General features: G+C 65.1%; 217 protein-coding genes, 4 tRNA genes and 1 riboswitch (2 of these 222 running past the window's edge). Of the genes, 149 read left to right on the top strand and 72 right to left on the bottom strand.

The genetic code is table 11. The features are described from left to right. The 4 genes from AT699_RS30660 to AT699_RS30645 form a co-directional block, all read left to right on the top strand. A protein-coding gene (locus tag AT699_RS30660) for a sensor histidine kinase (RefSeq protein ID WP_047992496.1) crosses the window boundary here: on the top strand, positions 1-917 show its 3' portion. 460 nt of this gene lie to the left of the window's left edge; the window shows 917 of its 1,377 coding nt (coding positions 461-1,377); its start codon lies beyond the left edge, outside the window; it ends in the stop codon at positions 915-917. A 112-nt stretch (positions 918-1,029) separates the two neighbouring features. After that, positions 1,030-2,028 (top strand): Bug family tripartite tricarboxylate transporter substrate binding protein, encoded by a 999-nt coding sequence (locus AT699_RS30655; protein ID WP_006389556.1) that lies wholly within the window; start codon positions 1,030-1,032, stop codon positions 2,026-2,028. Positions 2,029-2,147: 119 nt separating this feature from the next. Continuing rightward, positions 2,148-2,585 (top strand): tripartite tricarboxylate transporter TctB family protein, encoded by a 438-nt coding sequence (locus AT699_RS30650; protein ID WP_006389557.1) that lies wholly within the window; start codon positions 2,148-2,150, stop codon positions 2,583-2,585. Continuing rightward, on the top strand, positions 2,582-4,108 hold the full coding sequence (locus tag AT699_RS30645) for a tripartite tricarboxylate transporter permease (protein WP_006389558.1): 1,527 nt from the start codon (positions 2,582-2,584) through the stop codon (positions 4,106-4,108). Before AT699_RS30650 ends, AT699_RS30645 begins: the two co-directional genes overlap by 4 nt. A 162-nt stretch (positions 4,109-4,270) precedes the next feature. Here the strand turns inward: AT699_RS30645 and AT699_RS30640 are convergent, their stop codons facing one another. Continuing rightward, entirely contained in the window at positions 4,271-5,437 is a 1,167-nt protein-coding gene (locus AT699_RS30640) for a pyridoxal phosphate-dependent aminotransferase (RefSeq protein ID WP_006389559.1), read from the bottom strand. 114 nt (positions 5,438-5,551) lie between these two features. Here AT699_RS30640 and AT699_RS30635 point away from each other — a divergent pair, with 114 nt between their 5' ends. The 8 genes from AT699_RS30635 (at position 5,552) to AT699_RS30600 (ending at position 15,715) form a co-directional block, all read left to right on the top strand. Next, positions 5,552-6,586 carry an AbrB family transcriptional regulator gene (locus AT699_RS30635; protein ID WP_035184325.1) on the top strand — a complete coding sequence of 345 codons (1,035 nt, stop codon included), beginning with the start codon at positions 5,552-5,554 and terminating at the stop codon, positions 6,584-6,586. Between the two features lie 231 nt (positions 6,587-6,817). Next, on the top strand, positions 6,818-7,024 hold the full coding sequence (locus AT699_RS30630) for a cold-shock protein (protein ID WP_006389561.1): 207 nt from the start codon (positions 6,818-6,820) through the stop codon (positions 7,022-7,024). Positions 7,025-9,535: 2,511 nt separating this feature from the next. Further along, positions 9,536-11,455 (top strand): tRNA uridine-5-carboxymethylaminomethyl(34) synthesis enzyme MnmG, encoded by a 1,920-nt coding sequence (gene mnmG / locus AT699_RS30625; RefSeq protein WP_006389562.1) that lies wholly within the window; start codon positions 9,536-9,538, stop codon positions 11,453-11,455. Continuing rightward, complete coding sequence (gene rsmG / locus AT699_RS30620) at positions 11,452-12,141, top strand: 16S rRNA (guanine(527)-N(7))-methyltransferase RsmG (protein ID WP_006389563.1); 690 nt, start codon at positions 11,452-11,454, stop codon at positions 12,139-12,141. The genes mnmG and rsmG overlap by 4 nt, the downstream gene beginning before the upstream one ends. Continuing rightward, positions 12,138-12,935, top strand: a complete 798-nt coding sequence (locus tag AT699_RS30615; protein WP_006389564.1) for a ParA family protein — start codon at positions 12,138-12,140, stop codon at positions 12,933-12,935. Before rsmG ends, AT699_RS30615 begins: the two co-directional genes overlap by 4 nt. Before the next feature lie 8 nt (positions 12,936-12,943). Continuing rightward, entirely contained in the window at positions 12,944-13,756 is an 813-nt protein-coding gene (locus AT699_RS30610) for a GNAT family N-acetyltransferase (protein ID WP_024070803.1), read from the top strand. A gap of 44 nt (positions 13,757-13,800) precedes the next feature. After that, entirely contained in the window at positions 13,801-14,718 is a 918-nt protein-coding gene (locus tag AT699_RS30605; RefSeq protein ID WP_006389566.1) for a ParB/RepB/Spo0J family partition protein, read from the top strand. Continuing rightward, positions 14,711-15,715, top strand: coding sequence for an asparaginase (locus AT699_RS30600; protein ID WP_024070802.1), 1,005 nt, complete (start codon positions 14,711-14,713; stop codon positions 15,713-15,715). The genes AT699_RS30605 and AT699_RS30600 overlap by 8 nt, the downstream gene beginning before the upstream one ends. 47 nt (positions 15,716-15,762) lie before the next feature. On the opposite strand, the gene AT699_RS30595 is transcribed toward AT699_RS30600, so the two are convergent. Further along, the gene (locus AT699_RS30595) at positions 15,763-16,644 is read right to left on the bottom strand and encodes a LysR substrate-binding domain-containing protein (protein WP_024070801.1); all 882 of its coding nucleotides are present in this window, start codon (positions 16,642-16,644) and stop codon (positions 15,763-15,765) included. Positions 16,645-16,766: 122 nt separating this feature from the next. On the opposite strand from AT699_RS30595, the gene AT699_RS30590 reads away from it, so the two are divergent. The 4 genes from AT699_RS30590 (at position 16,767) to AT699_RS30575 (ending at position 21,323) form a co-directional block, all read left to right on the top strand. Next, the gene (locus tag AT699_RS30590) at positions 16,767-17,354 is read left to right on the top strand and encodes a cysteine dioxygenase family protein (protein ID WP_024070800.1); all 588 of its coding nucleotides are present in this window, start codon (positions 16,767-16,769) and stop codon (positions 17,352-17,354) included. Positions 17,355-17,359: 5 nt separating this feature from the next. Further along, the gene (gene metC, locus AT699_RS30585; RefSeq protein WP_024070799.1) at positions 17,360-18,571 is read left to right on the top strand and encodes a cystathionine beta-lyase; all 1,212 of its coding nucleotides are present in this window, start codon (positions 17,360-17,362) and stop codon (positions 18,569-18,571) included. A 2-nt stretch (positions 18,572-18,573) separates the two neighbouring features. Continuing rightward, positions 18,574-20,169 (top strand): rhodanese-like domain-containing protein, encoded by a 1,596-nt coding sequence (locus AT699_RS30580; protein ID WP_024070798.1) that lies wholly within the window; start codon positions 18,574-18,576, stop codon positions 20,167-20,169. Between the two features lie 152 nt (positions 20,170-20,321). Continuing rightward, positions 20,322-21,323 (top strand): Bug family tripartite tricarboxylate transporter substrate binding protein, encoded by a 1,002-nt coding sequence (locus AT699_RS30575; protein WP_024070797.1) that lies wholly within the window; start codon positions 20,322-20,324, stop codon positions 21,321-21,323. An 8-nt stretch (positions 21,324-21,331) separates the two neighbouring features. On the opposite strand, the gene AT699_RS30570 is transcribed toward AT699_RS30575, so the two are convergent. The 4 genes from AT699_RS30570 to AT699_RS30555 are packed head-to-tail and all read right to left on the bottom strand — an operon-like array spanning position 21,332 to position 25,902. Then, entirely contained in the window at positions 21,332-22,093 is a 762-nt protein-coding gene (locus tag AT699_RS30570; protein ID WP_006389573.1) for a DeoR/GlpR family DNA-binding transcription regulator, read from the bottom strand. 19 nt (positions 22,094-22,112) lie between these two features. Next, positions 22,113-23,795, bottom strand: coding sequence for an ABC transporter permease subunit (locus tag AT699_RS30565; RefSeq protein WP_024070796.1), 1,683 nt, complete (start codon positions 23,793-23,795; stop codon positions 22,113-22,115). Positions 23,796-23,832: 37 nt separating this feature from the next. Beyond that, entirely contained in the window at positions 23,833-24,840 is a 1,008-nt protein-coding gene (locus AT699_RS30560; RefSeq protein WP_024070795.1) for an ABC transporter ATP-binding protein, read from the bottom strand. 51 nt (positions 24,841-24,891) lie between these two features. Continuing rightward, positions 24,892-25,902 carry an ABC transporter substrate-binding protein gene (locus AT699_RS30555; RefSeq protein ID WP_020925801.1) on the bottom strand — a complete coding sequence of 337 codons (1,011 nt, stop codon included), beginning with the start codon at positions 25,900-25,902 and terminating at the stop codon, positions 24,892-24,894. A gap of 214 nt (positions 25,903-26,116) precedes the next feature. On the opposite strand from AT699_RS30555, the gene hisN reads away from it, so the two are divergent. The 17 genes from hisN to rpoC all read left to right on the top strand — a co-directional run bounded on the left by hisN (position 26,117) and on the right by rpoC (position 44,930). Next, positions 26,117-26,923, top strand: a complete 807-nt coding sequence (hisN, locus tag AT699_RS30550; protein ID WP_024070794.1) for a histidinol-phosphatase — start codon at positions 26,117-26,119, stop codon at positions 26,921-26,923. Positions 26,924-26,987: 64 nt separating this feature from the next. After that, positions 26,988-28,373 carry a glutamine synthetase family protein gene (locus AT699_RS30545; RefSeq protein ID WP_058207546.1) on the top strand — a complete coding sequence of 462 codons (1,386 nt, stop codon included), beginning with the start codon at positions 26,988-26,990 and terminating at the stop codon, positions 28,371-28,373. 43 nt (positions 28,374-28,416) lie between these two features. Beyond that, the gene (locus AT699_RS30540) at positions 28,417-29,808 is read left to right on the top strand and encodes an aldehyde dehydrogenase family protein (RefSeq protein ID WP_024070792.1); all 1,392 of its coding nucleotides are present in this window, start codon (positions 28,417-28,419) and stop codon (positions 29,806-29,808) included. A gap of 20 nt (positions 29,809-29,828) precedes the next feature. Next, on the top strand, positions 29,829-30,992 hold the full coding sequence (locus tag AT699_RS30535) for an iron-containing alcohol dehydrogenase (RefSeq protein WP_024070791.1): 1,164 nt from the start codon (positions 29,829-29,831) through the stop codon (positions 30,990-30,992). Positions 30,993-31,105: 113 nt separating this feature from the next. Then, positions 31,106-31,192: transfer RNA gene (locus AT699_RS30530), tRNA-Tyr, on the top strand. 150 nt (positions 31,193-31,342) lie between these two features. Continuing rightward, positions 31,343-31,416 (top strand) — tRNA-Gly (locus AT699_RS30525). Between the two features lie 12 nt (positions 31,417-31,428). Beyond that, positions 31,429-31,503: transfer RNA gene (locus AT699_RS30520), tRNA-Thr, on the top strand. Between the two features lie 68 nt (positions 31,504-31,571). Next, entirely contained in the window at positions 31,572-32,762 is a 1,191-nt protein-coding gene (tuf, locus tag AT699_RS30515) for an elongation factor Tu (RefSeq protein ID WP_024070790.1), read from the top strand. 151 nt (positions 32,763-32,913) lie between these two features. After that, positions 32,914-32,989: transfer RNA gene (locus tag AT699_RS30510), tRNA-Trp, on the top strand. Between the two features lie 64 nt (positions 32,990-33,053). Continuing rightward, a complete protein-coding gene (gene secE / locus AT699_RS30505) occupies positions 33,054-33,434 on the top strand; it encodes a preprotein translocase subunit SecE (RefSeq protein ID WP_006389585.1) in 381 nt (126 codons plus the stop codon). A gap of 9 nt (positions 33,435-33,443) precedes the next feature. Beyond that, positions 33,444-33,977 (top strand): transcription termination/antitermination protein NusG, encoded by a 534-nt coding sequence (gene nusG / locus AT699_RS30500; RefSeq protein ID WP_006389586.1) that lies wholly within the window; start codon positions 33,444-33,446, stop codon positions 33,975-33,977. A gap of 61 nt (positions 33,978-34,038) precedes the next feature. Continuing rightward, on the top strand, positions 34,039-34,470 hold the full coding sequence (gene rplK / locus AT699_RS30495; RefSeq protein WP_006389587.1) for a 50S ribosomal protein L11: 432 nt from the start codon (positions 34,039-34,041) through the stop codon (positions 34,468-34,470). 2 nt (positions 34,471-34,472) lie between these two features. Next, on the top strand, positions 34,473-35,174 hold the full coding sequence (gene rplA, locus AT699_RS30490) for a 50S ribosomal protein L1 (RefSeq protein WP_024070788.1): 702 nt from the start codon (positions 34,473-34,475) through the stop codon (positions 35,172-35,174). Between the two features lie 249 nt (positions 35,175-35,423). Then, positions 35,424-35,948: a 50S ribosomal protein L10 gene (rplJ, locus tag AT699_RS30485; RefSeq protein ID WP_006389589.1), complete on the top strand. Its 525-nt coding sequence runs from the start codon at positions 35,424-35,426 to the stop codon at positions 35,946-35,948. 81 nt (positions 35,949-36,029) lie between these two features. Beyond that, the gene (gene rplL, locus AT699_RS30480) at positions 36,030-36,410 is read left to right on the top strand and encodes a 50S ribosomal protein L7/L12 (protein WP_006389590.1); all 381 of its coding nucleotides are present in this window, start codon (positions 36,030-36,032) and stop codon (positions 36,408-36,410) included. Between the two features lie 163 nt (positions 36,411-36,573). Continuing rightward, complete coding sequence (gene rpoB / locus AT699_RS30475; RefSeq protein ID WP_006389591.1) at positions 36,574-40,686, top strand: DNA-directed RNA polymerase subunit beta; 4,113 nt, start codon at positions 36,574-36,576, stop codon at positions 40,684-40,686. Further along, on the top strand, positions 40,686-44,930 hold the full coding sequence (gene rpoC, locus AT699_RS30470; protein ID WP_006389592.1) for a DNA-directed RNA polymerase subunit beta': 4,245 nt from the start codon (positions 40,686-40,688) through the stop codon (positions 44,928-44,930). The genes rpoB and rpoC overlap by 1 nt, the downstream gene beginning before the upstream one ends. 111 nt (positions 44,931-45,041) lie before the next feature. Here the strand turns inward: rpoC and AT699_RS30465 are convergent, their stop codons facing one another. Next, positions 45,042-45,437, bottom strand: a complete 396-nt coding sequence (locus AT699_RS30465) for a TssQ family T6SS-associated lipoprotein (RefSeq protein ID WP_006389593.1) — start codon at positions 45,435-45,437, stop codon at positions 45,042-45,044. 156 nt (positions 45,438-45,593) lie between these two features. Between AT699_RS30465 and AT699_RS30460 the strand changes: the two genes are divergently transcribed. Next, positions 45,594-46,922, top strand: coding sequence for a serine/threonine-protein kinase (locus tag AT699_RS30460; protein ID WP_024070787.1), 1,329 nt, complete (start codon positions 45,594-45,596; stop codon positions 46,920-46,922). Positions 46,923-46,947: 25 nt separating this feature from the next. Here AT699_RS30460 and AT699_RS30455 read toward each other — a convergent pair whose 3' ends face one another. The 3 genes from AT699_RS30455 to AT699_RS30445 are packed head-to-tail and all read right to left on the bottom strand — an operon-like array spanning position 46,948 to position 51,137. Then, the gene (locus AT699_RS30455) at positions 46,948-49,272 is read right to left on the bottom strand and encodes a CHASE2 domain-containing protein (protein ID WP_020925812.1); all 2,325 of its coding nucleotides are present in this window, start codon (positions 49,270-49,272) and stop codon (positions 46,948-46,950) included. Positions 49,273-49,277: 5 nt separating this feature from the next. After that, a complete protein-coding gene (locus AT699_RS30450) occupies positions 49,278-50,387 on the bottom strand; it encodes a FecR domain-containing protein (protein WP_024070786.1) in 1,110 nt (369 codons plus the stop codon). A 33-nt stretch (positions 50,388-50,420) separates the two neighbouring features. Further along, entirely contained in the window at positions 50,421-51,137 is a 717-nt protein-coding gene (locus tag AT699_RS30445; RefSeq protein ID WP_006389598.1) for a response regulator transcription factor, read from the bottom strand. Between the two features lie 259 nt (positions 51,138-51,396). Here AT699_RS30445 and AT699_RS30440 point away from each other — a divergent pair, with 259 nt between their 5' ends. From AT699_RS30440 to rpsQ, 16 genes are all read left to right on the top strand, one after another. Next, positions 51,397-52,098: a response regulator transcription factor gene (locus tag AT699_RS30440; protein WP_006389599.1), complete on the top strand. Its 702-nt coding sequence runs from the start codon at positions 51,397-51,399 to the stop codon at positions 52,096-52,098. A 645-nt stretch (positions 52,099-52,743) separates the two neighbouring features. Then, a complete protein-coding gene (rpsL, locus tag AT699_RS30435; RefSeq protein ID WP_005017264.1) occupies positions 52,744-53,121 on the top strand; it encodes a 30S ribosomal protein S12 in 378 nt (125 codons plus the stop codon). Positions 53,122-53,296: 175 nt separating this feature from the next. Next, positions 53,297-53,767, top strand: coding sequence for a 30S ribosomal protein S7 (rpsG, locus tag AT699_RS30430; protein WP_006389600.1), 471 nt, complete (start codon positions 53,297-53,299; stop codon positions 53,765-53,767). Positions 53,768-53,785: 18 nt separating this feature from the next. Next, entirely contained in the window at positions 53,786-55,888 is a 2,103-nt protein-coding gene (fusA, locus tag AT699_RS30425) for an elongation factor G (RefSeq protein WP_020925816.1), read from the top strand. Positions 55,889-55,964: 76 nt separating this feature from the next. Further along, on the top strand, positions 55,965-57,155 hold the full coding sequence (gene tuf, locus AT699_RS30420; RefSeq protein ID WP_020925806.1) for an elongation factor Tu: 1,191 nt from the start codon (positions 55,965-55,967) through the stop codon (positions 57,153-57,155). 74 nt (positions 57,156-57,229) lie between these two features. Beyond that, positions 57,230-57,541: a 30S ribosomal protein S10 gene (gene rpsJ / locus AT699_RS30415; protein ID WP_003806903.1), complete on the top strand. Its 312-nt coding sequence runs from the start codon at positions 57,230-57,232 to the stop codon at positions 57,539-57,541. A 331-nt stretch (positions 57,542-57,872) separates the two neighbouring features. Next, positions 57,873-58,562 carry a 50S ribosomal protein L3 gene (gene rplC / locus AT699_RS30410; RefSeq protein WP_006389604.1) on the top strand — a complete coding sequence of 230 codons (690 nt, stop codon included), beginning with the start codon at positions 57,873-57,875 and terminating at the stop codon, positions 58,560-58,562. 4 nt (positions 58,563-58,566) lie between these two features. Beyond that, entirely contained in the window at positions 58,567-59,184 is a 618-nt protein-coding gene (gene rplD / locus AT699_RS30405) for a 50S ribosomal protein L4 (protein ID WP_006389605.1), read from the top strand. Next, positions 59,181-59,477, top strand: a complete 297-nt coding sequence (gene rplW / locus AT699_RS30400) for a 50S ribosomal protein L23 (protein ID WP_006389606.1) — start codon at positions 59,181-59,183, stop codon at positions 59,475-59,477. The genes rplD and rplW overlap by 4 nt, the downstream gene beginning before the upstream one ends. Then, on the top strand, positions 59,478-60,305 hold the full coding sequence (gene rplB / locus AT699_RS30395; RefSeq protein WP_006389607.1) for a 50S ribosomal protein L2: 828 nt from the start codon (positions 59,478-59,480) through the stop codon (positions 60,303-60,305). 12 nt (positions 60,306-60,317) lie between these two features. Then, on the top strand, positions 60,318-60,593 hold the full coding sequence (rpsS, locus tag AT699_RS30390) for a 30S ribosomal protein S19 (RefSeq protein WP_006216555.1): 276 nt from the start codon (positions 60,318-60,320) through the stop codon (positions 60,591-60,593). 3 nt (positions 60,594-60,596) lie between these two features. Continuing rightward, positions 60,597-60,926 (top strand): 50S ribosomal protein L22, encoded by a 330-nt coding sequence (gene rplV / locus AT699_RS30385; protein WP_006389608.1) that lies wholly within the window; start codon positions 60,597-60,599, stop codon positions 60,924-60,926. Positions 60,927-60,935: 9 nt separating this feature from the next. After that, the gene (rpsC, locus tag AT699_RS30380) at positions 60,936-61,727 is read left to right on the top strand and encodes a 30S ribosomal protein S3 (protein ID WP_006389609.1); all 792 of its coding nucleotides are present in this window, start codon (positions 60,936-60,938) and stop codon (positions 61,725-61,727) included. A 2-nt stretch (positions 61,728-61,729) separates the two neighbouring features. Beyond that, positions 61,730-62,146 carry a 50S ribosomal protein L16 gene (gene rplP, locus AT699_RS30375; protein ID WP_006389610.1) on the top strand — a complete coding sequence of 139 codons (417 nt, stop codon included), beginning with the start codon at positions 61,730-61,732 and terminating at the stop codon, positions 62,144-62,146. A gap of 13 nt (positions 62,147-62,159) precedes the next feature. Next, on the top strand, positions 62,160-62,351 hold the full coding sequence (rpmC, locus tag AT699_RS30370; RefSeq protein ID WP_003806912.1) for a 50S ribosomal protein L29: 192 nt from the start codon (positions 62,160-62,162) through the stop codon (positions 62,349-62,351). A 2-nt stretch (positions 62,352-62,353) separates the two neighbouring features. Continuing rightward, the gene (gene rpsQ / locus AT699_RS30365) at positions 62,354-62,635 is read left to right on the top strand and encodes a 30S ribosomal protein S17 (protein WP_006216549.1); all 282 of its coding nucleotides are present in this window, start codon (positions 62,354-62,356) and stop codon (positions 62,633-62,635) included. Here the strand turns inward: rpsQ and AT699_RS31945 are convergent. After that, positions 62,632-62,919 (bottom strand): hypothetical protein, encoded by a 288-nt coding sequence (locus AT699_RS31945; RefSeq protein WP_162270076.1) that lies wholly within the window; start codon positions 62,917-62,919, stop codon positions 62,632-62,634. The genes rpsQ and AT699_RS31945 overlap by 4 nt on opposite strands. Here AT699_RS31945 and AT699_RS30360 point away from each other — a divergent pair. Beyond that, positions 62,909-63,313 (top strand): hypothetical protein, encoded by a 405-nt coding sequence (locus tag AT699_RS30360; protein WP_232254250.1) that lies wholly within the window; start codon positions 62,909-62,911, stop codon positions 63,311-63,313. The two genes, AT699_RS31945 and AT699_RS30360, sit on opposite strands and share 11 nt — an antisense overlap. Before the next feature lie 48 nt (positions 63,314-63,361). Here AT699_RS30360 and AT699_RS30355 read toward each other — a convergent pair whose 3' ends face one another. Genes AT699_RS30355 through AT699_RS30330 form a run of 6 tightly spaced genes read right to left on the bottom strand, consistent with a single transcriptional unit; the run spans position 63,362 to position 69,064 of the window. Then, the gene (locus AT699_RS30355; RefSeq protein WP_006389612.1) at positions 63,362-64,429 is read right to left on the bottom strand and encodes a branched-chain amino acid ABC transporter permease; all 1,068 of its coding nucleotides are present in this window, start codon (positions 64,427-64,429) and stop codon (positions 63,362-63,364) included. 10 nt (positions 64,430-64,439) lie between these two features. Then, positions 64,440-65,450, bottom strand: coding sequence for a branched-chain amino acid ABC transporter permease (locus tag AT699_RS30350; RefSeq protein WP_006389613.1), 1,011 nt, complete (start codon positions 65,448-65,450; stop codon positions 64,440-64,442). Next, entirely contained in the window at positions 65,447-66,199 is a 753-nt protein-coding gene (locus AT699_RS30345; RefSeq protein ID WP_024070783.1) for an ABC transporter ATP-binding protein, read from the bottom strand. Before AT699_RS30345 ends, AT699_RS30350 begins: the two co-directional genes overlap by 4 nt. Continuing rightward, complete coding sequence (locus tag AT699_RS30340; RefSeq protein WP_024070782.1) at positions 66,196-66,966, bottom strand: ABC transporter ATP-binding protein; 771 nt, start codon at positions 66,964-66,966, stop codon at positions 66,196-66,198. The genes AT699_RS30345 and AT699_RS30340 overlap by 4 nt, the downstream gene beginning before the upstream one ends. Positions 66,967-66,978: 12 nt before the next feature. Then, positions 66,979-68,151, bottom strand: a complete 1,173-nt coding sequence (locus tag AT699_RS30335; RefSeq protein ID WP_006389616.1) for a substrate-binding domain-containing protein — start codon at positions 68,149-68,151, stop codon at positions 66,979-66,981. 16 nt (positions 68,152-68,167) lie between these two features. Continuing rightward, complete coding sequence (locus AT699_RS30330; RefSeq protein WP_006389617.1) at positions 68,168-69,064, bottom strand: alpha/beta fold hydrolase; 897 nt, start codon at positions 69,062-69,064, stop codon at positions 68,168-68,170. Positions 69,065-69,227: 163 nt separating this feature from the next. Here AT699_RS30330 and AT699_RS30325 point away from each other — a divergent pair, with 163 nt between their 5' ends. Further along, positions 69,228-70,187, top strand: a complete 960-nt coding sequence (locus AT699_RS30325; protein ID WP_024070781.1) for an AraC-like ligand-binding domain-containing protein — start codon at positions 69,228-69,230, stop codon at positions 70,185-70,187. Between the two features lie 8 nt (positions 70,188-70,195). Here AT699_RS30325 and AT699_RS30320 read toward each other — a convergent pair whose 3' ends face one another. Beyond that, positions 70,196-71,377: a trans-sulfuration enzyme family protein gene (locus tag AT699_RS30320; RefSeq protein WP_081247870.1), complete on the bottom strand. Its 1,182-nt coding sequence runs from the start codon at positions 71,375-71,377 to the stop codon at positions 70,196-70,198. Between the two features lie 62 nt (positions 71,378-71,439). Here AT699_RS30320 and AT699_RS30315 point away from each other — a divergent pair, with 62 nt between their 5' ends. Further along, on the top strand, positions 71,440-72,300 hold the full coding sequence (locus AT699_RS30315) for an AraC family transcriptional regulator (protein ID WP_006389620.1): 861 nt from the start codon (positions 71,440-71,442) through the stop codon (positions 72,298-72,300). A gap of 63 nt (positions 72,301-72,363) precedes the next feature. Here the strand turns inward: AT699_RS30315 and AT699_RS30310 are convergent, their stop codons facing one another. Next, a complete protein-coding gene (locus AT699_RS30310) occupies positions 72,364-73,791 on the bottom strand; it encodes an NAD-dependent succinate-semialdehyde dehydrogenase (RefSeq protein ID WP_006389621.1) in 1,428 nt (475 codons plus the stop codon). A gap of 185 nt (positions 73,792-73,976) precedes the next feature. Between AT699_RS30310 and AT699_RS30305 the strand changes: the two genes are divergently transcribed. From AT699_RS30305 to rplQ, 19 genes are all read left to right on the top strand, one after another. After that, positions 73,977-74,741: an aspartyl/asparaginyl beta-hydroxylase domain-containing protein gene (locus AT699_RS30305; protein WP_006389622.1), complete on the top strand. Its 765-nt coding sequence runs from the start codon at positions 73,977-73,979 to the stop codon at positions 74,739-74,741. Positions 74,742-75,093: 352 nt separating this feature from the next. After that, the gene (gene rplN / locus AT699_RS30300; RefSeq protein ID WP_006216531.1) at positions 75,094-75,462 is read left to right on the top strand and encodes a 50S ribosomal protein L14; all 369 of its coding nucleotides are present in this window, start codon (positions 75,094-75,096) and stop codon (positions 75,460-75,462) included. A gap of 11 nt (positions 75,463-75,473) precedes the next feature. Beyond that, positions 75,474-75,794, top strand: coding sequence for a 50S ribosomal protein L24 (gene rplX, locus AT699_RS30295; RefSeq protein WP_006389623.1), 321 nt, complete (start codon positions 75,474-75,476; stop codon positions 75,792-75,794). 12 nt (positions 75,795-75,806) lie between these two features. Then, the gene (gene rplE / locus AT699_RS30290) at positions 75,807-76,346 is read left to right on the top strand and encodes a 50S ribosomal protein L5 (RefSeq protein WP_006389624.1); all 540 of its coding nucleotides are present in this window, start codon (positions 75,807-75,809) and stop codon (positions 76,344-76,346) included. A 12-nt stretch (positions 76,347-76,358) separates the two neighbouring features. Continuing rightward, complete coding sequence (gene rpsN, locus AT699_RS30285) at positions 76,359-76,664, top strand: 30S ribosomal protein S14 (protein WP_006227037.1); 306 nt, start codon at positions 76,359-76,361, stop codon at positions 76,662-76,664. Positions 76,665-76,674: 10 nt separating this feature from the next. Then, complete coding sequence (gene rpsH, locus AT699_RS30280; RefSeq protein WP_006216525.1) at positions 76,675-77,070, top strand: 30S ribosomal protein S8; 396 nt, start codon at positions 76,675-76,677, stop codon at positions 77,068-77,070. A 12-nt stretch (positions 77,071-77,082) separates the two neighbouring features. Next, complete coding sequence (gene rplF / locus AT699_RS30275; protein WP_006389626.1) at positions 77,083-77,616, top strand: 50S ribosomal protein L6; 534 nt, start codon at positions 77,083-77,085, stop codon at positions 77,614-77,616. A 21-nt stretch (positions 77,617-77,637) separates the two neighbouring features. Then, a complete protein-coding gene (gene rplR / locus AT699_RS30270; RefSeq protein ID WP_006389627.1) occupies positions 77,638-78,003 on the top strand; it encodes a 50S ribosomal protein L18 in 366 nt (121 codons plus the stop codon). Between the two features lie 15 nt (positions 78,004-78,018). Next, the gene (rpsE, locus tag AT699_RS30265) at positions 78,019-78,540 is read left to right on the top strand and encodes a 30S ribosomal protein S5 (RefSeq protein WP_006389628.1); all 522 of its coding nucleotides are present in this window, start codon (positions 78,019-78,021) and stop codon (positions 78,538-78,540) included. Positions 78,541-78,543: 3 nt separating this feature from the next. Beyond that, positions 78,544-78,729, top strand: coding sequence for a 50S ribosomal protein L30 (gene rpmD / locus AT699_RS30260; protein WP_006216520.1), 186 nt, complete (start codon positions 78,544-78,546; stop codon positions 78,727-78,729). A gap of 9 nt (positions 78,730-78,738) precedes the next feature. Continuing rightward, positions 78,739-79,179 (top strand): 50S ribosomal protein L15, encoded by a 441-nt coding sequence (gene rplO / locus AT699_RS30255; RefSeq protein ID WP_020925824.1) that lies wholly within the window; start codon positions 78,739-78,741, stop codon positions 79,177-79,179. A gap of 14 nt (positions 79,180-79,193) precedes the next feature. Further along, on the top strand, positions 79,194-80,519 hold the full coding sequence (secY, locus tag AT699_RS30250; RefSeq protein WP_006389630.1) for a preprotein translocase subunit SecY: 1,326 nt from the start codon (positions 79,194-79,196) through the stop codon (positions 80,517-80,519). A gap of 6 nt (positions 80,520-80,525) precedes the next feature. Next, entirely contained in the window at positions 80,526-80,744 is a 219-nt protein-coding gene (gene infA / locus AT699_RS30245; protein WP_006389631.1) for a translation initiation factor IF-1, read from the top strand. A 34-nt stretch (positions 80,745-80,778) separates the two neighbouring features. Further along, a complete protein-coding gene (rpmJ, locus tag AT699_RS31370; RefSeq protein ID WP_003806928.1) occupies positions 80,779-80,892 on the top strand; it encodes a 50S ribosomal protein L36 in 114 nt (37 codons plus the stop codon). A 43-nt stretch (positions 80,893-80,935) separates the two neighbouring features. Further along, entirely contained in the window at positions 80,936-81,301 is a 366-nt protein-coding gene (gene rpsM / locus AT699_RS30240; protein ID WP_006389632.1) for a 30S ribosomal protein S13, read from the top strand. Positions 81,302-81,316: 15 nt separating this feature from the next. After that, positions 81,317-81,718, top strand: coding sequence for a 30S ribosomal protein S11 (gene rpsK, locus AT699_RS30235; RefSeq protein WP_006216516.1), 402 nt, complete (start codon positions 81,317-81,319; stop codon positions 81,716-81,718). A gap of 11 nt (positions 81,719-81,729) precedes the next feature. Next, the gene (gene rpsD, locus AT699_RS30230; RefSeq protein WP_006389633.1) at positions 81,730-82,353 is read left to right on the top strand and encodes a 30S ribosomal protein S4; all 624 of its coding nucleotides are present in this window, start codon (positions 81,730-81,732) and stop codon (positions 82,351-82,353) included. 212 nt (positions 82,354-82,565) lie between these two features. After that, a complete protein-coding gene (locus AT699_RS30225) occupies positions 82,566-83,552 on the top strand; it encodes a DNA-directed RNA polymerase subunit alpha (RefSeq protein WP_006216514.1) in 987 nt (328 codons plus the stop codon). Between the two features lie 187 nt (positions 83,553-83,739). Next, entirely contained in the window at positions 83,740-84,132 is a 393-nt protein-coding gene (gene rplQ / locus AT699_RS30220; protein WP_024070778.1) for a 50S ribosomal protein L17, read from the top strand. A gap of 103 nt (positions 84,133-84,235) precedes the next feature. On the opposite strand, the gene AT699_RS30215 is transcribed toward rplQ, so the two are convergent. Beyond that, complete coding sequence (locus tag AT699_RS30215; RefSeq protein WP_006389638.1) at positions 84,236-84,673, bottom strand: HIT family protein; 438 nt, start codon at positions 84,671-84,673, stop codon at positions 84,236-84,238. A 118-nt stretch (positions 84,674-84,791) separates the two neighbouring features. Here AT699_RS30215 and cutA point away from each other — a divergent pair, with 118 nt between their 5' ends. The 3 genes from cutA to AT699_RS30200 all read left to right on the top strand — a co-directional run bounded on the left by cutA (position 84,792) and on the right by AT699_RS30200 (position 88,008). Then, on the top strand, positions 84,792-85,139 hold the full coding sequence (cutA, locus tag AT699_RS30210) for a divalent-cation tolerance protein CutA (RefSeq protein WP_020925825.1): 348 nt from the start codon (positions 84,792-84,794) through the stop codon (positions 85,137-85,139). A gap of 32 nt (positions 85,140-85,171) precedes the next feature. After that, positions 85,172-87,013: a protein-disulfide reductase DsbD gene (gene dsbD, locus AT699_RS30205; RefSeq protein WP_024070777.1), complete on the top strand. Its 1,842-nt coding sequence runs from the start codon at positions 85,172-85,174 to the stop codon at positions 87,011-87,013. A 131-nt stretch (positions 87,014-87,144) separates the two neighbouring features. Beyond that, positions 87,145-88,008: a DMT family transporter gene (locus AT699_RS30200; RefSeq protein WP_050807770.1), complete on the top strand. Its 864-nt coding sequence runs from the start codon at positions 87,145-87,147 to the stop codon at positions 88,006-88,008. 142 nt (positions 88,009-88,150) lie between these two features. On the opposite strand, the gene hemB is transcribed toward AT699_RS30200, so the two are convergent. Together hemB and yihA are read right to left on the bottom strand one after the other, a co-directional pair. Beyond that, complete coding sequence (gene hemB / locus AT699_RS30195; protein WP_024070776.1) at positions 88,151-89,167, bottom strand: porphobilinogen synthase; 1,017 nt, start codon at positions 89,165-89,167, stop codon at positions 88,151-88,153. Then, positions 89,164-89,787 carry a ribosome biogenesis GTP-binding protein YihA/YsxC gene (yihA, locus tag AT699_RS30190; RefSeq protein WP_006389648.1) on the bottom strand — a complete coding sequence of 208 codons (624 nt, stop codon included), beginning with the start codon at positions 89,785-89,787 and terminating at the stop codon, positions 89,164-89,166. Before yihA ends, hemB begins: the two co-directional genes overlap by 4 nt. A gap of 255 nt (positions 89,788-90,042) precedes the next feature. Between yihA and AT699_RS30185 the strand changes: the two genes are divergently transcribed. The 3 genes from AT699_RS30185 to ccsB all read left to right on the top strand — a co-directional run bounded on the left by AT699_RS30185 (position 90,043) and on the right by ccsB (position 94,298). Further along, a complete protein-coding gene (locus AT699_RS30185; protein ID WP_026382019.1) occupies positions 90,043-90,744 on the top strand; it encodes a c-type cytochrome in 702 nt (233 codons plus the stop codon). A 120-nt stretch (positions 90,745-90,864) separates the two neighbouring features. Then, positions 90,865-92,943 carry a cytochrome c biogenesis protein ResB gene (locus AT699_RS30180; protein WP_006389652.1) on the top strand — a complete coding sequence of 693 codons (2,079 nt, stop codon included), beginning with the start codon at positions 90,865-90,867 and terminating at the stop codon, positions 92,941-92,943. Between the two features lie 8 nt (positions 92,944-92,951). Beyond that, on the top strand, positions 92,952-94,298 hold the full coding sequence (gene ccsB / locus AT699_RS30175) for a c-type cytochrome biogenesis protein CcsB (protein ID WP_024070773.1): 1,347 nt from the start codon (positions 92,952-92,954) through the stop codon (positions 94,296-94,298). A 60-nt stretch (positions 94,299-94,358) separates the two neighbouring features. On the opposite strand, the gene lysA is transcribed toward ccsB, so the two are convergent. Together lysA and lptM are read right to left on the bottom strand one after the other, a co-directional pair. Continuing rightward, a complete protein-coding gene (lysA, locus tag AT699_RS30170; RefSeq protein WP_006389654.1) occupies positions 94,359-95,651 on the bottom strand; it encodes a diaminopimelate decarboxylase in 1,293 nt (430 codons plus the stop codon). Next, positions 95,648-95,776 carry an LPS translocon maturation chaperone LptM gene (gene lptM / locus AT699_RS31365; protein WP_230846584.1) on the bottom strand — a complete coding sequence of 43 codons (129 nt, stop codon included), beginning with the start codon at positions 95,774-95,776 and terminating at the stop codon, positions 95,648-95,650. The genes lysA and lptM overlap by 4 nt, the downstream gene beginning before the upstream one ends. Positions 95,777-95,870: 94 nt before the next feature. On the opposite strand from lptM, the gene cyaY reads away from it, so the two are divergent. After that, entirely contained in the window at positions 95,871-96,200 is a 330-nt protein-coding gene (gene cyaY, locus AT699_RS30165) for an iron donor protein CyaY (protein ID WP_006389656.1), read from the top strand. Between the two features lie 45 nt (positions 96,201-96,245). On the opposite strand, the gene AT699_RS30160 is transcribed toward cyaY, so the two are convergent. Beyond that, positions 96,246-98,693, bottom strand: a complete 2,448-nt coding sequence (locus AT699_RS30160; RefSeq protein WP_024070772.1) for a penicillin-binding protein 1A — start codon at positions 98,691-98,693, stop codon at positions 96,246-96,248. A gap of 115 nt (positions 98,694-98,808) precedes the next feature. Here AT699_RS30160 and AT699_RS30155 point away from each other — a divergent pair, with 115 nt between their 5' ends. Genes AT699_RS30155 through AT699_RS30145 form a run of 3 tightly spaced genes read left to right on the top strand, consistent with a single transcriptional unit; the run spans position 98,809 to position 101,677 of the window. Further along, entirely contained in the window at positions 98,809-99,450 is a 642-nt protein-coding gene (locus AT699_RS30155; RefSeq protein ID WP_058207545.1) for a shikimate kinase, read from the top strand. Further along, a complete protein-coding gene (aroB, locus tag AT699_RS30150; protein WP_024070770.1) occupies positions 99,447-100,523 on the top strand; it encodes a 3-dehydroquinate synthase in 1,077 nt (358 codons plus the stop codon). The genes AT699_RS30155 and aroB overlap by 4 nt, the downstream gene beginning before the upstream one ends. Positions 100,524-100,549: 26 nt before the next feature. Beyond that, positions 100,550-101,677 carry a deoxyguanosinetriphosphate triphosphohydrolase gene (locus AT699_RS30145; protein ID WP_006389660.1) on the top strand — a complete coding sequence of 376 codons (1,128 nt, stop codon included), beginning with the start codon at positions 100,550-100,552 and terminating at the stop codon, positions 101,675-101,677. An 86-nt stretch (positions 101,678-101,763) separates the two neighbouring features. On the opposite strand, the gene AT699_RS30140 is transcribed toward AT699_RS30145, so the two are convergent. Both AT699_RS30140 and uvrA read right to left on the bottom strand, forming a co-directional pair. Next, entirely contained in the window at positions 101,764-102,426 is a 663-nt protein-coding gene (locus AT699_RS30140) for a glutathione S-transferase family protein (RefSeq protein WP_006389661.1), read from the bottom strand. A gap of 29 nt (positions 102,427-102,455) precedes the next feature. Next, positions 102,456-105,311, bottom strand: a complete 2,856-nt coding sequence (uvrA, locus tag AT699_RS30135) for an excinuclease ABC subunit UvrA (RefSeq protein ID WP_020925836.1) — start codon at positions 105,309-105,311, stop codon at positions 102,456-102,458. Positions 105,312-105,445: 134 nt separating this feature from the next. On the opposite strand from uvrA, the gene AT699_RS30130 reads away from it, so the two are divergent. The 7 genes from AT699_RS30130 to AT699_RS30100 all read left to right on the top strand — a co-directional run bounded on the left by AT699_RS30130 (position 105,446) and on the right by AT699_RS30100 (position 113,408). Next, positions 105,446-106,630 (top strand): MFS transporter, encoded by a 1,185-nt coding sequence (locus AT699_RS30130; RefSeq protein WP_024070768.1) that lies wholly within the window; start codon positions 105,446-105,448, stop codon positions 106,628-106,630. A 282-nt stretch (positions 106,631-106,912) separates the two neighbouring features. Continuing rightward, positions 106,913-107,434 (top strand): single-stranded DNA-binding protein, encoded by a 522-nt coding sequence (gene ssb / locus AT699_RS30125; protein ID WP_026382027.1) that lies wholly within the window; start codon positions 106,913-106,915, stop codon positions 107,432-107,434. A 486-nt stretch (positions 107,435-107,920) separates the two neighbouring features. Then, positions 107,921-108,649, top strand: a complete 729-nt coding sequence (locus tag AT699_RS30120; protein ID WP_024070766.1) for a class I SAM-dependent methyltransferase — start codon at positions 107,921-107,923, stop codon at positions 108,647-108,649. Between the two features lie 264 nt (positions 108,650-108,913). After that, positions 108,914-109,219, top strand: a complete 306-nt coding sequence (locus AT699_RS30115) for a DUF4148 domain-containing protein (protein WP_024070765.1) — start codon at positions 108,914-108,916, stop codon at positions 109,217-109,219. Positions 109,220-109,299: 80 nt separating this feature from the next. Further along, positions 109,300-109,605 carry a DUF4148 domain-containing protein gene (locus tag AT699_RS30110; RefSeq protein ID WP_020925844.1) on the top strand — a complete coding sequence of 102 codons (306 nt, stop codon included), beginning with the start codon at positions 109,300-109,302 and terminating at the stop codon, positions 109,603-109,605. 131 nt (positions 109,606-109,736) lie between these two features. After that, entirely contained in the window at positions 109,737-110,327 is a 591-nt protein-coding gene (locus AT699_RS30105) for a TetR/AcrR family transcriptional regulator (RefSeq protein WP_006389668.1), read from the top strand. 1,206 nt (positions 110,328-111,533) lie between these two features. Beyond that, on the top strand, positions 111,534-113,408 hold the full coding sequence (locus AT699_RS30100) for an autotransporter family protein (protein WP_062794064.1): 1,875 nt from the start codon (positions 111,534-111,536) through the stop codon (positions 113,406-113,408). A gap of 68 nt (positions 113,409-113,476) precedes the next feature. Here the strand turns inward: AT699_RS30100 and AT699_RS30095 are convergent, their stop codons facing one another. The 3 genes from AT699_RS30095 to AT699_RS30085 form a co-directional block, all read right to left on the bottom strand. Next, the gene (locus tag AT699_RS30095; RefSeq protein WP_058207543.1) at positions 113,477-114,331 is read right to left on the bottom strand and encodes a cysteine hydrolase family protein; all 855 of its coding nucleotides are present in this window, start codon (positions 114,329-114,331) and stop codon (positions 113,477-113,479) included. A gap of 387 nt (positions 114,332-114,718) precedes the next feature. After that, positions 114,719-115,336: a TetR/AcrR family transcriptional regulator gene (locus AT699_RS30090; protein ID WP_024070761.1), complete on the bottom strand. Its 618-nt coding sequence runs from the start codon at positions 115,334-115,336 to the stop codon at positions 114,719-114,721. A 118-nt stretch (positions 115,337-115,454) separates the two neighbouring features. Next, positions 115,455-117,629: a malate synthase G gene (locus tag AT699_RS30085; RefSeq protein ID WP_024070760.1), complete on the bottom strand. Its 2,175-nt coding sequence runs from the start codon at positions 117,627-117,629 to the stop codon at positions 115,455-115,457. A gap of 236 nt (positions 117,630-117,865) precedes the next feature. Here AT699_RS30085 and glcC point away from each other — a divergent pair, with 236 nt between their 5' ends. Then, the gene (gene glcC / locus AT699_RS30080; protein WP_020925849.1) at positions 117,866-118,624 is read left to right on the top strand and encodes a transcriptional regulator GlcC; all 759 of its coding nucleotides are present in this window, start codon (positions 117,866-117,868) and stop codon (positions 118,622-118,624) included. 79 nt (positions 118,625-118,703) lie between these two features. On the opposite strand, the gene AT699_RS30075 is transcribed toward glcC, so the two are convergent. The 5 genes from AT699_RS30075 to AT699_RS30055 all read right to left on the bottom strand — a co-directional run bounded on the left by AT699_RS30075 (position 118,704) and on the right by AT699_RS30055 (position 123,511). After that, entirely contained in the window at positions 118,704-119,822 is a 1,119-nt protein-coding gene (locus tag AT699_RS30075; protein ID WP_006389674.1) for a saccharopine dehydrogenase family protein, read from the bottom strand. Between the two features lie 204 nt (positions 119,823-120,026). Beyond that, the gene (locus AT699_RS30070; protein ID WP_024070759.1) at positions 120,027-120,416 is read right to left on the bottom strand and encodes a DUF4148 domain-containing protein; all 390 of its coding nucleotides are present in this window, start codon (positions 120,414-120,416) and stop codon (positions 120,027-120,029) included. A gap of 384 nt (positions 120,417-120,800) precedes the next feature. After that, positions 120,801-121,211: a DUF1090 domain-containing protein gene (locus AT699_RS30065; protein ID WP_024070758.1), complete on the bottom strand. Its 411-nt coding sequence runs from the start codon at positions 121,209-121,211 to the stop codon at positions 120,801-120,803. 70 nt (positions 121,212-121,281) lie between these two features. Continuing rightward, entirely contained in the window at positions 121,282-122,208 is a 927-nt protein-coding gene (gene ubiA, locus AT699_RS30060; RefSeq protein ID WP_006389677.1) for a 4-hydroxybenzoate octaprenyltransferase, read from the bottom strand. Between the two features lie 100 nt (positions 122,209-122,308). After that, positions 122,309-123,511, bottom strand: a complete 1,203-nt coding sequence (locus AT699_RS30055; RefSeq protein ID WP_006389678.1) for an aminotransferase-like domain-containing protein — start codon at positions 123,509-123,511, stop codon at positions 122,309-122,311. Between the two features lie 168 nt (positions 123,512-123,679). On the opposite strand from AT699_RS30055, the gene AT699_RS30050 reads away from it, so the two are divergent. The 15 genes from AT699_RS30050 (at position 123,680) to rfbC (ending at position 139,495) form a co-directional block, all read left to right on the top strand. Then, positions 123,680-124,165 (top strand): GAF domain-containing protein, encoded by a 486-nt coding sequence (locus tag AT699_RS30050; RefSeq protein WP_024070757.1) that lies wholly within the window; start codon positions 123,680-123,682, stop codon positions 124,163-124,165. 307 nt (positions 124,166-124,472) lie between these two features. After that, complete coding sequence (dapA, locus tag AT699_RS30045; protein WP_024070756.1) at positions 124,473-125,366, top strand: 4-hydroxy-tetrahydrodipicolinate synthase; 894 nt, start codon at positions 124,473-124,475, stop codon at positions 125,364-125,366. 123 nt (positions 125,367-125,489) lie between these two features. Continuing rightward, positions 125,490-126,266 carry a sterol desaturase family protein gene (locus tag AT699_RS30040; RefSeq protein WP_024070755.1) on the top strand — a complete coding sequence of 259 codons (777 nt, stop codon included), beginning with the start codon at positions 125,490-125,492 and terminating at the stop codon, positions 126,264-126,266. After that, positions 126,250-127,158 (top strand): fatty acid desaturase, encoded by a 909-nt coding sequence (locus AT699_RS30035; RefSeq protein ID WP_024070754.1) that lies wholly within the window; start codon positions 126,250-126,252, stop codon positions 127,156-127,158. The genes AT699_RS30040 and AT699_RS30035 overlap by 17 nt, the downstream gene beginning before the upstream one ends. A gap of 35 nt (positions 127,159-127,193) precedes the next feature. Continuing rightward, on the top strand, positions 127,194-129,125 hold the full coding sequence (locus tag AT699_RS30030; protein ID WP_024070753.1) for a StlD/DarB family beta-ketosynthase: 1,932 nt from the start codon (positions 127,194-127,196) through the stop codon (positions 129,123-129,125). Beyond that, positions 129,122-130,018 (top strand): DUF6999 family protein, encoded by an 897-nt coding sequence (locus AT699_RS30025; protein ID WP_024070752.1) that lies wholly within the window; start codon positions 129,122-129,124, stop codon positions 130,016-130,018. The genes AT699_RS30030 and AT699_RS30025 overlap by 4 nt, the downstream gene beginning before the upstream one ends. Positions 130,019-130,145: 127 nt before the next feature. After that, the gene (locus tag AT699_RS30020) at positions 130,146-131,429 is read left to right on the top strand and encodes a putative Na+/H+ antiporter (RefSeq protein ID WP_006389685.1); all 1,284 of its coding nucleotides are present in this window, start codon (positions 130,146-130,148) and stop codon (positions 131,427-131,429) included. A 249-nt stretch (positions 131,430-131,678) separates the two neighbouring features. Then, complete coding sequence (locus AT699_RS30015; protein ID WP_020925857.1) at positions 131,679-131,993, top strand: FmdB family zinc ribbon protein; 315 nt, start codon at positions 131,679-131,681, stop codon at positions 131,991-131,993. A gap of 17 nt (positions 131,994-132,010) precedes the next feature. Continuing rightward, a complete protein-coding gene (locus AT699_RS30010; RefSeq protein WP_020925858.1) occupies positions 132,011-132,673 on the top strand; it encodes a DUF502 domain-containing protein in 663 nt (220 codons plus the stop codon). Between the two features lie 40 nt (positions 132,674-132,713). Further along, positions 132,714-134,501 (top strand): aspartate--tRNA ligase, encoded by a 1,788-nt coding sequence (gene aspS / locus AT699_RS30005; protein WP_006389687.1) that lies wholly within the window; start codon positions 132,714-132,716, stop codon positions 134,499-134,501. 358 nt (positions 134,502-134,859) lie between these two features. After that, a complete protein-coding gene (locus AT699_RS30000) occupies positions 134,860-135,726 on the top strand; it encodes an endonuclease/exonuclease/phosphatase family protein (protein ID WP_006389688.1) in 867 nt (288 codons plus the stop codon). Continuing rightward, positions 135,723-136,934 carry a cardiolipin synthase ClsB gene (gene clsB, locus AT699_RS29995; RefSeq protein WP_006389689.1) on the top strand — a complete coding sequence of 404 codons (1,212 nt, stop codon included), beginning with the start codon at positions 135,723-135,725 and terminating at the stop codon, positions 136,932-136,934. Before AT699_RS30000 ends, clsB begins: the two co-directional genes overlap by 4 nt. A 64-nt stretch (positions 136,935-136,998) precedes the next feature. Beyond that, positions 136,999-138,051, top strand: coding sequence for a dTDP-glucose 4,6-dehydratase (gene rfbB / locus AT699_RS29990; protein WP_006389690.1), 1,053 nt, complete (start codon positions 136,999-137,001; stop codon positions 138,049-138,051). Next, the gene (gene rfbA / locus AT699_RS29985; protein ID WP_006389691.1) at positions 138,048-138,941 is read left to right on the top strand and encodes a glucose-1-phosphate thymidylyltransferase RfbA; all 894 of its coding nucleotides are present in this window, start codon (positions 138,048-138,050) and stop codon (positions 138,939-138,941) included. The genes rfbB and rfbA overlap by 4 nt, the downstream gene beginning before the upstream one ends. Beyond that, complete coding sequence (gene rfbC / locus AT699_RS29980) at positions 138,941-139,495, top strand: dTDP-4-dehydrorhamnose 3,5-epimerase (protein WP_006389692.1); 555 nt, start codon at positions 138,941-138,943, stop codon at positions 139,493-139,495. Before rfbA ends, rfbC begins: the two co-directional genes overlap by 1 nt. Here the strand turns inward: rfbC and AT699_RS29975 are convergent. Genes AT699_RS29975 through AT699_RS29965 form a run of 3 tightly spaced genes read right to left on the bottom strand, consistent with a single transcriptional unit; the run spans position 139,492 to position 142,417 of the window. Next, on the bottom strand, positions 139,492-140,379 hold the full coding sequence (locus AT699_RS29975) for a DMT family transporter (RefSeq protein WP_006389693.1): 888 nt from the start codon (positions 140,377-140,379) through the stop codon (positions 139,492-139,494). The genes rfbC and AT699_RS29975 overlap by 4 nt on opposite strands. A 13-nt stretch (positions 140,380-140,392) precedes the next feature. Next, on the bottom strand, positions 140,393-141,814 hold the full coding sequence (locus tag AT699_RS29970; protein WP_006389694.1) for an MFS transporter: 1,422 nt from the start codon (positions 141,812-141,814) through the stop codon (positions 140,393-140,395). A gap of 33 nt (positions 141,815-141,847) precedes the next feature. Continuing rightward, positions 141,848-142,417, bottom strand: a complete 570-nt coding sequence (locus AT699_RS29965) for an SRPBCC family protein (protein WP_006389695.1) — start codon at positions 142,415-142,417, stop codon at positions 141,848-141,850. Positions 142,418-142,715: 298 nt separating this feature from the next. Here AT699_RS29965 and AT699_RS29960 point away from each other — a divergent pair, with 298 nt between their 5' ends. The 9 genes from AT699_RS29960 to AT699_RS29920 all read left to right on the top strand — a co-directional run bounded on the left by AT699_RS29960 (position 142,716) and on the right by AT699_RS29920 (position 153,823). Then, positions 142,716-143,693: an NAD-dependent epimerase/dehydratase family protein gene (locus AT699_RS29960; RefSeq protein ID WP_006389696.1), complete on the top strand. Its 978-nt coding sequence runs from the start codon at positions 142,716-142,718 to the stop codon at positions 143,691-143,693. A 2-nt stretch (positions 143,694-143,695) separates the two neighbouring features. After that, the gene (gene asnB, locus AT699_RS29955; RefSeq protein ID WP_006389697.1) at positions 143,696-145,573 is read left to right on the top strand and encodes an asparagine synthase (glutamine-hydrolyzing); all 1,878 of its coding nucleotides are present in this window, start codon (positions 143,696-143,698) and stop codon (positions 145,571-145,573) included. 2 nt (positions 145,574-145,575) lie between these two features. Next, positions 145,576-146,415: an ABC transporter permease gene (locus AT699_RS29950; RefSeq protein WP_006389698.1), complete on the top strand. Its 840-nt coding sequence runs from the start codon at positions 145,576-145,578 to the stop codon at positions 146,413-146,415. Continuing rightward, positions 146,412-147,746 (top strand): ABC transporter ATP-binding protein, encoded by a 1,335-nt coding sequence (locus tag AT699_RS29945; protein WP_006389699.1) that lies wholly within the window; start codon positions 146,412-146,414, stop codon positions 147,744-147,746. The genes AT699_RS29950 and AT699_RS29945 overlap by 4 nt, the downstream gene beginning before the upstream one ends. Then, complete coding sequence (locus tag AT699_RS29940; protein WP_058207541.1) at positions 147,743-148,603, top strand: class I SAM-dependent methyltransferase; 861 nt, start codon at positions 147,743-147,745, stop codon at positions 148,601-148,603. Before AT699_RS29945 ends, AT699_RS29940 begins: the two co-directional genes overlap by 4 nt. Further along, positions 148,600-149,835 carry a lipid II:glycine glycyltransferase FemX gene (locus tag AT699_RS29935; protein ID WP_054499598.1) on the top strand — a complete coding sequence of 412 codons (1,236 nt, stop codon included), beginning with the start codon at positions 148,600-148,602 and terminating at the stop codon, positions 149,833-149,835. The genes AT699_RS29940 and AT699_RS29935 overlap by 4 nt, the downstream gene beginning before the upstream one ends. Next, positions 149,832-151,235 (top strand): polysaccharide deacetylase family protein, encoded by a 1,404-nt coding sequence (locus AT699_RS29930; RefSeq protein ID WP_054443623.1) that lies wholly within the window; start codon positions 149,832-149,834, stop codon positions 151,233-151,235. Before AT699_RS29935 ends, AT699_RS29930 begins: the two co-directional genes overlap by 4 nt. Positions 151,236-151,371: 136 nt before the next feature. Then, on the top strand, positions 151,372-152,748 hold the full coding sequence (locus AT699_RS29925) for a glycosyltransferase (RefSeq protein WP_054499597.1): 1,377 nt from the start codon (positions 151,372-151,374) through the stop codon (positions 152,746-152,748). A 103-nt stretch (positions 152,749-152,851) separates the two neighbouring features. Next, on the top strand, positions 152,852-153,823 hold the full coding sequence (locus AT699_RS29920) for a class I SAM-dependent methyltransferase (RefSeq protein WP_050807772.1): 972 nt from the start codon (positions 152,852-152,854) through the stop codon (positions 153,821-153,823). A 46-nt stretch (positions 153,824-153,869) separates the two neighbouring features. On the opposite strand, the gene AT699_RS29915 is transcribed toward AT699_RS29920, so the two are convergent. Then, positions 153,870-155,471 carry an FAD/NAD(P)-binding protein gene (locus tag AT699_RS29915; protein WP_081247833.1) on the bottom strand — a complete coding sequence of 534 codons (1,602 nt, stop codon included), beginning with the start codon at positions 155,469-155,471 and terminating at the stop codon, positions 153,870-153,872. Positions 155,472-155,963: 492 nt separating this feature from the next. Here AT699_RS29915 and cysD point away from each other — a divergent pair, with 492 nt between their 5' ends. Both cysD and cysN read left to right on the top strand, forming a co-directional pair. Further along, the gene (cysD, locus tag AT699_RS32355; RefSeq protein WP_024070744.1) at positions 155,964-156,857 is read left to right on the top strand and encodes a sulfate adenylyltransferase subunit CysD; all 894 of its coding nucleotides are present in this window, start codon (positions 155,964-155,966) and stop codon (positions 156,855-156,857) included. Between the two features lie 50 nt (positions 156,858-156,907). Further along, positions 156,908-158,785, top strand: a complete 1,878-nt coding sequence (gene cysN / locus AT699_RS29905) for a sulfate adenylyltransferase subunit CysN (RefSeq protein ID WP_006389707.1) — start codon at positions 156,908-156,910, stop codon at positions 158,783-158,785. 4 nt (positions 158,786-158,789) lie between these two features. Here cysN and AT699_RS29900 read toward each other — a convergent pair whose 3' ends face one another. The 3 genes from AT699_RS29900 to AT699_RS29890 are packed head-to-tail and all read right to left on the bottom strand — an operon-like array spanning position 158,790 to position 161,929. Continuing rightward, positions 158,790-159,791: a sulfotransferase gene (locus AT699_RS29900; protein WP_006389708.1), complete on the bottom strand. Its 1,002-nt coding sequence runs from the start codon at positions 159,789-159,791 to the stop codon at positions 158,790-158,792. A 10-nt stretch (positions 159,792-159,801) separates the two neighbouring features. Continuing rightward, the gene (locus tag AT699_RS29895; RefSeq protein WP_058207539.1) at positions 159,802-160,830 is read right to left on the bottom strand and encodes a DegT/DnrJ/EryC1/StrS family aminotransferase; all 1,029 of its coding nucleotides are present in this window, start codon (positions 160,828-160,830) and stop codon (positions 159,802-159,804) included. Then, positions 160,817-161,929, bottom strand: coding sequence for a GNAT family N-acetyltransferase (locus tag AT699_RS29890; protein ID WP_081247831.1), 1,113 nt, complete (start codon positions 161,927-161,929; stop codon positions 160,817-160,819). Before AT699_RS29890 ends, AT699_RS29895 begins: the two co-directional genes overlap by 14 nt. 229 nt (positions 161,930-162,158) lie before the next feature. Here AT699_RS29890 and AT699_RS29885 point away from each other — a divergent pair, with 229 nt between their 5' ends. Genes AT699_RS29885 through AT699_RS29865 form a run of 5 tightly spaced genes read left to right on the top strand, consistent with a single transcriptional unit; the run spans position 162,159 to position 168,318 of the window. Beyond that, a complete protein-coding gene (locus AT699_RS29885) occupies positions 162,159-163,301 on the top strand; it encodes a DegT/DnrJ/EryC1/StrS family aminotransferase (RefSeq protein WP_006389711.1) in 1,143 nt (380 codons plus the stop codon). A 6-nt stretch (positions 163,302-163,307) separates the two neighbouring features. Continuing rightward, positions 163,308-164,945, top strand: coding sequence for a glycosyltransferase family protein (locus AT699_RS29880; protein ID WP_006389712.1), 1,638 nt, complete (start codon positions 163,308-163,310; stop codon positions 164,943-164,945). Further along, complete coding sequence (locus AT699_RS29875) at positions 164,945-165,865, top strand: NAD-dependent epimerase/dehydratase family protein (RefSeq protein WP_006389713.1); 921 nt, start codon at positions 164,945-164,947, stop codon at positions 165,863-165,865. Before AT699_RS29880 ends, AT699_RS29875 begins: the two co-directional genes overlap by 1 nt. A gap of 28 nt (positions 165,866-165,893) precedes the next feature. Continuing rightward, entirely contained in the window at positions 165,894-167,165 is a 1,272-nt protein-coding gene (locus tag AT699_RS29870) for a putative aminotransferase, class-II (RefSeq protein ID WP_024070739.1), read from the top strand. 1 nt (position 167,166) lies between these two features. Then, positions 167,167-168,318, top strand: a complete 1,152-nt coding sequence (locus AT699_RS29865) for a glycosyltransferase family protein (RefSeq protein WP_058207538.1) — start codon at positions 167,167-167,169, stop codon at positions 168,316-168,318. 80 nt (positions 168,319-168,398) lie between these two features. Here AT699_RS29865 and asnB (AT699_RS29860) read toward each other — a convergent pair whose 3' ends face one another. The 12 genes from asnB (AT699_RS29860) to AT699_RS29805 all read right to left on the bottom strand — a co-directional run bounded on the left by asnB (AT699_RS29860) (position 168,399) and on the right by AT699_RS29805 (position 182,725). Further along, entirely contained in the window at positions 168,399-170,294 is a 1,896-nt protein-coding gene (gene asnB / locus AT699_RS29860; RefSeq protein ID WP_006389716.1) for an asparagine synthase (glutamine-hydrolyzing), read from the bottom strand. A 23-nt stretch (positions 170,295-170,317) separates the two neighbouring features. After that, complete coding sequence (locus AT699_RS29855; RefSeq protein WP_006389717.1) at positions 170,318-171,445, bottom strand: glycosyltransferase; 1,128 nt, start codon at positions 171,443-171,445, stop codon at positions 170,318-170,320. Next, positions 171,442-173,346, bottom strand: coding sequence for a polysaccharide biosynthesis protein (locus AT699_RS29850; RefSeq protein ID WP_006389720.1), 1,905 nt, complete (start codon positions 173,344-173,346; stop codon positions 171,442-171,444). Before AT699_RS29850 ends, AT699_RS29855 begins: the two co-directional genes overlap by 4 nt. A 100-nt stretch (positions 173,347-173,446) precedes the next feature. Beyond that, on the bottom strand, positions 173,447-174,811 hold the full coding sequence (locus AT699_RS29845; RefSeq protein ID WP_024070736.1) for a hypothetical protein: 1,365 nt from the start codon (positions 174,809-174,811) through the stop codon (positions 173,447-173,449). A gap of 31 nt (positions 174,812-174,842) precedes the next feature. Then, positions 174,843-175,544 carry a lipid II flippase family protein gene (locus AT699_RS29840; protein WP_024070735.1) on the bottom strand — a complete coding sequence of 234 codons (702 nt, stop codon included), beginning with the start codon at positions 175,542-175,544 and terminating at the stop codon, positions 174,843-174,845. After that, positions 175,541-176,716 carry a glycosyltransferase family 4 protein gene (locus AT699_RS29835; RefSeq protein WP_006389724.1) on the bottom strand — a complete coding sequence of 392 codons (1,176 nt, stop codon included), beginning with the start codon at positions 176,714-176,716 and terminating at the stop codon, positions 175,541-175,543. The genes AT699_RS29840 and AT699_RS29835 overlap by 4 nt, the downstream gene beginning before the upstream one ends. A gap of 147 nt (positions 176,717-176,863) precedes the next feature. Continuing rightward, positions 176,864-177,457: a sugar transferase gene (locus tag AT699_RS29830; protein WP_006389725.1), complete on the bottom strand. Its 594-nt coding sequence runs from the start codon at positions 177,455-177,457 to the stop codon at positions 176,864-176,866. Next, positions 177,454-178,632: a DegT/DnrJ/EryC1/StrS family aminotransferase gene (locus tag AT699_RS29825; protein WP_006389726.1), complete on the bottom strand. Its 1,179-nt coding sequence runs from the start codon at positions 178,630-178,632 to the stop codon at positions 177,454-177,456. Before AT699_RS29825 ends, AT699_RS29830 begins: the two co-directional genes overlap by 4 nt. A gap of 16 nt (positions 178,633-178,648) precedes the next feature. Then, positions 178,649-179,908, bottom strand: a complete 1,260-nt coding sequence (locus tag AT699_RS29820) for a glycosyltransferase family 4 protein (protein ID WP_054499591.1) — start codon at positions 179,906-179,908, stop codon at positions 178,649-178,651. An 82-nt stretch (positions 179,909-179,990) separates the two neighbouring features. After that, entirely contained in the window at positions 179,991-181,091 is a 1,101-nt protein-coding gene (locus AT699_RS29815) for a DegT/DnrJ/EryC1/StrS family aminotransferase (protein WP_006389728.1), read from the bottom strand. 6 nt (positions 181,092-181,097) lie between these two features. Then, a complete protein-coding gene (locus tag AT699_RS29810; protein ID WP_006389729.1) occupies positions 181,098-181,667 on the bottom strand; it encodes an acyltransferase in 570 nt (189 codons plus the stop codon). A gap of 5 nt (positions 181,668-181,672) precedes the next feature. Continuing rightward, positions 181,673-182,725 carry a Gfo/Idh/MocA family protein gene (locus AT699_RS29805; protein ID WP_006389730.1) on the bottom strand — a complete coding sequence of 351 codons (1,053 nt, stop codon included), beginning with the start codon at positions 182,723-182,725 and terminating at the stop codon, positions 181,673-181,675. Positions 182,726-182,848: 123 nt separating this feature from the next. On the opposite strand from AT699_RS29805, the gene waaC reads away from it, so the two are divergent. Both waaC and AT699_RS29795 read left to right on the top strand, forming a co-directional pair. After that, a complete protein-coding gene (gene waaC / locus AT699_RS29800) occupies positions 182,849-183,895 on the top strand; it encodes a lipopolysaccharide heptosyltransferase I (RefSeq protein ID WP_035184361.1) in 1,047 nt (348 codons plus the stop codon). Further along, positions 183,895-185,163: a 3-deoxy-D-manno-octulosonic acid transferase gene (locus tag AT699_RS29795; RefSeq protein WP_006389732.1), complete on the top strand. Its 1,269-nt coding sequence runs from the start codon at positions 183,895-183,897 to the stop codon at positions 185,161-185,163. Before waaC ends, AT699_RS29795 begins: the two co-directional genes overlap by 1 nt. 11 nt (positions 185,164-185,174) lie before the next feature. Here AT699_RS29795 and AT699_RS32055 read toward each other — a convergent pair whose 3' ends face one another. The 3 genes from AT699_RS32055 to AT699_RS29785 are packed head-to-tail and all read right to left on the bottom strand — an operon-like array spanning position 185,175 to position 187,012. Further along, complete coding sequence (locus AT699_RS32055; RefSeq protein WP_006389733.1) at positions 185,175-185,339, bottom strand: hypothetical protein; 165 nt, start codon at positions 185,337-185,339, stop codon at positions 185,175-185,177. Between the two features lie 15 nt (positions 185,340-185,354). Next, positions 185,355-186,161, bottom strand: a complete 807-nt coding sequence (locus AT699_RS29790; protein WP_006389734.1) for a type III pantothenate kinase — start codon at positions 186,159-186,161, stop codon at positions 185,355-185,357. Beyond that, positions 186,158-187,012 carry a biotin--[acetyl-CoA-carboxylase] ligase gene (locus AT699_RS29785; RefSeq protein ID WP_054497989.1) on the bottom strand — a complete coding sequence of 285 codons (855 nt, stop codon included), beginning with the start codon at positions 187,010-187,012 and terminating at the stop codon, positions 186,158-186,160. Before AT699_RS29785 ends, AT699_RS29790 begins: the two co-directional genes overlap by 4 nt. Before the next feature lie 94 nt (positions 187,013-187,106). Between AT699_RS29785 and AT699_RS29780 the strand changes: the two genes are divergently transcribed. The 10 genes from AT699_RS29780 to AT699_RS29735 all read left to right on the top strand — a co-directional run bounded on the left by AT699_RS29780 (position 187,107) and on the right by AT699_RS29735 (position 195,495). Then, positions 187,107-188,240, top strand: coding sequence for an MlaE family ABC transporter permease (locus AT699_RS29780; protein WP_026382053.1), 1,134 nt, complete (start codon positions 187,107-187,109; stop codon positions 188,238-188,240). Continuing rightward, on the top strand, positions 188,240-189,079 hold the full coding sequence (locus AT699_RS29775; RefSeq protein WP_006389737.1) for an ABC transporter ATP-binding protein: 840 nt from the start codon (positions 188,240-188,242) through the stop codon (positions 189,077-189,079). Before AT699_RS29780 ends, AT699_RS29775 begins: the two co-directional genes overlap by 1 nt. Then, positions 189,066-190,022 carry an MlaD family protein gene (locus AT699_RS29770; RefSeq protein WP_026382054.1) on the top strand — a complete coding sequence of 319 codons (957 nt, stop codon included), beginning with the start codon at positions 189,066-189,068 and terminating at the stop codon, positions 190,020-190,022. The genes AT699_RS29775 and AT699_RS29770 overlap by 14 nt, the downstream gene beginning before the upstream one ends. Next, positions 190,019-190,630 carry an ABC-type transport auxiliary lipoprotein family protein gene (locus tag AT699_RS29765; protein ID WP_024070727.1) on the top strand — a complete coding sequence of 204 codons (612 nt, stop codon included), beginning with the start codon at positions 190,019-190,021 and terminating at the stop codon, positions 190,628-190,630. The genes AT699_RS29770 and AT699_RS29765 overlap by 4 nt, the downstream gene beginning before the upstream one ends. A gap of 32 nt (positions 190,631-190,662) precedes the next feature. Beyond that, the gene (locus AT699_RS29760) at positions 190,663-191,316 is read left to right on the top strand and encodes an alpha/beta hydrolase (RefSeq protein ID WP_006389740.1); all 654 of its coding nucleotides are present in this window, start codon (positions 190,663-190,665) and stop codon (positions 191,314-191,316) included. Between the two features lie 153 nt (positions 191,317-191,469). Further along, positions 191,470-192,732: a D-alanyl-D-alanine carboxypeptidase family protein gene (locus AT699_RS29755; protein ID WP_109421475.1), complete on the top strand. Its 1,263-nt coding sequence runs from the start codon at positions 191,470-191,472 to the stop codon at positions 192,730-192,732. A 132-nt stretch (positions 192,733-192,864) separates the two neighbouring features. After that, complete coding sequence (locus tag AT699_RS29750) at positions 192,865-193,731, top strand: D-amino acid aminotransferase (RefSeq protein WP_006389742.1); 867 nt, start codon at positions 192,865-192,867, stop codon at positions 193,729-193,731. A gap of 110 nt (positions 193,732-193,841) precedes the next feature. Next, positions 193,842-194,114: a DUF493 family protein gene (locus AT699_RS29745; protein ID WP_006389743.1), complete on the top strand. Its 273-nt coding sequence runs from the start codon at positions 193,842-193,844 to the stop codon at positions 194,112-194,114. Between the two features lie 11 nt (positions 194,115-194,125). Beyond that, positions 194,126-194,770, top strand: coding sequence for a lipoyl(octanoyl) transferase LipB (lipB, locus tag AT699_RS29740; protein ID WP_024070725.1), 645 nt, complete (start codon positions 194,126-194,128; stop codon positions 194,768-194,770). Next, on the top strand, positions 194,767-195,495 hold the full coding sequence (locus AT699_RS29735) for a tetratricopeptide repeat protein (RefSeq protein ID WP_006389745.1): 729 nt from the start codon (positions 194,767-194,769) through the stop codon (positions 195,493-195,495). The genes lipB and AT699_RS29735 overlap by 4 nt, the downstream gene beginning before the upstream one ends. A 64-nt stretch (positions 195,496-195,559) precedes the next feature. On the opposite strand, the gene AT699_RS29730 is transcribed toward AT699_RS29735, so the two are convergent. Further along, positions 195,560-196,372 carry a substrate-binding domain-containing protein gene (locus AT699_RS29730; RefSeq protein ID WP_054443615.1) on the bottom strand — a complete coding sequence of 271 codons (813 nt, stop codon included), beginning with the start codon at positions 196,370-196,372 and terminating at the stop codon, positions 195,560-195,562. A 149-nt stretch (positions 196,373-196,521) separates the two neighbouring features. Between AT699_RS29730 and lipA the strand changes: the two genes are divergently transcribed. Further along, positions 196,522-197,529, top strand: coding sequence for a lipoyl synthase (gene lipA, locus AT699_RS29725; RefSeq protein ID WP_047993157.1), 1,008 nt, complete (start codon positions 196,522-196,524; stop codon positions 197,527-197,529). Between the two features lie 52 nt (positions 197,530-197,581). Here the strand turns inward: lipA and AT699_RS29720 are convergent, their stop codons facing one another. Further along, a complete protein-coding gene (locus AT699_RS29720; protein ID WP_024070722.1) occupies positions 197,582-198,145 on the bottom strand; it encodes a cob(I)yrinic acid a,c-diamide adenosyltransferase in 564 nt (187 codons plus the stop codon). Between the two features lie 143 nt (positions 198,146-198,288). On the opposite strand from AT699_RS29720, the gene AT699_RS29715 reads away from it, so the two are divergent. Then, positions 198,289-198,594 (top strand): copper-binding protein, encoded by a 306-nt coding sequence (locus AT699_RS29715; RefSeq protein WP_006389749.1) that lies wholly within the window; start codon positions 198,289-198,291, stop codon positions 198,592-198,594. Between the two features lie 156 nt (positions 198,595-198,750). Here the strand turns inward: AT699_RS29715 and hslU are convergent, their stop codons facing one another. From hslU to AT699_RS29690, 5 genes are all read right to left on the bottom strand, one after another. Further along, positions 198,751-200,085, bottom strand: coding sequence for an ATP-dependent protease ATPase subunit HslU (gene hslU, locus AT699_RS29710; RefSeq protein ID WP_020925902.1), 1,335 nt, complete (start codon positions 200,083-200,085; stop codon positions 198,751-198,753). A 75-nt stretch (positions 200,086-200,160) separates the two neighbouring features. Next, positions 200,161-200,700, bottom strand: coding sequence for an ATP-dependent protease subunit HslV (hslV, locus tag AT699_RS29705; RefSeq protein WP_006389751.1), 540 nt, complete (start codon positions 200,698-200,700; stop codon positions 200,161-200,163). Positions 200,701-200,907: 207 nt separating this feature from the next. Continuing rightward, complete coding sequence (gene dksA / locus AT699_RS29700; RefSeq protein WP_006389752.1) at positions 200,908-201,372, bottom strand: RNA polymerase-binding protein DksA; 465 nt, start codon at positions 201,370-201,372, stop codon at positions 200,908-200,910. Positions 201,373-201,499: 127 nt separating this feature from the next. Further along, positions 201,500-202,630, bottom strand: coding sequence for a CobW family GTP-binding protein (locus tag AT699_RS29695; RefSeq protein ID WP_024070720.1), 1,131 nt, complete (start codon positions 202,628-202,630; stop codon positions 201,500-201,502). Between the two features lie 359 nt (positions 202,631-202,989). Beyond that, positions 202,990-203,493: a Fur family transcriptional regulator gene (locus tag AT699_RS29690; RefSeq protein ID WP_006389754.1), complete on the bottom strand. Its 504-nt coding sequence runs from the start codon at positions 203,491-203,493 to the stop codon at positions 202,990-202,992. A gap of 314 nt (positions 203,494-203,807) precedes the next feature. On the opposite strand from AT699_RS29690, the gene AT699_RS29685 reads away from it, so the two are divergent. Genes AT699_RS29685 through AT699_RS29665 form a run of 5 tightly spaced genes read left to right on the top strand, consistent with a single transcriptional unit; the run spans position 203,808 to position 208,155 of the window. Further along, the gene (locus tag AT699_RS29685; RefSeq protein WP_035184230.1) at positions 203,808-204,530 is read left to right on the top strand and encodes a metal ABC transporter ATP-binding protein; all 723 of its coding nucleotides are present in this window, start codon (positions 203,808-203,810) and stop codon (positions 204,528-204,530) included. Further along, on the top strand, positions 204,527-205,393 hold the full coding sequence (locus AT699_RS29680) for a metal ABC transporter permease (RefSeq protein WP_006389756.1): 867 nt from the start codon (positions 204,527-204,529) through the stop codon (positions 205,391-205,393). The genes AT699_RS29685 and AT699_RS29680 overlap by 4 nt, the downstream gene beginning before the upstream one ends. A 19-nt stretch (positions 205,394-205,412) precedes the next feature. After that, positions 205,413-206,408 (top strand): metal ABC transporter substrate-binding protein, encoded by a 996-nt coding sequence (locus tag AT699_RS29675; RefSeq protein WP_024070717.1) that lies wholly within the window; start codon positions 205,413-205,415, stop codon positions 206,406-206,408. A gap of 50 nt (positions 206,409-206,458) precedes the next feature. Further along, positions 206,459-207,052: a DUF1007 family protein gene (locus AT699_RS29670; RefSeq protein WP_232067017.1), complete on the top strand. Its 594-nt coding sequence runs from the start codon at positions 206,459-206,461 to the stop codon at positions 207,050-207,052. Continuing rightward, positions 207,043-208,155 (top strand): nickel/cobalt transporter, encoded by a 1,113-nt coding sequence (locus AT699_RS29665; protein ID WP_024070716.1) that lies wholly within the window; start codon positions 207,043-207,045, stop codon positions 208,153-208,155. The genes AT699_RS29670 and AT699_RS29665 overlap by 10 nt, the downstream gene beginning before the upstream one ends. A gap of 13 nt (positions 208,156-208,168) precedes the next feature. On the opposite strand, the gene xerC is transcribed toward AT699_RS29665, so the two are convergent. The 5 genes from xerC to AT699_RS29640 are packed head-to-tail and all read right to left on the bottom strand — an operon-like array spanning position 208,169 to position 212,626. Beyond that, positions 208,169-209,143, bottom strand: coding sequence for a tyrosine recombinase XerC (gene xerC / locus AT699_RS29660; protein ID WP_024070715.1), 975 nt, complete (start codon positions 209,141-209,143; stop codon positions 208,169-208,171). Positions 209,144-209,177: 34 nt separating this feature from the next. Next, positions 209,178-209,855 carry a DUF484 family protein gene (locus tag AT699_RS29655; RefSeq protein WP_024070714.1) on the bottom strand — a complete coding sequence of 226 codons (678 nt, stop codon included), beginning with the start codon at positions 209,853-209,855 and terminating at the stop codon, positions 209,178-209,180. A gap of 4 nt (positions 209,856-209,859) precedes the next feature. Further along, entirely contained in the window at positions 209,860-210,771 is a 912-nt protein-coding gene (gene dapF, locus AT699_RS29650) for a diaminopimelate epimerase (protein WP_054440734.1), read from the bottom strand. A 48-nt stretch (positions 210,772-210,819) separates the two neighbouring features. Continuing rightward, positions 210,820-211,710, bottom strand: coding sequence for a lysophospholipid acyltransferase family protein (locus AT699_RS29645; RefSeq protein WP_020925911.1), 891 nt, complete (start codon positions 211,708-211,710; stop codon positions 210,820-210,822). A gap of 49 nt (positions 211,711-211,759) precedes the next feature. Next, on the bottom strand, positions 211,760-212,626 hold the full coding sequence (locus AT699_RS29640) for a lysophospholipid acyltransferase family protein (RefSeq protein WP_006389764.1): 867 nt from the start codon (positions 212,624-212,626) through the stop codon (positions 211,760-211,762). 277 nt (positions 212,627-212,903) lie between these two features. On the opposite strand from AT699_RS29640, the gene metK reads away from it, so the two are divergent. After that, positions 212,904-214,067: a methionine adenosyltransferase gene (metK, locus tag AT699_RS29635; protein ID WP_006389765.1), complete on the top strand. Its 1,164-nt coding sequence runs from the start codon at positions 212,904-212,906 to the stop codon at positions 214,065-214,067. 64 nt (positions 214,068-214,131) lie between these two features. Here the strand turns inward: metK and AT699_RS29630 are convergent, their stop codons facing one another. Both AT699_RS29630 and AT699_RS29625 read right to left on the bottom strand, forming a co-directional pair. Beyond that, the gene (locus AT699_RS29630) at positions 214,132-215,559 is read right to left on the bottom strand and encodes an amidase (RefSeq protein ID WP_024070712.1); all 1,428 of its coding nucleotides are present in this window, start codon (positions 215,557-215,559) and stop codon (positions 214,132-214,134) included. Between the two features lie 93 nt (positions 215,560-215,652). After that, positions 215,653-216,957, bottom strand: coding sequence for an MFS transporter (locus AT699_RS29625; RefSeq protein ID WP_024070711.1), 1,305 nt, complete (start codon positions 216,955-216,957; stop codon positions 215,653-215,655). Between the two features lie 111 nt (positions 216,958-217,068). Between AT699_RS29625 and AT699_RS29620 the strand changes: the two genes are divergently transcribed. Further along, complete coding sequence (locus AT699_RS29620; RefSeq protein ID WP_006389769.1) at positions 217,069-218,043, top strand: Lrp/AsnC family transcriptional regulator; 975 nt, start codon at positions 217,069-217,071, stop codon at positions 218,041-218,043. A gap of 12 nt (positions 218,044-218,055) precedes the next feature. On the opposite strand, the gene AT699_RS29615 is transcribed toward AT699_RS29620, so the two are convergent. After that, on the bottom strand, positions 218,056-218,979 hold the full coding sequence (locus tag AT699_RS29615) for a LysR family transcriptional regulator (protein ID WP_024070710.1): 924 nt from the start codon (positions 218,977-218,979) through the stop codon (positions 218,056-218,058). 131 nt (positions 218,980-219,110) lie between these two features. Here AT699_RS29615 and AT699_RS29610 point away from each other — a divergent pair, with 131 nt between their 5' ends. The 7 genes from AT699_RS29610 to ahcY form a co-directional block, all read left to right on the top strand. Further along, positions 219,111-220,094: a Bug family tripartite tricarboxylate transporter substrate binding protein gene (locus AT699_RS29610; RefSeq protein WP_024070709.1), complete on the top strand. Its 984-nt coding sequence runs from the start codon at positions 219,111-219,113 to the stop codon at positions 220,092-220,094. Positions 220,095-220,154: 60 nt separating this feature from the next. Beyond that, a complete protein-coding gene (gene leuC, locus AT699_RS29605; protein ID WP_024070708.1) occupies positions 220,155-221,576 on the top strand; it encodes a 3-isopropylmalate dehydratase large subunit in 1,422 nt (473 codons plus the stop codon). Beyond that, positions 221,573-222,211, top strand: coding sequence for a 3-isopropylmalate dehydratase small subunit (gene leuD, locus AT699_RS29600; protein ID WP_006389779.1), 639 nt, complete (start codon positions 221,573-221,575; stop codon positions 222,209-222,211). The genes leuC and leuD overlap by 4 nt, the downstream gene beginning before the upstream one ends. Before the next feature lie 29 nt (positions 222,212-222,240). Continuing rightward, on the top strand, positions 222,241-223,134 hold the full coding sequence (locus AT699_RS29595; protein ID WP_024070707.1) for an alpha/beta fold hydrolase: 894 nt from the start codon (positions 222,241-222,243) through the stop codon (positions 223,132-223,134). A gap of 106 nt (positions 223,135-223,240) precedes the next feature. Next, a complete protein-coding gene (locus AT699_RS29590; RefSeq protein WP_006389781.1) occupies positions 223,241-223,477 on the top strand; it encodes a DUF1289 domain-containing protein in 237 nt (78 codons plus the stop codon). Between the two features lie 79 nt (positions 223,478-223,556). Beyond that, entirely contained in the window at positions 223,557-224,597 is a 1,041-nt protein-coding gene (locus AT699_RS29585) for a glycosyltransferase family 4 protein (protein WP_006389782.1), read from the top strand. Between the two features lie 67 nt (positions 224,598-224,664). Further along, positions 224,665-224,800: riboswitch (S-adenosyl-L-homocysteine riboswitch) on the top strand. Positions 224,801-224,900: 100 nt separating this feature from the next. Then, positions 224,901-224,984 carry the 5' portion of an adenosylhomocysteinase gene (gene ahcY, locus AT699_RS29580; protein WP_006389783.1) on the top strand. Its footprint extends 1,335 nt past the window's final position, so 84 of the gene's 1,419 nt are visible here — the first part of the coding sequence; the start codon lies at positions 224,901-224,903; its stop codon lies beyond the right edge, outside the window.

Genomic DNA, 224,984 nt, shown 5'->3' with positions numbered 1-224,984 from the left:
TGATCCTGATCAGCGTGCTGGTGATCGTCCTGGGGGTTTTCATGGCCCTGCGCCCCCTGGAGCGCCTGCGCCAGGAAGTGGAAAGGCGCTCCGCGGACGATTTAAGCCCCGTCAGCGCGTCCGAGATGCCAGGGGAGGTCCTACCCCTGGTCGCCGCCGTAAACCTCCACATGGCCCGCTACGCGGCCCAGGCGAGGGTCCAGAGCCAGTTCCTGGACGACGCCTCGCACCAATTGCGCACGCCGCTGTCGGTCCTACGGACCCAGACCGCCTACGCCCTGCGTGAAACATGCCCCCAGGAGGTCCGTACAGCCCTTCTGGCGATGCAGGAGGGGTTGGACAGGGCGGTACGCACCACCAACCAGATGCTGGCCCTGGCGCGCGCTAAAGACGCCTCGCTGGCCGAAGGCGGCCTGGCGGCCGAACCGGTGGATCTGGCCGCGCTGGCCCACGGGGTCATCCGGACCCTGTTGCCGACCGCCCGGGCCCGCCAGATCGACATCGGGCTCGATGCCGGCGACGACCCGCTGGTGGTGCAGGGCGTGGACTGGCTGCTGCGCGAGGCCGCCAGCAACCTGGTCGACAACGCCATCCGCTACACCGCCCCGGGTGGCGTGGTGACCGTGGTGGTGCGCCGCCAAGCCGGTCAGGCCAGCCTGGCGGTGGAGGACAGCGGCCCGGGCATGTCGGCCGAGGACATTGCCCGCGCCGGCATCCGGTTCCGCCGGGGCGCGGCCGGCAAGAACAAGCCCGGCGCGGGATTGGGGCTGGCCATCGTCGATACCATCGCCGGATTGCTGGGCGCCCGCCTGGTGCTGGAGAACCGGACGCCGTTGGCCGGCCTGCGCGCGGCGCTGGTGTTTTCCCTGGAAACGGCCCCGTATGTTGCGCCGCACCAGGAAAATGGCGATTTTTGAAAGGTTCTGGAAAGCTTCGATTTTGTACGGTTGCATCCGCTGGAGTCCGATCAGGCGACAGACCGCCTCGATCGCCAGCCCTGACTAGACCTATAAATTCGGAGACGCAAGAATGCAGACCAGCCTCAAGCTGCGCCTGGCCGCCGTCGCGGCGCTCGGCGCGATCACCCTGTCCCTGGGCACCGCCCACGCCGCCGACGAACCGCGCCGGCCGGAATGCATCGCGCCGGCCCAACCCGGCGGCGGCTTCGACCTGACCTGCCGCCTGGCCACCGAGGGCCTGAAGCAGAGCGGGGCGCTCAAGAGCGCCATGCGCATCGTCTACATGCCGGGCGGCATCGGCGCGGTGGCCTACAACAACATCGTCGCCCAACACCCCAACGAGCCCGGCACCATCGTGGCGTTCTCGGGCGGTTCGCTGCTGAACCTGGCGCAAGGCAAGTTCGGCAAGTACAACGTCGACGACGTGCGCTGGCTGGCGGCCATCGGCACCGACTACGGTGTGGCCGTGGTGCGCAACGATTCGCCGTACACCGACCTGAAGGGCCTGATGGAAGCCTTCAAGCAGGACCCGACCAAGATCGTGCTGGGCGCCGGCGGCACCGTCGGCAGCCAGGACTGGATGAAAGCCGCACTGACCGCCAAGGCGGCCGGCGTCGATTTCAAGAAGATGCGCTTCGTTGCCTTCGAAGGCGGCGGCGAGGCCGTGACCGCGCTGCGCGGCGGCCATATCCAGGCCTACATGGGTGATGCCGCCGAGGCCTTCACCATGCTCGAAGGCGGCGCTCCCATCCGCGTGCTGGCGGTCTTCAACGACCAGCGCCTGCCGGGCAAGCTGGGCACGGTGCCCACCGCGAAAGAGCAGGGCTACGACATCGTCTGGCCCATCATCCGCGGCTTCTACGTCGGTCCCAAGGTGTCCGATGCCGACTACCAGTTCTGGGTCAACGCCTTCAATCGCGTCGCCGCGGCGCCCGAGTTCGCCAAGCTGCGCGAACAGCAGGGACTGTTCCCCTTCAACAAGACCGGCGCCGACCTCGATGCCTACGTGAAGCAGCAGGTCAAGCAATACGCCGAACTGGCCGACTCTTTCGGCCTGGTCAAGAAATAAGCCGCAAGGCTTGCCTACCGACCGCGTGCGGGTTAACGCGCACCTTGCGCCGCCGGCTCCCAGCCGGAGGCCGGGGCGGGCTTGCGCCGCGCGGTCCTTCTACCAACGGAAAGCTGATCATGAACGATCGAATCCTGGGCATCGCGGCGCTTGCGCTGGCGGCCTTCATGACCTGGGCAGGGTGGGGCATCGAAGCGCCGTTCGCCTATGAACCGGTGGGCCCGCGCGCCTTCCCGTTGCTGCTGGCGCTGATCATCGGCCTGTGCGGTCTGCGCCTGGCCTACAAGGGCGGCAACGCGGTCGAGCCGAACCCCGCCGGCGCCAACGGCCGCATCGCGTTGATGGTGGTGTTCGCCGCCGCGTATGCGTTCCTGTTCCAGTGGCTGGGTTTCATCATCGCCACCGCGTTGATGACGGTCTTCGTCGGCCGCCTGTTCGGCGGCGGCTGGGTCAAGTGCGCGATTGGCGGCATCGTCATGAGCGCTTTCTTCTACGTGCTGTTCGACAAGGTGCTGGACGTGGTCCTGCCCGGCGGGCTGCTGGAGAACCTGATATGAGCGGAATCCTCGATCATCTATCGATCGGCTTTGGCGTGGCGTTCTCGTGGACCAACATTCTGGTGGCCGCGATCGGTTCGTTCTTCGGCACCATGGTGGGCGTGCTGCCGGGCCTGGGGCCGATCAACGGCGTGGCAATGCTGATCCCGATTGCCTTCGCCATGAACCTGCCGCCCGAGACCGCGCTGATCCTGCTGGCGGCGGTGTACGTGGGCGCGGAATACGGCGGCCGCATCACCTCGATCCTGCTCAACGTGCCGGGCGAGGCAAGCGCCATCATGACGACGCTGGACGGTTATCCATTGGCGCGCCAGGGCCTGGCCAACGTCGCGTTGTCGCTGTCGGCGTGGTCCGCCTTCTTCGGCGCGATCGTGTCGGTGGTGGGCATCATCCTGCTGGCGCCGCTGCTGGCCAAATGGGCATTGGCGTTCGGTCCGGCCGAGTATTTCGTGCTGATGATCTTCGCCTTCTGCTGCCTCACCAGCCTGCTCGGCAAGCAACCCATCAAGGGCGTGCTGGCGGCAATGATCGGCCTGTCGATCTCGGTCATCGGCGTGGATGCGAACTCGGGCGTATACCGCTATACCTTCGACTCCGTGCACCTGGCCGATGGCATCGATTTCGTGGTCGTGGTGATCGCCTTGTTCGCGGTCAGCGAGATGCTGGAAATGCTCGAGAAGGTGATGGCGGGCCACAGCGTCGAGGTCAAACCCAGCGGCCGCAAGCTGTTCAATTTGAAGGAGCTGGCGTTCACCTGGTGGAGCGTGGTGCGCAGCGCATTGGTGGGCTTCGGTGTCGGCGTGTTGCCGGGCGCCGGCGCCAGCGTGGCCGCGGCCGTGGCGTACTCGCAGGAAAAGCGCATCATCGAAGCCAAGGACCCGGATGCCAAGTTCGGCAAGGGCGACATGCGCGGCCTGGTGGCGCCCGAAGCCGCCGCCACCTCGTCGGCCATCGGTTCGTTCGTGCCCATGCTGACGCTGGGCGTGCCGGGCTCGGGCACCACCGCGGTGATGATGGGGGCGCTGACGCTCTACAACATCACGCCGGGTCCAGTGCTGTTCGACTCCAAGCCGGAGCTGGTGTGGGGCCTGATCGCTTCGCTGTTCGTGGCCAACGTGCTGCTGTTCGTGATGAACGTGCCGATGGTGCGCCTGTTCTCGAAAGTGCTGTCGGTACCGGGCTGGCTGATGGTGCCGGGCATCCTGTGCATCAGCTACATCGGCGTGTATGCGATCAACGCGGGCACCTTCGATCTGCTGCTGGTGGCAGGCATCGGCACGTTGGGCTATTTCCTGCGCAAGTTCGGTGTGCCGATGGCGCCGCTGGTGCTCGGCGTGGTGCTGGGCGACATGATGGAACAGAACCTGCGTCGCGCCTTGTCGATGACCGACGGCAATGTGTCGGTGCTGTTCGCCAGCCCGGTCGCGATCGCCTTGTGGACCGCGGCCATCGCCGTGGTGATTGTCCCGCAGCTCCTGCGCCGTATGCGCAAGGCCAGGAAGGCAGTCGCCGAACCGGTGTGATGGATCCGCGCGCCGGCCTGTCCGCGAAGGCCGGCCGGCTGCGACCGAGGCACCGGTCATTGCAAGGGAGCGCCGCGGCGCTCCTTTTTTTCATGGGCGACATGCGGATGAAAAGAAAAACGCCCCGGCGGGGCGTTTCCAGTCGGCGTGTGTCGCGTGGCGTCAGACTTGCGCCAAGCGCTCCAGCGCCGCGTCCAGCGTCGCGTCTTTCTTGGCGAAGCAGAAGCGCACGATACGGTGGTTGGAGTCGGCGGCGTCGGGCCGTTGATAGAAGGCGGAAACCGGGATCACCGTCACGCCATGCCGCACTGTCAGATCGCGCGCGAAGTCCGCTTCGTTCTGTTTGGATATCTCGCTGTAGTCCGCCAACAGGAAGAACGTGCCCGGGCTGGGCAGCGGCTTGAAGCGCGTCTTGGCCAGGCCTTGCGAGAGGCGATCGCGCTTGGCCTGGTAGAAGGCTGGCAAATCCAGGTAGGGCTTGGGATCGCGCATGAACTCGGCCAGCGCGAACTGCATCGGCGACGGCACGGTGAACACCATGAACTGGTGCACCTTGCGCAGCTCCGCGCTGAGCTGGCGCGGCGCGCAGCAATAGCCGATTTTCCAGCCGGTGGTGTGGTAGGTCTTGCCGAACGACGAGATCACGAAAGCGTGTTCAGCCAGCAGCGGACGGCGCGCAATGCTCGCATGCGGCTTGCCGTCGAACACGATGTGTTCGTAGACCTCGTCCGACACCAGCAGCACGCCGGTGTCGCGCACGATGGCTTCGAGCGCGTCCAGGTCGCTGTCGTCCAGCACCGCCCCGGTGGGGTTGTGCGGGAAGTTCAGCATCAGCAGGCGGGTCTTGGAAGTGATGGCGTCGCGCACGCGTTGCCAATCGATGCGGTAGTACGGATCGTCCGAGGTGGGCGCGCGCAGCGGCACCGGCACCGCGGTGCCGCCGGCAAGGCGGATGGCCGGCAGGTAGGAGTCGTAGCAGGGCTCGATGACGACCACTTCGTCGCCGCTGCCGACCGCGGCCAGCACGGTGGCCATCAGCGCTTCGGTGGCGCCGCTGGTGACGGTGATCTCGGTTTCGGGATCGTAGGCGCGGCCGTACAGCGACTGCGTCTTGGCGGCGATGGCCTCGCGCAGCGGCGCCACGCCGGGCATGTAAGGGTACTGGTTGTGGCCGTCGGCCATGGCCTTGCTGACCAGCGCGCAGAGCGCGGGATCGGGATCGAAGTCCGGAAAGCCCTGGCCCAGGTTGATGGCCTTGTGCTCGATGGCCAGGCGGCTCATGACGGTGAAGATGGTGGTGCCGACGTCGGGAAGTTTGGATCGGATCATGGTGGACGCGAAAAGGAACGCTGGGTGTGCGCAAGAGTTTTCGTAAGTATCCCACTAACTCATAATTCGGGATTCTCATGAGCTTATGGCGTGGGCGGTATCGTGTTTCGGAACATGTTGTGGAGGGTGGCGGGCGGTTTGGCGATTGCACTGGCCGGCGCGTTGCTGGCGGTGTGGGCGCATCTGCCGCTGCCGTGGATGCTGGGCGCGTTGCTGCTTACCGCGGCGGTGCGGATCGCGGGCGGGGCAACGGTGTGCCCGCGGCCGGCGCGCAATGCCGGCCAATGGGTGATCGGCACTTCGCTGGGCCTGTATTTCACGCCGCAGGTGATCGGCCATATCGGCGCCAATGCCGGTCCCATCGTCGTGGGCATGCTGTTCGCATTGGGGCTGGCATTCATCGGCACCGCGCTGTTGCGGCGCTATACCGACGTCGATTTCAAGACCGCGTGGTTTGCTTCGGCTATTGGCGGTGCCAGCGAAATGGCCAGCCTGGCCGAACGCCACGGTGCCCGTATCGACCGCGTGGCGACCGCGCACAGTGTGCGCGTGCTGCTGGTGGTGGTGACCGTGCCGTTCATCTTCCAGTGGTGGGGCGTGGCGGGCCTGGATCCGACGGTGCCGGGTCCGCGTACGGTGCACGCTGGCGGGCTGGCAGCGCTGGTTGCGCTGACCTGCGTGGGGGGGCTGTGCTTCATGAAACTGCGCTGGCCCAATCCCTGGGTATTGGGACCGATGCTGGCGGCGATGACTCTGACTGCATGCGGCATCGAGCTTTCCGCCTTGCCCGATTACGTGCCGAAGGTCGGCCAGTTGCTTATCGGTTGGTCGCTGGGTGATCGTTATCGGCCGGACTTCTTTCGTGCCGCGCCGCGCTTCATCGCGGTGGTGGCGGCTTTCACCGTGGTGGCGCTGGCCTTGGCGTTCGGCCTGGGCGCCTTGTTGTCGCTATGGTCGGCGGCGCCGATACCGACGCTCATCCTGGGCACCACGCCGGGGGGAATCGCCGAGATGGCCATCACTGCCAAGGTGCTGCAGCTGGGCGTGCCCGTGGTGACTGCGTTCCATGTGACCCGCATGGTGTTCGTCGTGCTGGTCACCGGCCCGATGTACGCGTTCCTGGCGCGTCGCAACGCAAATTCCGCGTAGCGGTATTGGGTTCCAGTCAGAAAAATACGACATTGGGGAAAACAACTATATGAGTCTGTAATGCTGGATGAGTATGCTGGTTTCCGCAGTTGATTCAAGCAGCGCGCGGACTTGTCTGCCGCTTTTGCGGCAAGCGAGAACGCAGCAGCAACGCAGGTATCCCTACCGGTCGTTCAGTTCTCACGGCGTCCTTGATTCATTGCATCTCGTTAATTACAGGACGCTAGGAAAATGGCTCAGAAGGGCAAAGTTAAGTGGTTCAACGCTGACAAGGGTTACGGTTTCATTACGCCGGACGCCGGCGGTACCGATGTTTTCGCACACTTTTCCGCCATCCAGGGCCGCGGCTATCGCAGCCTGAACGAAGGCCAGGAAGTCGAATTCGAAGTCAAGGATGGTCCGAAAGGACCTCAAGCGGCCGAAATTCGCCCGCTCTAAATCGGGAAATCCCAATTTCCCGTGTGCCAGGCCAGGCCTGGCTACAACGCCCCAGAACCTCGCGGTCTGGGGCGTTGTTTCTTTGGGGCCGCGGCGCATTCTCACGCACTGCATAGAGACAGTTAGTAATCACTAACATATTCTCGGCCTTTGGATAAGTTTGTGGATAATTATTTTCGGGCATGAGCAATTCGTTGCGCAGTAATGAAGCAACGGCGCGTTCGGAATAATGGTTTTGCACATTTTTGGGTTGAATCCATGGTGTTGTCCTACCGCCATCGGCCGCGGGCTGGCAGCACTCTTTCCCCAAGGGCATGCAGGGGGAAATAACGCATTTCCCCAGGAAAACCAGGCATTTACGCCTTTTTTTCAATGCCGCCGCCGGCCATTCTCCCGCAGCCGGACGAGACGGCTTTTCACCAGGAACGGCATTTTTGCCGTTTCCAGGCACGGTTGTTCACAAAGATATCCCCATCCCGGTTATGCACAGAATGATGCCTGGATTAGCCAAAAGGCGAGCGTTCAACCTGTGGATAGAAATGGGGATAGCGGCTCTTTGCCGAAGGGGGAAGGCGCCCGCCGCGCGACGTCTGATGTCATGGACACTGGATTGCCGCGCGTCTTGAAGGACCGCGGCGGACTTCATGTGAAGGAATTTCACGGCGCGAATCGGCAAGCGACTTTTCCACAACCTGCGGTCCACATTGCCGGCGGGCGTCCGTGCCTCGGCCGAAAGGATGATGGCGCAAAGGACCGGCGAGGAGCAAGATGATTGTCCGCCCATCCATTGGCTTTGGGAGTTATGCACAAAGGGTGGTGGCCGACCGACACATAAGAGTCTGTGGACAAGGTGATGGTCAGGCGCGGCGGTTGGACTGGCGAAGAGAATCGAAGTTCCCGCGCTTGCGGTCGAGAGGTGGGCAGGTCTGACTACCTGGGCCGGCCGATCTGGAATGTCGTGACCTGGCTGCGAGGCTTGCTTATCGGATCGATAGTCGAAGCTTATCCACATTTTTGTCCACCGGAATGCGCATGTCGCACAAGGTTAGGGCCCGGTGGGCGAAGTCAGTTCTTATGGGAATGGAAGGGCGTTACCTGAAGCGCGGATTTCCTCGCTTTCATTGCGGATTTGTGCGTTTTCCCGATTCTGGGTATTTGTTCTCCAACGCAAGAGTGCGCAGTCGCATGGCACCCCTCCCGCATCTTTCCGCCGACTTTGCAGGCGACTTATCCCCAGAGTTGTTCCACGTGAAACCGCCGCGCTGATGTGGATGGCTTGGTGGATAAGTCGCCGTATGAGAGCCTGGGACTCCGCCGGCATCGCTTTTTCTGCATTGAGTTCGCGACGATCTACCCGATATGGATTTCGGCGACGCAAACACGCATTGATCGCGGCGACAGAATCTCTTCGCCTCGAGTGTTTGTTTCTGATGCCGCTGCGAAGCGTGCCATACACTTTGTCGCTGCCCGGTGCCCCGTAAGTATTATCGAGCCGGTGTGACAAGTTGGTCCTAGGACTTCTATGTTTCAGCTGAATGACGGGTGACATTCATTTGATAGTCGACGGGGCAGGTTTGGGAAGGCATGGCTTGATGCTCCTACACTTGCCGCCGGGAAAGAACTTCACGTGAAACGGAAAAATTCTGTTTTCGCGGGGTAGGGGTAGGGTAAGGGCTAGTAAATCACTTTTTTTGCTGATTTGGTTTCACGTGAAACCGAAGTCAGGCTGTCATCCGTGGATATCGACGCATCCATCTGCAGGCGTCGGAAGTCGCCGGTCGACCGGGTGGGCAGGCGATGCCGTTGTTCGAGGGCGCACTAGGCAAGTGGCTTTGATGTTTCACGTGGAACACCTGCAGACGGAAAGCATAATTTGGCTTTCTATAGATGCGACGCACAGTAGAAAAGATGGCGGTTTGCCCATGCTCTCCGCATGTTGTGCGGCGCGTAGATGCAAAGAACGGGCGTCAATGACTTCAGGAAAGGGACGACAGCCCGCCTCATATTAGCGTTCCAGCTGTGGAGCTCGATGTTCCACGTGAAACAGTAAGGGCGAAGGCATGGCAGGGGTCGATACGACGTGCCGATGGAAGGGCCGCGGTGAAGGGGCGTTCGCACGCGTGATTGCAGATGTGGGGCATGCAATGTTCCACGTGAAACGTCACCACGGCATAGAGACGACTGGTGAGTTCGACCGTAGACGGACCTCAGAGTGAGTTCCTAGAGGTATGACCGGAAAGGTGAACTGTATTGGACACTGCACGCCAATCTTCTATTCACCCTTTATGCGAGGCATAGCCTGCTCCGTCAGGAGTGGTGTTTCACGTGAAACATCGAACCGAAACACCGGCAAATGCCGACATATTCAAACGCCGTCAGCCTTAGGCGCGTTGCCAATTTGCAAAACCCAGTCCCTTCGAGGTTGGCTTTGCCCAGTCCAACCATGTTTCACGTGAAACATGCCCACCCTGCCTCTATAATGAGCACCGAACGCTCTCTTATCTCCCCATCATGGATTATCCCCGCGAATTCGATGTCATCGTCGTCGGTGGCGGTCACGCCGGTACCGAAGCGGCGCTGGCTGCGGCGCGTACTGGTGCCCAGACGCTGCTGCTGACCCACAACATCGAGACCCTAGGCCAAATGTCCTGCAATCCCTCCATCGGTGGGATCGGCAAGGGCCATCTCGTCAAAGAAGTCGATGCCCTAGGCGGTGCCATGGCGCTGGCGACGGACGAGGCGGGGATTCAATTCCGTATCTTGAACGGCTCGAAGGGGCCGGCTGTGCGCGCTACCCGCGCCCAGGCCGACCGGGTGCTGTACCGCAAGGCCATCCGTGGCCGCCTGGAAAACCAGCCGAACCTCTGGTTGTTCCAGCAAGCGGTGGAAGACCTGATGGTGGAGGGCGATCGCGTGGTTGGCGCCGTGACCCAGGTCGGATTGAAGTTCCGGGCAAAGACGGTGGTGCTGACAGCCGGTACGTTCCTGAATGGCTTGATCCATGTGGGCCTGCAGAACTATTCGGGCGGCCGAGCCGGTGATCCGCCCGCGATTTCCCTGGGCCAGCGCTTGAAGGAATTGCAGTTGCCGCAAGGTCGCTTGAAGACCGGCACGCCGCCGCGCATCGACGGTCGCAGCATCAACTACGGCATTCTGGAAGAACAGCCCGGTGACCTGGATCCGATTCCGGTGTTTTCGTACATGGGTAGTGTGGCCATGCATCCCCGGCAACTGCCGTGCTGGATCACGCATACCAATGCCCGGACCCATGACATCATCCGCGGCGGCCTGGATCGTTCCCCGATGTACAGCGGCGTGATCGAAGGCGTCGGCCCGCGCTACTGCCCGTCGATCGAAGACAAGATCCATCGCTTTGCGGACAAGGAATCGCACCAGGTCTTCCTGGAACCGGAAGGCCTGGACACGCACGAGGTCTATCCCAACGGCGTCTCCACCAGCCTGCCATTCGACGTGCAGCTCGCGCTGATCCATTCCTTGCCCGGCCTGGAGAACGCGCACATCCTGCGTCCCGGCTACGCCATCGAGTACGACTACTTCGATCCACGTGGATTGAAGAGCACCCTGGAAACCAAGGCGATTGCCGGCCTGTATTTCGCCGGCCAGATCAACGGCACGACCGGCTACGAAGAAGCCGCCGCCCAAGGCTTGCTCGCCGGAGTCAACGCCGCCTTGTCGGCACTGGACCGCGAGCAGTGGACGCCGCGTCGCGACGAAGCCTACCTGGGCGTGCTGGTGGACGACCTGGTCACGCGTGGCGTGACCGAACCGTACCGCATGTTCACCTCGCGCGCCGAATATCGCCTGAGCCTGCGCGAAGACAATGCCGATCTGCGCCTGACCGAAATCGGCCGCCAGCTCGGCATCGTCGACGATGCCCGCTGGGATGCTTTCAACCGCAAGCGCGACGCCGTCGCGGCCGAAGTCGAACGCTTGAAATCGTCGTGGGTCAATCCCCGCGTGTTGCCGCAGGAAGTGGCCGAGCCGCTGCTGGGCAAGGCAATTGAACGTGAGTACTCACTAGCGGACCTGCTGAAACGGCCCAATGTTTCCTATGAAGCCTTGATGGCCGCCCGCAATACCGACGGTACGCTACTGGCGGGCCCGGGTGTGGCCGCCGATGAGGTGCTGGCCGAACAGGTCGAGATCCAGGTGAAATACGCCGGCTACATCGCCCGCCAGCAGGACGAAGTCCAAAAGCAGATTGCCCACGAGCAACAGCCGATTCCGGCGGACGTCGATTACGACGCCGTCACCAGCCTGTCATTCGAGGTGCGCCAGAAGCTCAAAACGCACCGTCCCGAGACCATCGGCCAGGCCGGCCGCATCTCGGGCGTGACACCGGCGGCGATCTCGCTGCTGCTCATCCACCTGAAGCGCCTGCACTACGGCTCGCGCAAGCAAGCCGCATGAGCGCCCACGCCAACCCGGCCGGCGCGGACATGGCCGGCCGCCTGTCCCATGCCTTCGGGCAGCTCGGGCTGCAGGCCGACGCCGCCGCGGCCGCCAAACTGCTGGACTACCTGGCGCAAATGCAGCGCTGGAACCGCACCTATAACCTGACCGCCATCCGCGATCCGCAACAGATGCTGGTGCAGCACCTGTTCGACAGCCTGGCCGCCGTGGGGCCGTTCAGCGAAGCGCTGGGCGCGCCCGGCACGCCGGCAAAGATCTACGACGTCGGGTCGGGCGGCGGCCTGCCCGGCGTGGTCCTGGCCGTCATGCGGCCCGAATGGTCGGTGACCTGCATCGACGCCGTTGAAAAGAAAACCGCATTCGTCCGACAGATGAGCGGCGCCCTGGCGCTGCCCAATCTGCAGGCGCGTCATGCGCGCATCGAGACGCTGGAACCCGCCGGTTGCAACATTGTGACGTCGCGGGCATTCGCATCCTTGGAGGATTTTGCGATGCTCGCAGGCAGACATGTGGACAACGATGGTACCCTCGTCGCCATGAAGGGCAAGGTCCCGGATGATGAAATCCAGGCGCTGCACGCGCGTGGGGAATGGCAAGTCGACCACATACAGCCGCTCCAGGTGCCGGAGCTGCAAGCGGAACGCTGCCTGATCTGGATGCGCCGCAGTCAAGGAACCCTATGAAGAACCTACCCCCCAGCTCGACCGCCCGCGTTTTCTGCATCGCCAACCAGAAGGGTGGTGTCGGCAAGACGACGACCGCCATCAACCTGGCGGCCGGGCTGGCCACGCACAAGCAACGCGTGCTGCTGGTGGACCTGGATCCCCAAGGCAACGCCACCATGGGCAGCGGCATCGACAAGAATTCGCTCGAGTCCAACCTGTACCAGGTGCTGATCGGCGAAGCCACCATCGAACAGGCCCGCGTGCGTTCGGAGTCGGGCGGCTACGACGTGTTGCCCGCCAACCGCGAACTGTCCGGCGCCGAGATCGACCTGGTGCAGATGGACGAGCGCGAGCGCCAGCTCAAGACCGCCATCGACACCGTGTCCGGCCAGTACGACTTCGTGCTGATCGATTGCCCGCCCACGTTGTCGCTGCTGACGCTGAACGGTCTGGCCGCGGCCCACGGCGTCATCATTCCGATGCAGTGCGAGTACTTCGCGCTCGAAGGCCTGTCCGACCTGGTCAACACCATCAAGCGCGTGCACCGCAATATCAACGACGACCTGCGTGTCATCGGCCTGCTGCGCGTGATGTTCGACCCCCGCATGACGCTGCAGCAGCAGGTGTCGGCGCAACTCGAATCGCACTTCGGCGACAAGGTCTTCAAGACCGTCGTGCCGCGCAACGTGCGCCTGGCCGAAGCGCCCAGCTACGGCATGCCCGGCGTGGTCTACGACCGCGCTTCGCGGGGCGCGCAGGCCTACATCTCGTTCGGCGCCGAAATGATCGAGCGCGTGCGCGAGCTGAGCTGAAGCGCTGTATGTCCGCCGTCATGCACCTGTCCCCAGACGCCCGCACGCCGCCCGCCGATGCGCGCGACGCGCTGCGCGTGCGGCTGGAAGAGGCCGCGCTCAACGCCACGGCGGTGCGCGCGCAGGTGCTGTACGACGGCTGGCTGGTGCGCTATGCGCCATCGTCGGCCAAACGGGTACGCAGCATCAACGTGCTGGGGTTATCCACACGTCCGCTGGATGAGCGGCTGGCGTATTGTTCAACGTTGTACGCGCGCCATGGCCTGCCCATGGTGTTGCGCCTGACCTCCATCGGTCCGGATTTCACCCTGGATGCCGAACTGGCGTCGCGGGGTTACCTCCTTGGCGAAGAGACCCGAGTCATGAGCATGCCGCTCGCTCCCAGGCTGGCCGCCCGGGGCGATCTGGTTTTCAGGACAGTGGACGCCGCGCGCTTTGCGGCGGCGGTCGGTCGCATGCGCGAGTCCCGCCCCGAGCACATCGCCGAGCACCAGGCGCGCCTGGAGGGCCTGGCTGTGGATATCCTGCCGGTGCTGGCATTCGATACCGCTGGCGCGTGCGTGGCCGGCGGCATGGCCGTGCGCGACGGCGAACTGGCCGGCCTGTTCGACGTGGTGACGGATCCCGGCCAGCGGCGCAAGGGACATGCCGCGACGCTGGTGGACCATCTGCTGGCGTTGTGCGTCGAAGACGGCGCCACCACGGCCTACCTGCAGGTGGAACCGCAAAACACCGCCGCGCGCGCTTTGTATGGCCGCTACGGTTTCAAAGACTGTTACGCGTATTGGTACCGCCTGCCCGCCGAGCAGGCGGCCGCCTGAGCCCGGCTCGGGATACCAAAAACAGAAGGAAAGAGGATTTAACTATGGCCACCAAGAAACCCAAGGGATTGGGTCGCGGACTCGACGCCTTGCTGGGCGCCGACGCGCCTGCCATCGACAATATCGGCAAGGCTCCGGCCAAGCCCGAGGGTCTGCCGTCCACCTTGCCTGTTTCGAAGATGCGAGCCGGCAAGTACCAGCCGCGCACTCGCATGGACGAGGGCGCGTTGGGCGAGCTGGCCGAGTCGATCCGCACGCAAGGCATCATGCAGCCCATTCTGGTGCGCGCGCTCGGCGACGCGCCCGGCCATTACGAAATCATCGCGGGCGAACGCCGTTTCCGCGCCGCCCAGCTGGCCGGCCTGAAGGAAGTGCCGGTGCTGGTGCGCGAGGTCGCCGACGAAAACGCGGCGGTCATGGCGCTGATCGAAAACATCCAGCGCGAAGACCTGAATCCGCTCGAAGAGGCGCATGGCGTGCGCCGCCTGCTGGACGAATTCGGCCTGACCCACGAGCAGGCCGCCCAGGCCATCGGTCGTTCGCGTTCTGCCACCAGCAATCTGTTGCGCCTGTTGAACCTGGCGTCGGCGGTGCAGACCATGCTGCTGGCCGGCGACGTCGACATGGGCCATGCGCGCGCGCTGCTGGCGGTGGATGCCGCCACCCAGATCCAGCTGGCCAACCAGATCATCGCGCGCCGCCTGTCGGTGCGCGAAGCCGAAAAACTGGTCGCCAAGACCGCCAAGGAAGCCGAGAGCGCGGCGTCGCCCAAGAAAAAGGCCAACGGCGTATCGCGCGACCTGACGCGCCTGGAAGAAGCCCTGTCCGATCACCTGGGCACGCGCGTGGCGCTGAAGGTCGGAGCCAAGGAAAAGGGCCAGATCGTCATCGACTTCCACGGTTGGGAACACCTGAATTCGCTGCTCGAGCGCCAAGGCCTGTCCGGAGTGGTCGATGCCTGAGCAGGCGCTCCCCGTCATCGCGGTGCTGGCTACCGGCGGCACCATCGCCGGCGCCCAGGCCGATGCCACGTCCGCCGGCTACAAGGCGGGTTCGTTCTCGGTGGGCGACCTGTTGGCCGCGGTGCCGCAATTGGCGGGCCTGGCCGAGATCCGCGCCGAGCAGGTTGCCAACGTCGGCAGCCAGAACATGACGCACGACGTGTGGCGCGCGCTGGCGCAGCGTGTCGAAGCCTTGTGCGCGGATCCTTCCGTTGCCGGCATCGTCATCACGCACGGCACCGACACGCTTGAGGAAACCGCGTACTTCCTCAGCCTGGTGATCCGCCACGACAAGCCCGTGGTGCTGGTGGGCGCGATGCGGCCGGCCACCGCGCTGGGCGCCGAAGGCCCGGCGAACCTGTACAACGCGGTGGCGCTGGCGCGCCATCCCGACGCGCGCGGCCGCGGGCCGCTGGTCGTCATGAACGAAGATGTGCACTACGCTCGCGAGATCCAGAAGATCGCCAGCGCAGGCATCAACGCCTTTGCCTCGCCCAACCGCGGCCGCGCCGGCGTGATGCATGGCGGCACGCCGTGCTTCTATTCGCGCAACACCACCACGCACGGCATGCAAAGCGAGTTTTCACTCGCATTGCTGGAGAAGGCCGGTTGGCCGCGCGTGGACATCGTCTATGCGCATGCCGACCTGCAAGGCGACGTCATCGATTTCATCGCGCGCCAGGCCGATGGCATCGTGCTGGCGGGCGTGGGCGACGGCAACGCCACGGACCTGGCCATCGACGCCCTGGCCCGCGCCGCCGCCGATGGCGTCGCGGTGCTGCGCTCCAGCCGCACCGGCAGCGGTTTCGTCGCGCGCGACGTCGAACTGGATGACGCGGTGCTGGGTTTCATCGCCGCCGGCGACCTGAATCCGCAGAAGGCCCGCATCCTGCTGATGCTGGCGCTGTGCGTCACGCGTGAACCCGCGGCGCTGCAGCGCTGCTTCGACCGCTATTGAGTGATGCGCACGGCGGCCTGTCTCGGGCCGCCGCGCTGCCTGCCGCCTCATGGATTGGGTGGCGCATCCGCGCCGCGCGCCAATCCCAGGTTGCTGCGCAGCATGTCGTAGACCTGCCGTGTCAGCGGATTGATCAGGTCTCGCCTTATCCACAGGAAGTACGTCACGTCCGGTAGCGGTGGCAGGCCTTCCTTTTCCCCGAGCACCCGCATTTCCGGGGCCAGCAGTTCGACGCTGCGCGCGGTCACGCCCAGGCCTGCGCGCAAGGCGGCCTTGATGCTCACCAGGTTGGGCGCCACGTAGTTGGTGTGCCAGCGCACCTGCGCCTGTTCCAGCGCGGTCAGCGCCAGGCGGCGGAAGATGCTGGGTTCGTCGGCCAGCACCAGCGGCACCGGCGCGTTGAGGTCATGCACGTAGTCGGCCGAGGCCAGCCACACCGTGGGCGAGGTGCGCAGCGCCACGCCCTCGAACTCCTGGTCGAAGCGGGTCGAGATGGTCAGGTCCAGTTCTCCGGCGCGCAATGCGTCCATCAGGAATGGGCTGCGATCGGTGCGGATCTCCAGTTTCACGCGCGGTGCCGAGCGCGCGATATGGGTCAGCAGGGTCGGCAGGATGGTGTCGGCCACGTCCAGTGGCGCGCCCAGCCGCAGGTCGCCTTCCAGCGGGGCATCCTGCAGCGCGCGCAGCGCTTCATCGTTGATGGCCAGCATGTGGCGCGCGTATTCGACCAGGCGCCGTCCATGCATGGATAAGGCTTTGTTGCGCCCCTGTTTCTCGAACAGCGGCAAACCGATGGCCGCTTCCAGCCGCTGCATCTGCTGCGTCACCGCCGATTGCGTCTTGTGCAACCGGTTGGCCGCTTCGGAAAACGTTTCGTAGCGCGCGATCGCGGTCAGCGTGCGCAGCAGGTCCAGGTCGAGATTGCGCATGGGAGCAGCGAGTCGAAAGTATTAGAGATGCTTATGGAATATTAAGGCAATTTAAATTGTTGGCGCTCGCGCGCGGCGATACAGTGACTGCAATAACTCATGAAACAAGAGGAAAAGTCATTGTGAGCACCACGCATCCCCAGCAACAAGGCATCGACAGCGCCATCGGAAATATTAAAACTACTTTAGGAAATAAGGGCCTGAACCGCGACAGCCTGAAGGTCGTGCTGGACGAGTTGATCGGCCTGGCCAGTCATACCGACTGGTGGGCCCAGGATCGCTACCCGGCGCCGGAAGAGGGCGAACGCCAGGCGCGCTACCTGATCGGCGAGGACGCCGACAAGAGCTACGCGCTCTACCTGAACGTGATGCGTCCCGGCAAGCAGATCGTGCCGCACAACCACACCACCTGGGCCTGTATCGCCGCCGTGGAAGGCGTGGAATACAACTACGTCTACGACCGCACCGACGATGGCTCCGTGCCCGGCGTGGGCCGCCTGGAAAAGACCGGGACCGTGGTGGTGGGGCCGGGCACCGGCATCGCGCTGATGCCGGACGATATCCATGCCGTCGAGATCCAGGGCGATAGCGTCATCCGCCACCTGCACATGTACGGCCGCGCCCTCGAAACGCTGACCGAGCGGCTGGCCTTCGACCTGGCCGCCGGCACCTGCAAGGTCATGCCGATCGGCGTGCAGACCCGCCGCTGACCATCATGAACAAGCCCCTGCGGTCCGCGACGCGCCTGCTGCGCGCCGGGCGTCCCCATGCCGGCTGGGTCAACACCCCGGTCACGCGTGCCAGCACCTATGTGTTCGACAGCGTCGCGGCCTGGCGCGACACCCGCGCCCGCCGCGAACAGGAACGCCTGCCGTCGTACGGCGCGCGCGGCACCGACAGCACGCACGCGCTGGAAGACGCGCTGGTCGAGCTGGAGCAGGGGCATCGCGCCCAGCTGTACCCCACCGGGCAGGCCGCCATCGCCATCGTGTTGCTGGCCTATCTGCGCGCCGGCGACCACGTGCTGGTGACCGATGCGGTCTACGAACCGGTGCGCCGCTTCTGCGCCGAGCACCTGTCGCGGCTGGGCATCGAATTCACTTTCTATCCGCCGGATGGCGCCGGCCTGGCGCAGCTGCTGCGTCCCAACACGCGCATGATCTATGCCGAGTCGCCGGGTTCGCTCACCTACGAAATGCCGGACCTGCGGCAGCTGGCTGAGTTGGCGCAACGCCATGATTGCTGGCTGGCTGTGGACAACACCTGGGCGTCCGGCTTGCTGTGCCAGCCATTGGCGCTGGGCGCGGACATCTCGATTCTCGCCGCCACCAAGTACCTGGGCGGCCACGCCGACGTGATGATGGGCGCGGTCGTGACCAATGCCCGCGCCTGGCGCGCGCTGGAACGCGCCAGCATCGATTTCGGCCAGACCGTCGGCGCCGACGATGCCTATCTGGTGCTACGCGGCATGCGTTCGCTGCCGCTGCGCCTGGCGCAACATGCCCACAGCGCATTGCGCGTAGCGCAGTGGTTGCAGGGCAGGGCGGAAGTGGCGCGCGTGCTGTGCCCGGCCCTGCCTGACGACCCCGCGCACGCGGTCTGGCGTCGCGAGTGCACCGGCACCAACGGCCTGCTGACGCTGGAGTTCGCCGCCGGCATCGCCGATGCCGACATGGAACGCGTCATCGACGCGCTGCGCCTGTTCGGCATCGGCGCATCCTGGGGCGGATTCGAGAGCCTGGTGATACCCGTCAATCTGGCCAAGGCGCGATCCCTGCCCGTGGCCCCGCATGGCGCCATGCTGCGCCTGCATATCGGGCTGGAGGATCCGGACGACCTGATCGCCGATCTCGAACAGGCATTCGGCCAATTACGGCCCGTCCTGGCGGCCCTGAATTCCCATTCCCCCGATTCCCTGCGGATTTAACGATGCATGCCCATTCCGACCTGAAACTGGCCGATATCGACTCGCACACCCTCAAGGGCTGGCTGCATGACGGCGGCGAGATTGCGCTGCTGGACGTGCGCGAGCATGGCCAATACGGCGAGTCCCACCTGTTCTATGCGGCGCCGGTGCCGTTCAGCCGGCTCGAGGCCGATATCGCGCGCCTGGCGCCGCGGCGCGATGCGCGCGTGGTGGTCTACGACGCGGGGGATGACGATGACGTCGCGGCGCGCGCGGCAGCGGCCTTGCGGGCCGTGGGCTACACGCAGGTCCACCGCCTCGCAGGCGGCATCGCGCAATGGCAACGCGATGGCTACGCCGCTTTCGCGGGGGTCAATGTCCCGAGCAAGACTTTCGGCGAGCTCGCCGAAGAAGTCTTCCACACGCCGCGCATCAGCGCGGCCGAACTGGCCGAGCGCCAGCGTCGTGGCGACGATCTGATCGTGCTCGACGGCCGGCCCTACGCCGAATACCAGAAGATGAGCATCCCCGGCGGCATCTGCTGCCCCAACGGCGAGCTCGCGCTGCGCGCGCACGGCCTGGCGCCCGATCCGAAGACCACCATCGTGGTCAACTGCGCCGGCCGTACCCGCAGCATCATCGGCGCGCAGACCCTCATCAACCTGGGCGTGCCCAATCCCGTCTACGCGCTGGAGAACGGCACCCAGGGCTGGTACCTGGCGGATTTCAAGCTCGATCATGGCGCCAGCCGTCGATATGAGGATGCCATTGCCGCGGCCGATATACCGGCGCTGGCGCAACGCTCGGCCGGCCTGGCCGAACGCCATGGCGTGCCGTGGGTGAACGCCGCGCAGGTGCGCAGCTGGCTGGCCGACACGGGCCGCAGCACCTTCCTGTGCGACGTGCGCAGTGCCGAGGAGTACGCGCAAGGCTCGTTGCGCGGCGCGCAGCACACGCCCGGCGGCCAGTTGATCCAGGCCACCGACCAGTACGTGGCCGTGCGTGGCGCGCGCATCGTGGTGTTCGATGGCGAAGGCGTGCGCGCGCCGGTGGTGGCCAGCTGGTTGCGCCAGATGGGCTGGGACGCGAGCGTGCTGCAGGAAGGCGTGGGCGCCGACCTGCAAGCGCCTGTCGCCCCGATCGCCGAACCGCCGGTCAAGGTATTGGATGACGCGGCGCTGGCCGCCGCGCTGGACGCAGGCGCGCAACTCATCGACATCCGCCCCAGCATGCGCTATCGCGCCCAACACATCGCGGGAGCGCAATGGGCCATCCGGCCGCGCTTTGCCGGCCTGGCGCTGGACCCGGCACGTCCGTTGGTGCTGCTGGCCGAGGAACTCGCGGTGGCCGCCTGGGCCGCGGCGGACCTGCGGGCGCGCGGCGCGCGGGACCTTGCCGTCAACCTGGGCACGGCGGCCGGCTGGTCGGCGGCGGGCATCGCGCTGGAATCCACGCCGTCCACGCCCGCCGACCGCGATTGCATCGATTACCTGTTTTTCGTGCACGACCGCCACGACGGCAACAAGGCCGCGGCGCGTCAGTACCTCGCCTGGGAAACCAACCTGGTCAAGCAGATCGACGCGCGCGAACGCGCCGCGTATCGCTTCCCGGCGGGGTGACCATCGGGGCGGACTGCCCCCGTGGCCGCGCCACACGCTTCATCCGATCAGCACGCCCCGGCGCTTCGCCGACGGGGCGCGGACGGTTCATGGCGAACCGAAATGCAATGGACGGCCGAGCATCCGGCCGCCAATCACAAGGGGAAATATCGATGAACAAGTACCAGCTGCAACATGCCTGCAAGACCGCCGCCGCCCTGGCCTGCCTGGCGTGGGGGCTGAACGCCCACGCCCAGGCGCCCGCGCCCCTGGCCGACTACCCCAAGCAGGCCATCACCGTGGTCTCGCCGTTCCCGCCCGGGGGCGGCAACGATGGCGTGGCGCGCCTGATCGCGCAGGAACTCGGGGCGATCACCGGCCAGAGCGTGGTGGTGGAAAACCGTTCCGGCGCGGGCGGCAACGTCGGCACTTCGCAGGTGTCGCGCGCCAAGCCCGACGGCTATACGTTGGTGATGTCGCAGACCAGCGTCATGGCGGTCAACCCGCGCCTGTACAAGAACGTGGGTTTCGATCCGCTCAAGGACTTCGTGCCGATCTCGCAGATCACCTCGGCGCCGCTGGTGCTGGTGGCGCGCAGCGAAAGCGCCTACAAGTCGCTGGGCGACTACCTGGACGCCGCGCGCAAGCAGCCCGGCGTCATCACCTACGCCACGCCCGGCAACGGCACCATGAGCCATCTGATGGGCGCGCTGCTGTCGCAGAAGGCCAACGTGAAACTGGTGCACGTGCCGTATCGCGGCGCCGCGCCCGCCATCACCGACCTGATGGGCGGCACCGTCGACATGCTGATCACTTCGCCGGCCTCGGCCGAGCCGATGGTGGCGGCCGGCAAGCTGCGCATCCTTGCGCTGAGCCATGAGAACGGCATCGGCATCTTCAAGGGCGCGCCCACGCTTGCCCAATCCGGCATGGACGGCATCACGGCCGACGACTGGTACGGCCTGTTCGCGCCGGCCGGCACGCCGCCCGAGCGCATCGCCTACCTGGCGCAAGCGGTGGCGCAGGCCATGAAATCGCCCAACGTGATCGCCAAGATCCAGGCCGGCGGCAGCCAGCCCGTCGGCAGCGCGCCCGATGCGTTCGGCAAGCGCCTGCAACAGGACACCACGTACTGGGCCGACATGGTCAAGGTTGCGGGCGTGTCGGTGGATTGAAGCGGCGGCTAAGCCACCAGAACCTTGCCGACCGCGGCCTTCAGGGCCGCGAAGGCGGGCTGCTTCTGCGCGTTGGTGTTGGTGATGAGGTGATCGATGCGGTTCACTTCGCAGTACGACACCCGGCTGCACAGGCCGATCTTGCTGAAATCGGCCAGCAGGATGCGCTGCTTGGCGTTGGCGGCCATCGCGCGCGCCACTTCGGCTTCGCGCAGGTCGTAGCTGGTGGCGCCGCATTCGGCGTCCACGCCCACCGGTGACAGCAACGCCACGTCGGCGCGGTAGCGGTGGATCTCGGCGATGGTGATGTCGCCGGCGGTGGCGCACACCGGCCCACCCACCGATCCGCCCAGCATGATGAGTTCATTGGCCCCGCTGCCGGCGGCGCCGACCTTGAGCGCCACGTCGAACGAATTGGTGATGAGGGTCAGCCCGCTCAGCTTGGCCAGCTCGTCCGCAAGCATGCTGGTGGTGCTGCCCGCATCCAGGAACAGCGTCTGCCCGCTCGTCACCAGGCCGGCCGCGGCGCGCGCGATGGCGCGCTTGTACTTGACGCGGGTGTGCACGCGTTCCGTGATCGGCGGCTCGCTGTGCACCGGCACCGCGCCGCCATGCACGCGGCGCAGCTCGCCCATCGCCTCCAGCTCCAGCAGATCGCGCCGGACGGTCTCCCGCGATACCCCCAGTTCGCCGACGATACGGTCGGTCGATACCTGCTGCAGGGAAGACAGCAGGGCGCGGATTCTCTGATACCGCTCTTCTTGCCACATATCGGATGCTTCCTAATCTCTATTTGCGGCGCCGCGCCGGCAACGCGATCAACGCGCGCATCGCCAGCAGCGAACCACCCACGACCAGCATGATAAGCGTCGAATAGGCCGCGGCCTGCGAGACGAACCCCGCTTCGTCCAGCCGCAGTACGGAAACCGGCGCGACACTGACCGACGGTGTGACCAGGAAGATCACCGCCGACAGCGTCACCATGGAACGCATGAACAGGAAAAAGAACACGCCCAGCACCGTTGGGGCGATCTGCGGCAGCACCGCATCGCGCACGATGTGCAACGTGCCGCCGCCCAGGCAGCTGACCGCTTCCTCCAGCGCCTGCGGCACCGCGCGCATGCCGGTCATCATCGTCAGGAAGCCTTGCGTGTGATAGTGGTAGAAGTTGCACAGCGCGATCAGTGCGGCGCTGCCGTATAGCGCGTACAGCGGCGTGGAAGGCGAGTTGAAGGCGAAGATGTAGGACAGCCCCAATACCAGCCCCGGCACGCCCACCGGCAGCACCGACACCAGGTAGACCAGCTTGGCCCACGCGCGGGGGATGCGGCATACGCCGAAGGTCAGGAAGAACAGCAGCAGCACGCCGCCGGCCGCGGCCGCCAGCGACAGGTACAGCGAAGTCCACAGCGGCGCATAGCCGCCGCTGACGGTGATGTCGTAGTGCTTCAGGGTCCATTCCATGCGATAGGGCCACAGCCGCATGAAGCTGGCGAACACCACCGTGCCCACCGTCACCACGATGGCGCTGGCGCACAGCAGCACGCCCGCCGTGAACGCCAGGTCGCGGCCGCGCGCCGGTTGCGGCGTGACGCGCAGTCCGCTGGGCGAGGCGGCGCCGAACTGGCGTTGCGAGGCCACCCGTTCGATCTGCACCGAGATCAGCGACGGCAACAGCAGCAAAATGCCCACCACCGAGCCCATGCCGAAATTCATCTGGCCCGACACCTGGCTGTAGATCTCGGTGGCCGGCACGCGATAGTTGCCGCCGATCACCGCGGCGTTGCCGAAGTCGGTGATGGTGATGACGAACACCACGAACGCCGCGCTCAGCAGCCCGAACTTGCAGTTGGGCAGCGTGATGTCGAAGAACTGCCGCGCGCTCGACGCGCCCATCACCTCGGCCGCGTCGTAATAGCGCGCATCGGTGTTGCGCAGCGCCGCCTGCAGGATCAGCACGGCCTGGGGCAGGGCGTAGAACACGTTGGAGATCAGCAGGCCCCAGAACCCGTAGATATCGAACTCCCACCCGGTCCAGCGATGCACCAGGCCGTTGCGTCCAAGGATGAAGATCAGCCCCAGCCCCTGCACCAGCGACGGCGCCAGCAGCGGCAGCACCAGCGCCAGCTTCACCAGCGCCTTTCCGCGCATGCGGCTGCGGTCCAGCCCGAAAGCGATGGCAAAGCCCAGCAGCAGGCTGACGGCGGTGGTGGCCGCGCTCATCGTCAGGCTGTTGGCGGTGGCGGTCAGGATGCCGCGGGTGGCGAACACGTCGGCGTAATTGCCCAGGCCGATAGCGCCGTCCTTTTCCACCAGGCTGCGCCAGCCGACGGTGGCCAATGGATACAGGAAGAACAGCGCCAGGCCCGCCATCGGGATGCCGACGCAGGTCCATAGCAGCAGTCGATCCAGGGAGGCCGACGAGCGATTGGCCCGCGGCGAAGTGGCGGCGCCGATACGAACCGTGTTCATGCCATGACCCCCGCGCGTGCCGGCGTGGCGGACGCAGTCATACGCGAACCCAGGCGCATTGTTCCGGCGCCAGGTCCAGCCGCACGGGCGCGCCCTGCGACAGGCCCGCCGCGCCCTGTTGTTCGACCAGCAACTCGCGGCCTCGCCAGTCCACCCGCACGCGCGTCAGGTTGCCCATGAAGGTCATTTCGCGCACCCGGCCCGGCCCGCGCTCGTCGGCGGCGATGCGCAGGCTTTCCGGCCGCAGGCAGGCCTCGAAACGCTCGCTGGCGCCGTCCGGCCGGGTCGCCAGCAACGCCGGCATGGCCTCGCGCACCCAGTCGGTCGGCAACAGGTTGCTCAGGCCGACGAAGTTGGCGACGAAGCGTGTGCTCGGCCGCAGATACAGGTCGGAAGGCGATCCCACCTGCTCGACGCGGCCGTCATTCATGCACACGATCTTATCGGCCAGCGTGAGCGCTTCCTCCTGGTCGTGCGTCACCATGATGGTCGGGATCCGCAGGCGTCGCTGCACATCGTGGATCTCGGCGCGCATGTCGGTGCGCACGCGCGCATCCAGCGCCGACAGGGGTTCATCAAGCAGGATCAGCGCGGGGTCCACCGCCAGCGCGCGCGCCAATGCCACGCGCTGCTGCTGGCCGCCGGACAATTGGTGGGGATAACGCTGTGCATAATCCGGCAGCTTGATCAGCGCGAGCAATTCGCGCACCCGTGCGTCGATGCGCTCGCGCGTCTCGCCGCGGATGCGCAACCCGTAGCCGACGTTCTCGGCCACCGTCATGTTGGGAAACAGCGAATACGACTGGAACACGATGCCGAAGCCGCGCTTGCGCGCCGGCAGCGCCGACAGGTCGCGTCCGCCCAGCGTGATGGTGCCGCTGTCGAATGGCAGCAGGCCGGCGACGATGCGCAGCAGGGTCGTCTTGCCGCAGCCGCTGGGTCCCAGCAGGCAGACGAATTCATGTTCGCCCACCGACAGGTCGATGCCTTCCAGCGCCACCGCGCCGTCGAAGGTCTTGCGGATCCCGCGCAAATCCAGGTACATGGCCGCTCCAGGCGGTGGCGTGGCGGCCGGCGGCGCCGGCCGCGCGCGCCGTCAGCGTTTGATGGTGTCCTGCCAGGTCTTGATGGTGGCGTCGCGTTCCGCCGCCGATTTCTGGAAGTCCACCGGATACAGCACGGCGGTCAGGTCCTTGGGCAAGCCTGCGGCTTCGGCCGCCTTGTTGGGGGCGGCGCCGGGAATCGTCACCAGCTCTTTGTACTTGCTGTACAGCCCGCCGGCCTGCGCCGACAGCGTCCAGTCGAGGAAGCGCTTGGCGTCCGCGGGATTCTTGGCGGTCTTCATCAGGCCCGAGGCTTCCAGCTCATAGCCCACCCATTTCGACGGGATCACCATCTTCACCGGAAAGCCTTCCTCGATCGATTGCATCGCCGGGAACGCGAACGACACGCCGATCGCATACTCGCCGGCGCGCGCCATCTTGCAGGGGCGCGACCCCGACGGCGTGTACTGCGCCACGTTCTTGTCCAGGTCCTTGAGCAGCGCCCAGCCTTTCTCGGCGCCCAGGCCCTGCAGCAGCGCGACGATCTGCAGATAACCGGTGCCGGATGCCGCCGGACTGGGGATGACGATCTCGCCCTTGTAGACCGGCTTGGTCAGGTCTTCCCACGAGGTCGGCATCGGCAGGTTCCTGGACTTGAGCCGGTCGGTGTTGACACAGAACGCGGCCACGTAGCCGGTGGCGGCGAACCATTTGTTGTCGGCGGCCTTGTATTGCGCGGGCAGGGCTTCGATGCCCTTAGCCGCATACGGTTCCAGCAGCTTCTGCAGGCGCGGATCCAGCATGTTGCTGACCGCGAAGCCCCAGATCACGTCCTGCTGCGGATTGCCGGCCTCGGCGATCAGGCGAGCGCCCAGGTCGCCGGTGGACAGGCGCAGCACATTGACCTTCACGTCGGGCAGGGCGGCGTTGGCGGCCTTCAGGTAGGCGGCAATCTCGTCTTCCTCCAGCGCCGTGTAGACGGTGATCGCGCCGGCGTGGACGGCCTGGGCAAAACCTAGGGAAATTACTGCAACCACAAGACCAAGCTTCTTCTTACATTGCATGATGGGACTCCGGAAAGGAATACACGGCAACGGCGATGAGCTGCTTTTCTGCGGACGGCGACCTGCGGGCGGGGCGGTAGGGTTGCGCGAGGAAACGTTGCGTTTCCCGGGTTGCGTTTTTAGGTATATTTGCAAATTTGTGGCAACGTGTCTAGACTGGAAAAACCCGAATCGCATGGGTCTTTCCGCGCCGCGTTACGCCTCGGAGCTCGTCATGCAAACTTCGCCGCTGCCCACCGCGCAGCAATTGGCCGCGTTTTCCTCGTTCGCCCAGACGCTGGCGGACCAGGTCCGGCCCCTGTCGCGCCAGTGGTTCCGCCACCCCCTGATGGTGGAGACCAAGGCGGATGAAAGTCCCGTCACCCGCGCCGACCGCGAGGTCGAGCAAGCGCTGCGCGAAGCCATCGCCCGCCAGTATCCGGATCACGGCATCTTCGGCGAGGAATACGGCGCCAGCCATGCCGGGGCCGAGTGGGTGTGGTCGCTCGACCCCATCGACGGCACCCGCGCGTTCATTTCCGGCAATCCCCTGTGGGGCACGCTGCTGGGCCTGCTGCACCGCGGCCGCCCGGTGCTGGGCCTGATCGACATTCCCATGATGGCCGAGCGCTGGCTCGGCGCCGCCGGTTCGCCCGCGCGCCTGAATGGCGAGCCCTGCCGCACCCGTCAATGCACCGAACTGGACCAGGCGATTCTCTACGCCACCTCGCCCGACATCTTCGAAGGCGCCGATCTGGCCGCATTCGACGCGCTGGCGCGCTCGGTGCGCATGCGCCGCTATGGCGGCGATTGCTACAGCTATGGCCTGCTGGCCAGCGGCCACGTCGACCTGGTGGTCGAGGCCGGCCTGCAGCCGTATGACTACCTGGCGCTGATGCCCGTGATCGAAGGCGCGGGCGGCGTCATTACCGATTGGTCGGGGCAGCCGTTAGGCCTCGCGTCGCAGGGCCGCGTGATCGCGGCCGCCACGCCGCAGCTGCATCGCGAGGCGATGCGGATGCTGGGGGCGGCCGTGACCTGAAACACCGCGCCCCGCGACCCCGCACGTCAACGCAACGCTTCAGCCACGACAAGGTGAACGAGCCATGCATGCACTAGGGGTAGCAACGGTGGAAGACGCGGAGCGGCTGGTCCAGGCCAGCACGCTCTCGCATATCAAGATCGGCCTGTCCGACGTCGATGGCGTCATGCTGGGCAAGTACGTCAGGCGCGACAAATTCCTGGCCGCGCTGCGCGGCGGGCTGGCTTTCTGCGACGTGGTGTTCGGCTGGGACCTGGACGACCAGCTCTACGACAACACCAAGTACACCGGCTGGCACACGGCCTATCCCGATGCCAAGCTGCGCATCGTGCCCAGCACCTGCCGCCGGCTGCCGCTGGAGCAGGGGCCCGGCGGCGAGGACATGCTGCTGTTCCTGGCCGAGTTCGAAGGCTCCGCGGCCGACATCTGCCCGCGCCGCCTGCTGCATCGCACGCTGGATCGCGCCGCCGGCATGGGCTTCGAGGTCTACGCCGCGCTCGAATACGAGTTTTTCATGTTCCGCGAGACGCCGCACTCGGTGCGCGCCAAGCACTACCGCGACATGGAGAACTGGACCCCCGGCAACTTCGGCTACTCGGTGCTGCGCAGCACCGTGCAGGGCGATTTCTATCGCAAGCTGCTCGACATGTGCGAGCGCATGGACATGCCGATCGAAGGCCTGCATACCGAGACCGGTCCCGGCGTGCTGGAGGCGGCCATCGCGGTCGATCAGGCCGCCGCCGCCGGCGACAAGGCCTTCCTCTTCAAGACCTTCACCAAGGCGCTGGCGCAGCAGAACGGCCTGATGGCCACCTTCATGGCGAAGTGGTCGCACGAGCATCCCGGCCAGAGCGGCCACATCCACCTGTCGCTACGCGACCGCACCAGCGGCCGCTCGGCCTTCTACGACGAGTCGCGCCCGCACGGCATGAGCGCGACGCAGGCCGCCTTCATGGCCGGCGTGCAACGCTACCTGCCCGAATTCATGGCGCTGTACGCGCAGACCATCAACAGCTATTCGCGCCTGGTGCCGGGTTACTGGGCGCCGCTGGACGCCACCTGGGGCATGGAGAACCGCACCACCGCGCTGCGCCTCATCCCGGGCAGCGACAAGTCGCAGCGCGTCGAGGTGCGCATCGGCTCGGCCGACGCCAATCCCTATCTGGCGCTGTCCGCCGCGTTGGCCTCTGGCCTGCATGGCATCGAGCAGGGCCTGGAACCCGAACCAATGGTGCAGGGCAACGCCTACACGCAGCAGTTTCCCGACCGCCTGCACCTGCCCACCACGTTGTGGGAAGCGGCGCAGCGCCTGCGCCAGTCCGAAGCCGCGCGCGAGCTGTTCGGCGATGCCTTCGTCGAGCACTATGCCGCCACGCGCGAATGGGAAGAACGCCAGTTCCGCCGTCACGTCACCGATTGGGAATTGGCTCGCTATTTCGAGATCATCTGAACGCCGCCGCTTCATCTTTTCACCACGCATGCACAGGGTCGCCATGACGCAGGAACTCATCACCATCAGTCCCATCGACGGCCGCGAAGTCGTGCGCCGCCCCTACGCCAGCGAGGCGCAGGTCGCGCAGGCGCTGGCCGACGCGCAGGCCGCGCAGGGCGCGTGGCACGCGCTCGGCATCGAGCAGCGCGGCCGCATCCTGTCCGATGCGGTGACGCGCTTCGTCGCCGGCAAGGCCGAGATCGCGCGCGCCATCACGATCCAGATGGGCCGCCCCTCGCGCTACACGCCTGGCGAAGTGGATGGCTTCGAGGCGCGCGCGCGCCACATGATCGGCATCGCCGCCGAAGCGCTGGCGCCGATCCAGGTGCCCGAGATCGCGGGCTTCACGCGCTTCATCAGCCGCGAGCCGATCGGCGTGGCGTTGACGATCGCGCCTTGGAACTATCCGCTGCTGACGGCCGTGAACAGCATCGTGCCGGCGCTGATGGCCGGCAACACTGTCATCCTCAAGCACTCCGACCAGACCCCGCTGTGCGCCGAGCTCATCGGCCGCGCTTTCAGCGAGGCCGGCGTGCCGCATGGCGTGTTCCAGTACCTGCACGCGAACCACGACATCGCGCAGCGGCTGATCCGCGCGCCCGAGATCGGCTATGTCTCCTTCACCGGTTCGGTGCGCGGCGGCCAGAGCGTGGAGCAGGCCGCCGCCGGCCGCTTCATCGGCGTGGGCCTGGAGCTGGGCGGCAACGACCCCGCGTATGTGCGCGCCGACGCCAACCTGGCGCACGCGGTCGAGACGCTGGTGGATGGCGCCTTCTTCAATTCCGGCCAGTCCTGCTGCGGCATTCAGCGCATCTACGTGGCGCGCGACCGCTACCAGGATTTCATCGACCGCGCCGCGGCGCTGACCGGCGAATACGTGCTGGGCGACCCCTTGCAGCCAGACACCACGCTCGGCCCGGTGGTGCGCACGCGCGCGGCCGACGAGGTGCGCGAAGTGATCGCCGAAGCCGAATCGCGCGGCGCCCGCAACCTGGTCGATGCCACGCGTTTCGTCGCCGCGCGCGCCGGCACGCCGTACGTGGCGCCGGCACTGCTGACGCAGGTGGATCACCGCATGCGCGTGATGAACGATGAATGCTTCGGCCCCGTGGTCGGCGTGATGCCGGTCGACAGCGACGAAGAGGCCGTCGCTTTGATGAACGACAGCCCCTACGGCCTGACCGCCGCCATCCTCACGCAGGATGAAGAGGCCGCATTGCATCTCGGCCGCCAGTTGCGCACGGGCACCGTCTTCATGAACCGCTGCGACTACCTCGATCCCGCGCTGGCGTGGACCGGCGTCAAGCAAACCGGCCGCGGCGTTTCGCTGTCGCGCGTCGGCTACGAACAGCTCACCCAAGCCAAATCCTTCCATCTGCGCCGCAACGCCTGAGCGCGCGACCAGGAGCCGACATGACCGTCCCCAGCGTCAACTGGAACTATCCCACCGCCATCAAGGCGGGCCCCGGCCGCATCAAGGAGTTGCCCGACTGGTGCCGCGAACTCGGCATGGCGCGCCCCTTGTTGGTCACCGATCCCGGCCTGGCCGCGCTGCCCATGATCGCCGATGCGGTGCGCGGCTGCCGCCAGGCCGGACTCGAATGCGGCCTGTTCCACGAAGTGAAGGGCAACCCCACCGGCAGGAACGTGGACGACGGCGTGGCGCGCTATCGCGAAGGCCGCCACGATGGCGTCATCGCGTTCGGCGGCGGCTCGGCGCTGGACGCGGCCAAGGCCATCGCGTTGATGGCCGGCCAGAAGCGTCCGCTGTGGGACTTCGAAGACGTGGGCGACAACTACCTGCGCGTGAACGTGGCCGGCATGGCGCCAGTCGTCGCGGTGCCAACCACCGCGGGCACGGGCTCGGAAGTGGGGCGCGCCTCCGTCATCACCGACGAGGCGGCGCAGGTCAAGCGCATCATCTTCCACGCGCGCATGCTGCCCGCCATCGTCATCCTCGACCCCGAGCTCACCGTCGGCCTGCCGCCGCGCATCACCGCCGCGACCGGCATGGACGCGCTGTCGCACAACCTCGAAGCCTACTGTTCGCCGTTCTTCCATCCGATGGCCGCCGGCATCGCGCTGGAAGGCATGCGCATGATCAAGGAATACCTGCCGCGGGCCGTGGCCGATGGCGCCGACCTGCAGGCGCGCCAGCAGATGCTGGTGGCCTCCAGCATGGGCGCCACCGCGTTCCAGCGCGGCCTGGGCGCGATGCACGCGCTGGCGCATCCGCTGGGGGCGCTGTACGACGCCCATCATGGCATGCTCAACGCCATCCTCATGCCCTACGTGCTCAAGGCCAACCAGCACGCGGTGGCGCCGCGGCTGCAGGCGCTGGCGCGCTATCTGGCACTGCCGGATGACGGCCCCGGCGCCGTGCTCGACTGGGTGCTGGGCCTGCGCGAGACCGTCGGCATCCCGCACACCCTGGCCGACATCGGCATCGACGACGCGCAAGCCGAGCGGGTAGGGCGCATGGCCAGCGAGGATCCATCGGGCGGCACCAACCCCGTCGCCTACACGCCAGACCAGTACGCCGAACTTTTTCGTGCAGCCGTTCGCGGAATCTTGTAAGCTTCGCCCCCTCTGCGCGGAAACGCGGCAGGCAGAACGAAAGTTTTGAATATTTTTCGTCCCAGGCGTTTGACAGCGGATTTGAAAGTGTTCATAATCTCAAGTTCTCCGCTGGAGGGGTGCCCGAGTGGTTAAAGGGGGCAGACTGTAAATCTGTTGGCCTTGCGCCTACGTTGGTTCGAATCCAACCTCCTCCACCAGAGACCCAAACCTGAATCCAGGCGATGTTTGCCTGGATTTTAAAATGTAGGCCTAGTGAACTGGGCGGCCTTCGCAACGAAGGTGGCTGGTTCTCCAGGGCCTTAGTTTTGAAAGTCTGGGATAGATAGTGAGGTGGTGAAAGGACAGCCGCGGGTGTAGCTCAATGGTAGAGCAGAAGCCTTCCAAGCTTACGACGAGGGTTCGATTCCCTTCACCCGCTCCAAGCAGTACACATGCCCATGTGGCTCAGTGGTAGAGCACTCCCTTGGTAAGGGAGAGGTCGCGCGTTCGATCCGCGCCATGGGCACCACAAATTCCAAAGTCTTTTCTTCAGTCAGCAGCTTCAGTCAAAAGCGCAATCCAGGTCAGGAGTCAGCCATGGCAAAAGGCAAGTTTGAACGTACCAAGCCGCACGTGAACGTGGGTACGATTGGTCACGTTGACCACGGCAAAACGACGTTGACGGCGGCGATCACGACCGTTCTGTCGACCAAGTTCGGTGGCGAAGCCAAGGGCTACGACCAGATCGACGCGGCACCTGAAGAAAAGGCACGCGGCATCACGATCAACACGGCCCACGTCGAGTACGAAACAGAAACGCGCCACTACGCGCACGTTGACTGCCCGGGCCACGCTGACTACGTCAAGAACATGATCACGGGCGCCGCCCAGATGGACGGCGCGATCCTGGTCGTGTCGGCCGCTGACGGCCCGATGCCGCAAACGCGTGAACACATCCTGCTGAGCCGCCAGGTTGGCGTGCCGTACATCATCGTCTTCCTGAACAAGGCCGACATGGTTGACGACGCCGAGCTGCTCGAGCTGGTGGAAATGGAAGTTCGCGAACTGCTGAGCAAGTACGACTTCCCGGGCGACGACACCCCGATCGTGAAGGGTTCGGCCAAGCTGGCGCTGGAAGGCGACAAGGGCGAACTGGGCGAGCAAGCGATCCTGTCGCTGGCCCAAGCCCTGGACACGTACATCCCGACGCCCGAGCGTGCCGTTGACGGCGCGTTCCTGATGCCGGTCGAAGACGTGTTCTCGATCTCGGGTCGCGGCACCGTGGTGACCGGCCGTATCGAGCGCGGCATCATCAAGGTCGGCGAAGAAATCGAAATCGTCGGTATCACCCCGACGGTCAAGACGACCTGCACCGGCGTGGAAATGTTCCGCAAGCTGCTGGACCAAGGTCAAGCCGGCGACAACGTGGGCATCCTGCTGCGCGGCACCAAGCGTGAAGACGTCCAGCGCGGCCAGGTTCTGGCCAAGCCGGGCTCGATCACCCCGCACACGGACTTCACCTCCGAGGTGTACATCCTGTCCAAGGAAGAAGGCGGCCGCCACACCCCGTTCTTCAACGGCTATCGTCCCCAGTTCTACTTCCGCACGACGGACGTGACCGGCACGATCGACCTGCCGGCCGACAAGGAAATGGTCCTGCCGGGCGACAACGTGACGATGACCGTCAAGCTGCTGGCCCCGATCGCCATGGAAGAAGGCCTGCGTTTCGCCATCCGTGAAGGCGGTCGTACCGTCGGCGCCGGCGTCGTCGCCAAGATCCTGAAGTAAGCAATACCCGGATGGGTAGAGTGGGCTCTCAAGCCCCTCTATCCATCTTTGCTGTAAAAGTAGTATGATGTTTGGTTCCGCAAGCCGCTACGCGTGGCGGCCTGGCTGGAACGGCGAAAGTGTAGTGCACGTGTAGTGATGTGTGAGTTTTAGGGGCATAGCTCAATTGGCAGAGCGTCGGTCTCCAAAACCGAAGGTTGTAGGTTCGATTCCTACTGCCCCTGCCACCGCCAGGATAAACCCGCGGGAGATCATCGCGAGTTACGCATTCACGGCGGCTCGCGTCGCAATATGTCTAATACCAGCGTAGAAACCGTAACCAGTACCGCCGACCGGGTCAAGCTCGGGCTGGCGGTTCTTGTCGTTATTGCTGGCATCGTCGGGTTTTCCGTGCTCAGCGCGCAACCGATGCCTGCCCGTATCGGCGTCTTTGTCGGCGGCCTCGTGATCGCAGCCGTGATCGCCTGGTTCAGCGAACCCGGCCGTCGCACCCTGAGCTTTGCCAGCGAGTCCTACAACGAAGTCAAGCGTGTGTCGTGGCCGACCCGCAAGGAAACGACCCAGATGACGGGCATCGTTTTCGCGTTCGTGGCGGTCATGGGCATTTTCATGTGGGTGCTCGACAAGGGCATCGAATGGATTCTCTACGGCCTGTTGTTGGGCTGGAAATAAGGACGGCGAATGAGTAAGCGTTGGTATGTCGTCCATGTGTACTCCGGCATGGAAAAAAGCGTACACAAGGCCCTGAACGAGCGCATCGAGCGCGCGGGCCTGCAAACGTCTTTCGGCCGCATTCTTGTGCCCTCCGAGGAAGTCGTCGAGGTCAAGGGTGGCCAGAAGTCGATCACCGAGCGCCGCATTTTCCCCGGTTATGTCCTGGTTGAAATGGACCTGACCGACGAAACGTGGCACCTGGTCAAGAACACCAACCGTGTCACCGGCTTTTTGGGTGGCTCGGGCAATCGTCCGACCCCGATTTCCGAAAAGGAAGTCGAAAAGATCCTCTCCCAGATGGAAGAAGGCGTCGAGAAACCCCGCCCCAAGATCCTGTTCGAAGTGGGCGAGATGGTTCGGGTCAAGGAAGGTCCGTTTGCGGACTTCAACGGCAACGTCGAAGAAGTCAACTACGAAAAGAGCAAGGTTCGCGTGTCTGTCACGATCTTCGGTCGTGCCACCCCCGTCGAACTGGATTTCAGCCAGGTCGAAAAGACCTGATTTCAACCCCCGGGGAGCCCTGGCCGCGCGCTAGGGCGATATAACCCGCAAGGAGCAAAGCATGGCGAAGAAGATCGTCGGCTTTATCAAGCTGCAAGTGCCGGCTGGTAAGGCTAACCCCTCCCCCCCGATTGGCCCGGCCCTGGGTCAGCGTGGCCTGAACATCATGGAATTCTGCAAGGCGTTCAACGCCAAGACCCAAGGCATGGAGCCTGGTCTGCCGATTCCGGTGGTGATCACCGCTTTCGCCGACAAGAGCTTCACCTTCATCATGAAGACCCCGCCCGCGACGGTCCTCATCAAGAAGGCCGCCGGCGTGCAAAAGGGTTCGTCCAAGCCGCATACCGACAAGGTCGGCACGCTGACCCGCGCGCAAGCTGAAGAAATCGCCAAGGCCAAGGGCCCCGATCTGACCGCCGCCGATCTGGACGCCGCCGTCCGCACGATCGCTGGCAGCGCCCGCAGCATGGGCATCACGGTTGAGGGGATCTAATCATGGCAAAACTGAGCAAGCGCGCCGCCGCCATTGCGCAAAAGATCGACCGCACCAAGCTGTACCCGGTCGCCGAAGCCCTGACCCTGGTCAAGGAAACCGCTGTCGCCAAGTTCAACGAATCGATTGACGTGGCCGTGCAGCTGGGCATCGACCCGAAGAAGTCGGACCAACTGGTCCGCGGCTCGGTCGTGCTGCCCGCCGGCACCGGCAAGACGGTCCGTGTCGCCGTGTTCGCCCAAGGCGACAAGGCCGAGGCCGCCAAGGCCGCCGGCGCTGACATCGTCGGCCTGGACGACCTGGCTGACCAGATCAAGGCCGGTCAGATGGACTTCGACGTGGTCATCGCCTCGCCCGACACGATGCGTGTCGTCGGCGCCCTGGGTCAGATCCTGGGCCCGCGTGGCCTGATGCCGAACCCGAAGGTCGGCACCGTGACCCCCGACGTCGCCACCGCCGTCAAGAACGCCAAGGCCGGTCAGGTTCAGTACCGCACCGACAAGGCCGGCATCATCCACGCCACGATCGGCCGCGCGTCGTTCGGCGTGGAACAGCTGCAAACCAACCTGGCCGCTCTGGTCGACGCCCTGCAAAAGGCTCGTCCCGCCGCTGCCAAGGGCATTTACCTGCGCAAGCTGGCCGTTTCGTCCACGATGGGCGGCGGTGCGCGCGTGGAAATTGCCTCGCTGTCGGCTACCAACTAAGCCAACAGCTGTAAACGTACTTTGGGCCGCATCCGGATTCCTCCGGATGCTGCTGTCAAAGACCGCTGGAGCAGGTCGGTGGAAGCACTATCCCGCCGCCCCGCTTAATCCCGAAGCTCGCAAAGTTCGGATCCAGCGTAGACGGCGTCCCCAGGAAGATTTCTTTACCCGAAGAACTCGACCAGGCGCCGCATTCGGTTGACGCGCAAGGCTCCGGCCCCAGGCGTCTTTTGATGGAGTGTTCAAACCGTGAGTCTCAATCGTCAAGAGAAAGCGGTGGTAATCGAGGAAGTCTCGGCCGAAGTGGCCAAGGCGCAATCGATTGTTATCGCCGAGTACCGTGGTCTGGACGTCGCCTCTGTCACCGTACTGCGCAAAACTGCGCGTGAATCGGGCGTGTATCTGCGTGTTCTGAAGAACTCGCTGGCCCGTCGTGCTGTTGCCGGCACGGCTTTCGAGCCGTTGGCCGAGCAACTGACCGGTCCGCTGATCTATGGCATCAGCGCTGATCCGGTTACGGCGGCCAAGGTCCTCGCAGGTTTCGCGAAAAGCAACGACAAGCTGGTCATCAAGGCGGGCGCTCTGCCCAACAGCCTGCTGAACCAAGAAGGCGTGAAGGCCCTGGCCACCATGCCCTCGCGCGAAGAGTTGCTGTCGAAACTGCTGGGCACCATGCAAGCCCCCATCGCGCAATTCGTGCGTACGCTCAACGAAGTTCCGACCAAGTTCGCCCGTGGCCTCGCCGCCGTGCGCGACCAGAAGGCCGCGGCTTAATCCCCGCCCTTCACGGAAATTCGCTGAACGACCGAGCGACACCCAAACCCTGGCATTACCCAATATTTGGAGTTCTTAAAAATGGCACTTAACAAAGCTGAAATCCTTGACGCCATCGCTGGCATGACCGTGCTCGAACTGTCCGAGCTGATCAAGGAAATGGAAGAGAAGTTCGGCGTGTCGGCTGCTGCCGCCGCTGTTGCTGTCGCTGCTCCCGCCGCTGGTGGCGCCGCCGCCGCTGCTGAAGAGCAGACCGAGTTCACCGTTGTCCTGGCTGAAGCCGGCGCCAACAAGGTTTCCGTCATCAAGGCCGTGCGCGAGCTGACCGGTCTGGGCCTGAAGGAAGCCAAGGACCTGGTCGACGGCGCTCCGAAGCCCGTCAAGGAAGGCGTTGCCAAGGCTGACGCCGAAGCCGCCAAGAAGAAGCTGGAAGAAGCTGGCGCCAAGGTCGAAGTCAAGTAAGACCTGCGTCAACTTGCCCGGGGACAGCGCAATTTGCCGTCCCCGGGCTTTTGCGTTTCCAGGAAACCCCTGCTGGGGTCATGCCCTTTCCAGAGGGGTTTCCTGGAGTCGTATCACCTGGGGCCGTGGTTGACGGCCCATGCAACCTCGAGTCGGAGTGCTCATGCCTTACTCGTACACCGAAAAAAAGCGCATCCGCAAAAGCTTCGCCAAGCGTGAAGACGTTCAAAACGTTCCCTTCCTTTTGGCGACTCAGCTTCAATCCTACCTAACTTTCCTGCAGGCGGATACCGCCCCGTCCGATCGCGTAGCCGACGGTTTGCAGGCGGCGTTTTCGTCGATTTTCCCGATCGTTAGTCACAACGGTATGGCGCGCTTGGAGTTCGTGAGCTATGTGCTCGGCGAACCGGTGTTCGATGTCAAGGAATGTCAGCAACGTGGCCTGACCTATGCCTCGCCCCTGCGAGCCAAGGTCCGCCTGGTGCTGCTTGACCGCGAAGTCAGCAAGCCCACCGTCAAGGAAGTGAAGGAACAGGAAGTCTACATGGGCGAGATTCCGCTCATGACCGGCACCGGTTCGTTCGTCATCAACGGCACCGAACGTGTCATCGTCTCGCAGCTGCACCGCTCGCCTGGCGTGTTCTTCGAGCACGACCGCGGCAAGACGCACAGCTCGGGCAAGCTGCTGTTCTCGGCCCGCGTGATTCCCTACCGCGGTTCGTGGCTGGATTTCGAATTCGACCCCAAGGACATCCTGTTCTTCCGCGTCGACCGTCGCCGCAAGATGCCTGTCACCATCCTGTGCAAGGCCATCGGCATGACGCCGGAATCGATCCTGGCCAACTTCTTCGACTTCGACAACTTCGAGTTGAAGAGCGAAGGCGCCATGATGGAATTCGTGCCCGAGCGCTGGAAGGGCGAAATGGCCCGCTTCGACATCGCGGACCGTTCGGGCAAGGTCATCGTCGAGAAAGACAAGCGTATCAACGCCAAGCACCTGCGCGACCTGGCTGCCGGCGGCATCCAGCGCATCTCCGTGCCGGAAGACTTCCTGTACGGCCGCGTGCTGGCCAAGAACATCGTTGACGCCGATACCGGCGAAGTCATCGCCAACGCCAACGACGAGATCACCGAAAGCGTGCTGGGCGCCCTGCGCGCCGCCAACGTGCACGACATCCAGACGCTCTACACGAACGACCTGGATCGCGGCCCGTACATTTCGCAAACGCTGCGCACCGATGAAACCGCCGACCAGATGGCCGCGCGCGTTGCCATCTACCGCATGATGCGTCCTGGTGAACCGCCCACCGAAGAAGCGGTGGAAGCGCTGTTCCAGCGCCTGTTCTACAGCGAAGAAACGTACGACCTGTCGCGCGTCGGTCGCATGAAGGTCAACAGCCGCCTGGGCCGTGGTGAGGACATCACCGGCCCGATGACGCTGACCAACGAAGACATCCTTGAAACCATCAAGGTGCTGGTCGAGCTGCGTAACGGCCGTGGCCAGATCGACGATATCGATCACCTGGGCAACCGCCGCGTGCGTTGCGTCGGCGAACTGGCCGAGAACCAGTTCCGCGCCGGCCTCGTGCGCGTCGAACGCGCCGTCAAGGAACGTCTGGGCCAGGCCGAGACCGAAAACCTGATGCCGCACGACCTGATCAACTCCAAGCCGATCTCGGCCGCCATCAAGGAGTTCTTCGGTTCGAGCCAGCTGTCGCAGTTCATGGACCAGACCAACCCGCTGTCGGAAATCACGCACAAGCGTCGTGTTTCGGCACTGGGCCCGGGCGGTCTGACCCGCGAGCGCGCCGGCTTCGAAGTGCGTGACGTGCACCCGACCCACTACGGCCGCGTCTGCCCGATCGAAACGCCGGAAGGCCCGAACATCGGCCTGATCAACTCCATGGCGCTGTACGCTCGCCTGAACGAGTACGGCTTCCTGGAAACGCCTTACCGCAAGATCGTCGACGGCCGCGTCAGCGACCAGATCGACTACCTGTCGGCCATCGAAGAAAGCCACTACGTCATCGCGCAGGCCAACGCCGCACTGGACGAGGAAGGCAAGTTCGTGGACGACCTGGTGGCTTGCCGTGAAGCCGGCGAAACCATGCTGACCGCCCCGGCCAACGTGCACTACATGGACGTGGCCCCGTCGCAGATCGTGTCGGTCGCCGCCTCGCTGATTCCGTTCCTGGAGCACGACGACGCGAACCGCGCGCTGATGGGCGCCAACATGCAACGTCAGGCCGTGCCTTGCCTGCGTCCGGAAAAGCCGGTCGTGGGCACGGGTATCGAGCGCACCGTGGCCGTTGACTCGGGCACCACCGTGCAGGCGCTGCGTGGCGGCCTGGTCGACCACGTCGACGCCGAACGCGTGGTGATCCGCGTGAACGACGAAGAAAACGTCGCCGGCGAAGTCGGTGTCGACATCTACAACCTGATCAAGTACACGCGTTCCAACCAGAACACGAACATCAACCAGCGTCCCATCGTCAAGCGTGGCGACCGTGTCGCCAAGGGTGACGTGCTGGCCGACGGCGCATCGACGGACCTGGGCGAACTCGCCCTGGGCCAGAACATGCTGATCGCGTTCATGCCCTGGAACGGCTACAACTTCGAAGACTCGATCCTGATCTCCGAAAAGGTCGTGGCCGATGACCGCTACACCTCGGTGCACATCGAGGAACTGACGGTTGTCGCTCGCGATACCAAGCTGGGTCCGGAAGAAATCACGCGCGACATCAGCAACCTGGCCGAGACGCAACTGAACCGCCTGGACGATTCGGGCATCACATACATCGGCGCCGAAGTCAGCGCCGACGACGTGCTGGTCGGCAAGGTCACGCCCAAGGGCGAAACCCAGCTGACGCCGGAAGAAAAGCTGCTGCGCGCCATCTTCGGTGAAAAGGCGTCCGACGTTAAGGACACCTCGCTGCGCGTGCCTTCGGGCATGACCGGCACCGTGATCGACGTGCAGGTGTTCACGCGCGAAGGCATCGTGCGCGACAAGCGCGCCCAGTCCATCATCGACGATGAACTGCGCCGCTATCGCCAGGACCTGAACGACCAGCTGCGCATCGTTGAAAACGACCAGTTCGACCGTATCGAGAAGATGCTGGTCGGCAAGACCGTCAACGGCGGCCCGCGCAAGCTGGCCAAGGGCGCCACGATCACCAAGGCTTACCTGGCTGATCTGGACCGCTGGCAGTGGTTCGACATCCGCCTGGCCGACGAGCCCCACGCCGTGGTGCTGGAGCAGGCCAAGGAATCGCTCGAGCAGAAGCGTCACCAGTTCGACCTGGCCTTCGAAGAGAAGCGCAAGAAGCTGACGCAGGGCGACGAGCTGCCCCCGGGCGTGCTGAAGATGATCAAGGTCTACCTGGCCGTGAAGCGTCGTCTGCAGCCTGGCGACAAGATGGCAGGCCGTCACGGCAACAAGGGCGTGGTCTCGCGCATCACCCCGGTGGAAGACATGCCGCACATGGCTGACGGCACGCCGGCCGACATCGTTCTGAACCCGCTGGGCGTGCCCTCGCGGATGAACGTGGGCCAGGTGCTGGAAGTGCACTTGGGCTGGGCTGCCAAGGGCGTGGGTCACCGCATCGCCGACATGCTGCGCGACGAGCGCACCGCGCAGGTCAAGAACGTCCGCGCTTACCTGGACAAGGTCTACAACACGACCGGCACCGGCGCGCGCATCGACGAGCTGACCGACGAAGAAGTCATGGAAATGGCCCAGAACCTCAAGAACGGCGTGCCGTTCGCGACGCCCGTCTTCGACGGCGCGACCGAAGAGGAAATCACCAAGATGCTGGAACTGGCCTATCCGGACGACGTCGCCAAGCGCATGGCGCTGACGCCCTCGCGCACGCAGGCGTGGCTGTACGACGGCCGCACCGGCGAGAAGTTCGAGCGTCCGGTCACCGTCGGCTACATGCACTACCTGAAGCTGCACCACTTGGTCGACGACAAGATGCACGCGCGTTCGACCGGCCCGTACTCGCTCGTGACCCAGCAGCCGCTGGGCGGCAAGGCGCAGTTCGGTGGCCAGCGTTTCGGGGAAATGGAAGTGTGGGCGCTGGAAGCCTACGGCGCCGCCTACACCCTGCAGGAAATGCTGACGGTGAAGTCCGACGACATCACCGGCCGCACCAAGGTATACGAAAACATCGTCAAGGGCGATCACGTCATCGATGCCGGCATGCCGGAATCGTTCAACGTGCTGGTCAAGGAAATCCGCTCGTTGGCCCTGGACATGGATTTGGAGCGTAACTAATGAAAGCGCTACTCGACCTCTTTAAGCAAGTCTCGCAAGACGAGCAATTCGATGCCATCAAGATCGGCATCGCCTCGCCCGAGAAGATCCGTTCGTGGTCCTACGGCGAAGTTCGCAAGCCCGAGACCATCAACTACCGCACGTTCAAGCCCGAGCGTGACGGTCTGTTCTGCTCCAAGATCTTCGGCCCGATCAAGGACTACGAGTGCCTGTGCGGCAAGTACAAGCGCCTGAAGCACCGTGGCGTGATCTGCGAGAAGTGCGGCGTTGAAGTTACCGTTGCCAAGGTTCGCCGTGAGCGCATGGGCCACATCGAGCTGGCCAGCCCCGTCGCGCACATCTGGTTCCTGAAGAGCCTGCCGTCGCGTCTGGGCATGGTGCTCGACATGACCCTGCGCGACATCGAACGCGTCCTGTACTTCGAAGCCTGGTGCGTGATCGAACCCGGCATGACGCCGCTCAAGCGCGGCCAGATCATGTCGGATGACGATTTCCTGGCCAAGACCGAGGAATACGGCGACGACTTCCGTGCCCTGATGGGCGCCGAAGCCGTGCGCGAACTGCTGCGCACCATCGACATCGACCGCGAAGTGGAAACGCTGCGCGGCGAACTGAAGGCCACCAGCTCGGAAGCCAAGATCAAGAAGATCTCCAAGCGCCTGAAGGTGCTGGAAGGCTTCCAGAAATCCGGCATCAAGGCCGAGTGGATGGTCATGGAAGTGCTGCCCGTGCTGCCGCCGGACCTGCGTCCGCTGGTGCCGCTGGACGGCGGCCGCTTCGCGACCTCCGACCTGAACGACCTGTACCGCCGCGTCATCAACCGCAACAACCGTCTGAAGCGCCTGCTGGAGCTGAAGGCCCCTGAAATCATCCTGCGCAACGAAAAGCGCATGCTGCAGGAAGCCGTCGACTCGCTGCTGGACAACGGTCGCCGCGGCAAGGCCATGACCGGCGCCAACAAGCGCCAGCTCAAGTCCCTGGCCGACATGATCAAGGGCAAGAGCGGTCGTTTCCGCCAGAACCTGCTGGGCAAGCGCGTCGACTACTCGGGCCGTTCGGTCATCGTGGTGGGTCCGCAGCTCAAGCTGCACCAGTGCGGCCTGCCCAAGCTGATGGCCCTGGAACTGTTCAAGCCGTTCATCTTCAATCGCCTGGAGATGATGGGCCTGGCCACGACCATCAAGGCCGCCAAGAAGCTGGTGGAAAGCCAGGAACCGGTGGTCTGGGACATCCTGGAAGAAGTCATCCGCGAACACCCGGTCATGCTGAACCGTGCGCCCACGCTGCACCGTTTGGGCATCCAGGCGTTCGAGCCGGTCCTGATCGAAGGCAAGGCCATCCAGCTGCACCCGCTGGTCTGCGCGGCGTTCAACGCCGACTTCGACGGTGACCAGATGGCCGTCCACGTGCCGCTGTCGCTGGAAGCCCAGCTCGAAGCGCGCACGCTGATGCTGGCTTCGAACAACGTGCTGTTCCCGGCCAACGGCGAACCGTCGATCGTGCCGTCCCAGGACATCGTGCTGGGTCTGTACTACACGACGCGCGAGCGCATCAACGGCAAGGGCGAAGGCATCTTCTTCACCGACGTCGCTGAAGTGCAACGCGCCTACGACAACGGCGAAGTGGAGCTGCAAAGCCGCATCACCGTGCGCCTGAAGGAACACGAGCGTGACGAGAATGGCGAATGGCAGCCGGTGATCCGCCGCCACGAAACCACCGTCGGCCGCGCGCTGCTGTCCGAGATCCTGCCCAAGGGCCTGCCCTTCACCGTCCTGAACAAGGCGCTGAAGAAGAAGGAAATCTCGCGCCTGATCAACCAGTCGTTCCGCCGCTGCGGCCTGCGCGACACGGTGATCTTCGCCGACAAGCTGATGCAGTCGGGCTTCCGCCTGGCCACCCGCGGCGGTATCTCGATCGCCATGGGCGACATGCTGATCCCGTCGGCCAAGGAAGGCATCCTGGCCGAAGCCAGCCGTGAAGTGAAGGAAATCGACAAGCAGTACTCGTCGGGTCTGGTCACGTCCCAGGAACGCTACAACAACGTGGTGGACATCTGGGGCAAGGCCGGCGACAAGGTCGGCAAGGCGATGATGGAACAGCTGGCCACCGAACCCGTGATCAACCGTCACGGCGAGGAAGTGCGCCAGGAGTCGTTCAACTCCATCTACATGATGGCTGACTCGGGCGCCCGCGGTTCGGCCGCCCAGATCCGCCAGCTGGCCGGCATGCGCGGCCTGATGGCCAAGCCGGACGGCTCGATCATCGAGACGCCCATTACCGCGAACTTCCGTGAAGGCCTGAACGTGCTTCAGTACTTCATCTCGACTCACGGCGCGCGTAAGGGTCTGGCCGACACGGCACTGAAGACCGCGAACTCGGGCTACCTGACCCGTCGTCTGGTCGACGTGACGCAGGACCTGGTGATCACCGAGGACGATTGCGGCACCTCGCAGGGCTACAACATGAAGGCCCTGGTGGAAGGCGGTGAAGTCATCGAGCCGCTGCGCGACCGTATCCTGGGCCGCGTGGCTGCCATCGACATCGTCAACCCGGACACGCAGGAAACGGCCATCACCGCCGGCACCCTGCTGGACGAAGACATGGTCGACATGATCGACCGCATCGGCGTGGATGAAGTCAAGGTCCGCACGCCGCTGACCTGCGAAACGCGCCACGGCCTGTGCGCGCACTGCTATGGCCGTGACCTCGGCCGTGGCACTTCGGTGAACCAGGGCGAAGCGGTCGGGGTCATCGCCGCCCAGTCCATCGGTGAACCGGGCACGCAGCTGACGATGCGTACGTTCCACATCGGTGGCGCGGCGTCGCGTTCGGCCCTGGCCAGCGCGGTGGAAACCAAGTCCAGCGGCGTGGTCGGCTTTGCCAGCACCATGCGCTACGTCACCAACGCCAAGGGCGAACGCGTCGCGATCTCGCGCTCGGGCGAACTGGCGATCTTCGACGACAACGGCCGCGAACGCGAACGCCACAAGATCCCGTACGGCGCGACCGTGCTGGTGGGCGACGGCGAGGCCGTGAAGGCCGGCGCGCGCCTGGCGACGTGGGATCCGCTGACCCGTCCGATCGTGTCGGAATACGGTGGCGCTGTCCGCTTCGAGAACATCGAAGAAGGCGTGACCGTGGCCAAGCAGGTGGACGAAGTCACCGGCCTGTCGACGCTCGTCGTCATCACGCCCAAGACCCGTGGCGGCAAGATCGTCATGCGTCCGCAGATCAAGCTGGTCAACGAGAACGGCGAAGACGTCAAGATCGCCGGCACCGATCACTCGGTGAACATCTCGTTCCCGGTCGGCGCGCTGATCACTGTGCGTGATGGCCAGCAGGTTGCCGTGGGCGAAGTCCTGGCGCGTATTCCGCAGGAATCGCAAAAGACCCGCGACATTACCGGCGGTCTGCCGCGCGTGGCCGAACTGTTCGAAGCCCGTTCGCCCAAGGATGCCGGCATGCTCGCCGACGTCACCGGCACGGTCTCGTTCGGCAAGGACACCAAGGGCAAGCAGCGCCTGGTCATCACCGACCTGGAAGGCGTCAGCCACGAGTTCCTGATTCCGAAGGAAAAGCAGGTGCTGGTGCACGACGGCCAGGTGGTGAACAAGGGCGAAATGATCGTGGACGGCCCGGCCGATCCCCACGACATCCTGCGCCTGCAGGGCATCGAGAAGCTGGCGACCTACATCGTCGACGAAGTGCAGGACGTGTACCGTCTGCAGGGCGTGAAGATCAACGACAAGCACATCGAAGTGATTGTTCGTCAGATGCTGCGCCGTGTGAACATCGTCGATGCGGGCGATACCGAGTTCATCCCGGGCGAGCAGGTCGAGCGCTCCGAGCTGTTGAACGAGAACGACCGCGTCAACGCTGAAGACAAGCGTCCGGCCACCTACGAAAACGTGCTGCTGGGTATCACCAAGGCCTCGCTGTCGACCGACTCGTTCATCTCGGCCGCCTCGTTCCAGGAAACCACGCGTGTCCTGACCGAAGCCGCCATCATGGGCAAGCGCGACGACCTGCGTGGCCTGAAGGAAAACGTCATCGTCGGCCGCCTGATCCCGGCCGGTACCGGCCTGGCGTACCACCATGCCCGCAAGGACAAGGAAGCCCTGGAGGCCGCGGAACGCGAAGCCGCCCGCCAGCTGGCCAACCCGTTCGAAGACTCGCCGGTCACGGTGGGCTCGGACGCCGATGTCCCGTCGTCCGACCTGGGCAGCGAGGACGCCGCCGAATAAGGGCGACGTCCGGTGCACCCCCCGCGCAGGTCCGGCGGGGGAGGCCAGAAGCAAAAAGGCCGCTGATTCGCATCAGCGGCCTTTTTTTTGCCCGCGCGGGCCATGGCGGCGCTATTTGGCGGCCTGGCTCTTGGCGCGCTGGAACACCGGACCCCAGACCGGATGGCCGGCCTCGTTGGGCGCCAGTTCGAAGTTGGGATCGATCTGCAGGATGCGGCTGAAGCTGTCCTCGCACAACTGCGCGTAGCGGCTGACGCAATAGCTGAACGCCTGCAGCTTGTAGGCCTCGATGCGCACGGCCTTGCTGGACGCGGCCAGCTCATCGGAACGGGCGACGCCGCGGATCACTTCACCGTAGTGGCCGGCGCTGTACTGGTCGCGCACCTGTTGTAGCTGCTCCAGCGCTTGCGGCGTGGGCGCGCGGTCGGGGGCGCTGGCGGGCAGGCCGGCACAGCCGGCCAGCACAAACGAGGATCCGAGCACATTGCAGAGAAGGCGAATTTTCATAGGCTTTCAGCGAAGGGAGGAATTTGGCGATACGCTATCGTGCCACAGCCTGATGCGCTCGGACATTTTCGGCAATGTCCTTGCGTAACGGATTGGATAATATTCCGCCTATCAGCCGTTAACCCGTTTTCGCGCCCGTTGCGCAGTATTTTGAATATGTCTTCATCCGCCGGCCTGCATACGCCGCGCAGCCCTTTCTCAGGCGCCGCGCCGCTTGCCCTGCGCCCCTTGAGCGCCATCGCCGCCAGCGCGGCGGGCGGGGTGCCGGAGGCGCGCATCAAGCGGCTGCTGTCGGACCTGCTGCCCTCCCTGATGGGCCTGCATGCGCAGGGCGAAATATGTGGCGACATTTCGCTCGATACCGTCGGCATGGACGAAGGCGCGCGTGCTCACCTGCTGCCGGAATTGGCATTGCCGCGATCGCGCCGGACCGGGTTGACGCCGATCCCGGGCTTCGCGCCGTTCGAGCTGTATACGGACTCCGCCGAATGGCCGCGCGGTCCCTGGACCGACGTCTATGCGCTCTGTGCGGTGATGCACGCGCTGGTGATCGGCCTGCGGCCACCACCCGCGCCGGAACGCCGCGCCACCGACAGTTATGAGCCGTTGCTGTCCCTTGGCCTGACGAAGTACAGCCCGGCCTTTCTTGGCGCGATCGATCGCGGCCTGGCCATGCTGCCGGCCGATCGGCCGCAGACCCTGGCCGAGCTGGCCGCCATGCTCGACATCCCGGCCTATGCCGAGGCCGCGCCCGTCGCCCGCGAAGCGTCCCGGGCCGATGTCGCCGCGCCGGTCGCGCCTGCGGCACAAGAGGTGCGCAAGCCGCGCAATGCCGGCCGGCCGTTGCTGGTGCTGTTGCTCTTGGTGGCGCTGATCGGGGTGGGTATCTATGCCTGGGTCCGCCTGGGTATCGGAACGACGAATTCGCTCATCACCCGGTCCGAAGTGGTACAGCCCAATCCGCCTGCCGTGCCGCCCGTGCCGACCACGGCGCCGGCCGACCCGCCGGCTTCAACGGCGGCGCCAGCTTCGACGCCGGCGCCCCAGCCCGCGCCGCCTGTCCCGGTGGCAGGCACGGCGCAGGGCAGCGCGCCAGAGGCGGCCCCCACAGGTGAACGTGGGGCCGCGGCCGCGACGTCCGCCGAGGCGCCGGTTGGCTCAGCCCCGCCAGCCCCGGCCAGTCCCGCCATGCCCACCGAGCCAGCCGCCGCCGCCACGGCGCCGATCCCGGAAGCCGCCGCGCCGGCGCAGGACGAAGCACCCAAGCCCAAGCCGGTTCCCGTGCTGGTCCGCCTCGATATCCGGCCCTGGGGCGAGGTATGGATCAATGGCGTGGCCCGCGGCATCAGTCCGCCGGTCAAGGAACTGCGATTGATTCCCGGCAAGTATCAGGTGGTGCTGCGCAATGCCGATCTGCCGCCATACCGGACCACGCTGGAAGTCAGGCCGGGCAAGCCTGCCGTCATTTCCCACGTCTTTGAATAGCGCCCGGGGCGGGGCGCCCTTGGCCTCAAGTCGCCGGCGCGTCCTCGGGCGCAACGGGCAACCGCAGCGTGAACACCGAACCTTTGCCGGCTTCGCTGGTGACTTCGACCTCGCCGCCATGGCGTTGCGCCACCGTGCGCACGAAGGCCAGTCCCAGGCCCGCTCCGCCGACGTCGCCACGCGAGGCCACCCCCACGCGTGAAAACGGCTCGAACAATCGCGCCAGGTCGTGTGCCGCGATGCCTTGCCCCTGGTCGCGCACGTGGATCCGCCAGAATCCCGCCGCCTGGTCGATGGCGCATTCGATGCGCGTCCCGGCCGGGCTGTACTTGATGGCGTTGTCGATCAGGTTGCACAGGGCCCGCATCAGCAGTGTCTGGTCGCCGCGCGCATAGGCGGCGGGCAGCGGCGCAGCCACCTCCAGCCGGATGCCGCGCTTGTGCGCCGCCGCCCAGAACTCGTCGACGCCGTCCTGCAGCAGGCTGCCCAGGTCCAGCTCCACCGCGTTGATGGCCATCGACTCGGCCCGCGTCAAATGCACGAAATCATCGACCAGGTGCAGCGTGCGGTTGGCCAGCGCGGCGATCCGGGTAAGCGTTTCATCCCCGCCATCCGTTGTCCCGCCGTCCTGCTTCATCTCCACCAGCGCCAGGATCGAACTCTGCGGCGCCCGCATGTCATGCGAGATGAAGCGCAGCGTTTCCTCGCGCTGGCGCTCGGCCTGGCGGATGCCGGAGATATCGGTCAACGTGGCGACGGTGCCGGCGAAATTCCCTTCGGCCGTATGGATCGGCGCGCATTTCAGGATCAGGTCGCGGCCGGCGTGATCGCGCACCTCCAGATCGGCAGTCCAGGGGGATTGCTCGGCGATCGGTCCCTGGCCGCTCAGTACTTGGGCGACGCGCTGGCGTGTCGATTCGTCGCCGATGGTCTTCTCGAGCAGGTGGACCGCCGGGTGCCCGACCCGCGGTGGCCGCATGCCCAGCCGCTGGAAATACATCACCGCTGCCTGGTTGCGGAATTGCATGCGGCCATCCTGGTCGAACACCAGCGTGGCGTCGGGCATGCCGTCCAGGCCGTCGGCCAGGAACCGCCGCAGGTTGCGCACGCGCGCGAGCGCGCGCCGCAATTCACCGACCCGGCTTTCGAGCGATGCGCTGGGGCCGCCGGATTGCGCCCGCGCTTCGTTAAGCACCGGCGGGTATTCGCGCTGCAGCCGGCGCAGTTCGTTGTCCATGTAGCGCAGCGCGGCTTCCTGGCTGCGCCAGCTCCACAGCGGGTAGCACAACGCCACGCCCACCAGCGCGGCGGTGGGCGCGAACCACAGATAGGTGTGGCCCAGCAGCAACAGGCTGACGAGCAGCACCAGGGCGAGCAGGGCGATGTTCACCAACAGCGCCAGGTTGGGCGACAAGCGCCATAGCGCCAGGCACGCCAGCAGCACGGGCAGGGCCGAATACAGCGCGTTCAGCCACGGGGCGGGCGGCTGGAAGGCGATGTCGTCGTTGGCCGCCTGCAGCAAATTGGCGATGATCTCCACGCCCGGCATGCCACTGACCTCGTGGGATACCGGCGTGGTGTACGCGTCGCCCAGGCCGGTGGCCCAAGCGCCCACCAGCACGTATTTGCCGCGCAGCTGCTCCGCTGGCACGTCGCCGCGCAGGACCGATAGATAGGACACGGCGCGGGTATGCGCCGCCGGGCCCGCATACGGAATCAGGATGCTGCCGTCCGCCCGGGCGCGCCGTAGCAGGCGTTGCGCCAGGTCCGCCTGCCCGCCCACGTCCAGCATGGTCAGCGCGAAATGCTGCCAGCGCTGGCCGGCGAAACGCGCCGTCAGGACCGCTGATCGCAGCACGCCATCGGCATCGAGGTTGGCGTTGATGAAGCCGCTGCCGGCTGCCGCCTGGGCCAGGGCGGGGATGGGGGCGCTGATCGACGTGGGATAGATCAGCCGGTCCAGTACCACCGGCAGCACCGTGCGGCCATTGCGCCGGATACTGTCGGCAAGGATGACGTCGTCACCGGGGTAGGTGGTGTCGGGTTCGGCGAAGATCAGGTCCAGTCCCACCGCGCGCGCGCCTTGCAGCCGGTCCAGCAGCGCCGCATGCACCGCCCGGCGCCAGGGCCAGCGCCCCAGCGCGTCGATGCTGCTGTCGTCGATCGCCACGATTACGATGTCGGGCGAGATATCGCGCCCCGTCAAGGCGACGGCGCGGTCATACAGGATCTGGTCGACGCGCCCCAGTCCATTGAACCAGCCGAGCAACGCCGCCAGCAGCGCCAGCGCCACCGTCAACCACAGGCCTGATCGCGAGGTCCGGTCGATGGGATCGGTGGCGTCTGGCATGGGCCCTAGTACTCGGTCAGGGTCACCAGTCCGCCGGTGCCGGTGGCGACCCCGAGGCCGCTGCTGGTCATGAGCTGGTTCACCCCGGTGAAAGTGGCCATGGCGTCGCGGCCGCCCAGGCCCAGTTCATCGACCGCGCGCACCGTCACGTAGAAGGTGCCCGGACCGGGGGCGCTGAAGCGGATGTCGGCAGTGGGAAAGCGGGTCGAGGACACCAGCTGCGTGCCATCGGCATCGCGCGCGACGCGCACCAGGTAGCTTTGCGCGCCGGGCACCGGTTCGAATGCGCTGGTCCAGGCGCCGCCGCCGGCACGCACGGGTTGGCCGAGTTGTGGCGCGGCCAGCAACTGCCGCACGCCCGAGACGTTGCCGTCCGCGCCGATGGCTGCGCCATAGCCCTTGGCCACCGACACGGGTTGCGCCGGCGCGGCGCCGGGCGCATGCGGCTGCAGCCGCACACTGCCTTCCAGCACTTCGCTGTGGACACCATGGCTGCCGCTTTGCACGCGAAAGCGCGTGCCGCGCACTCCCGTGACGGCGACCGGCGTGCGCACTTCGAAACGGCCTACACCCTGGCCGGCTGGCGCGACACTCGATTCGACGCTGCCGCGCTCGACATGGATGACTGAATCGGTCAGGTTGGTGCCTTCGAACTGGCGCAGGCGCGTCAATTCGACCGCGCCGTCGGCCGGCAGCGTGAGCTTGGAGCCGTCGGCCAATTCCAGCGTCACGAAACCATTGGGCGCGGTCACGACCTTGCTGCCTTCGCTCACGCTCGCGCCGGGTTTGAGCGACTGTCCGTCGATGTTCGCCTGGCCACTGACATGCACCACGCGCGCGTCGGCGGCGCGTTCGGGGATCATCGACAACGGGATGCGCAGCTCCAGGCCGATGGGCAGGCGCTCGGGCGTGGTGACGCTGTTGAGCGTCTGCAGCGGACTCCAGTTGGCCTGATTGCGCGTGTAGGTGGAAGCGATGTCGATCAGCGTGTCGCCTTGGCGCACGCGATAGATGAAATTGTCTCCCAGCGCGCCAGCGGGCTGGCCATGCGAGGAAGTGGCGAGCAGCAGGCCGGAAAGCAGGGCAAGCAAAGAAAGCGCGCGGCAGCGGCTCATGACTTTCAAATCTCCAGGTAATGCCGCCAGGCGCTAACGCGTGGGGGGCGGGCTATCTTCAGGCGGACTCAGCAACTCCAGCCGGTAGCCGAGCGCGTAGGAAGAACTCAGGCGCACGCCATGTTCCGGGCGCAGCTGGAGCTTTTGCCGGATGTTCGACAGGTGGGTATCGAGCGTGCGGGAGGTGGCTGGAATCTCGCGATTCCAGACGCATTCGGCCAGCACATCGCGCGACATGAGCCGGCCCAGGTTGCGAAAGAACAGCAACGCGAGCTCGAACTCCTTGGGCGCCAGCGCGACCTGCGCGCCATCGAGCGAGATCGCGCGCGCAGCGGGGTCGACGCGATAGCTGGCGACGTCGAACGGTTCATCGGCGGGCTCGGCGATCTGGCTGCGGCGCAGCAACGCCGCGACGCGGGCCAGCAGTTCCAGCGGCCGCAGCGGCTTGACGATGTAGTCGTCGGCGCCGGCGCGCAGGCCTTCCACCAGGTCGTCCTCGCTGGACCGGTTGGTCAGGAAGATGACGGGAACGCGCGGGCCGATGTTGGCGCGCAACCAGCGCACCACATCGTCGCCGTCGATATCGGGCAGGTGCCAGTCCAGCAGCACCAGGTCAAACGTTTCATTGCGCAAAGCGGCAAGCAGGTCACGGCTTTGCTGATAACTGGTGCAGGTGTATCCGGCGGCAGTCAGGACTTGCTGGATACGTTTCGCCTGGTCCAGGTCGTCTTCCAGCGACGCGATTTTCATCAGACGTGGTCTCGCGAAGGTTGGCTGCGCAAGCGCGCCCTGTGGCGCCCTACTGCAAGAAGAAGAAAGGATTGTGTAATGGAATGATAACTCGCGTCGCGTCACTGTTGGCTACGTTGTGCCAAGAACTGTCAAACATTGCAAACTTGACGAATCTTGACTGGAGTTGTTGCACAACAACGGGTCAAACTGTCCTCAACCTTCCTCCAACCGGCGCGGTCTGCCGGGCAAGGGGAGGCAGAAGGGATGGAAAGAACCTATGAATCAATTGCGCGTACTGATGATGTCGCCGGACGAGGCCGCACGTAACACCGCTGTGTCCGCACTGCTTCAAGCTGGAATTTCGGCCCGTGGCTGCTCGACTTCTCTGGAATTGTTCGGCCTGCTCAGCAATGGCACCTATGATGCCGTGGTGCTGAATGTGGGGACGCTTGGCGAGATCGGCTATGCCCTGGTCGCCCGCCTGCACGGCTCCTCGTCCCTGGGTATCGTGGTGATGGGGAACAATCTGTCCCTGGAAACCCGCCTGCGCTGTCTGCAGAGCGGCGCCGACGCCTGCCTGCCGCCGCCGCATGACCCAAGAGAGCTGGCCTGCATCCTGCTGGCGCTGGCCCGCCGCCTGCCGGCCGGCCAGGACGCCGCCGCGGCCGATGAACCCCTGCCTGGCCAATGGGAGCTGCGCGATCAGGGCTGGACCCTGGCGGCGCCCTCCGGCACCACGATTTCCCTGTCCGCCAACGAGCGGCTGATCGTGCGTTCGCTGCTGGAAGTGGCGGGCAGGGCGGTGGGCCGCAACGAGCTGGGTGACGAGCTGCGGGTGGAAGGGGGCGGTTCGCGCTCCAGCGGCACGCGCAGCATCGACGTCATCGTCAGCCGCCTGCGCCGCAAGGCCGAGCTGGCGGGTGTGATGTTGCCGATCCGCACGGTCTACGGCAGCGGATATCTGTTCGCCGATCAGTAAGCCGTCCGCATCGCCCGCCACCGGCTACCATTGCCGCCTGGCTCCCTGGCTCCCTGGCTCCCTGGACCCCTGGACCCCTGGACCCCTGGACCCCTGGACCCCGCGCTCGCGCCACGCGTCGCGTGCGGTTCGCGACCCCGTGCTATCCCGCACCGGCCGTTCCCGTCGGCGGTTGGTAATTTGGCCCCATTTTTGCCGACCTGGGCGCGAGTTGCGCCTATCTGGCCGTCTTTTGCCGGCAACACGCCCACGCGCCATGCGCGCAAAAGTTTTTGACAGTGCGCCAAGTTCTAAGCTATGCTAAAGGGCTTACTGCTTTATTCGCGCGCAAAGTTTGATGCCAGGGCGGCGACCATGTGTGGTCAAAGACGTGTGGTCAAAGCGCCAGGAAGACAGGTCCGGCCCTTCGTGCTAGCGAAGCGCCCAAGGCCAAAGGGGTGCGTCACGAGCCTCCGTCAACCGACGCTGCCGTCTCCCGAACATCAGGTTTGTGCGTTTGTCATGGTTTGTTGGCAAGCCCGCTCTTTTACGTATTTGAACGTTTGAGGCGGTTTTGCGCGAGCCGCCTTCTCCAAGAGTCCATTGCTCGAGGAGACGAGTACGTAAGTACTTACCCAGTGGTACGTAAAAGGGATTTCAAAGGTCATGCCTACCATTAGCCAACTCGTGCGCAAGCCGCGCGAAGTCAGCATCATCAAAAGCAAGAGCCCCGCGCTCGAAAACTGCCCGCAACGCCGCGGCGTGTGCACTCGCGTGTACACCACCACCCCCAAGAAGCCGAACTCCGCTCTGCGTAAGGTTGCCAAAGTGCGTCTGACCAACGGTTACGAAGTCATTTCGTACATCGGTGGTGAAGGCCACAACCTGCAAGAGCACTCGGTGGTTCTGGTGCGTGGCGGTCGTGTGAAGGACTTGCCCGGTGTGCGTTATCACATCGTGCGCGGTTCCCTCGACCTGCAAGGCGTCAAGGATCGCAAGCAAGCCCGCTCGAAGTACGGCGCCAAGCGCCCGAAGAAGGCCTAAGGGCTCGCAACGCGAGTCAGCAGTACCCCCGAGTGACGGCCATCCGTCATCAGGGAAGTGCAACCGCGCCAACCGCAATACAGGAAGGTGCGCGGCACGTAAGGGGTCGTCTTATTGGACGGCCATGGCCGTGTAATGAAACACGGTTCAACTGAACAGACACAAGGAAGCAACAATGCCCCGTCGTCGCGAAGTACCCAAGCGCGAGATTCTGCCCGATCCCAAGTTCGGCAGCGTCGAACTCGCCAAGTTCATGAACGTCGTCATGCTGGACGGCAAGAAGGCCGTCGCCGAGCGCATCGTCTACGGTGCCCTCGAGCAAGTCGCCACCAAGACCGGCAAGGAGCCGATCGAGGTGTTCAGCCTGGCGATCAACAACATCAAGCCGATCGTCGAAGTCAAGAGCCGCCGCGTTGGCGGTGCCAACTACCAAGTGCCGGTTGAAGTGCGCCCCGTGCGCCGCCTGGCCCTGGCTATGCGTTGGCTCCGTGAAGCCGCCAAGAAGCGTGGCGAGAAGTCGATGGATCTGCGCCTTGCTGGCGAACTGATCGACGCCTCCGAAGGTCGTGGCGCCGCGATGAAGAAGCGCGAAGACACGCACAAGATGGCCGAGGCCAACAAGGCCTTCAGCCATTTCCGCTGGTAATTTAAGGACTAACCCACCATGGCCCGCAAAACCCCGATCGAGCGCTATCGCAACATTGGCATCTCTGCGCACATCGATGCAGGGAAAACCACCACGACCGAACGTATCCTGTTCTACACCGGCGTCAATCACAAGATTGGCGAAGTGCATGATGGCGCCGCCACCATGGACTGGATGGAACAAGAGCAAGAGCGTGGCATCACCATTACGTCGGCTGCTACGACGGCGTTTTGGCGTGGCATGGCCGGCAACTACCCCGAGCACCGCATCAACATCATCGACACCCCGGGGCACGTGGACTTCACCATCGAGGTGGAACGTTCCATGCGCGTCCTGGACGGTGCCTGCATGGTCTACTGCGCGGTGGGTGGTGTTCAGCCCCAGTCCGAAACCGTGTGGCGCCAAGCCAACAAGTACGGCGTGCCGCGTCTGGCGTTCGTCAACAAGATGGACCGTACCGGCGCGAACTTCTTCAAGGTCTATGACCAGTTGAAGACGCGTCTGCGCGCGAACCCCGTGCCCATCGTGATCCCCATCGGCGCCGAAGACACGTTCCAAGGCGTGATCGACCTGGTCAAGATGAAGGCGATCATCTGGGACGAAGCCAGCCAAGGCACCAAGTTCGACTACAAGGACATTCCGGCCGAGCTGGAAGGTACCGCTGCCGAATGGCGTGAAAAGCTGGTTGAAGCCGCCGCCGAGTCGTCGGAAGAGCTGATGAACAAGTACCTGGAAACGGGTTCCTTGGACGAAGCCGAAATCAACCTGGCCATCCGTCAACGCACCATCGCTGGCGAAATCCAGCCGATGCTGTGCGGCACCGCCTTCAAGAACAAGGGCGTGCAGCGCATGCTGGACGCGGTCATCGACTACCTGCCTTCGCCCGTGGACATTCCCCCGGTCGACGGCCAGGACGACGATGGCAACGCCATCAACCGCAAGGCTGACGACAACGAGAAGTTCTCGGCGCTGGCGTTCAAGCTGATGAGCGATCCGTTCGTGGGTCAGTTGACCTTCGTGCGCGTCTACTCGGGCGTCCTGAAGTCGGGCGATACGGTCTACAACCCCATCAAGGGCAAGAAGGAACGTATCGGCCGCATCCTGCAGATGCACGCGAACAACCGCGAGGAAATCAAGGAAGTTCTGGCCGGCGACATCGCCGCCGTGGTGGGCCTGAAGGACGTGACGACCGGCGAAACGCTGTGCGATGTCGATTCGCACATCCTGCTGGAGCGCATGGAGTTCCCCGAGCCCGTGATTTCGCAGGCCGTCGAACCCAAGTCGAAGGCCGACCAGGAAAAGATGGGCCTGGCGCTGTCGCGCCTGGCGCAGGAAGATCCGTCGTTCCGCGTGCGCAGCGACGAAGAATCCGGCCAGACCATCATTTCCGGCATGGGCGAGCTGCACCTGGAAATTCTGGTCGACCGCATGAAGCGCGAATTCGGCGTGGAAGCGAACGTCGGCAAGCCCCAGGTGGCCTACCGCGAAACCATCCGCAAGACCTGCGAAGAAGTCGAAGGCAAGTTCGTCAAGCAGTCGGGCGGTCGTGGTCAGTACGGTCACGTGGTCCTGAAGGTCGAACCGCTCCAGCCGGGCGGCGGCTACGAGTTCGTGGACGCCATCAAGGGCGGTGTGGTTCCTCGCGAATTCATCCCCGCGGTGGACAAGGGCATCCAGGAAACGCTGCCTGCCGGCATCCTGGCCGGTTACCCGGTCGTGGACGTCAAGGTCACGCTGTTCTTCGGTTCGTACCACGATGTGGACTCGAACGAAAACGCGTTCAAGATGGCCGGCTCGATGGCGTTCAAGGAAGGCATGCGCAAGGCCAGCCCCGTGCTGCTCGAACCGATGATGGCCGTTGAAGTCGAAACGCCCGAAGACTACGCCGGTACCGTGATGGGCGATCTGTCCTCGCGTCGCGGCATGGTCCAGGGCATGGACGACATGGTCGGTGGTGGCAAGACCATCAAGGCTGAAGTTCCGCTGGCCGAGATGTTCGGTTACGCCACGAACCTGCGTTCGCTGACGCAAGGTCGTGCCACGTACACGATGGAATTCAAGCATTACTCCGAGGCCCCCAAGAACGTCGCTGACGAAGTCATCGCCGCTCGGGCCAAGTAAATAACCCTCGCCGCGACCGCCCACAAGGCGGCGCGGCAAATATCGAAATTTCCTTGAAAGTCAAAGGATAGAGATCATGGCAAAAGGCAAGTTTGAACGCACCAAGCCGCACGTGAACGTCGGCACCATCGGTCACGTCGACCACGGCAAGACCACCCTGACGGCGGCGATCACGACCGTTCTGTCGACCAAGTTCGGCGGCGAAGCCAAGGGCTACGACCAGATCGACGCGGCTCCTGAAGAAAAGGCTCGCGGCATCACGATCAACACGGCCCACGTCGAGTACGAAACGGAAACGCGCCACTACGCGCACGTTGACTGCCCGGGCCACGCTGACTACGTCAAGAACATGATCACGGGCGCTGCCCAGATGGACGGCGCGATCCTGGTCGTGTCGGCCGCTGACGGCCCGATGCCGCAAACGCGTGAGCACATCCTGCTGAGCCGCCAGGTTGGCGTGCCGTACATCATCGTCTTCCTGAACAAGGCCGACATGGTTGACGACGCCGAGCTGCTCGAGCTGGTGGAAATGGAAGTCCGCGAACTGCTGAGCAAGTACGACTTCCCGGGCGACGATACCCCGATCGTGAAGGGTTCGGCCAAGCTGGCGCTGGAAGGCGACAAGGGCGAACTGGGCGAGCAAGCGATTCTGTCGCTGGCCCAAGCCCTGGACACCTACATCCCGACGCCCGAGCGTGCCGTTGACGGCGCGTTCCTGATGCCGGTCGAAGACGTGTTCTCGATCTCGGGTCGCGGCACCGTGGTGACCGGCCGTATCGAGCGCGGCGTGATCAAGGTCGGCGAAGAAATCGAAATCGTCGGTATCACCCCGACGGTCAAGACGACCTGCACCGGCGTGGAAATGTTCCGCAAGCTGCTGGACCAAGGTCAAGCCGGCGACAACGTGGGCATCCTGCTGCGCGGCACCAAGCGTGAAGACGTCCAGCGCGGCCAGGTTCTGGCCAAGCCGGGCTCGATCACCCCGCACACGGACTTCACCTCCGAGGTGTACATCCTGTCCAAGGAAGAAGGCGGCCGCCACACCCCGTTCTTCAACGGCTATCGTCCCCAGTTCTACTTCCGCACGACGGACGTGACCGGCACGATCGACCTGCCGGCCGACAAGGAAATGGTCCTGCCGGGCGACAACGTGACGATGACCGTCAAGCTGCTGGCCCCGATCGCCATGGAAGAAGGCCTGCGTTTCGCCATCCGTGAAGGCGGTCGTACCGTCGGCGCCGGCGTCGTCGCCAAGATCCTGAAGTAATCCGGATCACTTAAGCAGCACACAACCAGCGAGGGCCCATCAAAGCCCTCGCCTCTCGTTCTTTAGGAAACGCCATGAAAAACCAAAAGATCCGTATCCGCTTGAAGGCTTTCGATTACAAGCTGATCGATCAATCGGCCGCTGAAATCGTCGACACCGCCAAGCGTACGGGCGCCGTTGTCCGCGGCCCGGTGCCGCTGCCCACGCGTATCCGCCGTTACGACGTGCTGCGTTCGCCGCACGTCAACAAGACGTCGCGTGACCAGTTCGAAATCCGTACCCATCAGCGTCTGATGGACATCGTTGATCCCACCGACAAGACCGTTGACGCCCTGATGCGTCTGGACCTGCCGGCCGGCGTCGACGTCGAAATCGCGCTGCAGTAAGGCGCTGCCGGGTCCGCTACCTTCGCCGGTGGACTCGTGAAGAATGGCCGCAATCCCTCGGGACTGCGGCCATTTTGTTTTTGCGCCACAGCTTGGCGCGCTAGCAGCGGGCAGGGGCCCTTTTACGCTAAGTGCTTGTGCTGCCTGAAAAAAACGTGCTAATATGCCAAGCTTGCCATTTTGTGGCAGGTCTAACTATGGTGAAGGCGCGTGCAAACCCGGATTCCGGGGGTGTGCAACCCCGAGCCAGGTTGAACATAGTCGTAGGGCAAAGGCCGTTACCTTTTGCCTGATTAGCCCCGACCAATCGCAGTCGGGAATGGAGAAAACGATGTCGAATTCGACACCCACGCCCGCCGCTCACCGGCTGGGGCTGGTGGGTCGCAAGGTCGGCATGACCCGCATTTTTACCGAGGAAGGTGAATCCATCCCGGTGACCGTGCTGGACGTGTCGAACAACCGCGTGACCCAAGTTAAGTCGCTGGAAACCGACGGCTACGCCGCGATCCAGGTGGCTTATGGCACTCGTCGTGCCTCGCGCGTGCCGCAAGCACAGACGGGCCACTACGCCAAGGCCGGCGCTGAAGCCGGTAGCATCCTCAAGGAATTCCGCCTCGATCCCGCCCGCGCCGCCGAATTTTCGGCCGGTGCCGTGATCGCCGTGGAATCGGTGTTCGAAGCCGGCCAACAGGTCGACGTCACGGGCACCACGATTGGTAAGGGCTTTGCCGGTACCATCAAGCGCCACAACTTCGGCTCGCAACGCGCCTCGCACGGTAACTCCCGTTCGCACCGCGTTCCCGGCTCGATCGGTCAAGCTCAGGATCCGGGCCGTATTTTCCCGGGTAAGCGCATGGCGGGTCACCTGGGTGATGTCACCCGCACCGTTCAAAACCTCGACGTCGTTCGCGTTGACGTGGAGCGCGGCCTGCTGCTGGTCAAGGGCGCTGTCCCCGGCCACGCTGGCGCCGATATCGTCGTGCGTCCGGCCATCAAGGCCCCGGCCAAGAAGGGAGCGTAAGTAAATGGATCTCAAGCTCCTGAACGACCAAGGTCAGGCCGCGACTTTCAGCGCGCCCGACACGATCTTCGGCCGTGACTTCAACGAAGCGCTGATTCACCAGATCGTGGTGGCTTTCCAAGCCAACGCCCGTGCCGGCAACCGCGCTCAGAAGGATCGCTCGGAAGTCAAGCACTCGACCAAGAAGCCCTGGCGCCAGAAGGGTACCGGCCGCGCTCGCGCCGGTATGACCTCGTCGCCGCTGTGGCGTGGCGGTGGTCGGATTTTCCCGAACTCGCCGGAAGAGAACTTCAGCCAGAAGGTCAACAAGAAGATGTACCGCGCCGGGATCCGCTCGATCCTGTCGCAGCTGGCTCGCGAAGACCGCATCGCCGTCGTCGAATCGTTCGATCTGGAATCGCCCAAGACCAAGGCCGCCGCTGCAAAGCTGAAGAGCCTGGGCCTGGACTCGGTCCTGATCATCACCGACAACGTTGATGAAAATGTTTACCTCGCCACCCGCAACCTGCCGCACGTTGCCGTTGTCGAGCCCCGTTATGCCGATCCGTTGTCGCTGGTCCACTACAAGAAAGTGCTGATCACCAAGCCGGCCATCGCTCAACTCGAGGAGATGCTGGGATGAACGCTGAACGCTTGATGCAAGTCATTCTGGCTCCGATCGTGACCGAAAAGGCCACGTTCGTCGCTGAGAAGAATCAGCAAGTCGCTTTCCGTGTCGTGGCTGACGCTACCAAGCCGGAAATCAAGGCTGCCGTCGAACTGCTCTTCAAGGTGCAGGTCGAGTCCGTGCAGGTCCTCAACCGTAAGGGCAAAGTCAAGCGCTTTGGCCGATTCGTTGGCCGTCGTCGCGACGAGCGCAAGGCCTACGTTTCGCTCAAGGACGGCCAGGAAATCGACTTTGCGGAGGTGAAGTAAATGGCCCTCGTGAAAGTTAAGCCGACTTCGGCTGGCCGCCGTGGCATGGTGAAGGTCGTCAGCCCGAACCTGCATAAGGGTGAGCCCTACGCGCCGCTGCTGGAAAAGAAGACCCGTGGTTCGGGCCGTAACAACAACGGTCACATCACGATCCGCCACCGTGGCGGCGGTCACAAGCAACACTACCGTGTCGTCGACTTCCGTCGCGACAAGGATGGCATCCCCGCGAAGGTCGAGCGTCTGGAATACGACCCGAACCGTACGGCGCACATCGCTCTGCTGTGCTACGCCGACGGCGAGCGTCGCTACATCATCGCTCCGCGCGGCCTGGAAGTGGGCGCCACGCTGATCTCGGGCATCGAAGCCCCGATCCGCGCCGGCAACACGCTGCCGATCCGCAACATCCCGGTGGGTACGACGATTCACTGCGTCGAAATGCTGCCCGGCAAGGGTGCCCAGATGGTCCGTTCGGCCGGCGCTTCCGCCGTCCTGCTGGCCCGCGAAGGCACCTACGCTCAAGTGCGTCTGCGCTCGGGTGAAGTCCGCCGTGTGCACATCGAATGCCGTGCCACCATCGGTGAAGTCGGTAACGAAGAACACAGCCTGCGCCAAATCGGCAAGGCCGGTGCAATGCGTTGGCGCGGTGTCCGCCCGACGGTTCGTGGCGTGGCCATGAACCCGGTCGACCACCCGCACGGTGGCGGCGAAGGCCGTACCGGTGAAGCACGCGAACCGGTCAGCCCGTGGGGCACCCCGGCGAAGGGTTACAAGACCCGTCGCAACAAGCGGACGAACAATATGATCGTCCAACGGCGCAAGCGCAAGTAAGAGGCGAACACTATGTCACGTTCGATCAAGAAAGGCCCGTTTGTCGATGCTCACCTGATCAAAAAGGTGGACACGGCCGTCGCGGGCAAAGACAAGAAGCCGATCAAGACCTGGTCGCGTCGCTCGACGATCCTGCCCGAGTTCATCGGTCTGACGATCGCTGTGCACAACGGCAAGCAGCATGTTCCCGTTTACATCAACGAGAACATGGTCGGTCACAAGCTGGGCGAGTTCGCGCTGACCCGTACGTTCAAGGGTCACGCCGCGGACAAGAAGGCGAAGAGGTAAGCGATGGAAACTACTGCCATTATCCGTGGGGTTCACATCTCCGCTCAAAAGACGCGTCTGGTTGCGGATCTGATCCGCGGCCAGAAGGTCGGCCGTGCGCTCGAGATCCTCACCTTCTCGCCGAAGAAGGCCGCCGCCATCCTGAAGAAGGCTGTCGAGTCCGCCATCGCCAACGCCGAGCACAACGACGGCGCCGATATCGACGAACTGAAAGTCACCACGATCTTCGTGGACAAGGCTCAGTCGATGAAGCGCTTCTCCGCTCGCGCCAAGGGCCGCGGCAACCGTATCGAGAAGCAGACCTGCCACATCACGGTCAAGGTCGGAGCTTAAGGAGTCACGATGGGTCAGAAAATTCACCCCACTGGGTTCCGTCTCGCGGTCACCCGTAATTGGTCCTCGCGTTGGTTCGCCGACGACAAGGCCTTCGGCAGCATGCTGGCCGAAGACATCCGCGTCCGCGAGTACCTGAAGAAGAAGCTCAAGAGCGCCTCCGTTGGTCGCGTGATCATCGAGCGTCCCGCCAAGAATGCCCGCATCACCGTCTACTCGGCTCGTCCGGGCGTGGTGATCGGCAAGCGCGGCGAAGACATCGAAAGCCTGAAGGCTGATCTGCAGCGCCTGATGGGCGTGCCCGTGCACGTCAACATCGAAGAAATCCGCAAGCCGGAAACCGATGCTCAACTGATCGCCGACTCGATCTCGCAACAGCTCGAGAAGCGCATCATGTTCCGCCGCGCCATGAAGCGCGCGATGCAGAACGCCATGCGTCTGGGTGCCCAAGGCATCAAGATCATGAGCTCGGGCCGTCTGAACGGTATCGAAATTGCTCGTACCGAGTGGTATCGCGAAGGCCGTGTGCCGCTGCACACCCTCAAGGCCAACATCGACTACGGCACCTCCGAAGCCCACACCACGTACGGCGTGATCGGCATCAAGGTCTGGGTCTACAAGGGCGACATGCTGGCCAACGGCGAACTGCCGCCGGAAACCGCCGCCCCGCGTGAAGAAGAACGTCGTCCGCGCCGCGCTCCGCGTGGTGATCGTCCGGACGGTGCTCGCACCGGTCGTCCGGGTGGTCGTGGCCGTGGTCCCCGCAAGGCGGACGCTGCTCCGGCGCCTGAAGGAGAATAACCATGCTGCAACCCTCTCGCAGAAAGTATCGCAAAGAGCAGAAGGGCCGCAACACCGGTCTGGCGACCCGTGGCACCCACGTGTCGTTCGGCGAATTCGGTCTGAAGGCCACCGGCCGTGGCCGTCTGACCGCTCGCCAGATCGAAGCCGCTCGTCGTGCCATCAACCGTCACATCAAGCGCGGCGGCCGCATCTGGATTCGAATTTTCCCGGACAAGCCCATCTCGCAAAAGCCTGCCGAAGTCCGTATGGGTAACGGTAAGGGCAACCCGGAGTACTGGGTCGCCGAGATTCAGCCCGGCAAGGTGCTCTACGAAATGGAAGGGGTTAGCGAAGAGCTCGCGCGTGAAGCTTTCCGCCTGGCCGCTGCCAAGCTGCCGATTTCGACCACGTTCGTCGCGCGTCATATCGGTGCTTAAGGAGTACTAAGACATGAAAGCCAGCGAACTCCGTTCGAAAGACGCCGCCGAGCTCGGCAAAGAGCTCGAAAGCCTGCTGAAGGCGCAATTCGGTCTGCGTATGCAGAAGGCCACGCAGCAGCTTGCCAACACCAGCCAGCTGCGTAACGTGCGCCGCGACATCGCGCGCGTGCGTACCTTGCTGACCGAGAAGGCAGGGAAATAAAGATGAGCGAAACCCAAAACACCCAAGTGGCCAAGCGCCAGCGTACGCTGGTCGGCAAGGTCGTCAGCAACAAGATGGACAAGACTGTCGTCGTTCTGGTTGAGCGCCGCGTCAAGCACCCCATCTTCGGCAAGATCATCATGCGTTCCGCGAAGTACAAGGCGCACGATGAGTCGAACCAGTACAACGAAGGCGATACGGTTGAAATCGCTGAAGGCCGTCCCATCTCGCGCTCGAAGTCGTGGCGCGTGGTGCGTCTGGTTGAAGCCGCACGTATCATCTAAGTGAAGGTTTCGGAACGGTTCGCCGTTCTGAGGTAAAACGGCAAGGGTTCAGGCCCTTGCCGTTTTTTTTCGTCTTGCGGCTTTTCTTTGTTTAGGGAATCCGGGAACGTCATGCGCGCTTTCAGGAAAGCGATTTTGTTCGGATGGTTGATTGCCGCGGCATTGCCCGCAGTGGTCGCACGGGCGCAATCGGCGGAGTCCGGGCAGGGCCGCCCGGCAGTGCCAGCGACGGTTCCCGCCGTGGGGACCCAAGCCAGGTCGCCGGGCGTGGTGGTGCCCAGCACCGATCCCGCCGCCATCGGCCGCGATGTGCTGAACGCGGGACCCGATCCGCGCGTACGCCTCGATGGCCTGTCGCGTGATCATGCCGCCATCTTCGGCACACAGGACGAAGATGAACAGGCACTGCTGGATAACGAACGCGCGCTGCAGGCGCAGCAAGAGCAACTGCACATCCTCGAGCGCCTGCTGACGCAGAAGCCGGCCGCCCAGGATCCGTTTCCACCGGCCACGATTCCCTTGAAACCCGGTACGCCCATGAATATGGCGCCCCTCGCGCCAACGCCTTCTGGCCCGCAATTGAGCGGCGGCGAGGCCCAGCGCGGCGTGGACCAGATGCAGAGGCGGGTCAATGAGATGCGACGCGGCGGCGAGGCCTTGAGACAAGCGCCGCGCTGAGCGCGGCATGACGTCGTGGGCAATCGACGTGTCCTGGCCGGAACGGGTTCAACGGCGCCTGGCCACTTCCCGCAACCGTCCGGCGACCCCGGTGGGAAAGTAATACACCGACAGCACGAACAGGATGCCCAGCCACAGCAGCCAGCGGTCAGGCTCGAACAGCAAGGCCAACGGCGCAATGCTGCCGACGGCATCGTGGATCACGTGCAGGCCGTCCTGCAGGTAGCTCTGCGCGAACACGAACAGGCTGGCGCCGATGACCGCGCCGTACATCGTGCCCATGCCACCGATCACCACCATCAGCAGGATGTTCAGCATGATCTCGAACGACAGCGAGGTATCCGGGCCGTTGTAGCGCAGCCAGAGCGCATACAGCGCGCCGGCGAGCGTGGCGAATGCCGCCGCCAGCAGGTTCGACAGGCTGCGATACAGCACCGTGCGATAGCCGATGGCTTCGGCGCGGAAGGGATTCTCGCGGATCGCCTGCAGCACGCGGCCGAACGGCGAATTGACGATGCGCAGCAACATCAGGAACAGCACGACGCAGGCCGCGGCGATGAGGTAGTAGGTGATGATGCGACCGTCGACGGTGACGCCGAACAGCGGCTCGGACAGGGGCCGGAAGGCCGGGCGCAATGCCTGCGGCACCTTGAAGTTCAGTCCGTCTTCGCCGCCGGTCAGGTCGGACAGCTGTGACACCAGCGTCTGGAACGCCGCAGCCACCGCCAGTGTGATCATGGCGTAGAAGATGGCGCGAACCCGCAGGCTGGCCAGGCCGATGATGAGCGCGAACACCAGCGATACCGCCAGGCCCGCGGCGGTGCCCGTCAGCACCGCCAGCCAGCCGGCCTCCATGCGCACGCTGGCGATGGCCACGCCGTAGGCGCCGATGCCAAAGAACATGGTGTGGGCGAAGCTGACGATGCCGGTGTAACCCAGCAGCAGGTCGTAGCTGGCGACCAGGATCACGAACACCAGGATCTTGGCCGCCACGGCCAGCGACTTGGGGCCGGGAAACAGGAAGGGCGCGGCGGCGAGCGTGAGGACGATGGCGACCAGCATGACCGCCAGCAGGGTGCTGCGCGGAGGATCGCCGGAAAGCAGGCGGATGGGCATGGGGCGATTCCTAGCGATTCGTGACCGGGTACACGCCCTGTGGGCGCCACAGCAGGATGGCGACCATCAGCGCGATGTTCGAGAACAGCGCCGCCTTGGGCATCAGGAAGCCGGTGTAGTTGGCCATCAACCCGACCAGCAGCGCGCCGATCAGGCAGCCCACGGTCGAGCCCAATCCACCGATCATGATGACGATAAAGATCAGCACGTTCACCTGCGCGCCCAGCTGCGGCACGATGGATTGCTGGTACAGGCCCCACAGCACGCCGCCCAGGCCGGCCAGCATCGAACCGGCCACGAACACGCCGACGAACAGATGGCGGATGCGGTAGCCCAGGCTTTCGACCATCTCGCGGTCCTCGACCCCGGCGCGGATCAACAGGCCGAGCTTGGTGCGGTTGAGCAGCCACAGCATGCCGCCCAGCACCGCCACGCCGACCACCAGCGCGACGAGGCGGAATTTCTCGATGGCAGCGTCGCCGACCAGCAGCGCGCCGCGCAACGCGTCCGGCAACGGCAGCGACAGCGTCTGCGGCCCCCACAGCATCTTGATGATCTCTTCGCCGATGATCATGCCGCCCATGGTGATGAGGATCTGCTTGAGGTGCTGGCCATAGACCGGCCGCACGATCACGCGCTCGAACGCCACGCCCACCGCGCCGGCCACCAGCATGCCGACGATCATGGCGGGCAGCACCGCGGCCAGGTTCAGCCACAGGCTGCCGGACTGGGTCCAGTCGGACATCGCGCCGAGCACCGTGGCCGCCATGTAGGCGCCGATGGCAATGAACAGGCCGTGGCCGAAATTCAGCACGTCCATCAGGCCGAACACCAGCGTCATGCCGGAGGCCACGATGAAGATGATCATGCCCATCGCCAGCCCGGCGAAGGTCAGCGTCACCCAGGTCGAGAACGAACCGACCAGCGGCAGCGCGATGGCGGCCAGCGCCAGCACCAGCAGCACCGGGCGCAGGTCGGCGCGGGTCTGGGGCAGCGGCGTATCGATGTCGGCGGCGCTCATTGATGGGCTCCCAGCGACAGGCCCAGCAGGCGGGTCTGCAACGCGTCGTCCTGCGCCAGCTCGGCCATGCCGCCGGCGTGCACCACGCGGCCGTTGTCCATGACCGCGACGTGGTCGCCCACCTGGCGCGCGAAATTGAAGTTCTGCTCCACCAGCAGGATGGTGGTGGAGGCCTGCTTGAGTTCGATGAAGGCGTCGATCATGTTCTGGATGATGGCGGGCGCCAGGCCCTTGCTGGGCTCGTCGACCAGCAGCAGGCGGCGCGGCTCGATGATGGCGCGCGCGACCGCCAGCATCTGCTTCTGGCCGCCCGACAGCTTGCCGGCGGGGTACAGCCAGAATTTGCGCAGCGCGGGGAAGAAGCCGAAGATCCATTCCAGCCGCGCGGTGTCCAGTTGGGCGGCGCTGCGCGCCTGGCGCGCGGCCAGCAGGATGTTCTCTTTCACAGACAGGTCGGCGAAGATGCCCATGTTCTCCGGCACATAGGCGATGCCCTGGCGCGCCATGTCGGGCGGCGAGGTGCGCACGCCCGGGCCGCCGACCACGGCGCCGTCAAAGCCGATGTGGCCCTGCGTCGCCTTCCACAGGCCCATGATGGTGCGCAGCGTGGTGGTCTTGCCGGCGCCGTTGCGGCCCAACAGCATGGTGACGCCCGCGGCCGGCACCGACAGGTGCACGCCATGCAGGATGTGGTACGCGCCGATGTGCGTGTGCACGTCCTTCAGTTCCAGCAAGGTGGCCGCGCTCATGTCGTCTTCTCCGGCAGGGCGGCGCCCAGGTAGGCCTGCTGCACGATCGGCGAGGCGATCACCTCGGCGGGCTCGCCGTCGGCCATCAATTCGCCGTTGTGCAGCACCACGATGCGGTCCGCCAGCTCGCGAACCACGTCCATCTTGTGTTCCACCAGCAGGATCGTCTTGGATGCGTCAGCCTTGATTTCGCGGATCAGGTCCAGCACCACGGGCACGTCGTCCACGCTCATGCCGGCGGTGGGCTCGTCGAACATGAACACCTGCGGCTCCAGCGCGATCAGCATGGCGATCTCGAGCTTGCGCTGGTCGCCGTGCGGCAGGTCGGCCGCCGCCTGGTCGCGGCGGGCCGTCAGCCGGGTGCGTTCGAGCAGCGCGTCGGCGCGCGCCAGCAGCGCGTGGTCATCGTCCCAGGTGCGCCAGAAGCGGATCTGGCGCCAGCCCAGGCCCTGCTGGCGCGACTGCAGCGCCAGCCGCACGTTCTCGCGCACCGTCAGGCGCGGGAACAGCTGCGTCAGCTGGAAGGCGCGTCCCAGGCCGGCGTGCATGCGCGCTGGCGCCGACAGCCCGGTCAGGTCGCGGCCATTCAGGTGCACCGATCCGGCGCTGGCGCGCAGCTGTCCCGAGATCAGGTTGAAATAGGTGGTCTTGCCCGCGCCGTTGGGCCCGACGATGGCCGTCAGGCTGCCCGGCGCGAAGCGGCAGCTCACCGCGTTGACGGCCACGTGGCCGCCGAAGCGGATCGTGAGCGATTGGGTTTCCAGCATGAAGGGCAGGGCTCAGCGTTTGTTCTGGATCGGCACCGCCATCTGGTCGGGCGTGATTTCCTTGACCAGGTCCTGCACCGCCCACGGCACCGAGGCATCGTTCTTGATGCGGAAGTGGTACATCGACTGCATGGCCTGGTGGTCCTCGGGACGGAAGGTCATCTTGCCCTTGGGCGTATCGAAGCTCATGCCTTCCATCGTCTTGATGAGCGTGTCGGTGTCGCTCTTGCCGGCGCTCTTGTTCAGCGCGGTGACGATGGCGATGGCGGCGGACATGCCGCCCGCGGTGAAGAAGTCCGGCGGCTGGCCGTAGCGCTTCTGGTGCTCGGCCACCAGCCAGTCGTTGATCGGGTTCCTGGGGATGCCGTAGTAGTAATAGGTCGCGCCTTCCATGCCGGCCAGCGACTTTAGCGGCGTCATCGCGGCCAGCGTGTTGCCGCCGGTGGCGATCTCGATGCCGAAGCGCTTCGGATCCAGGTCGGCGATCTTGAACGGATTGCCGGCGCCGGCCCACAGGATGAAGATGATCTTGCGGCCCGGTTTGTCCTTGAGCGCGTCGAACAGGCGCTGCGCGCCGGCGGTGAAGTCGGTGGCGTTGGCCGGCAGGTATTCCTCGTGCACGATCCTGGCCTGCTTGAGCGCGCCCTTGAAGGCCTTGACGCCGTCGCGGCCGAACGCGTAGTCCTGCGCCAGCATGGCGATGGAGGTATCCGGCTGGTCGAAGGCGACGGCGTTGGCGATGGCGTCCTGCGATGAATTGCGGCCGGTGCGGAAGATGTACTTGTTCCACTTGTCGCCGGTGATCGAATCGGCCACCGCCGGTTCCACCAACAGGATCTTCTCGTACTCCTCGGCGATCGGCAGCATGGCCAGCGCCACGCCCGACGAGGTCGGGCCCACCGCGATGTCGGCGTCGTCGTCGGCATAGGCCGAGGCGAGCTGGGCGCGGGCGACGTCGGGCTTGCCCTGGTTGTCCTTCTCGATCACGCGGATCTTGCGGCCGGCCACCGTCATGGTGCCTTGCGTGGCGTATTCCAGGCCCAGCATCAGGCCGTTGTGGGTCTGCTTGGCATAGGCCTCCAGCGGCCCGGTCTTGTCGTAGACGTGCGCCACGACGAAGTCCTTGGCCATGGCGGCGGAACTCAGGCACAGGCCGGCCAGCGTGGCGAGCAGGATGCGTTTCATGGGAGTCTCCTTGGTCTTAGAGGGCGCCGGCGGCTGCGGCGGCGGCCGGCGTGGCGAGAAACTGGCGGACGGCCTCGATCTGCGGCGCGACGTTCAGCGCCGGCGCGTGGCCGCAGTCCGGAAAGTCGATGCGCCGCGCGCGCGGGCCGCGGCGGGTCATGGCATCGGCGACCTCGGGCAGCAGCAGGTCCGAATCGGCGCCGCGCAGCAGCAGCAGCGGCATGCGCAGCGTGTCGTATTCCGCCCAGCGTTCATAGTCCGCCGGGTGGTGGTGGAACTGGCCGACGATGGCCGGATCGTAGTGCGCCGTGACCCGGCCGTCGGGCAGGCGCCGCATCGAAGTCTCGGCCATGCGGCGCCATTGCTCGTCGCTCTGCCAGCCATATGGCTTGTAGGCGGCGCGCAGCCAGGTTTCCAGTTCGGTGACGGTGTCGAAGGCCGGCGGGTTGCCGGCATAGGCCAGGATGCGGTCAATCGCCGGCTGCGGCAGCGACGGTCCGATGTCGTTGACCACCAGGTGCGAGATGCGGTCCTTGAGCGTGGTGGCGGCGGCGTACATGCCGGTGGCGCCGCCCATCGAGGTGCCGACCCAGCGCACGCGGTCCAGCCCCAGGCCGTCGAGCAGGGCGCGCGCCAGCCGGGCGTAGAAATCCAGCCGGTACTCGGCCACCGGATCGGGACTCCATTGCGACAGGCCACGGCCGATCGTGTCCGGGCAGATGATGCGGTAGTCGCCGGCCAGCGCCTGCGCCAGCTCGTCGAAGTCGCGGCCGGTGCGGGCCAGGCCGTGCCACATGATGAGCGCGGGGGCGTCCGGACGGCCCCATTCGGTGTAATGCAGCTCGCGGCCCTCGCAGCGCAGATAGCGCGAAGCCGGCGTGTGGCGAGCGGCCTGTGCGGGCGCGTTGGTCATGGGTCTCCTCCCGGGTGGTCCAGGTTGTATGCTTGTGGCGCTGACTATAGACTTGCGCGAGGCGCGGCCACAATGCGCCGGACCGCCCGCGGCAGGGTGAGTCAAGAATATGTAGACGCAGGGTCACGAGCACCCCGACCCCCGCGAACCAGGAGACCGCGCCATGCCCGATACGGAATTCGCCACTTCGGCCATCGCCGGCGCCGATCGGTACGAGCAATGGCGCGCGGCGCTGTCGGACGCCTTCGGGCCGTTCGAGGTGCATCACGGCCAGGCCGGCCAGTTCGCCGGCCACGTGCGCTACGTGCGGCGCGCCAGCCTGCAATTCAACGACCTGCATTACCAGGGACAGAAGCTCGAACGCACCGCTGGCAACGTCTCGCGGCTGGACCAGGAGTTCTACACCTTCGGCCTGCCGTTGGCAGGGCCGCTGGCCGTGGTGCAGCAGGGGCGCGAATTCCAGGTCGAGCCCGGTTGCGTCTATCTGATGAACCAGAGTCTGCCGTACCAGGCCACCGCGCTCGGCGCCGGCGGCTATCGCAGCCTGAGCGTGTCGTTTCCGCGCAGCGCGTTGTCGCAGCGGGATTCGCGCATCGGTCCCTTCTACAAGTTGCGCGTCGACGACGGCTCGCCACGCGGCGCGATGCTGGCCAGCTACATGGATCATCTGTTCAAGGGATTGGACGGCTGGTCGCCGGCCGAGACAGCGGAGCTGGGCGAACGGCTGATCGACCTGATCGTGTTGTTCCTGGTGCAGCCGGGGCAGGGGCATGCCTCGGAAGCGGACAGCAGTGTGACGCTGGCGCATCGCCAGCGGGTGCTCGCATACATCCGTCAGCACCTGGCGGATCCGGCGCTGTCCCCGGCACGGGTGGCGCAAGGCTGCGGCGTGTCCGTGGCCTATCTGCATCGCATCATGCGCGGGGGCGGCATGTCGGTCGAATCGTTCATCTTTGACGAGCGGCTGGAGCGCTGCCGGGTTCTACTGCTGGATCCGCGCCATCGGCATCGCGGTATCGCCGAGCTGGCCTATCAGGTCGGGTTTTCGCATCCGGCCCATTTCAGCCGCTTGTTCAAGCGACGCTTCGGCGTATCCGCGCGCGCGTTGCGCGCGCGGACGTAGCGGGGGCGTCAGTCGGCTGCCGCGAGCGCGGTATCCAGATCGTCGATGATTGCGGCAGGGCTCTCGAAACCCACTCCCAGCCGGATCAGACCTGGCGGCAGCCCGGAGGCCGCCAACTGTTCCGGTGTCATCATGCCGGCCCACATCGCCGCCGGATGCACCACCAGCGTCGAGAACGACCCGAAGCTTGCCGAACGATGGGCCAGCGCAAGCGCGCCCACGACTCGCTCGGCCTGAGCCATGCCTCCAGCCACCTCGAAACTGAGAACGCCGCCGTGACCGCTCATCTGCGTTTGTGCCAGCGCCCGCTGCGGGTGGCTTTCCAGGCCGGGGTAGTGAACCGCGCAGACCGACGCGTGTGCTTCCAGGTACCGCGCCACCTTCAGCGCCGTTTCATTCTGGCGCGCGACCCGCATGGGCAGCGTACGCAGGCCCCGCAGCACCAGCCAGGCCGCGAACGGGTCCAGCGTGGCGCCGAGCAGGTAAGCCTTTTCCCAGACGGCCTTGATGCGCCTCTCGTCTCCAACGAGCACGCCTGCCGACACGTCGCCGTGGCCGCACAGGTATTTGGTGGCGCTGTGCATGACGAGGTCGATGCCGAATTCAAGGGGGCGCTGGTTGATGGGCGACGCGATCGTATTGTCCGCCAGCGTCGTGATGCCGCGTGCCCGCGCGATTTCCGCCAGCCGCGCCAGGTCGGTCAGTCGCAGCATTGGATTGGACGGGCTTTCCAGCATGAAAAGGCGGGTATTGGGCCGCACGGCCGCCGCGAACCCGGCCACGTCCGCCTGGTCCACGAAAGTCACGTCGATTCCCAGCTGCGGGGCGATGTTCTGCAATAGTCCTGTGGTGCCACCGTATAGCACGCGCTGCGCGACCACATGGTCGCCCCGCGCCGCGAACGCGAAGAGCGCCGCTGTGATGGCGCCCATGCCCGAGGCGGTCGCCAGCGCGCACTCGCCGCCTTCCAGGTCGGCCACCGCGGACTCGAACGCGCGGGTCGTCGGGTTGCCGTAGCGTGTATAGAATCCCGAATGCAGGGGCCGCGTCGCCATGTCGAGGAAGACGCTGGCCTCGTCCGTGGCGAAGCTGGCCGTCTGGTACAGCGGCGGGGCCACGGGATACGAACTTTCCGGCGGCGAAACGGCCGCCTGCGCCAAGCGGGTGTAGGAGTCGGAGTAGGGAGACATCGTCAATGACCTCGTCGGGTGATTTCAGGTCCTACGATCTTAGTGACGGCAACGCAGCTGTCTTGTCTGATCCTGCTGCGGTCGAGGGTGGCAGCCTCTATGCCGGCCTGCGCGACGGTGTGCGCGTGTGGCGCCTGGACGGCTGCGGCGCCGTGGCGACCGCGGCGCGTTTCGTGCGGCACGCGTTCCGGCCGCATACCCACGATACGTTCATGTTCGGTCTCATCGAACGTGGCGCCAAGACGTTCCAGCGCGAACGGGCCACGTATCTCGCCGCGCCGTATTCGGTATCGGTGGTCAATCCCGGCGACCTGCACACTGGGCAGCGGGCGGCCGGGGAAGAACTGCGATACCGCGCGCTGTACGTGCCGGCGCAGACCCTGTCGGATGCGGTCGGCATGGCGACGGCCGTCGGGTTCCAGTCGGGCGTGATCGAGGATGCCGGCGTTTTTCGCGCGATGGTGCATGCACATGACGCGCTGGTAGGCGGCGGAACGCGCCTGGCCCGGGACAGCCTGGTCCTGGGCGCGCTGGGCTTGCTGGCGTCGCGCCATGGCGGCGTGGCCACCGGCGACCGGACGGGCGCCGCCCGGCCCGAGATCGGGCGGGCAAGGGCATTGATCGAGGATCGCTATGCCGACGCGCTGTCGATCGCTTCGATCGCGCAGGAGGTCGCGCTGAGTCCATACCATCTGATGCGGCAATTCCGCAGGCAGGTGGGGATGCCCATGCATGCGTATCAGCTGCAGGTCCGGATAGAGCGCGCGCGGCATCTCCTGGCCAGGGGGGAGGCGCCTGCCCACGTGGCGTTGAGCGTCGGCTTCGCGGACCAGGCCCACTTTTCGAAACGGTTCAAGAGTCTGGTTGGCGCATCGCCCGCCTCATACCAACGCGACGTGCGTCGCGATCTGTCGGGCCGTTGAGAAGGCGCGAGGCAAGAAAAAGGGCTCCCCTTGGGGAGCCCGTTCATCATCGCCGTATGGCGGTCAAATGTGCGTGATGAATTTCGTCACCAGGTAGCCGTCGAAGGTTTCGAGGCCGCCTTCGCTGCCGATGCCGCTGTCCTTGATGCCGCCGAACGGCGTCTCGGCCAGCGCGCTGCCGAAATGGTTGATGTTGACCATGCCGGCTTCCAGGCCGTTGGAGACCTTGGTGGCGGTTTGCAGCGAATTGGTGAAGACGTAGGAAGACAGGCCGAACGGCAGGCTGTTGGCGCGCGCCAGCACTTCATCGGTGTCGGTGAAGCGGACCACCGGCGCCACCGGGCCGAAGGGCTCTTCGGTCATCAGCATGGAGTTGTCGGGCAGGTCGGTCACCACCGTGGGGGCAAAGAAGAAGCCCTTGCGGTCCAGCGGGCCGCCGCCGACCACCACCTTGCCGCCATGCTTCTTGGCGTCGTCGATGAAGGCGCTCATGGCGGGTACGCGGCGCTCGTGCGCCAGCGGGCCCATGTCGGTGCCGGCTTCCAGGCCGTCGCCGACCTTGATGTTCTTGAGCACGTCGGAGAAACGCGCCAGGAATTGCTCGTAGGCGCCGTTCTGCACGTAGAAGCGGGTCGGCGAGACGCACACCTGGCCGGCGTTGCGGACCTTGAACTTGGCCAGCATGGTCGCGGCGCGATCGATGTCGGCGTCGTCGAACACCAGCACCGGCGAATGGCCGCCCAGTTCCATGGTGACGCGCTTCATGTGCGCGCCGGCCAGCGCGGCCAGCTGCTTGCCCACCGGCACGGAACCGGTGAACGACACCTTGCGCACGATCGGCGAACGGATCAGGTAGTCGGAAATCTTGGCCGGTTCGCCCCAGACGATGTTCAGGCAGCCCTTGGGCAGGCCGGCGTCGTGAAACATGCGGGCGATCGCCATGACGGCGCTGGGCGAGTCTTCCGGACCCTTCAGCACTACCGTGCAGCCGGCGCCGAGGGCGGCGGCGATCTTGCGGATGGCCTGGTTGTAAGGGAAGTTCCAGGGCGTGAAGGCGGCGCAGACGCCGATCGGCTCGCGCACCACGATCTGGCGCACGTCCGGGTTGCGCGGCGGGATCACGCGGCCGTAGATGCGGCGGCATTCCTCGGCGTGCCAGTCGGCGTGCTCGGCGCAGGAGGTGACTTCGCCGATGGCCTCGGCCAGCGGCTTGCCCTGGTCCAGCGTCATGTTGCGGCCGATTTCCTTGGCGCGCTCGCGCGACAGGGTGGCGACCTTGCGCAGGATGGCCGAACGATCCATGGGAGAAGACTTCTTCCAGGATTCGAACGCGCGCTGGGCGGCGGCTAGCGCACGGTCCAGATCCGCTTCGGTGGCGTGAGGCAGCTGGCCGAGCACTTCCAGCGTGGCCGGGTTGATGACGTCCTGGGTGCGCCTGCCCTCGCCGGCGACGAATTCGCCGTCGATATACAGCGCCAACTGTTCATACATGCCTGTCTTTCCTTGCGAAATAGGAGTGGGTAGCGATCGCAATCGCCCATGCCAGTCTAAACCAGCTTGTCCGCCACGGGGAGGGCCAATCTCCGTCGCCGGCTAGGAGCCAATGGCGGCACTTGCGCCCGGGGGGCGCCATGGACAAAATGATGCATCTTTGGAAGTCTATATAGATACCTATTGTGCAACCTGCCGATACGCGTCCATCCAGCCAGCCCAGTGTCTATTCCCGCGTCTTCTTCCGTTTCATCGACTGGCTGCGCCACCGCATCGCGCGAGCCTCCCTGGTGGGGGACCACCCGATCTTCCAGAACCGCCAGTTCCCCTGGATCGCCCGCCTCGAGGCGCAGGCGCCCGCGATCCGCGCCGAGCTGATGGCCCTGCTGGCCGAGCGCGAGCAGTTGCCGTCCTTCCATGAACTGTCCCCGGATGTCGGAATGATCACTTCCGACGACCAGTGGAAGACTTTCGTCTTCATGGGCTACGGCCTGCGCTCGGACCGCAACCTGGCGCGCTGCCCGGCCACCGCCCGGGCGCTGCGCGAGATTCCGGGCCTGCGCACCGCCTTCTATTCGATCCTGGAGCCGGGCAAGCGCATTCCCCTGCACACCGGCCCCTACAATGGGGTGCTGCGCCTGCACCTGGGCCTCGTGGTGCCCGAGCCGGCCGAGCGCTGCTGGATCGAGGTGGGCGGCGAGCGCTACCACTGGAAGGAGGGCGAGGCCGTGGTGTTCGACGACCTCTATCCGCACCAGGTGCATAACGACACGGACGGCACCCGCGCGGTGCTGTTCATCGACTTCGAGCGTCCCTGTCGGGCGCCGATCCGTTGGCTGAACCGGCTGGTGCTGATGGCGGCGCCCTTCACCGACGAGATCCGGCGCGGCAAGGCCAACCACGACGCCTGGGAACGCAACTACTATCGGAATAAAACGGGGTCGGATTAAGCGGACCTACCGAACCGCGGCCAAGTGGCAGTTGTCCACAGGCACTGTCGTGTATTTGCTCTCTCTTTCACAAAGGGCTTGCGCTCAAAATCTAACCAGGATAGAATGGTCAGCTTTCCCAGATTGTCGATTGGCCTGGAACTAGCCGGGCCAACGTGTTGGGGGAATACCCGCAGGATTTCAACCCAGGGTCGTTGCGTTGCCACCAGCTGATGGTTTCAGGGCGAAAGCTCAAGACCAGCCAGCAACAAAGCAGGGCGGCTGACCTGACGGGACCAAAACTGGCAGGAATTGCAGTGTTCCCTTTTTTGGGGAAAACCGTATTTCCAGTTAAGTTGGAACAGGAAAAATCATGATCCAAATGCAGACCACGCTGGACGTGGCCGATAACACTGGTGCGCGTCATGTTATGTGCATTAAGGTGCTCGGTGGCTCCAAGCGCCGTTATGCCGGTATCGGCGACATCATCAAGGTGAGCGTCAAAGATGCGGCTCCGCGCGGACGCGTCAAGAAAGGCGAAATTTACAATGCCGTGGTGGTTCGTACCGCCAAGGGCGTGCGCCGTAAGGACGGTTCGCTGATTCGTTTCGGTGGCAATGCCGCCGTGTTGCTCAATGCCAAGCTGGAGCCCATCGGCACCCGCATCTTCGGACCCGTTACGCGTGAACTGCGTACCGAGAAGTTCATGAAGATCGTGTCGCTGGCCCCGGAAGTGCTGTAAGGAGCCCTACGATGAACAACATTCGTAAAGGCGACGAAGTCATCGTCCTGACCGGCCGCGACAAGAAGCGTCGCGGTACCGTGCTGGCGCGCGTCGATGCCGACCACGTCCTGGTCGAAGGCGTCAACGTCGTCAAGAAGCACGTGAAAGCCAACCCGATGGCCAACAACCCGGGTGGCATCGTCGAAAAGACCATGCCGATCCACATCTCGAATGTGGCGCTCTTCAACCCCGCCACCGGTCGTGGCGACCGCGTCGGCGTGCAAGAAGTCGAAGGCCGCAAGGTTCGCGTGTTCCGTTCCAATGGTGCCGTTGTCGGCGCCAAGGCGTAAGGGGCGATAGACATGTCTCGTTTGCAAGATTTCTACAAGAGCAAGGTCGCTGGCGACCTGCAGGCCAAGTTCGGCTACAAGAGCGCCATGGAAGTGCCGCGCATCACCAAGATCACCCTGAACATGGGTGTCTCGGAAGCCGTCGCCGACAAGAAGGTCATCGAGCACGCTGTCTCGGACCTGACCAAGATCGCTGGCCAAAAGCCTGTCGTGACCAAGACCAAGAAGGCTATCGCCGGTTTCAAGATCCGCGAAAACTACCCGATCGGTTGCATGGTCACGCTGCGTGGTCAACGCATGTACGAATTCCTGGATCGCCTGGTGGCGGTTGCGCTGCCTCGCGTGCGCGACTTCCGCGGCATCTCGGGTCGTGCTTTCGACGGCCGTGGCAACTACAACATCGGGGTGAAAGAGCAGATCATTTTCCCCGAAATCGAGTACGACAAGATCGACGCGCTGCGTGGGCTGAACATCAGCATCACCACCACCGCGAAGACCGACGAAGAAGCCAAGGCGCTGTTGACGGCCTTCAGCTTCCCGTTCCGTAACTAAGGGGCTGATGACGTGGCTAAACTTTCCCTCATCAATCGCGACATCAAGCGCGCCAAGCTGGCTGACAAGTTCGCCGCCAAGCGCGCTGAGTTGAAGTCGATCATCGACGACCAGTCGAAGACCGACGAAGAACGTTACCAAGCTCGGCTCAAGCTGCAACAGCTGCCGCGCAATGCCAACCCGACGCGTCAACGTAACCGTTGCGTGGTCACCGGTCGTCCGCGCGGTGTGTTCCGCAAGTTCGGCCTGACGCGCCACAAACTGCGTGAAATGGCGATGAAGGGTGAAATCCCCGGCATCACCAAGGCCAGCTGGTAGGAGAAAGAATATGAGCATGAGCGATCCCATCGCCGATATGCTGACCCGCATTCGCAATGCGCAGCAAGTGGACAAAGTTACGGTGAGCATGCCCTCCTCGAAGCTGAAGGCGGCCATTGCCGCCGTGCTGAAGGACGAAGGCTACATCGACAGCTTTGAAATCAAGGGCACCCAGGCCAAGCCTGAGCTCGAGATCACCCTGAAGTACTACGCTGGTCGTCCGGTCATCGAGCGCATCGAACGCGTTTCGCGCCCCGGTCTGCGTATCTACAAGGGCCGTACCAGCATTCCTCAGGTCATGAACGGCCTGGGCGTGGCTATCGTGTCGACCTCGCGCGGCGTCATGACCGACCGTAAGGCTCGCGCCAACGGCGTCGGCGGCGAAGTGCTGTGCTACGTGGCCTAAGGAGAAATTCGAATGTCACGTATCGCTAAGTATCCGGTCGACCTGCCCAAGGGTGTCGAAGCCGACATCAAGCAGGATCAGATCACCGTCAAGGGCCCGCTGGGTTCCCTGACCCAGGCCCTGACTGGCGACGTCACGGTTCAGTTGGACAACGGCAAGCTGACGTTTGTCGCCGCCAACGAAACCCGTCACGCCAACGCCATGTCGGGTACCGTGCGCGCGCTGGTGGCCAACATGGTCAACGGCGTGAGCAAGGGTTTCGAGCGCAAGCTGAACCTGGTTGGCGTGGGTTACCGCGCCTCGGTTCAAGGCGACGCCGTTAAGCTGCAGCTCGGTTTCTCGCACGACGTTTTGCACAAGTTGCCGGCCGGCATCAAGGCCGAATGCCCCACCCAGACGGAAATCGTCATCAAGGGCTCCAACAAGCAAGTCGTCGGCCAGGTGGCCGCTGAAATCCGCGCGTACCGCGAACCCGAACCCTACAAGGGCAAGGGCGTGCGTTACTCGGACGAACGCGTCGTCATCAAAGAAACCAAGAAGAAATAACGGCGCACGCAAGGACGAATCATGGACAAAAAAGTTTCCCGTTTGCGTCGTGCGGTTCCGACCCGCCGGAAGATCAACGAGCTGCGCGTTCATCGCCTCTCGGTTTTCCGCTCGAACCAGCACATCTACGCCAATATCATTTCGCCGGAAGGCGATCGCGTTCTGGTCAGCGCCTCGACGGTGGAAGCCGAAGTGCGCGCCCAGCTGGCTGGCCAGACCGGCCAAGGTGGCAACAAGGCCGCCGCTTCGCTGGTTGGCAAGCGCGTGGCCGAAAAGGCCAAGGCTGCCGGTATCGAACTGGTCGCTTTCGATCGCTCGGGCTTTCGTTACCATGGCCGCGTGAAAGCGCTGGCCGACGCCGCGCGTGAAGCCGGCCTGAAGTTCTAAGCGAGGATCTGTCAAATGGCTAAAGTACAAGGCAAGAACGCCGCGGAAAAAGAGAACGATGACGGCCTCCGCGAAAAGATGATCGCGGTCAACCGCGTGAGCAAAGTGGTCAAGGGTGGTCGCACCATGAGCTTTGCCGCGCTGACCGTGGTTGGCGATGGCGATGGTCGCGTCGGCATGGGCAAGGGCAAGGCGCGTGAAGTGCCGGTGTCGGTTCAGAAGGCTATGGAACAGGCCCGTCGCGGCATGTTCAAGGTGGCCCTGAAGAACGGCACGCTGCACCACACCGTGGTCGGCAAGCATGGCGCCGCCACCGTGCTGATTTCGCCCGCTGCTGAAGGTACCGGCGTCATCGCCGGCGGCCCGATGCGCGCTATTTTCGAAGTGATGGGTGTGCGTAACGTGGTTGCCAAGAGCCTGGGCTCGAGCAACCCCTACAACATGGTTCGCGCCACGTTGAATGGCCTGCGCGCCTCCCTGACCCCGGCGGATGTTGCTGCCAAGCGCGGCAAGACCGTCGAAGAGATCCTGGGGTAAATCATGGCTCAGAAGCAGATCAAAGTGACCCTCGTGCGCTCCGTGATCGGTACCAAGCAATCGCACCGTGACACGGTTCGCGGTCTGGGCTTGGGCCGTATCAACAGCAGCCGCGTGCTGGTCGATACGCCCGAGGTGCGTGGGATGATCCGTAAGGTGGATTATCTCGTTTCCGTCTCGGAAGCCTAAGGAATCACCATGTCGGATATGCAACTTAATACGCTGAAGCCCGCCGAGGGCAGCAAGCACGCCAAGCGCCGCGTCGGCCGTGGCATCGGTTCGGGTCTGGGTAAGACCGCCGGCCGTGGTCACAAGGGTCAGAAGTCGCGTTCGGGCGGTTTCCATAAGGTTGGCTTCGAAGGCGGTCAAATGCCGCTGCAGCGTCGCCTGCCCAAGCGTGGTTTCACCCCGCTGGGTCAGCACCTGTACGCCGAAGTCCGTCTGTCGGACCTGCAAGCCGTGCCCGTCGACGAAATCGACGTGCAAGTGCTGAAGGCGGCTGGCGTGATTGGCCAGGCGGTTCGTTACGCCAAGGTCATCAAGTCGGGTGAACTCTCGCGCAAGGTCGTGCTCAAGGGCATTACCGCGACGGCTGGCGCTCGCGCCGCCATCGAAGCCGCGGGCGGCTCGCTTGCTTGATCACGAGGTGACGAGTGGCTAACGCGCAGGCATTGGGTAAAACCGGAACGCGGTACGGCGACCTCAAGCGCCGCCTCGTGTTCCTGGTGCTCGCCCTGGTGGTTTACCGTTTGGGTACACACATCCCCGTTCCGGGTATCAACCCGGACGCGCTGGCGGACCTGTTCCGCCAGAACCAGGGCGGGATCCTGGGCCTGTTCAACATGTTCTCGGGCGGGGCGCTCTCGCGCTTCTCGATTTTTGCCCTGGGGATCATGCCGTACATTTCGGCATCCATCATCATGCAGTTGATGTCGGTGGTGGTGCCGTCGCTGGAAGCGCTCAAGAAAGAGGGCGAGGCCGGTCGTCGGAAGATTACCCAATACACCCGCTATGGCACGGTCGTGCTGGCGCTGGTGCAGGCTGTGGGCATTTCGGTGGCGCTTGAGTCCCAGCAGGGACTGGTGATCGATCCGGGCATGCTGTTTCGCTTCACGACCGTCGTGACGCTGGTCACCGGCACCATGTTCGTCATGTGGCTGGGTGAGCAGATCACGGAACGCGGTCTCGGCAACGGGATTTCCATCCTGATCTTCGCAGGTATCGTGGCGGGTCTGCCCGCGGCGCTGGCTGCACTGTTGGACCTGGTCCGCACCAACGCGATGTCCGTGCTGTCGGCACTGTTCATCGTGGCTCTGGTGGTGCTGGTTACCGCTTTTGTGGTGTTCGTGGAACGCGGACAGCGCAAGATCACGGTGAACTACGCCAAGCGTCAGGTCGGCAACAAGGTCTACGGTGGTCAGAGCTCGCACCTGCCGCTGAAGCTGAACATGGCCGGGGTGATTCCGCCGATCTTCGCGTCGTCGATCATCCTGTTCCCGGCAACGATCACGAGCTGGTTCTCCAGCAGTGAGAACATGCGTTGGCTCAGCGACCTGGCCGCGGCCCTGTCGCCTCGTCAACCGCTCTACATCACGCTGTACTCGGTCGCGATCATTTTCTTCTGCTTTTTCTACACGGCTCTGGTGTTCAACAGCCGCGAAACGGCGGACAACCTGAAGAAGAGTGGTGCGTTTGTTCCGGGCATCCGTCCGGGCGAGCAAACGGCGCGCTACATCGACAAGATCCTGATGCGTTTGACGCTCGCAGGTGCCATCTACATCACGTTGGTGTGCCTGTTGCCGGAATTCTTGGTGATGCGCTGGAACGTTCCCTTCTACTTCGGTGGTACGTCTCTGTTGATTATTGTGGTGGTGACGATGGATTTCATGGCGCAGGTCCAGGCCTACATGATGTCTCACCAGTACGACTCGCTGCTCAAGAAGGCCAACTTCAAGGGCGCGGGTTTGCCGATGCGGTAAGAGAAAATGCCCAAGGACGAAGTCATTCCGATGGAAGGCGAGGTTCTTGAGAACCTCCCGAACGCGACATTTCGCGTCAAGCTTGAAAGCGGCCACGTGGTGTTGGGCCATATTTCCGGCAAGATGCGTATGCATTACATCCGGATCCTGCCGGGTGACAAGGTCAAAGTGGAGCTCACGCCCTATGACCTGACGCGAGCCAGGATAGTTTTCCGCTCCAAATGAGCGGAACCGGATTACGGAAAATTAGGAGTCAACCATGAAAGTAATGGCATCGGTTAAGCGGATCTGCCGCAACTGCAAAGTTATCAAACGTCACGGCGTGGTGCGCGTTATCTGCACCGACCCGCGTCACAAGCAGCGTCAAGGCTAACTCGGGTTAGCGACTACGCAACGGATTTATTCAAGGAACAGTCATGGCCCGTATTGCTGGCATTAACATTCCGCCGCATCAGCACGCCGAGATCGGCCTGACCGCCATTTTTGGCATCGGTCGTACGCGCGCTCGCAAGATCTGCGAAGCGGCTAACGTCCCGTTTGACAAAAAGGTCAAGGATCTGAGCGACGCTGAGCTGGAACGCGTCCGTGAACACGTTGGTGTGTTCACGGTCGAAGGTGACCTGCGTCGTGAAGTGCAGCTCTCGATCAAGCGTTTGATCGACCTGGGAACCTACCGCGGCATGCGCCACAAGCGCGGCCTGCCCGTGCGCGGCCAGCGCACTCGCACCAACGCTCGCACCCGCAAGGGCCCGCGTCGTGCTGCTGCGTCCCTGAAGAAATAATCGAGGAACTGGATTATGGCGAAAGCTTCCACCAGCGGCGCTTCGCGCGTGCGCAAAAAGGTCAAGAAGAACGTCTCGGACGGCATCGCGCACGTTCACGCTTCGTTCAACAACACCATCATCACCATCACCGACCGTCAGGGCAACGCTTTGTCGTGGGCCACGTCGGGCGGTGCCGGCTTCAAGGGTTCGCGCAAGTCGACTCCGTTCGCCGCGCAGGTTGCCGCTGAAACGGCTGGCCGCGTTGCGCTGGAATACGGCATCAAGACGCTGGAAGTGCGTATCAAGGGCCCCGGCCCCGGCCGTGAATCGTCGGTCCGCGCGCTGAACGCGCTGGGCATCAAGATCTCGTCCATCGCCGACATCACGCCCGTTCCGCACAACGGCTGCCGTCCGCCGAAGCGTCGTCGTATCTAAAGGGAATCCACATGGCACGTTATATTGGACCCAAATGCAAGCTCTCGCGCCGCGAGGGTACTGACCTGTTCCTGAAGAGCGCCCGCCGCTCGCTGGATTCCAAGTGCAAGCTGGATTCCAAGCCTGGCCAACACGGCCGCACTTCGGGTGCCCGCACTTCCGACTACGGCCTGCAGCTGCGCGAAAAGCAAAAGCTCAAGCGCATGTACGGCGTGCTGGAAAAGCAATTCCGCAAGTACTTCGCTGAAGCCGAGCGTCGCCGTGGCAACACCGGCGAAACGCTGATCCAGCTGCTGGAATCGCGCCTGGACAACGTCGTCTACCGCATGGGCTTCGGCTCGACCCGCGCCGAAGCTCGCCAGCTGGTGAGCCACCGCGCCATCGAACTGAACGGCCACACCGCCGACATCGCTTCGATGCTGGTCAAGGCTGGCGACGTCATCTCGATCCGCGAAAAGGCCAAGAAGCAAGGCCGCATCAAGGAATCGCTCGACCTGGCCACCAGCATCGGCATCCCCCAGTGGGTGGAAGTCGACACGACCAAGCTGACCGGCACGTTCAAGTCGGCCCCCGATCGCGCTGACGTCGCTCGCGACATCAACGAATCGATGGTCGTCGAACTGTACTCGCGTTAATCACGCCTGCCGGCGCCTCCTTCGCAAGGTGCTGGCGAGCTGGTTTCGCGACCGGTTTGCAAGTCTCGCAGCAGCCCGCTTTCCGCCATTTGGCGGGGCGGGCTTTGCGGTAAGTATCGGGCGGCTTTTTCGTCGCCCGCGTTTCACGTTTCAACCTGTCCATCAGCCTTATCGGTGTAACGAGCCGAGGGTATTGAAAAGGAACACAGTACATGTCCACTCAAGGTTTCCTGAAGCCGCGCTCCATTGAAGTCGAACCGGTCGGCACCCACCATGCCAAGATCGTGATGGAGCCGTTCGAGCGCGGCTACGGCCATACGCTGGGCAACGCCCTGCGCCGCATCCTGCTGTCTTCGATGACCGGCTACGCGCCGACCGAAGTCCAGATGACGGGCGTGGTGCACGAATACTCGACCATCCCGGGCGTTCGCGAAGATGTCGTCGACATCCTGCTGAACCTGAAGGGCGTGGTCTTCAAGCTGCACAACCGTGACGAAGTCACCCTGGTCCTGCGCAAGACCGGCGCCGGCACCGTGCTGGCCAGCGACATCGAGCTGCCGCACGACGTCGAGATCATCAACCCCGGCCACGCCATCTGCAACCTGACGGACGCGGGCAAGCTGGAAATGCAGATCAAGGTCGAAAAGGGCCGTGGCTACGTGCCGGGCAACGTGCGCGCGCTGTCGGAAGACCGCACCCACACCATCGGCCGCATCGTCCTGGACGCCTCGTTCAGCCCGGTCCGCCGCGTCAGCTACGCGGTTGAAAGCGCCCGCGTGGAACAGCGCACCGACCTGGACAAGCTGGTGCTGGACATCGAAACCAACGGCGTCATCTCGCCCGAGGAAGCGGTGCGCCAGTCGGCCCGCATCCTGATGGACCAGATCTCGGTCTTCGCCGCCCTGGAAGGCGCCGGCGATTCGTACGAAGCCCCGGTCCGCGGCACGCCGCAGATCGACCCGGTCCTGCTGCGTCCGGTCGACGACCTGGAACTGACCGTGCGTTCGGCCAACTGCCTGAAGGCCGAAAACATCTACTACATCGGCGACCTGATCCAGCGTACCGAGAACGAACTGCTCAAGACCCCGAACCTGGGTCGCAAGTCGCTCAACGAGATCAAGGAAGTGCTGGCCGCACGCGGCCTGACGCTGGGCATGAAGCTCGAAAACTGGCCCCCGCTGGGCCTGGAGCGTCCGTAAGTCTTGAAGGGTGGCGCCCCTGTCGCGGGGGCGCTTCCCGCGGCGCCCGGCCTTGCCGCCGGGCGGTTTGCGAAACCGTCGTAAAATGCACCGTTTTCCACCGGACCGCGGCCTGGTTGCAGGTCGATAGAAGAGCCGGATAACCCGATGGCGGAAACGCCTTCACTAGATTCAAAGGATACTTATCATGCGTCACGGTAATGGCTTGCGTAAGCTCAACCGCACCAGCAGTCACCGTCTTGCCATGTTCCGCAACATGGCCGTTTCGTTGATCACCCACGAAGCCATCAAGACCACGCTGCCCAAGGCGAAAGAACTGCGCCGCGTCATCGAACCCCTGATCACGCTGGGTAAAGAACCCACCCTCGCGAACAAGCGTCTGGCTTTTGCCCGTCTGCGCGATCGCGACGCCGTGGTGAAGCTCTTCGCCGAAATCGGCCCGCGCTACGCGGCCCGCAACGGCGGCTACACCCGCGTGCTGAAGATGGGTTTCCGTCAAGGCGACAACGCTCCCATGGCTTTCATGGAGCTGGTCGACCGTCCGGAAGTCGATGAGTCCGCTGAGGACAGCGCCGAATAAGTTTCGGTGTCTAGATAAGCGACAAGGGCGGGTCTTCGGACCCGCCCTTGTTTTTTTTGCGCGGCGCGCGCGGGGCGCCCTGGCGGCGCAGGCGCGCCGATCGCTACGAAGCGTGCAGTTCGCCCCGCAACTGCGCGGCGGTGGCCGCCAGCGCCTCCTGGGGCGCCTGGGGCGGCATGCGGAAGGTCAGGTCCTGCTGCTCGATGTACTGCGTCGAGGTCACGTCCTGCGGATGGTGCATGGGGATCACGTGCGCATGGGTATGCGCGACGTGGATGCCGGTGAAGGCGAAGCCGACGCGGTCCACGCCATACAGCCGCTTCATGTGGCGGCCCAGCTTCTGCCCCAGGTTGACGATGTGGCCGGCCAGGTCGGCGGGCATGTCTTCGTAGTACGGATAGTGCTGCTTGGGAATGATGAGCGTGTGTCCGGGGCGCACCGGCTGGATGTCCAGGAACGCCATCAGGCGGTCGTCTTCGTGGATGATGTGGGCCGGTATCTCGTGGCGGGCGATGCGGCAGAACAGGCAGTTATCGGACATGCTTGCCTCGGTGGGAATGGAATGCGGTGGCCGCGGGTCCGATTGCGGGCGGACGCGGGCGGCAATATCGATAAAATACCCCGAGTTACATCCGACACGGGTATTCCCAGGAGGCTCCATGTTGCGCGATGACGACGTCGTGCTGGTCATCAGCAACGCGCCGGATCTGTTGCTGGCCAAGCGTATCGCCCACGTGCTGGTCGAAGATGGCCTGGCGGCCTGCGTGAACCTTGGCGCGCCGGGTCTGTCCATCTACCAGTGGCAAGGCGAGGTGGAAGGGGCCGAGGAAATCCCCATCCACATCAAGACCACCTACGCGCGCCACCAGGCCGTGGTCCAGGCCCTGGCGCAGATGCATCCCTACGACGTGCCCGAAATCATCGTGCTGCCGGTCATCGGCGGCGCCGCGCCCTATCTCGACTGGGTGCGCCAGCAGACGGCCGCCGTGCAGAACAAGAGAGACTGATGTTGCAACCCGCGGTCCGGCTCCACGCGCCGATGCGTGCCTTTTTTCCCAAGTTGCTGGCGGCGCTGGCCATGGCGCTGCTGTGGCTGGCCTGGAACGCGCCGGCGCGCGCCGAGGCCGAGTTCCTCGAGCCGGAAAAGGCCTTCGTCTTCAGCGCGGCGATGGCCACGCCGGATACCGTCGAGCTGCGCTTCCGGGTGGCGCCGGGCTATTACATGTACCGCGAGCGCTTCGGCATCAGCATCAGCCCCCTGGGCGCGGCTACCCTGGGCGAGCCGGTCTACCCCAAGGGCGAGGTCAAGTACGACCCGACCTTCGAGAAGGACATGGAGGTCTACCACCAGGACGTGGTGATCCGGGTGCCGGTGACGCCCGGTGGCCAGCCGTTCACGCTGACGCTGACCGGGCAGGGCTGCGCCGATGCCGGCCTGTGCTATCCGCCGATGGACAGCAGTGTGAAGCTGACGCCGGTGGCGGGCGGCTACGCGCTGGCGGGCGGCGGTGGCGCCTCGGCCGCGCCGGCGGCATCGGGCGGCGGCCTGAGCGCGCTGGTGAACGCGGGCGACACCGGCCTGGCCGATGCCCTGGGCGGGCTGGGCTGGATCAAGACGGCCGGCGTGTTCCTGGTGCTGGGCCTGTTGCTGGCGTTCACGCCCTGCGTGCTGCCCATGATTCCCATCCTGTCGTCGATCGTGCTGGGCGGCGCCAGCCAGGAACGCCCGACGCGCGGCCGTGGCCTGGCGTTGGCGGCGACCTACGTGCTGGGCATGTCGGTGGTCTACACCGCGCTGGGCGTGGCCGCCGGCCTGAGCGGCGCGGGCCTGGCCGCGTGGCTGCAGACGCCGTGGATCCTGACGCTGTTCGCGATCCTGCTGGCGGTGCTGGCGCTGGCGATGTTCGATGCCTTCACCTTCCAGATGCCGTCCGGCATTCAGGCGCGGCTGGCCGAGCGCTCGTCGCGCATTCCCGGCGGCCGTTACACCGGCGCGTTGCTGATGGGCGCGCTGTCGGCGCTGATCGTCGGGCCGTGCGTGGCCGCGCCGCTGGCCGGCGCGTTGCTGTACATCTCGCAGACCGGCGACGTGGTGCTGGGGGGCTCGGCCCTGTTCGCGATGGCGTGGGGCATGGGCGTGCCGCTGCTGATCGTCGGCGCCTCGTCGGGCGCGTTGCTGCCCAAGGCCGGGCCGTGGATGGATGGCGTCAAGCGGCTGTTCGGCATGCTGCTGCTGGCGACCGCGTGGTGGATGCTGATTCCGGTGGTGCCGACCTGGGTGCAGATGACCGGCTGGGCCTTCCTGGCGATCGTCGGCGCCGTGATGCTGCGCGCGTTCGACGCGTTGCCGGCGGGCGCCGGCTCGGCGCGCATGTTCGGCAAGGGCGTCGGCCTGTTGCTGGCCCTGGCCGCGGCCGCGTGGCTGGTCGGCGCGGCCAGCGGCGGCCGCGACGTGCTGCAGCCGCTGTCGCACTTTGCTTCCGGCGGCCCGGCGGCCTCGGGCGCCGCCGCGCATGCCGGCGAGGTGCAATTCAAGCGCGTGCGCAACAACGCCGAGCTGGACGCGCTGCTGGCCGCGAGCACGCAGCCGGTGATGCTGGACTTCTACGCCGACTGGTGCGTGTCGTGCCGCGAGATGGAGCGCTTCACCTTCACCGATCCGGGCGTGGCGCAACGCATGGCCGGCATGCTGCTGGTGCAGGCCGACGTCACCGCCAACAATGCCGATGACCGTGCGCTGCTCAAGCGTTTCCGCCTGTTCGGCCCGCCGGGGATCATGTTCTTCGCGCCCGGCGGCAAGGAGCTGCCGGACGCCCGTGTCGTGGGCTTCCAGGACGCCAAGCGCTTCGCCGACTCGCTGGACCGCGTGCTATTGCGCTGAGCGGCGGCCGGCCGCTACCATGAGGGTTCGCGCCGCGTGGGCGGCGCCTCCAACCCCTCAGGCCGGCGCCCGTGACGTCTTCGACAGTCGATGCAAGCCAGGACCGCACCGGTCTGATCTATCTGCAACTGATGTTCGTCATGGCCACCTGGGGCCTGAACATCGTCTCCATCAAGTACCTGACGCAGCACATGGATATCCGCGCCCTGGCGGCCTTGCGGATCGCCGTGGCGTTCGTTGCCGTCACCCTCATCGTCAAGGCGCGTCGCGGCCGCATTCCGAGGCTGGGGCGCGTGGAACTGGCCTGGGTCGCGCTGGCCGGCTTCCTGGTGGTGTATGCGCACCAGACCGCGCTGGTGTACGGGCTGCAGTTCTCGTCGGCCGCCAACGGCACGCTGCTGATGGCCACCAGTCCCTTGCTGTCGGCGCTGCTGGCGGCGCTGTTCTATCGCGAGCGGCTGACATGGCTGCGGATCGCCGGCGCCTTGCTGGGGCTGGCGGGCGTGGCCATGGTGGTGGTGGGCAGCGGCGCGCAAATCGGCCTGACCGGTTGGGGCGACGCCATCGTGTTCCTGGCGGTGGCGGTGTTCGTGTTCGGCGGGCTGGTGATCCAGCGCATCTCGCGCACGCTCGATCCGCTGGCGATGCTCTGGTACATGTACTTGGCCGGCGGCCTGATGTTGATGGCGCATGCGGCCATGACGCCGTCGTCCTATGACGCGGACAACTGGAGCATGACGTGGTGGCCGTGGCTGGTGCTGCTGTTCTCGGCGGTGATCGCCTCGGGCGTCAGCAACATCCTGTGGAACGCGGGCATTGCCAGGCTGGGGATCAGCCGCGCCGCGCTGTTCGTGAACTGGCTGCCGATCTTCGGCCTGCTGTTCGCCGCGCTGTTCCTGGACGAGCACGTCACGCTGGTGCACGTGGCGGGGCTGGCCTGCATTCTCAGCGGCACCTGGCTGGGCCTGCGCCGCTGCGCGCCGGCGTCGCGTTGAAACCGTGGCGGGCCGCAAGGGCCCGCCGGTAGTTGGCGCGTTGCATGGGCGCGTTTCGTGTGCGCGTTTCGTGTGCGCGTTTCATGCCGGGGCGCGCGGATGACGAGCGGGGCAGGGCCGAGCAGGCCCCCGCCAGCCGCGATCAGCGCTGCTGCTTGAGCAGCCGCGCCGCTTCGATCGCGAAGTACGTCAGGATGCCGTCGGCGCCGGCGCGCTTGAATGCCAGCAGCGCTTCCATCATGACCTTGTCATGATCCAGCCAGCCATTGGCCGAGGCCGCCTTGATCATCGCGTATTCACCGCTCACCTGGTAGGCGAAGGTCGGCACGCGGAAGGTGTCCTTGACGCGGCGCAGCACGTCCAGGTAGGGCATGCCGGGCTTGACCATGACCATGTCGGCGCCTTCCTGCAGGTCGGCGGCCACTTCACGCAGCGCTTCGTCCAGGTTGCCCGGGTCCATCTGGTAGGCCATCTTGTTGGACTTGCCCAGGTTGGTGGCGGAACCGACGGCATCGCGGAACGGGCCGTAGAAGGCGCTGGCGTACTTGGCCGAGTAGGCCATGATCTGGGTGTGGATGTAGCCGTTGGCCTCGAGCGCGCGGCGCACGGCGCCGATGCGGCCGTCCATCATGTCGCTGGGGGCGACCATGTCGACGCCGGCCGCGGCCTGCGTCAGGGCCTGCTTGACGAGGATCTCGACGGTCGGCTCGTTGACGACGTAGCCGTTTTCATCGATGACGCCGTCCTGGCCGTGGCTGGTGTACGGGTCCAGCGCCACGTCGCACAGCACGCCGAGGTCGGGGAAGTGCTTCTTGAGTTCGCGCACCACGCGCGGGATCAGGCCCTCGGGGTTGGTGGCCTCGATGCCGTCGGGCGTCTTGAGCGCCGGGTCGATGGCGGGAAACAGCGACAGCACCGGGATGCCCAGGGCCACGCATTCCTCGGCCACCGGCAGCAGCGTGTCCAGCGAATAGCGCACCACGCCCGGCAGCGACGCAACAGGCTGCTTCAGGCCATTGCCCTCGGCCACGAAGACCGGATAGATCAGGTCGTTGACGGTGAGGGCGTTCTCGCGCACCAGGCGGCGGGTGTAGTCGTCGCGGCGCAGGCGGCGGGGGCGGGAAACCGGGAAGTCGGGGGTGATGATCTGCGGGTTCATGGTACGACCTTGGGAGAAATCCAGTTTTCTATGTGCGCGCCAGCTTCTTCCAGGCCGATGCGCTCCGGCGCCGAGAAGGGGATGGTGTGCAGGGCGCCGATGTCCGCCAGGTCTTTGCGCACCGAGAACACGGTGCGCACGCGCTGGCCGTAAGGCAGCTTGTCGGCTTTGGTGAGCAGCGCCAGCACCGGACGGCCGGTGGGGGCGATGAAGTTGGCCAGGCGGCGGTCCAGTTCGGTGACGCCGCGGCGGATGTCGATGAGCAGCACGATGCCGGCCAGCGATTCGCGGTCGCGCAGGTAGCCGCCCAGGATGTCGGCCCACTTTTCCTTTTCGTCGCGGGCCACGGACGCGTAGCCGTAGCCGGGCAGGTCGACGAGGTAGCCGATGTGGCCTTCCGGATCCAGCGGGTCGGGCAGGCCGAACATGTTGATGAGCCGCGTGCGGCCCGGCGTCTTGCTCGAGAAGGCGAGACGGCGCTGGTTGCACAGCACGTTGATGGCCGTGGACTTGCCGGCGTTGGAGCGGCCGACGAAGCAAACCTCGGGCGCGTCAGGAGGCGGCAACTGGTCGAGGCGAGCGGCCGACGTAAGGAAAGAGGCGCGATGTAGGAGGGACACGGGTGGCTTTGGATACGGTTGGTTTCGAGCCCTATTGTATAATCCGGCGTTTGCAACAGTGGTCCCCGTGCGCGGAGCCGTCTCTTTTGCTTACTGTTGAGGGTATTTCGTACCAGCCGGACATCCGGTTTCCCAGGTACTTGCGCCTTTGACGAGCAGGCAATCGGGCAAATCAGGTTCGATACGGTTTTCCAGATGTGCGGGCAGGCGTGGGCGCCTTTTTGCGCCTTGATCGATGTGATCGTCGAGGTCTTCATGAAGCGTGTGCTGTCCCGGATGTTGGTTGCGAGCGGGCTGTTGCTCGGCGCCTCCGCCTTTTCTACTACGAGTCTCGCCGCCGAAGGCGCCGCGGGTCCGGCCAAGCCAGATGCCGCCAAGGGCGGGCAGCTGTTTGACCAGGGCGACGCCTCGCGCGGCATCATCGCCTGTGCGTCCTGTCATGGCGCGGCGGGTAACAGCACCATCCCGGTGAATCCCAACCTGGCCGCGCAACCCCACGAATACCTGGTCAAGCAGCTGACCGACTTCCAGGTCAAGCAGGGCGCCAAGCTGCCTGTGCGCAACGGGCCCGGCGGCAATCCCACTCCCATGACCGCCATGGCGCAGAACCTGACGCCGGCCGACATGCAGAACATCGCGCTGTACCTGGCGCAGCAGCCGCTGAAAGAGCCGGCCACCGCCGGCCAGGAGAAGTTGGTTGATCTGGGTCAAAAGATCTGGCGCGGCGGTTTGCCCGAGCGCAATGTTCCGGCTTGTGCCGCATGCCATTCTGCCAATGGCGCGGGCATTCCGGGCCAGTACCCCCGGCTGTCGGGTCAGTTTCCCATGTACATCGAAGAGCAGCTCAAGCTGTTCCGCAGCGGCGATCGCGCCAACGACGTGATGCACGCCGTGGCCGACCGGATGTCGGATGCCGACATCAAGGCCGTGGCGGACTACGCGGCCGGCTTGCGGTAACCACCTGCCGGCAATGCGCGCGGCTGGTCCGCGTTCACGCAAACCTGAGCATGGCGGAACCTGGTCCCGCCACGCGCTGTCTACGAGGGGGGTAGCCGATTGCGCGGCCCCCCTTTTTTCATGAATTCGACTCAGACACACTCCCGTCCCTCCCTGCGCAGCCTGCCCCGCGATCTGTTCGAATTGCTGGGCTCGATGCGGTTCGCCGTCAGCCTGCTGATGTTCATCTGCGTGGCCAGCCTGGTGGGGACGGTCCTGCAGCAGAACCGGTCGTCCAATAACTACATCGACCAGTTCGGCCCGTTCTGGTTCGAGGTGTTCGACAAGTTCTCGATCTGGCACGTCTACAACAGCTGGTGGTTCCTGCTGATCATGGCGTTCCTGGTGATCTCGACTTCGGTCTGCCTGATCCGCAACGCGCCCAAGATGCTGCGTGATGCGCGTTCGTTCCGCGAACACGTGCGCGGCGGCAGCCTGCGGGCCTTCCCGCACCGCGTCGAGACCGACGCGCCCAGCGACGTGCCGCAGACCGCGGCCGGCCTGACGGCGCTGCTCAAGCGCATGGGCTATGCGGTGCGCGAGCGCCAGGACAGCACCGGCGTGCTGCTGGCGGCCAAGAAGGGCAGCGCAAACCGGCTGGGCTACGTATTCGCCCACGCCGCCATGGTCATCATCTGTGTCGGCGGCCTGCTCGACAGCGAGCTGCCGGTGCGCCTGCAGGTCATGTTCGGCGGCAAGAAGCCGATCGTCGAGAACATGCTGATCTCGGAAGTGCCGGAAAGCGGCCGCCTGTCGGTCAACAATCCCAGCTTCCGCGCCAGCGTGCTGGTCCCGGAGAACGGCCAGGCCAGCACGGCGGTGGTGATGGTGGGCGACGGCGCCCTGGTGCAGCCCATGCCCTTCACGTTGAAGTTGAAGAAATTCATCGTCGATTACTACTCGACCGGTATGCCCAGCCGCTTCGCCAGCGAAGTGGAAGTGACGGATCCCGATACCGGCAAGTCGTTCGACTCGACCATCGAAGTCAATGAGCCGCTGCGCTTCAAGGGCATGACGGTCTACCAGTCCAGCTTCGACGATGGCGGCAGCACGGTGGTGCTCAAGGGCTACCCGCTGGTGGGCGCGGACAGCGCCACGTTCAATGTCGACGGCACGGTGGGCAAGACCGCCGAAGTAACCGCTCACACTGCGCGCGGCCCGCGCAGCATGAACGTGGAAATCACGGCCCTGCGTCCGATCAACGTCGAGGACCTGACCGGTGGCGAGCCCAAGGGGGGCAACCAGAGCTTCGCCGAGCACGTCGCCTCGGTGGCCGGCAGCGCGGCGGGCAAGAAGAACGAAAACCTGCGCAACGTGGGCCCCAGCGTCGAATACAAGCTGATCGACGACGCGGGCCAGGCGCATGAATTCCAGAATTACATGTTGCCGGTGCAGCTGGACGGCGCCAGCGTGTTCCTGGCTGGTGTGCGCAACAACGCGTCCGAGCCCTTCCGTTACCTGCGGATCCCGGCCGACGACGACAGTTCGGTGGCGGAGTTCATGCGTTTGCGCGCCACGCTGGCCGATCCGGCGGCGCGGCAGGAGGCGGCGCGCCGCTTCGCCGAACGCAACAGCCCGAGCGGCGCGGACCGCCAGCCCTTGCAGACGGCCGCCGAGCGCGCCCTGGAAACCTATGCTTCCGGCGGCCTGCAGGCCGTCGCCGCGTTCCTGCAGGCCAACACGCCGGCCGCCGACCTGGAGCGCGCCGCGGACGTGGTCATTCGACTGATCGGCGCCAGCATGAACGAATTGCGGGCGGTCGAGCGCGAGCGCGCCGGATTGCCGCCGGTCCCGACCGAGGGCCCCGAGGCCGAGCGCGCGGCAGTGTGGTCGCGCCTGGCGGTGGCGGCGCTGTCCGACCTGACCGTCTATCCGGCGCCGGTGTTCTTCTCTCTGGCTGATTTCAACCACGTGCAGGCCAGCGTGTTCCAGGTCAGCCGCACGCCGGGCAAGAATACGGTCTACCTGGGCAGCCTGTTGCTGGTCCTGGGGGTGTTTTCGATGTTCTATATTCGGGATCGCCGCGTCTGGATCTGGATCAAGCCGCAGGAAGGCGGCAGCGGCATCCTGGCGGCGATGACGTCGCAGAAGCGTACACTCGACTTCAACCAGGAGTTCGATCGCTTCAAGCAGGCGCTGCTGCGCCAGAAAGGGTCTTAAGGTTTCCTATGTCCACGACCACCACCACGCATTCCCCCACGCCCGACAACCTCTGGCAGGACAGCCTGTCCGAGACCGGTGACAGCCGCGCGCAGCGCGGCCGGCCGGACTGGACGGACATCGTGTTCTTCCTGCTGCTGGCGGCGGGCGCCGGTTTCGCGCTGACGCGTTTCAGCGGCGCCATGGACTACTACGAGAAGATCATCCTGTGCGGCACCGTGCCGGTGCTGGCCTGGATGGGCTGGCTGTGGCGGCCCCTGCGCCGCCTGATGGTGGCCTGTGCGATCGCGGCCGGCCTGGCACTGATGCTCTACGGCAACGACCTGGCGCGGGCCGAGCAGGTGTTCTTCCTGAAATACCTGTTCTCGTCGCAGTCGGCCATCCTGTGGATGAGCGCGCTGTTCGCGCTGGCCATGGTCTGCTACTGGATCGGTTTCTTCAGCCCGACCGCGGCCTGGCTGGGCACGGCCCTGACGTGGGGCGCGGTGTTCGCGGGCGTCACCGGCCTGCTGGTGCGCTGGCGCGAGGGCCACCTGATGGGCCCGGATCTGGGCCACATCCCGGTCAGCAACCTGTACGAAGTGTTCGTGCTGTTCGCGCTGATCACGGCGTTGTTCTATCTGTACTACGAACGCAAGTACGCCACGCGCGCGCTGGGCGGCTTCGTGCTGCTGGTGGTGACCTCGGCGGTGGTGTTCCTGCTGTGGTATTCGTTCACGCGCGATGCCGGGCAGATCCAGCCGCTGGTGCCGGCGCTCAAGAGCTGGTGGATGAAGCTGCATGTGCCCGCCAACTTCATCGGCTACGGCACCTTCTCGCTGGCGGCCATGGTCGGTTTCGCCTACCTGATCAAGCAGCACGGCCAGACCTCGTCGTGGCTCAAGCTGGCGCCGCTGTTCGTGCTGGGCGTGCTGCTGTGCGCCGAGCCCATGGTGTTCCGCACCGACGGCCTGTCGGCCACCTGGATGCTGTATTTCGGCATCGGCGCGGTGATCGTCGGCGCCATCCTGCTGGGCCGGCGCCGCATCGCCGCCGCGCTGCCGCCGCTGGAGGTGCTGGACGACATCATGTACCGCGCCATCGCCATCGGCTTCGCCTTCTTCACCGTGGCGACCATCCTGGGCGCGCTGTGGGCCGCGGACGCCTGGGGCGCATACTGGCAGTGGGACCCCAAGGAAACCTGGGCGCTGATCGTCTGGCTGAACTACGCGGCCTGGCTGCACATGCGGCTGATCAAGGGCCTGCGCGGCACGATGGCGGCCTACTGGGCGCTGACGGGGCTGCTGATCACCGGCTTTGCCTTCCTGGGAGTGAACATGTTCCTGTCCGGGCTGCATTCGTACGGCCAGCTCTGATTGTTCCATCCATGTGAAAAGGCCCCGTTCGGGGCCTTTTCACATGGCGCAGGGCAGGGATCAGGGCAACGTCGACTCGCCGCGCAGCAGGTCGTCGAGGGTCTCGCGCTGGCGCACCACATGGTAGTGGCCGCCGTCGACCATGACTTCGGCCGCACGGGGGCGAGTGTTGTAGTTGCCTGCCATCGTCATGCCATAGGCGCCGGCCGATTCCAGCGCCAGCACGTCATCTTGTTCGAGCACCAACGCGCGTTGGCGTGCCAGCCAGTCGGCGCTTTCGCAGACCGGGCCGACGACGTCGTAGTCGATCGTGTCGCCGGCGCGCGGGCGCAGGGGCTGCAGGCCATGCCAGGCGTCATACAGCGCCGGCCGCAGCAGGTCGTTCATGGCCGCGTCGACGACGGCAAAATTGCGCGCCTCGCCGTGCTTGAGGTACTGAACCGTGGTCAACAACACGCCGGCGTTGCCGACCAGCGAGCGGCCCGGTTCCAGTACCAGCCGCAAATGATCCTGGCCGCGGGCCTGCAGGCGTTGGAACACGTGATCCAGCAGCGCCTTGGGCGAAGGCGGCATTTCATCGTTGTAGCGGATGCCCAGGCCGCCGCCCAGGTCCAGGTGCGACAGGCGGATGCCGATGCCCTCGAGGTCGGCGACCAGATCGAGGAGTTTTTCCAATGCGTCGAAATAGGGACTGATGTCGGTCAGCTGCGAACCGATATGGCAATCCAGGCCGGTGATTTCCAGGCCCGGCAGCAGGCGGGCGCTGCGATATGCGTCCAGCGCCGCGCCGATGGGAATGCCGAACTTGTTTTCCTTCAGGCCGGTGGAAATGTAGGGGTGGGTTTGCGCATCGACGTCCGGGTTGACGCGCAGCGATACCCGGGCACGCTGCCCGGCTTCCTGGGCCACGTCGGACAGCCGCTGCAGTTCGGCCTCGGATTCGACGTTGAAGCACATGACGCCGGCAGCCAGGGCGGCGCGCATTTCCCAGACCTGCTTGCCGACGCCGGAAAAGACGATTTTGGCGGGATCCGCGCCCGCGGCCAGGGCGCGCTTGAGTTCGCCGCCGGACACAATGTCGAACCCCGCGCCCAGGCGGGCGAATTCCTTCAGGATGGCCAGGTTGGAATTGGCCTTCATGCCGTAGCAGACCAGGACGGGGCGCTGGCCAACGGCGCTGCGATAGGTGTCCCAGGCGGCGCGTAGCGCGGCGCGCGAGTATACGTACAGGGGCGTTCCCAGTTGTCCGGCCAGATGGTCCAGCGGCACGTCTTCGGCGTACAGCACGTTGTTGCGGTACTGGAAGTAGGGGTGCCCGGCCAGTTCGGGCGGAACCGGGAACGCGGCGGTCATGGCAGTGTGGGGGTGGCCGGTATCTGAGGCACCTGGGGCGTGGACTGGCGCTGCCCGGGTGGGGGCGGCTTGCCATCAGGCGTGGGCATGTACAAAGGACCCTTGTAGCCGCAGGCCGCAACCATGCCGGTCGCCACGAGCGTGGCTACAATGCGAAGAGACATGCGGCTGAATGCCAATTGGAACACTGGGAACTCCGTAATTCTTGCAGGCTCGATTATGACCGAATCCGAATTTCTTGCGTTGATCGACCAGGTGCTGGACAGCATCGAAAGCCAGGCCGATGACTGGGCGGCTTCGCTCGACGTCGACGTCGAAACCAGCCGCAGCGGCAATGTGCTGACCATGGTGTTCGAGGACAATACCCACGTGGTGGTGAACAGCCAGGCCGCCATGCAGGAACTGTGGGTGGCCGCGCGCAGCGGCGGCTTCCATTACCGCTACGACGGCCAGAACTGGAACGATACCCGAGGCGGCCCGAATCTGCCGGACGCGCTATCGCAGATCTGTTCGGCGGCGGCGGGCGTGCCCGTCACGATCCGCCTGTAGTCTCCAACGAAAAGGCCGGCGAATCGCCGGCCTTTTTCTTTCCGTTCAGAACGGGATCTTCTGCGACCAGGGCTGCGCGTTCTGCGTGCCCACGCCCGGCGCGACCCGGATGCGGTTGTCCTCGCCGCTGTCGCTGTTCAGGCCGTTCAGGAACTCACCCAGCGTGTCAGCCTGCGGCAGCCCCAGCCGCGCCACCGCCTGGCCGGGCGGGAATTCCGAGAAGTAGTACTCGCCGTTCTCGACGATGATGCCGTCGGGACGGGGGCGCGGCTTTTCTTCCGGCACGCCCTTGAGCACGTCCTGCATGTAGTCGACCCAGATCGGCATGGCCACGCCGCCGCCGGTTTCGCGCGAACCCAGCGACTTGGGCTGGTCGAAGCCGAGCCAGGCGGTGGCCACCAGCGAGGGCGTGTAGCCCGAGAACCAGGCGTCCACGGATTCGTTGGTGGTGCCGGTCTTGCCGGCGATGTCGTTGCGCTTGAGCAGCACGCGGGCGCGGGCGGCGGTGCCGTAGGTGGCCACGCCGCGCAGCACGTCGTCCATGATCCAGGCGGTGCGCGGGTCGATGGCGCGGGCCGCGGCGTCGCCGGCCACGGTGGGCTTGGCCTGCATCACGATCTTGCCGTTGCTGTCGGTGACGCGGTCGATCAGGTAGGGTGTGACGCGGTAGCCGCCGTTGGCGAACACCGAGAACGCGCCGGCCAGTTGCAGGGGGGTCACCGAGCCGGCGCCTAGCGCCAGCGGCAGCACCGCGGGCTGGCGCGCCTTGTCAAAGCCGAAGCGGGTCAGGTAGTCCTGCGCGTACTGCGGGCCGATGGCCTGCAGGATGCGGATCGAGACCATGTTCTTGGACTTGTACAGGCCCTGGCGCAGCGTCAGCATGGGCTCGTACTGGTTGCCGTAGTTCTTCGGGTTCCAGGCCTTGGAGCCGGTCTGCGCCGCGGTCAGTTCGAACGGCTGGTCGGAGATCTGCGTGGCCGGCGTCAGGCCGCGCTCGAGCGACGCGGCGTAGATGAACGGCTTGATGTTCGAGCCCGGCTGGCGCCAGGCCTGCGTCACGCGGTTGAAGTTGCCGCGATAGAAGTCGAAGCCGCCGACCATGGCGCGGATCGCGCCGTCCTGCGGCGACAGCGCGACGAAGGCCGCCTGCACCGACGGCAGGTTGATGATTTCCCAGTTGTCGCCCAGTTTGCGGATATAGACCACGGAGCCGCGCTTGATGCGCTGCTCGGGCTTGGCCTTGTCGTTGAGCGCGCGCGCCACCACGCCCAGCACCTTCTTGTCGGTGACGGTGATGATCTCGCGCGAGCTGCGCGCCAGCTTCACTTCGGTGGGGCTGGCCGACAACACCACCGCGGTCAGCAGGTCGCCGCTGTCGCTGAACTTGTCGAACACGCCATCCAGGAATTCGTCCAGGGCCTGGGGGTTGTTCTCGGTGCCCGCGGGCAGGTCGAGCTGTTCTTCGGGGCCAGGGTAGGGCGCGCGGCGGGTGTATTCGAGCACGCCTTCGCGCACGGCGCGGTAGGCCGCTTCCTGGTCCTTGGACTGGACCGTGGTGTAGATGTTGATGCCGCGCGAATAGACGTTGTCCTGATACACGTTGAACAGCAGCTGGCGCGCCAGTTCGGCCACGTACTCGCCGTGGATGCTGTAGCCGCCGGCGGGCGTGCCTTCGGCGGACTTCATGACGATCTGCTGCGCCATCGCCGTCTTGTACTCGGGCTCGGTCAGGTAGCCCAGCGACAGCATGCGGCCCAGCACGTAGCGCTGGCGCAGCTCGGCGCGGGGGCGGTTGGAGATCGGGTTGAAACGCGAAGGCGCCTTGGGGATGCCGGCCAGCATCGCGGCCTCGGCCGGCGTCACTTCCGACAGCGGCTTGCCGAAGTAGGTGCGCGAGGCGGCGGCGAAGCCGTAGGCGCGGTGGCCCAGGTAGATCTGGTTCATGTAGAGCTCGAGGATCTGGTCCTTGGTGAGCTCCGATTCGATCTTGAACGTCAGCAGCAGTTCGTAGAACTTGCGCGAATAGGTCTTTTCGGACGACAGGTAGAAATTGCGCGCCACCTGCATGGTGATCGTGCTCGCGCCCTGCGTCTTGGACATGTTGATCAGGTTGGTCAGGCCGGCGCGCACCACGCCGGTCCAGTCGATCCCGCCGTGCTGGTAGAAGCGGTCGTCTTCGGCCGCCAGCACCGCGGACTTCATCACGTCCGGGATTTCATTGAAGCGCAGCACATTGCGGCGCTCTTCGCCGAACTCGCCGATCAGCACCTTGTCCGCCGTATAGACGCGCAGCGGCACCCTGGGGCGGTAGTCCGTCATGGCGTGCAGGTCGGGCAGGTTGGGCCAGGCCAGGGCCAGCGCCATGCCCGCCAGCAGCACGCCGCACAGGAACAGGCCGGCAAAGAAAATGCCGGTCTTGACGAAAAAACGCAATATCGGGGAACCGTTATTGGCGGGCTTGTCTTTTTTGGAGGAATTCTGCGGCTTGCTCATCGCGGCGATTTTACGGGTATCTCCGGCCCCACCTCAGCGTGGCGGATCGGTTTCTGTAACAAGATAGTTCAGTGTGGCGCGCGGGCAACTTGGCGGCAGATGTGATAATGCCGTCATGAACTTTTCCGCTCACTCATGTCCGGAGGCCGATCCGGACCTGGCGCCCACTGGCGAGGCGCCCGAAAACCCGCCCTGCGCTTCGGAGTGCGCAGGCAGGGCCGTGTCGTTGCCGCACGACCTGCCCATTTTCCTGGTGGGCATGATGGGGGCGGGCAAGACCACGATCGGCCGTGGCCTGGCGCGTGCCCTGGGGCGCGATTTTATCGATCTGGACCATGAGCTCGAGGCGCGTTGTGGCGTGCGGGTGCCGGTAATCTTCGAAATCGAGGGCGAGACCGGTTTCCGTCGCCGGGAATCCGCGGCCCTGGAAGAGTGTACCCAACGGCGCAACATAATTCTCGCCACCGGTGGCGGCGCCATCCTGGCGGCCGAGAACCGGGCGCGCCTGCGCGAGCGTGGCATCGTGGTCTATTTGCGGGCCAGCGTGGACGAATTGTTCCGCCGCACCTGCCGCGATCGCAACCGGCCCCTGCTGGCCACCGCCGATCCGCGCGGCACGCTGCGGGACCTGATGACCCTGCGCGAACCGTTCTACAAGGAAGTCGCCGATCTGGTGGTGGAAACCGGCTCCATGCCCATCCACACCCTGGTCAAGGCGCTGTTGCCGCAATTACAAGCCTTCGAGAAGCAGATATGAACGTTGTTGAGGTCGACACCCCGGGCGGACAGTACCCCATCCGCATCGCGCCGGGGCGCCTGGATGCCCTGGACGAGAGCATTCCCGCCGACGCCACCGCCATCGCGGTGGTGACCAATCCGACCGTGGCGGCGCTGTACGGCGAACGCGCCGAAGCCGCGCTGGCGCGCACCGGCAAGCGGGTGCTGCGCATCGAACTGCCCGACGGCGAGTCGTACAAGGATTGGCAGTCCCTCAACCTGATCTTCGACGCGCTGCTGGGCAATCGCCTGGACCGCCGCTGCGTGCTGGTGGCGCTGGGCGGCGGCGTGATCGGCGACATGACCGGCTTTGCCGCCGCGGTGTACATGCGCGGCGTGCGTTTCGTGCAGGTGCCGACCACCCTGCTGGCCCAGGTCGACTCGTCGGTAGGCGGCAAGACCGCCGTCAACCATCCGCTGGGCAAGAACATGATCGGCGCGTTCTACCAGCCGCTGGCGGTCGAGATCGACACCGCCGTGCTGGCCACGCTGCCGGCGCGCGAGGTATCCGCGGGCCTGGCCGAGGTCATCAAGTACGGCCTGATCCTGGACCCGGTGTTCTGGGAGTGGTGCGAACAGAATGCGCAGAAATTGCGCAGCCTGGATCCGCAGGCCGTTGCCTACGCCATCCGTCGCTCCTGCGAGCTGAAGGCGCAGGTGGTGGGCAAGGACGAACGCGAATCCGGCCTGCGCGCCATCCTCAATCTGGGCCATACCTTCGGCCACGCCATCGAGGCCGGCCTGGGCTATGGCGCCTGGCTGCATGGCGAGGCGGTGGGCTGTGGCATGGTGCAGGCTGCGGAATTGTCGGCGGATGTGGCGGACTTTCCGCGCGCCGACGTGGCCCGTGTACGCGGCCTGGTCGAGGCCATCGGCTGCCCCGTTGTCGCGCCCGACCTGGGGGCCGACCGCTGGCTGGACCTGATGCAGGTCGACAAGAAGACCGAGGGCGGCGAGATCCGCTACGTGCTCATGAACCGCATCGGGGCAGCGATGATGCGGGCGGCGCCGGCCGATGCCGTGCGCGCCGTATTGGCCCGAACCACGCAGTAAATACCGCAGGAGAGACGGTGTCGCAGATGAAAGAACTGGCTTCCTATGCATCCGACCCGTCCCGATCGCGCGGCCGGACCTATGCTGAACCCGCGCCGGAGAACCGCAGCGAATTCCAGCGCGACCGCGACCGTATCGTCCACTCGAGCGCATTCCGGCGATTGGAGTACAAGACCCAGGTCTTCGTGAACCACGAAGGGGATCTGTTCCGCACCCGGCTGACACACAGCCTGGAAGTGGCGCAGATCGCGCGCACCCTGGCGCGCAGCCTGGGGCTGTCCGAAGACCTGACCGAAGCCATTTCGCTGGCGCACGACCTGGGCCATACGCCGTTCGGCCATGCCGGCCAGGACGAGCTCAACGCCTGCATGCGCGAGCTGGCGCCCGAGGCTGGCGGCTTTGAGCACAACCTGCAGAGCCTGCGGGTGGTCGACGAGCTTGAAGAACGCTATGCCGACTTCAACGGACTGAACCTGTGCTTCGAGACCCGCGAGGGCATCCTCAAGCACTGCTCGGCGGCCCATGCGCGGCAGCTGGGCGCGGTGGGCGAGCGCTTCCTGGCGCGCACCCAGCCTTCGTTGGAGGCGCAGATCGCCAACCTGGCGGACGAAGTGGCCTACAACAATCACGATATCGACGATGGGCTGCGCTCCGGGTTGATCACGCTGGAGCAGCTGCAGGGCGTGTCCATCTTCCAGCGCCATTACGCCGAGGTGCTGGCGCGTTATCCCGATCTGGCTTCGCGCCGCGCGGTGGCCGAGACCATCCGTCGCATGATCAACACGCTGATCGGCGACCTGACGCGCACGTCGCTGGCGCGCATTCGCGACGCGGCGCCTGCCAGCGCCGACGACGTGCGCCGCGCGCCGCCGCTGGCCGGGTTTTCGGACGGCATACGGCGCGAGGCCGATGAACTGAAGAAATTCCTGTTCGACAATCTTTATCGGCATTACCGCGTGCTGCGCATGACCACCAAGGCGCGCCGTATCGTGCGAGAGCTGTTCGCCGCGTTCCTGGACGATCCGCGCCTGCTGCCGCCCGACTATCGCCGCGCGACATTCAATGACCAGGCGCGTGCCATCGCCGACTACATCGCCGGCATGACCGACCGCTATGCCATCCGCGAACACAAACGCTTGTTCGACATGGTCTAGGGCCTGTTGACGTTAAAAGGAGCCGCGCACAGGCCCCGGCCCGCGAGCCGGCCGGCCGCTGACGGTCCCACGCGATGACATCGGCGTCAGCGGTGCTTGCGGTAAGGCTCGTCGGCCTCGACGAAGGTGGCTTCGGCGCGCGCGTCGCGCATCCATTCCTGCATCGCCGGCAAGGCCAGGACCGCGTCCATGTAGTCGCGCACCGGGCCGGCCGCGGCAATGCCGTAGGTGACGAAGCGCGACACCACCGGCGCGAAGAACGCATCGGCGATCGAGAAGGCGCCGAACAGGAACGGGCCGCCCTTGCCGAACTCGGCGCGCGTGTCCTGCCAGATGGCATGCATGCGGGAAATGTCCTGGCGCGCGGCCTCGGGGATGTCGAGGCCGGGCAGGTGCGCCTCGATGTTCATCGGCAACGCCTGGCGCAATGCGCCGAAACCGCTGTGCATCTGCGCGGCCAGCGAGCGGGCGCGGGCACGGGCGCGCGCATCCTGCGGCCACAGGCCGGCTTCGGGACGCTGCTCGGCCACGTATTCGCAGATCGCCAGCGAATCCCAGACCGCCAGGTCGCCGTCCAGCAGCACCGGCACCAGGCCGGCGGGCGTGATCGTCTCCAGGTGGCGGGCGAAGGCCTCGGTGAACAGGCCGAGCTTCTGTTCGGTAAAGGCGACGCCGGTGGCGCGCAGCGCGAGCCAGGGACGCAGCGACCAGGAGGAGTAATTCTTGTTGCCGATGATCAAGGTGTACATGCCGATCCCCTAAAGTGATGCCGCGCCGCCTATCCGCCTGGCGTGCGGCGCAGCAGTTTGCCGAGATAGTGTCCGGTATGGCTTTCCGGCGCGGCCGCCACGTCTTCCGGCGTGCCTTGCGCCACCACGCGCCCGCCGCCGTCACCGCCTTCCGGACCCATGTCGACGAGCCAGTCCGCGGTCTTGATGACGTCCAGGTTGTGTTCGATGATGAGCACGGTGTTGCCGCTGTCGACCAACTGGTTGAGCACTTGCAGCAGCAACTCGATGTCGCGGAAATGCAGGCCGGTGGTGGGTTCGTCCAGGATGTACAGGGTGCGCCCGGTGCTGCGCCGCGACAGTTCCTGCGACAGCTTCACGCGTTGCGCTTCGCCGCCAGACAGGGTGGTGGCGCTCTGGCCCAGCCGGATGTACGACAGGCCGACGTCGATCAGCGTGTGCAGTTTGCGCGCGATCGCCGGCACCGATTCGAAATACTCCAGCGCCTGCTCGACCGTCAGGTCCAGCACTTCGCTGATGTTGCGGCCGCGATAGCGGATCTCGAGCGTTTCGCGGTTGTAGCGCTTGCCGTGGCACACGTCGCAGGGCACGTACATGTCGGGCAGGAAGTGCATCTCGACCTTGACCACGCCGTCGCCCTGGCAGGCCTCGCAGCGCCCGCCCTTGACGTTGAAGCTGAAGCGGCCGGGGTCGTAGCCGCGGGTGCGGGCCTCGGGCACGCCCGCGAACAGCTCGCGGATCGGCGTGAACAGGCCGGTGTAGGTGGCCGGATTGCTGCGCGGGGTGCGACCGATCGGGCTCTGGTCGACGCTGATGATCTTGTCGAAGTTCTCCAGGCCCTGCATCGCGACATAAGGGGCGGGTTCGCTCTGAGCGTGATGCAACTGGCGCGACACCGCCACCGCCAGCGTGTCGTTGACCAGGGTCGACTTGCCCGAGCCGGACACGCCGGTCACGCAGATCAGCCGGCCGGCGGGCAGGCGCAGGTCGACGTTCTTGAGGTTGTTGCCGCTGGCGCCCGTGAGCGTCAGCCAGGGCAGGTCGTCGGTGACCGGGCGGCGCTTGGGGATGGCGATGGCGCGCTGGCCGCTCAGGTACTGGCCGGTGAGCGAGTTGGGGTCGCGCTGCACGGTCTCGGGATCGCCCTGGGCCACCACTTCGCCGCCATGCTCGCCCGCGCCCGGTCCCATGTCCACGACCCAGTCGGCCATGCGGATCATGTCTTCGTCGTGCTCGACCACGATGACGCTGTTGCCCAGGTCGCGCAGGTGCTGCAGCGTGCCGATCAGGCGGTCGTTGTCGCGTTGGTGCAGGCCGATGGAGGGTTCGTCCAGCACGTACATCACGCCCGTCAGGCCGGAGCCGATCTGGCTGGCCAGGCGGATGCGCTGGGCCTCGCCGCCGGAGATGGTGTCGGCGCTGCGGTCCAGCGACAGGTAGTTCAGGCCGACGTTGTTCAGGAAGCTCAGGCGCGCCTCGATCTCGCGCACGATGCGCTGCGCGATCTCCTGCTTGGCGCCGGCCAGCGTCAGGTCGCGGAACCACGCCAGGCAGGTCGACAGCGGCATCGCCTCGACTTCATAGATGGCCTGGCCATGGCGTTCGCCGCCACGCGGATCCTGGCCGATCAGCACGTTGCGCGCTTCCGGCCGCAGGCGCGAGCCGCCGCAGTCGGGGCAGGTCTTGATGTTGCGGTACTTGCCCAGTTCCTCGCGCACGGTGGCCGAGTCGGTTTCGCGCCAGCGGCGCTCCAGGTTCGGGATCACGCCTTCGAAGGTGTGGCGCTTGACGGTGCTGCGGCCTTTTTCGTTCAGGTAGAGGAACGAGATTTCCTCGTCGCCCGAGCCGTACAGCACCTTGTCGCGCAGCGCCTCTGGCAGGTCCTCGAAGGGCGCCTCGATGTCGAATTCGTAGTGCGCCGCCAGGCTGGTCAGCAGCGAATGGGTGAAGGCGTTGCGGCGGTCCCAGCCGCGGATGGCGCCGGCCGCCAGGCTCAGTTCGGGGAAGGCGACCACGCGCTTGGGGTCGAAAAACCCCACCTGGCCGATGCCGTCGCAACTGGGGCAGGCGCCCATCGGATTGTTGAAGCTGAACAGGCGTGGCTCCAGTTCCGGCAGGCTGTGGCTGCAGACCGGGCAGGCGTAGCGGCTGGAGAACACCTGTTCGCGGCCGCCGTCCATGTCCAGCGCCAGGGCGCGGCCATCGGCCAGCTGCAACGCCGTCTCGAAGCTCTCGGCCAGGCGCTGCTTGCTTTCGGGCTTGATGCGCAGGCGGTCGATGACCACGTCGATGTCGTGCTTCTCGGTTTTCTTCAGCGGCGCCATGCCGTCGATTTCGACCATCTGGCCGTCCACGCGCAGGCGCACATAGCCCTGTGCCTGCAGGCTGGCGCATTCGTCCTCGAAGCTGCCCTTCTTGCCGCGGGCGATGGGGGCCAGCACCGCCAGCCGTGTTTCGGCCGGCCAGGACAGGACCGCGTCCACCATCTGGCTGACGCTCTGCGCCTGCAGGGGCAGGCCATGGTCCGGGCAATAGGGCGTGCCGACCCGCGCATACAAAAGGCGCAGGTAATCGTGGATTTCGGTGATGGTGCCGACGGTGGAGCGGGGGTTGTGGCCCGCCGCCTTTTGCTCGATCGAGATGGCCGGCGACAGGCCCTCGATCAGATCGACGTCGGGCTTGTCCATCAGTTGCAGGAACTGGCGGGCATACGCGGACAGGCTTTCGACGTAGCGCCGCTGCCCTTCCGCATAAAGCGTATCGAACGCCAGCGACGACTTGCCCGAGCCGGACAGGCCCGTGACCACCACCAGCTTGTGGCGCGGCAGGTCCAGCGAGACGTTCTTGAGATTGTGGGTGCGGGCACCCCGAATGCGTATGGTCACGTCTATCGGGCTCTTTTAAGCGGTTGCAAAGGCCAACTTGGTACTATAGCGCGCCGAGTCCTCAGGCCATAGATCAGACCGTAAGCGCATGACAATCACGCGCGGACGGCCCACGTCATCGTTGAACATTCCGCATGCCGGCAGACACGAAACTGAAATTGACCCCCTCCGAGCGCCGCGCCAGCGTGGCGCTGGCCGGTTTGTTCGCCGCCCGGATGCTGGGGTTGTTCCTGTTGCTGCCGGTGTTCGCCGTGGCCGCCCGTGGCCTGCCCGGGGGCGACGACCCCGCCCGGGTCGGGCTGGCGCTGGGCATGTACGGTTTGACCCAGGCGTTCATGCAGATTCCTTTCGGGCTGGCGTCGGACCGTTGGGGGCGCCGGCCCGTGGTGTTGTTCGGCCTGCTGCTGTTCGTGGCGGGCAGCGTGGTCTGTGCGCAGGCCGACGACGTGTTCTGGATCACCATCGGCCGGGCCATCCAGGGCGCCGGGGCCATTTCGGCCGCCGTGACCGCCTGGCTGGCCGACGCCACGCGGGACGAAGTGCGCACCCGCGCCATGGCCATGGTGGGCGGGTCGATCGGCCTGTCGTTTGCCGCTTCGCTGGTGCTGTCGCCGGTGCTGGTGGGCTGGTGGGGGCTGTCGGGCCTGTTCTGGACCATCGCCTGCCTGGGCGTGGTCTGCCTGGCGGTGGCGCGCTGGGTGGTGCCGGTGGTGCCGCGCACACAGGCCCGCAGCCTGCAGGCCGCCAGTCCGCGCCAGGTGCTGACCCACACCGACCTGCTGCGGCTGAATTTCGGCGTGTTCGTGCTGCACATGATTCAGGTGTCGCTGTTCGTGGTGGTGCCGGCGCTGCTGGCCAAGGTCGGCGGCCTGGATGCGCGCGAGTTGTGGAAGGTCTACCTGCCGGTGATCCTGGTGTCGTTCGTGCTGATGGTGCCGGTGGTGTTCGTCGCCGAAAAGCGCCGCGCCCACCGGGGCGCCCTGCGCGCCGCCGTGGCCGGGCTGGTGCTGGTGTGCGCGCTGTTGCCGGCGGCCAGCCACGGTTTCTATACGCTGGCGGCGGCCCTGACCGGCTTCTTCGTGGCCTTCAACGTGCTCGAGGCATTGCAGCCTTCGCTGGTGTCGCGCGTCGCGCCGCAGGCCTACAAGGGCCTGGCGCTGGGGTTCTATAACACTGCCCAGGCCGCGGGCCTGTTCACGGGCGGCGCGCTGGGCGGCTGGGTGGCGTCGCATTCCGGCGCTGGCGCGGTGTTCATCGGCGCCGCCGTGCTGGCCGCCGTGTGGCTGGCCGTGACCTGGGCCCTCAAGCCGCTGGCCTGATCTGGCGCCATCGGCGAAAGTCGCGGATCGCGTCGCCAACGGTGTCCAACAGCGGTGAAATCGTTTCCCTGGGTGGACGGCTTTGTCACCATTCCTGTTTGGCGTGGCAAGCGCTTTTCGTCGATAATAGAAGGCAAACTAGGGCTTCACCGGCGTCGCCGGTCATCATGGCGGTGACCGGCGAGTTTCATGAAGCCGGTCATCAACATCGCTATTTATGTTGTTGCCGGCGCGCTCGCGGCAACGCGTGGCACAGGCTGTCAACAACAGAGGGACAACGGCATGGCATCGGTTAACAAAGTCATTCTCGTGGGCAACCTGGGTCGCGACCCGGAAGTCCGCTACAGCCCCGACGGGGCCGCAATCTGCAACATGTCCATCGCCACCACCTCCACCTGGAAGGACAAGGCCTCGGGCGAGCGCCGCGAAGAAACCGAATGGCACCGCGTGGTCATGTACAACCGCCTGGCCGAGATCGCCGGCGAATACCTGAAGAAGGGCCGCTCGGTCTACATCGAAGGCCGCCTGAAGACCCGCAAGTGGCAGGACAAGGACACCGGCGCTGACCGCTACAGCACCGAAATCGTAGCCGACCAGATGCAGATGCTGGGCGGCCGCGAAGATGGCGGCGGCGGTGGCGGCAGCTATGGCGGAGGCGGCGGTTACGACGACGCGCCGGCACGCCAGCCGCAGCAACGCGCCCCGGCCCAGCGCCCGGCGCCGCAACAGCGTCCGGCACCGCAGGCCGCGCCCGCCGGTGGCGGTGCCAACCTGGCCGACATGGACGACGACATTCCGTTCTGATCGCGCGTTCGCGGCAGTCAACAACAAAGCCCGGCAAGCCTTGCGCTTGCCGGGCTTTGTGCCGTCTGGGCCCTGTCTTGGCTCGATCCAGCCCCGGTTTCCCTGGGGAATCGCCGAGGCTGTCCACAGGCTGTGCACAGCATGTCAACAGCTTGCCCACCGATATTCGGGCCTTTTCCACAGCTTGTACACAAGTCTCTGCCACGACCGCTTCGAGTCGCCATGGCGGCGATAGGGCGCAACCACCTGCCGGGATCGCATTCTTCAAACCGCTGCCTGTCCCGCAGCCGCATGCAGACCTCGATCCACGCGCGTTCCGAGGGGCATCTATCCACAGGCTGCGCACAGCATCTTCACAGCTTGTACACCGCTATCCGGGGCTTTTCCACAGCTTTTCAACAGGGGTCGAAGCGGCCCCCGGCTCGCGCTAGGATGATCGCTGTCCGTTCGCCGTGGCCGTGTCCACCGGCAACCCAGGAGCCCTCCATGACCCAGAACATCTACGACACGCCTGAATTCTTCGACGGCTACAGCCGCCTGGCCCGCTCGGTGCATGGTCTGGACGGGGCGCCGGAATGGCCCGCGCTGCGGGCGTTGCTGACCGATGTCAGGGGCTGCGACGTGGTCGACCTGGGCTGCGGTTTCGGCTGGTTCTGCCGCTGGGCCGATGAGCAGGGCGCGGCCAGTGTCCTGGGGCTGGACGTGTCCCGGAACATGCTGGCGCGGGCACGCGCCACCACCATCAGTGCCACCATCCGCTACGAACGGTCGGACCTGGAACGTCTGCAGTTGCCGCCGCAAAGCGTCGACCTGGCCTACAGTTCATTGACCCTGCATTACCTTGAGCGCCTGCCAGCCCTGCTCGCCACTGTGCGCCAGGCGCTCAGGCCCGGCGGCCGCTTCGTGTTTTCCTGTGAACATCCCATCTACACCGCGCCGGCGCAGCCCGGCTTTATCCAGGATGACGACGGGCGACGGATCTGGCCGTTGAATCAATACGCCGAGCGCGGCGAGCGGCGCACAGATTGGCTGGCCAAAGGGGTGATCAAGCAGCATCGCACCGTGGCGGATTACGTGAACCTGCTGATAGGCGCCGGATTCACGCTGGCACACCTGGATGAATGGGCGCCGAGTCCAACCCAGCTTGCCCGCCAGCCGGCACTGGCGGAGGAACAGGATCGGCCCATGATGCTGTTGGTCTCGGCCAACCGGTGAGGGAGCCTCAACGGTGGCTGGCCACGAGGCAAAACGTGGAGAAAGCGTGGAATGGCGCTATGAAATATTTAGTTTCACAAAACCCACTTGCGCTATCTATCTAGTAGTAGGTAAGATTCATCCATCGACGCAGCACTCAGACAACAACGCGGCGCCGCCCCAAACCAGAAATACAGTAGCACCCCTTTTTATTTGCCTTGTTATCTACCTATAAGTAGATAGTTTAACCGAAACAACCTCACCATCGTTATCTGGAGATCCATCATGAAGACCCTCGTATCCGCCCTGATCCTGTCCGCTTCCTTCATCGGTGCCGCCCAAGCCGGCGAGCTCGACTACCCGCCCGCTCTGGACACCCACAGCACCGTGACCCGTGCCCAGGTGCAGCAAGAACTGGCCGCCGCCCGCGCCAACGGTGAACTGGTCAGCACCGAAGAGGGTTCGGCCGCCACCGCCTTTGCCAGCGCCAGCGACAAGAGCCGCGCCCAGGTCAAGCAGGAGCTGGCTGCCGCCCGCGCCCAAGGCCTGACCGACAGCGGTGAACTGGACTATCCGCCCGTCCAAGGCTGATTTTTTTCGGCATCAAACCTATCTACAGATAGATAGCATCTTCCCCATCGTGCAGTACTGATCCTTACCGGAGATCAACCATGAAGACCCTCGTATCCGCCCTGATCCTGACCGCTTCGTTCCTCGGCGCCGCCCATGCCGGCGAATTGGACTATCCGCCCGCCGCCGACACCCACAGCACGGTGACCCGCGCCCAGGTGCAGCAAGAACTGGCCGCCGCCCGCGCCAACGGTGAACTGGTCAGCACCGAAGATGGCTCCGCCGCCACCGCTTTCGCCAGCGCCGGCGACAAGAGCCGCGCCCAAGTCAAGCAGGAACTGGCCGCCGCCCGCGCCCAGGGCCTGACCGACAGCGGCGAACTGGACTACCCGCCCGTGCAAGGCTGAGTCCGATGCCGGCCACTGCGAACCCCGGGGGGCGGGAACATTCCCGGCCGGGGTTCGCACGGTTGCACCGGAGCGCCGCATAGGGATTACCGCCGATGACGTATCGACCTATTAGTAGGTAATATTCAGCCATGGACACTCCGACCCCCAACACCACCCGCGACCAGCTGCTGGCCCATGCCGAGAAGCTGATCCGTACCCGCGGCTGCAACGGCTTCAGCTATCGTGACCTGGCCGAGCACGTGGGCGTGAAGACGTCCAGCATCCACTATTACTTTCCCGGCAAGGACGACCTGCTCTACGAGGCCGTCGAAGCCTATAGCGCCCGCGCCCTGGCTTCGGTGCGCAGCATCGATACCGCGCAGCCGGCCCACGCCCAGCTCGACGCCTATCTGTCGATGATGGAATCGAAGGCCTGTGGCCACGGCGAACTGTGCCTGGGCGGCATGCTGGCCGCCGAAATGATGAGCTTGCCCGACCGCGTGCGCGGCGCGTTGCAGGGGTTTTTCCGCGCGCACGAAGCCTGGTTGGCCCGTGTGCTGGCGCAAGGCGCCGAAGAAGGCACCCTGAAGTTCTCGGGCAGCGCCGAAGCGGCCGGCCGGGCGGTGTTCGCCACGGTGCAGGGCTGCATGCTGGTGTCGCGCCTGTTCCAGGCGCCGCCGGCGTTGTGCGAGGCGATCAGCGCCTTGTACGTCGAGTGCCAGGATAAGCCCGCCGCCTGACCGTCCCCAGGTTCACCGCCACGGCCGCAAAGCGCAAGCTTGCGGCCGTTGTGTTTGTTACCGTGGAAAAACGTGCGTAGGCATTCAACGGGGGGCGAGCCGGGAATGTTTCCCGTAATCCGGGTGGCCAATTCGCGAAGTCCCCCCGGGTATTCCACGATTCAGAATAAGGCATACCGAATCCACACTCCCGACATGATCTCCCAACCTCATGGAGACGCCGGGCTTTGCCGGCCGACCTGACGCTATTCGTGTCAGGCCGACATGACACTCAGCCCGGCCGTAGGGACATCTGCACAGCGCGATCCAGGCAAGCCGAACCAAGAAAATGAACTACTTGGAGGGAGTGAGATGCGGGAAGCAATCAACCAAGGTGTCGGGCTGGCGCCCGAATCCCATTCGTTCGGCCGTGGGGGGGCGCAGAGTCGCCACTTCGCGGCTTGTCCATTGGTGCTGGCGATATTGGCAGCTGGCTGGTTGGGGCCGGTGGTCGCGCAAACGGCAGGCACGGGCGGCGGTGGCCTCGGAGGCGCGGGGGTGAGTGGTGGTGGTCACGCTGGCCAGGGCGGAGGCATCATTGGCGGGGATGGAGGTACGGGTGGCGCCGCGGTGCCCGGCGCGACATCTCCCTTTGGCGGAGGTGCCGGTGGGGGGGCGGTGCCGGTGCCCGGTGGAATACAAGGACAGCCCGGGTCGAGCGGGGGACCGCAAGGAGGCCAGGGCGGTATCCCCGGGCCTCCTGGACCGTTGGTGCCTATTAATGGCGGTGGGGGTGGCGGCGGCGGGATGCAGGGCTCCGGCGGCGGAGGTGGCGGGGGCGTTACGGATGGAACGGTGCCGGGCTCATCCAACGGCGCTAGCGGCGCCACCGTAGCCACGGTGATAACGACTTCGGGATCCTATGTTCCGGGCGGCAGCATTACGGGGACTGTAGGCGGTTCGACCGTGGTCGGGGTGGGCGGTGCAGGCGGTGGCGCGGTGGGTATTCTTTCAACCGGAGGGGCCGCCATCGACGTCCAATCCGGAATCGCGATCACCGGTGGGGCCGGCGGCAGTGCTGATGGTCCCCCGGCACCGGTGATCGGCGGTAGCGGCGGGGGCGGGGCGGGGGTGGCCATGAGCAGCGGTTCGATCGCCGTAAGCGGTGTCGTTACCGGAGGAGCCGGAGGCGCGTCGGCTGGAAATTCCGGCGGAGGCGGGGCTGGGGTGGTGATCACCGCCGGCAGTGTACAGGTCAATCCGGGTGGCCAGATTCTAGGTGGAGCCGGCGGCGTGGCGGGAGTGGGCTATAGCACTGGCCTGGGAGGCGCGGCAGTATCGATTGGCGCTGGCACGGTCGTCAACTTTGGCACGCTTCGTGGCGGCGCGGGCGCCATGGCGAATTTCTCCGGCCAAACCGGCGGCCAGGCCGTATTGGCGGGCAGCAATGTTACCGTCGTCAATCGAGGGACGTTGGAGGGTGGGCAACCCCTAGGCCAGACCACGCGTCAAGCGGTTCTCTTTCAAGGTTCCGGCAATCGGTTGGAGTTGTGGGAGGGATCCGTCACGACGGGAGACGTCATCTTCGCGGGAAGCGGCAATACGTTGGCCGTCGGTTCTGCCAGCGGGTCGCCGACTTCGATCACGATTGATGGCAGCCTGCAGTTGGGCAGCGGATCGTTGTTCGAGGTGCGGGCCAATTCGACAGGGCAGGCGGACCAGGTCTATGCAACGAATGTGGCCAATGTGGGCGGTACCGTGAAGGTACTGGCGTCGCCCGGGGCCTGGGCCGAGAATACGCGCTATACCATCGTCCGGGCGGGACAGTCGGTGACGGGGGGGTTTTCGGCCGTGACGTCGAACTTCGCTTTCTTGACGCCCTCGCTTGTGCAAGGCGCGACGGATATTGAATTGGTGATGCAGAGGCAGACATCTGGGGGGCGACCGATCAGCTTCGCGGATGCGGCGGACACCGCAAACCAAAAAGCCGTCGCGGGCGCGATCGACTACTTGCCGCCCAATAACGCGGTCTATCGCACTGTGTTGAACCTCGAGACCGGGGCTCCTCCCGCCGCGTTCGCCGCCCTGTCGGGCGATATGCACGCGACCTCGAGATCCGCATTGCAGGCAGATGCCTTGACGGTTCGCACGGCACCACTGAAGCACCTGCGCGCGAATCTTGTGGCAGCCATGGCGCCAGGCGCGCCAACTGCGCAACTCGGAGGTAGCGATACCACCGCAAGCGCCGCGGCGTTGCCGTATTCCACGGCTCTTCCAGCGTGGGCCGAGATCATCGGCAATTGGCAGCGATTTGATGGTGATGGCAACGCACCGGGGGGGCGACAGTCGACGGGAGGCGTATTCGTGGGAGCGGATCGCTCTGTCGGCGCGGGTTGGCGGCTGGGGGCCGCGCTGGGATATACCAGTGGCACGTTGATGGTGGACGACCGGTCATCCAAGTCCGGTATCGATAGCTATAGCGCCCTGTTGTACGGCGGCAAGGCATTCGAAGTCGGCATTGATCACCTGAACTGGCTCTTGGGCGCTGCGTATACGTGGCACGACATTTCGAGCGAGCGGCGCGTCTCCCTGCCAGGCCTGGACCAGACCTTGCGCGCCGACTATGGGGCGAGCACCAGCCAATTCTTTACGGAACTGGGCTATGCGATGCGATTTACCGGTGTGACGCTTGAACCGTTTGCGGGCGTCGCCTGGAGCGATCTGCGCACACGCGGTTTCTCGGAAACGGGAGGGGCGGCGGCGCTCTCCGGTCGCAGTGCGCGCGATACGCAAACGATCACTACGCTGGGCCTGCGGGCCCAGGCTCCGGTTTCGCTGGGGCGGTTGGATGGTGCCGTGCGTGGCGCATTAGGGTGGCGGCATGCCTTTGGCGACGTACAACCCGTATCGGAAATGGCCTTCGATGGCGGGCGCGTTTTTACCGTTGCCGGGGTAGCGATCGCGCGGGACGCTGCGTTGGTGGAGCTGGGCATGGATATGGCGATCTCACGCTCGGCAACACTCGGCATTTCATACAACGGTCAATTCGCCAGCAATACGCGTGAAAATGCCGGTACTGTCAGCCTGAGGTGGGCGTTCTGACCCGATCGAAAGCCTGCCCGCGTCGCGGGCGTTCCGGCCATTGCCAGACTGTGGCCGCGCATCGGCCTTCAGGCCAAGGCGCGGACCATATCGACACTGGTACGCAGTTGCCCTCCCAGGTCACGTATTTTTGTCAGGAATGAAGCCTGGGCGCTCGCAAAGCCCGTGACCGGGCTGATACAGTCGGTCAGCAGCACAATGCGTGACAGGTTGCCGCCGGGCAGGTGCTCGGTGAGGTGCTCGACCGTCGCCTTGACGCAGTGGCTGCCGGCTTCGCCGGCCACGATGACGAGGTCGGCGCGATCCAGCGAGTCGAGCAGGTTGCGGTTGAGCTGGGTGCGAGGGTCTTCGGCGTCGGGTACTTCGGCCATCAGGGCGCTGTAGTGCTCGGTCCAGGGATTGGCGCCTTTCGGCACCTTGCGCACGATGAACTGGCGTTCTTCTTCCCAGCGGCCGTAGGCGGCACGCACGTCCGCGTGGACGTTGTGGCCCCAGGTGCCGATCTCGCAATGCACGGGCCACACCATCAGGGTATAGCGGCCACGCGCTTCCAATTCATCCAGATAAGACAGCGTGCGCGGCAGATCGTCGACATGGCGCGGCTGGAAGGCGCCGGAACGCACCTGACTGGCGGTGATGGGCGTGAAGGGTGATACTGGCCGGCCGTCACCGGTGCGCCAGAACGTGGGATGGGCGATGTCCAGCCTGTGGTGCGAATCCAGCGTGACGGTAATGGCTGACAGCGAGGGAGCCGCAGCGTCGATGAAGCGCGCCAGCCGTTGCATGTCGGCATGGGCACCGGGCACCGGCAAGGCGGGTGCGACTGCTTGGCCGGTCAGCGGGTCGGTGGGCAAGTACGTCGTCGGAAGATCGCAGAAATCGTTTTGCGGATCGATGATCAGTAGATGAACGGAGCGCGACATGGATGCATTGGCAAGGAGTGAATACGGAATATAGACCGGGCGCGGGTTGGGCGCGAGCGGCATTAGCCGGCTGGAAAACCAGGGAGCGGAGCCATGAGAGGCGCCGACCGTCATCTTCGCCCAGGGGTCTCGATTCCGTCATACCCGCGTCCCATCGTCATGGGGCCTGCACGGAAGCGCCTCCCGTATCAGAACAACACCAGATGCCGGGAGATATCCGGCAGCTGCCGCAGCAGCGCCCGCCACAGAAACCATAACCTCGCTAGCGCAGCCGCCGCGATGGCCCCACCGATGTAGAAAACCATGATCCACTCGCTCCTAAAATCGCACGATCGTGCGAAATTTGTCGAAAGAAATGCCGGCTCATGCCGGCGATCTGTGTGACGACTACTCGATGTACTTGAAACTGCGATAGGTCGAAATCAGGCGCTCGTAGGCGGCCCGCACCCGTTCGCGCGCCTTCGGATCGCGCAGGAAGCGGGCATCGTGCATCAGCCCGATCATCAGGCTGTAGACCTCGAACACGAGCTGTTCGGGATCGGTATCCGGGCGCAGATGGCCTTCGTCCAGCGCCTGTCGCACCGTGCGCACCATCACTCCACGCCAGCGGCGCAGGTTGTTTTCCAGGATCTCGCGCAGAGGGGATTCGACATCGTCGAACTCGAAGGCGCCGGCGATGTAGATACAGCCGGTCAGCAGCTCGACATTGCACGCACGCTCGATCCACAGGTTCATCAACGCGTTCAGGCGCGGCAGGCCGCGAGGCCGGGTCATCGCGGGCGTGAAGACCGCGGCGACGAAGCGGCGCTCGTACTCGTCCAGAACGGCCTGCTGCAAGGCCTCGCGCGATCCGACCCGCGAAAACACACCGCTCTTGCTGATGTCCAGGCGTTTGGCCACCTGGCCGAGCGACAGGCTCTCGAGCCCCTGGGCGGCTGCCATGTCCAGGGCCGCGTCCACGATGGCCGCGAAAGTCAGCTCGCTTTTTTCGGTCTTGGCAGTCATGCGATCAAATTTAGCACGACTGTGCGAAAAATGGCGACCTCTTGCAGATGCCGACCAAAAAAAACCGGACAGCCGAGGCTGTCCGGTGGGAGATATGCGTCGCCGTGGCCGGCGGCAATCAGGCCTGGGCGGCCTTGAACTCCAGGCGGAACTTGTGCAGCAGTGGCTCGGTGTAGCCGTTGGGCTGGGTCAGGCCTTCGAACACCAGCGCGCAAGCCGCCTTGAACGCCAGCGAGCCGTCGAAGTTGCCGGCCATCGGCAGGTAATGGGGATCGCCGGCGTTCTGGCCGTCCACCACCTTGGCCATGCGCTGGAAGGTTTCCATGACCTGGTCGCGGTTGGTGACGCCGTGGCGCAGCCAGTTGGCGATGTGCTGGCTGGAGATGCGCAGCGTGGCGCGGTCTTCCATCAGACCGACGTTGTGGATGTCCGGCACCTTGGAGCAGCCCACGCCCTGGTCGATCCATCGCACCACGTAGCCCAGGATGCCCTGGACGTTGTTGTCCAGTTCCTGCTGGATGTCGGCGGCGGACCACTTGGAGCGATCACCCACGGGCACCGTCAGCAGGCCCGCCAGCAACTCGTCGCGCACGCTGTCGAGCCGGGTGCGTTCGAGTTCCTGCTGGACCGCCTGCACGTCCACCTGGTGGTAGTGCAGCGCGTGCAGCGTCGCCGCGGTCGGCGAAGGCACCCAGGCAGTGTTGGCGCCGGCCTTGGGATGTCCGATCTTCTGTTCGAGCATGGCTGCCATCAGGTCGGGCATGGCCCACATGCCCTTGCCGATCTGGGCGCGGCCGCGCAGGCCGGCGTCCAGGCCGACCAGCACGTTGTTGCGTTCGTAGGCGGTGATCCAGGCGGTGGACTTCATGTCGCCCTTGCGCAGCATGGGGCCGGCCTCCATGCTGGAATGCATTTCGTCGCCCGTGCGATCGAGGAACCCGGTGTTGATGAACGCCACGCGCGACGCCGCGGCCGCGATGCAGGCCTTGAGGTTGATGCTGGTGCGGCGCTCTTCGTCCATGATGCCCATTTTCAGGGTATTGCGCGGCAGGCCCAGCAGGTCTTCGACGCGGTCGAACAGCTCGCTGGCGAACGCGGCCTCCGCGGGGCCGTGCATCTTGGGTTTGACGATGTAGACCGAACCGGTGCGCGAGTTCAGCTTGCGATCGCGGTCCTGCAGCGCCGCCAGGCTGGTGACCACGGCGTCGAGGATACCCTCCGGGATCTCCTGGCCGTCGCGGTCGAGCACGGCCGGATTGGTCATGAGGTGGCCGACGTTGCGCACGAACATCAGCGAACGGCCGTGCAGCGTCAGGGCCGAGCCGTCCGGACGCGTGTACTGGCGGTCGGGATTGAGCTTGCGGGTGAAGGTCTTGCCGACCTTGGTGACGGCTTCGGTCAGGTCGCCCTTCATCAGGCCGAGCCAGTTGCGGTAGATGTGGACCTTGTCGTCGGCGTCGACCGCGGCGACCGAGTCTTCGCAATCCATGATGGTGGTCAGCGCGGCCTCGACCAGCACGTCCTTGACGCCGGCCGCGTCGGTGGCGCCGATGGTATGGGTGCGGTCGATCTGGATCTCGAAATGCAGGCCGTTGTTCTTGAGCAGGATGGCGCCGGGAGCCGCCGCGTCGCCCTGGTAGCCGGTGAATTGGGCCGGGTTCTTGAGCGTGGTGGCGCCATTGGCCAGCGCCACCTTGAGCTGGCCATTCTCGACCGTGTAGCCGCGGGCGTCGGTGTGCGAGCCCTGCGCCAGCGGCGCGGCCTCATCCAGGAAGGCGCGGGCGCGGGCGATGACGGCGCGACCGCGTTCGGGGTTGTAGCCGGCGCCGCCGTCGCCGGGCGTGGCGGGAATGGCGTCGGTGCCGTACAGCGCGTCGTACAGGCTGCCCCAGCGCGCGTTGGCGGCATTCAGGGCGTAGCGGGAGTTGGACACCGGCACCACCAGTTGCGGGCCGGCCTGCTGCGAAATCTCGGTGTCGACATTGTCGGTGGTGGCGCGCACGCTGGCCGGTTGGGGCAACAGGTAGCCGATGCCTTCCAGAAACTGGCGGTAGGCGGCCGGATCGGCGATGGGGCCGGGATGGGCGCGATGCCAGGCGTCGAGTTCGGCCTGCAGGCGATCGCGTTCGGCCAGCAGGGCGCGGTTCTTGGGCGCCAGGTCATGCACCAGGGCAGCGAACCCCTTCCAGAACGCGTCAGCGGCCAGCCCGGAGCCGGGCAGCGCCTCTTGTTCGATGAACTGGCTGAGATTGGCCGCCACTTGCAGGCCGTGGTGCTGGATGCGTTGAGTCATGCGGATCTCTGACGGTAGGAGGTCTGGACGGCGCGCGCGCCGGGCGAATCTGTCCACACATCATCGTTCGCGCCCGCCGCAAAGTCCATATCAAAACCTGCTGGTCATACCAGTTTGTTTGCGCCCGGCTCGGCAAACATCGTTTTTTTATGGTTTTATATCAGTTACTTACGCAGGTGGTAGGCGGCAGGCGGTTTGCTGTTGGCGCTTGGTCATACCACTGGTCCGGAGAACGCATGCACGCGGAAACTGAAGCGAAACCCCGCCAGGTGGCGGATGAAGTGGCGGAGCGCATCGAGCGCCTGATCCTGGACGGCGTCCTGAAGGCTGGCCAGGCGCTGCCGTCGGAGCGGCGGCTGACGGAAAAGCTGGGCGTGTCGCGCACCGCGCTGCGCGAAGGCCTGAAACTGCTGCGCGCGCGTGAAATCATCCACACTTCGCAGGGCAAGGGTTCGTTCGTGGCGCGCATCTCGAAGGTCGACGCCGGGCCGCTGATGCACCTGTTCAATTCGCAACCGCGCACGCTGTACGACCTGCTCGAAGTGCGCTCCCTGCTGGAGGCCGATTCGGCACGGCTGGCGGCCCTGCGTGGCACGCAGGCCGACTTCATCATGATCCGCCGCCGTTACGACGAAATGGTGAACGCGCAATCGGCCGACACCGCCACCCATGCGCACCTGGATCACGCGTTCCACCTGGCCATCTGCGAGGCCTCGCACAACCCGGTGCTGGTGCATACGCTGCAGTCGCTCAACGACCTGATGCTCGGGTCGGTGTTCGCCTGTGTCAACAACCTGTATCACCGTGAACCCGAGAAGCGCCAGATCGACAAGCAGCACGCGCGGCTGTTCAATGCCGTGATCGCGCGCCAGCCGGAGCAGGCGCGCCGCGCCGCGGCCGACCATGTCGACAGCGTGCGGCAGAACCTGGCGGAAATCGAGCAGGAAGAACAGCGGCTGGTGCGGGCGACACTGCGCCTGGAAGGCTGGGCCTAGCCGCGTTGCGCGCGCCAACGGTAACGACGGCCGCGCGTTGCGACGGCTCGCGGCCTACCGTCAGCGACCATCGCCGCCCTCAGCGGTCCTCGGTCATGGCGCCCGCCAATGCCAGCGGCTTGCCGGCATAGACGCGGCCAAAGCGGTTGCCCAGCAAGGCTTCCAGCGGGATCTGTTCCTGGCCCACGAAACCGCGTTGCGGCAGCGTGCCCTGTGCCACCAGGTCCAGCGCCGCGCAGATGCCGGCGGCCGTGGACAGCTGGATGGCGCTGAGTCGGTGGCCGTCGACGTCCGCGCCGAATACGCGGATGGGGTATGACTCTTCTTCCAGCCGGCCGTGGCGATGGCCCGAGGCCTGCGCCTGGATCACGATCACGTCCTGCTCGGTGGTGGGAATGGCGGTTTCGAAAATGTCCTTGAGCAGGTCGCGGCGATCGCGCAACCGCAGATCGTTGAGCAGCAGCTTCATCAGATTGCAGTGGCCGGGATAGCGCACCGACTTGTAATCGACATTGCGCGCGCGGCCCAGCAGCGTTGCAGGCAGCGTGCCCAGGCCGCCCGAGGTGTTGAAGGCTTCGTACTCGACGCCGTCCAGCGCGAAGGTCTCGTAGCCCTCCAGCGCCGGCACGCTGGTCAATTGGCCGTCGACGATCGCCTCGCATGGGTTGCAGTATTCGTTGATGAGCCCCTCGGTGCTCCAAGTCAGGTTGTAGCGCAGGCTGTTGGACGGATAGCGCGGCAGCGCGCCCACGCGCATGCGCAGGTCCAGCAGCGTGTCGAAGCGTCGCGCCAGCGCATTGCCGACGATACCGATGAAGCCCGGAGCCAGGCCGCACTGCGGCATCAGCACGGCGCGGGCGTCTGCGGCCAGCGCCTGGATGGCATGGGTGCTGGCGACGTCTTCGGTCAGGTCGAAATAATGTACGCCGGCCCGCGCGCACATCTGCGCGACGGCGATGGCGCGGTGGAATGGCAGGGCGTTGACGACCGCATAGCGGCCCTCGATGCAGCGGGCCAGGGACGCGTCGTCCGAGATCTGGCGGGTGTCGCAGCCCAGTTCCGCGACGAGGTTGAGTCGCGCCGGGTCCTGGTCGGCAACCAGGACCGAATAGTCGCCGCTGCGTTCGAGCATCAAGGCAATGGCGAACCCGATTTTGCCGGCGCCCAGGAGGAGGACGGGCTTGGTGGAGGTGGACATGGTGCGGCTCCTGCATAGAGGGGGAGGGATTGGCCTCATCCTATGCGCGGGCGCTGTCGATTTGTAGATAGCAAAGCGTCGTAACGGCTATGAGTGGCGTCGTTATGACTTAATTGAATGTCGAATCGTCAAAAGAAAAGCCCTCCGGGTGAGGCCGGAGGGCTTTGCGGGTGGATTGCGGGGCCTGGAGACCAGGCCGTGCAATCAGCTGCCCATGGGGGGGTAGTCCATATTGCCGAAGGTGACCAGGCCTTCCGCCTTGGCCTGGGCCAGTTCGGTTTGCACCTGGCTGCGGCTCAGCGACGCGGTAGCCGCGTGCGGGGCGGGCGGGTAGTCCATGTTGCCGAAGGTGACTTCACCGGCGTTCTTGGCCTGGGCCAGCTGTTCCTGCACTTGCTGCGAGGTCAGGCTGGACTTCTGGGCGATGGCGGCGGGGTAGCCTTCTTCGCCGAAGGTGTATTGGCCCGAAACCTTGGCTTGTTGCAGTTCGGCCTGGACCTGGGCGCGGGTGGCGCCTTGGTCGGCTTCAGCGGCTTGGGCGCCGGCGGCCAGAACGGACATGGACAGCATCAAAGCGGTAGCAAGGGTTTTCATAGCAGACCTCCATATGTCTTGAGCTTGGGATCCGATCCTCTGGCCTGATTGCCGGGGGTCGCTTGCTGTGTCCCGATGAGATGCATTCTCGGCCTAAATAACCTTGGGATAAACCCTTATTCTCTGAAAACATCTTTCCAAAATAAGTACTAATCGCCCGATAACTTACCAAATGGCACCATAGGTGGCGATATTTCCATTTGATGACGCAATAGGTAGTGGTTGGCGGACGAGCGACCCCCATCGGCGCCGTGCGTGCGGCCGTTGTGGGGGCGGCAAGGCGCGCCGGCGGTCGGCGGGCGGGCGAGTGACGAAGTGGGAGGGGGCGAGGCGGGATACGCCGCCCCGAGGTCGAGGCCACGGGGCGGGTAGGGGGAAACCGGGTCAGCGGTTCAGGTCGGCCAGCGCGGCGTCGTATTCGGCGCGGGCTTCATCCAGCTTGCGCTGGGCCTTGTCGATCTTTTCCTGCTTGCCCTTGGCGCGGGCGGCCTTGAGCTCGTCTTCGCGCTCGGAAACCTTGTTCTGCTTGTCGCGCACGTCGGCTTCGCGCTGCGATTGCAGGCGGCTGTCGGTGCAGTACGCCTTGGCTTCGGCCAGCGCCTTCTGCAAGCCGGCCACCCGGTGCGTGTTGCCGTGGGTGCGCGCATAGGTGATTTCGTTTTCCAGATGGCAGAACTTCGCGGCGCAGCCACGCTGGGCGGAGCAATCGGTGGTGGCCTGGGCGTGGGCGGGCAGGGCGCCGAGCAAGGCGCTGGCCGAAGCCAGGGCCAGCAGGGTTTTGGTCAATGCGGACATGCGTGGTCTCCGTAAAGCGTGTCGGAGCGGCCATCATCCCTCAAGCGGGGGGTGTCCGCAATGCGCCGGATCAGGCGATCAGGGTGCCGGCAAGCGCCGCCGCGACCAGGATCGCGCCCAGCCAGAGGTTGGCGCGGAACAGCATGAAATTGCGGTCGGGACGCTGGATGTCGAACACCTTCAACTGCCACGCCAGGTGCACGGCGATGGCCGCCATGCCGACGTAATAGGCCCATGACATGCCGATGGCATGGCCGCCCCAGGCCCACAGGATCACGGTGGCCAGATAGAAGCCGCCGATCCACAGCTTGCCCTGGTCACCGAAGCGCATGGCCGTGGAATGCAGGCCCAGGCTGCGGTCGTCGCGCACATCGACGTAGGCGTAGATGCTGTCGTAACCCACCTGCCACAGCACCGCGCCGAACCACATCGCGATGGCGGCCAGGGGCACGTGGTTCTGCGTATCCGACCAGGCCATCAGCATGCCCCAGTTGAAGCAGATGCCCAGGACGACCTGCGGCCAGTAGGTGACGCGCTTGCACAGCGGATAGATGAAAACGAACGGCAGGACGGCCACGGCGAGCCAGCGGCTCATGCCATTCAGGAAGAAAAGCAGTGAACCGCAGACCAGCAATTGGCCGATCAAGAACCAGACCGCATTACGCATGCTGAGCTGGCCGCTGGTGAGCGGACGGAAGCGGGTGCGTTCGACGTGCTTGTCGAAGTTGCGGTCGCACATGTCGTTGACGGTGCAGCCGATACCGCGCATGAGCAGCGCGCCCAGCGAGAACACCACCAGGCGTTGCAGGTCTGGCAGTCCGCCGGCGGCCTGGACCAGGGCGGCGATACAGGGCAGCAGCGTCAGCCAGGTGCCGATGGGGCGGTCGAGCCGGCACAGCCGGGCGTAGGGCCGCCACGATTTGGGCAGCCAACGTTCGACCCAGTCGGTGAAAACAATGTCGCTGAGGTCGACGGGAGAGGATTGCGGAGCGCTCACTGTCACGGCGAAAGAAAAGGGAGGAAAGCCGACAGCATAAAACAACGGCCGGGCAATGCGCCCGGCCGCGGAACCGTCAAGGGTGTTCAGGACCCGGTTTTCAGGCCGTGTATTCCTTGAGCAGCTTGCCCAGGATGGCGATGCCGGTGCGGATCTTGTCCTCCGGCACGGTGGCGAAGCTCAGGCGCAGCGTGTTGGCGCGGCCGGTGCCGCAATAGAACGGCGCGCCCGGCACGAAGGCGACGTTCTGGGCGATGGCCTTTTCCAGCAGCTTGGTGCTGTCGATGTGTTCGGGCAGCGTGAGCCAGATGAACATGCCGCCTTCGGGCTTGGTCCAGCTGACGGTGGACGGGAATTCGCGGGCGATGGCTTCGAGCATGCAGCTGCCCTGGGCGCGGTAGATTTCGCGCACGTTGGGCAGGTGTTCTTCCAGGAAGCCGTCCTTGACGATTTCGTACACGGCCATCTGGGTCAGCGTGGGCGTGTGCAGGTCGGTGGCCTGCTTGGCCTGCACCAGCTTGTTGATCAGCGGGCGGGCGGCGGCGATGTAGCCCAGGCGCAGGCCGGGGGCCAGCACCTTGGAGAACGTGCCCAGGCGCACCACGTTGGCGCCGTACTCGGCGGCCAGCGCGATCAGGCCCGGTTGCGGTTCGCCGGCGTAGCGCAGTTCACCGTAGGGATCGTCCTCGATGATGGTCAGGCCCAGTTCGGCGGCGCGCTTGACCAGCGCGATGCGGCGTTCCAGGCTGAGGGTGCGGCCGGTGGGATTCTGGAAGTTGGGCAGCGCGTACAGGAAGCGCGCGCCGGCGGCCAGTTCGGGGGTGATGGCTTCCGGGATCAGGCCGCCATCGTCGGTGGGCACCGGCACGAACTTGGGCTGGTACAGGCTGAACGATTGCAGCGCGCCGAGGTAGCTGGGGTCTTCGACCAGCACCTTGCTGTCCTTGTCGATCAGCACCTTGCCCAGCAGGTCCAGGGCCTGCTGCGAGCCGGACACGATCAGGGTCTGGTCGGCGGCGATGTTGGCGCCGGCGCGGTTCAGGTCGTCGGCGACCCATTGGCGCAGCGGCGCATAGCCTTCGGTGGGGCCGTATTGCAGGGCCGCGCGGCCGTTGGTGGACAGTACCTTGTCGAATGCCGCACGCACTACTTCCACCGGGAAGCCGCCGGGCGCCGGCAGGCCGCCTGCGAACGAAATGACTTCGGGACGCTCGGTGACCTTGAGGATCTCGCGGATGGCGGAGCTGGTGAGTTGCTGGGCGCGTTCGGAAAAGGCGAACGTCGGTTCGAGAGGCTTGTCCATGGCTTGCTTCTTAATCAAGAAGGGGGGTGACGGGGTGATGACAACGGAGCGGTAAAGACGTTGCTGCGTAAACTATTGTCCCACAGCGTAGCAAGGCGGCCCCTTTATCGCGGGCTGCCCCTAAAATCACTTGCATCGATAATCGCCTGTACAGTTACATTTATACATATGTTTGAAGCCGCCCCGATCGCCGCCGACTCCAAGTCCGCGCTGTACGCCGAACTGGCCAAGCAGGCCCGCGCCCTGCTCGACGGCGAGCACGACCGCATCGCCAACGCCGCCAACCTGAGCGCGCTGGCCTACCAGGCGCTGCCCGACCTGAACTGGGTGGGCTTCTACCTATTTGACGGCACGGAACTGGTGCTGGGGCCGTTCCAGGGCAAGCCGGCCTGCGTGCGCATTCCGCTCGATCGCGGCGTGTGCGGCGCGGCCGCCAGCCAGCGCCAGACGCAGCTCGTGCCCGACGTGCATGCCTTCCCCGGCCACATCGCCTGCGACGCGGCCTCGCGTTCCGAGATCGTGGTGCCGCTGGTGCACCAGGGCGAGTTGATCGGCGTGTGGGACGTGGACAGCCCGGTGCCGGACCGTTTCGACGAAGACGATCGCCAGGGCATGGAAGCGTTGTGCGCGGTCTTCCTGGCCAGCCTGCGTTGACAGCATGGCGGCGGCCCGGTAGATTTGCGCATCGGCCGCCTGCGGCCGGTTTCAACCCTTTATTCCATTCATGATTCCTCAGGCCATCTCGTCCGTTTTTCCGTTCCGCGCCCTCGGCGTGGCGACGGTTTGCGCCGGCCTGAAATCCAAAAAACAGCCGCTCATCTGACCGGAGCATGCTGTTCCGTCAGATGGGCGACGGAACAGCGGCCTCACGGCGGCGCCATGGCGCCTTCGCGCGCACCCCCAGTATCCCGAGCACTTCTGTACGGTCCAACCGCGGTCCGCTTACATCGAAGGAGTGTTCATGCAAACTCATCAATCCCCGTTCCAAGGCGTCTGGATTCCCCTGGTGACGCCGTTCTCCGGCGGCGCTGTCGATGGCGGGGCCCTGCGCCGCCTGGTGCGCCATTTCGTGGCGGCGGGCGTCGACGGGCTGGTCGTGTGCGGCAGCACCGGCGAAGCCGCGGCGCTCGATGACGCCGAGCAACTGGCGGTGCTGGATGCCGTGCTCGCCGAGGCCGGCGCCATGCCGGTGGTGATGGGCCTGGCCGGCAACCACCAGGGCCACGTGCTGCAGCGCCTGGCCGCGTTCGGCACCCGGCCGTTGGCCGGCATCCTGGCGCCGGCGCCGTACTACGTGCGGCCCGGCCAGGAAGGCGCCGCCGCCTACTTCCGCAGCCTGGCCGATGCCTCGCGCTTTCCCCTGGTGCTGTACGACATTCCATACCGCACAGGAACGACGCTGGAAACCTCGACTCTGTTATCGCTGGCCGCGCATCCGAACATCGCGGCCATCAAGGACTGCGGCGGTTCGCTCGACAAGACCCTGGCGCTGATCGCCGACGGCAACATGAACGTGCTGGCGGGCGAGGACCTGCAATCGCTGTCGCTGCTGTGCCTGGGCGGCAGCGGCCTGATCGCGGCGGCGGCGCACATCCGGCCCGACCTGTTCGTGGCCATGTACCAGGCGGTGCGGGCGCAGCAGCTGGACCTGGCGCGCAAGCTGTTCCAGGCGCTGGCGCCGGTGATCCAGCTGGCGTTCGCCGAACCCAATCCGGGGCCGGTGAAGGCGCAACTGGGGCGCCAGGGACTGCTCAGCGACGAGCTGCGAGAGCCCATGCCGGCGGCCAGCGCGGCCCTGGCCCGGCGCATGGATGCGGTGGTCGCGGGCCTGAACCGGCAGTTTCCCTGCCAATAGCGGCAAGCCGCGGCATGGACTGCTTCTTTGTGGCGCCCGGATTCATTTGGTAATAAATGTCTCCCCGCGAGGCTGGCGGATTGCTTATGATGCGGCCATTCTCCGGGGTGAAACAAAACGTTCATGGCCCAAGCTTTTGTCGCGTTGTCCGCCTGGCAGGTCATGCTAGCGGGCCTGCTGTTCTTCGGCGGCATCTACCTGCTGTTCGGCGCGGCCACCTGGCTGCTGACCCAGCGCATCCTGCCGGCGCTGGGCATCGGCCGGCCGCTCGATCCGCGGCCGCTGGCGCCGGGCCAGTTGCGCCGTGAGTTCACGCAGTCGGGCGTGTCGATCCTGCTGTTCGGCACCGGCATGATCTTTCCGTGGGGCCTGCTGCAATTGGGTTGGGCGCACCTGGACCCCGACGCCAGCTGGCAGAAGATCACGCTGGAGATCCTGGCGCTGGTGGCCTGGAACGACGTGCATTTCTGGATCAATCACCGGCTGCTGCACACCAAGCTGCTGCGCCGTTTCCACCTGCCGCACCACCGTTCGGTGGTGACCACCCCGTTCTCGACCTACAGCTTCCATCCGATCGAGGCGCTGATGCTGGGCAACGTCATCATGCTGCCGATGGTGCTGCATGATTTCAGCTTCTGGTCGTTGGCGTCGGTGCCGCTGTTCAGCCTGTTCTTCAATTGTATCGGCCACGCCAACTACGACTTCTTTCCCAACGTGTCGTATGCGCACTGGTTTGCGGCGAGCCGCCGGCATCACCTGCACCACGCCTGCTACAACGGCAATTTTGGTTTCCAGTTCACGTTCATGGACCGCCTGTTCCGCACCCGGCTGAAGGCCGAGGCGGCCGCGCCCCAGCTGGAGGCTTTCCGGCAGCGAGAATCGCTTGGCGGACGGGCTTAGCAAGACGCGCCGGCTGCCCGCGCTGCGCAACCGGCGCGATTGGCAGAGCCTGGCCTACCTGGCCGCGCTGCCCGCCCTGGCGGCGTGGCAGTGGCTGCACGGCTTCTGGTGGCCGTTGTACGCGCTGATGCTGTTCCTGACGCTGGGCATTGGCGTGATTCATCACAACCACACGCACATCCGCATGTGGCATGGCCGCTGGGTCAACCGCGCCACTGATTTCTGGATCACGCTGCTGCAGGGGCATCCGACCTTCGTGTTCTATCCGGCGCACGTGGCCAACCATCATCGCTACAAGCATGGCGCGCGCGACGTGGCGCGCACCTATCGCTTTGGCGGCGACACCAATCATCTATGGGGCTACCTGATCCATCCGGTGCAGGCGGTGTGGGTGCTGTATCCGCTGTTCTTTGCCTGGCTGGGACGGCTGCGCCGGCACTGGCCGGGCGCGTGGCGCTACTGCATGTGCCAGTACGGCGCCTGGCTGGGGCTGTGGGGCGGCCTGCTGGCCATCAATCCGGTCAAGGCGCTGGTGTTCGTCATCGTTCCGCAACTGCACGGCCTGCACTGGCTGCTGGCCACCAACTACCTGCAACACGCGCACGCCGATGGCGGGCCGCGCGCCGTCGCCGGCCTGAACTACGCCCGCAATTTCGAAGGACTGGTCAATCCGCTGCTGTTCAACATCGGCCTGCATACCGCGCACCACGAGAACCCGCGCGCGCACTGGTCGGAACTGACCGCGCTGCATCGCGACCACTACCGGGCCCGCGTGACACCCGCGCTGAACGAAGGCGGCCTGACGCCGTACATGTTCCGCGTGTTCGTGCTGGGCACCTTCCTGCCGCGCTTTCGCAGCCGTTCGTGTATGGCGCCCGAGCACGTGCGCTAGCGCCGCAACCCCATACCTGCCACTAGAGACCCGCCATGCCTATCGCGTTCAATCGTGTCTACCTGGAAAGCGCCGGCTATTTCATGCCGGGCGAACCCGTGTCCAACGAGGCCATGGACAGCTACATCGCGCCGCTGAACCGCATGTCCAGCCGCATCAAGAGCCGCATCCTGGCCGAGAACGGCATCAAGCAGCGCTACTACGCGATCGATGCCGAGGGCGCCACCGTCTTCACCAACGCGCAGTTGGCCGCCAACGCCATCCGCGATTGCCTGCGACGCAATGATGGCGACCTGGCGGGCGTGTCGCTGCTGACCAGCGGCTCGTCCGGGGGCGACGCGCTGATGCCGGGCTTTGCCAACATGATCCAGGGCGAGCTGGCCGCGCATCCGATGGAGACGCTGTCGGTGCACGGCATCTGCGCCGCGGGCGTGTCGGCGATCCAGGTGGCGGCGCAGGGTGTCGAGATGGGCGGCCATGCCAGCGCGCTGGCGGTCGCGGCCGAGCTGCCGTCGCGCCTGTTCAAGCGTTCGCGCTTTGCCGCGCGCGGCTACGACGCCGACTTCGACGCGCATTTCCTGCGCTGGATGCTGTCCGATGGCGCCGGCGCGTTGCTGCTGGGCCGCGCCGGCCGGCCGCTGCCGGGCGCGTCCAAGGGCGTGCGGCTGCGCCTGAAGTGGGTGCACCAGCGTTCGTTCTCGGGCGACTATCCGGTGTGCATGCAGCTGGGCCTGTCGGCCGACCGGCAGAAGGGCCACCTGGACTATCCGTCGTGGAACGAGGCCGAGGCCGACGGCGCGCTGTCGCTGCGCCAGGACATCCGCCTGCTGCCGCACCTGTTCGACATCGGCATCCACGAGTACGCCAAGCTGGTGCGCGACGGCTGGCTGGATCCGGACCAGGTCGATCATTTCCTGTGCCATTACTCGTCCGAGAAATTCATTCCGGTGGTCGAGGACCTGATGGAGAAGGCCGGTCTGGTGATTCCGCGCGAGCGCTGGTTCAGCAACCTGGCCTGGCGCGGCAACACCGGCGCGGCGTCGATCCTGATCATGCTGGCCGAGTTCCTCGAAACCCGTGAGATCAAGCCGGGCGAGCAGATCTTCTGCTATATCCCCGAGTCGGGCCGGTTCATGGCGGCCTACATGCTGCTGGAGGCCGAGGCCGCGCATGACGCCGCGCCGTCGGTGGCCCTGGGCGCCACGCCGGCCGCGGCCGGGCGCGAGGACGCCCGCAGCGCCGATGCCGACGCCATCGCGCCGCCGCACGATCCGGACATGGCGCCGCAGGGGCTGGGCCAGTTGCTGACCGAACTGGCGGCGATCTGGCACGACTACCGCTCGCGCGTCTGGCGCACGCCGGTGGTGCGGCGCCTGCGCAACCGCCGCTTCCAGACCGCCGATTACCTGAACTGGATGGAGAACTGGATTCCGCAGGTGCGCGAGGGCAGCAAGTGGATGCGCGAAGGCGCGGCTTCGCTGACCGAGCAATACCAGCCGCTGGCTGCGCTGATCGACATGCACGCCGGCGAGGAGCAGAACGACTTCCAGATCCTGTTCCAGGACTACCGCACGGCCGGCGGCAGCATCGACAACATCGATGCGCTGCGCCGCAATCCCGGCGGCGAGGCGCTCAACGCCTATCTGCACAGCCTGGCCGCCACGCGCGATCCGATCGGCCTCCTGGGCGCCATCTACATCATCGAGGGCACGGGCCAGCGCATCGTGCCGGCCCTGCTGCCGCTGCTCAAGGCCAGCCTGAAGTTGCCGCCGGACGCCTTCCGCTTCCTGGAATACCATGGCCACAACGACGAGAACCACCTGGCGCGCTGGCTGACCGCGGTGGAACTGGCGCTGGACTGCGACGAAGACGGCCGCGCCGAGCGGCGCATCGTCGACACCGCGCGCCGCACCGCCGCGCTGTACCTGATGCAGTTTCATCACGTGATGGAGGACGAGGCCGCATGAACAGGGAACCCGAATTCCTTGCCAAGGGGCACGATCCCGCCGATCCGAGCCCGTGGCTGGCGCTGTACCTGGATCGCAGCACGCCCCTGCCGGACAAGGTCAAGAAGGCCTGGCTGACCGATTCGAGCTGCGGCTCGCGCCAGTACCTGCTGCCGTTCCTGCGGCCGCTGGCGCGCGCCTGCATCATCCTGATCCAGGTCATCAAGACTTTCCTGCCGCGCCGCTGGTCGCATTCGCGGCTGCTGCATCGCATCCTGGCGTGGGGCCTGAAGCGCTTCGTGTCGCCCGAGGCCAACTGGCTGATCCTGCGGCACTTCCATCTTGGCGCGCAGATTCTGGCGTTCATCGCCGCCAATTCGCCCGTGCGGGTGACCACCACGCCGCTCGAGCCGATGGAGATCGACGATCTCAAGGACGAGCTGTTCGTCAAGCACGACCTGAACCTGTTCAACTTCGTGATCCGCCTGAACCAGGCCCTGCGCGATGCCGGCGTGGAGATGCATGCGCCCGAGCGCGTCGACTTCTCGATGATCCGCGATCCTGATCTGAAGCTCGAGGACATGCCGCAGGGCAAACTGAATTTCCTCGACCTGCAAAGCGCCATCGAGCTATTCACGCCGCTGTATCAATTGATGCTGACCGACAACGACTTCTGGCGCGCAGCCAATTCGCTGCAGCTGGACGAGACCATCGGCATCTACGCGGCCAAGCTCCTGGGCGCGCCGCAGCACCTGATCCTGGTCAACAACAGCCATCCGCTGGTGCCGATGTCGACGCTGCGCGCCGGCTATCGCCTGGTGCTGCACGGCCTGTCGACCGAGATGCTGCACAGCCTGCTGATGGAGATGCGCGATGCGCAGCAGGGCGGCGAGCCGCCCGCGCCGATCGCCTGAAAAGTGGGCGAATCCTAGCGTTGTCCCTGTAGGGCGGGGCGGGTTCGCTACGCTATAGTGCGACCCTTGTCCGCCGATTCCGGGTCGCGTGCGCGCGGCCCGGGCCTTCATACCGGAAGCGCTTCAGATGCCTCAGCCCATAGAACTCATCGCCACCGTCCTGTTCGGCGTGGCGGTGCTGCATACCTTCTCCGTTCCCATGTTCGCCCGCCTGGCCCATCGCGGCGGGCCTCATGCCGGTTTCTGGCACCTGCTGGCCGAGGTCGAGGCGGTGTTCGGCGTGTGGGCGTTTGCCCTGATCGTGGCGATGGCGGCGCTGACCGGGCCGTCATCGGCCATCGGCTACATGGACACGCGCAATTTCACCGAGCCGCTGTTCGTCTTCACCATCATGGTGGTGGCGGCCAGCCGGCCGATCCTGGAACTGGTGGGACTGCTGGTGCGCGCCACGGCGCGCGTGCTGCCGCTGCCGCGTGAACTGGCCACGTTCTTCGTGGTGATGTCGCTGGTGCCGCTCGGCGGTTCGTTCATCACCGAACCGGCGGCGATGACGCTGGCGGCGATCCTGCTGCGCGATGCCTATTTCCGCAGCAGCGGCCGCGCCGGCTTCAAGTACCTGACGCTTGGCGTGCTGTTCGTCAACGTGTCGATCGGCGGCGTGTTGACCTCCTACGCGGCGCCGCCGGTATTGATGGTGGCGTCCACCTTCGGCTGGGATTCGACTTTCATGGCGCAGCATTTCGGCTGGCGCGCGGCGGTGGCGGTGTGCCTGAACGCGGGCCTCTTGACCTTCATCTGCCGCAAGGCGCTGCTGGAACGTTCGGTGGGCACGGGCGGCGGCGTCGATGCGCCGGAAGGCAAGGACAACCGCCCGCCGGTGCCGGCGCTGGTGATGCTGATCCACCTGGTGTTCCTGGTGGCGGTGGTGCTGAGCGCCCATCATCCAGCGATCTTCCTGGGCCTGTTGATGATGTTCATCGGCTTTGCCGAGGCCTACAAGCGCCACCAGAACCGCCTGCTGATCAAGGAGGGGCTGATGGTGGGCTTCTTCCTGGCGGGCCTGGTGGTGCTGGGCGGGCTGCAGAAGTGGTGGCTGCAGGACCTGCTGGGCGGGCTCGAGCCGTTCGTGCTGTTCTGGGGCGCGACCGCGCTGACGGCCATCACCGACAACGCCGCGCTGACCTACCTCGGTTCGCTGGTGGAAGGCACCAGCGAAGCCTGGCGCTACATGCTGGTGGCGGGCGCCGTGACCGGGGGCGGACTGACCGTGATCGCCAACGCGCCGAACCCGGCCGGTTTCGCCATCCTGAAGAACCATTTCCCCGATGGCAGCATTTCGTCCGGGCGGCTGTTTTTGTCTGCCCTGGGGCCGACGGCGGTGGCTGCCCTGATGTTCCTGCTGCCCGTCTGACGGAGCGGGGCGCGCACCCCTGGCGGAGCCCCCGGGCGCCCCGCCATGAGGGTGCCGCCGGCCTTTCACGAAAAACCGCTAAAATTCAAGACTTTCCCGTATTTTTCCGGCCGTGCCCGGCCGTTGTCCGGTCCAGCGCCAGCTCCGGCCCCGGGGGGCCTCCTCTTGGAGGACTCCTCGCGCCCCTGGTTTCGCGCCACGTCCGGCCGACGGTCACTGATACACCGGGCCCGCGCCTGGGAGCCCTCGATGCCCATCTACGCCTACAAGTGCAGCGCCTGTGGCCATGCCAAAGACGTTCTGCAGAAGATTTCCGACGCGCCGCTTTCGGTTTGCCCCGAATGCGGCCAGAGCACGTTTTCCAAGCAAGTGACCGCGGCTGGCTTCCAGCTCAAGGGCTCGGGCTGGTACGTCACCGATTTCCGCGGCAACGGCAGCGGCGGCCAGCAGGCCACCGGCGCCAGCGCCCCGTCGGCGCCCGCTGACAGCGCCGCCCCGGCCGCCAGCGCACCGGCTCCGGCCGCTGCCCCCGCGCCCGCCGCGGGACCGGCCAGCGCCTCCTGAGTACCCGCGCGATGCGTATGCGCGTCATCAAGAAGTACTTCATCACCGGCCTGCTGATCTGGGTTCCGCTGGTCATCACGGTGTGGGTGCTGGGTCTGCTGGTCGCCACCCTCGAAGGGTTCGTGCCTGGCTTCCTGTCGTCCGAATCGCTGTTCGGCGTCGACATCCCCGGCTTCCGCTTCGTCCTGGTCATCGTGGTGGTGCTGCTGACGGGCATTTTCGCGGCCAACCTGATCGGCCGTACCATGGTGGACCAGTGGGAAAACCTGCTGGGCCGCATTCCCCTGGTGCGCTCGATCTACAACTCGGTCAAGCAGGTCAGCGATACCGTGCTGGCGCCGAACGGCCAGGCGTTTCGCCGCGCCGTGCTGGTGCAGTATCCGCGCGCCGGCAGCTGGACCATCGCGTTCGTCACCGGCACGCCTAGCGGCGAAGTGGCCGAACGGCTGCCCGGCGACCACATCAGCGTGTACGTGCCGACCACGCCGAATCCCACGTCCGGCTTCTTCCTGATGGTGCCCCGTGCCGACACGGTGGACCTGCAGATGAGCGTGGACGCGGCCTTGAAGTACATCGTTTCCATGGGCGTCGTCGCCCCGGGTCCGGCCGCGCCGGGCGCCCGGCCGGCGCCGTCCTCCCCGACGCCGGACGCGCAGCGCGCGCCGGGCGTCGACCTGTAACCCTTTACGCTACTACCAAGCACACAACGGAGTTATCCCGATGCGTACCTGCTACACCGGCCAGGTTTGCCGCGACCATCTCGGCCAGACCGTCACCCTGTATGGCTGGGTGAACCGCCGCCGCGACCACGGCGGGGTCATCTTCATCGACTTGCGCGACCGCGCGGGCCTGGCGCAGATCGTGTTCGATCCGGATAACGCCGCCTTCGCCACCGCCGAGCGCCTGCGCAACGAATTCTGCATCCGCGTCACCGGCCTGGTGCGCGAGCGTCCGGCGGGCACCGCCAACGCCGAGCTGGCCTCGGGCGAGATCGAGGTGCTGTGCAAGGAAGTCGAGATCCTGAACGCGTCGGTCACGCCGCCGTTCCAGCTGGACGACGACAACCTGTCGGAAACCACCCGCCTGACGCACCGCGTGCTGGACCTGCGCCGCCCGCAGATGCAGCGCAACCTGATGCTGCGCTACCGCGTCTCGATCGAAACCCGCAAGTTCCTGGACCAGCTGGGCTTCATCGACATCGAAACCCCGATGCTGGCCAAGAGCACGCCCGAAGGCGCGCGCGACTACCTGGTGCCCTCGCGCGTCAACGCCGGCCACTTCTTCGCGCTGCCGCAGTCGCCGCAGCTGTTCAAGCAGATGCTGATGGTGTCGGGCTTTGACCGCTATTACCAGATCACCAAGTGCTTCCGCGACGAAGACCTGCGCGCCGACCGCCAGCCTGAATTCACCCAGATCGACTGCGAAACCTCGTTCCTGAACGAGCTCGAGATCCGCGAGATCTTCGAGAACATGATCCGCCACGTGTTCAAGGTGGTGCAGGGCGTCGACCTGGCCGAGCCGTTCCCCATCATGACCTGGACCGAAGCGATGCGTCGCTACGGTTCGGACAAGCCCGACCTGCGCGTGCAGCTCGAATTCACCGACATGACCGACGTCATGCGCGACGTGGACTTCAAGGTGTTCGCCGCCGCCGCCACGGCGCCCGGCAGCCGCGTGGTCGCCCTGCGCGTGCCCGGCGGCGCCGAGATGTCGCGCAGCGAGATCGACGCCTACACCCAGTTCGTCGGCATCTACGGCGCCAAGGGCCTGGCCTACATCAAGGTCAACGAAGTGGCCAAGGGCCGCGACGGCCTGCAATCGCCGATCGTCAAGAACCTGCATGACGCCGCCCTGGCCGAATTGGTCAAGCGCACCGGCGCGCAGGACGGCGACATCATCTTCTTCGGCGCCGACCGCGAGAAGGTCGTCAACGACGCCATCGGCGCGCTGCGCGTGAAGATCGGCCACAGCGAATTCGGCAAGAAGACCGGCCTGTTCACCGCCGGCTGGATGCCGCTGTGGGTGGTCGACTTCCCGATGTTCGAATACGACGAGGAAGACGGCCGCTACACCGCCGCGCATCACCCGTTCACCAGCCCCAAGGACGGCCACGAGGACTTCCTCGAGACCGATCCCAGCAAGGCGTTCGCCAAGGCCTACGACATGGTCCTGAACGGCTGGGAAATCGGCGGCGGCTCGGTCCGTATCCACCGCGAGGAAGTGCAGAGCAAGGTGTTCCGCGCGCTCAAGATCGGCGCCGAGGAAGCCCGCGAGAAGTTCGGCTACCTGCTGGACGCGCTGCAGTACGGCGCGCCTCCGCACGGCGGCATCGCCTTCGGCCTGGACCGCATCGTCACGATGATGACCGGCGCCGAATCGATCCGTGACGTGATCGCTTTCCCGAAGACCCAGCGCGCCCAGGATCTGCTGACCCAGGCGCCGTCGGAAGTCGACGAGAAGCAACTGCGCGAGCTGCACATCCGCCTGCGCAACGCTGAGCCGAAGTGAACCCACCCCCGAGCGCCTGCGGCGCTCCCCCTCAAGGGGGCGCCGCGCGGGGCCGGCGGAGCCGGATCCCGGCGGCCTGGCTAGGGATGGTGTCTCGGGTTTGTGGCGTTTTTCTGCTTGCCTTGTGTGTGCTCGGCTTGGGGGCGTCCCGGGTGCGGGGCTTTGCCTGAGCGGATGCGCCTCTGAGCCGCCGCCGGGCCCGTTCGCTGCGTTTCAGGGTGTCTCCGAGGTGGGAAGGGTTCATGGAATTGGAGTAATCTGGCAAACGCCGCCTGGGTTGGCGGTGCTTGCCGGGGCTCTTCTTTTTTGTGGGCCTCGGTTGGCGGTTTCACTGTCTTGAGAAGGCGCCATCTCCTCCATGTCGCTCATCCGTGTCGTCAGCTACAACATCCATAAAGGTCGCTCGGCGTTGGGCCGCCGCGACTCGTTGAACGAACTGCGCCTGGGCCTGTATGGCCTGCGCCCCGACCTGGTCTTCCTGCAGGAAGTGCAGGGCCGCAACGAGCAGAAATCGCTGCTCGACGCCCAGCATGAATCGCTGGCCGCCGCGCTCAAGCTGGACGTGGCCTATGGCCGCAATGCGATTCGCCACGAAACCGACCACGGCAACGCGCTGTTGTCGCGCTTTCCCATCCTCGACCATGAAAACCAGGATATCTCCGACCATCGCCTGGAGCAGCGCGGCCTGCTGCACGCGACCATCGAACTCGACGGGCGCTCGGTGCACTGCTTCGTGGTGCACCTGGGCCTGTTCGCCGGCAGCCGCAGCCGCCAGATCCTGGCGCTGACCGAGCGCATCCGGCGCATGGTGCCCGACGGCGAACCGATACTGATCGCCGGTGATTTCAACGATTGGGGCGACCGCCTGGCGCCGCTGTTCGTGCAGCAGCTGGGCCTGTACGAGGTGTTCTCGCACGCGCCGCGCAGCCATGGCGGCGAACTGCCGCGCCTGCGCGATTCGGTCAAGCGCCTGAGCAACGCCCTGCGTGGCCTGCCCAACAGCGGCGTTTCGGTGCTGGAGCGCACCAACCAGCTCGGCATGGACGGCAGCTCGCGCCTGTTGCTGCCGCCGCCGCGCACCTTTCCGGCCGTGTTCCCCTGGTTCCGCCTGGACCGCATCTACCAGCGCGGCTTCGCCGTGCGCAGCGCGCGCGTGCTGCGCGGCCGCGAATGGGCGCGGCTGTCCGATCATTCCCCCTTGCTGGCCGAGCTGGAACTCCCGTGAAGGCCGAGCAGGTCAGGCTGGAGTGGACCGACGGCAACGACATCCGGCTGCTGCAGAACGGCACCGACTTCTTTCCGGCGCTGTGCCAGGCGATCGACGCGGCGCAATCCAGCGTGCATCTGGAAACCTATATCTTCATGCTGGACCGCACCGGCGTGAAGGTGCTGGATTGCCTGATGGCGGCGGCCGCGCGCGGCGTCAAGGTGCGCGTGGTGCTCGACGGCTTCGGCGCGGCCGAGACCGCCGAGACCCTGCGCGAACGCCTGACCGGCGCCGGCGCGCAATGCCGCATCTTCCGTCCCGAGCCGCGCTGGTTCGCCAGGTTCATTCCGTCGCGCAGCCGCCTGCGGCGCCTGCACCGCAAGGTCACCATCGTCGATGGCAACGTGGCCTTCATCGGCGGCATCAACATCATCGACGACTACGACGACCTCGATCCCACCGACGGCATTTCGGCGCCGCGCTTCGATTTCGCGGTGCAGGTGCGCGGCCCGTTGGTGACCGAGGCGGCCTACGCGCAGGATCTGTTGTGGGTGCGCCTGAACTGGGCCCGCCTGCGGCGCCATCCGCGCGATTGGAGCCGCATGCGGCTGACCAAGCCCAGCCATGCGCCCGTGGCGCCCTGTGGCGAGCTGCGCGCCGCGCTGGTGCTGCGCGACAACCTGCGTTTCCGCCAGACCTTCGAACGCGCCTATCTCTACGGCATCACGCAGGCGCGCCGCGACATCCTCATCGCCAACGCCTATTTTTTCCCCGGCCGCCAGTTCCGCCGCGCCCTGGCCAAGGCCGCCGCGCGCGGCGTGCGCGTGCGCCTGCTGTTGCAGGGCAAGATCGAATACCGCATGCAGTACCACGCTACCCGCTCGCTCTACGACCAGCTGCTGCGGGACGGCATCGAGATCTACGAATATATGCCGAGCTACCTGCACGCCAAGGTGGCGGTGATCGACAACGTCGCCACGGTCGGTTCGTCCAACCTGGACCCCTTCAGCCTGCTGCTGGCGCGGGAGGCCAACGTGGTGATCGATGACCAGCCGTTCGCCTGGGACCTGCAGGAGCGCCTGGAGACGGCGATCCAGGAAGGCGGGCGTTTCATCCGGCCCCTGGATTACCAGCGGCGTGGATGGGTGCGGCGCTGGGTGGACGCGGTGTCTTATACGTTGTTGCGGATCGGGGTGGCGCTGACGGGGACGTCGGATAAGTACTGAAGTCGGCGGCCACGGCGCTAAACTGCCGGATTAGGAGGCGGCGCCTTCATTCGGGCACTACGCAATGAGCATTCTCGTCACCGGCGGCGCCGGATTCATCGGTTCCAACTTTGTGCTGGATTGGCTGGCGCAGGGGGGGGAGCCCGTGATCAATCTGGACAAGCTGACCTATGCCGGCAATCGGCGCAACCTCGACGGGTTGAAAGACGACGCGCGCCACGAATTGGTGGTCGGCGACGTCGGCGACACCGCTTTGGTGGCCAGTTTGCTGCGGACCCACCAACCGCGCGCGATCCTGCACTTCGCTGCGGAGTCGCACGTGGATCGCTCCATTGCCGGGGCGGGTGATTTCATCCAGAGCAATATCTGCGGCACCTACGGCTTGCTGGAGGCGGCCCGGAGCTATTGGGCCGGCCTGGTCGGCAAGGCACGCGAGGACTTTCGCTTCCTGCATGTTTCGACCGACGAGGTCTACGGATCGCTGGCGCCGGATGCGCCGGCATTCACCGAGGCCAGCGCCTATCAGCCCAACAATCCCTATTCGGCCAGCAAGGCGGCCAGCGATCACCTGGTGCGAGCCTGCGGCCGTACCCATGGCCTGCCCGTGCTGACGACACACTGCTCCAACAATTTCGGACCGCGGCAGTTTCCGGAAAAGCTGATACCGGTTGTGATCCACAATGCGCTGGCGGGCAAGCCGTTGCCTGTGTATGGCGACGGCCTTCATGTGCGCGATTGGTTGTATGTGGCGGATCATTGCAGTGGCCTGCGCAAGGTGCTCGAACGCGGCTGCCCCGGAGAAACCTACAACCTGGGTGGCGACAGCGAGCGCACCAACCTGGACGTGGTGCTGGCCGTCTGTCGGCTGCTCGACCAGCTGCGTCCCCGTGCCGACGGTGCGTCGTACAAGACGCAGATCGCCATGGTCGCGGATCGCGCCGGGCACGATCGCCGCTATGCCATCGACACGACCCGAGCCCGACGCGAATTGGGATGGCGCGCGGTCGAGACGTTTCAGTCGGGACTCGAGAAAACGCTGGGCTGGTATCTCGACAATCCCCAATGGGTGACCGATATCGTGTCGGGCGCCTATCGCCAGGAAGCGCCGTCGCCATGACCTCGCTCGCGCCACGCAAGGGCATCATACTGGCCGGCGGCTCCGGGACCCGGTTGCATCCGGCCACGCTGGCCATCAGCAAACAGCTGATGCCGGTGTATGACAAGCCGATGATCTATTACCCGCTCAGTACGTTGATGCTCGCGGGCATACGCGACATCCTCGTGATCGCCACGCCTGATGATGCGCCGCGTTTCGCCCATTTGCTGGGGGATGGCGGGCGCTGGGGCTTGAATCTGCAATACGCGGTGCAGCCATCCCCGGATGGACTGGCCCAGGCATTCCTGATCGGGGCCGGTTTCATCGGCAACACGCCCTGCGCCCTGGTGCTGGGCGACAACCTTTTCTACGGGCATGACCTGCCGCAGCTGCTGGCGCGTGCCGACGCCCGGCGGGAAGGCGCGACCGTGTTCGCCTACCATGTGCAGGATCCGCAGCGCTATGGCGTGGTCCAGTTCGATGCCGCCGGACAGGCATTGCGGATCGAAGAGAAGCCCGCCGTGCCGCAGTCCAGCTATGCGGTCACCGGTTTGTACTTCTACGATGGCCAGGTGGTGGACCTGGCGCGTGGAATACGTCCTTCCGCTCGCAACGAATTGGAGATCACCGACCTGAACCAGCTTTATCTGCGGCAGGGGAGGCTCAACGTCGAGATCATGGGGCGCGGCCATGCCTGGCTGGATACCGGCACTCACGACAGCCTGCTCGAGGCCAGCCAGTTCATTGCCACATTGGAGCGCCGCCAGGGCTTGAAGGTGGCCTGCCCCGAGGAGATCGCTTTCCGCAAGCAATGGATCGACGCCACGCAGCTGGAAGCGCTGGCCCGTCCGCTGCAAAAGAGCGGTTATGGCGATTATCTGATGAGTCTGCTAAAGCGCAGGGCTTTCTGATGACCATCACCCCCCTGGCCTTGCCTGATGTCCTGCTGATCGAGCCGGAAGTCCATCGCGACGAGCGCGGCTGTTTTCTCGAGACCTATCGACAGTCCGTGCTGGACGCGGCGGTGGGACGGGAGTTGCGTTTCGTGCAGGACAACCAATCGGAATCCCATCGCAACGTACTGCGCGGCCTGCACTATCAGACAGTGGATCCCCAAGGCAAATTACTGCGTGTGACCCAGGGAGAAATCTACGATGTTGCTGTGGACATGCGCCAGGGTTCCCCTACGTTCGGACAATGGGTGGCGCAGCGCCTCTCGGCCGCCAACCACCGGCAGATGTGGATTCCCGAGGGCTTCGCCCATGGGTTTCTGGTGTTGTCCGCGCGCGCCGTCGTTTCCTACAAGGCGACGAGCTACTACCAACCCATGCACCAGCAATGCGTGCTCTGGAATGACCCCGTGCTGGGAATCGAATGGCCGCTGGGGCAAGAAGCTCCGCTGTTGTCGGCCGCCGATCGGAACGGCCGGCTCCTTGCCGAAGCCGACCAGGTCCGGATTGCCTAACTTGCTGGGCCGCGGCGCTTTCTCTCGCCGACCAAGCCCAGCGCCAGTGCCGTGCCCACCAGGATGATACCGGCGCCGGTCAGGATGGAAACGGTGATGGCTTCATCCAGGAACCAGGCTCCCCAGACCACGCCAAAGACAGGCACCAGGAACGTGACGCTGACCGCCCCGGTGGGGCCGACGTTGGCGATCAGGCGAAAGAAGATGATGTAGGCGGCGCCGGTACAGACCACGGCCAGCAGGATGGTGGCGCCCCAGGCCCGCATCGATACAGGCGTCTGCGGCCAGGTGGCCAAGGCCAGCGGCAACAGCACCAATGCCGCGGCGATCATGCTGCCGGTCGCGTTGGAAAGGGCGTCGACCCCGGTCAGGAAGCGCTTGGTCCAATTGGCCGCGATGCCATAGAAGACCGGCGCCGACACCGCCGCGAGCACGGCCGGGCCCGTGCCCCCCGATTTGAAGTCCAGCTTGTCCCAGACCAGCACCACGATTCCCAGCAGGCCGATCATGAGCCCGAGCGATCGCGACCAGGGCAGCCTGTCCTTGAGCCAGAGCCAGCCGACCACGGCGCCCCAGACCGGCGTCACCGCGTTGGCCACAGACAGGAATCCGGCGCCCAGCGATTGCGCGGCGTAGGCGTACAGCAGGAACGGCAGGGCGGCGTTCAGCGTTCCCACAACCAGGATGGCTTTCCAGTGCTTGCCGATGGTCGGCAACCTGTTGCGCCATAGCGCGGCGGGCAGCAGGAACAGGGCCGCCAGGCCGACGCGCAGTTCGATCAACGCCACCGGCCCGAATTCCCCCACGGCCAGGCGCATGAATAGAAACGAGCCGCCCCAGACGGCGGCCAGAAGTAGAAGGTCCAGCAAATCGCGGCGGCGCATGGTCGATCCCGAATCAGGCCTGGTTCCGATTGGTGGCCAGGTTTTTCATCTTGACCCGATGCGCGAGTACCGCGCAGGTCAGGCACAGGACGATACACAACACCAGACCTGTGCGCACTCCGTTTAGTACCGTGCCGTGCGAGATCAGGATTCCGACTACGGCCGTGCCCAAGGCGCTGCCGATCGCGCGAGTGGTCTGGACCAGGGCCGAAGCCACGCCCACATCGCGCCGTTCGCTGAGCATCTGCATGAACAAGGTCAGGTTGGGCAACAGGAAGCCCAGCGCACAGCCATTGACGAAGAACGCCGCCAGGATCCACCAGGCCGATGTGCCGGGGGAGATCAATAGCACCATCAACGTCCCCACCGCCAGCAGGCCGGCACCGAACACCATCAGGCGCTGCGGTTCCGTCTGGCGGGGGAACAGCCGGCCGTTGATGATGCTGCCCACCGAGATGGCCGCCACCAGCGGCGTCAGCAACAGGCCGGCTTCGCTTGGCGTGTAGCCCAGTACCTGCTGCAGCAGCAAGGGGCTATAGAAAATCAGCACGAACATCACGGCGCCGACCGTCATGGCGGCGAGATTCAGCAACTGCGGTTCCCGACCCGCCAGCACGCGCAAGGGAAAGATCGGCGAGGCGACGCGGCGCTCGATGGGAATCAGCAGGGCGATGGCGGCGATCCCAGCCACTGCCAGTCCCAGGCCCATCGCCGGGTGGGCATGCTCCCCCTTTGCAAAGCCCAGTTCCAACGCAGCCAGGGGCGCGCCCACCGCGACGACCAGCAGTACCGCCCCCAGCCAATCGATGCGCCGTTCGCCCGTGTGGATTGGCCGGATCCGCGGGAAATACTTGGCCAGCAGGAACAAGGCCACCGCCGCGGCAATCGGGGAAATGAAAAAAGCGGCACGCCAGCCCAGCGCCTGCGTTGCGGCGCCGCCCAGTACCGGGCCGATGCCGCTGGCCATGGCAAAGGCGGCCGAGACCAGCGCCATCCATTTCACCCGTTGCTTGGCGTCGGGGAACAGATCCGCCGGGGCCGCGAAGGCCGTGGCGATCATCATGCCTCCGCCGATCCCTTGCAGGGTACGGAACAGGATCAGCTGGCCCATGCTTTGCGACAGGCCACAGGCGATGGAACCGAGCGCGATGATCAGCACCGACACCAGCATCAGGGGCTTGCGGCCGAACATATCGCCCAGACGGCCGAAGATCATGATGGATGCTGCGGTGGCCAGCAGGTAGCCGGTACCCACCCAGGCATACAGGGCCATGCCGTTCAGGGCCTCGGCCACGCGCGGCAGGGTGGTGCTGATGATGGTGGAATCGAAGGCCGCCAGCACGACGGTGGCGGCCACCCCGGCCATGCCCATCAGCAGGTCGCGGCGGGAGTGGGCGGGCTCTGGCGGGGGCGATGGAGGGGGCGGGGCGGTCATGCCGCCAAGGATATCACCGGCCCCACCGGGTTTTTACTTATAGAACGCGTGATAGCTCCAGAACACGGCAATCACCAGCACCACCAGCGCCCAGGACCAGCGGGAGTTCGACAGGCCGCGCGGCTCGGGCTCGGGCGGCGGCGGGGGCGGCGCCAGCCGCGGCTGGGCCGCCATGTAGTCGATGAAGGCGGTGAAGAATTTCTCGATGATCTTTTCGCCGGCCTTCAGGATGAGGCCTTCGCCGCATTCGGCCAGTTTGCCGCCTGTCATGCCGGCGACCGTGTAGGCGACCCGCGTGCCTTCGTCTTTGGTCGACAAGTTGACCTGTGCGGTGCCGATGGCCAGGCAGGCGGCGCGGCCCTTGCCTTCGAACACCAAGGTGCAACTGTTGGGCGGATCGACGTCCGAGAGCAGGATCTCGCCTTCGTAGTCGGTATCCAGGCCGGCGACCTTGGCCCGCAGCGTGACGGCGTACTCGGTGGGACTGCGCTGGGTGACTTCGACGCAGCCGGGGATGCAACGCTGCAGCACGGCGGGATCGGTCAACGCATCCCAAGTCTGGTGCTGGGTTGAAGGAATCCACTGGGCATCTGCAATGCGCATGGTTGTCTCCTTTTGTCGGAATCCTTGTCCTTATTGTGGTTCCAAACCCTTTGATTGGCTACTGCTGAATTCCGATAAGCCCGATTCGTGGCAAATTTGTGAATAAATGATATTGATAATTAATTGAGGTTACGGGGGGCCCCGTTCATTGCATCGGCGCGATCTCGCCTGGCATCCGGTCCTGATCACGCGTGAATGGGGGCGAGAAATGGGGCCAATTAGGGCGTTGCCATTCTTAGGGAACGACCGTCAATCTGGATACAATGCGACTTTCGCTCAGAAAGAAAAGGGCATTCTCATGAAGCTTGCTGGTTCTAAGATTCTCGTCATCGGCGGTGCCGGTTTTATTGGCAGTTTTGTCGTCGCTGAACTCCTTAAGCACAATGTGGCTGAAGTCGTCATTTACGACAACTTCGCACGCGGGAAACACAGCAATATTGCTGAGTATCTCAAGGACCCCCGTTGCCGCATGTACCCCAACGGCGGCGACATTCGGGATATCGACCTGCTCAACGACGCCATGTATGGCATGGACGGCGTGGTTCACCTGGCCGCGATGTGGTTGCTGCACTGCAAGGACTTCCCGCGCACCGCGTTCCACGTGAACATCGAAGGCACCTTCAACGTGCTGGAAGCTTGTGTTCGCAACAACATCAAGCGCCTGGTCTACTCGTCGTCGGCTTCGGTGTACGGCGACGCCGTCGAGGTGCCGATGACCGAGGCTCATCCTTTCAACAACCGCAACTTCTACGGGGCCAGCAAGATTGCCGGTGAAGCCATGTGCCACGCGTTCCACGACCGCTATGGCCTGAGCTACGTTGGCTTGCGCTACATGAACGTGTACGGCCCGCACCAGGACCAGACCGCCGCGTACACGGGCGTGATTCCCATCATGCTCAACAAGATCGACGCCAACGAAGCGCCCGTGATCAACGGCGACGGCACGCAGGCGTATGACTTCATCTCGGTGGAAGACGTGGCCCGCTGCAACGTCCTGGCACTGGAGTCGGAAGCAACCGATGAGTTCTACAACGTCGGCACCGGCGTCCAGACCAGCATCAAGGAATTGTGCGACACGATTCTGGACATGAAGCAGTCCGACCTGAAGGTGGAATACCGTCCCTACAGCGCCGACGATGCGCGTCGCATGGTGCAGAACCGCATCGGCTGCCCGAAGAAGGCCGAGCAGGATTTGGGCTTCAAGTACAAGTTCGAACTGCGTGAAGGCCTGCAATCGCTGATCGACTGGCGTCAAAAGCACGGGGGCGAAGCTTAATCGTGTGTGGAATCGCCGGGTTTTTGAATCTTGACGGCGCCCCCGCGGCACCGGAACTCGTCAAGCGGATGACCGATGCCATTGCGCACAGAGGTCCGGATGGCGAGGGTTGTTGGACCGAGGGCCCCGTTGGATTGGGACACCGGCGATTGGCGATCATCGATTTGTCGCCGAGTGGACATCAGCCCATGCGCTCGGGAGATGGCCGCTATTCGCTCACTTATAACGGTGAGCTGTACAACTATCGAGAGCTGCGTGAGGAGCTCGAGGCGAAGGGGTATCGCTTCGGCTCCACCAGCGATACCGAGGTCGTGCTCTATGCCCTGGCGGCATGGGGCAAGGCCGCGCTGACGCGCTTCAACGGCATGTTCGCATTCGCCCTCTGGGATGGGCGTGAACGCCGCATGCTCCTGGCGCGCGATCGCTACGGCATCAAGCCGTTGTATTACTCCAAGGCCGAACAGTCGTTTCTGTTCGGCTCCGAAGCCAAGGCCATTCTTGCGCATCCAGCGTTGCGCGCGAAAATGAACCTGCCTGGCTTGCTGGAGTACTTCACCTTTCAGAATTTCTTCACCGACCAGACACTGTTTGAAGGCGTATCGATCCTGCCGGCGGGTTGCTCGGTGGAAGTCGATGCCGTCAAGGGTGTCGGGGCGATCGAACGTTACTGGGACTACTGCTTCCAGGAGCCGGAGAATCCCAAGTCGGATGCCGAGTACATGGAGGAACTGGACTTCCTCTTTCAACGGGCAGTCAAGCGCCAGTTGGTCTCGGATGTCGATGTGGGCGCCTATCTGTCGGGCGGCATGGATTCGGGCTCGATTACCGCGTTGGCCGCAAAACAGGTGCCGTATATGCGGACGTTCACCTGCGGCTTCGACATGACTTCGGCCTCAGGCGTCGAATTGAACTTCGACGAACGGCAGGCCGCGGAACGCATGTCCTACCTGTTCAAGACCGAGCATTATGAAATGGTGCTCAAGGCGGGGGACATGGAACGCATCATGCCGGCCATGGCTTGGCATCTCGAAGAACCCCGGGTCGGCCAAAGCTATCCCAATTATTACGCGGCCAAGCTGGCCAGCAAGTTCAACAAGGTCGTGCTGGCTGGCACAGGGGGTGATGAGATTTTCGGCGGCTATCCGTGGCGTTATTACCGCGCAGTGGTCAACGATGATTTCGAGCATTACATCGACAAATACTACGCCTATTGGCAGCGCCTGATTCCGAACACGCAGATTCGCGAAGTGTTTGCCCCGGTCTGGGGGGATGTCAAGCAGGTCTGGACGCGGGATATTTTCCGTGACGTGTTTGCCTCGCATGCCAGTACGCTGACCCGACCGGAAGACTACGTCAACCACTCGCTGTATATGGAGGCCAAGACTTTCCTGCACGGTCTGCTGGTGGTCGAGGACAAGCTCTCCATGGCGCACGGCCTGGAATCGCGCGTGCCGTTCCTTGATAACGACCTGGTCGACTTTGCCATGAAGTTGCCGACCCGCCTGAAGCTGGGACATCTGGAAGATGTGGTGCAGCTCAACGAAAACGAGCCGGGCAGCAAAACCGCGCGCTACTTTCAGAAAACGCGCGATGGCAAACTGCTACTGCGCAAGATGATGGCCCGGCACGTGCCACAGGATATCGTCGAACGCGAGAAGCAGGGTTTTTCAGCGCCGGACGCCAGCTGGTTCAAGGGCGAGAGCATGGACTATGTGCGTCGACAGCTCTTTTCCAGCAATGCGCGTATTTATGATTTTCTCGATCGTGGCACGGTGCAGAAGCTGGTGGATCAGCATTTGAACGGTGAGCAAAATCGCCGTTTGTTGATCTGGTCGTTGTTGAACGTCGAGAGTTTCTGTCAAGCTTATCTGGGCAAATAGCAATGCTGCTTACCGCACTGAATCCGGTCGCCAATTACAAGGCGGTGCGGCGGATCGTGGCGCTGTATGTCAAACAACGCCACCTGTTGATCGAGATGGTGAAGCGGGATATTCTGGACCCTCATGCAGGCCATGTGCTGGGCGGAGTCTGGACGTTCCTCCATCCGCTGTTCATGATGGGCGTCTACATGTTCCTGTTCGGCGTCGTCATGAAGGCGCGCGTCAACCAGTCGCATGAAATGCCGCTGGATTATTCCGCATACATTCTCAGCGGCATGGTCCCCTGGCTCGCCATCCAGCTCGCCATGGCGAAATCGGCGTCGGCGATCATCTCGAATGCGAATCTGGTCAAACAGACCATTTTCCCCATCGAAGTCCTGCCGGCGCGTGCGGTAATCGCTGCCATGGTGCCGCAGGCCATCTCGCTTGGGGTGCTGATCATCTATGTGCTGGCCACGCACGGCAGCCTGTTCTGGACCTATCTGCTGTTGCTGCCATTGCTGTTCATGCATCTGGCGCTGATGCTCGGCATCGCTTTCGTGCTGTCCGCAGTTTCGGTGATCGTGCGGGACATGAAAGAGTTCGTGCAGGTCTTTTCACTGGTCGGTATCTTTCTCGTTCCCGTCGTGTTTCTTCCGGATTGGGTGCCGTCGGTATTCAAACCGGTTATTTACGCCAATCCGTTCAGCTACTTGATCTGGTGCTACCAGGACGTGCTGTATTTCGGTCGAATAGCCCATCCGCTGGCCTGGGCGGTCACGTTCGTATTCGCCATTGTGTCGTTGGCCATGGGCAGCCGGTTGTTCGCTCGCTTCAAGGGCTTTTTCGGAGATGCGCTATGAGCACCGATATCGCCATCAGCGTCCGCAACCTGTCCAAGTGCTACCGGATCTACAGCAGTCCGGCGAACATGGTGCGTGAGATGCTTACCGGCAAGCCGCGTCATGCCGAGAAATGGGCGTTGCGCGATGTGTCGTTCGATGTGGCGCGCGGCGAAGTCCTTGGCATCATCGGATCGAATGGCGCGGGCAAAAGCACGTTGTTGAAGATCTTGACCGGGACGCTCGAGCATACCGGAGGCGAGGTACACATCAATGGCAAGGTGTCCGCCATTCTTGAACTGGGCACCGGCTTCAATCCGCAGTATTCGGGCCGTGAGAACGTCATCATGGGCGCGATGTGCATGGGAATGACGCTGCAGGAGATCCAGGCCAAAATGGATTGGGTCATCGATTTCAGCGAGTTGGGCGACGTGATCGACCAGCCGTTTCACACTTATTCGAGCGGTATGCAGGCGCGGTTGACGTTTTCGACGGCGATCTGCGTTGACCCGGATCTGCTTATCGTGGACGAGGCCCTTGCCGCCGGCGACGCCAGCTTCGTGCACAAATGCATGCGGCGCATGCGCGAGATTTGCGCCAGCGGGTCCACGGTGCTGTTCGTCAGCCACTCCGAAGCGACGGTCATGGAATTGTGCGACCGCGCGATCTGGATCGATGGTGGCAGGGTACGCATCGACGGGCCAGCCGAGCCGGTCTGCAAAGCTTATTCCCAAAGCGTGTGGGAAGTGGTGGACGAGCGCAACCGCCGTGAATCGTCGGCGGCGTTCGACCGCGTGAAAGAAACCGTGGAAGCGAATGGCAAGTACGAGCTTGCCGGCCAGGATGTCCGCATTACGGGCGTGCGCTTGCTGAATGCGGCAGGTGAAGAAGCAACGGTATTCACCGCCGGCAATCCGCTCACGCTAGCGATCGATTGGGAGGGCAGGACGGATCACCCGCAGGTCTATTGCAATTTCCGCATCGACGGCGAGACCACTCAGGCCGTGTCGGGTTATGACGCCGCCGATTTCAAGGTATTCATCAATAACGGTCAGCCCTTGAGGGGGCGGGGAACCGTGCATTACCGTATCGAGAGCCTGGATCTTGGCCTCGGGCGCTATTACCTCAGTGTCGGCTTGCGGTTCTACATGATCCCCAAGAACAAGACCGATGTATTGCATTATGTCGAGAAGGCTGCGATTTTTTCTGTCAAGCGCAAGGTGCTTTGGAATCAGAGTTTTCTGTATGAACCGACGGTTCATGCGACGTTTACATACGTCGAAGACACGGATACAGGCGGTGGATCGGCACTCAATGTGCATGCCGGGATAGATGATAGGGATACGAAATGAACTGGAAGGATGAGGCTCGGCAGTTTTTTTCCCACCGCGCCAAGGTCGTGGGTGAGCGGCCGGCCCTGCACGATCTTTGCTACGTGAGCGGGCGGGATCCCCGCGTGTGGGCCGATCAGTCGCGCTACGACGACATGATGGACAGTATTGTGCGCACTATCGGCGCCAACGCGTCCTCGCGGGTGCTGGAGGTCGGTTGTGCCGCGGGTTTCATTGCCTGCGGCGTCGCGCCCAAGATCGGCCAATATGTTGGTGTCGATGTAGCGGAAGGTGCAATCGAATGCGCTAGCAGCTTGAATCTGCCCAACGCGACCTTCCGGGTGGGCGATGGCGGTGCATTGCCTTTCGATAGTGGGGCGTTCGACAGTGTGTACTGTTATGACGTCCTGACCAACTTTCCGACGTTCGACAGCGTGAAAGGCCTGGTCCAAGATATGGTCAGAGTGGTGCGCCCCGGCGGCAAGGTTCTGTTGGGCTCCATTCCCGATGCCAGCAATGTCGATGCGTTTCTCGACGCCGTTGCACGATTTCAAGCTGAGCTTGCCCAACAAGCTCCGGCGACCGAGCCAGCTGTGACGCCTGTTTCCTCCGCTGCGAAGCCTGCCGTTCCGACATTATGGACGAAGGTGTGCGCAATTTTCGGAGGCGGACCCAAGACGGTGGCTTCTTCGGAACCAGCCCCGGCTCCTGCGTCTGTTCCGAGCGACCAAGGCGGTATTACCTGTTTCTATTTCGCGAAACAGGATTTCGAGTCCTTCGCCAAGGAGCTGGGTGTGGATTGCGTCATTGAAGAAGTGCATCTTCGCCATCCTTTCTACGGCTATCGCTATAACGTCGTGTTGACGAAACCGGCATGAGGCTGGTCGCATATCGCGATATCCCAAGTCATGACTGGGACGCTGTGTGTGATGCCTCCGGGCAGGCCTGGTTGTTTCATCGTAGCGACTGGATAGCCATCGAAGAGCGCTATTTCTCTGGGGAGAATCTCTCCGTCGGTTTTGAAAGCAAGGGCCGGCTGGTTGCGGTGCTGCCGCTCTATTTTTCAGATACCAGCAACGGTGCTGCCCAGGAAAACCTGCTCCATTCAGGCATACACCGGCACGCCGGTCTAGCGTGCGTGCCTGGACTAGATGCTGCCAGCCTAGCCGCTCTCAAGGCGCTGATGCGCAATTATATGTTTGAGCAGGCAGTGGCCAGGCAATGCCACCGGATTCAGCTTGCTTTCCAGAGCCTGGCGCCGGAAAGTCTGGATGGCGCACGCGGCCTGGAGGTTCCGTTCTGGGTGAGCGATTGGGGCTTTTTCCATGGTCTGGCTTTTGGCCCAGGAGGGATGTATCCGGCCCCCGCAATGAGCACGGTTGCCTGCGATCAGGTAGTCATGCTGGATGACGGCGACGAAGATGCCCTGTTCTCACGCCTGGCCGAAGCGTGCCGCCGCAATGTGCGAAAGGCACTCAAGTCGGGTGTCGAGATTCAGCGTGTGCAGGAGCCCGACGCGATCAATCTCTATTACGAGATGGCCAAGGTTTCGTCGCAGCGCACGGGCGAGTCCCTGGCGCCACTGTCGTACTACCGCGATATCTGGAATGCGCTGCATCCGTCGAATCGTTGCTGGCTGTTGGCGGCTTTGCACGATGGTGAAGCCGTCGCGATGTTGTTGGCCCTGATCGACAAGGGAGGCGCCAGTTATCTCGCAGGCGTGTCCACCGCCAGAGGCCTGGATCTTCGCGCGAACGACATGGTGCACTGGGGCTTGATCCGGACACTGAAGCGGGAAGGGCTGCGTTGTTATCGCCTGGGACCGGCGTTCCCGGGACTCCCCGATGATTGGCCGATCGTCCGCGTGTCGCGGTTCAAGACAAAATTCGGCGCGCGTTTTGTGCCATTGACGACGGGCAGCTATTTTCTGAAGCCCGGGCACTATCGAGAACGTGCGATTGAACTCGTCCGCTTGTTGTCCGCATCGTCGGAAGTGGAAAGGGAGTCCGCGGTCGTGGCGCCGGAGGTAGCCGAATCGTCGGCGGCGCGAAGCCGGGGGCTGCTGCGCAGGGCATGCCGCTATGCGATTGGCTTACTGGGTAGAAGATGAATTCCATCAACAGCACATATTTGGCGCGTGATGTCATCGCGCATCATCTTCGTTTGTTTGGCATCCGTGGCGCCCAGGCGCCCCGTATCCTGGTGGCGCCGCATGCCGAGGAACTGGCGCAGCTCGATCCTGACGGGGTGCTTGTCATTGTGCAGCCGCAGGAGAGCGCCTGTGCCGTGCTAGGCGTGCACCGGAAGATCGTGACAGGTATTGTGCCGCGGGTTTTTGTTGGATATCAAGGATTGCCCGCTGCAGCCCGGCTGCGTTCACTCCATGATTTTCATGCCTATGAGGCGGCCGGTGATGTGTTGCTGAGCGATGCGCAACATGGTCCTGTCTGGCTCGTGCTTCGGCATGGCCGGTCAACGGTGATTCTGGTCGGTACGGAATTGGCGGCCGACCTGATCCGGTATCGGCAGGGCGATCCGGCGCAAGTGATGGGGGACCGCGGTGGCGATCTATGGGGCATCGCGGGGGAGCGCCCGGTCTATCTCTATGCCGCGCAGCGCGAGGGCGAAGATGACCATTGCCGGCACGCAGATTATTGGGCGCTCTTGTTGGCGACTGCGCTGGAGCGCCACACTCAACTCGTGCGTGAACCGATGTTTCCCTGCAATGCGCCTGGCGCCGTTGTGGTCACCGGTGACGACGACCAGGCATTTCTCGACAAGTATGCGGAACAGCAACGGGTGCTGGGCGATACGCCAATCACCTATTTGCTACATCCCCTGACCAAGCACACCCGCAAGACGCTGCGACAGATGCGGCGCGCGAATCCGCGCGTCGACCTGGGTATTCATCCTGATGCGTTGGAAACGCCGGACGAATATGGCGACAGGCTGCAAGAGCAGGTTGAGTGGTATCGCGGCCTTGTTGGCGAGCAGCCGGAGTCAGTGCGCAATCATGGTTTCCTGAATGATGGCTATTGGGGACATTTGCCCTCCTGGGAGCGGGAGGGCATTGTCTTCAGTTCCAATTTGCCCGGCGTCGGCGGCACCGTCCTGAATGGGTCGCTTTTGCCGGCGCGCATGGCCATGCCTGAGGGGCTGACCGGGCACTGGTCGCTTCTGACGACATTCGGCGACGGGATGTGCTCGATCTACGGCTGGTCCCAAGAAGAGGCCAGGCAGCGCATATTGAAATACGGGCAGGCTGTGCGCGATAGCGGCTTGCCGGGAATCCTGGTTTTCAATCTACATCCTCAGAACATCAGCGAGATGCCGGGCCTGCACCAGGCAGTGCATGACCTAATCGCCGAAGGGTTCCTGGCATGGAACATGCGAGATTGCCTGGACTGGGCATTGGCCGCTGATGGTCAGGCCCCGCGCCGGCGGGCGCGCCAAGGAGGTCTCTCGCGGTTGCTGGCCGGACTGAAATTCTGGGAAGCCAGGGGTAAATAGGTTTGGGATGTCTATAAAGAAATTGCTCGCGATATTTAAGCGGCAGCGGCCCGCCCCCGCGTTCCGGGAGGCTTGGCATAGCTGGGATCCGCATCCCTGGAAGCACCCTTGGCTGACATCGAGGAACCTGCGCAAGATGCGTGACTACAGCCACGAGTTTTTCGAACGCGAGATTCGGAAAACGGTTGGTATGGATTCGCGCAAGCTGAAGATCGGCTTCTGTGGCAATTTGGCGAACAATCTGTACCTTCGGGCACGTGCGCTTCGTCGAGAGGGACTCGATATCGATATTTTCCTCCATCCAGATGACAAATTTGTGATGGGGCAGCCAGCTTGGGAGGAGTTTGACGGCATCCTCGAAGGCCCGGCCACTGTCGAAGAGCTGGATGCTGCTGGCGTGTGCTTGGGAAAGGTACCCGGGGTGTATGCACGGTTGCCGGACGAAGCGGATACATCGCTTCCACTTCCTTTCCTGCGCGATTACGACAAAAGCCATTTCCTGCCTTACGTGGAGGGGCCATATCGGGCCACGCTGCGGGCGTTGCACGGCAAAGATGTGCTGTGGGGAGCGCAGTCGACTTATTTGTCATACTTGGCGAACCGGCCTTATGTCGTGTCCCAGACCGGGGGCGATATCTGGTTGGAAGCGGCGCGTGATGACATGCTGGGCCATCTGCAACGGTTGGCGTATGCCAATGCACGGGTGTTCGTGGTTTCCAATCCCTGGAGCTACGCGCATGCCCGCCGATACGGCTTCAGGAATCTTATCTACCTGCCCATGACGCTGGACCAGACGCAGTATCGTCCTGGCCATGGAGATTCCCGTCAGGGTTGGGAGGCGCGCAGTGGCGGCAACTTCTTCGTACTCACCACCTCGCGGCTGGACGAAAAGAATAAAGGCTCGTCCCTCGCGATTGAAGGTTTTGCCGAATTTGCGAAACACTGTCCGGGAGCCCGGCTCGTTGCTCCCAGCTGGGGCAATGACCGTGAGCTCGCGGAAGACGCCCTTGCCAAGTTGGGTATCGCTGATCGCATGGTCTGGTTGCCGCTGTCCGGCAAGGAGAAAGTACGGGATTACTTGCGCAGTGCCGATGTGTTCATAGACCAGTTTGTCCTGGGTTACTTCGGGGCGGCCGGGCTGGAGGCCATGGCGACGGGGCTTCCAGTAATCGGACGCACGGAAGTGGCCCAATATGAGGCGCTATGCGAAACGGGTGCGCCGCCGATCCTGCAGGCGATTAACGCCGAGGAGGTCGCGCAAGCGTTGCTCGGGCTGCAGTCCAATCCGGCCATGCGCAAGCAGGCCGGCGAAATTTCGCGAAAGTGGTTCTTGGAAAACCACGGGTCCGATCTGTGGTTTCCACAATACCAAGCGTTGCTCAACGCCACCGCCGCCAATCATCGGGTGAGCTGGCGGCGCTCTCCCTTGAATGCCCCTCTTGGCGGGGAGGAGCTCGAGTACCATCGCGCCGGACTCGCTACCGCACCGCCATTTCCCAACTATCAGTGGTAGCATCTGCCGTCGTGACAAGCACTTAGCCAGAACATATTTCCGTACGTTAAACGCCAATCGCGTTCGGCATTCCCAATGCCGAATCGAGCAGGAGAATGAGGAAATGGGTGGTCGCTGGACGCAGGGATTCAAATCAAGGATCGGACAAGCGATACGCCGCCGGCTGTATCGCGTCAGGGACCGCATCATGGGTCCGGACCCGGCAGTGGCGGCGGCAGTGCAAAGCGAGGTCCATACTCTGGAAGAGCGCCTCGCGGAACGACTCACCTATCTCCAGAACGAGATAAGCGAAGCGAGACAGTATCTTCGATTCCTATTGGGTGAATCCGAGCGGTATCACCAATGGATGAGCCAGACCCGGGCCAGTTTCAATACGCAATGGGATATCCTGCCTGAGGGAGCCCATCTGGTCACCGATGAAGCTTTTGTGACCAATGCCAGCCAGTTGATCGAAACCTACACGCAGCTGCCGGCTGCATGGTTCAAGGGTAAATCGATCCTGGATGCGGGTTGCGGCAATGGCCGATGGGCTTATGCATTTTCCAGACTGGGGGCCAACGTCATGGCCGTAGACCAGTCGGAACATGGGCTGCAGAACGTGCGGCGCCTGTGCGAAGAATTCCCAGGTTTTCGCCATCAGGCGGTGAATCTGCTGGAACCCCTTCCGTTCGATGACCAGTTCGATCTGGTGTGGTCATACGGCGTTTTGCACCACACCGGAGACACCAAGCGGGCCTTCGACAATATCGTTCCCGCCGTGAAGTCCGACGGCTCGATGTTCCTTATGCTCTACGGCGAGCCATTTCGGCCCGGAGAATACGGCGAGATCAACACGTACGTGCAACATCGTCGCGCTACGGTTGCGATGACCTTTTCCGAAAAGGTGGATTACCTGAAAGGTATCTACCCAGCGGAGTTGGTACACGGATACTTCGACGCGATCAGTCCCGCCATCAACGATTTATATCGGTATGACGAAATCCTCGACTGGTTGAACCTGTGCGGTTTTTCCCGTGTAACCCGTACGTTGGACAATCGCAATCTGCATATCATGGCGCATCGGAAACAGGTCTGACACGACTGGAGCGGTGCATTTTTCGCAGGTTCCGTCAGCGCCCGGGCTAGTGAGGGGCGGGGAGGCGTTCCAGTTGCTTCAGCAAGGTGGCGGCCAACGCCATCGCCTGCATGCGGAGCTCGGGCACCGCGGTGGTCTCCCACAGCCGCCCTTTCGTGGGGGGGCCGATTGTGAACAATGCGGGTGAAGCTTGCCCGGTGGCATCGATCAGGGCGCCCGAGGCGTTCGTGGCAAGGCCAAAGCCGACGGGATTGGTTTGTACCCGGCCTTCCGCGAACAACTGTCGGAGCAGGGGGACATCAAGCTTCTGGAGATCGGGTTCGGGGCCTGTGCAATAGACAATCCGATCGACCTCCAGCTGCCGGGGCGGCAGGCCACAGCCCCGGAGCGTGGCAGTGACTCCGCCCGTAGCGCTGACCTCGTATCCCGTCACGCGTGCGCGGTGCAGGAGGATCGATCCGTCCGTCATCGCAGCGCGAAAGATGTCATCGATCGGCGCGGCGGTTCGATGCCGATGGTTATCCCAGTAGGGCCGGACATGCCGCATGAATGTCCTTCGATCGGACAGGGAGAGGGACAGCCAAAGGCGGGCACTGTGTGGCCGCATCGCGTCGATGACGCTGCGCCAGTCGCCACCCTTATCCATTTGGGTGGCGATACGCTGACGAACTTCGCGCACGAGCGCGCGCAGATTACCGCCTTTCAATGCGTCATGGTCCAGCACGGCGGTCTGTCCGTAAGCGCGATGGCGCTGCGGAGTCAGGCCGCGCCGTGAAACAATGTGAATTTTTCCGGCGTAGCGATTCGTGCGCAGCGCGACAACCAAATCCAATGTAGTCAGGCCGGAGCCAACCAACAGGCATTGTCGGGTCTTCAGCAGGGTTTCGAGTACGTCGGGCGCCCATGGGTTGCGGTGGCACACGGGAGGGTCGGCAGGGCGCATCTGGGCAAAATTGCCCAGGGCGAGCACACAGAGCTCGGTGTGCCACCACGCGCCGAGGCGCGTCCGAACATCGTAGCCTTCACCTGACGGCGTGACGGAGGTGACTTCGTCCGTCAGAATTTCAATGGCATGTCGGCCCTGGGCGGCGGTGATGGCATCGCGCAAGACCTGGGCCAGGTAGAGGCCATACCAGGCCCTGGGCAGAAAAGCCGTTGGAGAGATCTCTGGCACCCAGGGAGTTTCGGCGCGGCAGTTGGCCCGGGCCCAGTTGAGAAAATGGTCAGGCTCGTCTGGAAACGCGCTCATAGAGCCGGCAGGTACGTTGAGCAAATGGCAGGTCTGCGTGGTGTTGTAGGCTAGGCCCTTTGCAACTTGGTTTGCCGCTTGCTCGATCAGGCGAATGTGCAGCGGTATGGGGGCACCGCGTAGCAGGTGCACCGCCGTCAATGAGCCGCTGAAGCCGGCCCCTACAATCGTGATTTGCTTCATGGTAAAGGGGGTGCCGCTTTGCGAGGCGAAGATGTGATGGTCGCAATTTGCAAATTTCTTGGATATTCTACGCGAAATATAAAGATCAAGCGGTTGTTTTGGTAAGATAGAGAAAAATTTCGCATATTGCGACAGGATTGGCGGAAAATGGTGACAGACAATTTGATGGGCCTGGATGCGATCCAGGTCTGGGACACCGACCAGGCATTCCATCATTTGAAGGGGCAAGGACAAGCGGCCACCAAGCGCACGGCCGAACGTCGGCTGCATGAACTGGGAATCCTGCCGCCTGCCCTGACCGTCGAAGCCCTGCGGAGCGACGGTGGGGAGCCGCCCCTGCCCCAGGTGTTGGCACAAGAACTGGAGCGTGCTCGCGCCAAGCGCAAGTTGGTCCTGTTCGCCCAATTGTCGAACTTGCCGAATCAGCGAGCCTGCTTGCATGCCAACGACGCGCGCGGCGCGCACTATTGGGTGCCACTGGAGGCTATCGGCAAGCCGAGCCAGGCCGACGTGGACGACGGCTTGCACCGTCTTGGCCTGTATGTCGGCAAGCCCGTTGTCGTCTTTCCGCACGGATGGTTGTTGCCCTATTGCCGGGCATTCAGGCCCACTGGGCAGCTGGAAGTCAGCGTGCTGAGCTATCCGTCTCCGCTGATCTTGAGCGGACAGCGGGGACATGGCGGTCAGGCCGGGGAGCATCGGCAATCAATGCCGCATCTTGACCAACTCGAAGCCGAGAGCATTCATATCATCCGCGAAGCGTTTGCCGAGTCGGAGCACCCTGCGATGTTGTATTCAGTGGGCAAGGACAGCACGGTCATGCTGCACCTTGCCCGCAAGGCGTTCTATCCCGCGCCGCCACCCTTTCCGCTGCTGCACGTCGATACCCGCTGGAAGTTCCGGGAGATGTACCAGTTCCGCGACCACATGGCGCGCGAGAGTGGCATTGAGCTGCTCGTCCATACCAACCCTGAAGCCATCGCGAAGGACATCAATCCTTTTGACCACGGGTCGGCGCTGCATACGGACATCACCAAGACCGAAGGCCTGAAGCAGGCGTTGGACAAATTCCAGTTCGATATGGTGTTTGGAGGCGCCCGCCGAGACGAAGAGAAGTCGCGCGCAAAAGAACGAATTTTCTCGTTCCGCACGCAGACGCATCAGTGGGATCCGAAGAACCAGCGGCCCGAACTCTGGAATCTCTACAATGCGCGCAAACGCAAGGGTGAGAGCATCCGCGTATTTCCTCTATCGAACTGGACCGAACTGGATATCTGGCAGTACATCTACCGCGAGAACATCCCGGTGGTGCCGCTGTACTTTGCCAAGGAACGTCCGGTGGTCGTGCGCAATGGCATGCTGCTGATGGTTGATGATGCCCGCATGAAGCTGTTGCCCGGCGAAGTCGTGGAGAAGCGCAAAGTACGTTTTCGCACCCTCGGCTGCTATCCGTTGACGGGTGCGATCGAATCCGATGCAGAATCGCTGTCCGAGATCATCCTTGAGTTGATCGGCGCGCGCAGTTCGGAACGGCAGGGGCGGGCCATTGATGCCGACGCCTCGGCCAGCATGGAAAAGAAAAAGCAGGAAGGATATTTCTGATGCCCCGCAAAATACCATCTGCCCAAGCGTCGCGCGCTCCCGCAGTGACCATGGAGGAGTTCCTGGCGTCGCAGCAAAACCAGGACACGCTCAGATTCATTACCTGCGGCAGCGTCGACGATGGCAAGAGTACCCTAATCGGACGGTTGCTCTGGGACTCCCAGCAATTGTTCGACGACCAGTTGGCGACGCTCAGGAGCGAGTCGCTCAAGTATGGCACGCAAGGCGAGGGCATCGACTTTGCGTTACTGGTCGACGGCCTAGCGGCAGAGCGGGAGCAGGGCATCACCATCGATGTCGCCTATCGGTATTTCGCGACCCGGCAGCGCAAGTTCATCGTCGCAGACACCCCGGGGCACGAGCAGTACACCCGGAATATGGTGACGGGAGCCTCGACAGCCGATGTGGCCATCTTGCTGGTCGATGCGCGTCAGGGCGTGCTTACACAGACGCAGCGGCACAGCTATCTGGTGTCCCTCATGGGCATACGGCACGTGGTGTTGGCGGTGAACAAGATGGATCTGGTCGACTACGACCAATCGGTGTTTCAGCGCATTGTGGAGCGCTTCAAGGCATTTGCGGAACCGTTGGAGTTCGAACAGATCGTCGCCGTGCCGTTGTCCGCATTGAAGGGCGACAATGTCGCGCAACGGTCAGCGCAAATGTCTTGGTACGGGGGGCCGACACTGATCAGCTACCTGGAGACCGTCAAGGTGCGCCATGCGCAGTCCTCGCGCCTGGTGTTTCCCGTGCAGTGGGTGAACCGGCCCGACTCTGCATTCCGCGGGTTCTGCGGCACCGTGGCCGAAGGGGTCGTCAAGGTTGATGACGAGATCCGGGTGACCGCGTCGGGCCAGACCGCGAAGGTCGCGGAGATCGTCACGATGGACGCCTCATTGCCAATGGCACGGGCCGGGCAGGCGATTACATTGCGGTTGGATCGAGAAATCGACGCTTCCCGGGGCGATGTCATTGCGGCCGCGGACCAGCCGCTGGAGATGACAGATCAGTTTGAAGCGACGCTCGTCTGGATGGGCAATGAGGCGGGCCTGGTCGGGCGCAGCTATGACATCAAATTGGCTACTACGTGGACTACGGCGTCCATCACGGCGATCAAGTACCGCGTGGACGTCAATACGCTCACGCACGATGCCGCCAAAGCGCTGGACCTGAACGATATCTGCGTGGTGAATATCGCCACGAGCAAGCCACTGGTCTTTGATCAATACACGACCTCGAAAACACTGGGAAGCTTCATACTCGTCGATCGCTACACGCACGCGACCGTTGGCGCAGGAATCATCCGGCACACATTGCGCCGGGCGCAGAACGTGCATCGGCAGGCGCTATCCATTTCCCGTCAGGACCGTGAACGATTGAACGGCCATCGCGGGAAGGTGATTTGGTTTACCGGACTGTCCGGATCGGGCAAGTCCACACTCGCCAATGCACTGGAAATCGCGCTATTCGAAAGAGGCCGGAGGACTTATATATTGGACGGCGACAACGTCCGCCAGGGGCTGAACCGGGACCTGGGCTTCACCGAAGCCGATCGGGTCGAGAACATCCGGCGTATTGCTGAAGTGGCCAAGTTGATGATGGATGCGGGTCTGATTGTGTTGACCGCGTTCATTTCGCCCTTTCGCCAGGAACGGGATATGGCTCGTGAATTGATTGGAACGGACAACTTCATCGAGATCTATGTCAGCACGCCCCTGGAGGTGTGTGAGCAGCGCGACCCCAAAGGCTTGTACAAGAAGGCTCGTTCCGGGCAATTGCCGAATATGTCGGGCATCGGTAGCGCCTACGAGCCGCCAGTCGATCCTGACATATCGGTAAATAGTGTCGACACACGGCAGATCCATGCACTGACAGCGGATGTCCTGGCGTGGCTGGACAAGGAAGCCAGCGAATCAGGCGTGCCGTAGCGAATCAAGCCTGGCTTTCCACACGAACACGGAAGGCGGGATAGTCCTCGAGCGCTCGCTCCAGCAGACGCCATTCGGCGGCCTGCAATCGGCGCACATCCGTGCTTTCGAACGCTTCCGGGCAGGTGCGCTCCAGCTTCAGCCTGGCGCCGGCGCTCTCACATCGTTCCACGACCTCGGCGACGATCCGCCGAGGTTCGGCGCACAGGCGCTCGTAGGGAGCGTGAACAAGTCGATGTGGCGCGATCAGGCGCAGTTCGTCGTCCATCTCGCGCTGGATCTCGAGCGCCTGGAAGACGACCTGCTGCTGCGGGGAGTACTGGATGATGGTCTCATAGGTCGACGGACGCACGGACCACCATTGCCTTTCGTCGCCATAGCGCTCGCGCCGCGCCATCAGTATGGACTGCGCGATGAACAACGGATTGCGTCTGCAGACCACGAAGAGCGAGGTGGGCAGTGTGCGCGCAAGATAGGCGGCCTGCAGCGTGCACCAGGTATTGTTCTTGAAAACGAAAGGCAGGTGCCGGACGGCCTCCAAGGCTCCCAGGGACCGAAGCATGGCGGCGGCATCTATCTGCGCAAGTTCCGCCGGCGCGAGCCGATGGGTCGTCTGGCCGCGGTCGAACCAGGACGACCAGTAATAACCGAATTCGTGGGAATTGCTCCAGCCCTTGGTCACGCCGTGCGTGGAGGAGAAATCGATGCCGTCGTTCTCACGTATTTTCAACGCCTGTTCGATGATGGCGCCGACTGCGGGCGTCTGCCAGAATCGGGCCAGGAAGTTGCTGGCGTAGGCGAAACCGCCGGTCGCCGCGAGCATCTGGCCGGCGAGGGTCGTACCCGCACGGGGCGCGCCGATGACAAGGACGATGGGTTGCGCCGGCTGGGGGGCATGCTGCTCCAGGCTCGCCTGAGCGGGACGCAACAACTCGTTCATCTGGGCGATGCGTTGCTCATCGAGCGGGCGTTTGGCGTACTTCTCTGTGCGTTGCACGTCATCCATGTCTTGAAACCTAACTGTGAGAAAAAACGGCGTGCGCCGCACTCAGTACCACATCGAGATCGTCGTCCGACAAGGCAGGATACAACGGCAGGGAGATGGTTCGGTCGTACAACGCCTGCGCCATGGGAAACGTGGCCGTCGTCGGGCGGATGTGGTGCAACAGGTTGTCGACGGGGCGGCGAACCGCCACGCCGTGGCGCGCGAACGCCGTGATGGCCTGTGCCACCTCGAACCCTGCCGGCAGCTGTACCGCAAAGCGGAAATACATGCCGTGCTCGATGCGCTGCGCTGGCACGATAACGGGCGTGTCGGCCAGCCCCGCGATATACCGCTGCGCCAGCATCTGTCGCCGCTCCCAGGTCTTGCTCAGGCGTTCGAGTTGGGACAGGGCCAGGGTGGCCTGCAAGTCTGACAAAGGATAGAGGTTGAGCTTGTAGGGTGATGACGCGATGCGCTTGGCTTGCACCAGGCGTTGTGCCAATTCAGGCGTGCGCGCCATTGCCATGCCCCCCTCTCCGGCGGCCACGACTTTGGTGGCCTCGAACGAGAATACCTGGATGTCCCCCTTGAATGCGCGCACGGGCCCTAGCCATTGGGCCAAGTCTTCAATGATGGGAACGCCGTGCGTGCGCAGGGGTTCGATATCGGTCCGGATGCCCATGACGTACGGGACGATGATTGCGCGGGTTCGCGGCGTAATTGCTGCAGCGGTGGCATTGGCGTTGATCAGATAGTCGTCGGCGATGTCGACGAGCCTGGCGGTCGCTCCGAGTGACTCCACAACGCCCAGAACTTCCGCGCAGACGTAAGTCGGGAGGATCACCTCGGCGCCGGCTCCGACCTCGAGCGCGCGCAAGGCCAGCAACAGGGCCTGGCTGCCGGAACCGGTAGCCACCGCAGTACCGCCGCCGCTGGCATGCTCGAACCACTGTTCCAGCCTACGAGTCGCGGCGCCCTCGTTCAGCATGCCGGATCTAAGGACCGCGACGACGGCCTCGCAGTCCTCGTCGGTAATCCAGGGGCGGCTATGCGGGATCATGGTTCAGCTGGTCGAATGGATAGACGTAATAGAACGGGAATGCGGATGCCACCTTGGCGGCATCCGACCTGAGGGTGGCCAGTCCGGTGTCCGACGCGCAGACGACATAGGTATAAGGCCAGTCCGCCGCACCCCAGCCAGCCTTGAAATGGTGTAGCGAATGCTGGGAGTGCCAGGTACCGCCCCAGTTCCAATGACGGTAGCCGGATCTGACGGCATCCAGCATTCCCTGCATGATCAGGAACGACAGAGGCTGCCGCGATCGGTGCTCCACCTTGATAACAGGGGTTATGTACTCGATTGTGTCATTGAAGCCGGCAAGCAACATGGCGGCGGCGGGCTGCCCGTCAAGCATCGCTACCGAAAGGCGGCGCCGGCCCGGTGCGAGATGGACGCGGAATGCGTCGAAGTGTTCACGGGGCTTGGCCTTGCCGCCGACGGCGGCCATGTTCTCGACATGTACATCATGCAGGAATTGCCAGGCCCAATCTTCGTCGCTCACGATTTCTTCAAAACCCTGCTTGCATGCCTTGCGCGCCAGGTTGCGCGTTTTTTGCGCAAAGCAGAATTCCAGGTCATGCAGCAGGTTGGGGCCGTCTGGCGGTAGTGCGGTGATCTGGCCATTGCGGGGATCCAGCACGCGTGGCTGGAGCGCGTCGATATATTCCTGGCGATAGGACTCCTCGACCGGCGTCAGGATAACCGTGGCGCTGATGACGTCGGGGGTGGCAGCGATGCGATTTCCGAACGCGGCCAGTAGCGCGCGGCGCACCTGCGGGTCGGGCTGCGTATCCAGCAGGCATGCGCCATGGCTGCCGTACCAGGGCAGACTGTTGATAATGGTTCCGATTCCTGGCACGGTTTTGCTGAGATACCGGAAAGCGCCGGCAATGCGCCCGCCGCGCCGCGCGATCAGGGTTGTCGACACCCCACCACAGGCCGCCACGAGGAAGTCGAGAAATTCCTGTCCAGCGTATAGCAGGGCACTGGGAACCTGGCTGAGCCAAGCCTCGAGTTCCGTCGTATCGGCCTCGGAGGATTCGGTGACGGATATGCCGAGGTGATCGGAAATGGCAGGGGAATGGGCCGCGGGGAGCATGGGCTTATGAAAAAAGGAGTCGTCCGGGCGCCCGCGGTACGGCTTGCCTAGGCAATCAGGGTGCCAATCCCGCCGCACGGGGCTGATTGCGTGTGGCGTTTTCCACTATGGCGCCGCCAGTGCAGGGTAAAATTGTAAGTATCGCACTTTCATGCCTATACGTGTTCCGTTCGACGCTATCGCTGCGAGCCGACGCACCCTTCATTTGCCATCCGGAGTAGATAAGATAATGCAACTCGCTGCCCCCTCGTTCGACGAAAGCGAAATCGAAAGTGTGCGCCGCTGTCTCGCCAGCGGCTGGGTGACGCAAGGTCCGATGACGCGTCAATTCGAAGAGCTGCTCGCCAAGCGCCATGCTGCCCCGTACGCGCTGGCCACGACGTCTTGTACCGCCGCGTTGCACCTGGCCACGCTGGCCTTGGGACTGGGGCCGGGGGACGAGGTCATCGTGCCGGCGTTCACCTGGATCACCTCGGCCAACGCCGCGGAATACGTGGGCGCCAAGGCGGTTTTCGCGGACGTCAATCCGAACACGTTCAATCTGGATCCGGCAGCGTTTGAAGCCGCCATCACGCCGCGCACCAAGGCCGTCGTCGCAGTCCACCTGTTCGGCCTGGCCGCCGACATGGATCCCATCATGGCGATAGCCCGTAAGCACAATCTGGCGGTCATCGAAGATGCCGCATGTGCGATCGGCACCACCTACAAGGGAACGCCGATCGGCACCATCGGCGATCTGGGCTGTTTCTCGTTCCATCCCCGCAAAGTGATCACAACAGGTGAGGGCGGCGCTGTCACCATGCGGACCGAGGCCCTGGCCAAGCTGGTCAACAGTTTCCGCAACCACGGCTCCACGGGATTGCCGTCGGCGGAAATCGAGCCGCATGGCCCGTGGACGATGTCGACCTTCGACAATCTGGGATACAACCTGCGTCTGTCGGATATCCAGGCAGCGGTCGGCATTGCCCAGTTTGCGAAGCTGGAGCATCTGCTGGCCGAGCGTCGTTCGCGGGCAACGCGGTATTCCGAATTGTTGGCCTCGGTTTCCGATCTGGTACTGCCGACCGAAGCTGCCGACGTCGATGGCCATTCGTATCAGAGCTACGTGGTGCGCGTGCGTGAAGGTGGTCGTGACCGCCGCAACGCCGTAATGCGGGCCATGGATGAAAAAAGCATACAAACCCGGCCGGGTACGCATGCGGTGGTGCGCCTGGGCTATTACGCGAACAAGTACAAGCTGGACGCGACGGCGTTTCCCAACGCCATCCTGTGTGAAGACACCACGATCACGTTGCCGATCTTCCCTAATATGACCGATGCGGATCAAGCCTTGGTGGTACAAACCCTGACCGACGCGCTGCGTAGCGCCTGACCGCGCATGAAGGCTCGTGCGGGCAAGAAGCGCTCTCACGAGCCGTATTCAAGTTATGGGGAAGCTCCGGTGCAAAACGCACAGCATAAGGTAGACGACGGCGCGCGGCCGTTGCGCGTCCTGTTCATCGACAATATCGCCAATAACGCATATCTAAATGCCAAAGCCCTGCGCCGCCACGGCGTTGAGGTTGACGTGTATGTGGGAGGCTATTACCACATCATGGCATGCCCGGAATGGGAGGAGGGCGGGTTCACCAACTTTGCGGGAACGCATAACCAACCCGACTGGACTCGCACCGTTGGCTTGAATTACGTCCGCCCCGATTGGGTAATCCAGATGCGCGAGCCCTTTGGTTTGCGTTATCTGCTGGCCAAAACCGAAGGGCGCCGCTGGGCCGCGCGCTTCTGGTGGAAAGTGGGCAATCTCGACAGGGAAATCGATTGCAGCGATGGCGGCGTGGGCAAGCGGTTGCGCAGTGGCCTGGTGGGAGGATACAAGCTTGTTCGCAAGGGAGCGGCCGCCGCACGCAAACTGTACCGCCTGGGCAGGCTGTGCCTGCGGGTGGGATATCGACTGATCACCGAAGGACGCTTGCGCTCCGGGCGTAAGCCGACGATACCCGCCGCCGTCGATGCGCTGCCGATCGCCATCGAACCCATGCCGTCGGTCCCTATCGACCCGGACATGCCCAATGCTCTACGCGACATCGAGGCGACCGCACCGGCCTATCGCGAGTCCGTCAGGACATTGATGAGCCGATACGATATCGTGCAAGTCTATGGCGCCGGAGGCCGGTTGCCGCTCATCGCGGGTACGCCTTTCCTGGCATTCGAGCATGGCACGTTGCGCAGCCTGCCATTCGAGTCTTCCTATATGGGTCAGCTCACGTACCTGACCTATACCCGCGCCAGGCATGCCTTCATCACCAATGCGGATGTCCTGGGATCGGCGCAGCGACTGGAGCTGCCCAGCTACAGTTTCATTCCCCACCCCGTCAATGAAGACAGTCTGCATGAAACGCCGGAATCGCAGGCATTGCGCGCTTCGCTTTGTCGCGAGCTCGACACGGATTTCATCGTTTTTCATCCATCGCGCCAGCACTGGGAGCCGGAGGTGCGCAGTCCCAATTGGGAAAAGGGCAACGACATCTTCATTCGTGGCTTCGCGCGCTTCGTCAAGGACGTCAATCCCCGCGCGTCGGCCGTGATGGTTGATTGGGGGTTGTCGGTGCCGGCTTCGCGCGCCTTGCTCGAGGAACTGGGCGTGGCCGACCGGGTGCGGTGGATTCCACCGGTTCCCAATGCGTTGATGTGCCGCTACATCGCGGCGACGGATCTGCTGGCGGACCAGTTCTGGTTGGGGTCGTTCGGCAGCACGGCGCCGAAGGCCTGGGGCTGCGGCAAGCCGGCCATGTTCTACTTGAATGAAGACCAGCATCGCTGGTGCTTCCCCGAGTTGCCGCCCGTCCTGAATGTGCGCTCTCCTGAAGATGTATTCGAATCGCTGCGCCGCCTGCATCAGGATCCCGTGTACATGCGCGCCGTTTCGCAGGATTCGAAGCGCTGGTATCAGGCTTACCATTCAAACGAACTAATAACGCAGAAGCTCCTCGACGTGTATCGAGGCCAAGCACAGACGTGATGACCATTGCCATGAAATCTCCTGATTCCAATCCCCTTTCCGGCCGACAGCGTATCCTCCTGACCGGCGCCACGGGTTTTGTGGGCCGTCATCTTGTCCAACAGCTCGTCGCGGGACATGAGGTGCTCGCCTTGAGTCGCCGCGAAGTCCCGGAGCTCACCCGGCTCGGCGTACGTTGCGTGCTGGCTGATCTCGGAGCCAATGCCGATCTCGCTGCCGTCCTGCCGGCCAGCGGCGTGGACCGGATCATTCACCTTGCCCAATCCGACGGCTACCGGGATTTTCCGGGATCGGCGATGGACATGTTCCAGGTCAACGTCGCCAGCACGGCGGCCCTGCTGGACTATGCGGCCAAATCGGGCGTGAAAGGCTTTGTGCTGGCGTCCACCGGAAGTGTCTATGAGCCCTATGCCAAGCCGATGGACGAAGCCTCGGCGCAGGCGCCGGAAAGCCACTACGCGCGAACCAAGCTGGCTGCGGAGCTTCTGGCGCAGTCCTATTCGAAGCTGTTCAATGTGTGCGCATTGAGGCTGTTTTTCCCCTACGGCCCGCAACAGACCGGCCGTCTCGTGCCCAATCTTTTCCAACGGGTGCAGGCCGGGGAAAAAGTCTCCCTGGATGGGGACGAAGGCGGCATGGTGTTCACGCCCACGCATATCGACGATGTCACCGCCGTGCTGCGTACCGCCGCGGTCTCGGGCTGGCAAGGGGCCATCAATGTGGCAACGTCCGAGGCCCTGAGCATCAAGGATGTTGCGCAGGCGATCGGCCGAATCATCGGTCGTGAGCCGACCTTCGAGCGTACGGGCAAGGCCGGGCAATTGACGATCGTGCCACCTACCGCAGTCCTCGCGGGTCTCATGCCGGACTTCCGGTTCAGGTCGTTCGAGGACGGCGCGCGATTCTTCGGTCAGGCCTAGGCCGCGGAACAACGAGAGGAAACGCGGGATGTCCGCCTTGCTCAAACCGTTGCTCAGGACGCTGTTGGACGTGCTTGTCCTGGTGGCCGGACTGCCGTTCCTGGTGGCTGGCTATCTGCGCCATGTGTTATCCGCGCGCTCCGCCACGGAGCGCCCACGCCTGGTTTGGCAATCCACGCCGATCAAGTCGTTGTCCTATATGGCGCGTGCAATGGCTGAACGCGGCTATCTGAGCGAAACTGCGGTGACGGAGCTGTACGCGATCAACCGCAGGGAAGATTTCGACCATCTGGTGTTTCCAGCGGTCTCTCGTGGCAAGCTGGCCGACTACCTGTGCTCCGGCTGGATGGCATATCGCTTTTTCGGGCATTCGCTGTCGCGCTATGACGTGTTTTTTATGTATTTCGACGGGGGGGTGCTGCGAGATACCTTGCTTGCCCCGCTTGAACTGAAACTGTTGCGCCTGGCTGGCAAGAAAATCGTGGTCATGCCCTACGGCAGCGATGCCTTCGTCTACGATCAGATGGGCGACCCGCTTTGGCGCCATGGGTTGATGATGAGCTATCCCGCCATGGGCAACCATGCCGGCCGCGTGCAAAAGCGTATCCGCCGCATGACGCATGATGCCGATGTTGTCGTGGGCTGCCTGGTGCATTTCACCAGCCTGCCTCGATGGGACATCCTGCCCCTGACCTGCTATCCGGTCGATACGCAGCGTATCCGACCGTTCGTGGCCCCGCAGACCAGTGGCCCGATACGCATTGCGCATGCCGCCAATCATCGCGGCGTGAAAGGCACGGAGTTCCTGGTGCAGGCCGTGCAGACGCTACGCGCGGAAGGCGTGGATATCCACCTGGACCTGATCGAGCGCGTGCCAAACCACGAGGCGCTCGAACGTATCGGACGGGCCGATATCTACGTTGACCAATTGGTCATGGGATATGCGCTGGCCGCCCTGGAGGGACTGGCTCTGGGGCGCGTGGTAGTCAGCCCCGTGGACGGCTTGCCGGCGACGGACCTGTTCCGCACATACTCCTACCTGGATGAATGTCCTATCGTATCCGCCGGGCAGCGCACCATCGAGGGGGTGCTGCGTGACCTGATTGCGCGGCGCGCCGAGTGGCCGCAGATTTCGGCCCGGTCGCGAGCGTTTGTCGAGAAACGTCATTCTTTCGCGGCGAGCGCCCAGATGTTCTCGGCCATTCTGGATCGAGTGTGGTTCGGCAAGCCCGTGGATCTGATCAATTTCTACCATCCCTTGCTCGAACGGGCCAAGGACGGTGAGCAGGCGTCCTCTTGAAATGACGCCGTTCCGCGTCCTGCACTTGCCCACTTCGGTCGGCGGCAATCCCCAAGGCTTGAGCGCCGCGCTGCGCCAGGAGGGCGTGGGCAGCGACACATTGACCACGGAGCAGAATTATCTGCAGTATCCGGTCGACATTGTGGTCAATCCGGACGACGCGGGGCCACTGCGCCGAGAATGGCGGCGGTGGCGAACCCTGTGGCGCGACGTGCCGGGTTATGACGTCCTGCATTTCAATTTCGGTACCACCTTGGCAAGACCGCACGCTTGGTCGGCCAGTCCGGGCTCGAGTCTGGCCAAGCGCCTGGCGTACCCGTTGCGTGCGGCCTACCTTTGGTTGTTGCAAGGCATCGAGCTGGCCCGCGCGAAGCGCCAAGGCGTGCCCATGTTTGTGACCTATCAGGGGGACGATGCCCGGCAGGGGGACTATTCACGGGCCCATTTTCAGATCTGCATTGCCCGGCAGGTCGGCCCTGACTACTACAATGCGGCCAGCGACGCCTTCAAGCGCCGGCAGATTGGCCGTCTGGACCAATACTGCGACCGGATTTATTCCGTGAATCCGGATCTGTTGAGAGTATTGCCGGCTCGCGCGGAGTTCGTGCCTTATTCGCACATCTTCCTGGACGAATGGTTGCCGAGCTATACCCAAGGAGAGCCGAGGCCCTTGCGCATCGCCCATGCGCCGAGCAACCGGCAGGTAAAGGGCACCGATTATATCCTCGCGGCGCTGGAGAACCTGCGTGTGCGGGGCTTCGAGTTCGAGCTTATCCTTGTCGAAGGCATGAGCCATGCCCAGGCGCGCCAGGAATACGAGCGCGCCGACGTGCTGATTGATCAGTTGTTCGCCGGTTGGTACGGCGGCCTGGCCGTGGAACTGATGGCGTTGGGCAAGCCTGTGCTGTCGTATATCCGGCAGGAGGATCTGTCATTCCTGCCGCCCGATATGGCGCGCGAGCTGCCTGTGTTGCAGGTGACCGAGGCAACAGTGGAGCAGTCGCTGGAGCAGGTATTGACGATGCCGCGATCTGAGCTGGTTGCCTGGGCGCGGCGTAGCCGGGCCTATGTTGAACGGTGGCACGATCCGCATGCCATCGCTCGCAGGATCAAGTCGGACTATGAAGAGGCGCTTGCGCGCCGGCGATCCTAGGACGCCTCGACGCTCAAAGGAGCGTCGAGGCGGATCGGTCGCCAGGCTGAGCGTGCTCGCCGCCGGGTAGCTGTGCCACCCTAGTCCTTGATCTGGTTGAGTTGGACCCAGCGCTGGAAATTGATCCATCGCCAGATCTGCCAGCTGAACGGACGCCGCCCTTCGATGACCGCGTCGAAATGCTGCAACATCTGCGCGTTGTCCAGCAAGGAAGATCCCTGTCCGGGCGCCAGCCATTGCCGGACCTGTGGAGCAAGTTTGCGCAGCCACGCAAGCTCCGGTGTTTCGAAACCGATCTTGTCCCTGCGGGCCAGGATGGATGCGGGTACGATGCCCTGCATGGCGGTGCGAAAGATGTGCTTGGTTTCGCCCTGCAGCGATACGAGATAGTCCTCGGGCAGGCCCATCAGAAAATCCGCGAGATCCGGCGTCAGGAAAGGAACCCGGCTTTCGATCGAGAATCGCATGGAATTGCGGTCTCCGTGGCGCAAGAGCCAGCCCAGCCCGCGCTGCGTCAGCGATATCGCCATCTCAGCCATGGCGCGCCGGCCGCCACTGCTTCCAGGCCAGCTCGCGCGGGGATATTCCATCCGCACACCGGCGCCCCTCAGCGCGTCGATATCCAGCCAGGCCGGGCGGGGATCGCGCCCTGACAGCGCACGCAGTCGCTGGTACAGCGGGTCCCCGGCCATGACGCTGATGGCTTCCTGCAGTGTTGCCTTGAGACTGCGCCCAGGCCAGTTGCGCTGGCCCCGCAGGTGACGCAGCGCCGATGGCAGGTGGCCGCGTTCTAGCAGGCTGACCAATCGTTGAGCGGGGTAGCCGTTATAGCCGGCCAGCAGTTCGTCCGCACCCTGACCCTCCAGCATGACGGTGACATCGGCTTCCCGTGCCGCCTTGAAGACACGATATTGGGCGTAGATACTGGTGCTGCCGAAGGGTTCTCCTTGGGCCAGGATCAGGTCGTCGATATCGTTGGCCAGTTCATCCGCCGTGACGCGGATCTTGTGTGCGATGGCGTTGGATCCGACGTTGACGATGTCGACCCATTGCTCCTCGGAGCGGTCCGCAGATTGGGAGATGAAGCTGAAAGTGCGCAATGGCAAATCGGGTTCGACATGCCGCATCGCACACACGATGGCGGACGAGTCAACGCCGCCGGACAGGGCCGCGCCCAGGGTGACGTCGCTGCGCAAGTGCAGTCGGATGCTGTCCAGGAACCGGTCTCGGAGTTCCGCGGCCGCGTCGGCATAGGCCGGGGTGGGTCTACGCTCGGCGATTTCCGGAGCCCACCAGCGTTGGGGGACGTCAGCCTGGCCTGTGCGGATGGAAAGGGTAAGGGTGTGTGCCGGAGGCAGAGTGCACAGGTCTTTGACGAAACTGCGCTCTGTATGGTCGTAGTGCCCGTGGACCAGATAGTCGTAAGCAGCCTGAAAGTCCAACTCCCGAGAGGCGTGGTCCAGCGTCATGAGCGCTCGCGGCTCGGACGCGAAAGCGAGCGACTCAGAGGTGCGGCGGTAGTAAAGGGGTTTGATGCCAAAGGCATCTCTCGCCAGTGTCAGCGTCTGACTGCGCCGGTCCAGCATCGCAAACGCGAACATCCCAACGAAACGCCGCAATGCGGCGTTTCGCCATTGATACCAGGCGGCGAGTAAGACTTCGGTGTCGCTATCCGAGGAAAACTGATGGCCGAGCGCTTTCAGTTCCGCGCGCAATTCCCGGTAGTTGTAGATCTCGCCGTTGAACACGACCGTGAGGGCACCATCGTGGGTGGACATCGGTTGATGTCCGCCTGTGGATAGGTCGATGATTGACAGGCGAGTCTGTCCGAGCGCCACTTTGCCGATGGCGCCGTCGGCGAGTTCGCTACCTTGGTCGTTGGGCCCTCTGTGGCGCAATCGCACCAGGCCTCGTCCCAGCCGGTTCTCCAGATCTTCCGGTGGCGAGGCCCACCACCCGCCAAGAATTCCGCACATGGGTAGAGTTGGATCCTGAATTGTTATGGGGGCGTGATCTTGGCGTAGGCGCTGACGAGCTTGGCCTCTTCGTTTCGCCAATTGTAAGTGGTTTGAACCGCTGTACGGCATGCCGCGCGTATGCGTTCCAACTGGTCGACTGGCGTGGCCAGCATCGCGTTGATGGCTTGGGCGATCGAGGTCGTATCGAGGGGGTTGACACACCTGCCCGTACCCGACGATTCAAGGATCTCCCGCCAAAGCGGGAAGTCCGAAGCCAATACAGGAACTCCCGCGGCCATGTACTCGAACATCTTGACTGGCAGGGCATCCAGGTAGTTTGGTATAGGATGCAGGAGCACCAAGCCAAGCTGAGCTTCCGACAACGCCTGTCGAATGCCGGGCCGATCCAATACCCCGCGATAGTCGACCTTGCTCCAGGCGGGCATCGCGCGTAGCGAGGTGTGGAACGCTTCGCTTTCCATGGGGCCGGCCAGAATGAGTCGGGCATCCGCATGTTCCAGTGCCTGGACCATTTCCACCGCGCCACGGATCCGGGCGATGCCACCGATGTAGCAGATCGTCCGGTCCACGCGTGGGGCCAACCCGGTCGTTTCCTGGGTCGCAGGGCCGTCCAGCTCGCCAGGGATGGGGTAATTGTTGACGTCGATGCTGTTGGCGCCTTGCGCCGCATAGCGCTGTGCGATATGCGGCGTCGCGCATATGACCACGGCGCAACGACGTGCAACGAAATTCTCGAATCGTTCGAAAGGCCAGGCGATGGCCTGGCGGATCCAAGGCCGGATCCAAGGCTTGCTGAGAATCTGCCGGGGGACGTCTTCGTGCGCGTCGTAGATTATGGTGCGCCCCATGCACTTGAGCATCAGTGCGATGGGTAACAGCTCCGGATCATGGATATGAATGATCTGGGCATCCGTTTTTCGTACCCGGTTCCAGACTGTCCAGGTCTTCCCGAGCATTCGGCTGACGCGGCCGGTCGGTGGCCCGACGTCGAAAATCGAAACTCCGTCGCGCTGCCCATCGCCGCCGCCATCCGCGACATACAGATCAACCTGATACCCCTGGCGAGCCAGGCTGCGGCATTCCTTGTGGAATATCCGGACGTCGAAACGTGGATGGGCAGTGGTGAGATGCGCGATCCGTACCGTCATTGTGCCAAGGTAAGGGATTGATGACAGGGCTCACCGGCCGCCTGTGGAGTGTATTCGGCGACGAGTGCTGCGATAGCTTCGACCATCTGGTTGCGGTCGTAGGTACTCAGAGTCTGTTCAAGCTTGGCAAGTCCCGCCGTCAAGATTTCATGAGGCAGATCATTTTCCCGGGCCTGCATGATGCGCGGGTGTTGCGTGGATTTGACGTCACCGCCAATCAGTAGCTCTTCATAGAGTTTCTCGCCAGGTCGCAGGCCGACTACACGGAGTTCAATGTCACCGTCCGGATCGGACGCGTCGCGTATGGTCAAGCCGCACAGTCGGATCATGCGCTCCGCCAAGTCTCGAATGCGGACAGGCTCCCCCATGTCCAGGACAAACACCGAACCGGAAGCGCCCATCGCGCCGGCCTGCAGCACGAGCTGCGCCGCTTCAGGAATGGTCATGAAGTAACGTGTGATGTCCGAGTGCGTCAGCGTTACGGGGCCGCCAGCCAAAATCTGACGATGGAACAACGGCACGACGCTGCCGGAACTTCCCAGTACGTTGCCAAATCGCACTATGGAGAACCGGGTGACCGCCTGTTGTTGCGACAGGGATTGCAGGATCAGTTCAGCGAGGCGTTTGCTGGCGCCCATGATATTGGTGGGACGGACTGCCTTGTCCGTCGAGATCAATACGAAATCGCTGACGTTGGCGGCGATCGCGGCTCGCGCCAGGGACTGCGTACCCAACGCGTTGGTTGCCACACCCTCCGCAATATTCTGCTCCACCATCGGCACGTGCTTGTAGGCTGCGGCATGATAGATCGTCTGGATGGAGTACTGCTGGATGCGGTTCAGCGTGTGAGCGTGATCACGTACTGAACCGAGCGTCGCGATGAGTTCGATCGGCCGGTTTCCGATGAGTTGGATAAGCTCCTGCTCGATAGCGTACAGGGCGGGTTCGGACATCTCGAATAGCACCAGGCGCTTCGGTTCGAGCGCGACGATCTGGCGGCACAGTTCCGAGCCGATGGATCCGCCGGCACCGGTCACTAGAACGTTGCGACCGCTCACGCAGCGGCCCAGTAACTCAGGTATCGGGGCGACGGGGTCTCTGCCCAGCAGATCTTCTACCTGGACGTCGCGTAGTCGGAGTCCGTTGGAATCGACCAGTTCACGCAGGCTCGGCACCAGCCGAATGCGCAGCCGGTACTGTTCCGCGGACTCGACAATCTGGCGCAGCCGTGCCCGGCCCGCGGTGGGCATGGCGATGAGCAACTGACGCACAGAGTACCGCTCCACCAGCTTGGGCAGGTGCTGTGGAGGGTGTATCCGCAGACCCGATACCATCAGGCCGTGCTTGCGCCGGTCGTCGTCCAGCATGGCGATCGGCTTGTAATGGGGGCCCGCGCGCAGGGCGGTGGCCAATTGGGAGCCCGCACCGCCCGCGCCATAGATCACAACCGGTATGCGCAGATCGCTGACGTCTTTGGCGTCGGTGAACAGCACCCGGCGGCCAATCCAGCGTGAAGCGACCAGTCCGGCGATCGCCAGGGATCCGTAGATGACAAGTACGGCGCGCGACAGCCCGATCAACTGCAGGAAGGTGTTGGCGGCCGTGACCACCATGACCGATACCGCCACGCCTGCGGTGATCCCGAGGATCACCCGCTCGTTCATGTAGCGCAGGATGTAGTTGTAGACCCGAAACCCCGCCATGGCGAGAATGCCGCCCGCACAGGCGGCGAGAGACAGCGCCGCGTACGAGGTATTAAGGAAGAAAAGCTCGAAACGCAACCACAGCGCGAGGTAAAACGAAATCAGGAGAATTGTTGCGTCAAGCACCACGGCCAGCGCCTGCTTGGCCGGACGAGGCAAATTTACAAAAAGACGCCGGATGGCAAGGGGAAGGATCATGAGAGGGCGTCGATGAGGCGTATGTCTTTTATATGTATGGCGGATTTTACAGGCCTTGGCGCGTAACTAGATTTATTGTGTCAAACCGAGGGCCAAGCCGTCAGTGCTGGTCGACAGCGCGCTGGGATATCGCCGGGCGCTTTGTGGGCAAAGTGGCCGCCAGCACACCCAGGAATATCCAGAATGGCTGGAAATAGACCATGGAACTGGGGGCGAGACCGGCGATGCCGGCGACCAGCAAGCTGATCCGGCCTCGCCAGTCCAGCCGCCACATCAGCCAGCCCAGCAACAGGAACCAGCCCAGCCCGACATGAAAGAACATTTCCAGCCAGAAGAAATGAGGCGACGCCCACGGCGCCTTGTTGCCGGGCCAGATAAGGTTCAATTGTCCGGCGCCCAGGCCGGTGAGCCATTGCCACCAGGGCATTGCCCGCCATTCCGCCACCATGTCCATGGTGAGCCTGGCGCGGAAGGCGGAGGATTCATCTCCATCCTGCGCCTTGATGCTGACGTTCGCAGTCGGCGCAGGCGGTGGTGCATGGTGGGTCTCGGGCAGCGGCACCGGTGCGACATGAGTGCCGGCGCCCGGCGGGGGCGCCATCGTCGGGGCCAGGGGCTGGGTTTGTCCTATGCCGGAGGCAGGCGCCGGTGGCGTCTCCGTCATGGCGGGCTGCGCCGCCATGACGGGGGGAGCAACATGGGTTGGCGGGATTCCGCCGGGGGACGGGACGGCAGGCGGGGCCGTCGCCTGGATGGTTGGCAGGGAAACCAGATGCAGGGGTTCGCTCTGCAGCGGGAGCGCGGCCAGCGTCGCCAGCACACAGGTGGCCAGGAATTTCAGGCGTTCCCGCAGCCGGTCGCCGTCCACGAGCCACACCAGGTACATGATGCCCAGCACCAGGGCGGCGGCCATGTCTGCCCGTCGATTGAGCAACAGTGCGTAGAACCAGCACGCGCCGAACAGCAGTAACGAAAGGCGTCGGCGACAGAGCAACCAGATGAGGTTGGCGAATACCAGCGCGGTGGCCATGTCGTTGATGTTGTTCCATACGCCGCCGGTCAGCAGGTAGCGCGGCCGGAACCGCTGCGCTTCGGTCCAGGTGTCGAAGGCGGGAAAGTAGGCGGTGATGAACCAGTAAGCCAACAGCCCGGGGAACAGGAACAGAAACGGTTTGGGTCGGCGTGCGATCGTTTCGCCCAGTATGGCGGAAGCCGCGCCAATCAGGAGGTAGATGGTGTATCGGGTGTAGCGGTCGTCCGCCACGACCCAAAGGGATTGCAGTGCCAGGAGAAGCACGAGAATGAGCACCGGCAGCTTCAGGCGGGTATTCCACGCCACAATGCGCCAGGATGGAGCGATGGCCAGGGCCACGACGAAAAACGCCAACCCCCAATGGAATGGGCGCAGGGGATAGGGCACATAGATCGACGAGCCGGCCAGGCACAACGCGAAGGCGGCCAGCATGAGCCGATCGGCCAGGCGAGTTGTCCTGGTGTCAGCCGAGCGCATTGCCCAGGCTCCAGAACAGCGTTGGCGCCAGGATGCCGACTGCCAGCAGGCGGCCCGTCAGCATGGCCTGTACCGCATGGTAGACGTCGTGGGTGGGATGGTCGTCCACTATCGTGGCGATGCGGGGCTCGAGCACGAACGTGAGCAGCACGGTGGCGAATCCGTTCACGATGCCGGAGAGTTGCGAAATGGTGCTGCGGTAGTCGTGAAACACCAGGGCAAAGTAGTACGACACGAGCACGCCAACCGCATAGCAAAGGAACACTGCCGCCGCCAGTACGATGATGCGCGCGCGAGGGAACCTGGAGGGCGTTTCCAGCTGCTTGCGCACGTCGGCGGTGCGCAGCTTCGGTTTGGCGCTGCGCCGCTGGATGAAATTCGCCAGCAGGGTGATCCAGTGGAAACGGATGAAGAATGCGAGCAGCGAGAGTACCGTGGCGCCGGCCAGCGCGCCCAGTCCCATCATCTGGTAGGTGACAACCGGGATCTGCTTGTCGATCAGGAATCCCAGCAGGGGCATCAGCGCCAGATAGAAGAAGCGCGTGATCGTGGTCGTGGCGTTCTGAACGGCGTACCCCGTGACCGGCTTGCCCGCGAGCCGGCCGGCGATGCGGGCGTAATAGCTGAGGTACTCGAGCAGGTGAATGGTCGAGAAACTCAGGATGACGAGGGCGATCAGCAGCGTCATGACGCGCCGTGCGCCGTGGGGCCGTGGTGGATGCGCAAGGTTTCCCGGTAGGCCAACTGCATCAGGTCGAGGCTGTGATCCCAGCTGTAGCGGTCGCGCACGCGTTCGCGGCCGGCCGCGCCCATCCGGGCGCGCAGCGGCGCATCCAGGACCAGGGTTTCGAGCTTGCGGGCGGCGGCATCGGCATCTTCGATCGGCACGACGAAGCCCGTCACGCCATCGAGCACGACCTCGGCGGGGCCATCCGCATCGGACACGACGACGGGTAGCCCGCTCGAGCAGGCTTCCAGGATTGCCACCCCAAAACTGTCGCGGCGGCTCAACGCCACATAGATGTCCAGCTGGCCCAGCGCGGATGGTACGTCGGCATGCGGAATCTGCCCCTTGAGTTCGACGCAATCCGTGAGCCCGAGGCTTTCGGCCATCGATGCAAGCATGTGGAACTGGCTGCCGCCGCCATAGATCCGCAGCATCAGCCGATCAGCCAGATCGGGGTGCGTCATGGCAAGCCGGACCTTGAGCTTTGCGAACGCCTGGATCAAGGTGTCGATCCCATAAATCGCCTCCAGTGTCTTCACCGTGCCGATGACAATGTGGTCTGACGGATTCCTTACAAGCCTGGGTGTGAATTGGTGCTCGTCGATGCCGAAGGGCGTGACAAAAATGGGGGTGCTGGACAACTCACGCATTTTAATCGCCATGGCGTGGCTGGTCGCACCGAGCGCCGTTGCGCGGTCCAGGGTCTTGCCCAGTGCGGCATGGTGCCAGCGGCTCTTGTTCGGGAAGTCGTAGATATCGCTGCCCCAGGCCGACAGCAGGTTCGGCAGGAAGCCCGACAGTCGCGCCAGCAGGCCGTAGCCGGTCGCGTAGTGAGTGTTGAGCAGGTCGGGCTTGATCCGGGAGAGCAGTTGACGCAGCTTGAAAACAGCCAGGAAGTATCCCCAGGGGGAGCCACAGGGCAATTTGTATTGATGGACTGCTGCCGCGATGTCCGAGGAAGGATCGTCAAGCGACAGCAGATGCACGTCGTAGCCGCGTTCGCTCAGGCCATTGGCCCATCGTACGGTATGTATGCTTCGCGTCGCGCCCAGAAGCGCGACTCTCAGTGATGATGCGGTGCCGGTCTGGAATGCGGAATCTGCCGCTGACGAGGGTTCGGAATGGGTAGTCAATCTGATGCCGGATTTTTTATATATTGAGTCAGACGGCAGTCTAGCAACAGCCTAACACAGCCGATATTTCGGTCACGTTTCTCGGACTGAATCAATATGTATCAATGAGTCCGATTTCGTGATTGGCACACGTATTCGGACACATATTTACCGCCTGAAAATGGCGGCGAAAGTCGCGACAAGGATTTTCATGTCGCCGATGAAGGAGCGCGTGCGCACATATTCACTCTGGAGCCGCAGTTTTTCGGGCAGGATCTGTTCGCGGTAGGCCTGTTCCGGATCGCTGGCGCGCGCCAGCAGCTCGTTCTCATGCCGGAACTGGATGGATGCCAAGTCGGTAATGCCTGGTTTCACTGACAGCACGACGCGTCGTTGCGCGTCGGGATAGAGCGCGACATACCGGGGCACTTCAGGACGTGGACCCACCACGCTCATGCTGCCGGCCAGTACGTCGATGAGCTGAGGCAGTTCATCCAGCTTCCAGTGGCGGATCCAGGCTCCCGTGCGCGTGATGCGGGCGTCACCGCCAACGGTGATCTCTTTCGAATTGCCAGCGGTGCTGACCGTCATGCTGCGGAACTTGTGGATCCGGAAGGTCCGGCCGTCCTTGCCTACACGCACCTGGCGGAAAAACACCGGGCCGGGCGAGTCGCGCTTGATGGCCACCGCGATGACCAGGAACAGTGGTGACAGGACGATCAGGCCCAGCAGGGAAACGACAAAGTCGAACAACCGTTTCATCGGCGGCGAAGCAGCGTCTCGACGGCACTGATGACACGCGCGACTTCATCATCGGTCATGCGTGAATAGATCGGCAGGCTCACCATGCATTCGTAGGCCCGTTGCGAATGCGGGAACATGCCGGGCTGAAGGCCGTAGCGGTCACGCCAATAGGGCTGCAGATGCAACGGTACGTAGTGCACGCTGCAACCGACCCCGGCTTCCGTCATGCGCACGATGAAATCATCCCGGCCGATCGGCGCGTCCGCGGACAGGCGCAATACATACAGGTGCCATGCGTGTGTGTCGCTGACGTCGTAGCCGCGAGCGGCCAGCCGTTCGGGACTTGGCGGCAAGGTGAGCGGCAGATCGGCGAATGCGTTGTCGTAGCGTGCGGCGATGGCGGCGCGGCGGTCGCGCATTTCTCGCACCCGCGCCAGCTGTATGCGGCCCATCGCCGCGGCGGTGTCCGGCAGGTTGTACTTGAATCCGGGAGCCACGATTTCGTAGTACCACGCCGGCTTTTTCGACGTGAAGCGATCAAAGGCATCGCGGTCGATGCCATGCAGCCGCATGACGCGGCAACGCTTGGCCAGTGCCGGATCGCGCGTGACCACCATGCCGCCCTCGCCGGTGGCGAGGGTCTTGGTGGCGTAGAAGCTATAGACCGTGATGTCGCTGGCCAGGCCGCCGATCAGTTCGCCTTTCCAGGTGCAGGGTAGGGCGTGCGCCGCGTCTTCGATGACGCGCAGTCCGTGGCGGCGGGCGATGTCGAGGATGGCGGTCATGTCACAGGACAGGCCACCGTAGTGCACCGGGATGATCGCCTTGGTGCGCGGCGTGATGGCACGCTCCACGGCCTCGGGGCTGACACAAAAGGTATCAGGATCGATGTCCACCAGCACGGGTTCAGCCCCAAGGTAGCGGGCAACTTCGGCGCTGGCGGTGAAGGTGTGAGTGGTGGTGATGACTTCGTCGCCCTCGCCCACGCCGATGGCTTCCAGGGCCAGGTGCAGGCCGGCGGTTGCCGAGTTCACCGCCACGGCTTCCACGCCACTGCCGATGAAGGCCGCGAATTCCTGCTCGAACGCTCGGGCGTTGGGCCCCGTAGTGAGCCACCCCGACTTCATGGCTTCAGTGACGGCCGTGATTTCGGCGTCGCCAATGTCAGGTAGTGCGAAGGGAATGAAAGACATGTTCGTGGCCTGGCGGCTAAGGACGTTGCGAAACCGGGATTGTAGTGGAGCCATGCACGGCATCGCCAAGCGACTCGAGGAATTGGCGAGCCAGGAAGGGGTAGCTGTGGCGTTGCTGCACAAAGGCCTTTCCACGTGCCCCCAATGCTTGACGTTCAGTTTTTGGTAAGTTGGCCAGGTCGCTGATTGCGCCGGCGATGGCCGGCACGTCATCCGCGGGGACGCTGATACCGCAATCCGCGTCGCTCACCAGGTCGTAAGGGGAACTCGTGGCGTGAACGACGGGCAGTCCCGCCAGCATGTAGTCGAACAATTTGTTGGGGCTGGTCCCGAACTGGTAGAGCGGGCTGTCGTGCCAACCGATGTAGGCAATGTCAGCGAGGGACAGCAGGGTCGGGATCGTGGGTTTTTCCACCGGATCCAGGAACAGGATGTTCTTCAGGCCCAATGATTGAGCCCGCTGCATCAAGCGTGCCTTCTCTACGCCTTTGCCGACCAGCAGGTATCCCACGTTCGCGGATTCCGGTCTTGCCGCGGCCTCGATCATCGGATCCAGCGCATTCGATACGGCGTGGCCGCCGGCATAGACGCAGGTGGCCTTGAATTGGCGCGTGAATTCGGTGATGCGCGCTTCGACGGGGGGAGGCAGCGCACGAGCGGTTTCGGCGGGATCGAATCCGTTGGGGATGTAGCCGAACTTGTCCGGGGCCATGCCGCGGCCTTGCAGATGCGGCGCGGTGCCAGGCAACAGGGAGATGACCTTGTCGGCATGCCGGCAGGCGTAGTCTTCCGCCAGCTGCATGGAGAAGATCATGGGATGCCGTTCGGAAAAACCGCCCAGCAGCCGCGGCGTCAATGGCCAGAGGTCATGGACTTCGTAGACGAGTTTGGCCCCGGCGATGCGGGCGATTTTCGCGGCGGGCCAGATGTCATAAGGATAGGTCGACGAGGCGATGACGACATCGGGAAGGTCCGCGGCCAGTTCGCGAGCCATGCCGCGGACCTTTGCCGTGAACTGCAGCATATTGAGCAGGCGCTTGGCGCCATTGCCGGCGTAGGGGTGGGTGCGCAACCAGAGATAATCGACGCCGTCGATCTGTTCACGTGTGACGGGGGATGAAACGGCGGGATTCTGCTGGCGCAGGTGCGAGACGCTGCTGGCGACGATGGTGACGCGATGGCCTTGTCGCACCCATTCGCGGGCCAGATAATACGGCCGGAATTCCATTCCGTGCCGAGGCGAACCGGCGTAATGGTTGATAAGCAGGATATTCATGCCGACATCGTAGCGTGTCGCCGCCAGGGGTGTGGCGGTGTGTCTGGCACGGCGCCGCGGTGGGCACCGTGCCAGCAGGACATCAGCCCAGTGCTGCGCGCAGCGCGGCGACGATCTGATCCTGGGTCGCTTCATCCAGGTCCGGGTGCATCGGCAGGCTCATGACGGTGGCGGCGAGGGTGTCGGACACCGGCGTGGCGCCTTCGGCCGCGGCGAATGCGGCATAGGCCGGTTGAGCGTGGATGGGCCGCGGGTAGTGGATTGCCGTCGGGATGCCGGCTTCCTTCAGGTGCGCGATCACGGCTTCGCGATTGGGCACCATGACCGTGAACTGGGCCCAGACACTGTCGCGATCCGGACGCACCGTGACCGTGCGGGCACCGCCCGGCAGGTCGGCCAGCAACTGCTGGTAGCGCGCGCCGATCTTGATGCGCTGTTCCACTTCCCATTCGAAGCGCTCCAGCTTGCCCAGCACCACGGCGCATTGCAGCGTGTCCATGCGGCCACCCACCCCGATGCGGGTGTGGTAATAGCGGGCCGATTGGCCATGCACGCGGATTTCACGCATGGCCTGGGCCAGCTCGTCGTCGTTGGTGAACAGCGCACCCCCGTCGCCGTAGCAGCCCAGGGGCTTGCTCGGGAAGAAACTGGTGCAGCCGATCTTGGACAGGTTGCAGCTCTTCTTGCCTTTGTAGGTGGCGCCGAAGCTCTGCGCGGCGTCTTCGATGACGGTGATGCCGTGCTTGTCGGCGATGGCATTGACCTCGTCCATGTCGCCGCACTGGCCGTACAGCGACACCGGGATGATGGCCTTGGTGCGAGGCGTGATCTTGGCCTCGATTTCCGAAACCTTGATGTTGCAGGTATCAGGCTCGACATCCACGAACACCGGCACGGCGCCCAGCAGCACGATGACTTCCGCCGTCGCCACGAACGTGAACGAGGTGGTGATGACTTCGTCGCCGGCCTTCACCCCCAGGGCCATCAGCGCGATCAGCAGCGCTTCGGTGCCGGAGGCGACCGTAATGCAGTGCTTGGCGCCCGTATAGGCGCACAGCGCGGCTTCCAGCTCCTTGACCTCGGGACCCATGATGTACTGGCCATGATCCAGCACGGCCTGGATACGTGCATTGATCGGGTCGCGCAGGACTTGGTACTGCTTCTTCAGGTCAATGAATTGCATGTTGTCTCACACCAGTTGGCAGACGCCGTCTTTGAGTACGTATTGGTCGCCGGTTGCCGGGCAGGTGGTCTGCCCGCTGCCGGTCAGCGGCAGGTCCAGCTGTTCGCCATGGCGGCTCATCCAGCCGATCTGGCGGGCGGGCACGCCTACCACCAGGGCGAAATCGGGCACGTCGCGGTTGACCACGGCGCCGGCGCCGACAAAGGCGTAGCGGCCCACGGTCGAGCCGCACACGATGGTGCAGTTGGCGCCCAGCGTGGCGCCCTGGCGCACGACCGTATCGCGGTATTCATTCTTGCGTTCGATGGCCGCGCGCGGGTTGTACACATTGGTGAACACCATGCTGGGGCCGCAGAACACGTCATCCTCGAGCGTCACGTTGTCGTAGACGGAGACGTTGTTCTGGATCTTGACGCGATTGCCGATCTTGACGCGATTGCCGACGTAGACGTTCTGGCCCAGCGAACAGGCCTCGCCGATGACGGCGCCGCCCGAAACGTGGACCCAGTGCCAGACGCGGGTGCCGGCGCCGATCTGCGCGCCGTCGTCGACGATAGCGGTGGAATGGATGCTCATGATGCTCAGTCCAGCGGCAGCGGTACGCGCAGGCCGTCGCGCGCGGAGCGGTAGATGGCGGTCAGCAGGGCCAGCGACTGCAGGCCTTCGCGTCCGTCGGTCTCGGGTTCGCATTCACCACGCAGCACGCGGATGACGTTGTCGTAATAGAGCGGATGGCCAAAGCCGTAGACCGACGTGGTCTCGTAGTTGGCTTCACGGATCTTGGCGTCGTCGGGATGCTCGTCGGCGAATTTCCATTCGTCGATGCGGTTGACGGCGACCCCGCCCACGCGCACGGTGCCCTTTTCGCCCAGGATGGTGATGGAGCCTTCCAGGTTCTGCGGGTAGGTCAGCATGGTGACGTTGATCGAGCCCATGGCGCCATGGCGCCAGCGGATCGCGGCCACGCCGGTGTCTTCGGCTTCGATGCGGCGAGCCAGCGTGGCGGTGTAGGCGTACACGCTTTCCACGGGACCCACCAGCCAATCGAGCAGGTCGACGTAATGGCTCGCCTGGTTCATGAAGGCGCCGCCATCCCACTCCCACTTGCCGCGCCAGCGGGCGGCATCGTAATAGTCTTGGGGACGGGTCCAGAAAACGTTGACCGTCACCATATAGATACGGCCGAAGCGGCCGCTGTCGATGGCCTTCTTGAGCAGCTGCAGCGTTGCGTTGCGGCGGTTCTGCTTGACGACGAACAGGCGCACGTTTGCGTCGTCGCACGCCTTCACCATGCGCTTGGCATCTTCCCAGCGGGTGGCCATGGGTTTTTCGCTGACCACATGGCGGCCGGATTGCGCGACTTCAATGGCCTGCCAGGGGTGTAGACCCGATGGCGTGGCCAGAATGACCGCGTCCGCCGTAGTATGGGCCAGCAATTCGGTCAGTGAGGCAAAGGGACGCGCACCGGTGGCTTCCGCGGCGGCTTTCAGCGCGGCGGGATTGGTGTCACAGACATCCACCAGCTCCGCACGGTCGCTGTGCTGAGCAATGGCTCCGATGTGGTTCTTGGAAATACGCCCACACCCTACCAGGGCGAAACGAACCTTGCGGTCGGTAACTGGATTAGCGGTCATCGGGAGAATAGGTTGTTTTGTTGTAAATTGCCGGGATAATTCGACAGCCCCTCCCGGAATAGAGCGTAATAATACTTGAAGACCGGGCTGCGTTACGAGCGCACAACCCGCCTTTTCCAATCGATGCCAACTCGCATTCTCATTGTCCGTACGTCGTCATTAGGCGATCTGGTGCACATGCTGCCCGCCATTTCCGACATCGCCCGCCACGTGCCGGACGCTGAAATCGACTGGATCGCCGAAGAAGCCTTCGCTGAAATCCCCGCGTGGCACCCCGCTGTCAACGAGGTCATCAAGGTGGCCCACCGACGGTGGCGCAAGGCCTGGTGGTCGAGCCAGGTGCGGGCCGAACGCCAGGCGCTGAAAGAGCGCCTGCGCTCGAAGCGGTACGACATCGTGCTGGATATGCAGGCTTTGCTGAAATCCGCCTGGCTGGTGCGCCAGGCGCAAGGCGTGCGCCATGGCCTGGATTGGCGTTCCGCGCGGGAACCGCTGGCATCGCTGTTCTACAACGTCCGCCATCGGGTGGAGTTCTGGCAGCCCGCGGTCATTCGTCAGCGCAAACTGGCGTCGCTGACCTTTGGATACCAATATGGTGGTCAACCCGATTTCGGGCTGCAGGCGTTTTCCCGCGCGTCCGGCCAGGGGCGCGACAACGCCGACGCCGTCCACGAAATCTCCAGCGAAGGCCTGGATGCGACGGAATTGCCACGCCTGCACCATCTGGATACCGACCGCGGCTACGCGGTGATCATGCCGTCGGCCAGCCGCGACGACAAACTGTGGCCCGAGGATGATTGGCGCGCCGTCTTCCGCCGGCTGCGCGACGCCGGCTGTGCGCTCAAGTTGCTGGCGGGCAACGAGCAGGAGGCCGAGCGCGCGCGTCTGCTGGTGGCTGGCATGGAAGACGTCGAGGTGATGCCACGCATGGACCTGACGTCGGTGGCCCGGCTGCTGGCCGGTTCACGCCTGATGGTCGGGCTGGACAGCGGACTGACACACTTGTCGGCCGCGCTTGGGCGCCCCACTATCGGCATCTACCGGGCTTCCACGCCGGTGCGCACGCCGTTGGTCGGCTCGAACTACACGGCCAGCCTGGGCGACCGCGGCGCGTCGCCATCGCGCGAGGCCGTGATGGCATCGGTCGAGCAGGCGCTGGCTGCTCACTGATGAACCGGGCCGTCTATACCCTGGGGTTGCGGGCGCTCGCGCCCCTGGTCTGGCTATGGATGGCCCGCCGCGCCAAACGCGCGGGAGGCGAATGGGAAATCTTCTCGCCAGAGCGGTTCGGCAAGATCCGGTCGGCCCGCGCCGCCGATGCGCCGGTCTGGGTGCATGCCGTCAGCCTGGGCGAGACGCGCGCCGCGCAGCCGTTGCTGCAAGCGCTGCTGGACCGCGGCCTGCCAGTGCTGCTGACTCATATCACCGCAACCGGCCGGGCCGAAGGTGCGCGTCTGTTCGCGGATGCGATCGCCCGGGGCCAATTGCGACAGGCCTGGCTGCCCTATGATTTTCCGGGCGCGACGCGGCGTTTCATGGCCGCCACGGCGCCCCGTTGCGGCATTCTCGTGGAACGCGAAATCTGGCCCAACCTTTTGGCCGCGGCGCGGCGCGCGGCGGTACCGATGGCGTTGGTCAGCGCCCGCTTTTCGGCGTCTTCGCTACGTCAGTCCGGCCGGATGGGCGGCGTCATGCGCGAGGCATTGGCGGGCCTGGACATGGTGCTGGCGCAGACCGCGGCGGACGCCGGGCGGCTGGCCCGGGCCGGCGTGTCCCGCCCTCGCGTATCCGGCAACCTGAAGTTCGATCTGTCGCTGCCTGAGGCGCAAGTGCGGGCGGGGCAGGCCTGGCGGGCCAGCCTGGGCCGGCCGGTGATCGCCCTGGCCAGCACCCGCGAAGGCGAGGATGCACCCTTCATCGATGCGCTCAAGCATCGCGCCGGCCTGCCCGGTGGACCGCTGTTCCTGCTGATTCCGCGCCACCCGCAGCGGTTCGATGCCGCGGCGGCGCTGCTGGAGCAGGCCGGCGTGGCTTATGTCAGGCGGTCGTCCGGACAGGTGCCTGGACCGGACACGGTCGTGGTATTGGGGGACTCCCTTGGGGAAATGGCATTCCATTACGCCGCGGCCGACGTGGCCGTGGTCGCCGGCAGTTTTGCGCCGTTGGGCGGGCAGAACCTGATCGAGGCCTGCGCCGCCGGCGTGCCGGTGATCGTGGGACCGCACACTTTCAATTTCGAGCAGGCCGCCAGCGATGCCATCGAGGCTGGTGCCGCGCAGCGCCAGCCGGACCCCGACCAGGCCGTGGCGGCGGCGCTGGCGCTGCTGGAGGACCCCGCCGCGCGGCAGGCTGCCAGTCAGGCGGCGCGGGCATGGTTCGCCAGCCATTCGGGCGCCACGGCGCGGACCATGGACGCATTGGCGCCCTGGCTGGGTTGACGCCGGGCGGGTCAGGCAGGATTGCGCGGCACCAGCGTAACCGCGCCCGGGTTCAATTCCTGGCTGAAACGCCGTGTGTCGCGCCCTTCGTCTTCGGGCCGAGCGCCCAGCCACCCCTGGCCCAGCGCATAGACGCCGAGATTGGCCAGCAGGATCAGGATGAAGAGCACGCGCATGCCGTGGCCTTTGGATCAGGCGCCCGTGGCCGGGTTGGCGCGCGCCATGGCCGCCAATCCGTCGAGGACGGGATGGTTCAGGTAGGTCGGCACCGGCGCGGCGCCGAATGCGCCGCCGGCATCCGCCAGCAGGCGTTCGATTTCCTGGTGGACTTCCGGCCAACCGCCGCCCGCGGCGAAGATCTGCGGCACCTGTCCATAGCGTTGCCGGCCGGCGAGCCACTGGCGCACCACCGCGCCGGCCTGGGCGGCGGCGATGCCGGAGGCGATGGCTTCGTGGGTATCGGTGGGATAGGGTACGACCTGGCCTTCCGCGATCGGCAGGTTGGCGGTGCCGTGCGCCAACGCGTTGCGCATCATGGCCGGGCCCGGCAGGATCAGGCCGCCGGCGAAAACGTTGTCCGGCCCCACGGTGTCGATGGTGGTGGCGGTGCCGAAGCTGGCCAGCAGGAAGGGCGGATGGGCGCCAGGCAGATGCGACAGCACGCCCAACAACGAGGCCCAGCGGTCCGCGCCCAGTTGCGACGGTGTTTTGTAGCGGTTGACCAATCCCAGCGTGGTTGCCTGCGACGTGGCCCAGGTGACCGGGCAGCCATGGCGTTGCAGCACGGCGGCGATGGCGGCGCCGCGTTCTGCACCCGCCACGTTCACGCCCAGCGCCCGTGACGGCCGTCGCGGCAGGGCGCCGAGCCAGCGGTCCAGCGCGTCCAGGTCCAGGCCATCGAAGGCGACCGCGGCCGGTTCGCGCGGCATGTCGGGGCTGCCGGGATCCAGCCAACCCACTTTGAGACGGCTGTTGCCTGAGTCGATGAGGATGATCATGCTTGGCGTCGAATCGAGATTTCACCGACCGAGATCGGCATGGCGCCCTGGGGCGTTTGCACCAGCAGGCGGCCCTGGCCGTCGACGCCACAGGCGGTGCCGCTGAGGATCACGTCGCCCTTGTCGAGCACGTTGATCGCGCGGCCGGCGAGCGCGTCGACCTTGTCGAAGCGCCGCGCGAAGGCGTCGAAGCCGTCGCGTTCGAGGGTGCGGACGGCTTCATGCCAGGCCGTTGCCGCGGCGCAGACCAGGTCGGCGGCGGTGGCGGCGTGGCCGGGGGCGTGGCCCGTGACACAGGTCCAGTCGGCGACCTGGCGGCCCAGCGCCTGCGACAAGGCGTCGGCGTCGACCAGGTTCACGCCCATGCCGATGACGACGGTATAGCCGGTTTCGCGGCTTCCGGGGTTGCGGGTGGTCTCGACCAGCACGCCGGCCAGCTTGGCGTCGTGCCACTGCACGTCGTTGGGCCATTTCATGCACAGGCCGTCGGCGCCGGGCCCGGCCACGGCGCGCAGCGCCTCGCAGGCGGCCAGGCCAGCCAGCGGCGACAGGGCCGGCAATTGCGCGGCCGGCAGGTGCACATCGAATGCACACGAGAACATCAGCGCCGCGCCCACGCGATTCTGCCAGGGACGGCCGGCGCGGCCGCGCCCGGTTTCCTGCAGATGGGTGCCCAGCAGCCAGGGTTTGCCGACGCCGGCGCCCGTGCGGGCGCGCGCCAGCAGGTCGGCATTGGTCGAGCCGGTGCTGGCGGTCCAGGCGATGTCTTGGAAGGCGGGCAGGCGCGAACCCAGCATCCGGGCCAGATCGTCTGGCGCGGGCAGGTCGGTGGGGCGGACGTGAACGGGCATGGCGGCGATTGTAGGGCACGCGCGGGCCGCGCTCGCGGCCTGTCGTCCCCAGCGTATATGATTGTGGATACATTTTGCATCGGTATTCCGCTACATGCCGCATTCCGCCCCGTCCGCACCCCGCGCCGCGCCGCCCTTCCGCCAGGAAGCCGGCGTGTGCCATGTCGGGGGCGACTGGAGCGTGCTGGCGCTGGCCGAGCCGGGCGAAGTCGAGCGCCGCCGCGCCGCAATGGCGAAGGCCGCCGACGCCGGGGCGCGCTGGGACCTGCAGGGCATCAGCCGGCTCGACACCATCGGCGCGCTGCTGATCTGGCAGGCCTGGGGCGAGAAATTGCCCGAACGCGTGCGGTGGTCCGCCGGCCAGCAGGACGTGTTCACCGCCCTGGCGACGAACAAGGGCGGCAAGCAGGCGCCGCCGCGTCCCGAGCCGGCCTGGGGCTGGCTGCGCGCCCTGGGCGGCGCCGTGCTGCAGGCGGGCGAGAACGGCCGCGCCCTGCTGACCATGCTGGGGCAGCTGGTCCTGGATCTCTTTGGCATGTTGAGCCGGCCGTCGCGCGGGCCGTGGCGCGAGATCTCGGCCCAGGTCTACCGCACCGGCGCGCAGGCGCTGGGCATTACGGCGCTGGTGGGCTTTCTGATCGGCGTCGTGCTGTCGTACCTGTCCGCGCAGCAATTGCAGATGATCGGCGCCGACCGCTTCATCGTCCGGCTGCTGGGCGTGTCGATCGTGCGCGAGCTGGGGCCGGTGCTCGCCGCCATCCTGGTGGCCGGGCGCTCCGGGTCGGCCATCACTGCGCAGATCGGCGTCATGCGAGTCACGCAGGAACTGGATGCGATGTTGGTGATGGGTATCTCGCACGGCCAGCGGTTGATCCTGCCGCGGGTGGTGGCGCTGGCCGTGACCATGCCGCTGCTGGTGCTGTGGACCGACGCCATGGCAATCCTGGGCGGGATGCTGGCGGCGCAGGTGCAGCTGGGCGTGTCGGCGCAGTGGTTCCTGCAGTCCCTGCCGGACGCCATTTCCCTGACCAATTACTGGATCGGCATCCTCAAGGGCGTGACCTTCGGCATCCTGATCGCGCTGATCGCCTGCCATTTCGGCCTGCGCATCCAGCCCAACACGGAAAGCCTGGGGCGCGGCACCACGACCTCCGTGGTCACCTCGATCACCGGCGTGATCCTGCTGGACGCGCTGTACGCCGTCATTTTCAGTTCGGTGGGCATCTGATGGCCGGCGCCGCACAGCATCGCCTGTTTACCGAGGAGAACATCACGGTCGCGCCCGTGATCACCGTGCGCGGGCTGCGCACGGCCTTCGGCGACCACGTGGTGCACGACAACCTGGACCTGACCGTCTTTCCCGGCGAGATCCTGGTGCTGGTGGGCGGCTCGGGCACGGGCAAGACGGTGCTGTTGCGGCAGATCATCGGGCTGGACCAGCCGGCCGCCGGTACCATCCAGGTGTTGGGCAATACCTTGTCCGAACTGACGCCAGGCGAGCGCCGGCGCCTGTCCTACCGCTGGGGCATGCTGTTCCAGGCGGGCGCGTTGTTCTCGGCGCTGTCGGTGTACGACAACGTCGCGCTGCCGCTGCGGGAGTTGCGCACGGTGCCGGAGGACCTGGTGCACGACGTGGTGATGTGCCGCCTGGCCATGGTCGGCCTGTCGGCGCAGGATGCCGGCAAGCGGCCGTCGGATCTTTCCGGCGGCATGGTCAAGCGCGTGGCGCTGGCGCGCGCGCTGTCGCTGGACCCGGAGCTGGTGTTCCTGGACGAACCCACGGCAGGGCTGGACCCGCTGCGTTCGGATGAATTCGTGGACCTGGTGCGCAGCCTGCACCGGCAGTTGGGATTTACCGTTGTCATGGTGACGCACGATCTGGACACGCTGCTTGCGCTGGCCACGCGTGTCGCCGTGCTGGCGGACAAGCGGGTGATCGTGTGCGACACGGTGCCGGAAGTGCTGAAGGTCGATCACCCGTTCATTCATACATTCTTCCTGGGCGAGCGCGGCTTGCGCGCGCTCGGGGACATGGCGCCGAAGGGAACGCATCATGGAAAACCGTAGTCACGCGCTCATGGCCGGCATCTTCACGCTGGTGCTGCTGGCCGCCGCTGCGCTGGTGGCCGTCTGGATCGGCCGCGACCGGACCAAACTGCAAACCTATGAAATCATCTCGGCAACGGCCGTCAGCGGGCTCAATCCGCAGTCGACCGTGCGCTACCAGGGCGTGCCGGTGGGCAAGGTGCAGTCGCTGGCGCTGAACCCCGACAAGCCCGGCCAGGTGCGTATCCGCATCGGTGTCGCGCCGAACACGCCCATCACCGAGTCGACCTGGGCCGAGCTGGGTGTGCAGGGCGTCACGGGCATGGCCAACGTGGAACTGCGCGACGATGGCAGTTCGTTCAAGCGGCTGGCGTCGAGCGCCGCCAACCCGGCCGCGATCCCGCTGCGCCCGGGTTTCCTGGACCGCATCGAGCAGCGCGGCGGGCGTCTCATTTCCAACGTCGAGGACGCCACCGAGCAGCTGCGGCGCCTCTTGAGCGAGCAGAACGTGCAGGCGCTGACCGCCAGCCTGCAGAACGCCACCGACATCACCCACTCGCTCAAGGAAGCCAGCCGCGACCTCGGGCCGGCGCTGGCCAAGCTGGGGCCCCTGGTCGATTCGCTGGGCAGCACCTCGCGGCAGGCGGATCGCGCGGCGCGCGAGGTGGCCGACCTGGCCCAGCAGGCGCGCCAGTCGCTGGCGCGCCTGAATGCGCCGGACGGCGCGCTGGCCGCGGCCACGCGCAGCTTGAACGACATTGCCTTTGCCGCCTCACGCCTGGATGGCGAGACGCTGCCGGCCGTCACCAGCATGGCGGCCAGCGTCAGCGAGGCCGCGCGCGGGGCGACCTTCACATTGCGTCGCGTGGACAACACGCCACAATCGCTATTGTTCGGACCGCCGCCGGCCGCGCCCGGTCCCGGCGAGGCCGGGTTCGCCGGATTTGGGAGACAGCAGAAATGAAGATGCGCAGTGCGATTCAGGCCCTGGCCCTGGCTTTGACGCTGGCGTTGGCCGGCTGCGGCGTGGGCCGCGTGGGCGCGCCACCCGCCGTGTTCGACCTGGGGCTGGATGCCCGCCCGGCGCCGCAATTGCCGGCCCGCGAGCCGATGGCGCTGGTGTTCTCGGCGGTGCCGGCGTTGTCCGGCACCGGCGTCATCTGGCGCGTTGGCGACAGCGCCGCGCCGCAATCCTATGCCACTTATCGCTGGGCCTCGTCGCCGTCCGACCTGGTGCGCCAGCGCCTGATCGAGCGGCTGTCGCGCCAGGGGCCGGTGCTGGCCGAGCGCGCCAGCGGCCAGACGCCGCAGTTGCAGGTCTACCTGTCGCAGTTCGAGCAGGTGTTCACGCCGGATGGTTCCGCCAGCGAAGGCCGCGTGCTGCTGCAGGCGGTATTGCTGAATGGCCGCAACGTGGTTGGCCAGGTGCGCATCGCGACACAGGCGCCGGCGCCCACGCAGGACGCCGCCGGCGGCGTGGCCGCGTTGCGCCAGGCCACCGATGATGCCGCCGACCAGCTGGCGCAATGGCTGGCCGGCCAGCCCAAGGCCGCGGCCCGGCCCGGCGGTTAACATTCTTCCTTTTCAAGCAGCACGAGTCCGATATGCCCGCAAGCACAGAAACCCACGCCTTTACCGGAGCCGCCGGCCGCATCGACTGCGCCGTGGATTGGCCTGACGGCACGCCGCGGGGCTGGGCCCTGGTGCTGCATCCGCATCCGTTGCAGGGCGGCGCGCGCGAGAACAAGGTGGTGACCACGCTGTCGCGCGCCTGCGTCCAGCACGGCCTGGTGGCGGTGCGCCCCAATTTCCGCGGCGTCGGGCTGTCCGAAGGCGAATTCGACAAGTCCGTGGGCGAGACCCAGGACATGCTGGCGGTGGTCGCGCAAATGCGCGAGCGTCATCCGGAACTGGCGGACGCGCCGTGGGTGCTGGCCGGCTTTTCCTTCGGCACCGCGGTTGCCGCGCAGACCTACGCCGCGCTGGCCGACCAGGGCGACACGGTACTGCCCAGCGCGCTGATGCTGATGGGGCCGGCCGTCAACCGCTTCCAGTCGCATGAGGTCCAGGTGCCCGGCGACACGCTGATGGTGCATGGCGAAGAGGACGAAGTCGTGCCGCTGTCCGAGGCCATGGACTGGGCCCGTCCGCGTTCGATCCCGGTGGTGGTGATCCCCGGCGCCTCGCATTTTTTCCACGGCAAGCTGCTGGTGCTGCGCCAGCTGGTGCAGGCGCACCTGAAGGTCAAGCTTGACTGAATGGCGCGCCGCGCAATGCGGCGCGTTGCATCAGGTTGCATGTTTTAGCTGCCCGAGGAACCCATCGCGGGCCGGACGGGTCTCATCGACTGCCTATAATTGTCAGCCACTTGCCCCGCGCCAGCGGGCGTCTTTCCTGGACCCACGTTGCCGATGAAGAATTTGCCTCACTCTGTTCACTCCCCCGTTGTCTTTGCTCGTCGCGCCCTCGCCGGCGCGGTGCTGTCGGCGATGCTCGCGGCCTCGCTGCCGGCCTGGGCCCAGCAGGCGCCCGCCGCGGCGCCGGCAGCCGCGGGCGCCACGGCCCCCGCGCCGACGGCGGCGGGCGTGGTGCCGGTGGGCGACGTGTCGGCGGTGCCCGCGCCGACCATCGCGGCCAAGGCCTGGATCGTGATCGACGTGAACAGCGGCCAGACCCTGGCGGCGTCGAACCCCGACATGAAGGTCGAGCCGGCCTCGCTCACCAAGATCATGACGGCCTACGTCGTGTTCAATGCGCTCGAGGAAAAGCGCCTGACGCTGGAGCAGACCGTGCCCGTGTCCGAGCACGCCTGGCGCACCGGCGGTTCGCGCATGTTCATCGAGCCGCGCAAGCCGGTCACTGTCGATGAGCTGAACCAGGGCATGATCGTGCAGTCGGGCAACGACGCCTCGGTGGCGCTGGCCGAAGCGGTCGGCGGCAGCGAAGCCGCGTTCGCCACGCTCATGAACCAGGAGGCCGAGCGCCTGGGCATGCGCAACACCCACTTCATGAACGCCACCGGGCTGCCCGATCCGCAGCACATGACGTCCACGCGCGACCTGGCCACGTTGTCGGCGCACCTGATCACCGATCATCCGCAGTTCTTCCACTACTACAAGCAGAAGAGCTTCACCTACAACAAGATCACCCAGCCCAACCGCAACCGCCTGCTGTGGGCCGACCCGTCGGTCGACGGCATGAAGACGGGCCACACCGATTCGGCCGGCTACTGCCTGGTGTCGACCGCGGTGCGCGGCGACCGCCGCATCCTGGTGGTGGTGGTGGGCACCGACAGCGAAGCCACCCGCGCCGAGGAAAGCCTGAAGCTGCTGAACTGGAGCTTCCAGAACTTCGACACGGTCAAGCTGTTCGACAAGAGCCAGCCCGGCATCGACGCCCGCGTCTGGGAAGGCACCGCCGAGAACGTCAAGCTCGGCCCGCCCAACCCGGTCTCGATCGCGGTGCCGCGTGGCAAGGCCGGCGACCTCAAGCCGGTGGCGCAGCGCACCGATCCCCTGATCGCCCCGCTGACCAAGGGCCAGCAGGTCGGCACGCTGCAGTTCACGCTCGACGGCAAGGTGCTGCGCACCGAGCCGCTGGTGGTGCAGGACGCCGTCGAACGCGCCGGCTTCTTCGGTCGCATGGTCGACACCGTCAAGCGCTGGTTCCAGTAAGCGGACCCGCCGCGGGCGCGGCCGCGGGTGTAAGCTAGCAACGGGCGTTTCGTGCGCGAAACGCCCGTTTTGCATTCTTCCGGGGCGGGCCGGCGGCGCGCCCCTGTTCCATTTCAAATTCAGGAGTGCGTCATGATTCCGGGCGTGCCGGGCGAAAGCCAGGTGTATCTCAACGGTGAGTTTCTGCGCGTGGACGAGGCCAAGGTCTCCGTGCTGGATCGCGGCTTCATTTTCGGCGACGGCATCTACGAAGTCGTCCCGGTGTACCAGGGCAATGCCTTCCGCATGGCCGAACACCTCGACCGCCTCGATCGCAGCCTGGCCGCCTTGCGCATCGCGCAACCGTTCGACCGCAGCGGCTGGATCAACCTGATCCAGCAATTGCTGGAGCGGACCAACCTGGACACCTGCATCGTCTATCTCCAGGTGACGCGCGGCGTGGCCAAGCGTGACCACCAGTTCCCGGCCGAGCCGGTCAAGCCGACGGTGTTCGGCATGATCTCGGCATGGGCGCCGCCCGGGGCCGCGGTGCGCGCGCAGGGGCTGTCCGCCATTTCCATCCCCGACGAACGCTGGCTGCACTGCGAGATCAAGTCGGTGTCGCTGCTGGGCAACGTGCTGGCCAAGCAGCAGGCGGTTGACGCCCATGTCGACGAGGTGTTGCAGTTCCGCGACGGCTTCCTCACCGAGGGTTCGTCCACCAACATCTGGGTGGTCTCCGGTGGCAAGCTGCTGGCGCCGCCCAAGAACAACCTGATCCTGGAAGGCATCCGCTACGGCCTGATGGGCGAATTGGCGGCCGAGGCCGGCATTGCGTTCGAGGCGCGCCGCCTGACCCAGGACGAGGTGGCGCAGGCCGACGAGCTGATGCTGTCCTCGGCCACCAAGGAAGTGCTGCCGATCGTTTCGCTGGACGGCCGTCCGGTGGGAGCCGGCAAGCCCGGCCCCGTTTATGAGCAATTGCGTGCGGGTTATGATGCCCGCATCGCCGCGCTCTAGGCCCCGCGGGGCGGCCCTGGCGGCCGCCCGCGCCGCGCGCCCCGGCGGCGGGCCTTGCCTGCTCGATGCCTGCCCCCATATAGATGTATTGACGCCCCAGGCCATCCATCATGCATATTCCGCCCGAAGAATCCCTCATCGAGTATCCCAGCGACTTCCCCATCAAGGTCATGGGCAAGCATCATCCCGACTTCGCGCAGACGCTGACCGAAGTCGTGCTGCGCTTCGATCCGGGCTTCGATGCCGCCACGGTCGAGATGCGGCCCAGCAAGGGTGGCAATTACATGGGCCTGACCTTCACGGTGCGCGCCACCTCGCGCGAACAGCTCGACGGCCTTTACCAGGCCCTGCACGGCCACCCGATGGTGTCGATCGTCCTGTAAGGCCAGCGGTTGTGATCAAGTGGCTCGCGCGGCCGGCGGACTACCTGTCCGTGTGGCGGGACATGCAGGCGTACACCGACCAGCGGTCGGCCGAGACGCCCGATGAAATCTGGCTGTGCGAGCATGCGCCGGTCTATACCCTGGGGCAGGCGGGCCTGCCCGAGCACGTGCTCAACCCGGGCGCCATCCCCCTGGTCCAGTGCGATCGCGGCGGCCAGGTCACCTATCATGGCCCGGGCCAGGTGATGGCGTATGCGCTGTTCGACCTGCGCCGCGTCGACATGTACGTGAAGGAATACGTGGCCCTGCTGGAAACGGCGGTGATCGATACGCTCGATGCGATGGGCGTGGCCGGCGCCTGCCGCAAGCCCGGCGCGCCGGGCGTCTATGTGCCCGACCCCGACGGCGGCCGCGAATTGGCCAAGATCGCCGCGCTGGGCATCAAGATCCGCAATGGCCGCGCCTATCACGGCGTATCGCTCAACGTGGCGATGGACCTGGCGCCGTTCCTGGGCATCAATCCCTGCGGCTATGCCGGCCTGCGCACGGTCGACATGGCGTCCTGTAGCGTGCGGCGCGATCCCACCGAGGTGGGCGACGCGCTGGCCCGCAACCTGGCCCGCTTGTGGCGCCAGGCAAGGACAACACCCGCATGAAGACAAGCTTTACGCCGGCCGAAGTGGCCGCGACCACGCCCGAGCAACTGGCCGCCCTGCGCGCCGGGCCGGCGCCGCAGTATGCCGCCTGGATCCGCGCGGCGGCCGAAATGGGCCTGGTCGAGGCGCAGACCATCTTCGGCCAGATGCTGCTCGATGGCGTTGGCGTGCCACAGGATCAGGCCGAAGGGTTGGCCTGGTTCAAGCGCGCCGCCAATGCCGACCATCTCATGGCCATCAACATGATCGGCCGCTGCTATGAAAACGGCTGGGGCGTGCCCGCGGACGATACCGTGGCGGCGTACTGGTTCCGGCTGGCCGCCGACCGTGGGTTGGACTGGGGCATGTACAACTACGCCCACATGCTCAAGAGCGGCCGCGGCGGCGTGACGCAGAACCGCGCGGCGGCGCTGGCGCTGTACCAGCAGGCCGCGCAGGGCGGTCACGTCAAATCCATCGGTGTGGTCGGTCGCTTCTACGAAACGGGCGACGTGGTCGAGCAGGATCTGGAACGCGCGTTCGACTGCTACCGGCGCTGCGCCGAAGGCGGCGATTTCCGCGGCATGTTCCACCTGGGCCGCATGCTGTTGCTGCGCGGCCGCAAGGAAGAGGCAGTGCAATGGCTGGCGCGCGTGCCGGAGACGTCCACGCCGGCTTTCCTGCGCGAGGCTGACGCCATGCTGCGCGACTGCGGCTTTCCAGCGTTGTACGAGACTGGCGCCTGAGCGGCGTCCGAGGCCGCGCCGCACGCCCGACCCCATCGATTCCTGGCCCGGCCGCGCGCGCCGGTCAGGTACTCAAGCGTGCCTCGAACACCGTATCCAGCGTCAGCCGCGTGCCGGCCGGCTGCTCGCCATCGAGCCGGTCCAGCAGCAGTTGCCCCGCACGCCGGCCCAGCTCGGCCGCGTCCACGCCCAGCGTCGTCAGCCCCTGGACCCATTGCGGCGCGCTGCCGTCCTCGGTGAAGCCCAGCACCGCCAGGTCCTGCGGCACGTGCAGGTCGCGGTTGTGGGCCTCCGACACCGTGGCGGCGGCCAGCAGGTCCGAGGTACAGAACACCGCATCGAAGATCGTATTGGTGGCCAGCAGGCGCAGGAACGCCATGCGGCCGTCGTTCAGCTGCTGTGCCTCGGGTTGCACGATGTCGGCGACCACGGCCAGCCCCAGCGCGGCCGCGCTGCCGAGGAAGCCTTCGCGGCGGGCCCGTTCCCACGGGGTGTCGGCGCTGACACAGGCGACACGGGCATGGTCCTTTTCGGCCAGATGGCGGGCGGCCAGGCGGCCCGCCTCGGTATTGTCGATCGTCACCAGGCTGTCCAGCGGGGTGGCGGGCAGGCTCCAGGTCTCCACCACCGGGATTTCCAGCGCCGTTACGGCGGCGCGCAGTTGCGGGTCGTCGAGCGGGCCGATGACCAGCGCCGCGGCCGGGGCCAGTTGGGCCAGTAGCGGTAGCAGGGACGCATCACGCCACGGGCCGGCGGCCAGGTAGTAGCCGGCGGGCGCCAGCCGTTCGGCGCATGCCTGCACGGCACGGGTGGCTGGCGCAAGATCCAGCCGGGGGGCGATCAGGACGATGGGGCGGAGCGGGGACAGGGTGGACATGAGGGGAGGCGGCGCGAATTCGTCAGGCGTGACGATAACCCGGCGCGGCCCGGTGTCGGGCCTTTCGGGGTGGATTCGGGCACAGGGGGTAAAATGTCCTCTTTTGTCTCAGACCGCAACGCCCTGCGCGCCGGTCGTGAAGGTGTTCCATGTCCACGCTTGCCGAGTCGTCTGTGCCCTCGAACGAAGCCGCCGCCGCGCCCGCGGAAACGGCGTACGATCCGACGCAGAAACAGAAATCCCAGGCCAAGACGGCGCGCATCCCGATCAAGATCGTTCCCGCCGAGCGCCTGAAGAAGCCGGAATGGATCCGCGTCAAGGCGGCCCAGCCAGGGTCGCGCTTCTACGACATCAAGCGCATCCTGCGCGAGCACAATCTGCACACGGTGTGCGAGGAAGCGTCCTGCCCGAACATCGGCGAATGCTTCGGCAAGGGCACGGCCACGTTCATGATCATGGGCGACAAGTGCACCCGCCGCTGCCCGTTCTGTGACGTGGGCCATGGCCGCCCCGACCCGCTCGACACCAAGGAACCGGAAAACCTCGCGCGCACCATCGCCGCGATGAAGCTGTCGTACGTGGTGATCACCTCGGTCGACCGCGACGACCTGCGCGATGGCGGCGCCGGCCATTTCGTCGACTGCATCACCCACATCCGCGAACTGTCGCCCAGCACGCGCATCGAGGTGCTGGTGCCCGATTTCCGCGGCCGCCTGGATCGCGCCCTGACCATCCTGAACGCCGGCCCTCCGGACGTCATGAACCACAACCTGGAAACCGTGCCGCGCCTGTACAAGCAGGCCCGCCCGGGTTCGGATTACATACACTCGCTCAAGTTGCTGGCCGAGTTCAAGAAGCTGCACCCCGACGTGCCGACCAAGTCGGGCCTGATGCTCGGCCTGGGCGAGACCGACGAGGAAATCCTGCAGGTGATGCGCGACATGCGCGAGCACAACGTCGACATGCTCACCATCGGCCAGTACCTGCAGCCGTCGGAACACCACCTGCCAGTGCTGCGCTACGTGCATCCCGACACCTTCGCGATGTTCGAGCGCGAAGCCTATGCGATGGGCTTCTCGCACGCGGCGGTGGGCGCCATGGTGCGTTCGTCGTACCACGCCGACGAGCAGGCGCATGCGGCGGGCGTGCCCAACTGAGGGCCGCATCATCGCCACGCCAGAATGAAAAATGCCCCGCGAGGGGCATTTTTCATTCCGTGGCCTGGCGCGACACCCGGCTGGTCCAGAACACGTCGGGCCGCCCCGCCTCGCGGTTCAGATAGCGCGCCAGCACGAACATCAGGTCCGACAGCCGGTTCAGGTATTGCCGCACAGGGGCGTTCACCGCTTCCTCGCGCGCCAGCGCCACCACGGCGCGTTCGGCGCGGCGGCAGGCGGTGCGCGCCAGGTGGGCCTGCGCCGCCGCGCGCGAGCCGCCTGGCAGGATGAATTCGCGCAGGGGCGGCAGGGCCGTGTTGTAATGCGCCAGCCGCGTATCCAGGTGCGCCACCTGGGCGTCTTCCAGCGCGACATGGCCGGGAATGCACAATTCGGCACCCATATCGAACAAATCGTGTTGGATCGTCAGCAGATCGGCGGCCACGTCGGCCGGCATGGGCTCGGTCAGCAGCAGGCCGATGACGCTGTTCAGTTCGTCCACGTCGCCCAGCGCGGCGATGCGGGCCGCGTCCTTGGGCACGCGCGACCCGTCCCCCAGTCCGGTGCTGCCGTCGTCTCCGGTGCGGGTGGCGATGACTGAAAGGCGATTGGCCATGAAACGTCCTTTGCAAACAACCGTCAGAATTGTTGCGTTATTGCGGGGAAACTATTGCACGAGGACGGTATCCTAGCATTGTGGAAAGCGTGCGCGGGCCGCAAGGCCGGTATGGCGCTTTCGTCGCAATCGGAGGATAAAGCATGGCTTTCAACCGCAAGTACGCAACGCCCATGGCTGTCGCCACCGCGATGGCCGTCGTGTCGCTGGCCACGCCGCTGGCGTTCGCGCAGCAGGCCGAGGCCAGCGGCGAGGTGCGGCGCGTGGACCCGGGCGCGGGCAAGGTCACCATCAAGCACGACGCCATCAAGGCGCTGGACCTGCCGGCCATGACGCTGGTGTACGACGCCGATCCGGCGTTGCTGGCCAAGATCAAGGCCGGCGACAAGGTGCGTTTCACCGCGGAGCGCAAGGATGGCAAGTACGTGGTGACCGCGATCACCAACTGAACTGCCTGGCCGGGCGCCGCCGGTGCGTCCGCCTGGCGACAGATTCCGCCGCCGGAGGTTTCGGTGGAGGTGGCCTTCGCAGGAAAAAGGCCCGCCGCAATTGCTTGCGGCGGGCCTTTTCGTATTCGTGCCGCCGGCCAGGCCGGGACGCGAGGCTTAGAGCACGTAGCGGGCCAGGTCCTGGCTGCTGGCGGCTTCGGCCAGTTGCGCGTTCACGTAGGCGGCATCGATCTTGACCGTCTTGTCGGTGCTGGAGGTCGCGTCGAACGACAGTTCGTCCAGCAGCTTTTCCATCACGGTGTAGAGGCGGCGGGCCCCGATGTTCTCGGTGGTTTCGTTGACCTCGTAAGCCAGTTCGGCCAGCCGGCGCACGCCTTCTTCGGTGAATTCCAGCTGCACGTCCTCGGTGGCCATCAGCGCGGTGTACTGCTTGGTCAGCGAGGCGTCCGTATCGGACAGGATGCGCACGAAGTCCTCGGCGGTCAGCGATTCCAGTTCGACGCGGATCGGGAAGCGGCCCTGCAGTTCGGGAATCAGGTCCGACGGACGCGCCAGGTGGAAGGCGCCCGAGGCGATGAACAGGATGTGGTCGGTGCGGACCATGCCGTAGCGCGTGTTGACGGTGGTGCCCTCGACCAGCGGCAACAGGTCGCGCTGCACGCCCTGGCGCGAGACGTCGGCGCCGCCGCTTTCCTGGCGCGCAGCGATCTTGTCGATCTCGTCCAGGAACACGATGCCGTTCTGCTCGACGTTGTTGATCGCGGCGGTGCGCAGGTCTTCCTCGTTGACGCGCTTGGCGGCTTCCTCGTCGACGATCAGCTTGAAGGCTTCGCGCACCTTCATCTTCTTGGATTTCTTCTTGTCGCGCGCCATCCCGGCGAACATGCCGCGCAGCTGCTCGGCCATTTCTTCCATGCCGGGGGGCGTCATGACGTCCATGTGCGGCGCGGTCTGGGCTACTTCGATCTCGATTTCCAGATCGTCGATCTTGCCCTCGCGCAGGCGCTTGCGGAACGTCTGGCGGGCGCTGTTGTCCTCGCCGCGCTCGGGCTCGCCCGAGGTGCCGCGGGGCGGCGGCACCAGGGCGTCGAGGATGCGGTCTTCGGCGGCGTCCTCGGCCTGGGTGCGCACGCGGCGCATTTCCAGTTCGCGGGTCTGCTTGATCGAGTATTCGGTCAGGTCGCGGATGATGGTGTCGACGTCGCGGCCGACGTAGCCCACCTCGGTGAACTTGGTGGCCTCGATCTTGATGAACGGCGCGTTGGCCAGCTTGGCCAGGCGGCGCGCGATCTCGGTCTTGCCCACGCCGGTGGGGCCGATCATCAGGATGTTCTTGGGGTGGATCTCGTGGCGCAGCGGCTCGGCCACCTGCTGGCGGCGCCAGCGGTTGCGCAGGGCCACCGCCACCGCGCGCTTGGCGCGGTTCTGGCCGACGATGTACTTGTCGAGTTCGGAGACGATCTCTCCGGGCGTCATGTTGGATGCGGACATGAGGGCGGATCCTTGAAGCAGGGCTGGGCTGGGAGACGGGCCGCGGCGCCCCGGACGGGCGCCGCGAGGTTGGCGTCAGTCGCCCAGCGTCTCGATGACGTGGTTCTGGTTGGTGTAGATGCAGAGGTCGCCGGCGATCTCGAGCGATTGCTTGACGATGGTCTCGGGCGCCAGCTCGGTATTGCGCAGCAGCGCCAGCGCGGCGGACTGGGCATAGGCGCCGCCCGAGCCGATGGCGGCCAGGCCGTGCTCGGGTTCGAGCACGTCGCCGTTGCCGGTCAGCACCAGCGTGTGCTCGGCGTCGGCCACGATCAGCATGGCTTCGAGCCGGCGCAGGACGCGGTCGGTGCGCCAGTCGCGGGTCAGTTCGACCGCCGCGCGCATCAGGTTGCCCTGGTGTTTCTCGAGCTTGGCTTCGAAACGCTCCTGCAGCGTGAACGCGTCGGCGGTGGCGCCGGCGAAGCCGGCCAGGATCTTGTCGTGATACAGGCGGCGGATCTTGCGCGCCGTGCCTTTGATGACGATGTTGCCCAGGGTGACCTGGCCATCGCCGCCGAGCGCGACGCGGTTACCGCGACGCACGCACACGATGGTGGTGGCGTGAAATTGTTCCATGCGTTCCTTCCTTTGAAAGGACTAGCTGGGGGCGATGCGGACGAAATCAAGCCTTGCGGGTCGATGAAAATCGATCCGCGCGTCGCGCCTTCGGCTTTGCTGGCGCAGATTGCGGGCGCTTTCGCCCCGAGGCGGTGCGGCAATGAAAAAAGGCCATGCTGGAAACCAGCATAGCCTTTTGGTGTGGCGCTTGAATAACGGGACGGATCAGTCGCCGTACAGCTTCTGCCGCATTTCGCGCCGTTCCTGCGCTTCCAGCGAGAGGGTGGCGGTGGGACGGGCCAGCAGGCGCGGGATGCCGATGGGTTCGCCGGTTTCCTCGCACCAGCCGTATTCGCCACTGTCGATGCGGGCGATGGACTGTTGCACCTTCTTCAGCAGCTTGCGCTCGCGGTCGCGGGTGCGCAGCTCCAGGGCGTGTTCTTCCTCGATGGTGGCGCGGTCGGCGGGATCCGGCACGAATTGCGTTTCACGCAGGTGCTCGGTGGTTTCGCCGGCGTTGGCCAGGATGTCCTGTTCGAGTTGTTTGAGCCGTTCCTTGAAGAACGCCAGCTGGCGTTCGTTCATATAGTCGGACTCGGGCATGGCCAGCAATTCCTTCTCGCTGGGCAGATCAATCGCCGTATCGCTCGTCGACTTGCTTGATTTTTTGGTTGCTGCCTTGGTAGCCATGAAAACACTCCACTATGAATCGATCCTGGCGCGGGCTTGTCTTCCCGGTCCGTGTGCTTGCTGCCTACGCTATTCGTACCTCACAGTACTGCCTTCGTCGCACCGCGTCACGTATCCAAAAAGGGGATCACCCCGCCAGGCACTGCTCCAAGCCCCGGGTAAAAATCTCCTGGGGCAGCTTGCGGCCAATGAAGACCATCTTGGTGGACGGCTTTTCGGCCGCGGTCCACGGTTTGCCGGGTTCGGCGCCCATCATCATGTGCACACCCTGGAACAACATGCGGCGGTTGATGCCCTTCATGTACAGGATGCCCTTGTAACGCAACAGGTCCGGGCCATAGACCTGCACCACGCCGCCCAGGAATTCCTCGAGGCGGGCAGGATCGAACGGCTTGTTGGAGCGGAACACGAAGGCGCCGATCTCGTCGTCGTGCTTGGGGTGGTGATGATGCGCGTGATTGCAGTGCGCCCCGCATTCGCCGTCGTGATCGTGGTCATGGTCGTGACCGTGGTGGTCGTGGCCGTGATCATGATCGTGGCCGTGCCCGTGGGCATGGCTGTGGGCGGCATCGGGATGCTCATCGGCCAGGAAGTCCGGGTCGATGTCCAGAATGGAATTCAGGTTGAAGCCGCTGATGTCGATGATCGACTTCAGGTCGGCGTCGCCGAAGTTGACCGCGGTGATGGGCGCGCGCGGATTCATGCGCAGCAGGCGGTTGCGCAGGGCTTCGTAGTCGACGTCGTTGACCAGGTCCTTCTTGGAGATCAGGATGCGGTCCGCGAAGCCAACCTGCTTCTGGGCTTCGGGCTGTTCATCCAGCGTCGCCATGCCGTGCTTGGCGTCGACCACCGTGACCACCGCGTCCAGGCGGTAGTACTCGGCGATGTCGTCGTCCATGAAGAACGTCTGGCACACCGGGCCGGGATTGGCCATGCCCGTGGTTTCCAGGATGACGCGTTCGAAATTCAGGGTGCCGGCCTCGCGCTTGGCGCGCAGGTCGGACAGGGTGCGCATCAGGTCGCCACGCACCGTGCAGCAGACGCAGCCGTTGGACAGTTCGATGATTTCCTCGTCGCTGTCCTGCACCAGCAGGTCGTTGTCGATGCTTTCCGGCCCGAATTCGTTCTCGATGACGGCGACGCGGCGGCCGTGGAATTCGGTCAGGATGCGCTTGAGCAGGGTGGTCTTGCCCGCACCGAGAAAGCCGGTGAGGATGGTGACGGGAACCATTTTGTCCAAACTGCGCGGGGTGTTCATGGCGAAGCTGCTTGCGTGAAGTAAAGGCGGTTAGACACGGCGGTCAGGCGCTGGGGTCTGGCGGGCGGCAGCGGGTGCCGATTGCCTGCCAGACATCGCTCGACCGATGTTACTGCCACAGGCTGCGAGGGCCGCCGTTAGCGGCCGGACGCAGGATTACAGCACAGTCGGGGGCGGGGGGCAAACCCCGGGCCAACCCGGGGGCGTAGCCGCCCAGATCGCGGCTGTACGCCGTCAAGTATCGGGCGATATCACTATTTTGGGGCGCTTTTCCGGATTTCAAGGGCCGGATCGAGGCGCGCCCGATGGGACGGGCGACCGGCGAGCCCGTCGGGCGCCGGCGGCCGTGCCCGATGCCTTCAATGATGATGGTGATGGTGCCCGCCATCGGCGGGTTGCTGCTTCTGGCACTGCGGGCACAGCGCGCGGATTTCGGTCTCGTGGGTGGCCAGCGTGTAGCCGGTCTGGGCAACGCGCTCGGCCAATTGCCGGCTCATGGCGGGATCGGACACCTCGGCCACCGCGCCACAACTGGTACAGACCACCAGCAGATCGTGGGGAGCGCCGCCAGCGTCGTGGCAGGCGCTCCACGCGTTGACGGCGTCCAGTCGGTGGATCAGACCTTCGTCCATCAGGAAGTCGAGGGCGCGGTACACCGTCGGGGGCGCGGCGCCCGGATGCACTTCACGCATGGCGTCGAGCAACTCGTAGGCTTTCAGGCTGCGGCCATGGCGCAGCAGCAGTTCCAACACCTTGCGGCGGATGGGGGTCAGGCGGCGGCCGCGTTGTTCGCACAGCGCCTCGGCGACGCTGAGTTGGGCGCCTACGGTGTCGCTGCGGGGAGAGCGGGGCGGAGCGGGCATGGCGGGTTTCATCTGGAAAGGGAACGCGCGCGAGCGCGCGAGATGCCTGGAAGGTAGCAGAAAACCTCCAGGTGCGGGCGAAACCCTCCCATTCAAGCGGGTGTAGTTATGATATAACATAATAATATTCCGCTGTTTCTCTTCGTCATGTCCCATTTTTCGCTTTTGCCCCCGCGGTCCGGCGCCGCGCCGGGTCCGGGCGCCTCCTTGCGCTCCGCTTTCCTCGCCTCCGCCTGGCGCCGCATGGCTGCCGCGCTGGCCGCGGCGGCGGCGTTGTGGGCGTTGACCGGCTGGGCGCTGGACTGGTGGGCGCGATGAGCGTTGCGCCGGTGGCCATCGAGTTGTGCAACGCCTCCTTCGGTTGGCATGGCCATGCCGCCTTGCGCGGCGTGTCGGGCCGCTTCGAGGCGGGCGCGATGACCGCCGTGGTCGGTCCGAACGGGGCCGGCAAATCCACCTTGATCAAAGGCATCATGGGCGTATTGCGGCCCCTGTCCGGCAGGGTCAGCGTCGGCGGCGTCGGCCGTTCCGAACTGGCGTGGTTGCCGCAGGCCGCGGAGCTGGATCGCTCCTTTCCCGTGACGGTGCTGGACCTGGTCGCGATGGGAGCCTGGCGCCGGGTCGGCGGTTGGCGGCGCTATGGCGGCGAAGAGATCGACCGCTGCATGCAGGCGTTGCAAACCGTTGGCCTGGCCGACATGGCTGGCCGGGGGATCGATACGCTGTCCGGCGGACAGCTGCAGCGCACGCTGTTCGCGCGCATGCTGGTGCAGGATGCGCCGGTGTTGCTGCTCGACGAACCCTTTACCGCTGTCGACAGCCATACCGCCGATGAGCTGATGGCGTTGCTCTGCGGCCTGCACGGCCAGGGGCGTACGGTGATCGCGGTGCTGCACGACATGGACCTGGTGCGTGACCACTTTCCACAGTGCCTGCTGCTGTCCGGTTCGGTGGTGGCGTGGGGCGATACCGCCGAGACGTTGACCGAGGCGAATCTGAAGACGGCGCGCCAATGGCACGCGAGGGCCTTCGCATGAGCGTGTCGCAATGGTTGATCGGCCCCTTTCTCGACTACGGCTTCATGCGGCGCGCGCTGGCCGGCGCCAGCGCCCTGTCCCTGGGGGCCGCGCCGCTGGGCGTCTTCCTGGTGCTGCGGCGCATGAGCCTGATGGGGGATGCCATGTCGCACGCGATCCTGCCGGGCGTGGCGGCGGGCTTCCTGCTGGCCGGCCTGTCGTTGGGCGCGATGATGCTGGGCGGCATCGCCACCGGGCTGGCCGTGGCGCTCCTGGCCGGCCTGGTCGCGCGCCTGACGCCGCTGCGGGAAGACGCCAGCTTCGCCGCCTTCTACCTGATATCGCTGGGCCTGGGGGTGCTGCTGGTGTCGCTGCGCGGGTCGAACATGGATCTGCTGCACGTGCTGTTCGGCACCGTGCTGGGGCTGGACGACGCGGCGCTGCTGCTGGTGACGGCAACGGCCAGCATCACGCTGCTGGCATTGGCCGCGCTTTATCGCATGCTGGTGGCGGAATGTCTCGATCCGGGCTTCCTGCGCGCCAGCGGCGGCCAGGGCGGCTGGGTCCACATGGGCTTTCTGGTGCTGGTGGTGGTGAACCTGGTGGCCGGCTTCCAGGTGCTCGGCACGCTGATGGTGGTCGGCATCATGATGCTGCCGGCCGCGGCCGCCCGCTTCTGGATGCGTTCGGCTGCCGGCCAGATCCCGCTGGCCGGCGGCGTTGGCGTGGCCGCTTCGGTGACGGGCCTGCTGGTGTCGTATCACTTCAACGTGCCGGCCTCGCCCGCGATCATCCTGGCGGCCGGCGGTTGCTATCTGTTTTCCATCGTCTGCGGCCCGTATGGCGGGCTGCTGCGGGCGTCGCGCGCATCGCGCCGGGCCTGAACCCTCAAGGAGATTCGCTATGCGTTCCATTCTGCCGGCGTTCCCGCGCCGCCGCGCCTTGCTGGCCGCCGCCGGCCTGTGGCTGTCCACGGCCTTCGGCGCGGCGCATGCCGCCGAACCGCTGCCGGTCGTGGCAAGCTTTTCGATCCTGGGCGACATCGTGCGCGAGGTGGGCGGCGACGATATCAAGCTGGGCACGCTGGTGGGCCCGGACGGCGACGCCCATGAATACGAGCCAACGCCAGGCGATGCCAAGAAACTGGCGGCTGCCAGGATACTGTTCGTCAACGGCCTGGACTTCGAAGCGTGGTTGCCGCGGCTGGTGAAGGCCGCGGGCTTCACGGGTCCGACCGTCGTCGCCTCCAAGGGAGTGACGCCGCGCAAGTTCGCCGGCCATGAGCATGGCAAGCACGATCACGGCCATGGCGACAAGGACCATGACCATGACCATGACCATGGCGCTGGCGAGGGCCATCACCATCATGGCGACGCAGACCCGCACGCCTGGCAGAACCTGGCCAATGGCGTGACCTATGCGCGCAATGTGGCCGCGGGCCTGGCCGCCGCCGATCCCGCCCACGCCGACGCCTATCGCAAGCGCGCCGATGCCTACATCGCCCGCCTTCAGGCCGCCGATACCGCCGCGCGCAAGGCCTTCGCCGCGATCCCGGCCGAACGCCGCAAGGTAGTCACTTCGCACGATGCCTTTGGCTATTTCGGCGATGCGTATGGCGTGGATTTCATTGCGGCAATGGGCGTATCGACCGCGGCCGAACCGTCCGCCGGCGACGTGGCGCGCATCATCGAGCAGGTCAAGCGCGACAAGGTGCCGGCGGTGTTCGTCGAGAACATCACCAGCCCCCGCCTGGTGCAGCAGATCGCGCGTGAAACGGGCGCCAAGGTGGGTGGTACGCTGTATTCCGATGCGCTGTCCAAGCCCGGACAGCCCGGCGCCACCTACCTGGAAATGTTTGAATGGAACGTACGTCAGCTCACCGCCGCATTGCGGCCCTGATCGCTGTCACGGGCGCACTGGCGGCCAGCACCGCCGGCGCCCATCCGCACATGTGGATCGATGCCCGCGCCGTGATCGACCTGGACGAGCAACATCGGGTCACGGCCGTGAGGCAGGTCTGGCTGTTCGACGAAATGTTCGGCGCCTATGCCACCCAGGGTCTCAAGAAGGGCAAGGGCGGCGCCGTGCCCGACGACACCTTGAAGACCATGGCGCAGGATTGGATGAAGGCGCTGGGCGAGCCGGTGTCGCATTACTTCACGCGTGTCACCGTGGCCGGCAAGAGCGCGGTGTTCGCCGCGCCGCGCGATGCGCGCGTGACCTGGAACCCCAAGACCGGTCGATTGGCGTTGGCGTTCACCTTGCCGCTGGCCGAGCCTGCCGCGCTGGACTCCGCTGGCGCCCAGGTCGATATCTATGACCCGACCTATTTCGTGGCGTACGCCTTCGAAGAAAAAGGGGCGGTCGCGTTGGGCGGACCCGGCGCGGCGGCCTGCAAGCAGGCTTACCGCAAGCCCAAGGAACTGGATTGGAACACCATGCAGCAACTGGCCGCGATCCCGGCCGATCCGGATGCCCTGCCGGAAGAGCTTTTCGCCATCACCAAGGGGCTGACGCACCGCATCGAGGTGCAATGCTCCTGACGCGGGGGCGGCCCATCGCGGCGGCCGCGTGCGCGTGGCTGCTGGCCCTGGGCGCGCTGGCCTGGACCGGCATGGCCGCGGCGCAAGGCGCCCATCCTTTCGGCGTGCCGGAAAGCGGCGCGGGGCTCGCGGGCGGTCCCGGTTGGTTGTCCGCGTTTTTCGGCCAGGTGTCGGTATGGCAGACGCATTTCTATCGCCAGCTCACTGCCGCCGTGCGTGCCTGGCAGGCCGACGGCGGCGCTGCCTGGACGCTGATCGGCCTGTCTTTCGCGTACGGCGTGTTCCACGCGCTTGGGCCGGGACACGGCAAAGCGGTGATTTCCTCTTATGTGCTCGCCAATCGCCAGACGGCCCGCAATGGCGCGCTGCTGGCGTTGCTGTCGTCGTTGGTGCAGGCCCTGGTGGCCATCGCGATGGTGGCGGCGCTGGCGTTGGTGTTCAACGCCACGGCGGCGGTGATGAATCAGGCGACGCGTTGGCTGGAGCTGGCATCGTATGCGTTGGTGACGTTGCTGGGGGCCTGGCTGGTCTGGATCAAGGCGATCCGGCCGTTGTTGCGCCGTCGGCGGGCCGCGACAATGGCCACGGTCGCAGCGCCGACACCCGTGGCGTCCGCCCCGGCCTTGCGAGCCATCGCCGTACGGGCCTCGGCGCCGCATGGGGATGCGGCGGCACCTGCCCAACCGCATGACCATGCCCATGGCCATGCGCATCACGACGATTGCGGCTGCGGCCACGCGCATGTGCCGCCGCCCGACCAGGTGGCGGGGCCGTTGAATTGGCGTCGCGCCTGGTCCGCGATCTTCGCGGTGGGCCTGCGGCCCTGCAGCGGCGCGTTGATCGTGCTGGTGTTCGCGTTGTCCCAGGGATTCTTCCTGGCGGGGATGGCGTCGGCGCTGGCGATGGGGCTGGGCACCGGCCTGACCGTGGCCGCGCTGGCCTGCCTGGCGGTCGCGGCCGGCGGCGCCGCCACGACACTGGGATCCCGCCTGTCGGGCGTGGCGGCGGCGCGGTTGCGCTACGGCGTGGAAGCGTTGGCCGCCCTGGCCGTGCTGGCATTGGGCGTGTTGCTGTTGGGTGGCATGCTGGCCGGCGGCGGATGAGCGCGCCCGGTGCTCAGGATTTGCGGCCGGCGCGTGGATGCGCCTGGTCGTAGGCGCGCGCCAGGTGTTGGAAATCCAGCCGGGTATAGATCTGGGTCGTGGAGATATTGGCGTGGCCGAGCATTTCCTGCACGGCGCGCAGATCCTGCGCCGATTGCAGCACATGGCTGGCGAAGCTGTGGCGCAGCACGTGCGGATGCACGTGGGTCGGCAGGCCCGCAGCCTGCGCGACGTGCGCCAATTGCAGTTGCACCACGCGCGGCGAGATGCGGCGTCCGCGCGCGCCCAGGAACAGCGCGGCGGCATCTGACGGCGATGCGGCGGGCGGGGCCAGTTGCGGCCGGGCTTCGATCCAGCGTTGCAGCGCCGCCACGGCCGCCTGGCCCACGGGTACGGAGCGGCGCTTGCCGCCTTTGCCCAGCACGATCACTTCCGCTTCATCCAGATTGAGCCAGCCGCGCGATTCATAGTCGGCCGAGCGCGCGTAGCGCAGGTCGAGCCCGACCAGTTCCGACAGGCGCAAGCCGCTGGAATACAACAATTCGAACATGGCCTGGTCGCGCAGCGCGGCCGGTTCGGTCGCCACTTTGGCAGGTGCGCGGTCCAGCAGGGCCTGCGTCTGTTCCACCGACAGGGCCTTGGGCAGGCTGCGCGGCGCCTTCGGCGCGCGCACGCCGGCGACCGGATTGCCGGCCAGGCCGATGGCGGGCGCCCACCACTGGTAGAAGCCGCGCCAGGCCGCCAGCGTGCGGGCCAGGCTGCGCGGGCCGCGGCCCTGGGCATGCAGCCGCGCGACGAAGTGGCGGATATGGCCGTTGCCGAGCCGCTCGAGGGGCAGTTTGGCGCGTTCGGCCAGTTCAATCAGGAAACCCAGCTCGCGCCGGTAGCCGTCCAGCGTGTGGGGGGAATAGCGGCGGTTGCTTTCCAGATGGCGCAGCCATGCGGCCATCGGATCGGGCAGGGGAGCGTCCGGCGCCGGGTCCTGCATGGCGTGTTCCGGGGCTCCCGCGCTCATGGCTGGATCACGCCTTGGGGGCGGCCGGGTTCAACCGGTGCAGCGCGGCCGAGGCCAACTGGCCGATGGACTCAAGGAACGCGGTGCCCATGTCGGGCGTGAAACGCTCGGCGTCGTCCGAACCCAGCACCAACAGGCCCACGCTGGCGCCTTCGGCCTCCAGGCGCAGGGGCACCAGCGCCAGCGACTTGGGCTTGGCGTCCAGCCAGGCGACCGCCTCGAAGGCCGTGTCGGTGCCGCAGTACGGCGCCTTCAGGCTGTCGGTGAAGGTGCGCACGTCCTGGCTGACGGGTTCACCGTAGCCGGTTTCGGGCAGGTCGGGCAGGTTCCACAGGCGCAGCGCCACGTGGTTCAGTTCGAACTGTTCGGCCAGCCCCAGGGCGATCTCGCCAGGCACCAGCTGCGGATCCGGTTCCGACAACAGTCGGCAGCACCATTTGGAGATGTGGCTGCCGATGGTTTCGTTGGCGGTGGCGTTGCGCACCAGTTCGTTCAGGCGCCATTCGAGTTCGCGGTTGCGTTCGCGCAGCGTGAGGATCTGGCGTTCGCCCAGCGAGATGGCGCGCGAGCCGTGCGGATGCGGCACCTGCAGCGTGGCGAAGACGTCGGCGTGCTCGTCGAAGAAGCCGGGATGTTCCTGCAGGAAAGCGGCGATGTCCTGGGCGGTGAAAGCGGTATCGGTCATGGGGTCAGCGGTTCAGCGCCATGGAGAAGACGAGCTTGTCGATATCGACCTGGCCCGTGAAGACGGATTCGGCAGGGCCGGTCAAGCGCAGTTGTTCGCCATTCCAGGCGATGGTCAGCACGCCGCCGCGCGTCTGCACGCGCACCGGGGAGTCGAGCAGACCGCGGCGGATGCCGGCAGCGACGGCGGCGCAGGCGCCGGTGCCGCAGGCCAGCGTCTCGCCGGCGCCGCGCTCATGCACGCGCAGGCGGATGCTGTGGCGATCGACGATCTGCATGAAGCCGGCGTTGACGCGGCGGGCGAAGCGAGGATGGTTTTCGATCAGCGGGCCGACGATGGCGACGGGCGCGGTGTCGACGTTGTCCACCACCTGCACGGCGTGCGGATTGGAAATGGCCACGGCCGACAGGGCCACGCTGCGCGGCAGGCCGGCGGGCACGTCGAGCTCCAGCTGCCAGAGCGTGTCCTGGCCTTCGGTGCGCGAGGCCAGGCCGGTGGTGTCGAACGGCAACACGGCCGGGTCGAAACGGGTGCTGCCCATGTCGACGGTGACCTGTTCGTCGTCGCCTTCGTCCAGCACCAGGATGCCGGTGGCGATTTCGGCGCGCAGCGGGTTACGGTCGGACAGGCCTTGTTCATGCACGAAGCGCACGAAACAGCGGGCGCCATTGCCGCAATGCTCGACCTCGCTGCCGTCGGCATTGAAGATGCGGTAGCGGAAGTCGGCATCGGGCCGGGTGGCGCGTTCGACCAGCAGGATCTGGTCGGCGCCGATGCCGAAATGGCGGTCGCCGAGGGCGCGGGCGCGCTCGGGCGTCATTTCGATGGCCTGGCGGACACCGTCCAGGACGACGAAATCGTTGCCCGCGCCATGCATTTTGGTGAAATTCCAGTTCATGGGAGGATTATCGCCCATTCTGGCCCTGAAAACCGCGCCGCCGCACGGCGCATGTCCGAACGCGCGCTAGTAGATCTTGGGCTCGCCCGGCGGCCGCGTCTTGAAGCGGCGATGCACCCAGTAATACTGGCTGGGACAGCGGCGCACCCAGGCCTCCAGTTCCCGGTTCAGGCGCGCGGTGGCCTCCTCCAGCGTATCGTCGCCGGGGAAGTTCTCGAGCGGCGGCAGTACTTCGGCATGGTAGCGGCCTGTTTCCGGGTTCCAGAAATCCAGGATGGGCAGCACCGCCGCATTCCATTTCTTGGCCAGTTGGGCGGTCGCCAGCAAGGTCGCCGCGGGAATGCCGAAGAACGGCACGAATACCGAGCCCTGGCGGCCGAAATCCATGTCTGGCAGGTAGTACACCGGCCGCGGTGCGCGCAGATGGCGCAGCAGCTCGCGCACGCCGTCCTTGCGGCTGACCAGGAAGACCTCGTTGAAGCGGGCGCGTCCGGCCGCGACGACCGCGTCGATGTGCGGATCGCTTTGCGGCGTGTACATGGTGGCCGCGCTCGGCACTTCCATGGTGAGGCGGGTGGCGGCGGCATCCAGGCCGATGAAGTGCGGCGCCAGCAGGATGACCGAACGGCCCTGGGCGGTCAGCTCGTTGATGCGCTCGGCGCCGCTTTGCGTGACCATGTCCTGGATTGCCTCGGGCGTGCCGTACCACAACACGCCGCGGTCGACGATGGACTGCGCCAGCGCCCTGAAGTGTTCGCGCACCCAGCGTTCGCGCACCTGCGCGGGCTGTTCGGGGAAGCACAGCTCGAGGTTGCGGCGCACGATGCGGGTGCGCGATCTGGCCAGCCGCATGGCGAGCCAGCCGAGCGCGGCGCCGATGCGTTGCCGGTTGGCGGGCCGCATGCGGCCAAACCACTTCAGCAGGGAGACCAACGTGCGCGTTTTCGAATCGTTCATGGGTAAAAAGCGTGGGACCAGGGCGGCGGGACGGAATGGGGCGACGGCCTCAGCCGGAGGCGGCGGCGGTGTCGTCGGCTGGCGCCGGGGGCGCGCCGCGAGGGGTCTTGTAGCGGTTGTAGCTCCAGAGATACTGCTGCGGGCAGCGGCGGATCAGGGTTTCCATGGCGGCGTTGAGCAACGCCGCCTGGGCCTGGGGATCGGCCGGCAGCGGTTCCGGCACCCGCACGTAGTGGATGCGCCAGCCGCGCCCGCCCGGCAGGCGCTCGCCCGCGGTCAGGATGATCGGCACGCCGGTCTGGGTGGCCAGCTTGCCCGGCAGCGTCATGGTGTAGGCCATGCGTCCGAAAAAAGGCGCCCAGACGCCGTCGCCGACGCCCGGAGCCTGGTCCGGCAGCATGCCGACGGATTCGCCGCGTCGCAGGGCGCGCACGAATTCGCGCACGCCCTGCATGGTCGCCGGCACGGCATTGACGGCCGAGCTGTTGCGCGCGGTTTCCAGCAGCGGCGCCAGGATGTCCTTGCGCGGCGGGCGGAACATCACGGTCATGGGCATCAGGCGGGCCAGGTAGCGCGCGGTGATCTCGAAACAGCCCAGGTGCGGGGTCAGGAACAGGATGCCGCGGTTTTCGGCGCGGGCGGCGCTGACCACGTCGTTGTCATCGGAAACGACCTGGGCCAGGCTTTGCTCGTTGCGAAACCAGACCCGCGGCATTTCCAGGATCATGGCGCCGGCCTCGCCCGCCGCCCGCCGGGCAAAGGCCGGCTCGGGATAGCCCGCCTGCGCCGCATTGGCCTGCAGGCGGCGCCGGTACTTGCCCGGAAACGCATACGCGGCGCGGCCAAGCAGGCGTCCCAGCGCGTGCGCGACGGGCAGGGGCAAGGAGGCGAACAGGCGAAATAGGACGAGCAGCATGCGGCAAATGAGCGATATCGGGCATGGTGATGCCGGTGCTCGCGGGAAAGACCCCACCCCCGGCACAAGCATAAGACCGACATTTTCGCTTAAAATCGACCCGTCGCCGAGTTAACCGACAACTTGCGGGGCGACGGCAGGATACCGATGCGTCATGCATCGCTTGCCAAATCCGCTAAAGCGTCGCGCCCAGATCAGCGTATGCCATGCAGTCCGGGGTGCAACGCGCCTCGTGAACCCAATGTTCCGGTTGTACCGGACACGAAAGGACGCATCTGTGGCCAATAACGACTTTCTCTTCACTTCCGAATCCGTTTCCGAAGGACACCCCGACAAGGTAGCCGACCAGGTTTCCGACGCGATTCTGGACGCCATCTTCACCCAGGACCCCAACGCCCGCGTGGCGGCGGAAACCCTGTGCAACACGGGCCTGGTCGTGCTGGCCGGTGAAATCACCACCACCGCCAACGTCGACTACATCCAGGTCGCGCGCGACACGATCCGCCGCATCGGCTACGACAATACCGAGTACGGCATCGACTACAAGGGTTGCGCGGTGCTGGTCGCCTACGACAAGCAATCGCCCGACATCGCCCAGGGCGTGGACCGCAGCTCGGAAGACTACCTGAACCAGGGCGCGGGCGACCAGGGCCTGATGTTCGGCTACGCCTGCGACGAAACGCCCGACCTGATGCCGGCCCCGATCTGGTACGCGCACCGCCTGGTGCAGCGCCAGAGCGAACTGCGCAAGGACGGCCGCCTGCCGTGGCTGCGCCCCGACGCCAAGTCGCAAGTGACCTTCCGCTACATCGACGGCCGCCCGGCGGAAGTCGATACGGTGGTGCTGTCGACCCAGCACGCGCCGGAAGTCACGCAAGAGACCATCCGCGAAGCGGTCATCGAAGACATCATCAAGCCCAGCTTCCCCGAAGGCCTGATCACGCCCAAGACCAAGTTCCTGGTCAACCCGACCGGCCGCTTCGTCATCGGCGGCCCGCAAGGCGATTGCGGCCTGACCGGCCGCAAGATCATCGTCGACACCTACGGCGGCGCATGCCCGCACGGTGGCGGCGCGTTCTCGGGCAAGGATCCGTCCAAGGTCGACCGTTCGGCCGCCTACGCCGCCCGCTACGTGGCCAAGAACATCGTGGCCGCCGGCCTGGCGCGCCAGTGCCAGGTGCAGGTCAGCTACGCCATCGGCGTGGCCGAGCCGATCAACATCACCGTCTACACCGAAGGCACCGGCGTCATCCCCGACGACCAGATCGCCAAGCTGGTGCGCGAGCACTTCGACCTGCGTCCGAAGGGCATCGTCAACATGCTGGACCTGCTGCGTCCGATCTACACCAAGACCGCCGCCTATGGCCACTTCGGCCGTTCCGAGCCGGAATTCTCGTGGGAAGCCACGGACAAGGTGCAGGAACTGAAGAAGTCGGCCTGAGCGTCGCGCCTTCGCAAAAAAGCCCCTGCATGCAGGGGCTTTTTTTTTACGGCCGAGGTTGGGATCAGAGACCCCAGGCTGACAGGTCGGGCGTGCGCAAGACCGGCGCCAGGATGCGTTCCAGCGCGGCGGCGCAGTCCAGCAGCGCGGCATCCGCGCCGGCGGGCGCCAGCAACTGCACCGCCATCGGCATGCCGTCGACGTCATGGCCGGCCGGCAATGCGATGGCCGCCGCGCCCAGGAAGTTGGCCGGACGCAGCAGCTTGCCCAGGCTGGTGTGGCGCGTGTCGGCAGGGTCCAGCGCCTGCGCGGCCTGGTCGCAGGCCGGCATCAGCAAGGCATTGATGCCCTGCATGGCGGCGGCGAACGTGGCCATGTCCGCATGCCGCCGTTGCAACGCGGCGGCGTAGTCGGCCGGCGCGATGCGGCCGCCGGCGGCGATGCGCGTGCGCACCACTTCCCACAGCGGTTGATCCGGGTCGTCGGCCAGGTGGCCGAAATGGCGGTAGGCCTCGTAGGCCAATACCAGCGAGTTGTCGTCCGCCATGCGCGCGAACGACAACGACGTCGGCGGATGCCAGGCCTGGGGCGTGATGCCGGCCTGGTCCAGCCGTTCCTGCGCTTCGTGCCAGATCCGCAGGCCTTCGTCGGCCAGTGTCGCGGGCCAGGCCTGTGGCGCCAGCACGGCCACGGCGCCGCCACGGCGGGCGGCCGGACGCCGCAGGGCGGCGATGCTGGCAGCGGGCAGGGCCAGCGTGGCGACATCATCGATGTCGGGGCCGGCCAGCAATTGCGTCAGCAGGCGGGCGTCGGCCACGCTGCGGCAGATCGGCCCCAGCACGTCCAGCGTTTCGGACAACGGCAGGCAGCCAGCGCGGCTGATCACGCCAGAGGACGGCTTGTAGCCGACCACGCCATTGAGCGCCGCCGGCGCGCGCACTGAGCCGCCGGTGTCGCCGCCCACCGCCAGGGGCGCCAGGCCGGCCGCCACCGCCACGCCGGCCCCGCTGGACGAACCGCCGGGCGCGCGCGCGGTGGCGGCATCCCACGGGTTGCGGGCCGTGCCCTGTGTCGGGTTCTGGCCCGACAGGCCGAACGCGAATTCAGTCATGCGGGTCTTGCCCAGGATCACCATGCCCTGCGCGGCCAGGGCGCGCGCGGCGGCCGCGGTTTCGTCGCTGATGACGCCGCTACGGGTTTGCGAGCCGCCGCTGGTGACCGTGCCGGCCCAGTGCAGGCTGTCCTTCAACGCCACCGGCACGCCGTGCAGGGGCCCCATGGAGATGCCGGCTGCCAACAGCCGGTCGGCGGCTTCCGCCTGGGCCAGCGCGCGCTCGGCCGTGACCTGGCTGTAGGCGGCCAGCGCCGGCGCGCGCTCGATGCGGTCGAGAAAGTGGACGGTGACCTGGCGGGAGCTGATTGCGCCGTCACGGATGGCGCGCGCGAGTTCGCGGGCTTCGCGGAAATGCAGGGGAGTGTCTTGGTCGGGCATGGCGCTCACGGAAATGGAAAAGCTTTCCGGCCCTGGCGGAGCCGGAAAGCGCTGTGGGGAGGCGTCGGGGCGCGGTTGCGCACGCGTCGGGGACTACTTCAGCGACTGCCCGCGGGTCTCCGGCATGCGGATGAAGGTGATCAGCGTGATGACGGCGCCGGCCAGCACGTAATAGAAGAACCAACGCTCCATGCCCTTGCTTTGCAGCCAGGTCAGCAGGTACGGGGTGGTGCCGCCCAACAGCGCCACGACCAGGTTGTAGGGCGTGCCGATACCGACGGCGCGCACGCTGGTGGGGAACTGCTCGGACATGATGGCCGGCGCGATCGAGGTGTACATGGCGTACAGCACCAGGCCGAATAGTTCGACGGCGAGGATCGAGCCGAACGACGGGCCCAGCGTGGTCATCAACGGGTAGAAGAACACCAGATAGCCGGCGGCGAAGAAGATCAGCTGCGGCTTGCGGCCGATGCGGTCCGACAGCATGCCGAACACGGGCTGCACCAGCATGAACACGATCAGCGCGACGGTGTTGGCGGCGAACGCGACCTGCGGATCGGCCTTGACCTGGCGGATGGCGTAGGTCGGCACATAGGCCACGAAGATATAGAAGGCGAACGTGGTCAGGATCGAGAAGCCGACGATGCGCAGCACTTCACGCGGATGTTCGCGCAGCAGGGTGCGCAGCGGCTGCTTTTCGACGCCGGCCTTCTTGGCGTGCGAGAACGCCTCGGTTTCCGGGATCGCGCGGCGGATCCACATGCCGGCCAGGCCACCCAGCGCGCCCAGGAAGAAGGGGATGCGCCAGCCCCAGTCGGCCATTTCGGCCTTGCTCAGGGTCGAGGTCAGCAGCCAGCCCACGGCGGACGCGGCCAGGATGCCCACCGCGGCGCTGAAGAAGACGAAGCTGGAATAGAAGCCGCGCTTGTTGGGCGGCGCCATTTCCGCCAGGAAGGTCGTGGCCGAGGCATACTCTCCGCCCAGCGACAGGCCTTGCAGCAGGCGCGCGGCGGTCAGCAGCAGCGGGGCGGCCAGGCCGATGGTGGCGTAGGTCGGGGTGACGGCGATGATCAGCGAGCCGCCGGCCATCATCAGGATGGTCAGGCCCAGCGCGGCCTTGCGGCCATAGCGGTCCGAGAAGATGCCGAGCACCCAGCCGCCGACGGGCCGCATGAAGAAGCCGACGGCAAAAATACCGAAGGTCGCCAGCAATGCGGCGGTTTCGTTGCCCTCGGGGAAAAACTGCTTCGAAAAGAAGATGGCGAACGACGCATAGATGGTCCAATCGAACCATTCCACCGCATTGCCTACACTACCGGCCAGAATCGTGCGGGCGCGCGACACGGGCGCGGCGTTTGCCCCCTGCGTGGCGCGCAGGGTTGCGGAAGGGGTACTCATAACGTCCTCTGTTTTATTTTTGGTCAAATAGACCGTTAAATTTTGTGTTTTTATCAATGCGCGAACGTTAGATTAATGAATATAGTCACGTCAAGTAAGGGTAAGCCCCTAATGCCGGCGCTCGATGACACCGATCTCGCCTGCCTGATCGCCCTGCAGGCCGACCCGCGCGCGTCCTGGCGCGAGCTGGGGGCGGCCACCGGTATCGCCGAACGCACCGTGGCGCGGCGCATCAAGCGGCTGATGGACGCCGACGCCCTGCGGGTCATCGCCGAAGCCGATCCGCTGGCCACGGGTCGTGGCGTGGTGCTGCATGCCTGGGTGCGCTGCCGGTCGGGACGCGTGGCCGAGGCGGCCGACGCCCTGGCGCAGCTTGGCATCACTCAGCTCGTGGTGACGCTGGCCGGCACGGCCGATTTGATGGCGGAACTGACGCTGGCGGACGCGGCCGACATGCCCGACGTGGTGACGCGGGTGCTGCCGTCGATCGATGGCGTCGAGCATGTGGAGGCGCGATTGGTGCTGCGGCCATTCCGCCGCGCTGGTCAATGGCGCATCCAGGCCGGCGACGCCCCGCCCGAGGGGCCGGAGTCCGCCGTTACGCAGCCGCCCGCAGCGCTGACCGAGTCCGAACAGCGCATCGTCGGGCACCTGATGCGCGACGGCCGCGCCAGCCTGGCCGAGCTGGCCGCGCATGCCGACGTCAGCGAGCCCACTGCCCATCGCCTGCTGCAGCATCTGGTGGAGCGGCGCGCGCTGAGCTTTCGCGTGGAAGTCGAGCCCGCCCTGGTGGGCTTTCCGGTCGAGGCGGTGATCTCGGTGCAGGTGCGGCCGCAGGCGGTCGATGCCCTGGCCGCGCACCTGGCGCTGGATCCGAATACGCGCTGCCTGTTCGGCACCAGCGGCGCCTCGCAACTGTTCTGGCACGTGCTGTGCCGCGACAGCCTGCACCTGTGGGACGTGGTCACGCGCAGGCTGGGTGAACTCGATGGCGTGTTGGCCAGTGAAGTGGGCGTGGTGATGCGCGCCTACAAGCGCTGCGGCATCGTGCGCGAGGGCGCGCGGCTGGGCGCTGACGCCGCCTGAGCGGCCGCGCAATCACCAGATCGCGGCCTGCGAACCCGGCGCGCGCAGGTGGCGGGCGAAGCGCTGCGCCAGGAAATCGACGAAGGCCAATGTCTTGGCAGGCAGGTTCAGCCGCTCCGGGTACAGCACATGGATGTCGGCCGGCGGCGTCGCCCAGTCGGTCAGCACCTGGCGGAGGCGGCCGGCGCGCAGCAGCGCGGCGGTCTCCCATTCCGAACGCATGACGATGCCGTGGCCGTCCAGGGCCCATTCCAGCGCGCTCTGGCCGTCATTCGAACTGACCGGGCCGCGCACTTTCACGGTTTCCGTGCGCGCGCCGGATTCGAGCCGCCAGGTGCCGTAGGCGACGTCGTTCTCGCGCACCACGATGCAGCGATGCCGTTGCAGATCGCCCGGCGCGCGCGGCTCGCCAAAGGTGTCCAGGTAGCGCGGCGACGCGCACAGCAGGCGCCGATTGGAGGCGATCTTGCGCGCGGTCAGGCGGGCGTCGGGCAGGTCGCCGAAGCGCACCGCGGCATCGAAGCCTTCTTCGATCAGGTTCAGGGGCCTGTCGGTCAGGCGCAGCTGCACTTCGACTTCAGGGTATTGCCGCGCAAAATCGGAGATGGCGGGCGCCACGTGGGCACGGCCGAAACCGAAGGTGGCGTTCAGGCGCAGCAAGCCCTGCGGCTGGGCGCGGCTGCTGGACACGGATCGTTCCAGTGCCTGCAGATCGGCCAGGATACGGCTGCCCTCGGCCAGGTACAGCTCACCCTCCTGCGTGACGCTGACGCGTCGCGTGCTGCGATTGAGCAGCCGCACGCCCAGGCGCTGCTCAAGCTTGGCCAGCCGCGTGCTGACGGCGGGCGGCGTCAGACCCAGTTCGCGCGCGGCCGCCGACAGGTTGCCGTGCTTGACCAGTAGCGAGAAGAAGGCGAGATCGGAGAGCGCATCCATGGCTTTATTTATAAATAATATTTAATAAAGATTTATTTATTTCACCAATTATAAGAATGGAACGGGCTTATACACTGGGCTGACCGATAGCAGAGCCGCCTGACGCGGCCACCCATGAGGAGACTCGACCCATGAACCCCCCCCATCTGTTGCGCACGGTGTGCGCGTTGGCCGCCGCGGCGTCCTGTTGGATGACGCCAGCCACTGCCGCCGACGCCTTCCCGCAGCGTCCGGTCACCTTGATCGTGCCGTTCGCGCCCGGCGGCAGCGTCGATATCGCCGCCCGCCTGATTTCCGACGCCTGGGGCAAGACCCTGGGCCAGAGCGTGATCGTCGAGAATCGCGCCGGCGCGTCCGGCAATATCGGCATGGCCGCCGTGGCCCGCGCCGAGCCGAACGGCTACACGCTGGCCATCAACACCATGTCGCTGGCGATCAACCCGGCGTTGTTTCGCAACATGCCGTTCGACACCGCGCGCGACCTGCGTTCGGTCGGCACGGTGGGCACCTCGCAGCATGTGCTGACGGTGTCGCCGTCGCTGCCGGTGAACAATGTCAAGGAACTGCTCGACTACATCCGCGCGCGTCCCGCCAATGAACTGAGCTTCGGTTCGGCCGGCACCGGCAGCACCTTCCACATGGCCGCCGAGCTGTTCAAGTCGGTGTCCGGCACGCAGATCCTGCACGTGCCCTACAAGGGCGGCGGTCCGGCCATGGTGGACACCATCAGCGGCCAGGTGCAGATGAGCTTCCCCGTGCTGTCCGCGGCCAAGCCGCAGGTGGACGGCAAGAAGCTCAAGGCGCTGGGCGTCACCGGCACCACGCGTTCGCCGCTGCTGCCGGACGTGCCCACCATCGCCGAGTCCGGCCTGCCCGGCTACGCCTTCACCACCTGGTTCGTGATCAGCGCGCCCGCCGGCACGCCGCAGGCGGTGGTGGACACGCTCAACGTCAGGCTGGCGCAGGCGCTGCAATCGGCCGAGCTGTCCGAACGCATGCGCCGCGAGGGCTTCGATCCGCTGGTCTCCACGCCCGCAGAGACCGATGCCATGGTCAAGGGCGAGATGACGCGCTGGGCCGGCATCGTCAAGGACGCCGGCATCGAGGCGAACTGAGCGGCGACACAGGTTTCATCGCGCCCCGCGCGGGCGCGTTTTTTGCAAGGAAGCACCGACATGCCCGGCATGACGCTATACGACAAGCTGGTGGCCAGCCATGAGGTGGCCCGCATCGACGATGAACACATCCTGCTGTACGTGGATCTGCACATCATGAACGAGTACACCAGTCCGCAGGCCTTCAGCGGCCTGGCCGCGCGCGGCCGCCAGGCGCTGCGGCCCGGCCAGCAGATGGCGGTGGTGGATCACATCATTCCCACCCATCCGGTGCCGGCCGCGCTGCGCGTGATTCCCGACGATGCCTCGTCGCGCCAGGCCCGCAATCTCAAGCGCAATTGCGACGAGCAGCGCATCGCGCTGTTCGACACCACCGACCCGCTGCAGGGCATCGAGCACGTGATCGCGCCCGAGCACGGCATGATCCTGCCGGGCATGGTGGTGCTGTGCGGCGACAGCCACACCACCACCTATGGCGCGCTGGGGGCGCTGGGCTTTGGCATCGGCACCTCGGAAGTCGAACACATCCTTGCCACCCAGACCCTGGTGTACCGGGTCGCGCGCAACATGCGCATCCGCGTCGACGGTCATCTGCCCGCCGGCGTGTCGGCCAAGGATTTGGTGATCTACGTGGTGCATCGCATCGGCGCGCAGGGCGCGCGCGGCCACGCGGTGGAATACTGCGGCAGCGCCATCGATGGCCTGTCGGCAGAGGCCCGCATGACCCTGTGCAACATGACGGTGGAAGCCGGCGCCCGCGCCGCGCTGATCGCGCCCGACGCCACCACCGACGCCTATGTCGCCGCCCGTGCCCGGCACCTGGACGCCGCGGAACTGGCGCAGGCGCGCGCCTATTGGGCGACCCTGCGCTCGGACGCCGATGCGGTGTTCGACGCCGAACATGTCTTCGACGCCAGGAAAATCGCGCCCTTCGTGACCTGGGGCACCAGCCCCGACCAGGCCATGCCGATCACCGGCACGGTCCCCGATCCCCAGTCCGAGCCGGACGCGCTGGCGCGCCTGGCGCTGGAAAAGGCCGTGGAATACATCGGCCTGCAACCGGGCGCGCCGATCGCCGGCGTGCCCATCGATCGGGTCTTCATCGGCTCGTGCACCAACGGCCGCATCGAGGACCTGCGCGTGGTGGCCGATGTCGTGCGCGGGCGCAAGGTGGCCGGCGGCGTGCGCGCGATGGTGGTGCCCGGCTCGGGCGCGGTGCGCGCCCAGGCCGAGGCCGAAGGCATCGCCGCCACGCTGGTCGACGCCGGTTTCGAATGGCGCCAGCCGGGCTGTTCGATGTGCCTGGCCATGAACGACGACGTGCTGCGGCCGGGCGAGCGCTGCGCGTCCACCACCAATCGTAACTTCGAAGGCCGCCAGGGCCGCGCCGGACGCACCCATCTGATGAGCCCCGCCATGGCCGCCGCCGCCGCCCTGGCCGGCCGCATCGTCGACGTGCGCGACCTGGAGAACCCGCAATGAACCAGATCATCAGCGGCGTCGCCGCGCCCCTGCCGTATTCCAATCTGGACACCGACCAGATCATGCCCAAGCAGTTCCTGCGCATCATCGACAAGGCCGGGCTGGATCGTGGCCTGCTCTATGACCTGCGCTTTGACGCCGACGGTGCGCCGCGTCCGGACTGCGTGCTGAACCAGCCCGCCTACGCCGGCGCCGCGGTGCTGGTGGCAGGGCCCAATTTCGGTTGCGGCTCCAGCCGCGAGCACGCGGTCTGGGGCCTCATGCAGTACGGCATCCGCGCGGTCGTGGCCGCCAGCTTCGGCGAGATTTTCTACTTCAACGCGCTCAACAACGGCCTGCTGCTGGTGAGCCTGCCGCCGGCCGACGTTGACGCGCTGCTGGCGCGGGTGTCCGATCCCGCCGGCAACCGCGTCGAGATCGATGCGCTGGCGGGCACGGTGCGGGCCGCGGACGGCTGGAGCGGGCATTTCGACCTGCCGGCGCGGCACCGCCGCATGTTTTCGCAGGGGCAGGACATGGTGGGTGCCTCGTTACAGCAATTGGCGGATGTGGAACACTTCGAGGCCGGCCACTGGGCCCGGCATCCCTGGATGAAAGACGTGGCGCGCCGCGTGCGCGACCGGCTCGGCCAATGAACGCCACAGACTGAGAGGCACAGACCGCAATGACCGCATTCTTCAATCTGCCCGTGCGCCGCCACGAGGTCAATGGCATCCACATCGCCGCCCGTGTCGATGCCTCGGGACCGCCCTTGCTGCTGTTGCACGGCCATCCGCAGACCCACGCCATCTGGCATCGCGTCTGGCCCGAACTGACGCGCCGCCACACCTGCGTGGCCGCCGACCTGCGCGGCTATGGCGACAGCGACAAGCCCGCGGCCACGCCGGACCACGCCGCGCATTCCAAGCGCGTCATGGCGGCCGACATGGTGGCGCTGATGCGCGCCCTGGGGCACGAGCGCTTCGACATCCTGGCCCACGACCGCGGCGCCCGCGTGGCGCACCGGCTGGGCCTGGACCACGCGGAGGCGGTCGGACGCATGATGCTGCTGGATATCGCGCCGACGCTGGACATGTACGAAAACACCACCCGCGCCTTCGCCCAGGCCTACTATCACTGGTTCTGGCTGATCCAGCCCGCGCCCATGCCCGAGACCATGATCGAGCGCGATCCGGTGTTCTACCTGCGTTCGGTGATGGGCGGCCGCCCCGGCGGGCTGGCGCATTTTTCCGACGAGGCGATGGCCGAGTACGAGCGCACGGCGCGCCTGCCGGGCTGGGCCACCGGTATCTGCGAAGACTACCGCGCCTCCGCCACGCTGGACCTGGAGCATGACCGCCAGGGCCGCGCGGCCGGCGAGCGCCTGCGCATGCCGCTGCGCGTGCTGTGGGGCGAGCGCGGCGCGGTCGGGCGCAATTTCGACGTGCTGGGGTTGTGGCGGGCGGTGGCCGACGAGGTCGACGGCGGGCCGTTGCCCGGCGCCCACTATCTGGCCGAAGAAACCCCGGACGCGTTGCTGCGCGAGGTATCCGCCTTCTTCGGCTGGGAGCGGAAGTAGGGGCAAATGCGGTCCGGATTGACCCCTTCCCGCGTTGTCAATCAAGCCACGGCGGGCGATAGGGCTATCCAAAAAGGGACGCACCGCTGGTGTTAACCTTTCGGCCATGAATCCGTCTTTTGCCGATCTGACCGAGTTGCCCGAGCCCGAGGACGCGCAGCGTGCCTTCCGCACCTCGGATTCCCCCTGCGTTGCCGTTTGTTCCACGCTGTTCGACGATATCTGCCGGGGCTGCGGCCGCACGGCCATGGAAGTGGCCAACTGGGTCTTCATGACGGAAGAGGAAAAGCGCGAAGTCTGGACCCGCATCAAGGCGCAAGGGTATCCCCGCCGCAACAACTAGGCCGGCCGCGCCGGGCGCGGTCTTGAGGGTGTCACATGGCGCGGGCTAAATCGCGCTATTGCCCACTTCCGGCCCCATCATGCGCATCGTCCTGGTTACGGATGCCTGGCATCCGCAAGTCAATGGCGTCGTCCGCACCTGGACGACCATGCAGCAGATCCTCACCGAGTGGGGCCACGAACTGATCGTGGTGAATCCCCAGGGCAGCCGCACCGTGCCGGCCCCGTCCGAGCCGGACCTGCGGCTGTGCCTGCAGCCGGGACGGCAACTGCGCCGCATCCTGGGCGATACCGTGCCCGACGCGCTCCACATCGCCACCGAAGGCCCGCTGGGCCTGGCGGCGCGCCGCATGGCGCTGTCGCGCGGCTGGCGCTTCACCACCTCGTTCCACACGATGTTCCCCGACTACCTGCAGGCGCGCATGGGCATTCCGGCCGCGCTGCCGTGGCGCTTCCTGCGCTGGTTTCACCGGCCGTCGCAATGCGTGCTGGTGCCCACGCCGACGGTGCGCGACATCCTGGTGCGGCGCGGCTTCGCCAATCTGCGCATCTGGTCGCGCGGTGTCGATCCCCGCAAATTCCAGCCCACCCCCGGCCAGGCGTTCCAGGACCTGCCGCGGCCCGTCTTCCTGTCGGTCGGCCGCGTGGCGCGCGAGAAGAACCTGGACGCTTTCCTGGCGCTGGACCTGCCCGGCAGCAAGGTGGTGGTGGGCGCGGGCCCCGACGAGGCGCGTCTGAAAAAGCGCTTTCCCCAGGCGGTGTTCCTGGGCATGCAGAACGACGAGGCCCTGCCGGCGTTCTACGGCGCGGCGGATGTCTTCGTGTTTCCCAGCCTGACGGACACGTTCGGCCTGGTGATGCTGGAGGCCATGGCCTGCGGCACGCCGGTGGCGGCGTTCCGCAGCGAAGCGCCGCTGGCGGTGGTGACGCAAGGCGTCACCGGTTTCCTGGATGACGACCTGGCCCATGCCTGCCGCGCCGCCTTGCCGCTGGACCGGCACGCCGTGCGCGAGCACGCCCTGACGCGCAGCTGGGACGCCGTGGCCACGGATCTGCTGGCATCGCTGGTGCCGCTGACCCCCGGCGCGGAGCTGGCCGGGCCCTTGGCCCCGGCAGGCTGACCGCCGCCGATCCGACATTGCATGTCGGGCTTTCCACTGCCCGGGCCAAACCGGTACAATGCCCGTCAATCCTGAGGAGCGTTGCGACGACCTTGCGGTTCCCGCCATGTCCCATGGCCCGCGGAACCCGGTTCGCCAGGCTCAGGAATCCTTGTTCAAGCGCCGTGCCTTGCACGGCGTTACAGCAACGGCGCTCACCTTTGTCGCGTACGGCGGAAAAGGCGAGCACTCGAGTGTCGTGGTGGTTTCGCGTTGTCCGGCCGTATCGTGCGCCGTTCGTCATTCACGTGGAGCCTACACACCATGAACGCTGTCACCGATAAATCCTTCTCCGACTACATCGTCGCCGACCTGTCGCTGGCAGGCTGGGGCCGTCGCGAGCTGGCC

This window comes from Achromobacter xylosoxidans (genome assembly GCF_001457475.1).
Classification (GTDB): domain Bacteria; phylum Pseudomonadota; class Gammaproteobacteria; order Burkholderiales; family Burkholderiaceae_B; genus Achromobacter; species Achromobacter xylosoxidans.
This window is presented reverse-complemented; position numbering and strand designations above follow the sequence as displayed.

What these genes read in the sequence shown, in the direction of transcription:
- AT699_RS30655 (WP_006389556.1), top strand. Translation starts at nt 1,030, where the DNA reads ATGCAGACCAGCCTCAAGCTGCGCCTGGCCGCCGTCGCGGCGCTCGGC.
- AT699_RS30650 (WP_006389557.1), top strand. Translation starts at nt 2,148, where the DNA reads ATGAACGATCGAATCCTGGGCATCGCGGCGCTTGCGCTGGCGGCCTTC.
- AT699_RS30645 (WP_006389558.1), top strand. Translation starts at nt 2,582, where the DNA reads ATGAGCGGAATCCTCGATCATCTATCGATCGGCTTTGGCGTGGCGTTC.
- AT699_RS30640 (WP_006389559.1), bottom strand. Translation starts at nt 5,437, where the DNA reads ATGATCCGATCCAAACTTCCCGACGTCGGCACCACCATCTTCACCGTC.
- AT699_RS30635 (WP_035184325.1), top strand. Translation starts at nt 5,552, where the DNA reads ATGTTGTGGAGGGTGGCGGGCGGTTTGGCGATTGCACTGGCCGGCGCG.
- AT699_RS30630 (WP_006389561.1), top strand. Translation starts at nt 6,818, where the DNA reads ATGGCTCAGAAGGGCAAAGTTAAGTGGTTCAACGCTGACAAGGGTTAC.
- mnmG (WP_006389562.1), top strand. Translation starts at nt 9,536, where the DNA reads ATGGATTATCCCCGCGAATTCGATGTCATCGTCGTCGGTGGCGGTCAC.
- rsmG (WP_006389563.1), top strand. Translation starts at nt 11,452, where the DNA reads ATGAGCGCCCACGCCAACCCGGCCGGCGCGGACATGGCCGGCCGCCTG.
- AT699_RS30615 (WP_006389564.1), top strand. Translation starts at nt 12,138, where the DNA reads ATGAAGAACCTACCCCCCAGCTCGACCGCCCGCGTTTTCTGCATCGCC.
- AT699_RS30610 (WP_024070803.1), top strand. Translation starts at nt 12,944, where the DNA reads ATGTCCGCCGTCATGCACCTGTCCCCAGACGCCCGCACGCCGCCCGCC.
- AT699_RS30605 (WP_006389566.1), top strand. Translation starts at nt 13,801, where the DNA reads ATGGCCACCAAGAAACCCAAGGGATTGGGTCGCGGACTCGACGCCTTG.
- AT699_RS30600 (WP_024070802.1), top strand. Translation starts at nt 14,711, where the DNA reads ATGCCTGAGCAGGCGCTCCCCGTCATCGCGGTGCTGGCTACCGGCGGC.
- AT699_RS30595 (WP_024070801.1), bottom strand. Translation starts at nt 16,644, where the DNA reads ATGCGCAATCTCGACCTGGACCTGCTGCGCACGCTGACCGCGATCGCG.
- metC (WP_024070799.1), top strand. Translation starts at nt 17,360, where the DNA reads ATGAACAAGCCCCTGCGGTCCGCGACGCGCCTGCTGCGCGCCGGGCGT.
- AT699_RS30580 (WP_024070798.1), top strand. Translation starts at nt 18,574, where the DNA reads ATGCATGCCCATTCCGACCTGAAACTGGCCGATATCGACTCGCACACC.
- AT699_RS30575 (WP_024070797.1), top strand. Translation starts at nt 20,322, where the DNA reads ATGAACAAGTACCAGCTGCAACATGCCTGCAAGACCGCCGCCGCCCTG.
- AT699_RS30570 (WP_006389573.1), bottom strand. Translation starts at nt 22,093, where the DNA reads ATGTGGCAAGAAGAGCGGTATCAGAGAATCCGCGCCCTGCTGTCTTCC.
- AT699_RS30565 (WP_024070796.1), bottom strand. Translation starts at nt 23,795, where the DNA reads ATGAACACGGTTCGTATCGGCGCCGCCACTTCGCCGCGGGCCAATCGC.
- AT699_RS30560 (WP_024070795.1), bottom strand. Translation starts at nt 24,840, where the DNA reads ATGTACCTGGATTTGCGCGGGATCCGCAAGACCTTCGACGGCGCGGTG.
- AT699_RS30555 (WP_020925801.1), bottom strand. Translation starts at nt 25,902, where the DNA reads ATGCAATGTAAGAAGAAGCTTGGTCTTGTGGTTGCAGTAATTTCCCTA.
- hisN (WP_024070794.1), top strand. Translation starts at nt 26,117, where the DNA reads ATGCAAACTTCGCCGCTGCCCACCGCGCAGCAATTGGCCGCGTTTTCC.
- AT699_RS30545 (WP_058207546.1), top strand. Translation starts at nt 26,988, where the DNA reads ATGCATGCACTAGGGGTAGCAACGGTGGAAGACGCGGAGCGGCTGGTC.
- AT699_RS30540 (WP_024070792.1), top strand. Translation starts at nt 28,417, where the DNA reads ATGACGCAGGAACTCATCACCATCAGTCCCATCGACGGCCGCGAAGTC.
- AT699_RS30535 (WP_024070791.1), top strand. Translation starts at nt 29,829, where the DNA reads ATGACCGTCCCCAGCGTCAACTGGAACTATCCCACCGCCATCAAGGCG.
- tuf (WP_024070790.1), top strand. Translation starts at nt 31,572, where the DNA reads ATGGCAAAAGGCAAGTTTGAACGTACCAAGCCGCACGTGAACGTGGGT.
- secE (WP_006389585.1), top strand. Translation starts at nt 33,054, where the DNA reads ATGTCTAATACCAGCGTAGAAACCGTAACCAGTACCGCCGACCGGGTC.
- nusG (WP_006389586.1), top strand. Translation starts at nt 33,444, where the DNA reads ATGAGTAAGCGTTGGTATGTCGTCCATGTGTACTCCGGCATGGAAAAA.
- rplK (WP_006389587.1), top strand. Translation starts at nt 34,039, where the DNA reads ATGGCGAAGAAGATCGTCGGCTTTATCAAGCTGCAAGTGCCGGCTGGT.
- rplA (WP_024070788.1), top strand. Translation starts at nt 34,473, where the DNA reads ATGGCAAAACTGAGCAAGCGCGCCGCCGCCATTGCGCAAAAGATCGAC.
- rplL (WP_006389590.1), top strand. Translation starts at nt 36,030, where the DNA reads ATGGCACTTAACAAAGCTGAAATCCTTGACGCCATCGCTGGCATGACC.
- rpoB (WP_006389591.1), top strand. Translation starts at nt 36,574, where the DNA reads ATGCCTTACTCGTACACCGAAAAAAAGCGCATCCGCAAAAGCTTCGCC.
- rpoC (WP_006389592.1), top strand. Translation starts at nt 40,686, where the DNA reads ATGAAAGCGCTACTCGACCTCTTTAAGCAAGTCTCGCAAGACGAGCAA.
- AT699_RS30465 (WP_006389593.1), bottom strand. Translation starts at nt 45,437, where the DNA reads ATGAAAATTCGCCTTCTCTGCAATGTGCTCGGATCCTCGTTTGTGCTG.
- AT699_RS30460 (WP_024070787.1), top strand. Translation starts at nt 45,594, where the DNA reads ATGTCTTCATCCGCCGGCCTGCATACGCCGCGCAGCCCTTTCTCAGGC.
- AT699_RS30455 (WP_020925812.1), bottom strand. Translation starts at nt 49,272, where the DNA reads ATGCCAGACGCCACCGATCCCATCGACCGGACCTCGCGATCAGGCCTG.
- AT699_RS30450 (WP_024070786.1), bottom strand. Translation starts at nt 50,387, where the DNA reads ATGAGCCGCTGCCGCGCGCTTTCTTTGCTTGCCCTGCTTTCCGGCCTG.
- AT699_RS30445 (WP_006389598.1), bottom strand. Translation starts at nt 51,137, where the DNA reads ATGAAAATCGCGTCGCTGGAAGACGACCTGGACCAGGCGAAACGTATC.
- AT699_RS30440 (WP_006389599.1), top strand. Translation starts at nt 51,397, where the DNA reads ATGAATCAATTGCGCGTACTGATGATGTCGCCGGACGAGGCCGCACGT.
- rpsL (WP_005017264.1), top strand. Translation starts at nt 52,744, where the DNA reads ATGCCTACCATTAGCCAACTCGTGCGCAAGCCGCGCGAAGTCAGCATC.
- rpsG (WP_006389600.1), top strand. Translation starts at nt 53,297, where the DNA reads ATGCCCCGTCGTCGCGAAGTACCCAAGCGCGAGATTCTGCCCGATCCC.
- fusA (WP_020925816.1), top strand. Translation starts at nt 53,786, where the DNA reads ATGGCCCGCAAAACCCCGATCGAGCGCTATCGCAACATTGGCATCTCT.
- tuf (WP_020925806.1), top strand. Translation starts at nt 55,965, where the DNA reads ATGGCAAAAGGCAAGTTTGAACGCACCAAGCCGCACGTGAACGTCGGC.
- rpsJ (WP_003806903.1), top strand. Translation starts at nt 57,230, where the DNA reads ATGAAAAACCAAAAGATCCGTATCCGCTTGAAGGCTTTCGATTACAAG.
- rplC (WP_006389604.1), top strand. Translation starts at nt 57,873, where the DNA reads ATGTCGAATTCGACACCCACGCCCGCCGCTCACCGGCTGGGGCTGGTG.
- rplD (WP_006389605.1), top strand. Translation starts at nt 58,567, where the DNA reads ATGGATCTCAAGCTCCTGAACGACCAAGGTCAGGCCGCGACTTTCAGC.
- rplW (WP_006389606.1), top strand. Translation starts at nt 59,181, where the DNA reads ATGAACGCTGAACGCTTGATGCAAGTCATTCTGGCTCCGATCGTGACC.
- rplB (WP_006389607.1), top strand. Translation starts at nt 59,478, where the DNA reads ATGGCCCTCGTGAAAGTTAAGCCGACTTCGGCTGGCCGCCGTGGCATG.
- rpsS (WP_006216555.1), top strand. Translation starts at nt 60,318, where the DNA reads ATGTCACGTTCGATCAAGAAAGGCCCGTTTGTCGATGCTCACCTGATC.
- rplV (WP_006389608.1), top strand. Translation starts at nt 60,597, where the DNA reads ATGGAAACTACTGCCATTATCCGTGGGGTTCACATCTCCGCTCAAAAG.
- rpsC (WP_006389609.1), top strand. Translation starts at nt 60,936, where the DNA reads ATGGGTCAGAAAATTCACCCCACTGGGTTCCGTCTCGCGGTCACCCGT.
- rplP (WP_006389610.1), top strand. Translation starts at nt 61,730, where the DNA reads ATGCTGCAACCCTCTCGCAGAAAGTATCGCAAAGAGCAGAAGGGCCGC.
- rpmC (WP_003806912.1), top strand. Translation starts at nt 62,160, where the DNA reads ATGAAAGCCAGCGAACTCCGTTCGAAAGACGCCGCCGAGCTCGGCAAA.
- rpsQ (WP_006216549.1), top strand. Translation starts at nt 62,354, where the DNA reads ATGAGCGAAACCCAAAACACCCAAGTGGCCAAGCGCCAGCGTACGCTG.
- AT699_RS30355 (WP_006389612.1), bottom strand. Translation starts at nt 64,429, where the DNA reads ATGCCCATCCGCCTGCTTTCCGGCGATCCTCCGCGCAGCACCCTGCTG.
- AT699_RS30350 (WP_006389613.1), bottom strand. Translation starts at nt 65,450, where the DNA reads ATGAGCGCCGCCGACATCGATACGCCGCTGCCCCAGACCCGCGCCGAC.
- AT699_RS30345 (WP_024070783.1), bottom strand. Translation starts at nt 66,199, where the DNA reads ATGAGCGCGGCCACCTTGCTGGAACTGAAGGACGTGCACACGCACATC.
- AT699_RS30340 (WP_024070782.1), bottom strand. Translation starts at nt 66,966, where the DNA reads ATGCTGGAAACCCAATCGCTCACGATCCGCTTCGGCGGCCACGTGGCC.
- AT699_RS30335 (WP_006389616.1), bottom strand. Translation starts at nt 68,151, where the DNA reads ATGAAACGCATCCTGCTCGCCACGCTGGCCGGCCTGTGCCTGAGTTCC.
- AT699_RS30330 (WP_006389617.1), bottom strand. Translation starts at nt 69,064, where the DNA reads ATGACCAACGCGCCCGCACAGGCCGCTCGCCACACGCCGGCTTCGCGC.
- AT699_RS30325 (WP_024070781.1), top strand. Translation starts at nt 69,228, where the DNA reads ATGCCCGATACGGAATTCGCCACTTCGGCCATCGCCGGCGCCGATCGG.
- AT699_RS30320 (WP_081247870.1), bottom strand. Translation starts at nt 71,377, where the DNA reads ATGTCTCCCTACTCCGACTCCTACACCCGCTTGGCGCAGGCGGCCGTT.
- AT699_RS30310 (WP_006389621.1), bottom strand. Translation starts at nt 73,791, where the DNA reads ATGTATGAACAGTTGGCGCTGTATATCGACGGCGAATTCGTCGCCGGC.
- rplN (WP_006216531.1), top strand. Translation starts at nt 75,094, where the DNA reads ATGATCCAAATGCAGACCACGCTGGACGTGGCCGATAACACTGGTGCG.
- rplX (WP_006389623.1), top strand. Translation starts at nt 75,474, where the DNA reads ATGAACAACATTCGTAAAGGCGACGAAGTCATCGTCCTGACCGGCCGC.
- rplE (WP_006389624.1), top strand. Translation starts at nt 75,807, where the DNA reads ATGTCTCGTTTGCAAGATTTCTACAAGAGCAAGGTCGCTGGCGACCTG.
- rpsH (WP_006216525.1), top strand. Translation starts at nt 76,675, where the DNA reads ATGAGCATGAGCGATCCCATCGCCGATATGCTGACCCGCATTCGCAAT.
- rplF (WP_006389626.1), top strand. Translation starts at nt 77,083, where the DNA reads ATGTCACGTATCGCTAAGTATCCGGTCGACCTGCCCAAGGGTGTCGAA.
- rplR (WP_006389627.1), top strand. Translation starts at nt 77,638, where the DNA reads ATGGACAAAAAAGTTTCCCGTTTGCGTCGTGCGGTTCCGACCCGCCGG.
- rpsE (WP_006389628.1), top strand. Translation starts at nt 78,019, where the DNA reads ATGGCTAAAGTACAAGGCAAGAACGCCGCGGAAAAAGAGAACGATGAC.
- rpmD (WP_006216520.1), top strand. Translation starts at nt 78,544, where the DNA reads ATGGCTCAGAAGCAGATCAAAGTGACCCTCGTGCGCTCCGTGATCGGT.
- rplO (WP_020925824.1), top strand. Translation starts at nt 78,739, where the DNA reads ATGTCGGATATGCAACTTAATACGCTGAAGCCCGCCGAGGGCAGCAAG.
- infA (WP_006389631.1), top strand. Translation starts at nt 80,526, where the DNA reads ATGCCCAAGGACGAAGTCATTCCGATGGAAGGCGAGGTTCTTGAGAAC.
- rpmJ (WP_003806928.1), top strand. Translation starts at nt 80,779, where the DNA reads ATGAAAGTAATGGCATCGGTTAAGCGGATCTGCCGCAACTGCAAAGTT.
- rpsM (WP_006389632.1), top strand. Translation starts at nt 80,936, where the DNA reads ATGGCCCGTATTGCTGGCATTAACATTCCGCCGCATCAGCACGCCGAG.
- rpsK (WP_006216516.1), top strand. Translation starts at nt 81,317, where the DNA reads ATGGCGAAAGCTTCCACCAGCGGCGCTTCGCGCGTGCGCAAAAAGGTC.
- rpsD (WP_006389633.1), top strand. Translation starts at nt 81,730, where the DNA reads ATGGCACGTTATATTGGACCCAAATGCAAGCTCTCGCGCCGCGAGGGT.
- AT699_RS30225 (WP_006216514.1), top strand. Translation starts at nt 82,566, where the DNA reads ATGTCCACTCAAGGTTTCCTGAAGCCGCGCTCCATTGAAGTCGAACCG.
- rplQ (WP_024070778.1), top strand. Translation starts at nt 83,740, where the DNA reads ATGCGTCACGGTAATGGCTTGCGTAAGCTCAACCGCACCAGCAGTCAC.
- AT699_RS30215 (WP_006389638.1), bottom strand. Translation starts at nt 84,673, where the DNA reads ATGTCCGATAACTGCCTGTTCTGCCGCATCGCCCGCCACGAGATACCG.
- cutA (WP_020925825.1), top strand. Translation starts at nt 84,792, where the DNA reads ATGTTGCGCGATGACGACGTCGTGCTGGTCATCAGCAACGCGCCGGAT.
- dsbD (WP_024070777.1), top strand. Translation starts at nt 85,172, where the DNA reads ATGCGTGCCTTTTTTCCCAAGTTGCTGGCGGCGCTGGCCATGGCGCTG.
- AT699_RS30200 (WP_050807770.1), top strand. Translation starts at nt 87,145, where the DNA reads ATGTTCGTCATGGCCACCTGGGGCCTGAACATCGTCTCCATCAAGTAC.
- hemB (WP_024070776.1), bottom strand. Translation starts at nt 89,167, where the DNA reads ATGAACCCGCAGATCATCACCCCCGACTTCCCGGTTTCCCGCCCCCGC.
- AT699_RS30185 (WP_026382019.1), top strand. Translation starts at nt 90,043, where the DNA reads ATGAAGCGTGTGCTGTCCCGGATGTTGGTTGCGAGCGGGCTGTTGCTC.
- AT699_RS30180 (WP_006389652.1), top strand. Translation starts at nt 90,865, where the DNA reads ATGAATTCGACTCAGACACACTCCCGTCCCTCCCTGCGCAGCCTGCCC.
- ccsB (WP_024070773.1), top strand. Translation starts at nt 92,952, where the DNA reads ATGTCCACGACCACCACCACGCATTCCCCCACGCCCGACAACCTCTGG.
- lysA (WP_006389654.1), bottom strand. Translation starts at nt 95,651, where the DNA reads ATGACCGCCGCGTTCCCGGTTCCGCCCGAACTGGCCGGGCACCCCTAC.
- lptM (WP_230846584.1), bottom strand. Translation starts at nt 95,776, where the DNA reads ATGGTTGCGGCCTGCGGCTACAAGGGTCCTTTGTACATGCCCACGCCT.
- cyaY (WP_006389656.1), top strand. Translation starts at nt 95,871, where the DNA reads ATGACCGAATCCGAATTTCTTGCGTTGATCGACCAGGTGCTGGACAGC.
- AT699_RS30160 (WP_024070772.1), bottom strand. Translation starts at nt 98,693, where the DNA reads ATGAGCAAGCCGCAGAATTCCTCCAAAAAAGACAAGCCCGCCAATAAC.
- AT699_RS30155 (WP_058207545.1), top strand. Translation starts at nt 98,809, where the DNA reads ATGAACTTTTCCGCTCACTCATGTCCGGAGGCCGATCCGGACCTGGCG.
- aroB (WP_024070770.1), top strand. Translation starts at nt 99,447, where the DNA reads ATGAACGTTGTTGAGGTCGACACCCCGGGCGGACAGTACCCCATCCGC.
- AT699_RS30145 (WP_006389660.1), top strand. Translation starts at nt 100,550, where the DNA reads ATGAAAGAACTGGCTTCCTATGCATCCGACCCGTCCCGATCGCGCGGC.
- AT699_RS30140 (WP_006389661.1), bottom strand. Translation starts at nt 102,426, where the DNA reads ATGTACACCTTGATCATCGGCAACAAGAATTACTCCTCCTGGTCGCTG.
- AT699_RS30130 (WP_024070768.1), top strand. Translation starts at nt 105,446, where the DNA reads ATGCCGGCAGACACGAAACTGAAATTGACCCCCTCCGAGCGCCGCGCC.
- ssb (WP_026382027.1), top strand. Translation starts at nt 106,913, where the DNA reads ATGGCATCGGTTAACAAAGTCATTCTCGTGGGCAACCTGGGTCGCGAC.
- AT699_RS30120 (WP_024070766.1), top strand. Translation starts at nt 107,921, where the DNA reads ATGACCCAGAACATCTACGACACGCCTGAATTCTTCGACGGCTACAGC.
- AT699_RS30115 (WP_024070765.1), top strand. Translation starts at nt 108,914, where the DNA reads ATGAAGACCCTCGTATCCGCCCTGATCCTGTCCGCTTCCTTCATCGGT.
- AT699_RS30110 (WP_020925844.1), top strand. Translation starts at nt 109,300, where the DNA reads ATGAAGACCCTCGTATCCGCCCTGATCCTGACCGCTTCGTTCCTCGGC.
- AT699_RS30105 (WP_006389668.1), top strand. Translation starts at nt 109,737, where the DNA reads ATGGACACTCCGACCCCCAACACCACCCGCGACCAGCTGCTGGCCCAT.
- AT699_RS30095 (WP_058207543.1), bottom strand. Translation starts at nt 114,331, where the DNA reads ATGTCGCGCTCCGTTCATCTACTGATCATCGATCCGCAAAACGATTTC.
- AT699_RS30090 (WP_024070761.1), bottom strand. Translation starts at nt 115,336, where the DNA reads ATGACTGCCAAGACCGAAAAAAGCGAGCTGACTTTCGCGGCCATCGTG.
- AT699_RS30085 (WP_024070760.1), bottom strand. Translation starts at nt 117,629, where the DNA reads ATGACTCAACGCATCCAGCACCACGGCCTGCAAGTGGCGGCCAATCTC.
- glcC (WP_020925849.1), top strand. Translation starts at nt 117,866, where the DNA reads ATGCACGCGGAAACTGAAGCGAAACCCCGCCAGGTGGCGGATGAAGTG.
- AT699_RS30075 (WP_006389674.1), bottom strand. Translation starts at nt 119,822, where the DNA reads ATGTCCACCTCCACCAAGCCCGTCCTCCTCCTGGGCGCCGGCAAAATC.
- AT699_RS30070 (WP_024070759.1), bottom strand. Translation starts at nt 120,416, where the DNA reads ATGAAAACCCTTGCTACCGCTTTGATGCTGTCCATGTCCGTTCTGGCC.
- AT699_RS30065 (WP_024070758.1), bottom strand. Translation starts at nt 121,211, where the DNA reads ATGTCCGCATTGACCAAAACCCTGCTGGCCCTGGCTTCGGCCAGCGCC.
- AT699_RS30055 (WP_006389678.1), bottom strand. Translation starts at nt 123,511, where the DNA reads ATGGACAAGCCTCTCGAACCGACGTTCGCCTTTTCCGAACGCGCCCAG.
- AT699_RS30050 (WP_024070757.1), top strand. Translation starts at nt 123,680, where the DNA reads ATGTTTGAAGCCGCCCCGATCGCCGCCGACTCCAAGTCCGCGCTGTAC.
- dapA (WP_024070756.1), top strand. Translation starts at nt 124,473, where the DNA reads ATGCAAACTCATCAATCCCCGTTCCAAGGCGTCTGGATTCCCCTGGTG.
- AT699_RS30040 (WP_024070755.1), top strand. Translation starts at nt 125,490, where the DNA reads ATGGCCCAAGCTTTTGTCGCGTTGTCCGCCTGGCAGGTCATGCTAGCG.
- AT699_RS30030 (WP_024070753.1), top strand. Translation starts at nt 127,194, where the DNA reads ATGCCTATCGCGTTCAATCGTGTCTACCTGGAAAGCGCCGGCTATTTC.
- AT699_RS30025 (WP_024070752.1), top strand. Translation starts at nt 129,122, where the DNA reads ATGAACAGGGAACCCGAATTCCTTGCCAAGGGGCACGATCCCGCCGAT.
- AT699_RS30020 (WP_006389685.1), top strand. Translation starts at nt 130,146, where the DNA reads ATGCCTCAGCCCATAGAACTCATCGCCACCGTCCTGTTCGGCGTGGCG.
- AT699_RS30015 (WP_020925857.1), top strand. Translation starts at nt 131,679, where the DNA reads ATGCCCATCTACGCCTACAAGTGCAGCGCCTGTGGCCATGCCAAAGAC.
- AT699_RS30010 (WP_020925858.1), top strand. Translation starts at nt 132,011, where the DNA reads ATGCGCGTCATCAAGAAGTACTTCATCACCGGCCTGCTGATCTGGGTT.
- aspS (WP_006389687.1), top strand. Translation starts at nt 132,714, where the DNA reads ATGCGTACCTGCTACACCGGCCAGGTTTGCCGCGACCATCTCGGCCAG.
- AT699_RS30000 (WP_006389688.1), top strand. Translation starts at nt 134,860, where the DNA reads ATGTCGCTCATCCGTGTCGTCAGCTACAACATCCATAAAGGTCGCTCG.
- rfbB (WP_006389690.1), top strand. Translation starts at nt 136,999, where the DNA reads ATGAGCATTCTCGTCACCGGCGGCGCCGGATTCATCGGTTCCAACTTT.
- rfbA (WP_006389691.1), top strand. Translation starts at nt 138,048, where the DNA reads ATGACCTCGCTCGCGCCACGCAAGGGCATCATACTGGCCGGCGGCTCC.
- rfbC (WP_006389692.1), top strand. Translation starts at nt 138,941, where the DNA reads ATGACCATCACCCCCCTGGCCTTGCCTGATGTCCTGCTGATCGAGCCG.
- AT699_RS29975 (WP_006389693.1), bottom strand. Translation starts at nt 140,379, where the DNA reads ATGCGCCGCCGCGATTTGCTGGACCTTCTACTTCTGGCCGCCGTCTGG.
- AT699_RS29970 (WP_006389694.1), bottom strand. Translation starts at nt 141,814, where the DNA reads ATGACCGCCCCGCCCCCTCCATCGCCCCCGCCAGAGCCCGCCCACTCC.
- AT699_RS29965 (WP_006389695.1), bottom strand. Translation starts at nt 142,417, where the DNA reads ATGCGCATTGCAGATGCCCAGTGGATTCCTTCAACCCAGCACCAGACT.
- AT699_RS29960 (WP_006389696.1), top strand. Translation starts at nt 142,716, where the DNA reads ATGAAGCTTGCTGGTTCTAAGATTCTCGTCATCGGCGGTGCCGGTTTT.
- AT699_RS29950 (WP_006389698.1), top strand. Translation starts at nt 145,576, where the DNA reads ATGCTGCTTACCGCACTGAATCCGGTCGCCAATTACAAGGCGGTGCGG.
- AT699_RS29945 (WP_006389699.1), top strand. Translation starts at nt 146,412, where the DNA reads ATGAGCACCGATATCGCCATCAGCGTCCGCAACCTGTCCAAGTGCTAC.
- AT699_RS29940 (WP_058207541.1), top strand. Translation starts at nt 147,743, where the DNA reads ATGAACTGGAAGGATGAGGCTCGGCAGTTTTTTTCCCACCGCGCCAAG.
- AT699_RS29935 (WP_054499598.1), top strand. Translation starts at nt 148,600, where the DNA reads ATGAGGCTGGTCGCATATCGCGATATCCCAAGTCATGACTGGGACGCT.
- AT699_RS29930 (WP_054443623.1), top strand. Translation starts at nt 149,832, where the DNA reads ATGAATTCCATCAACAGCACATATTTGGCGCGTGATGTCATCGCGCAT.
- AT699_RS29925 (WP_054499597.1), top strand. Translation starts at nt 151,372, where the DNA reads ATGCGTGACTACAGCCACGAGTTTTTCGAACGCGAGATTCGGAAAACG.
- AT699_RS29920 (WP_050807772.1), top strand. Translation starts at nt 152,852, where the DNA reads ATGGGTGGTCGCTGGACGCAGGGATTCAAATCAAGGATCGGACAAGCG.
- AT699_RS29915 (WP_081247833.1), bottom strand. Translation starts at nt 155,471, where the DNA reads ATGATGGAATGCCTGGTCGGTGTCCCAGACCTGGATCGCATCCAGGCC.
- cysD (WP_024070744.1), top strand. Translation starts at nt 155,964, where the DNA reads ATGCCGCATCTTGACCAACTCGAAGCCGAGAGCATTCATATCATCCGC.
- cysN (WP_006389707.1), top strand. Translation starts at nt 156,908, where the DNA reads ATGGAGGAGTTCCTGGCGTCGCAGCAAAACCAGGACACGCTCAGATTC.
- AT699_RS29900 (WP_006389708.1), bottom strand. Translation starts at nt 159,791, where the DNA reads ATGGATGACGTGCAACGCACAGAGAAGTACGCCAAACGCCCGCTCGAT.
- AT699_RS29895 (WP_058207539.1), bottom strand. Translation starts at nt 160,830, where the DNA reads ATGATCCCGCATAGCCGCCCCTGGATTACCGACGAGGACTGCGAGGCC.
- AT699_RS29890 (WP_081247831.1), bottom strand. Translation starts at nt 161,929, where the DNA reads ATGCTCCCCGCGGCCCATTCCCCTGCCATTTCCGATCACCTCGGCATA.
- AT699_RS29885 (WP_006389711.1), top strand. Translation starts at nt 162,159, where the DNA reads ATGCAACTCGCTGCCCCCTCGTTCGACGAAAGCGAAATCGAAAGTGTG.
- AT699_RS29880 (WP_006389712.1), top strand. Translation starts at nt 163,308, where the DNA reads ATGAAGGCTCGTGCGGGCAAGAAGCGCTCTCACGAGCCGTATTCAAGT.
- AT699_RS29875 (WP_006389713.1), top strand. Translation starts at nt 164,945, where the DNA reads ATGACCATTGCCATGAAATCTCCTGATTCCAATCCCCTTTCCGGCCGA.
- AT699_RS29870 (WP_024070739.1), top strand. Translation starts at nt 165,894, where the DNA reads ATGTCCGCCTTGCTCAAACCGTTGCTCAGGACGCTGTTGGACGTGCTT.
- AT699_RS29865 (WP_058207538.1), top strand. Translation starts at nt 167,167, where the DNA reads ATGACGCCGTTCCGCGTCCTGCACTTGCCCACTTCGGTCGGCGGCAAT.
- asnB (WP_006389716.1), bottom strand. Translation starts at nt 170,294, where the DNA reads ATGTGCGGAATTCTTGGCGGGTGGTGGGCCTCGCCACCGGAAGATCTG.
- AT699_RS29855 (WP_006389717.1), bottom strand. Translation starts at nt 171,445, where the DNA reads ATGACGGTACGGATCGCGCATCTCACCACTGCCCATCCACGTTTCGAC.
- AT699_RS29850 (WP_006389720.1), bottom strand. Translation starts at nt 173,346, where the DNA reads ATGATCCTTCCCCTTGCCATCCGGCGTCTTTTTGTAAATTTGCCTCGT.
- AT699_RS29845 (WP_024070736.1), bottom strand. Translation starts at nt 174,811, where the DNA reads ATGCTGGCCGCCTTCGCGTTGTGCCTGGCCGGCTCGTCGATCTATGTG.
- AT699_RS29840 (WP_024070735.1), bottom strand. Translation starts at nt 175,544, where the DNA reads ATGACGCTGCTGATCGCCCTCGTCATCCTGAGTTTCTCGACCATTCAC.
- AT699_RS29830 (WP_006389725.1), bottom strand. Translation starts at nt 177,457, where the DNA reads ATGAAACGGTTGTTCGACTTTGTCGTTTCCCTGCTGGGCCTGATCGTC.
- AT699_RS29825 (WP_006389726.1), bottom strand. Translation starts at nt 178,632, where the DNA reads ATGTCTTTCATTCCCTTCGCACTACCTGACATTGGCGACGCCGAAATC.
- AT699_RS29820 (WP_054499591.1), bottom strand. Translation starts at nt 179,908, where the DNA reads ATGAATATCCTGCTTATCAACCATTACGCCGGTTCGCCTCGGCACGGA.
- AT699_RS29815 (WP_006389728.1), bottom strand. Translation starts at nt 181,091, where the DNA reads ATGCAATTCATTGACCTGAAGAAGCAGTACCAAGTCCTGCGCGACCCG.
- AT699_RS29810 (WP_006389729.1), bottom strand. Translation starts at nt 181,667, where the DNA reads ATGAGCATCCATTCCACCGCTATCGTCGACGACGGCGCGCAGATCGGC.
- AT699_RS29805 (WP_006389730.1), bottom strand. Translation starts at nt 182,725, where the DNA reads ATGACCGCTAATCCAGTTACCGACCGCAAGGTTCGTTTCGCCCTGGTA.
- waaC (WP_035184361.1), top strand. Translation starts at nt 182,849, where the DNA reads ATGCCAACTCGCATTCTCATTGTCCGTACGTCGTCATTAGGCGATCTG.
- AT699_RS29795 (WP_006389732.1), top strand. Translation starts at nt 183,895, where the DNA reads ATGAACCGGGCCGTCTATACCCTGGGGTTGCGGGCGCTCGCGCCCCTG.
- AT699_RS32055 (WP_006389733.1), bottom strand. Translation starts at nt 185,339, where the DNA reads ATGCGCGTGCTCTTCATCCTGATCCTGCTGGCCAATCTCGGCGTCTAT.
- AT699_RS29790 (WP_006389734.1), bottom strand. Translation starts at nt 186,161, where the DNA reads ATGATCATCCTCATCGACTCAGGCAACAGCCGTCTCAAAGTGGGTTGG.
- AT699_RS29785 (WP_054497989.1), bottom strand. Translation starts at nt 187,012, where the DNA reads ATGCCCGTTCACGTCCGCCCCACCGACCTGCCCGCGCCAGACGATCTG.
- AT699_RS29780 (WP_026382053.1), top strand. Translation starts at nt 187,107, where the DNA reads ATGCCGCATTCCGCCCCGTCCGCACCCCGCGCCGCGCCGCCCTTCCGC.
- AT699_RS29775 (WP_006389737.1), top strand. Translation starts at nt 188,240, where the DNA reads ATGGCCGGCGCCGCACAGCATCGCCTGTTTACCGAGGAGAACATCACG.
- AT699_RS29770 (WP_026382054.1), top strand. Translation starts at nt 189,066, where the DNA reads ATGGAAAACCGTAGTCACGCGCTCATGGCCGGCATCTTCACGCTGGTG.
- AT699_RS29765 (WP_024070727.1), top strand. Translation starts at nt 190,019, where the DNA reads ATGAAGATGCGCAGTGCGATTCAGGCCCTGGCCCTGGCTTTGACGCTG.
- AT699_RS29760 (WP_006389740.1), top strand. Translation starts at nt 190,663, where the DNA reads ATGCCCGCAAGCACAGAAACCCACGCCTTTACCGGAGCCGCCGGCCGC.
- AT699_RS29755 (WP_109421475.1), top strand. Translation starts at nt 191,470, where the DNA reads ATGAAGAATTTGCCTCACTCTGTTCACTCCCCCGTTGTCTTTGCTCGT.
- AT699_RS29750 (WP_006389742.1), top strand. Translation starts at nt 192,865, where the DNA reads ATGATTCCGGGCGTGCCGGGCGAAAGCCAGGTGTATCTCAACGGTGAG.
- AT699_RS29745 (WP_006389743.1), top strand. Translation starts at nt 193,842, where the DNA reads ATGCATATTCCGCCCGAAGAATCCCTCATCGAGTATCCCAGCGACTTC.
- AT699_RS29735 (WP_006389745.1), top strand. Translation starts at nt 194,767, where the DNA reads ATGAAGACAAGCTTTACGCCGGCCGAAGTGGCCGCGACCACGCCCGAG.
- AT699_RS29730 (WP_054443615.1), bottom strand. Translation starts at nt 196,372, where the DNA reads ATGTCCACCCTGTCCCCGCTCCGCCCCATCGTCCTGATCGCCCCCCGG.
- lipA (WP_047993157.1), top strand. Translation starts at nt 196,522, where the DNA reads ATGTCCACGCTTGCCGAGTCGTCTGTGCCCTCGAACGAAGCCGCCGCC.
- AT699_RS29720 (WP_024070722.1), bottom strand. Translation starts at nt 198,145, where the DNA reads ATGGCCAATCGCCTTTCAGTCATCGCCACCCGCACCGGAGACGACGGC.
- AT699_RS29715 (WP_006389749.1), top strand. Translation starts at nt 198,289, where the DNA reads ATGGCTTTCAACCGCAAGTACGCAACGCCCATGGCTGTCGCCACCGCG.
- hslU (WP_020925902.1), bottom strand. Translation starts at nt 200,085, where the DNA reads ATGTCCGCATCCAACATGACGCCCGGAGAGATCGTCTCCGAACTCGAC.
- hslV (WP_006389751.1), bottom strand. Translation starts at nt 200,700, where the DNA reads ATGGAACAATTTCACGCCACCACCATCGTGTGCGTGCGTCGCGGTAAC.
- dksA (WP_006389752.1), bottom strand. Translation starts at nt 201,372, where the DNA reads ATGGCTACCAAGGCAGCAACCAAAAAATCAAGCAAGTCGACGAGCGAT.
- AT699_RS29695 (WP_024070720.1), bottom strand. Translation starts at nt 202,630, where the DNA reads ATGAACACCCCGCGCAGTTTGGACAAAATGGTTCCCGTCACCATCCTC.
- AT699_RS29690 (WP_006389754.1), bottom strand. Translation starts at nt 203,493, where the DNA reads ATGCCCGCTCCGCCCCGCTCTCCCCGCAGCGACACCGTAGGCGCCCAA.
- AT699_RS29685 (WP_035184230.1), top strand. Translation starts at nt 203,808, where the DNA reads ATGAGCGTTGCGCCGGTGGCCATCGAGTTGTGCAACGCCTCCTTCGGT.
- AT699_RS29680 (WP_006389756.1), top strand. Translation starts at nt 204,527, where the DNA reads ATGAGCGTGTCGCAATGGTTGATCGGCCCCTTTCTCGACTACGGCTTC.
- AT699_RS29675 (WP_024070717.1), top strand. Translation starts at nt 205,413, where the DNA reads ATGCGTTCCATTCTGCCGGCGTTCCCGCGCCGCCGCGCCTTGCTGGCC.
- AT699_RS29670 (WP_232067017.1), top strand. Translation starts at nt 206,459, where the DNA reads ATGTGGATCGATGCCCGCGCCGTGATCGACCTGGACGAGCAACATCGG.
- AT699_RS29665 (WP_024070716.1), top strand. Translation starts at nt 207,043, where the DNA reads ATGCTCCTGACGCGGGGGCGGCCCATCGCGGCGGCCGCGTGCGCGTGG.
- xerC (WP_024070715.1), bottom strand. Translation starts at nt 209,143, where the DNA reads ATGCAGGACCCGGCGCCGGACGCTCCCCTGCCCGATCCGATGGCCGCA.
- AT699_RS29655 (WP_024070714.1), bottom strand. Translation starts at nt 209,855, where the DNA reads ATGACCGATACCGCTTTCACCGCCCAGGACATCGCCGCTTTCCTGCAG.
- dapF (WP_054440734.1), bottom strand. Translation starts at nt 210,771, where the DNA reads ATGGGCGATAATCCTCCCATGAACTGGAATTTCACCAAAATGCATGGC.
- AT699_RS29645 (WP_020925911.1), bottom strand. Translation starts at nt 211,710, where the DNA reads ATGAACGATTCGAAAACGCGCACGTTGGTCTCCCTGCTGAAGTGGTTT.
- AT699_RS29640 (WP_006389764.1), bottom strand. Translation starts at nt 212,626, where the DNA reads ATGCTGCTCGTCCTATTTCGCCTGTTCGCCTCCTTGCCCCTGCCCGTC.
- AT699_RS29630 (WP_024070712.1), bottom strand. Translation starts at nt 215,559, where the DNA reads ATGCCCGACCAAGACACTCCCCTGCATTTCCGCGAAGCCCGCGAACTC.
- AT699_RS29625 (WP_024070711.1), bottom strand. Translation starts at nt 216,957, where the DNA reads ATGAGTACCCCTTCCGCAACCCTGCGCGCCACGCAGGGGGCAAACGCC.
- AT699_RS29620 (WP_006389769.1), top strand. Translation starts at nt 217,069, where the DNA reads ATGCCGGCGCTCGATGACACCGATCTCGCCTGCCTGATCGCCCTGCAG.
- AT699_RS29615 (WP_024070710.1), bottom strand. Translation starts at nt 218,979, where the DNA reads ATGGATGCGCTCTCCGATCTCGCCTTCTTCTCGCTACTGGTCAAGCAC.
- AT699_RS29610 (WP_024070709.1), top strand. Translation starts at nt 219,111, where the DNA reads ATGAACCCCCCCCATCTGTTGCGCACGGTGTGCGCGTTGGCCGCCGCG.
- leuC (WP_024070708.1), top strand. Translation starts at nt 220,155, where the DNA reads ATGCCCGGCATGACGCTATACGACAAGCTGGTGGCCAGCCATGAGGTG.
- leuD (WP_006389779.1), top strand. Translation starts at nt 221,573, where the DNA reads ATGAACCAGATCATCAGCGGCGTCGCCGCGCCCCTGCCGTATTCCAAT.
- AT699_RS29595 (WP_024070707.1), top strand. Translation starts at nt 222,241, where the DNA reads ATGACCGCATTCTTCAATCTGCCCGTGCGCCGCCACGAGGTCAATGGC.
- AT699_RS29590 (WP_006389781.1), top strand. Translation starts at nt 223,241, where the DNA reads ATGAATCCGTCTTTTGCCGATCTGACCGAGTTGCCCGAGCCCGAGGAC.
- AT699_RS29585 (WP_006389782.1), top strand. Translation starts at nt 223,557, where the DNA reads ATGCGCATCGTCCTGGTTACGGATGCCTGGCATCCGCAAGTCAATGGC.